General features: G+C 72.0%; 225 protein-coding genes, 5 pseudogenes and 1 riboswitch. Of the genes and pseudogenes, 84 read left to right on the top strand and 146 right to left on the bottom strand.

Features of this window, described 5'->3' with window-relative positions; translation table 11 throughout:
- Window positions 1-448: 448 nt before the first annotated feature.
- The 4 genes from ACIQWA_RS07595 to ACIQWA_RS07580 are packed head-to-tail and all read left to right on the top strand — an operon-like array spanning window position 449 to window position 3,320.
- The gene (locus tag ACIQWA_RS07595) at window positions 449-691 is read left to right on the top strand and encodes a hypothetical protein (RefSeq protein ID WP_402479424.1); all 243 of its coding nucleotides are present in this window, start codon (window positions 449-451) and stop codon (window positions 689-691) included.
- Window positions 688-909, top strand: coding sequence for a hypothetical protein (locus tag ACIQWA_RS07590; protein ID WP_360493421.1), 222 nt, complete (start codon window positions 688-690; stop codon window positions 907-909). Before ACIQWA_RS07595 ends, ACIQWA_RS07590 begins: the two co-directional genes overlap by 4 nt.
- A 34-nt stretch (window positions 910-943) precedes the next feature.
- Complete coding sequence (locus tag ACIQWA_RS07585; protein ID WP_402479421.1) at window positions 944-1,597, top strand: plasmid mobilization protein; 654 nt, start codon at window positions 944-946, stop codon at window positions 1,595-1,597.
- On the top strand, window positions 1,578-3,320 hold the full coding sequence (locus tag ACIQWA_RS07580) for a relaxase/mobilization nuclease domain-containing protein (protein WP_402479419.1): 1,743 nt from the start codon (window positions 1,578-1,580) through the stop codon (window positions 3,318-3,320). The genes ACIQWA_RS07585 and ACIQWA_RS07580 overlap by 20 nt, the downstream gene beginning before the upstream one ends.
- A gap of 75 nt (window positions 3,321-3,395) precedes the next feature.
- Here ACIQWA_RS07580 and ACIQWA_RS07575 read toward each other — a convergent pair whose 3' ends face one another.
- A complete protein-coding gene (locus tag ACIQWA_RS07575; RefSeq protein WP_402479416.1) occupies window positions 3,396-3,713 on the bottom strand; it encodes a hypothetical protein in 318 nt (105 codons plus the stop codon).
- A 172-nt stretch (window positions 3,714-3,885) separates the two neighbouring features.
- Complete coding sequence (locus tag ACIQWA_RS07570; RefSeq protein WP_360493409.1) at window positions 3,886-4,356, bottom strand: hypothetical protein; 471 nt, start codon at window positions 4,354-4,356, stop codon at window positions 3,886-3,888.
- A 657-nt stretch (window positions 4,357-5,013) separates the two neighbouring features.
- On the opposite strand from ACIQWA_RS07570, the gene ACIQWA_RS07565 reads away from it, so the two are divergent.
- From ACIQWA_RS07565 to ACIQWA_RS07545, 5 genes are all read left to right on the top strand, one after another.
- Window positions 5,014-5,445 carry a hypothetical protein gene (locus ACIQWA_RS07565; RefSeq protein ID WP_402479414.1) on the top strand — a complete coding sequence of 144 codons (432 nt, stop codon included), beginning with the start codon at window positions 5,014-5,016 and terminating at the stop codon, window positions 5,443-5,445.
- Between the two features lie 85 nt (window positions 5,446-5,530).
- Window positions 5,531-6,856 carry an MFS transporter gene (locus ACIQWA_RS07560; RefSeq protein WP_402479413.1) on the top strand — a complete coding sequence of 442 codons (1,326 nt, stop codon included), beginning with the start codon at window positions 5,531-5,533 and terminating at the stop codon, window positions 6,854-6,856.
- Window positions 6,857-6,901: 45 nt separating this feature from the next.
- On the top strand, window positions 6,902-8,170 hold the full coding sequence (locus ACIQWA_RS07555; protein WP_402479410.1) for an ATP-grasp domain-containing protein: 1,269 nt from the start codon (window positions 6,902-6,904) through the stop codon (window positions 8,168-8,170).
- A gap of 123 nt (window positions 8,171-8,293) precedes the next feature.
- Window positions 8,294-9,274, top strand: coding sequence for a hypothetical protein (locus tag ACIQWA_RS07550; RefSeq protein ID WP_402479407.1), 981 nt, complete (start codon window positions 8,294-8,296; stop codon window positions 9,272-9,274).
- A 110-nt stretch (window positions 9,275-9,384) separates the two neighbouring features.
- The gene (locus ACIQWA_RS07545) at window positions 9,385-9,783 is read left to right on the top strand and encodes a hypothetical protein (RefSeq protein ID WP_402479404.1); all 399 of its coding nucleotides are present in this window, start codon (window positions 9,385-9,387) and stop codon (window positions 9,781-9,783) included.
- A 464-nt stretch (window positions 9,784-10,247) separates the two neighbouring features.
- Here ACIQWA_RS07545 and ACIQWA_RS07540 read toward each other — a convergent pair whose 3' ends face one another.
- The 55 genes from ACIQWA_RS07540 to ACIQWA_RS07270 form a co-directional block, all read right to left on the bottom strand.
- Window positions 10,248-10,616: a hypothetical protein gene (locus ACIQWA_RS07540; protein ID WP_402479402.1), complete on the bottom strand. Its 369-nt coding sequence runs from the start codon at window positions 10,614-10,616 to the stop codon at window positions 10,248-10,250.
- Window positions 10,613-11,029, bottom strand: a complete 417-nt coding sequence (locus ACIQWA_RS07535) for a hypothetical protein (protein WP_402479399.1) — start codon at window positions 11,027-11,029, stop codon at window positions 10,613-10,615. The genes ACIQWA_RS07540 and ACIQWA_RS07535 overlap by 4 nt, the downstream gene beginning before the upstream one ends.
- A gap of 519 nt (window positions 11,030-11,548) precedes the next feature.
- The gene (locus ACIQWA_RS07530) at window positions 11,549-12,154 is read right to left on the bottom strand and encodes a DUF317 domain-containing protein (RefSeq protein ID WP_402479396.1); all 606 of its coding nucleotides are present in this window, start codon (window positions 12,152-12,154) and stop codon (window positions 11,549-11,551) included.
- 343 nt (window positions 12,155-12,497) lie between these two features.
- Entirely contained in the window at window positions 12,498-14,297 is a 1,800-nt protein-coding gene (locus tag ACIQWA_RS07525; RefSeq protein WP_402479394.1) for a hypothetical protein, read from the bottom strand.
- On the bottom strand, window positions 14,294-15,439 hold the full coding sequence (locus ACIQWA_RS07520) for an AAA family ATPase (protein ID WP_402479725.1): 1,146 nt from the start codon (window positions 15,437-15,439) through the stop codon (window positions 14,294-14,296). Before ACIQWA_RS07520 ends, ACIQWA_RS07525 begins: the two co-directional genes overlap by 4 nt.
- A 188-nt stretch (window positions 15,440-15,627) precedes the next feature.
- Window positions 15,628-15,771 carry a hypothetical protein gene (locus ACIQWA_RS07515; protein WP_402479392.1) on the bottom strand — a complete coding sequence of 48 codons (144 nt, stop codon included), beginning with the start codon at window positions 15,769-15,771 and terminating at the stop codon, window positions 15,628-15,630.
- A 161-nt stretch (window positions 15,772-15,932) separates the two neighbouring features.
- Complete coding sequence (locus ACIQWA_RS07510; protein WP_402479389.1) at window positions 15,933-16,793, bottom strand: hypothetical protein; 861 nt, start codon at window positions 16,791-16,793, stop codon at window positions 15,933-15,935.
- 21 nt (window positions 16,794-16,814) lie between these two features.
- A complete protein-coding gene (locus tag ACIQWA_RS07505; protein WP_402479387.1) occupies window positions 16,815-18,446 on the bottom strand; it encodes a DUF317 domain-containing protein in 1,632 nt (543 codons plus the stop codon).
- A 60-nt stretch (window positions 18,447-18,506) separates the two neighbouring features.
- Window positions 18,507-19,469, bottom strand: coding sequence for a hypothetical protein (locus tag ACIQWA_RS07500; RefSeq protein WP_402479384.1), 963 nt, complete (start codon window positions 19,467-19,469; stop codon window positions 18,507-18,509).
- A 2-nt stretch (window positions 19,470-19,471) separates the two neighbouring features.
- Window positions 19,472-20,257 carry a hypothetical protein gene (locus ACIQWA_RS07495; protein ID WP_402479382.1) on the bottom strand — a complete coding sequence of 262 codons (786 nt, stop codon included), beginning with the start codon at window positions 20,255-20,257 and terminating at the stop codon, window positions 19,472-19,474.
- Window positions 20,258-20,270: 13 nt separating this feature from the next.
- Window positions 20,271-20,849 (bottom strand): hypothetical protein, encoded by a 579-nt coding sequence (locus tag ACIQWA_RS07490; protein WP_402479379.1) that lies wholly within the window; start codon window positions 20,847-20,849, stop codon window positions 20,271-20,273.
- A gap of 140 nt (window positions 20,850-20,989) precedes the next feature.
- On the bottom strand, window positions 20,990-21,757 hold the full coding sequence (locus ACIQWA_RS07485; RefSeq protein WP_402479376.1) for a hypothetical protein: 768 nt from the start codon (window positions 21,755-21,757) through the stop codon (window positions 20,990-20,992).
- Between the two features lie 21 nt (window positions 21,758-21,778).
- Window positions 21,779-22,663 (bottom strand): hypothetical protein, encoded by an 885-nt coding sequence (locus tag ACIQWA_RS07480; protein WP_402479373.1) that lies wholly within the window; start codon window positions 22,661-22,663, stop codon window positions 21,779-21,781.
- Window positions 22,660-23,310, bottom strand: coding sequence for a hypothetical protein (locus tag ACIQWA_RS07475; protein ID WP_402479370.1), 651 nt, complete (start codon window positions 23,308-23,310; stop codon window positions 22,660-22,662). The genes ACIQWA_RS07480 and ACIQWA_RS07475 overlap by 4 nt, the downstream gene beginning before the upstream one ends.
- A 212-nt stretch (window positions 23,311-23,522) precedes the next feature.
- Window positions 23,523-23,834 carry a hypothetical protein gene (locus tag ACIQWA_RS07470; RefSeq protein ID WP_402479367.1) on the bottom strand — a complete coding sequence of 104 codons (312 nt, stop codon included), beginning with the start codon at window positions 23,832-23,834 and terminating at the stop codon, window positions 23,523-23,525.
- A gap of 121 nt (window positions 23,835-23,955) precedes the next feature.
- Window positions 23,956-24,687 (bottom strand): hypothetical protein, encoded by a 732-nt coding sequence (locus ACIQWA_RS07465; protein ID WP_402479365.1) that lies wholly within the window; start codon window positions 24,685-24,687, stop codon window positions 23,956-23,958.
- 97 nt (window positions 24,688-24,784) lie between these two features.
- Complete coding sequence (locus tag ACIQWA_RS07460) at window positions 24,785-25,534, bottom strand: hypothetical protein (RefSeq protein WP_402479362.1); 750 nt, start codon at window positions 25,532-25,534, stop codon at window positions 24,785-24,787.
- A complete protein-coding gene (locus tag ACIQWA_RS07455) occupies window positions 25,512-26,543 on the bottom strand; it encodes a DUF4259 domain-containing protein (protein WP_402479722.1) in 1,032 nt (343 codons plus the stop codon). Before ACIQWA_RS07455 ends, ACIQWA_RS07460 begins: the two co-directional genes overlap by 23 nt.
- Before the next feature lie 65 nt (window positions 26,544-26,608).
- Entirely contained in the window at window positions 26,609-27,379 is a 771-nt protein-coding gene (locus ACIQWA_RS07450; protein WP_402479360.1) for a hypothetical protein, read from the bottom strand.
- 41 nt (window positions 27,380-27,420) lie between these two features.
- Window positions 27,421-28,122 (bottom strand): HAD family hydrolase, encoded by a 702-nt coding sequence (locus tag ACIQWA_RS07445; protein ID WP_402479357.1) that lies wholly within the window; start codon window positions 28,120-28,122, stop codon window positions 27,421-27,423.
- A 24-nt stretch (window positions 28,123-28,146) separates the two neighbouring features.
- Complete coding sequence (locus tag ACIQWA_RS07440; protein WP_402479354.1) at window positions 28,147-29,340, bottom strand: MFS transporter; 1,194 nt, start codon at window positions 29,338-29,340, stop codon at window positions 28,147-28,149.
- Window positions 29,334-29,792 carry a hypothetical protein gene (locus ACIQWA_RS07435; protein WP_402479351.1) on the bottom strand — a complete coding sequence of 153 codons (459 nt, stop codon included), beginning with the start codon at window positions 29,790-29,792 and terminating at the stop codon, window positions 29,334-29,336. The genes ACIQWA_RS07440 and ACIQWA_RS07435 overlap by 7 nt, the downstream gene beginning before the upstream one ends.
- Window positions 29,793-29,849: 57 nt before the next feature.
- Window positions 29,850-30,725: a winged helix-turn-helix transcriptional regulator gene (locus ACIQWA_RS07430; protein ID WP_402479348.1), complete on the bottom strand. Its 876-nt coding sequence runs from the start codon at window positions 30,723-30,725 to the stop codon at window positions 29,850-29,852.
- Between the two features lie 45 nt (window positions 30,726-30,770).
- Window positions 30,771-31,259, bottom strand: a complete 489-nt coding sequence (locus ACIQWA_RS07425) for a hypothetical protein (protein WP_402479345.1) — start codon at window positions 31,257-31,259, stop codon at window positions 30,771-30,773.
- The gene (locus tag ACIQWA_RS07420; RefSeq protein WP_402479342.1) at window positions 31,256-31,999 is read right to left on the bottom strand and encodes a hypothetical protein; all 744 of its coding nucleotides are present in this window, start codon (window positions 31,997-31,999) and stop codon (window positions 31,256-31,258) included. The genes ACIQWA_RS07425 and ACIQWA_RS07420 overlap by 4 nt, the downstream gene beginning before the upstream one ends.
- 12 nt (window positions 32,000-32,011) lie before the next feature.
- Window positions 32,012-32,590: a DUF4913 domain-containing protein gene (locus ACIQWA_RS07415; RefSeq protein ID WP_402479339.1), complete on the bottom strand. Its 579-nt coding sequence runs from the start codon at window positions 32,588-32,590 to the stop codon at window positions 32,012-32,014.
- Window positions 32,591-32,686: 96 nt separating this feature from the next.
- On the bottom strand, window positions 32,687-33,709 hold the full coding sequence (locus ACIQWA_RS07410; RefSeq protein WP_402479719.1) for a DNA cytosine methyltransferase: 1,023 nt from the start codon (window positions 33,707-33,709) through the stop codon (window positions 32,687-32,689).
- A gap of 216 nt (window positions 33,710-33,925) precedes the next feature.
- Window positions 33,926-34,567, bottom strand: a complete 642-nt coding sequence (locus ACIQWA_RS07405) for a hypothetical protein (RefSeq protein WP_402479336.1) — start codon at window positions 34,565-34,567, stop codon at window positions 33,926-33,928.
- Window positions 34,568-34,630: 63 nt separating this feature from the next.
- Entirely contained in the window at window positions 34,631-35,074 is a 444-nt protein-coding gene (locus ACIQWA_RS07400; RefSeq protein WP_402479333.1) for a hypothetical protein, read from the bottom strand.
- Between the two features lie 200 nt (window positions 35,075-35,274).
- A complete protein-coding gene (locus ACIQWA_RS07395) occupies window positions 35,275-35,919 on the bottom strand; it encodes a hypothetical protein (RefSeq protein WP_402479330.1) in 645 nt (214 codons plus the stop codon).
- Entirely contained in the window at window positions 35,916-36,503 is a 588-nt protein-coding gene (locus tag ACIQWA_RS07390) for a hypothetical protein (RefSeq protein ID WP_402479327.1), read from the bottom strand. Before ACIQWA_RS07390 ends, ACIQWA_RS07395 begins: the two co-directional genes overlap by 4 nt.
- Window positions 36,500-37,075, bottom strand: a complete 576-nt coding sequence (locus ACIQWA_RS07385; protein ID WP_402479323.1) for a hypothetical protein — start codon at window positions 37,073-37,075, stop codon at window positions 36,500-36,502. Before ACIQWA_RS07385 ends, ACIQWA_RS07390 begins: the two co-directional genes overlap by 4 nt.
- A gap of 47 nt (window positions 37,076-37,122) precedes the next feature.
- Window positions 37,123-38,283: a DnaB-like helicase N-terminal domain-containing protein gene (locus ACIQWA_RS07380; protein WP_402479321.1), complete on the bottom strand. Its 1,161-nt coding sequence runs from the start codon at window positions 38,281-38,283 to the stop codon at window positions 37,123-37,125.
- On the bottom strand, window positions 38,280-38,453 hold the full coding sequence (locus ACIQWA_RS07375; protein WP_402479318.1) for a hypothetical protein: 174 nt from the start codon (window positions 38,451-38,453) through the stop codon (window positions 38,280-38,282). The genes ACIQWA_RS07380 and ACIQWA_RS07375 overlap by 4 nt, the downstream gene beginning before the upstream one ends.
- Window positions 38,454-38,489: 36 nt before the next feature.
- Complete coding sequence (locus ACIQWA_RS07370) at window positions 38,490-39,194, bottom strand: hypothetical protein (RefSeq protein WP_402479315.1); 705 nt, start codon at window positions 39,192-39,194, stop codon at window positions 38,490-38,492.
- An 80-nt stretch (window positions 39,195-39,274) separates the two neighbouring features.
- On the bottom strand, window positions 39,275-40,108 hold the full coding sequence (locus ACIQWA_RS07365) for a hypothetical protein (protein WP_402479717.1): 834 nt from the start codon (window positions 40,106-40,108) through the stop codon (window positions 39,275-39,277).
- A 62-nt stretch (window positions 40,109-40,170) separates the two neighbouring features.
- Entirely contained in the window at window positions 40,171-41,934 is a 1,764-nt protein-coding gene (locus tag ACIQWA_RS07360) for a type IV secretory system conjugative DNA transfer family protein (protein WP_402479714.1), read from the bottom strand.
- Between the two features lie 277 nt (window positions 41,935-42,211).
- Complete coding sequence (locus ACIQWA_RS07355; protein ID WP_402479312.1) at window positions 42,212-42,625, bottom strand: hypothetical protein; 414 nt, start codon at window positions 42,623-42,625, stop codon at window positions 42,212-42,214.
- Window positions 42,626-42,953: 328 nt separating this feature from the next.
- Window positions 42,954-43,811: a DUF317 domain-containing protein gene (locus tag ACIQWA_RS07350; protein WP_402479311.1), complete on the bottom strand. Its 858-nt coding sequence runs from the start codon at window positions 43,809-43,811 to the stop codon at window positions 42,954-42,956.
- A 12-nt stretch (window positions 43,812-43,823) separates the two neighbouring features.
- Window positions 43,824-44,279, bottom strand: a complete 456-nt coding sequence (locus ACIQWA_RS07345; protein ID WP_402479308.1) for a hypothetical protein — start codon at window positions 44,277-44,279, stop codon at window positions 43,824-43,826.
- Between the two features lie 17 nt (window positions 44,280-44,296).
- Window positions 44,297-44,893, bottom strand: coding sequence for a hypothetical protein (locus tag ACIQWA_RS07340; protein WP_402479306.1), 597 nt, complete (start codon window positions 44,891-44,893; stop codon window positions 44,297-44,299).
- Window positions 44,894-44,953: 60 nt separating this feature from the next.
- A complete protein-coding gene (locus ACIQWA_RS07335) occupies window positions 44,954-45,244 on the bottom strand; it encodes a hypothetical protein (protein ID WP_402479304.1) in 291 nt (96 codons plus the stop codon).
- Between the two features lie 133 nt (window positions 45,245-45,377).
- On the bottom strand, window positions 45,378-45,635 hold the full coding sequence (locus ACIQWA_RS07330; protein ID WP_402479301.1) for a hypothetical protein: 258 nt from the start codon (window positions 45,633-45,635) through the stop codon (window positions 45,378-45,380).
- A 253-nt stretch (window positions 45,636-45,888) separates the two neighbouring features.
- Window positions 45,889-46,722 carry a hypothetical protein gene (locus ACIQWA_RS07325; protein ID WP_402479299.1) on the bottom strand — a complete coding sequence of 278 codons (834 nt, stop codon included), beginning with the start codon at window positions 46,720-46,722 and terminating at the stop codon, window positions 45,889-45,891.
- 367 nt (window positions 46,723-47,089) lie between these two features.
- Entirely contained in the window at window positions 47,090-47,512 is a 423-nt protein-coding gene (locus tag ACIQWA_RS07320) for a hypothetical protein (RefSeq protein ID WP_402479297.1), read from the bottom strand.
- 16 nt (window positions 47,513-47,528) lie between these two features.
- Window positions 47,529-48,275, bottom strand: coding sequence for a hypothetical protein (locus tag ACIQWA_RS07315; RefSeq protein ID WP_402479294.1), 747 nt, complete (start codon window positions 48,273-48,275; stop codon window positions 47,529-47,531).
- A 26-nt stretch (window positions 48,276-48,301) separates the two neighbouring features.
- Window positions 48,302-48,715, bottom strand: a complete 414-nt coding sequence (locus ACIQWA_RS07310) for a hypothetical protein (protein ID WP_402479292.1) — start codon at window positions 48,713-48,715, stop codon at window positions 48,302-48,304.
- Window positions 48,716-48,764: 49 nt separating this feature from the next.
- Window positions 48,765-49,448 carry a hypothetical protein gene (locus ACIQWA_RS07305; RefSeq protein ID WP_402479290.1) on the bottom strand — a complete coding sequence of 228 codons (684 nt, stop codon included), beginning with the start codon at window positions 49,446-49,448 and terminating at the stop codon, window positions 48,765-48,767.
- A 216-nt stretch (window positions 49,449-49,664) separates the two neighbouring features.
- Window positions 49,665-51,173 (bottom strand): VirB4 family type IV secretion system protein, encoded by a 1,509-nt coding sequence (locus tag ACIQWA_RS07300; RefSeq protein ID WP_402479712.1) that lies wholly within the window; start codon window positions 51,171-51,173, stop codon window positions 49,665-49,667.
- Window positions 51,174-51,188: 15 nt separating this feature from the next.
- Entirely contained in the window at window positions 51,189-51,635 is a 447-nt protein-coding gene (locus tag ACIQWA_RS07295; RefSeq protein ID WP_402479288.1) for a DUF6238 family protein, read from the bottom strand.
- 14 nt (window positions 51,636-51,649) lie between these two features.
- Window positions 51,650-53,050, bottom strand: a complete 1,401-nt coding sequence (locus tag ACIQWA_RS07290; protein WP_402479285.1) for an SCO6880 family protein — start codon at window positions 53,048-53,050, stop codon at window positions 51,650-51,652.
- 124 nt (window positions 53,051-53,174) lie between these two features.
- The gene (locus ACIQWA_RS07285; protein ID WP_402479710.1) at window positions 53,175-54,599 is read right to left on the bottom strand and encodes a conjugal transfer protein TrbL family protein; all 1,425 of its coding nucleotides are present in this window, start codon (window positions 54,597-54,599) and stop codon (window positions 53,175-53,177) included.
- 83 nt (window positions 54,600-54,682) lie between these two features.
- Window positions 54,683-55,384 carry a hypothetical protein gene (locus ACIQWA_RS07280; RefSeq protein ID WP_402479282.1) on the bottom strand — a complete coding sequence of 234 codons (702 nt, stop codon included), beginning with the start codon at window positions 55,382-55,384 and terminating at the stop codon, window positions 54,683-54,685.
- A complete protein-coding gene (locus ACIQWA_RS07275; protein WP_360493254.1) occupies window positions 55,384-55,704 on the bottom strand; it encodes a DUF6112 family protein in 321 nt (106 codons plus the stop codon). Before ACIQWA_RS07275 ends, ACIQWA_RS07280 begins: the two co-directional genes overlap by 1 nt.
- Window positions 55,705-55,801: 97 nt before the next feature.
- Window positions 55,802-56,965 carry a C40 family peptidase gene (locus ACIQWA_RS07270; RefSeq protein WP_402479279.1) on the bottom strand — a complete coding sequence of 388 codons (1,164 nt, stop codon included), beginning with the start codon at window positions 56,963-56,965 and terminating at the stop codon, window positions 55,802-55,804.
- A gap of 716 nt (window positions 56,966-57,681) precedes the next feature.
- Here ACIQWA_RS07270 and ACIQWA_RS07265 point away from each other — a divergent pair.
- The 7 genes from ACIQWA_RS07265 to ACIQWA_RS07235 all read left to right on the top strand — a co-directional run bounded on the left by ACIQWA_RS07265 (window position 57,682) and on the right by ACIQWA_RS07235 (window position 64,694).
- Entirely contained in the window at window positions 57,682-58,455 is a 774-nt protein-coding gene (locus ACIQWA_RS07265) for a DNA-methyltransferase (protein WP_402479276.1), read from the top strand.
- A 276-nt stretch (window positions 58,456-58,731) separates the two neighbouring features.
- Window positions 58,732-59,622 carry a hypothetical protein gene (locus tag ACIQWA_RS07260; RefSeq protein ID WP_402479273.1) on the top strand — a complete coding sequence of 297 codons (891 nt, stop codon included), beginning with the start codon at window positions 58,732-58,734 and terminating at the stop codon, window positions 59,620-59,622.
- Between the two features lie 69 nt (window positions 59,623-59,691).
- Entirely contained in the window at window positions 59,692-60,513 is an 822-nt protein-coding gene (locus ACIQWA_RS07255) for a DUF317 domain-containing protein (RefSeq protein ID WP_402479270.1), read from the top strand.
- A 265-nt stretch (window positions 60,514-60,778) separates the two neighbouring features.
- Complete coding sequence (locus tag ACIQWA_RS07250) at window positions 60,779-61,108, top strand: hypothetical protein (protein ID WP_402479268.1); 330 nt, start codon at window positions 60,779-60,781, stop codon at window positions 61,106-61,108.
- A gap of 113 nt (window positions 61,109-61,221) precedes the next feature.
- Entirely contained in the window at window positions 61,222-62,100 is an 879-nt protein-coding gene (locus ACIQWA_RS07245) for a DUF317 domain-containing protein (protein ID WP_402479266.1), read from the top strand.
- Between the two features lie 121 nt (window positions 62,101-62,221).
- Window positions 62,222-63,667, top strand: a complete 1,446-nt coding sequence (locus tag ACIQWA_RS07240) for a DUF317 domain-containing protein (protein WP_402479262.1) — start codon at window positions 62,222-62,224, stop codon at window positions 63,665-63,667.
- Window positions 63,668-63,881: 214 nt separating this feature from the next.
- On the top strand, window positions 63,882-64,694 hold the full coding sequence (locus tag ACIQWA_RS07235) for a hypothetical protein (RefSeq protein WP_402479259.1): 813 nt from the start codon (window positions 63,882-63,884) through the stop codon (window positions 64,692-64,694).
- Between the two features lie 404 nt (window positions 64,695-65,098).
- On the opposite strand, the gene ACIQWA_RS07230 is transcribed toward ACIQWA_RS07235, so the two are convergent.
- The 9 genes from ACIQWA_RS07230 to ACIQWA_RS07190 form a co-directional block, all read right to left on the bottom strand.
- The gene (locus ACIQWA_RS07230; protein WP_402479256.1) at window positions 65,099-65,671 is read right to left on the bottom strand and encodes a DUF5655 domain-containing protein; all 573 of its coding nucleotides are present in this window, start codon (window positions 65,669-65,671) and stop codon (window positions 65,099-65,101) included.
- 421 nt (window positions 65,672-66,092) lie between these two features.
- A complete protein-coding gene (locus ACIQWA_RS07225; protein ID WP_402479253.1) occupies window positions 66,093-66,734 on the bottom strand; it encodes a carbonic anhydrase in 642 nt (213 codons plus the stop codon).
- 646 nt (window positions 66,735-67,380) lie between these two features.
- Entirely contained in the window at window positions 67,381-67,584 is a 204-nt protein-coding gene (locus tag ACIQWA_RS07220; protein WP_402479250.1) for an acyl-CoA carboxylase epsilon subunit, read from the bottom strand.
- Window positions 67,585-67,743: 159 nt separating this feature from the next.
- Entirely contained in the window at window positions 67,744-67,917 is a 174-nt protein-coding gene (locus tag ACIQWA_RS07215) for a hypothetical protein (RefSeq protein WP_402479248.1), read from the bottom strand.
- A gap of 336 nt (window positions 67,918-68,253) precedes the next feature.
- A complete protein-coding gene (locus ACIQWA_RS07210; RefSeq protein WP_402479245.1) occupies window positions 68,254-68,535 on the bottom strand; it encodes a hypothetical protein in 282 nt (93 codons plus the stop codon).
- Between the two features lie 123 nt (window positions 68,536-68,658).
- Window positions 68,659-70,002, bottom strand: a complete 1,344-nt coding sequence (locus tag ACIQWA_RS07205; RefSeq protein WP_402479242.1) for a tetratricopeptide repeat protein — start codon at window positions 70,000-70,002, stop codon at window positions 68,659-68,661.
- Between the two features lie 3 nt (window positions 70,003-70,005).
- Window positions 70,006-70,767, bottom strand: a complete 762-nt coding sequence (locus tag ACIQWA_RS07200; RefSeq protein ID WP_402479239.1) for a class F sortase — start codon at window positions 70,765-70,767, stop codon at window positions 70,006-70,008.
- Window positions 70,764-72,437, bottom strand: a complete 1,674-nt coding sequence (locus ACIQWA_RS07195) for a DUF4331 domain-containing protein (RefSeq protein ID WP_402479237.1) — start codon at window positions 72,435-72,437, stop codon at window positions 70,764-70,766. Before ACIQWA_RS07195 ends, ACIQWA_RS07200 begins: the two co-directional genes overlap by 4 nt.
- A 334-nt stretch (window positions 72,438-72,771) precedes the next feature.
- Complete coding sequence (locus ACIQWA_RS07190) at window positions 72,772-73,845, bottom strand: HoxN/HupN/NixA family nickel/cobalt transporter (RefSeq protein ID WP_402479234.1); 1,074 nt, start codon at window positions 73,843-73,845, stop codon at window positions 72,772-72,774.
- A gap of 470 nt (window positions 73,846-74,315) precedes the next feature.
- Between ACIQWA_RS07190 and ACIQWA_RS07185 the strand changes: the two genes are divergently transcribed.
- The 3 genes from ACIQWA_RS07185 (at window position 74,316) to ACIQWA_RS07175 (ending at window position 77,233) form a co-directional block, all read left to right on the top strand.
- Complete coding sequence (locus ACIQWA_RS07185) at window positions 74,316-76,031, top strand: nickel/cobalt transporter (protein ID WP_402479232.1); 1,716 nt, start codon at window positions 74,316-74,318, stop codon at window positions 76,029-76,031.
- A 14-nt stretch (window positions 76,032-76,045) separates the two neighbouring features.
- A complete protein-coding gene (locus ACIQWA_RS07180) occupies window positions 76,046-76,381 on the top strand; it encodes a hypothetical protein (protein WP_402479230.1) in 336 nt (111 codons plus the stop codon).
- Between the two features lie 705 nt (window positions 76,382-77,086).
- On the top strand, window positions 77,087-77,233 hold the full coding sequence (locus ACIQWA_RS07175; protein WP_402479228.1) for a hypothetical protein: 147 nt from the start codon (window positions 77,087-77,089) through the stop codon (window positions 77,231-77,233).
- 233 nt (window positions 77,234-77,466) lie between these two features.
- Here the strand turns inward: ACIQWA_RS07175 and ACIQWA_RS07170 are convergent, their stop codons facing one another.
- From ACIQWA_RS07170 to ACIQWA_RS07160, 3 genes are all read right to left on the bottom strand, one after another.
- Complete coding sequence (locus ACIQWA_RS07170; RefSeq protein ID WP_402479225.1) at window positions 77,467-77,805, bottom strand: hypothetical protein; 339 nt, start codon at window positions 77,803-77,805, stop codon at window positions 77,467-77,469.
- Between the two features lie 94 nt (window positions 77,806-77,899).
- Entirely contained in the window at window positions 77,900-79,276 is a 1,377-nt protein-coding gene (locus ACIQWA_RS07165; protein ID WP_402479222.1) for a DUF4331 domain-containing protein, read from the bottom strand.
- A gap of 92 nt (window positions 79,277-79,368) precedes the next feature.
- Window positions 79,369-79,686 carry a hypothetical protein gene (locus tag ACIQWA_RS07160; protein ID WP_402479219.1) on the bottom strand — a complete coding sequence of 106 codons (318 nt, stop codon included), beginning with the start codon at window positions 79,684-79,686 and terminating at the stop codon, window positions 79,369-79,371.
- Window positions 79,687-80,110: 424 nt separating this feature from the next.
- Between ACIQWA_RS07160 and tatA the strand changes: the two genes are divergently transcribed.
- The 3 genes from tatA to ACIQWA_RS07145 all read left to right on the top strand — a co-directional run bounded on the left by tatA (window position 80,111) and on the right by ACIQWA_RS07145 (window position 81,758).
- Window positions 80,111-80,377 carry a Sec-independent protein translocase subunit TatA gene (gene tatA, locus ACIQWA_RS07155; RefSeq protein ID WP_402479216.1) on the top strand — a complete coding sequence of 89 codons (267 nt, stop codon included), beginning with the start codon at window positions 80,111-80,113 and terminating at the stop codon, window positions 80,375-80,377.
- 84 nt (window positions 80,378-80,461) lie between these two features.
- A complete protein-coding gene (gene tatC / locus ACIQWA_RS07150; RefSeq protein WP_402479213.1) occupies window positions 80,462-81,295 on the top strand; it encodes a twin-arginine translocase subunit TatC in 834 nt (277 codons plus the stop codon).
- 85 nt (window positions 81,296-81,380) lie between these two features.
- A complete protein-coding gene (locus tag ACIQWA_RS07145) occupies window positions 81,381-81,758 on the top strand; it encodes a hypothetical protein (protein WP_402479211.1) in 378 nt (125 codons plus the stop codon).
- 800 nt (window positions 81,759-82,558) lie between these two features.
- On the opposite strand, the gene ACIQWA_RS07140 is transcribed toward ACIQWA_RS07145, so the two are convergent.
- The 21 genes from ACIQWA_RS07140 to ACIQWA_RS07040 form a co-directional block, all read right to left on the bottom strand.
- On the bottom strand, window positions 82,559-83,161 hold the full coding sequence (locus ACIQWA_RS07140) for a sigma-70 family RNA polymerase sigma factor (protein WP_402479208.1): 603 nt from the start codon (window positions 83,159-83,161) through the stop codon (window positions 82,559-82,561).
- A gap of 180 nt (window positions 83,162-83,341) precedes the next feature.
- Window positions 83,342-83,782, bottom strand: a complete 441-nt coding sequence (locus ACIQWA_RS07135) for a hypothetical protein (RefSeq protein WP_402479206.1) — start codon at window positions 83,780-83,782, stop codon at window positions 83,342-83,344.
- A gap of 35 nt (window positions 83,783-83,817) precedes the next feature.
- Window positions 83,818-84,195 (bottom strand): cupredoxin domain-containing protein, encoded by a 378-nt coding sequence (locus ACIQWA_RS07130; RefSeq protein ID WP_402479203.1) that lies wholly within the window; start codon window positions 84,193-84,195, stop codon window positions 83,818-83,820.
- A gap of 88 nt (window positions 84,196-84,283) precedes the next feature.
- The gene (locus ACIQWA_RS07125) at window positions 84,284-85,099 is read right to left on the bottom strand and encodes a ferritin-like domain-containing protein (protein WP_402479200.1); all 816 of its coding nucleotides are present in this window, start codon (window positions 85,097-85,099) and stop codon (window positions 84,284-84,286) included.
- Entirely contained in the window at window positions 85,096-85,908 is an 813-nt protein-coding gene (locus tag ACIQWA_RS07120; RefSeq protein ID WP_402479198.1) for a ferritin-like domain-containing protein, read from the bottom strand. The genes ACIQWA_RS07125 and ACIQWA_RS07120 overlap by 4 nt, the downstream gene beginning before the upstream one ends.
- 536 nt (window positions 85,909-86,444) lie before the next feature.
- A complete protein-coding gene (locus tag ACIQWA_RS07115) occupies window positions 86,445-87,014 on the bottom strand; it encodes an alpha/beta fold hydrolase (RefSeq protein WP_402479195.1) in 570 nt (189 codons plus the stop codon).
- Window positions 87,015-87,214: 200 nt separating this feature from the next.
- Window positions 87,215-88,009 carry a DUF1295 domain-containing protein gene (locus ACIQWA_RS07110; RefSeq protein WP_402479192.1) on the bottom strand — a complete coding sequence of 265 codons (795 nt, stop codon included), beginning with the start codon at window positions 88,007-88,009 and terminating at the stop codon, window positions 87,215-87,217.
- Window positions 88,006-89,289 carry a class I SAM-dependent methyltransferase gene (locus tag ACIQWA_RS07105; RefSeq protein ID WP_402479189.1) on the bottom strand — a complete coding sequence of 428 codons (1,284 nt, stop codon included), beginning with the start codon at window positions 89,287-89,289 and terminating at the stop codon, window positions 88,006-88,008. Before ACIQWA_RS07105 ends, ACIQWA_RS07110 begins: the two co-directional genes overlap by 4 nt.
- On the bottom strand, window positions 89,286-90,575 hold the full coding sequence (locus ACIQWA_RS07100) for a class I SAM-dependent methyltransferase (RefSeq protein ID WP_402479186.1): 1,290 nt from the start codon (window positions 90,573-90,575) through the stop codon (window positions 89,286-89,288). Before ACIQWA_RS07100 ends, ACIQWA_RS07105 begins: the two co-directional genes overlap by 4 nt.
- Entirely contained in the window at window positions 90,572-91,303 is a 732-nt protein-coding gene (locus ACIQWA_RS07095) for a DUF1365 domain-containing protein (RefSeq protein ID WP_402479707.1), read from the bottom strand. Before ACIQWA_RS07095 ends, ACIQWA_RS07100 begins: the two co-directional genes overlap by 4 nt.
- Before the next feature lie 44 nt (window positions 91,304-91,347).
- Entirely contained in the window at window positions 91,348-92,673 is a 1,326-nt protein-coding gene (locus tag ACIQWA_RS07090) for an NAD(P)/FAD-dependent oxidoreductase (protein WP_402479183.1), read from the bottom strand.
- A 206-nt stretch (window positions 92,674-92,879) separates the two neighbouring features.
- Window positions 92,880-93,623, bottom strand: coding sequence for an anti-sigma factor domain-containing protein (locus ACIQWA_RS07085; RefSeq protein ID WP_402479182.1), 744 nt, complete (start codon window positions 93,621-93,623; stop codon window positions 92,880-92,882).
- On the bottom strand, window positions 93,620-94,204 hold the full coding sequence (locus ACIQWA_RS07080) for a sigma-70 family RNA polymerase sigma factor (RefSeq protein ID WP_402479704.1): 585 nt from the start codon (window positions 94,202-94,204) through the stop codon (window positions 93,620-93,622). Before ACIQWA_RS07080 ends, ACIQWA_RS07085 begins: the two co-directional genes overlap by 4 nt.
- Before the next feature lie 1,024 nt (window positions 94,205-95,228).
- Window positions 95,229-96,152 carry a transporter gene (locus tag ACIQWA_RS07075; protein ID WP_402479179.1) on the bottom strand — a complete coding sequence of 308 codons (924 nt, stop codon included), beginning with the start codon at window positions 96,150-96,152 and terminating at the stop codon, window positions 95,229-95,231.
- A gap of 50 nt (window positions 96,153-96,202) precedes the next feature.
- Window positions 96,203-96,481, bottom strand: coding sequence for a hypothetical protein (locus ACIQWA_RS07070; RefSeq protein WP_402479177.1), 279 nt, complete (start codon window positions 96,479-96,481; stop codon window positions 96,203-96,205).
- A 999-nt stretch (window positions 96,482-97,480) separates the two neighbouring features.
- Window positions 97,481-98,725 carry a tyrosine-type recombinase/integrase gene (locus tag ACIQWA_RS07065; RefSeq protein ID WP_402479174.1) on the bottom strand — a complete coding sequence of 415 codons (1,245 nt, stop codon included), beginning with the start codon at window positions 98,723-98,725 and terminating at the stop codon, window positions 97,481-97,483.
- A 400-nt stretch (window positions 98,726-99,125) separates the two neighbouring features.
- The gene (locus ACIQWA_RS07060; RefSeq protein WP_402479172.1) at window positions 99,126-100,274 is read right to left on the bottom strand and encodes a hypothetical protein; all 1,149 of its coding nucleotides are present in this window, start codon (window positions 100,272-100,274) and stop codon (window positions 99,126-99,128) included.
- Window positions 100,275-100,660: 386 nt separating this feature from the next.
- A complete protein-coding gene (locus ACIQWA_RS07055) occupies window positions 100,661-101,314 on the bottom strand; it encodes a fasciclin domain-containing protein (RefSeq protein ID WP_402479169.1) in 654 nt (217 codons plus the stop codon).
- A 121-nt stretch (window positions 101,315-101,435) separates the two neighbouring features.
- Window positions 101,436-103,025 carry a molybdopterin-dependent oxidoreductase gene (locus ACIQWA_RS07050; RefSeq protein ID WP_402479166.1) on the bottom strand — a complete coding sequence of 530 codons (1,590 nt, stop codon included), beginning with the start codon at window positions 103,023-103,025 and terminating at the stop codon, window positions 101,436-101,438.
- A gap of 341 nt (window positions 103,026-103,366) precedes the next feature.
- The gene (locus ACIQWA_RS07045; RefSeq protein ID WP_402479163.1) at window positions 103,367-103,606 is read right to left on the bottom strand and encodes a hypothetical protein; all 240 of its coding nucleotides are present in this window, start codon (window positions 103,604-103,606) and stop codon (window positions 103,367-103,369) included.
- A 143-nt stretch (window positions 103,607-103,749) separates the two neighbouring features.
- Window positions 103,750-104,430, bottom strand: a complete 681-nt coding sequence (locus ACIQWA_RS07040) for a hypothetical protein (protein WP_402479160.1) — start codon at window positions 104,428-104,430, stop codon at window positions 103,750-103,752.
- A gap of 495 nt (window positions 104,431-104,925) precedes the next feature.
- Here ACIQWA_RS07040 and sigK point away from each other — a divergent pair, with 495 nt between their 5' ends.
- Window positions 104,926-105,510, top strand: a complete 585-nt coding sequence (gene sigK / locus ACIQWA_RS07035) for an ECF RNA polymerase sigma factor SigK (protein ID WP_402479157.1) — start codon at window positions 104,926-104,928, stop codon at window positions 105,508-105,510.
- The gene (locus ACIQWA_RS07030; RefSeq protein ID WP_402479155.1) at window positions 105,507-106,250 is read left to right on the top strand and encodes an anti-sigma factor domain-containing protein; all 744 of its coding nucleotides are present in this window, start codon (window positions 105,507-105,509) and stop codon (window positions 106,248-106,250) included. Before sigK ends, ACIQWA_RS07030 begins: the two co-directional genes overlap by 4 nt.
- 359 nt (window positions 106,251-106,609) lie before the next feature.
- On the opposite strand, the gene ACIQWA_RS07025 is transcribed toward ACIQWA_RS07030, so the two are convergent.
- The 6 genes from ACIQWA_RS07025 to ACIQWA_RS07000 all read right to left on the bottom strand — a co-directional run bounded on the left by ACIQWA_RS07025 (window position 106,610) and on the right by ACIQWA_RS07000 (window position 110,923).
- Window positions 106,610-106,834: a hypothetical protein gene (locus tag ACIQWA_RS07025; RefSeq protein ID WP_402479153.1), complete on the bottom strand. Its 225-nt coding sequence runs from the start codon at window positions 106,832-106,834 to the stop codon at window positions 106,610-106,612.
- Between the two features lie 349 nt (window positions 106,835-107,183).
- A complete protein-coding gene (locus ACIQWA_RS07020) occupies window positions 107,184-108,002 on the bottom strand; it encodes a hypothetical protein (RefSeq protein WP_402479150.1) in 819 nt (272 codons plus the stop codon).
- A gap of 275 nt (window positions 108,003-108,277) precedes the next feature.
- Window positions 108,278-108,715, bottom strand: coding sequence for a hypothetical protein (locus ACIQWA_RS07015; RefSeq protein ID WP_402479147.1), 438 nt, complete (start codon window positions 108,713-108,715; stop codon window positions 108,278-108,280).
- Window positions 108,716-108,745: 30 nt separating this feature from the next.
- Window positions 108,746-108,991 (bottom strand): plastocyanin, encoded by a 246-nt coding sequence (locus ACIQWA_RS07010; RefSeq protein WP_402479145.1) that lies wholly within the window; start codon window positions 108,989-108,991, stop codon window positions 108,746-108,748.
- Between the two features lie 285 nt (window positions 108,992-109,276).
- The gene (locus ACIQWA_RS07005) at window positions 109,277-110,017 is read right to left on the bottom strand and encodes a ferritin-like domain-containing protein (RefSeq protein ID WP_402479142.1); all 741 of its coding nucleotides are present in this window, start codon (window positions 110,015-110,017) and stop codon (window positions 109,277-109,279) included.
- Between the two features lie 543 nt (window positions 110,018-110,560).
- Window positions 110,561-110,923: a hypothetical protein gene (locus tag ACIQWA_RS07000; protein ID WP_402479140.1), complete on the bottom strand. Its 363-nt coding sequence runs from the start codon at window positions 110,921-110,923 to the stop codon at window positions 110,561-110,563.
- 970 nt (window positions 110,924-111,893) lie between these two features.
- On the opposite strand from ACIQWA_RS07000, the gene ACIQWA_RS06995 reads away from it, so the two are divergent.
- From ACIQWA_RS06995 to ACIQWA_RS06965, 7 genes are all read left to right on the top strand, one after another.
- Window positions 111,894-113,147, top strand: coding sequence for a permease (locus tag ACIQWA_RS06995; protein ID WP_402479138.1), 1,254 nt, complete (start codon window positions 111,894-111,896; stop codon window positions 113,145-113,147).
- A 160-nt stretch (window positions 113,148-113,307) separates the two neighbouring features.
- Window positions 113,308-113,838 (top strand): serine O-acetyltransferase, encoded by a 531-nt coding sequence (locus ACIQWA_RS06990; RefSeq protein ID WP_402479135.1) that lies wholly within the window; start codon window positions 113,308-113,310, stop codon window positions 113,836-113,838.
- Window positions 113,839-114,569: 731 nt separating this feature from the next.
- On the top strand, window positions 114,570-116,168 hold the full coding sequence (locus ACIQWA_RS06985) for a multicopper oxidase family protein (protein ID WP_402479133.1): 1,599 nt from the start codon (window positions 114,570-114,572) through the stop codon (window positions 116,166-116,168).
- Window positions 116,169-116,226: 58 nt separating this feature from the next.
- Window positions 116,227-116,664, top strand: coding sequence for a hypothetical protein (locus ACIQWA_RS06980; protein WP_402479130.1), 438 nt, complete (start codon window positions 116,227-116,229; stop codon window positions 116,662-116,664).
- A gap of 94 nt (window positions 116,665-116,758) precedes the next feature.
- Entirely contained in the window at window positions 116,759-117,037 is a 279-nt protein-coding gene (locus ACIQWA_RS06975) for a hypothetical protein (RefSeq protein WP_402479127.1), read from the top strand.
- Window positions 117,038-117,748: 711 nt separating this feature from the next.
- A complete protein-coding gene (locus ACIQWA_RS06970) occupies window positions 117,749-118,909 on the top strand; it encodes a PLP-dependent cysteine synthase family protein (RefSeq protein WP_402479124.1) in 1,161 nt (386 codons plus the stop codon).
- Complete coding sequence (locus ACIQWA_RS06965) at window positions 118,906-120,186, top strand: MFS transporter (protein WP_402479121.1); 1,281 nt, start codon at window positions 118,906-118,908, stop codon at window positions 120,184-120,186. The genes ACIQWA_RS06970 and ACIQWA_RS06965 overlap by 4 nt, the downstream gene beginning before the upstream one ends.
- A gap of 68 nt (window positions 120,187-120,254) precedes the next feature.
- Here the strand turns inward: ACIQWA_RS06965 and ACIQWA_RS06960 are convergent, their stop codons facing one another.
- Window positions 120,255-121,163 (bottom strand): hypothetical protein, encoded by a 909-nt coding sequence (locus ACIQWA_RS06960; protein ID WP_402479119.1) that lies wholly within the window; start codon window positions 121,161-121,163, stop codon window positions 120,255-120,257.
- Between the two features lie 295 nt (window positions 121,164-121,458).
- On the opposite strand from ACIQWA_RS06960, the gene ACIQWA_RS06955 reads away from it, so the two are divergent.
- The gene (locus ACIQWA_RS06955) at window positions 121,459-122,121 is read left to right on the top strand and encodes a class I SAM-dependent methyltransferase (RefSeq protein ID WP_402479116.1); all 663 of its coding nucleotides are present in this window, start codon (window positions 121,459-121,461) and stop codon (window positions 122,119-122,121) included.
- Window positions 122,122-122,185: 64 nt separating this feature from the next.
- On the opposite strand, the gene crcB is transcribed toward ACIQWA_RS06955, so the two are convergent.
- The 4 genes from crcB to ACIQWA_RS06935 all read right to left on the bottom strand — a co-directional run bounded on the left by crcB (window position 122,186) and on the right by ACIQWA_RS06935 (window position 124,470).
- Window positions 122,186-122,554: a fluoride efflux transporter CrcB gene (gene crcB, locus ACIQWA_RS06950; RefSeq protein WP_402479113.1), complete on the bottom strand. Its 369-nt coding sequence runs from the start codon at window positions 122,552-122,554 to the stop codon at window positions 122,186-122,188.
- A complete protein-coding gene (locus ACIQWA_RS06945; RefSeq protein WP_402479701.1) occupies window positions 122,554-122,895 on the bottom strand; it encodes a DUF190 domain-containing protein in 342 nt (113 codons plus the stop codon). The genes crcB and ACIQWA_RS06945 overlap by 1 nt, the downstream gene beginning before the upstream one ends.
- A gap of 71 nt (window positions 122,896-122,966) precedes the next feature.
- A complete protein-coding gene (locus tag ACIQWA_RS06940; protein WP_402479110.1) occupies window positions 122,967-123,563 on the bottom strand; it encodes a fluoride efflux transporter FluC in 597 nt (198 codons plus the stop codon).
- A gap of 283 nt (window positions 123,564-123,846) precedes the next feature.
- The gene (locus ACIQWA_RS06935) at window positions 123,847-124,470 is read right to left on the bottom strand and encodes a phosphatase PAP2 family protein (protein WP_402479107.1); all 624 of its coding nucleotides are present in this window, start codon (window positions 124,468-124,470) and stop codon (window positions 123,847-123,849) included.
- Between the two features lie 116 nt (window positions 124,471-124,586).
- Here ACIQWA_RS06935 and ACIQWA_RS06930 point away from each other — a divergent pair, with 116 nt between their 5' ends.
- The 5 genes and pseudogenes from ACIQWA_RS06930 (at window position 124,587) to eno (ending at window position 128,489) form a co-directional block, all read left to right on the top strand.
- Window positions 124,587-124,988, top strand: coding sequence for a BlaI/MecI/CopY family transcriptional regulator (locus ACIQWA_RS06930; RefSeq protein ID WP_402479104.1), 402 nt, complete (start codon window positions 124,587-124,589; stop codon window positions 124,986-124,988).
- Between the two features lie 8 nt (window positions 124,989-124,996).
- The gene (locus ACIQWA_RS06925) at window positions 124,997-125,941 is read left to right on the top strand and encodes a M56 family metallopeptidase (RefSeq protein ID WP_402479101.1); all 945 of its coding nucleotides are present in this window, start codon (window positions 124,997-124,999) and stop codon (window positions 125,939-125,941) included.
- A 71-nt stretch (window positions 125,942-126,012) separates the two neighbouring features.
- Window positions 126,013-126,087, top strand: a riboswitch (Fluoride riboswitch).
- A gap of 18 nt (window positions 126,088-126,105) precedes the next feature.
- Window positions 126,106-126,597: an inorganic diphosphatase gene (locus tag ACIQWA_RS06920; protein ID WP_402479099.1), complete on the top strand. Its 492-nt coding sequence runs from the start codon at window positions 126,106-126,108 to the stop codon at window positions 126,595-126,597.
- Window positions 126,598-126,615: 18 nt separating this feature from the next.
- Window positions 126,616-127,143 (top strand): hypothetical protein, encoded by a 528-nt coding sequence (locus ACIQWA_RS06915; protein ID WP_402479096.1) that lies wholly within the window; start codon window positions 126,616-126,618, stop codon window positions 127,141-127,143.
- A 79-nt stretch (window positions 127,144-127,222) separates the two neighbouring features.
- A pseudogene (eno, locus tag ACIQWA_RS06910) lies at window positions 127,223-128,489 on the top strand (phosphopyruvate hydratase).
- Window positions 128,490-128,519: 30 nt separating this feature from the next.
- On the opposite strand, the gene ACIQWA_RS06905 reads toward eno, so the two are convergent.
- The 5 genes from ACIQWA_RS06905 to ACIQWA_RS06885 all read right to left on the bottom strand — a co-directional run bounded on the left by ACIQWA_RS06905 (window position 128,520) and on the right by ACIQWA_RS06885 (window position 133,227).
- Window positions 128,520-128,933: a hypothetical protein gene (locus ACIQWA_RS06905; protein WP_402479094.1), complete on the bottom strand. Its 414-nt coding sequence runs from the start codon at window positions 128,931-128,933 to the stop codon at window positions 128,520-128,522.
- Entirely contained in the window at window positions 128,930-129,304 is a 375-nt protein-coding gene (locus tag ACIQWA_RS06900) for a hypothetical protein (protein ID WP_402479091.1), read from the bottom strand. The genes ACIQWA_RS06905 and ACIQWA_RS06900 overlap by 4 nt, the downstream gene beginning before the upstream one ends.
- Before the next feature lie 28 nt (window positions 129,305-129,332).
- A complete protein-coding gene (locus ACIQWA_RS06895) occupies window positions 129,333-129,833 on the bottom strand; it encodes a hypothetical protein (protein WP_402479090.1) in 501 nt (166 codons plus the stop codon).
- Between the two features lie 120 nt (window positions 129,834-129,953).
- Entirely contained in the window at window positions 129,954-131,201 is a 1,248-nt protein-coding gene (locus ACIQWA_RS06890; protein WP_402479087.1) for an MFS transporter, read from the bottom strand.
- 481 nt (window positions 131,202-131,682) lie between these two features.
- Window positions 131,683-133,227 carry a Na+/H+ antiporter gene (locus tag ACIQWA_RS06885; RefSeq protein WP_402479084.1) on the bottom strand — a complete coding sequence of 515 codons (1,545 nt, stop codon included), beginning with the start codon at window positions 133,225-133,227 and terminating at the stop codon, window positions 131,683-131,685.
- A gap of 181 nt (window positions 133,228-133,408) precedes the next feature.
- Between ACIQWA_RS06885 and ACIQWA_RS06880 the strand changes: the two genes are divergently transcribed.
- The gene (locus ACIQWA_RS06880) at window positions 133,409-133,765 is read left to right on the top strand and encodes a hypothetical protein (RefSeq protein ID WP_402479081.1); all 357 of its coding nucleotides are present in this window, start codon (window positions 133,409-133,411) and stop codon (window positions 133,763-133,765) included.
- Entirely contained in the window at window positions 133,762-134,007 is a 246-nt protein-coding gene (locus ACIQWA_RS06875) for a hypothetical protein (protein WP_402479078.1), read from the top strand. The genes ACIQWA_RS06880 and ACIQWA_RS06875 overlap by 4 nt, the downstream gene beginning before the upstream one ends.
- 166 nt (window positions 134,008-134,173) lie before the next feature.
- On the opposite strand, the gene ACIQWA_RS06870 is transcribed toward ACIQWA_RS06875, so the two are convergent.
- The 7 genes from ACIQWA_RS06870 to ACIQWA_RS06840 all read right to left on the bottom strand — a co-directional run bounded on the left by ACIQWA_RS06870 (window position 134,174) and on the right by ACIQWA_RS06840 (window position 139,655).
- Complete coding sequence (locus ACIQWA_RS06870) at window positions 134,174-134,329, bottom strand: hypothetical protein (RefSeq protein WP_402479075.1); 156 nt, start codon at window positions 134,327-134,329, stop codon at window positions 134,174-134,176.
- 124 nt (window positions 134,330-134,453) lie between these two features.
- Window positions 134,454-135,650, bottom strand: coding sequence for a chromate efflux transporter (gene chrA, locus ACIQWA_RS06865; protein ID WP_402479073.1), 1,197 nt, complete (start codon window positions 135,648-135,650; stop codon window positions 134,454-134,456).
- 112 nt (window positions 135,651-135,762) lie between these two features.
- Window positions 135,763-136,278: a universal stress protein gene (locus ACIQWA_RS06860; protein ID WP_402479070.1), complete on the bottom strand. Its 516-nt coding sequence runs from the start codon at window positions 136,276-136,278 to the stop codon at window positions 135,763-135,765.
- 1 nt (window position 136,279) lies between these two features.
- Window positions 136,280-137,515: an SLC13 family permease gene (locus ACIQWA_RS06855; protein ID WP_402479068.1), complete on the bottom strand. Its 1,236-nt coding sequence runs from the start codon at window positions 137,513-137,515 to the stop codon at window positions 136,280-136,282.
- Window positions 137,516-137,853: 338 nt separating this feature from the next.
- A complete protein-coding gene (locus tag ACIQWA_RS06850) occupies window positions 137,854-138,156 on the bottom strand; it encodes an XRE family transcriptional regulator (RefSeq protein WP_402479067.1) in 303 nt (100 codons plus the stop codon).
- The gene (locus tag ACIQWA_RS06845; protein ID WP_402479065.1) at window positions 138,153-138,524 is read right to left on the bottom strand and encodes a type II toxin-antitoxin system RelE/ParE family toxin; all 372 of its coding nucleotides are present in this window, start codon (window positions 138,522-138,524) and stop codon (window positions 138,153-138,155) included. Before ACIQWA_RS06845 ends, ACIQWA_RS06850 begins: the two co-directional genes overlap by 4 nt.
- A gap of 465 nt (window positions 138,525-138,989) precedes the next feature.
- On the bottom strand, window positions 138,990-139,655 hold the full coding sequence (locus tag ACIQWA_RS06840) for a hypothetical protein (RefSeq protein WP_402479063.1): 666 nt from the start codon (window positions 139,653-139,655) through the stop codon (window positions 138,990-138,992).
- 896 nt (window positions 139,656-140,551) lie between these two features.
- Between ACIQWA_RS06840 and ACIQWA_RS06835 the strand changes: the two are divergent.
- A pseudogene (locus ACIQWA_RS06835) lies at window positions 140,552-140,833 on the top strand (ISL3 family transposase); the annotation flags it as partial.
- Window positions 140,834-141,163: 330 nt separating this feature from the next.
- Here the strand turns inward: ACIQWA_RS06835 and ACIQWA_RS06830 are convergent.
- A pseudogene (locus tag ACIQWA_RS06830) lies at window positions 141,164-141,679 on the bottom strand (recombinase family protein); the annotation flags it as partial.
- A 105-nt stretch (window positions 141,680-141,784) separates the two neighbouring features.
- On the opposite strand from ACIQWA_RS06830, the gene ACIQWA_RS06825 reads away from it, so the two are divergent.
- Window positions 141,785-142,081 carry a hypothetical protein gene (locus tag ACIQWA_RS06825; protein ID WP_402479061.1) on the top strand — a complete coding sequence of 99 codons (297 nt, stop codon included), beginning with the start codon at window positions 141,785-141,787 and terminating at the stop codon, window positions 142,079-142,081.
- An 88-nt stretch (window positions 142,082-142,169) separates the two neighbouring features.
- Here ACIQWA_RS06825 and ACIQWA_RS06820 read toward each other — a convergent pair whose 3' ends face one another.
- The 3 genes from ACIQWA_RS06820 to ACIQWA_RS06810 all read right to left on the bottom strand — a co-directional run bounded on the left by ACIQWA_RS06820 (window position 142,170) and on the right by ACIQWA_RS06810 (window position 145,075).
- Window positions 142,170-143,444, bottom strand: a complete 1,275-nt coding sequence (locus tag ACIQWA_RS06820; protein WP_402479058.1) for an MFS transporter — start codon at window positions 143,442-143,444, stop codon at window positions 142,170-142,172.
- A complete protein-coding gene (locus ACIQWA_RS06815; protein ID WP_402479056.1) occupies window positions 143,441-144,568 on the bottom strand; it encodes a PLP-dependent cysteine synthase family protein in 1,128 nt (375 codons plus the stop codon). The genes ACIQWA_RS06820 and ACIQWA_RS06815 overlap by 4 nt, the downstream gene beginning before the upstream one ends.
- A 105-nt stretch (window positions 144,569-144,673) precedes the next feature.
- Entirely contained in the window at window positions 144,674-145,075 is a 402-nt protein-coding gene (locus ACIQWA_RS06810) for a hypothetical protein (RefSeq protein WP_402479054.1), read from the bottom strand.
- Window positions 145,076-145,328: 253 nt separating this feature from the next.
- On the opposite strand from ACIQWA_RS06810, the gene ACIQWA_RS06805 reads away from it, so the two are divergent.
- The 4 genes from ACIQWA_RS06805 to ACIQWA_RS06790 all read left to right on the top strand — a co-directional run bounded on the left by ACIQWA_RS06805 (window position 145,329) and on the right by ACIQWA_RS06790 (window position 148,695).
- Window positions 145,329-146,021 (top strand): hypothetical protein, encoded by a 693-nt coding sequence (locus tag ACIQWA_RS06805; RefSeq protein WP_402479051.1) that lies wholly within the window; start codon window positions 145,329-145,331, stop codon window positions 146,019-146,021.
- A 97-nt stretch (window positions 146,022-146,118) separates the two neighbouring features.
- The gene (locus ACIQWA_RS06800; RefSeq protein ID WP_402479048.1) at window positions 146,119-146,604 is read left to right on the top strand and encodes a hypothetical protein; all 486 of its coding nucleotides are present in this window, start codon (window positions 146,119-146,121) and stop codon (window positions 146,602-146,604) included.
- 52 nt (window positions 146,605-146,656) lie between these two features.
- Window positions 146,657-147,967 carry a type II restriction endonuclease gene (locus ACIQWA_RS06795; protein WP_402479045.1) on the top strand — a complete coding sequence of 437 codons (1,311 nt, stop codon included), beginning with the start codon at window positions 146,657-146,659 and terminating at the stop codon, window positions 147,965-147,967.
- A 251-nt stretch (window positions 147,968-148,218) separates the two neighbouring features.
- Window positions 148,219-148,695 (top strand): TlpA family protein disulfide reductase, encoded by a 477-nt coding sequence (locus ACIQWA_RS06790; RefSeq protein ID WP_402479043.1) that lies wholly within the window; start codon window positions 148,219-148,221, stop codon window positions 148,693-148,695.
- A gap of 168 nt (window positions 148,696-148,863) precedes the next feature.
- Here ACIQWA_RS06790 and ACIQWA_RS06785 read toward each other — a convergent pair whose 3' ends face one another.
- Complete coding sequence (locus ACIQWA_RS06785) at window positions 148,864-149,322, bottom strand: hypothetical protein (RefSeq protein ID WP_402479040.1); 459 nt, start codon at window positions 149,320-149,322, stop codon at window positions 148,864-148,866.
- A 139-nt stretch (window positions 149,323-149,461) separates the two neighbouring features.
- Window positions 149,462-149,707: a hypothetical protein gene (locus ACIQWA_RS06780; protein WP_402479037.1), complete on the bottom strand. Its 246-nt coding sequence runs from the start codon at window positions 149,705-149,707 to the stop codon at window positions 149,462-149,464.
- A gap of 214 nt (window positions 149,708-149,921) precedes the next feature.
- Here ACIQWA_RS06780 and lgt (ACIQWA_RS06775) point away from each other — a divergent pair, with 214 nt between their 5' ends.
- The gene (gene lgt, locus ACIQWA_RS06775; RefSeq protein ID WP_402479034.1) at window positions 149,922-150,785 is read left to right on the top strand and encodes a prolipoprotein diacylglyceryl transferase; all 864 of its coding nucleotides are present in this window, start codon (window positions 149,922-149,924) and stop codon (window positions 150,783-150,785) included.
- A gap of 12 nt (window positions 150,786-150,797) precedes the next feature.
- On the opposite strand, the gene lnt is transcribed toward lgt (ACIQWA_RS06775), so the two are convergent.
- The 3 genes from lnt to ACIQWA_RS06760 all read right to left on the bottom strand — a co-directional run bounded on the left by lnt (window position 150,798) and on the right by ACIQWA_RS06760 (window position 155,320).
- Window positions 150,798-152,453 carry an apolipoprotein N-acyltransferase gene (gene lnt, locus ACIQWA_RS06770; protein ID WP_402479031.1) on the bottom strand — a complete coding sequence of 552 codons (1,656 nt, stop codon included), beginning with the start codon at window positions 152,451-152,453 and terminating at the stop codon, window positions 150,798-150,800.
- Window positions 152,454-152,654: 201 nt separating this feature from the next.
- A complete protein-coding gene (locus ACIQWA_RS06765) occupies window positions 152,655-153,629 on the bottom strand; it encodes a hypothetical protein (RefSeq protein WP_402479030.1) in 975 nt (324 codons plus the stop codon).
- A 95-nt stretch (window positions 153,630-153,724) separates the two neighbouring features.
- Window positions 153,725-155,320 carry a multicopper oxidase family protein gene (locus tag ACIQWA_RS06760; protein WP_402479029.1) on the bottom strand — a complete coding sequence of 532 codons (1,596 nt, stop codon included), beginning with the start codon at window positions 155,318-155,320 and terminating at the stop codon, window positions 153,725-153,727.
- Between the two features lie 733 nt (window positions 155,321-156,053).
- On the opposite strand from ACIQWA_RS06760, the gene ACIQWA_RS06755 reads away from it, so the two are divergent.
- Both ACIQWA_RS06755 and ACIQWA_RS06750 read left to right on the top strand, forming a co-directional pair.
- Window positions 156,054-156,422, top strand: coding sequence for a BlaI/MecI/CopY family transcriptional regulator (locus ACIQWA_RS06755; protein ID WP_402479026.1), 369 nt, complete (start codon window positions 156,054-156,056; stop codon window positions 156,420-156,422).
- Window positions 156,419-157,330 carry a M56 family metallopeptidase gene (locus ACIQWA_RS06750; protein ID WP_402479023.1) on the top strand — a complete coding sequence of 304 codons (912 nt, stop codon included), beginning with the start codon at window positions 156,419-156,421 and terminating at the stop codon, window positions 157,328-157,330. Before ACIQWA_RS06755 ends, ACIQWA_RS06750 begins: the two co-directional genes overlap by 4 nt.
- Window positions 157,331-157,471: 141 nt before the next feature.
- Here ACIQWA_RS06750 and ACIQWA_RS06745 read toward each other — a convergent pair whose 3' ends face one another.
- Window positions 157,472-158,044, bottom strand: a complete 573-nt coding sequence (locus tag ACIQWA_RS06745) for a DUF305 domain-containing protein (RefSeq protein ID WP_402479020.1) — start codon at window positions 158,042-158,044, stop codon at window positions 157,472-157,474.
- On the opposite strand from ACIQWA_RS06745, the gene ACIQWA_RS06740 reads away from it, so the two are divergent.
- Window positions 158,019-158,267: a DUF6153 family protein gene (locus ACIQWA_RS06740; protein WP_402479017.1), complete on the top strand. Its 249-nt coding sequence runs from the start codon at window positions 158,019-158,021 to the stop codon at window positions 158,265-158,267. The genes ACIQWA_RS06745 and ACIQWA_RS06740 overlap by 26 nt on opposite strands.
- A gap of 43 nt (window positions 158,268-158,310) precedes the next feature.
- Here ACIQWA_RS06740 and ACIQWA_RS06735 read toward each other — a convergent pair whose 3' ends face one another.
- A complete protein-coding gene (locus ACIQWA_RS06735) occupies window positions 158,311-158,625 on the bottom strand; it encodes a hypothetical protein (protein ID WP_402479014.1) in 315 nt (104 codons plus the stop codon).
- Between the two features lie 202 nt (window positions 158,626-158,827).
- Here ACIQWA_RS06735 and ACIQWA_RS06730 point away from each other — a divergent pair, with 202 nt between their 5' ends.
- The 5 genes from ACIQWA_RS06730 to ACIQWA_RS06710 all read left to right on the top strand — a co-directional run bounded on the left by ACIQWA_RS06730 (window position 158,828) and on the right by ACIQWA_RS06710 (window position 165,621).
- Entirely contained in the window at window positions 158,828-159,874 is a 1,047-nt protein-coding gene (locus ACIQWA_RS06730; RefSeq protein WP_402479011.1) for an NlpC/P60 family protein, read from the top strand.
- A gap of 621 nt (window positions 159,875-160,495) precedes the next feature.
- Window positions 160,496-160,771, top strand: coding sequence for a heavy-metal-associated domain-containing protein (locus ACIQWA_RS06725; protein WP_402479008.1), 276 nt, complete (start codon window positions 160,496-160,498; stop codon window positions 160,769-160,771).
- A gap of 102 nt (window positions 160,772-160,873) precedes the next feature.
- Window positions 160,874-163,123 carry a heavy metal translocating P-type ATPase gene (locus ACIQWA_RS06720; RefSeq protein WP_402479005.1) on the top strand — a complete coding sequence of 750 codons (2,250 nt, stop codon included), beginning with the start codon at window positions 160,874-160,876 and terminating at the stop codon, window positions 163,121-163,123.
- 450 nt (window positions 163,124-163,573) lie between these two features.
- Complete coding sequence (locus ACIQWA_RS06715; protein WP_402479002.1) at window positions 163,574-164,122, top strand: DUF4396 domain-containing protein; 549 nt, start codon at window positions 163,574-163,576, stop codon at window positions 164,120-164,122.
- Between the two features lie 122 nt (window positions 164,123-164,244).
- Window positions 164,245-165,621, top strand: a complete 1,377-nt coding sequence (locus ACIQWA_RS06710) for an IS1380 family transposase (RefSeq protein ID WP_402479000.1) — start codon at window positions 164,245-164,247, stop codon at window positions 165,619-165,621.
- Between the two features lie 327 nt (window positions 165,622-165,948).
- Here the strand turns inward: ACIQWA_RS06710 and ACIQWA_RS06705 are convergent, their stop codons facing one another.
- A complete protein-coding gene (locus tag ACIQWA_RS06705; protein ID WP_402478997.1) occupies window positions 165,949-166,830 on the bottom strand; it encodes a tyrosinase family protein in 882 nt (293 codons plus the stop codon).
- Between the two features lie 509 nt (window positions 166,831-167,339).
- Here ACIQWA_RS06705 and ACIQWA_RS06700 point away from each other — a divergent pair.
- Window positions 167,340-168,539, top strand: coding sequence for an IS110 family transposase (locus ACIQWA_RS06700; RefSeq protein ID WP_402478995.1), 1,200 nt, complete (start codon window positions 167,340-167,342; stop codon window positions 168,537-168,539).
- A gap of 77 nt (window positions 168,540-168,616) precedes the next feature.
- On the opposite strand, the gene ACIQWA_RS06695 is transcribed toward ACIQWA_RS06700, so the two are convergent.
- The 4 genes from ACIQWA_RS06695 to ACIQWA_RS06680 form a co-directional block, all read right to left on the bottom strand.
- Complete coding sequence (locus tag ACIQWA_RS06695; protein WP_402478992.1) at window positions 168,617-170,053, bottom strand: MFS transporter; 1,437 nt, start codon at window positions 170,051-170,053, stop codon at window positions 168,617-168,619.
- A gap of 687 nt (window positions 170,054-170,740) precedes the next feature.
- Entirely contained in the window at window positions 170,741-172,819 is a 2,079-nt protein-coding gene (locus ACIQWA_RS06690) for a SpoIIE family protein phosphatase (RefSeq protein WP_402478989.1), read from the bottom strand.
- A gap of 319 nt (window positions 172,820-173,138) precedes the next feature.
- Window positions 173,139-174,515 (bottom strand): ATP-binding protein, encoded by a 1,377-nt coding sequence (locus tag ACIQWA_RS06685; RefSeq protein WP_402478987.1) that lies wholly within the window; start codon window positions 174,513-174,515, stop codon window positions 173,139-173,141.
- 2 nt (window positions 174,516-174,517) lie between these two features.
- Entirely contained in the window at window positions 174,518-175,195 is a 678-nt protein-coding gene (locus tag ACIQWA_RS06680) for a response regulator transcription factor (RefSeq protein WP_402478984.1), read from the bottom strand.
- A gap of 149 nt (window positions 175,196-175,344) precedes the next feature.
- Here ACIQWA_RS06680 and ACIQWA_RS06675 point away from each other — a divergent pair, with 149 nt between their 5' ends.
- Window positions 175,345-175,716 (top strand): hypothetical protein, encoded by a 372-nt coding sequence (locus ACIQWA_RS06675; protein WP_402478981.1) that lies wholly within the window; start codon window positions 175,345-175,347, stop codon window positions 175,714-175,716.
- A gap of 208 nt (window positions 175,717-175,924) precedes the next feature.
- A complete protein-coding gene (locus tag ACIQWA_RS06670; RefSeq protein ID WP_402478979.1) occupies window positions 175,925-177,697 on the top strand; it encodes a phosphatidylglycerol lysyltransferase domain-containing protein in 1,773 nt (590 codons plus the stop codon).
- Between the two features lie 16 nt (window positions 177,698-177,713).
- On the opposite strand, the gene ACIQWA_RS06665 is transcribed toward ACIQWA_RS06670, so the two are convergent.
- A complete protein-coding gene (locus ACIQWA_RS06665; RefSeq protein WP_402478976.1) occupies window positions 177,714-178,997 on the bottom strand; it encodes a sensor histidine kinase in 1,284 nt (427 codons plus the stop codon).
- A 142-nt stretch (window positions 178,998-179,139) separates the two neighbouring features.
- Between ACIQWA_RS06665 and ACIQWA_RS06660 the strand changes: the two genes are divergently transcribed.
- From ACIQWA_RS06660 to ACIQWA_RS06630, 7 genes are all read left to right on the top strand, one after another.
- Window positions 179,140-179,760 carry a hypothetical protein gene (locus ACIQWA_RS06660; protein WP_402478975.1) on the top strand — a complete coding sequence of 207 codons (621 nt, stop codon included), beginning with the start codon at window positions 179,140-179,142 and terminating at the stop codon, window positions 179,758-179,760.
- Window positions 179,760-180,437 (top strand): ABC transporter ATP-binding protein, encoded by a 678-nt coding sequence (locus ACIQWA_RS06655; RefSeq protein WP_402478972.1) that lies wholly within the window; start codon window positions 179,760-179,762, stop codon window positions 180,435-180,437. The genes ACIQWA_RS06660 and ACIQWA_RS06655 overlap by 1 nt, the downstream gene beginning before the upstream one ends.
- A 71-nt stretch (window positions 180,438-180,508) precedes the next feature.
- Complete coding sequence (locus tag ACIQWA_RS06650) at window positions 180,509-181,150, top strand: ABC transporter ATP-binding protein (protein WP_402478970.1); 642 nt, start codon at window positions 180,509-180,511, stop codon at window positions 181,148-181,150.
- On the top strand, window positions 181,147-183,807 hold the full coding sequence (locus ACIQWA_RS06645; protein ID WP_402478967.1) for an ABC transporter permease: 2,661 nt from the start codon (window positions 181,147-181,149) through the stop codon (window positions 183,805-183,807). The genes ACIQWA_RS06650 and ACIQWA_RS06645 overlap by 4 nt, the downstream gene beginning before the upstream one ends.
- A gap of 76 nt (window positions 183,808-183,883) precedes the next feature.
- Window positions 183,884-184,636: a response regulator transcription factor gene (locus ACIQWA_RS06640; RefSeq protein WP_402478965.1), complete on the top strand. Its 753-nt coding sequence runs from the start codon at window positions 183,884-183,886 to the stop codon at window positions 184,634-184,636.
- Window positions 184,637-184,888: 252 nt separating this feature from the next.
- Window positions 184,889-186,061 carry an MFS transporter gene (locus ACIQWA_RS06635; RefSeq protein WP_402478962.1) on the top strand — a complete coding sequence of 391 codons (1,173 nt, stop codon included), beginning with the start codon at window positions 184,889-184,891 and terminating at the stop codon, window positions 186,059-186,061.
- Window positions 186,062-186,215: 154 nt separating this feature from the next.
- Window positions 186,216-187,310 carry a bile acid:sodium symporter family protein gene (locus ACIQWA_RS06630; RefSeq protein WP_402478959.1) on the top strand — a complete coding sequence of 365 codons (1,095 nt, stop codon included), beginning with the start codon at window positions 186,216-186,218 and terminating at the stop codon, window positions 187,308-187,310.
- A gap of 439 nt (window positions 187,311-187,749) precedes the next feature.
- Here the strand turns inward: ACIQWA_RS06630 and ACIQWA_RS06625 are convergent, their stop codons facing one another.
- Both ACIQWA_RS06625 and ACIQWA_RS06620 read right to left on the bottom strand, forming a co-directional pair.
- Window positions 187,750-188,667 carry a M56 family metallopeptidase gene (locus ACIQWA_RS06625; RefSeq protein WP_402478957.1) on the bottom strand — a complete coding sequence of 306 codons (918 nt, stop codon included), beginning with the start codon at window positions 188,665-188,667 and terminating at the stop codon, window positions 187,750-187,752.
- A complete protein-coding gene (locus ACIQWA_RS06620; protein WP_402478954.1) occupies window positions 188,664-189,062 on the bottom strand; it encodes a BlaI/MecI/CopY family transcriptional regulator in 399 nt (132 codons plus the stop codon). Before ACIQWA_RS06620 ends, ACIQWA_RS06625 begins: the two co-directional genes overlap by 4 nt.
- An 832-nt stretch (window positions 189,063-189,894) precedes the next feature.
- On the opposite strand from ACIQWA_RS06620, the gene ACIQWA_RS06615 reads away from it, so the two are divergent.
- Window positions 189,895-190,545: a phosphatase PAP2 family protein gene (locus ACIQWA_RS06615; protein WP_402478952.1), complete on the top strand. Its 651-nt coding sequence runs from the start codon at window positions 189,895-189,897 to the stop codon at window positions 190,543-190,545.
- 109 nt (window positions 190,546-190,654) lie between these two features.
- Here ACIQWA_RS06615 and ACIQWA_RS06610 read toward each other — a convergent pair whose 3' ends face one another.
- Both ACIQWA_RS06610 and ACIQWA_RS06605 read right to left on the bottom strand, forming a co-directional pair.
- Entirely contained in the window at window positions 190,655-191,014 is a 360-nt protein-coding gene (locus tag ACIQWA_RS06610) for a MarR family winged helix-turn-helix transcriptional regulator (protein ID WP_402479699.1), read from the bottom strand.
- The gene (locus tag ACIQWA_RS06605) at window positions 190,978-191,232 is read right to left on the bottom strand and encodes a hypothetical protein (protein WP_402478950.1); all 255 of its coding nucleotides are present in this window, start codon (window positions 191,230-191,232) and stop codon (window positions 190,978-190,980) included. The genes ACIQWA_RS06610 and ACIQWA_RS06605 overlap by 37 nt, the downstream gene beginning before the upstream one ends.
- Window positions 191,233-191,477: 245 nt before the next feature.
- Between ACIQWA_RS06605 and ACIQWA_RS06600 the strand changes: the two genes are divergently transcribed.
- The 4 genes from ACIQWA_RS06600 to ACIQWA_RS06585 all read left to right on the top strand — a co-directional run bounded on the left by ACIQWA_RS06600 (window position 191,478) and on the right by ACIQWA_RS06585 (window position 196,141).
- Window positions 191,478-192,806, top strand: a complete 1,329-nt coding sequence (locus ACIQWA_RS06600; protein ID WP_402478947.1) for a SulP family inorganic anion transporter — start codon at window positions 191,478-191,480, stop codon at window positions 192,804-192,806.
- Between the two features lie 103 nt (window positions 192,807-192,909).
- Window positions 192,910-193,764 carry a prolipoprotein diacylglyceryl transferase gene (gene lgt / locus ACIQWA_RS06595; RefSeq protein WP_402478945.1) on the top strand — a complete coding sequence of 285 codons (855 nt, stop codon included), beginning with the start codon at window positions 192,910-192,912 and terminating at the stop codon, window positions 193,762-193,764.
- On the top strand, window positions 193,764-194,558 hold the full coding sequence (locus tag ACIQWA_RS06590; RefSeq protein WP_402478942.1) for a phosphatase PAP2 family protein: 795 nt from the start codon (window positions 193,764-193,766) through the stop codon (window positions 194,556-194,558). The genes lgt (ACIQWA_RS06595) and ACIQWA_RS06590 overlap by 1 nt, the downstream gene beginning before the upstream one ends.
- Window positions 194,559-194,713: 155 nt before the next feature.
- Window positions 194,714-196,141, top strand: a complete 1,428-nt coding sequence (locus ACIQWA_RS06585; RefSeq protein WP_402478940.1) for an MFS transporter — start codon at window positions 194,714-194,716, stop codon at window positions 196,139-196,141.
- Between the two features lie 699 nt (window positions 196,142-196,840).
- Here ACIQWA_RS06585 and ACIQWA_RS06580 read toward each other — a convergent pair.
- The 4 genes and pseudogenes from ACIQWA_RS06580 to ACIQWA_RS06565 all read right to left on the bottom strand — a co-directional run.
- Window positions 196,841-198,214: pseudogene (locus tag ACIQWA_RS06580) on the bottom strand (aminotransferase class V-fold PLP-dependent enzyme); the annotation flags it as partial.
- Between the two features lie 68 nt (window positions 198,215-198,282).
- On the bottom strand, window positions 198,283-198,846 hold the full coding sequence (locus tag ACIQWA_RS06575) for a rhodanese-like domain-containing protein (RefSeq protein ID WP_402478937.1): 564 nt from the start codon (window positions 198,844-198,846) through the stop codon (window positions 198,283-198,285).
- A gap of 72 nt (window positions 198,847-198,918) precedes the next feature.
- Window positions 198,919-199,704 carry a sulfite exporter TauE/SafE family protein gene (locus ACIQWA_RS06570; protein ID WP_402478934.1) on the bottom strand — a complete coding sequence of 262 codons (786 nt, stop codon included), beginning with the start codon at window positions 199,702-199,704 and terminating at the stop codon, window positions 198,919-198,921.
- Window positions 199,701-200,066 (bottom strand): rhodanese-like domain-containing protein, encoded by a 366-nt coding sequence (locus ACIQWA_RS06565; RefSeq protein ID WP_402478932.1) that lies wholly within the window; start codon window positions 200,064-200,066, stop codon window positions 199,701-199,703. The genes ACIQWA_RS06570 and ACIQWA_RS06565 overlap by 4 nt, the downstream gene beginning before the upstream one ends.
- 230 nt (window positions 200,067-200,296) lie before the next feature.
- Here ACIQWA_RS06565 and ACIQWA_RS06560 point away from each other — a divergent pair, with 230 nt between their 5' ends.
- From ACIQWA_RS06560 to ACIQWA_RS06550, 3 genes are all read left to right on the top strand, one after another.
- Entirely contained in the window at window positions 200,297-201,679 is a 1,383-nt protein-coding gene (locus tag ACIQWA_RS06560; RefSeq protein ID WP_402478929.1) for a rhodanese-like domain-containing protein, read from the top strand.
- 91 nt (window positions 201,680-201,770) lie between these two features.
- A complete protein-coding gene (locus ACIQWA_RS06555; protein WP_402479697.1) occupies window positions 201,771-202,400 on the top strand; it encodes an OsmC family protein in 630 nt (209 codons plus the stop codon).
- Between the two features lie 122 nt (window positions 202,401-202,522).
- Window positions 202,523-202,714: a hypothetical protein gene (locus ACIQWA_RS06550; protein ID WP_402478926.1), complete on the top strand. Its 192-nt coding sequence runs from the start codon at window positions 202,523-202,525 to the stop codon at window positions 202,712-202,714.
- Window positions 202,715-202,874: 160 nt separating this feature from the next.
- On the opposite strand, the gene trxA is transcribed toward ACIQWA_RS06550, so the two are convergent.
- Both trxA and ACIQWA_RS06540 read right to left on the bottom strand, forming a co-directional pair.
- Window positions 202,875-203,237 carry a thioredoxin gene (gene trxA / locus ACIQWA_RS06545; RefSeq protein WP_402478924.1) on the bottom strand — a complete coding sequence of 121 codons (363 nt, stop codon included), beginning with the start codon at window positions 203,235-203,237 and terminating at the stop codon, window positions 202,875-202,877.
- Window positions 203,238-203,294: 57 nt separating this feature from the next.
- Complete coding sequence (locus tag ACIQWA_RS06540; protein WP_402478921.1) at window positions 203,295-203,813, bottom strand: OsmC family protein; 519 nt, start codon at window positions 203,811-203,813, stop codon at window positions 203,295-203,297.
- 135 nt (window positions 203,814-203,948) lie between these two features.
- On the opposite strand from ACIQWA_RS06540, the gene ACIQWA_RS06535 reads away from it, so the two are divergent.
- The 4 genes from ACIQWA_RS06535 to ACIQWA_RS06520 all read left to right on the top strand — a co-directional run bounded on the left by ACIQWA_RS06535 (window position 203,949) and on the right by ACIQWA_RS06520 (window position 207,423).
- Entirely contained in the window at window positions 203,949-204,215 is a 267-nt protein-coding gene (locus ACIQWA_RS06535; protein ID WP_371478917.1) for a metal-sensitive transcriptional regulator, read from the top strand.
- Between the two features lie 203 nt (window positions 204,216-204,418).
- Entirely contained in the window at window positions 204,419-204,724 is a 306-nt protein-coding gene (locus tag ACIQWA_RS06530) for a rhodanese-like domain-containing protein (RefSeq protein WP_402478919.1), read from the top strand.
- A gap of 34 nt (window positions 204,725-204,758) precedes the next feature.
- The gene (locus ACIQWA_RS06525; RefSeq protein ID WP_402478917.1) at window positions 204,759-205,148 is read left to right on the top strand and encodes a DUF302 domain-containing protein; all 390 of its coding nucleotides are present in this window, start codon (window positions 204,759-204,761) and stop codon (window positions 205,146-205,148) included.
- 106 nt (window positions 205,149-205,254) lie between these two features.
- Complete coding sequence (locus ACIQWA_RS06520) at window positions 205,255-207,423, top strand: MMPL family transporter (RefSeq protein ID WP_402478914.1); 2,169 nt, start codon at window positions 205,255-205,257, stop codon at window positions 207,421-207,423.
- Window positions 207,424-207,710: 287 nt separating this feature from the next.
- Here ACIQWA_RS06520 and ACIQWA_RS06515 read toward each other — a convergent pair whose 3' ends face one another.
- Entirely contained in the window at window positions 207,711-209,360 is a 1,650-nt protein-coding gene (locus tag ACIQWA_RS06515) for a zinc-ribbon domain-containing protein (protein WP_402478913.1), read from the bottom strand.
- A gap of 277 nt (window positions 209,361-209,637) precedes the next feature.
- Between ACIQWA_RS06515 and ACIQWA_RS06510 the strand changes: the two genes are divergently transcribed.
- The 3 genes from ACIQWA_RS06510 to ACIQWA_RS06500 all read left to right on the top strand — a co-directional run bounded on the left by ACIQWA_RS06510 (window position 209,638) and on the right by ACIQWA_RS06500 (window position 213,861).
- Complete coding sequence (locus ACIQWA_RS06510; protein WP_402478910.1) at window positions 209,638-210,192, top strand: hypothetical protein; 555 nt, start codon at window positions 209,638-209,640, stop codon at window positions 210,190-210,192.
- Window positions 210,193-210,496: 304 nt separating this feature from the next.
- Entirely contained in the window at window positions 210,497-212,581 is a 2,085-nt protein-coding gene (locus tag ACIQWA_RS06505; RefSeq protein ID WP_402478907.1) for a hypothetical protein, read from the top strand.
- A 209-nt stretch (window positions 212,582-212,790) separates the two neighbouring features.
- Entirely contained in the window at window positions 212,791-213,861 is a 1,071-nt protein-coding gene (locus tag ACIQWA_RS06500) for a Fic family protein (protein ID WP_402478904.1), read from the top strand.
- A gap of 118 nt (window positions 213,862-213,979) precedes the next feature.
- Here ACIQWA_RS06500 and ACIQWA_RS06495 read toward each other — a convergent pair whose 3' ends face one another.
- Window positions 213,980-215,923 (bottom strand): hypothetical protein, encoded by a 1,944-nt coding sequence (locus tag ACIQWA_RS06495; RefSeq protein WP_402478901.1) that lies wholly within the window; start codon window positions 215,921-215,923, stop codon window positions 213,980-213,982.
- Window positions 215,924-216,229: 306 nt separating this feature from the next.
- On the opposite strand from ACIQWA_RS06495, the gene ACIQWA_RS06490 reads away from it, so the two are divergent.
- From ACIQWA_RS06490 to ACIQWA_RS06475, 4 genes are all read left to right on the top strand, one after another.
- Window positions 216,230-217,678 carry a hypothetical protein gene (locus tag ACIQWA_RS06490; protein ID WP_402478899.1) on the top strand — a complete coding sequence of 483 codons (1,449 nt, stop codon included), beginning with the start codon at window positions 216,230-216,232 and terminating at the stop codon, window positions 217,676-217,678.
- Between the two features lie 821 nt (window positions 217,679-218,499).
- A complete protein-coding gene (locus tag ACIQWA_RS06485) occupies window positions 218,500-218,811 on the top strand; it encodes a hypothetical protein (RefSeq protein ID WP_402478896.1) in 312 nt (103 codons plus the stop codon).
- 140 nt (window positions 218,812-218,951) lie between these two features.
- Entirely contained in the window at window positions 218,952-219,929 is a 978-nt protein-coding gene (locus tag ACIQWA_RS06480; RefSeq protein ID WP_402478893.1) for an AAA family ATPase, read from the top strand.
- Window positions 219,922-222,570, top strand: coding sequence for a S8 family peptidase (locus tag ACIQWA_RS06475; protein WP_402478889.1), 2,649 nt, complete (start codon window positions 219,922-219,924; stop codon window positions 222,568-222,570). The genes ACIQWA_RS06480 and ACIQWA_RS06475 overlap by 8 nt, the downstream gene beginning before the upstream one ends.
- A 124-nt stretch (window positions 222,571-222,694) precedes the next feature.
- Here the strand turns inward: ACIQWA_RS06475 and ACIQWA_RS06470 are convergent, their stop codons facing one another.
- Window positions 222,695-223,855, bottom strand: coding sequence for a tyrosine-type recombinase/integrase (locus tag ACIQWA_RS06470; protein ID WP_402478886.1), 1,161 nt, complete (start codon window positions 223,853-223,855; stop codon window positions 222,695-222,697).
- A 1,175-nt stretch (window positions 223,856-225,030) separates the two neighbouring features.
- Between ACIQWA_RS06470 and ACIQWA_RS06465 the strand changes: the two genes are divergently transcribed.
- Complete coding sequence (locus ACIQWA_RS06465; RefSeq protein WP_402478884.1) at window positions 225,031-225,426, top strand: transposase; 396 nt, start codon at window positions 225,031-225,033, stop codon at window positions 225,424-225,426.
- Here the strand turns inward: ACIQWA_RS06465 and ACIQWA_RS06460 are convergent.
- From ACIQWA_RS06460 to ACIQWA_RS06450, 3 genes and pseudogenes are all read right to left on the bottom strand, one after another.
- Entirely contained in the window at window positions 225,416-225,541 is a 126-nt protein-coding gene (locus tag ACIQWA_RS06460; RefSeq protein WP_402478882.1) for a hypothetical protein, read from the bottom strand. The genes ACIQWA_RS06465 and ACIQWA_RS06460 overlap by 11 nt on opposite strands.
- A 121-nt stretch (window positions 225,542-225,662) precedes the next feature.
- On the bottom strand, window positions 225,663-225,833 hold the full coding sequence (locus ACIQWA_RS06455) for an ATP-binding protein (protein WP_402478879.1): 171 nt from the start codon (window positions 225,831-225,833) through the stop codon (window positions 225,663-225,665).
- A gap of 144 nt (window positions 225,834-225,977) precedes the next feature.
- Window positions 225,978-226,953, bottom strand: a pseudogene (locus ACIQWA_RS06450) (hypothetical protein); the annotation flags it as partial.

Genomic DNA, 226,953 nt, shown 5'->3' with positions numbered 1-226,953 from the left:
GGTGCCCTCGGTGGGTCCGTCCGGTTCGGTGCCCTCGGTGGGTCCGTCCGGTTCGGTGCCCTCGGTGGGTCCGTCCGGTTCGGTGCCCTCGGTGGGTCCGTCCGGTTCGGTGCCCTCGGTGGGTCCGTCCGGTTCGGTGCCCTCGGTGGGTCCGTCCGGTTCGGTGCCCTCGGTGGGCTCGTCCGGTTCGGTGCCCTCGGCGGGTCCGTCCGGTCCGGTCTCCTCGGTGGGCTCGTCCGGTCCGGTGCCCTCGGCGGGTCCGTCCGGTCCGGTCTCCTCGGCGGGTCCGTCCGGTTCGGTGCCCTCGGCGGGTCCGTCCGGTCCGGTCTCCTCGGCGGGTCCGTCCGGTTCGGTGCCCTCGGCGGGTCCGTCCGGTCCGGTCTCCTCGGTGGGCTCGTCCGGTCCGGTGCCCTCGACCGGACGAAAGCGAGTTCAGCTGGAGGAGCTGGTGCCGGTCGCCAGGGAGGCCGCCGCGAAGGCCGGCCGGGTTAACCGGGACGTCGTCGCGGACGGCCTCCGGGAGCAGGGCTACTCCATCAGCAACGAGCGCATGGGGAAGCTGCTGCAGATGATCGACGACACCAACACCAAACCTCCGCCGAAACCCGTGACCGGCACCCCGCACTCTCCGCACTTCGCCGCCCAGCGGCCCACTCCCACGCCCAACTCCATTCCAAGGAAGCGCTCATGAGCACCAAGTCGAAGACCACCACCCCGGACGCCCTGATGCAGCTCCTCCTGGAGCAGCGGCTCGTCCGATCCGCCAAGGCCGCCAACGACGGCAGCTGGCTGGTCCGCCGGACCGTCGGCGGTCCGAAGGTTGTCCTGGAGAGCCCGGTCGAGGCCATGGACTACGGGCTCGGCGTGCTCCTGGACGCGAAGCTCGAGCTGGAGGCCACCGCCGCCTGAGTGCGCCAAGTTCCTTGTCCGTGACCGCAGTTATGTGGCTGACGGCTCGGCCCCTACGGCGCAGCAAGCTATCGCCAAAGCCGGGCTTACGCCCGACTTTGGCACTTGCCCTCGCCCCGGTGGGGGCGAGGGAGGGCCGAGGACGAGTCGAGCGGGGGCGCTCGACTCGTCCTCGGCCACCGGCACCAGGGGGTGCCGGCAGGAGAAGGAGGAGGAGAAGATCGAGACGCCGAGCGCCGCCGCCGAGCCGTCCGCCGCCGAACCGACCAGCGACGCACCCCTCGTACGTCGACCGCGCCGCCGCCACCGCGATCCCCAGAGCCGCACTCGCAAGCTGACTGTGCGTCTCAACGAAGACGAAGAAGCCGAGATCGCCGCCGCTGCCGCCAGCCGCGCTGTGACCGTTGGTCGCTTCATCGCGACCAGTGCCATCAGCGCCGCCCGCGGTCACAGCGCCGCCGCCGATCCGCAAGACCGCCTCGATCGCGCGGTCGACGAACTCGTCGCCAGCCGAGCGCAGCTCGCCCGCGTCGGCAACAACTTGAACCAGTTGACGTTTGGGTTCCATGCCGCCGGTTACGTTCAGCCGGCAGAGCTGGCGCTCACCCTCGGTGCCGTCCGCAGGGCCGTGATGGTCGTCGACGACACCGCCGCGAAACTGGTCAACGGTGGACCGCTTGGTCCCTGATGTCAGCCGCGGCAACAAGACCTACGGGTTGTTGGCCTACCTCTACGGCCCCGGTCGGCGCGACGAGCACCTCGACCCCCACCTGGTGGCGAGTTGGGATGGCTTCGCGCCGGACCCGGGCCGCGACCCGAACGCCACCCTCAAGCAGCTGGAGCAGGCCCTCGACTTGCGGGTCAACCAGCGCGGCCGGCGGCGCCTGAAGAACCACGTCTGGCACTGCCCGGTGAGCCTGGACCCGGACGAGCGGCTCCTGACCGACGAGGAGTGGGGCGAAGTGGCCCGCCGCGTCGTAGCCGCCGCCGGCATCGCCGAACCCGGCGACCCGGACGGCTGCCGTTGGATCGCGGTACGCCACGACCCCCGCCACATCCACATCATGGCCACCATCGTGCGTGGCGACCTGCGCGGCGCCCGCCTCCACAATGACGCCCAGCGCGCGCAAGACGAATGCCGAGAGATCGAGAAGGAGCTCGGCCTGCGCCAGCTCAACCCAGGAGACAAGACGGCAGCCAAGCGGCCCACCAGTGCGGAAGGGCACAAGGCGGAGCGCCTCGGCCGCCCGGAGCCCATGCGTCTGCAGCTCAGGGACCGGGTACGCCAAGCCGTCGCCGGCGCCGCCGACGTCGCCGAGTTCCTCGGCCGCCTCGAAGCGTCCGGCCTGTTGGTGCGGCGCAAGGTCGGCCCGTCCGGCGACGTTCTCGGCTACTCCGTTGCCCACCCGGACGACCGCAACGCCCAAGACGAGCCGATCCTTTTCAGCGGCTCGAAACTTGCGCCGGACCTCTCCCTTCCGCGCATCCGAAAGCGCCTCAGCGGCGCCGTCGGGGCCGGCCTGCCGGGCGAGGCCCAGGTGGGCGACCCGGGCGCCGGTAAGGCGCGGGTGCCCGGCTCCAAGGCCGCCCGTGCCCGCCGAGAGGCCGCCGACGCGGTTGACGACGCCACCCGCACGATCGAGGACGGGCCCGACGAAGCCGCGGCGGCACAGCTGGTCGGCGCCATCGAGATCATCGACGTCCTGGCCGTGCGCGCTCCGGCTGACACCAGGGCTCAACTCCTAGCGGCAGCACGGGCATTCGAACGGGCATCTCGCTCCCACGTCCGCGCCGAGCGGGCCGACAACCGGGCCGTCCGCACGGCGGCCCGCCAGCTGCTCAGCGACGGCTACGCAGGGAACCGCGGCGAGGACGGGGGTACGGTCGCCATGCTGCTGTCGGCACTGATCCTGCTGGCCATCGCCTCCGCCCGGTGGCACTCCGCTCGCTCGCATGCCCAGCAGGCTGCAGCGGCGAGCGCCGCAGCCGAACAGCTCCGTGCGGCGTACGCCACGGTGGCCGCCCGCCCGATGGCAGCCATGGCCGCACAAGGCCGCTCCCTGCCGTCGCCCGTCCGCGAACGCCAGGACGCGGTCATCCGTGCCAAGCTGCCCGAGGCCCAGGCCGCTGAGCACGGCGGGAACGACTGGGATGCGCTCGCAGCCACCCTCGCCGAAGCGGAGGCCGCCGGCCACGACCCGGCCGCGCTCCTCGAGCAAGCCCGGGACCGCCGCGAACTGGGTACCGCGGAGTCCGTCACCGCCGTCATGGTCTGGCGCGTTCGCCGGATCGCGAAGCTGTCTGCCGCGCCCTCGGCCGCGCCCGGAAAGGCCGGCGCCCATCCCAAGTCCGCAGGGCCTGCTGCCCCCGCGCCCGCACCGCAGCGCCGGGGCCGGCCCGGCCGGAGCTGACCGTCCGGGTCCTCTCGTGCACCCGCACGAGAGGACCCGGACGCGGCCGGTCGAGACCGGAGTCGCGGCGGCTCGTTACCAGTTCTCCTCCAAGCCGATCCAACCGTCGTGGCTGTCCTGGCTGTCCCCGTCCGGGAAGTCGATGATGTCCGGGCCGTCTCCGTCGGGGAACATGAAGTCGGAGAGCATTGGCTCGGCGCAGTAGCACTCGCCGTCGATGCAGTCCCGCGTCCCAGCGCAGCGGCCCAAGTTGGGGAGTGGGGGCAGGGGCGGGAGCGGGGCAGGCCGTTGGATCCGGATCACGGCCGGGACCACCTTGCCGTCCACCCAGACTCCGCCCGCCAGCAGTTCGTAGCCGCCAGCCTCGCCCGCGCTGTCGTTGTCGATCGTCATGATCTGCCTCCTGAGATCCGCCGACCGGCAGGTCGGCACCAATGCTTGCCGAAGGTGAAAGGGGCCAAGGAAGGGGCCAGCACCCTCCCTTCGCCGTTCCAGGCGACCGGATGCACGGTCGGCGAGCGCCGTTCCAGGTCGGCGGCGCCCAGACGGAACCGTGGTCGAGTGCTCAGAGCCGTACAAGCAGCACGGCCGAGATGATCAGCGCCGTCCGGTGGAGGGCCTGATCGGCCAAGTACAGGCCATTGAGGCCGGCCGAGCGAAGGTCCGCGAACTGCGGTGAACCGAGCCGGCGGAGGATCCAGCGTACGGGCCACCGGCGATCCAAGATCGCGTGAGTGGCGAATGACCAGGCCAGCGCCGTTGTCGAACCGAGCGCGGTCGCAGGAAGCGGCACGGCGATCCTGATCGCACCGTACAGGCCGACGAGGACCAGGTGGTAGCTCAGGCAGTGCGAGAGGCAGGCTCCCCAGCCACGGCGAGGACTCACGCCGGCGGCGACCTCCTCGTCGCTCGGGGCTGCCTTTCGTGCCGCCTGCCGGTCGGTTTGGCCCAGCACATGGTCGGCCAGCACATGGCCGACGCCGAGCACCACCATGACCGCGCCGAACGCTGCCAGGAGATTCTGACTGGTGTCCAACGAGTTCTCCTTCCGGGATGGTGCCGAGCGCGATTCGCCCGGCACCGGAAATGCGTGAAGGGGGCCAGCACTTCGGTGCTGGCCCCCTTCACGCGGGGGTGGGAATCACGGCTTGCCGCGCGGCGGCAAGCGGCCACAGCGGATGTGGCGGCGTGGCATAGCACAAGTTCGGCTCGCTACAGCGAGCCCGTCGGCCGGGACTCTGGTGATCCGCCCGCCGGCGGATGCGATCGACGCTTCGACGGCGGGCGTGCCAGCGCCCGACCGCAGCAGGAGGACCCGCCGTGCGCACCGACCAGGTCACCGTCCTGATCACCGAGACCGGTGACGACGTGAACGCCCACGTCAAGGGACCGCTCACACCCCGGACGTACGAGACCGGCGACCCCTCGCAGCGCTACCGCGGCATCATCGACCCGCTGGAGAGCCACGGCCTGGAGTGCGTCGTCGACTACGGCGCGAGCGACTACATCGTCAACGTCCTGCTGGCGGACGGCAGCCACCTGGCGATCTCCCCGCCGGAAGACTGCGGCGACTACCGGCCCGGATCGCCCCCCCAGCTGGCTCGTCACCCGCGACCACCCGGACACCCTGGACCTGTTCGAAGTCGCCTACGACAGCGAGCCGCACGGCCCGCACGCCGCCAACGGCGGCAGCGTGGTGGGACTGCTGGCCGGGGTGTACGGGTACCTGGACCGCATCGACCCGAGTTGGCGCAGGGCAGAGGCCACGCTGTTGCGAGCGGAGGCGCTGCTCCGGCAGGCCGGCTTCGTCAAGAACCTTTCAGCGGAGCACACTTCGTACCGGCTGCCCGCCACCCTCGCCGAGTCGGCGCAGCGCCGGGCCGCCGTGGCCCGTGCCGTGGACGCACTGCGTGCCGCGGGGTACGGCGTCACCTGCCCGACTCGGGCTCCCGGCCTTCTGCCCGCTGCCGGACAACAGGTCGTCCTCGGCGCCCCAACTGCCGCTGTGCGGCGCGAGGCCGCCCTCGCGAACACGCCGTCCGCCGGGCCCGCCGGCGATCAGCGCGTAGCCCCGGGCGTACCGGCACCCGCCGTCGTAGCCCCGCCCGGTGTCCACCGCCGCTGACCGCCTCCACCGCGACCGCCAGATCCGCACGGGCAGGCAGCAGCAGCTGCACCGTCCCGTACAACGCCCAAGCCGGAGAGCCCTCTTGCCCCTCTCGATCATGCAGCCCGCGGACCTGGAGCCGTCCCACCGCGTCCGGCGCCGCCCCCGGCAGAGCGACCGGGACTGGCTGCTGCGCTGCTACGTGCTGCGCGGCGCCGACGCCCTGGCGGGATCGGTGATCACCTACGCCGTGCCGCTGCTGGTCCTCACCCTCACCCACTCGGTGATGTGGACCGGGCTGGCCTTCCTGCTGGAGTGGATGCCCAGGTTGTCGGCCGTCGTGCTCGGCGGGGCGATGGTCGAACGCCACAGCCCGCAGACCGCCGTCCTCGCGACCAGCCTGGCGCGGGCCGCCGCCGCCCTGCTCACCCTGGCGGGGATGAGCCTCGGGCTGGGCGTGGCGGCCGTGCTCGCCTTCGGCATCGTCGCCGGCATGCTGGCCGAAGGCAGCTTCCTGGCGGTCGAATCCCTCGGCACCGAGGCGAGCCGACGTGCTGGCACCCAGGTCCACCGGGTGCAGTCCAGGTGCACCGCCATCGACCGCAGCGCCGCGCTGCTCGGTCCGCTGCTCGGCGGCGCGCTCCTGCTCGCCGGGCCGGCCCTCCTGCTGACCACCGTCGCGGTCCTGTCCACCGTCACCATCACCATGGCCCTGGTCATGCACACCCAGCGTGCCCGCATGCGCCTGGCCGCCGAGGCCCGCCGCGAACGCGCCCGCGACGCACTCGCGAGCGGAGTCGACACCCTTGTGCGCACCCCCGCGCTCGCCTGGCTGATCGGCACGCTCGCCGCAGCGAACTTCGTCCTCGGTGTCCTGCAGGTGTCCACCCCGATCACCGTCGCCCAGGACCTGCACCGCAGCACCGCCGCCACCGGCCTGGTGTGGAGCGTCGCGGCCGGCGCCTCCCTGCTGGCCGCCCTGGCCGCGAAGCCCGCCGTCGACCGCTTCGGCCTGTTCCCGGTGATCGTGACCTCCACCGTCGTCGCCTGCACCGCCGCCGGCGCCGCCGCGATCGCCCCGACCCTGACCACCTACACCGCCGCGGTGGCCACCGTGATGGCCGCCGAAGGCGCGGCCACCGTCGCCCTGCGCACCGCCCGCGCCCGGCTGATCCCCGCCCGACGCTTCTCCGCGACACTGGCCACCTGCGTCTTGCTCGTCCTGGTCCCGCTGCCGCTGGCCGGCCTGCTGGTCTTCGCCGTTCCGGCGGCCAACGTGAGGGCGCTGCTGTTCGCCACCGCCGTGGCGACCACCGTCGCCACGGCCCTCTGCCTGGTCGGCCTCCACGGCCACCGGCACTCCTACGAGCACCCGGGTGCCGAATCCTCCGCGAAGGCGGACGAGGAACTCCTGGCCCAGGCCGCCTGACCCACCAACCCCAACTCCCTTCCACCACTTGGAGAACAGCACCACATGACGACGACCGCCGCCCTTCCGGACGACGCCCGCGACGACGGGGTGCTCCTGGTCCTCGGCACGGGCGACCAGACGTTCAGCTCGTACTGCCTGGCCTCCGCCTCCAAGCGAAGCCCGCTGGTCCTGGTGAGCGCCGCCGAGCCGACCTGGCAGCAGCCCTACCTTCGCGACCATGAGGTCGCCGACCTCAGCGACCTCGAGGATCTGCGGTGGGCGGTCGCCCGCCTCGCCGAGCGTCACGAGATCAAGGGAGTGGTGACCTGGGACGAGCACGCCCTCGTTGCGGCCTCGCACATCGCCACCGACCTCGCGGTGCCCGGCCAGTCCTCCGCGACCGCGACAGCCTGTCGTAACAAGGCCGCGAGCAGGGCGGTCTGGTCGTCCGAACGCGTGCCGTGCGCCCAGTCGATCCGAGTCACCTCCCTGGTGACCGCCACCACCGCGGCACGCCGCATCTGCCTGCCCGTGGTCCTCAAGCCGGCCTCCCACACCGGCGGCATCGGCGTCGTCAAGGTCGACCACCTCGACGAGCTGCCGGCCGCGTTCACCTACGCCAGCGCCCGCGCGAAGGGCCAGGGCCAGGAGGGCAGCGGCATCCTCGTCGAGGAGTACCTGGACGGCCCCGAGATCGCGGTGGAGTGCGTGACCTCCCACGGCATCACCACCGCCGTCGCCGTCACCCGCACCGAACTCGGCGCAGGGCCGCACTTCGGGGCGATCGGCCACGTCGTCACCGCCGGCGACCCGCTCCTCGCCGAAGTCGCGCCGATCGCCGAGGCGGCGCTCGACGCCCTCGGCGTCAACTGCGGTATCTCCCACGTCGAGATGCGCCTGACCACCACCGGCCCCAAGCTGATCGAGGTCAACGCCCGCCTGGGCGGAGATCTGGTGGGCCACCTGGTCCGCCTCGCCACCGGCATCGACCTCGCCGCCGCCGCGGTCGACATCGCCCTGGGCCGCGAACCCGACCTCACCCCCACCCGGGCAGCCGCCGCTGGCATCCGCCTGCTCTACCCGGCCACCTCCGGAACCGTCCGCACCGCGCAGCCACGCCCCGAACTCGGCACCCCCGACTGGCTGGAACGCCTCGTGTGGGAAATGCGGCCCGGCCAGCAGACCCTGCTGCCCCCGCAGGGCGATCCCGGCACCGCCCGCTTGGGGCACCTGGTGGTCACCGGCGCCGACGTCGCCCAGGTGCAGGAGCACCTCGCCCACGCCGAGGGCCTGCTCGACATCGCCGTCGACCCTCAGCCGGCCACCGGCTGACCCCACCCGCCAGTGGACCCGGTGCGCTGCTGACACCGGGCCCGTCGAGACCATCGCCGCCCACCCCGGCCCGACAACACCCTTCGCACCGGGCCACGCAGAGAGAACCCTGGACCAGGACCCGTGAACCTCAACTCGTACTCCACTGCCCTCGCCGCGAAGCTGCCGGGGACCTGGCGGGTCGAGCACCACCAGAACCCCGACCCGGACAGGGCCGACCTCATCTCGCTGCTCGTCCTCCGGCCCACCCCCCAGTTCGCCGACTTCCAGAACGCCGCCGTCCTCCACAACCTCGCCCGGCCGATCGGCCTGCTCGTCACCGAAGAGCAACACCCCACCAGGCCCGGCTACACGATCCGCTCGATCGCGCTGACCGAGGGCAACTCCTACATGGAGCACGTCAACGAAGGCGAGGCGCTCGAACTCCACGTCCCCGGTGACCGTGAGCCGGCCAGCGCAGCAGCCGACATCGCCCGCGACCTGCTGCCCCGCCACGACCAGATCCGCGCCCGCCAGCGCCTGACCGTCCTGGAGCGAGCGCTCGGACAGGCTCAAGCGGCCGTCGACCACTGGGACTCGATCTCCGACAGCCTGAGCGACGAGCAGGGCTGGCCGCTGGACGAGAAGCTCTACGGAGACGGCGTCGTCCGCCGCGACGCCGCCGCTCTCCGCCACCTCCAGGACGTCCTGCCCTACGCCGAGGCCCTCCTGCGAGACGGCCGGACCGCCCAGGCCAACCTGTCACCCGGGCCGACCGCCGATCGGGCCGGCTGGATGCTGGGCGAGCTGGAGAACGCCTTCACGAGCGCCCGCGGGATCCTCCACCAATGGAACGACACCTTGACGAGGACCACCACGGTCGACGGCTACAACGAGGCGATCGAGGAACGCAACGCCGAAACGTGGCACGACGCGTACACCTGGCTCAGCCACGGACCGGCCCTCACCGCGCTACTCCGAAGCGCTGCCGAACCTGGCGGCGCGATCCGAAGCGCTGCTGCGCAGGCTCGTTCTCCTCGGCGGGTCGCCGGTGGCCCGCCGGGCCAAGCCGAGCCCAGTCCCGGCCCGACGTCCGTCAAACAGGCGCCGGAACAGCGACGATGATGAATCGTCCGACATCCCTGATGGTCACATCTGGATAACGGAATGCGGCTTCGGGAATAAAATCGGGCATTTGATTGTTATACCGGCCACTTCTGATGAAAGGGCTGTACTTGTCGGATCTGCCGAGACGTCGTGACGACCACGAGCCGACGTTCCTCCCGCCGCTCGCCGATGCTGACCTCCACATCCCCGACTTCCCGATGGTTGTTCCGGAGCCCGAGCCCGGCAGGCCCGTCATCCGGGCGGTGCCGCACGCCGACGAGCTGAACCCGCGCGGAATCGTGATCACCTGCGAGCACTGCAAGGCCCGTCGCGACTGGATGCTCCTGAACGTTCGCGAGCAGGTGTTCGTCCGCTGCCGCTGCTCGCACGAATGGCTGGAGCGGGACCTGACGGTCGACTACTTCGACCAGCACTTCTCCCACCCGGAGAAGGTGTGGGACAACTTCGAGGTCGCCATGACCTCGACCGGCTACGACGGCGCCTTCGCGGGGATCTATCTCAACTGAGCCGTCGCCCGAGCCGCGGCAATTGCGCCGGCCTCGGCCGGGCGAATCCCGGACCGGGCGGGGTACCTGGTGCGGCCGAGCCTCGCAGAGCCGTGTCGGCAGTGCACAACTGCATTGCTGTGCTTGCTGGATGTGAAATGACGGGAGGTCCCCGATGCCGTCGATGCTGGGGCGCGAAGTGCCCGGGTACCGGCGTACGTGCCGGTATGCCGGGCGCGGGTGCACCTGCTACTACACCGGACAGTTCGGTCGGCAGGCCGCACGACTGCGCCGGCGCCGGGCGCGCCGGGTGGAAGCCCGCACGTGGCCGGACACCGACGGCGCGTAGTCGACTCCAACACCGATTCGGCCCTGACCTGGTGTTCCGCACCCGGTGTTGAGTTTCGACATCTGCACCACGAACGAGGCGGTGCCGCGAGGATTCGCGGCACCGCCTCGTTCGCATTCCCGGAGGACACTGCGGTTCAGCGACCGGGTAGACCGTAAGTGCCCGGGGTGCTCTCGCACGCCTGGCCGGAGCCGAGCAGCCGGGTGAGGCTCAGCCGTACGACGGCCAGCCGCAGGCTGAGGCGTGCGGCCAGCTCCTCGCAGGTCGCCGCTCCCTCCTCCAACTGGCCCAGCACCGCACGGTCGGCGTTGTCGTCGAGCAGCCGGGACACCAGATACAGCGCGAATACGGACACCGCGCACCCGGTGAGCGCGATCGCGATCAACGCCGGGCTGTGCCACACGGCGCTTACCACGGCCTCGGCGCCCGTGAGGACGATGAGCGAGATCTCGCAGATCGCCGCACGGCGCAGTCCTCGGCGGGAGATCGTCGAGGTGATGGTCACAAAGCCTCCTGGGCGAGCGGAGCGTAGCGTGAGCGGTCGAAGAAGCGGCAGTCGGTGCGCGGTGGGCGGATCAGGCATATACGGCACGGGAGTTCGGGTGCTGCCGGGGTGACGTGGTGGTGGCAGAAGGCGCGGCCTGCGCGCGGGTCGCGCACCGGGTGGGCGACGACGAGTTCGGTGAGCAGCTCTGGTCCGGTCCAGCCGCAGCGTCCTTCGCGCGGGTGGAGGCGTGCGGAGCGCTGGCCGGTGTCGATGCCGCCGACGGCCACCAGGTAGAGGTCGCTGGGGGCGAGGTAGGCCAGGACGTGGTAGCGGGTGCGCTCGCCAGCGCTGTTCCTTGGGCCGTAGGCGGTGCCGAAGGCGCGGGCGATGCCGACCTGGCTGCCGTGCAGATCGAGGGTTTCAGGGTCCAACGGGCCTCCGTGGTCGCGGTCTCCGACGCGGGAACGGCGTCGGTGGCTGGCCGCCGGGCCGTGGACCGGCGGCGTGCGAACACGGGCAGATCAGTCCTGCGGGCTGCGGGGACGAGGCACGCGGTCGAGACGGCAGGGCTCGGCCGGGACCGGGACGCGAGACAACAGCGTCCACGCCACCGCCAATTGGCCAACCACCAGCACCGTGCCCCCGAGCGGGGTGTGGTCTCTCCAGGCGGCGTCGTAGACGAGATCGAAGGCGGAGGCCGCGACCAGGACCCTGGCGAAGGCGAGGGCGTCGAGACGGAAGGTGATGACGAGTCCTTTCGAAGGAACAACGGGGGCGCTGGCCGGACCAGGCGGCGTCAACCGGCGGCCGGAGTACGGCGTTGGGCCGCGATGGCAGGTCGGCGGTGGTAGGTGTCGGCGGTTCCCGGCCGACGTGCCGGGTGAGGAGAGGGCCTGCTCGGTAGTTGGTCAACTGCGCAGCAGGGCGACTCGCCTCATCGACGTGCGCTCTCAGGCAGCAAGGGAAGTGGCGGTAACCGGACGGGGCGTGGAGCGGCTGACCAGGGCGGTCAGCAGGTCGAGGACGAGTTCGGCGGGGGTGTGCCGGTCGAAGCGGGCTCTCCAGCCGGACTGGCGGGCGGTACCGTCCACGGCGATGGTCCAGGTGTCCGCGTTCGGGTTGTCGGGCTGGTAGCCCACGTAGACCCGGGTACACGGCGACGCGGCGTGCAGGCCGCCGTCGGCATCAACCACCCAGGCCCAGCCATGCTCGTAGAGGAAAGCGCTCACGATGTTGGCGTTGCCCTCGCCGGTGGGCCAGTTGCGGCGGGGAACGGTGTCGCCGGTCCGCCGACCGCAGACATCCGGGCGGGGCGTGGAGCGGCTGACCAGGGCGGTCAGCAGGTCGAGGACGAGTTCGGCGGGGGTGTGCCGATTGAAGCGGGCTCTCCAGCCGGACTGGCGGGCGGTACCGTCCACGGCGATGGTCCAGGTGTCCGCGTTCGGGTTGTCGGGCCGGTGGCCCATCTGGACCCGGGTGCACGGCGACGCGGCGTGCAGGCCGCCGTCGGCTTCGATGCCCCAGGTCCAGCCATGCTCGCGGAGGAACGCGGTCACGATGTCGGTGTTGCCCTCGCCGATAGGCCAGTCTCGGTGCGGAATGTCCTCGCCAGGACGCGGACCGCGAACAACCGGGGCGGAGATCACGATGGGCAGGGGAATGTCCTCCTCGCGAGGGGCTGCGGTGGTCGTCCATGTTGACTTGGACTGCCCGGATTCGCATAGTCCGTACAGGGGTTGGCTGTCTGCTGCAGGCGAACACGGCGGGGGCCGGCTGCAGAAGGGTTGGCCCTGCCGACAACCGGGGTCCTGCCTCGATGAAGCCGGCGCAGTCGGCGAGCCTGGTCGGTGGTGGACCACTCGTCTCGGTGAGGTTGGCGAAGTCGGCGGACAGGGTGGCTCAGCGTGCTTTTCGGATGGCGGTGGTGGCGGCCTGGGCGATGGCGGCGGGGGCACTGTCGGGCCGGGGCAGGTGGAGCAGGGTAGTTCCCGGCAGGTGCAGGGAGTTCGTGCTGAGGGTGAGCTGGAGTACGGCGCAGCCGGCGTTGGTGAGGCGGTTGATGCGGGTGACCGCCTCGGCGGTTTCGTCCGGGTCGTAGTGGGCGTCAGTTACGACGACGAGGAGGCGGCCGGTGCCGGGGCGGCTGAGGTCGAGGCCGTGGTCGAGCGCGTCGATGGCATCGCCGAGGTTGTGGCTGGCGCCGCGGGCGGCGAAGGTCGTCACCTTGTCCGGAGCCCGGTGGGTGGGGCGGGTCAGCGCCGTCAGGTCGTAGTCGTACGCGACAGTGGCGGTGCGGGAGTCGGGGCCGGTCAAGGCGGCGGCACGGGCCACGATCCAGGCAGCGGACGCGACGGGCCCGCAGGCGGCCGACATGGAGCCGGAGACGTCCACCGCGATGCCCACCCGCAGCGGCGGAGTGGTGCTGCTGCGGCGGCGGGTGGCGGTGAACGGCTCTGCTGTGGGCACCGACCCGCTCGCGCGCTGGGCGTCGCGGGCGAGGGCCTGGCGGACGTTGAGTCGGCCGGGCGGAGTGGGACTGGTGGTCCTCTCCTCGGTCCGCTCACGAAAGGCCGCGGCGCGAAGCGCGCGGCTCAGGGACGCGGCGGCGGTTTGCTCGGCGGCGGTCGGCTTGCGGGTACCGGTCACCGGGCTCCGGGAGGGCCTCGATTTGCCGCCGGGGCTGACGGTGGTTCCGTTCGAGTTGAAAACAGACCTCGCGGTCGCGGCGGCCTTGCGCCGCTGGCCGGCCTGCTGGGCGCGGCCCTGGGCCTTTGCCTCCGCCCGCGCGGCCAGGGCGTTGTCCGCGGCGGCCCGGGCTGCGGAGTCGGCGGCGTCGTTGGCGTCCATGCCGTCCATGACGACCCCCACGGCGTCGGACAGCAGATCGCTGAGGCCCTGCGGCAGGGGCAGGGAAGGGGAGGCGGTGTCCAGGGCGTCGCACCACGCTTTGCCGTGCGCGAGCATGGTGGCGCCGTCGTGGTCGGCGGTCCGTTGGGCCGCGGTCCAGATGCCGGTGAGGGTGGCCAGCAGTTCGTCGCCCAGGACCTGCTCGCACAGGTCGGTGACGGCCCGGGTCTCGCCGGCGTCGAGGATGCCGGCGTCCCGGCGGCCGAGGATCAGGGCCGCCACGCTGGCCGCGTGCCTGATGCCCTGGACACGGGGGTTGGCGATGTCGGGCATGACCAGGGTCCGGGCGCTGGTGCGCAGGTACGTGCGGTCCGTCGGCCGCCGGATCAGGTGGGCGCCCTCGACCCGGCTCTCCTCCAGCAGGAGCGCCGCCTCGACGACGCGCGGGTCCGCGTCGCCCGGCTCCACCCATACGGAGTGGGCGGCGTGGGCGGCCTCGTGAACGAACACGCCCCAGGCGGCGGGATAGCGCTCCTCGTCGCCCACGATCCGCGGACGGATCTCGTGCGGCTGGAGGGCGCCGAACAGTCCGGAGTCGAACTCGATCTCGCCGCCACGCGGGTAGAAGGCGGCCGGCGCGCCGCTGCGGGTACCGGGCCGGCAGGTGACCAGCAGGTCCTGGCGGCCGGACAGCGCGACCAGCCGGTCACCCAGCTCGGCGCCCACGCGCAGCCACGCGGCCGGGGAGGAGGAGGGCTGCGCGGGCGGGGCACCGTCGTCGTCCCAGCGCGCGAGGTCGGCGTCGTCGTCGGGCGTGGTGACGGGGGGCAGGACGTGGTGGTGGGCGCTCATCGCTGGCCCCGGCGAGCGGAGTTGGTGCCGCCCGGGGGCTGCTGGGCGGCCGTGGCGGTGGTGGCGGGGAGCTGCCGGCCGAGGGTGAGGGGTTTGACGTTCTTGATGCCGGCGACCTTGCTGACGGCGGCGGCGACGACGTCGCGGTCCTCCAACGGGGCAATCCCGATCAGGTTCGCCCACGCGGCCGTGGCGCCGAGGACGGCCTCGGTCCGCTTGAAGGCGAGCAGCTCCCGCAGCTGCGGGGCCCAGCCCAGCTCACCCAGCTCGACCTGTCCGGCGAGGTGCCGGGCGACGCGCACAACTCGGGCATCGACCCGCAGCGCCTGGGCGAGGTCATAATCCGTCCCGACCTGGATCTGCACCGAGAACCGGCTTGCGAGCGCCTCCGTCAGGACCGCCCCGTGGACGCCGGGATTGTGGCCTGCGACCACGAAAAAGCCGGGCTGGGCCGTGATGGTCTCGCCCTGGTGCGCCTTGACCTGGATCTGGCGGCGCCCGTCCATCGCCGGATACATCGCCGACAGAACTTTTGGCGAGATCAGGGTCGCGTCGTCGATCAACAGTGCGCGACCCTCGGTCATCGCGGTGACCAGCGGACCGTACTTCCAGACGTAGCCCCCACCGTCGGCCAGCGTGTAGTCGCCGATCAGGTCGCCGACCGTGGTGTCGCCGTCGCCCGCGACGGTGATCAGGTCGGGGAACGCGGCCTCCACCAACGAGGTTTTGCCGGTGCCCGGGGGGCCGTAGAGCAGTACCGGCACGTCGGCGGCACGCAGCCGCGCCAGTGCCTCGACGTCGGGCAGGGAGGCCAGCTCGCGGGGGTGGTAGAGCTGGCCTCCCGCGCGGCGGATCGGGCCGACCTGCCTGGGTGCCTTCGGCGCGGGCGGGGTCGTGCGGGCCGTGGCCGCCTGGGCCCGGGGAGAGTGGGTGCCCGGTGGACTGATCACCACGACTGCCGCGGCGAGGGCGGTCTTCCCGTTCGCGCGGAACTGCCTTCCGGTGCTGAGCTGGTCGGCCTCCCCGCGCTGGACCAGGGTCTTGACTGCCTGCTGGACAGCACCGTGGGAGTGACGCAGCGCCTTGGAAATCTCCCCGATGGTGAGCGGGTCCGTCGGTCGGTCGGCCAGCAATTGGGCCACCTTGGCCCGCAGCTCGCCGGGCTTGGCGTGTGCTGGCTTGACGGGCGGTGCGGGTGTGGTCAAAGCGAGGAACCTCCAAGGGGGTTCGCGGGCGGGCGGGGTTGGCAGTGTGCCGGGATGGCGGGGCCGCTCCCGGAGCGGATCAGGGCGGGATGGTCACCGGGACCGTGGGGGCGCGGCCGGCCCGCTCACGGGCTCTGTCCGGACCAGTTCGCCCGGGTCTCGGCCGGGTCAGGAGCCTCCTCGAAGCCGGCCCGGAGCAGGATTCGCAACGCGGCGGCGTTGTAACTCGTGGTGGTGGTCTCACCGGTGGCGGTGCGCCGGATCGGCACGAACTGCTGGGCTGTGCGCTCTTCGGGCGCCCCTGCCTCGTGGACGGGCGAGGGCTGCCGGGCGGAGTCGAGAGGATGCGAAGTCAGGGTTTCTCCGTGGTGTTCGGGTCGGGGCTTGGGCGGCGGGTGCCCGCCGTGTTCCGGGGTGCGGGACTCGACGGTCAGTGGGCGCGGCGCTGCTGCGGCAGCGTCTGCGGTGCAGCCGAGGCCGACTGCGGGGCTGTCCGTGGGCGCCTGGCCGTGGTGCGCGTACGGGCGGCGTCCGCACGGCGGCTCTCCGCCGGGGTGGTGAACAGCTCGTCGCTCGCGTAGCGGAACGCGCCGGCGGCGTCCTCCAGGAGCTCGGCCTGGATCCGCTGGGGTGCCCGGGCGGCGTCGGCCAGGATCTCGGGGATGCGTGCGTCCAGCAGCCCGGCCTTGCGGGGCAGCCCGTACGCGGAGGCGACGGCATGGCGGGCGGTCGCCTCGATCGTGGCGGACCACGCCGTAGGCAGGTGCGGGCCTTCGGGCACGATGCCGCAGACCGTCGGTCCCAGGTTGGCGAGGGCCCGTGGCAGGGGTGCCTCGTCGTCGATGGCGGCTATGAGGGCCACCTCGAGGGCCGTGTACGACGCGGCCCCCAAGCGCGAGAACAGGTGTCCGTTGTGCAGCCAGGCGACTGCCTGCTGCTGCGGGCCGGGGGTAGGGGCGGGCAACTCCGTTAGCTCGATGACCAATTCGCCGGGGCCTGCGGTCGTGGCGAGGGCCCGCCAGAAGCATGCCAGCCGCGCCGTGCCCTTGAGGGTGTCGGCGTTGGCCAAGGCGGTCAGCACGGCCGGGTCGAGCGGGTTCTGCGGACGCGGGTACACCTGCTGGGCGAGGCGGAAGCCGGCGTCGGCGAGGGCCAAGCAGCCCCTGGACGGCTCCAGCGTCCGGCTCGCGGCGACCAGCAAGTCGGCGACCGGGGCGCTGCCCAGACCCTCGTAGGCGGCGTTCAGCAGGCGGCGGCTGTCCAGGAGCGCGGGGTGTGGGGAGTCGGTCATGGTCGTCTCTACGTGATGGGTTCAGCGCCGCTGGCCGGGGGCGGGGGCGCTGACCGGGGTGCTCGTGGTGGCGGTGCCGGGTTCCGCACTCGGCTGGGGCAGCTGGGTGCCGTGGGCCAGGGCAGCAGCGCGCCGCTGGGCCACAGCGGTGAGGGCCCCGGCACTCACCGGGGTGACGACGGCGATCTTCCGGTCGGTCGCGTCGAGGTGGAGGCCGGTGGTGCTGCGCAGCAGGGGCTCCGGGGAGGCGAGGTCGCGGCAGAGTACGGCGGCGAGGCGGGAGGGGGTGTTCGCGCTGATCTCCGCCATCCAGTACCCGCAGGCCCGGTAGCAGCTGATCCGGGCGGCGGGCTTTCCGCGCAGGTCGTGGAGAGCCGTCGGGACGTCGCAGTGGGCGTTGACGTAGCCATCGGGCGAGCGGAAGGAGACGGAGCCGCGGGGCTCGACGGTGCTTTGCCACCCCGCCTCGGCAAGGGGCAGGAAACCGAGGGCCAGGACTCCAGCCTGGAAGGGCTGGCGGGAGTCCGGTCCGGCTTCGTCCAGCATGGCGAGCGCCTCGTCGACGACGCCGGCGATCAGTTCGGGCGGGACGAGATCACCGCTGGTGATGCGCCAGGCGACGCTCCCTCCCTGGTGCTGGGCACCCCAGACCCGCCAGGCGGCGCTCTGCCGGGTCGGGGTGTCGGTGCCGTCGGGCCAGGCGAGGCCGAGCCTGCCGCACGGGCTGGTCATCGAGTCGGTGCCCAATGTCCAGCCCTGGGGGACGAGATGGCCCTTGACCTGTTCGGCGCCACCACGGCCGGGTCCGGCGTAGTGGCGGGGGGTCACGGTGACCAGGCCCGCTTGCGGGTCGGCAGGGCGGAGCTGCTCGGCAGCGGTCGGTACGGTGGTGGCCGGCAGAGGGCTCTCCAGATCGGTCGGTCGGGTCGGGGTCTTGAGCAGGGGGCGCCACCGGGGCAGGGCGGCGCAGGCGGCGGGGCCGATCGTGACCCTGGCCAGGTGGTGGGAGGGGATCTCGCTGCGGCGGCGCAGTACCGCGTCCGAGGCCAGCGTCACCGCCGCCGTGCGGAGGAACGCCTCGGGCGCCCACGGCGAGGCGATGACGCTCCACGCCAGCTCGGAATCGGTGTCGCCCAGGCCGAAGGAGAGTGTGCGCTCCGGGTGAGAGGGCACCAAGAGGGTGGCGGCGCCGGGCGCGTGGATGAACGTCCGCCAGGGTCCTTGCCTGATCGTCCACCCGGCGTCGGAGAGGATCCGCGCGATGTCGTCACCGGCCCTGCGGTCGGCCAGGACGGAGGACGGGTCGCTGTCGAGCCGGCCAGCGGCGTCCAGGACGAGGCCGTGGGTGAGTTCGTAGGGCGTCCTGGGGCTGAACCAGGCACACCAGAGTCCCTTGGCGTCCGGCTCTCCGCTGGCGTAGGCGGAGAGCCGCCAGTGGTTCCGGAGGTTGCTGCGGCCGAGGGGGAAGTCGCCGCGCTCCAGGGCCATGCGGCGGCAGGGGCTGACGAGCAGGGGTTCCTCGGCGGTGCTGTCCGGATCGTGCTCCCACCCGTACGCGGAGACGAGATGGTCGCCCAGGTCGCCGGGCGCAGTGCCGGTGCCGGCCAGCTCCAAGGGGCGGACGGCGACCAGTTCGTCGGTGTCGGTGGGCAACTCGGGCTCCAAGCAGAGGGGGCGGAACAGCGCCTCGCCGGTCCGGGGCCCCGTCGGCGGTCACCGCCGTGAGGCGCTCGCGGTCGCAGGGTGAGCGGTGGCCGGGTTACCGTCGGGTACGGTGGTGCTCGAGGCGGACAGGCTGGGCAGAGAGCGGGTGATGGCGGCGGCCCGGCGGCTGGTCACGGTGGTGAGGGACTGTGCGGTGACCGGGGTGACGACGGCGACCTCCCGGTCGGTGGCGTCCAGGCGCAGGTGATCGGGATTGCGGATCAGGGGCCCGGGGTCGGCGACGTCGCGGCACAGGGCGGCGGCCAGCCGGGAGGGGGTGTTCGCGCTGATCTCGACTTCCCAGAATCCGAGCGTCCGCCGGCAGGAGATGCGAGCGGCCGGTCGGCCGCGGAGTTCGTACAGGGCGTCGGGGGGCCCGCAGCGGGCGCTGAGGAGTCCGTCGGGCGACTCGAACGTGGCGGCGCCCTTGGGGGTGACCTCGCTGGTCCAGCCCGCGGCTGCTAACGGCAGGAACCCCAGCGCCAGGACACCCGACTCGAACGGTGTCCGGCCGGCCTCGTCGGCCTCGTCCAGCATCGCGGTCGCCTCGCCGATCAGACCTTCGACGATCTCCTCGGGGACCAGGCGCCAGCCGGTGACCCGCCAGGCGACGCCCGCGCCGGCGCGCTGGGTGCCCCAGACCCGCCATGGCGCGTACGTCCGCTCGCGTCCCCAACCGCGCGGCCTGTCCGACTCGGTGGGCCAGGCGATGCCCAGCCGACCGCACGCACTGGTGAGGACGCTCTCCGCATCAACCCATCCCTCGGCCTGGAGACGTTGGCGAAGCCGGTCGACGGCGTCGACGCTAGGCCCCGCGTAGTGGCGAGGGGTGACCGCGACCAACGCCGGTGGCGGGATGGGCTGTTCAGCACCGGCCTCGATTGAGCCAGCGAGTTCCAGCGGGCGGACGGCGACCAGGTCGTCGGTGTCGGGATCGGCGGGCAGCGAGGTCTCCAGGAGCGAGAGGGGCAATGTCAGGACGGGCGGTGCCGCGGCGCCGGCACGGACGCGCTGCTGCCGGTGCGCGGCCGGTCGGAGAGCGGAAGTGCGGTGGACACCGGCAGGGCCGCGGTGCTCCGGACGCGAGCCGCGCCGAACCGTCCGGTGCGCGGCGGGCGTTCGGCGAGCGTCTGGGTGGTCAGCAGGTTCCGGTGCCGCGCCGGGAGCTGCCCGGCCCGGCGGACCGCCGGGGCCAGAAGGGCGGCGGTTGCGGCGGTCAGCAGCGGCTCGGGGGCGGTCACGCCGAACCGCACCGTCCAGGTGCCCTTCTCGGCGGCGCCGGTCAGCATCACCTCGCTGCCGGGGGCTTCCAGCGGGAAGGAGAGGGCAGCACGGCGGTCGGGGGCGGAGACCAGCTCGTAGCCGTCGCGGTGGTGGCCGTCCCAGCCGGCCGCGAGCAGGGCCGCGCGGGCATGGTGGCCGGCTAGGAGGCCGGTGCCGGCGAAGAGGTCTGGGCGGTGGAGGAGGCCGGTGGCAGCCTCGTTGAGGAGAGACTGGGTGATCTCGGCCGGTACCTGGTGGCAGAAGCCGACCGACCAGCCGATCCCGGTCAGGGACAGCGGGGCCGTACCCGATCCAGTGGAGAGCGCGATGCCGGTGGTGCCGCTTACGAGGACTACGTGGGTGGGTGAGTTGTAGGGGCGGAACCAGCCGTGCCGCTCGACGAGGAGCGACGGCAGGTCGGCGTCGCCGGGCCCGGCGAGGTGGGTGGGGCGGACGGAGAGGAGCGGCTCGGTGGAGATGGGGGAAGCAGCGGGCACAAATCTCGTTCGGTCAGGGGGCCAGGACTCGGCCTCGGCCCGCAAGCGGGGTGGCTGGACGCAGGGGGCCAGCGGAGTAGACGACGGCCGGTGGGGTGCCTGCCGGCACGCTCGTGCGGGCGGTGGCCGCGTGGACCCGGCGGCGTCCGTCGTCGTCGGATGGCGGTCCGGGACAGACCCCACGTTCCTCGGCCATCAGCAGGGCGTAGTCGAGCCGGGGCAGGAGTCGACGGCGGACCGTCTCGGCCGCCCGCGCCGGTGACGTGCTGACGGACAGGCCGAACGGCGTCAGGTCCTTCACCGCGCCGGGCTCCGTTCCGGCCGGGGCCAGCGGTGCGATCAGGTAGCAGCCCGCACGGAACGGGCGTGGGAGAACGACCAGCTCCCGGTCTTGGGCGTCACGCAGCATCCCGAGACGGTCGTTGGCGAACTCCAGCAGGGCCCACTGGGTGATCCCGAGGTCCCAGAGCCGCTCGTACACCTCGGTCAGCGCCGCCGACGTGCTTACGTCCTCCAGCGCCGACTCCCAGGTGCCACGAAGCCGGCAGGCCACAGCGCCGGTGAACGCCTCAAGGGCGCGGTTGTTCCTCACCGCCGCCTTCCCCGGTCGACGGACGCCCGGTTGCCGGGGCCGGCGAGGTAGCGGGGGCGGACCAGGGTCTCGACGTCGGGGTCGCGGTGCGGCAGGTAGGTGTCGGGCAAGGGCTAGAGCTCCAGTGGGTGCGGGTTCCGTCAACGGCCGTGATAGCGACGGGTGTTGGGGGAGGTCGGCGACGGTGGCGGGGTTTGCGCGGGTGAGGGCTGGATCGGTGCTGCGCGAAGCCGGGCCGCCTGGGCGCGGGCGGCGGCCGGAAGGGGCGCGGAGGTGTCCCGGGTCCACTCGTACGCGGCGTCGAGGCTGTCGAACTGCCCGCTGCGGACCGTGTAGGCGGGACTCTTATCGTCGGGCAGCTGCCAGAAGAAGACCTGCGCCGGGCCGGGCGACTGCTGGGTGTGGGTGGCGATCACCCAGGTCTCGTACGGTGGTTCGTGGCGGGTGAATGTGTCGTGGACCTCGAATCGCTCACCGCTGCCGCGCAGGAACTCCTCCAGCCGTTCGGTCTCGGCGTCCAGCGGATCGCTCCAGCCTTCCGGCTCCAAGACCCTGCCGGGCTCCGCCCCGCGGCCCACGAGCCAGTTCTGCGCCAGCGGGATCAGCGCGTGCGATGTCATGGTGGCCCGGACCGTGAGGGTGTTCGGGTCGCGGTCGAAGTGGGCGGCGATGATCTGCGGCGCTCCCGGGCGCTCGTTGTAGGAGGCGTACGAGTCCAGTAGGAGGAAGTAGTCGTGCAACCGCGCCCCTGGGCGGCGAGGTGGGGCCGCCGCGCACTGGGCGATGATCCACAGCGAACTCTCGGGGTCGAAAAGCCGGTTGATGGTCCGGGCGGACTCGGGGTCGACCGCGTCGAGCTCGTCGAGATCGAGGTCGTCGCGGGCGTCGTGGAAGGAGGCGATGTACAACGGGCGGTCCTTCTGGTCAGGTCAGCCGACGTCGGTTCGCCGGGTGTAGGCCGCGGCGGCGGCCCGTACCAGGGCCTGCTGCTGCTCGAGTGGGAGGGCGTCGATTGTGGCGATCTTCTCCTTGATCGCGGGATCGAAGATGCCGCTGCTGGTGTCGGCCAAACCGGCGGCGGTGAGGATCCGGCCGATCACCTCGGCCTCGATCAGCGCCTCGCAGCTGTCGTGCAGTTCGCTGTAGATCCGGACGTGGGTGGCGACGCCGACCAGGGCTTCGGACAGCGGTCCGCGGTGGCCCAGCAGCAGGCTCAGAGCGGCGAGTACGTCTTCGGCGGCACAACGCAGCAGGTCGGTGTCCTCCGAGTGGGACAGCCAGCGCACCCCCCTCATCTCGTACAAGGACTGGGCGAGTTCGGGGTCGGCGGAGTGTTCCGCTTCGGTGGCCAGGCACGCGGCGATGGTCGCCTCGGTGGCGTCCAGGACGCCGACGACGTGGTCGAGCATTTCCCGCAGCTCGCTCTCGTAGAGGGGCAGCAGCGAGCCGGCGAGTTCGTCGGCGGCCGTGGCCGGGTCGGCGGGAACGGCGACGGAGCCGAGCGGGGAGGTGCTGGCGTACACGGGTACGTCGAAGGCGATGAGGGGGCAGACCAGGAAGGGTCGGCTCGCTTCGGCGGTGGGCAGTACCAGGAGCCGGCGGCCGTCCGGGCCGTCGAGCACGGCGATCTCCGCCATGGTGTCGCGGTCCAGCCCCAGGTCCTGGGCACGGCGCCGGTCCCACACACGGTAGTAGAAGTGGTGGCGAAGGTCGGCGTCGTCGCGCAGGTCCAGCTCGGTGGCCTCCCACCGGTCCGGGAGCTGGTCGGCCAGGGCGTGGGCGAAGTTTGCCAGGGGGTTCTGAGGGCTGGTCATAATCGGATTCCTTCGGTGGACTTCTTGGTGGACAGGTGGTTCAGGACGCGGGGCAGGGTCAACGCGGAGTCCAGCCGTCCGGCGGCGAAGTAGAGCGGGGCGCCGCCGGTGCCGGTGTCCCCGGGGCGGGCGAGGCTGTAGCCCACGGCACCGCCGTCGGCATCGGTGCGCCAACGCACCAACACCCCGCGCTCGGTCAGCGCTTTGGCGTAGCCGTCCACGCTGGTGGCCTCCTGCAGGGCCTGGCGCATCTGCCGTTGGAGCCAGACACGGGAGGGCTCGGCCCAACCGTGCTGCTCGGCCTTGATGATCTCGGCGGTAGTCGGGTAACTGGTGCTGAGACCCGTGTCCTGGCCGACCGGCCGAAGTCCCCACTCCGCTTCGATCGCCCGGCACTCGGCCTGGGCGCGCACCGCAGCGCGGTGCATCCCGGGCCGGGAGCCGTCCGGCAGCACGGTGACGCCGGCGAGGTGGATGTGGTGCTCGGCATGGCGCACCGCGACCCACCGGCACCCGGGTCGGTCGAACGGGGCCAGGCCGGTGGCGTGGGCGATGCGCCGGGCCACCGTCGCCCATTGCTGGTCGGACAGCCAGGGGTCCTCCGGGGCGGCGCGCACCGAGCAGTGCCACACCCTGCTGGGCGGCATCGCGCCGAGTTCGGCGGCGCGCAGGCGAGCATGCTGGTCGAGCCGGGCCGCGAGGTGGCTCAGGTCGGCAGCGGGGTCGCGGCCGGGGTCGGGGGCGCCGTGAAGGTCCCACGCGGCGACGAGGTGCGGGTCGCGGTGCTCCTCGCGCCGACCGGGGCCGTAGAGGTAGGCGAGCAGCGGGCGGACGCTGTTGCCCGTCGAGACGTCGGGGATCAGGACGCCTCCAGGACGGCGTCGAGGGCGAGGTACGTGCGCGCGGCGACGGCAGGCAGCACCGCGAGAGCGGCCTGCCGGGCCGGGCTGTCGTTGGCCGCCCGAGTTGCGGCGACCGCCGTGCTCAGCTCGTCGGCCACGCGGTCGAGAGCTTCGACGAGGGGGCGTCGCGGATCGCTGTCGGGCTGGCCCAGCGGATCGCTGGACTGTGCGGCGGCCAGGGCGGCGTTGCCGACGAACCCGGCCACGGTGAGGCGCTCGGCGACGGCGCGGTCGCGGATCACGGCGATGGCGGCGGGCGTGAACCGCACCGTGGTCTGGACGCTGCGGCGGTCCGCGGTCCGCGGACGGCGCCGCTGGTCCGGGCCGGGTTGATGCGAAGCGCTGTCGTTCGGGGGGATGGGGATCCGGATCCTTTCAGGGAGGTTGGCGTCAACGGCTCTTCGGTCGTGGGGTACGGCCGTCGGCGGCGTTCGGCACGGGCACGGAGGTGGATCGCGGGGGCGAGAGCGAGATCGCGGGCGTTCCTGCGGCCAGCGCCCCGGCGGCGCGGGCGCTGGGAGGAGCGACCAGCAGCGGCGGAAGGGGGTTGTCCGGCGCGCCGGCGCACCGGGTCCACTCGTAGGCGGCATCGAGGTCCGGGAAGCCGCCCTCCCGCAGGGTGTAGGAGCGGCCGAGATAGTCGACGTCCTCGTAGAACACCCGGACGGGGTGCTCGCCGAACTCGGGCCACTGGTCCTCGGCGATGATCCAGGTGCTGAAGTCGTAGACCAGCTGATCGTCGGCGCTGGGCGACCCGCCCGAGGAGTGGGCGGGGTCCAGGACGAGGTCGGAGGTGTACGAGGCCGCGATCTGGTACCTGTCGCCGGCCTGGGCGAGCCGCTGCTCCAGCTCGCGGCTGGGCTGGTCGCAGGTCGGAAGCCCATCGTCGTGCGGTGTCACCTGGCCGAGGTCGGCACCGCGGGAGACGAGCCAGTTCTGCGCGAGCGCCACGATCGGCGCCCGCTGGTACTCAAGTCGGAACGTTCCGGCCCCGAGGTCGCGCTGGACGTGGATTCCGGCGAGCTGGTTCGAGCCGGGGATGTCCCAGGTCATCGTGCCGTCGTGGACGACGAGGTAGGACTCGGTCAGTAGCGGCGTGTCCGGGTTGGTGGTGTTCTGCACGGCCAGGACGCTGATATTCCGCTCGTACGCGAACTCCCACCACCTCTGCTTGTCCTCCTCGGTTCGGGCTTCGAGGCTCTCGAGCTGGAGGGCCTCGTCAATGGCGAGGAGCGGCTCGGTGACGTCGGTGATGCGTTTCTCCGGTGTTCTCGGGGGGCGTGGAGGGGCTGCTGGAACCGTGCGGAGCGCGGCGGGCGGTAGCTGCGGCAGCGCGTTCGGTTGCGGGCGCCGTGGCGGTGTCCAGGTACTGGCCGTACCAGGAGGCGAGGTCGTCGTGGACGCCCGCGAGCGCCCTGCCGGCCGGGGTGGTCCGCAGGGCTCCGTTTGGCAGTTGGTCGACGAGCTGCTGCTGTACGAGGACATCCAGCTGGTCGGGCAGCTGGGCACGGGCCGCTGCGGTCATCGGGCGGGCGAGGTCTTCCAGTGTGGCCGCCCCGTCGCGCAGCCGGTCGAGGACGGTGGTCGTGAGCGGGTGCGCGCCTAGGCGCAGGACCTCCTCGACCGCGACAACGGTGTGCTGCTCGGTGGCAAGGGCTCGGCGGTGCCTCACCGCCCAGCTGTACGCGGCGAGGAAGACGGACCACAGCTCCTTCGCGGCCGGCGTGGCCTCCGGGCCGGCCGCAGTCGTGTGCAGCAGGCCGCCCTGTTCCAAGCGGTCGCGGTGCCAGGCGACTTCGCCGGGGTCCATGCCGTCGGCCGGATCGCTGAGCGTGTTCCGCAGGTACTGCTGGTCCTCGGCGTCGCGCTCGGTCAGCCGGACGGACAGCAGGGTGCGGACGGCCCCGGGCGGTGCGAGCAGGTCGAGGGCGTGGGTAACGCGTGCGTCACGGCTGGCGGTTGGGGGCACGAGGGTCCTTACAGGTGGAGCGGACGGTGGGGGCCGGTAGGACGCCCGTGGCCGGTAGGGCAGTTGGCGCGCCGGTGAGCCGGGCCGTGCTGCGTGCGCGGGCCGCCGTCTCGCGAGAGGGCGCGGCGGGAGCCTCGGCGGCGGCGCGTTCGTAGTGGGCGGCCAGGTTCTGGAGCGCCTGGCGGGCGAGGTCGAAGCGGGCGCCCAGGGTCTCCAACTCGACGCCGGTGAACCGCAGGACGCCGTTGCCTTGGACGCTGTTGTGGTTGCCCTGGACGATCGGCGCGAGGGCCTCGGCGGCGCGGGAGGCCACCGCACGCAGTTCGCGGTCGAGGGTGTCCACCTCGCCGGCTTGGCGCTCGACCAGCTCGGCGAGCGCGTGCGCCGCGGTCGCCTCGGAGTGCCGGTCGCGCAGTTCCCAGACCTCGTCGACACCGAGCCGCCCCTGGGCGAACTGCTGGCCGGCGAACACTCGGCGCCGGCGGCGGGAGGCTTCGGTCGTGGCGGCCTTGGGTTGCGTCTGGGCCTGCTGAGGAATCGGAGCCACCACGTTTGGGGTGGTCGCCATCGGGCCTGCGGACGTGTAGTTGATGACGGGTGGCGGGTCGTCCTGGATGGCGAGGCGGATCTGCACCACGTTGGCCAGCCACCGCTCGCCCTTCGCGCGGTCGAACCAGTGGCCGACCTCCGCATCGGCGTGTACGAGGATGCGGTCGAGCGCGACCACCGCCTTGGGCCTGAGCTCGGACGGCAGGGTCGAGACCGACTCCCGCGGGCCGCTGGTCAGGTCGATCGTGGCGCCGCCAGGGAGCTGGGAGGCGATCACGGCCGCGGCGGCGATGACCTCCCGCGAAAGGGCTGTGTCGAGCTCACCCTGTGGCGCGCAGGCGGCGGTGTCGAAGAGGCGGTGGAGGAACGGGGGCAGCTCTTCGGGGAAGAGGCTGTCGAACCGCTCGGCGATTCCGATCGCGTCGTCGTTGTGGAACGGGCCGGTGTCCCAGCTGCCGATGAGAAGACCTTCCTGTTAGCGGATCGGGGATCACGGCCGCTGCCCGGGCAGCGGCTCGGAGCAGGTCAGCCGCGAGAGCGGCTGCGGGGCGGGGACACTGCGACACCGGCGCCGGCGAGCGAGGGCGTTGCCTCGCCCACGGTGCCTGCCGGCCGGGTCCGGGCGGCGGCAGCGCGCCCGCCCGCCGCCAGCAGCGCCTCGTACCGGGCCTGTCCCTCGCGGGTGAGGGTCAGGCCATGGCCCCGGTGCAGGTCCTCGCGGGCGTAGTGGTCCACCAGGCCCTTGCCGATCAGGGCATCGACGGTGGCGACCTTGATGTCGGCCCCGCCGGGCAGAACCCTGAGCGACCCGTGCCGCACGCTCTTGTAGATGGTGATGGTGGTCGAGCCGATCTGCCGCAGCGCCGCCTCCTGCCGCGGCGGAAGCCGGGGGACCGCTGCCGCCGTCTTCGCCGTTGGCGCCGGAGCTGGGGGCGGAGGCGGGACGATGGCGGGCAGCTCCTTGTAGATGCCGATCAGCGCGGCGAGCGAGCGGTGCAGTTCGGTGCGGCGGGTGACCAGGAGGTCGATGTCGAGGCCGCTGGTGCGCAGGATGCCGTTGGTGACCGGGAGGGCGGTGTCGTGGCCGGCGGCGACGCGCTGGAGGTCGCGACTCAGGGCGGTGGCGAGTTCGACGATGCGGTTCTGCACGTGGTCGAGCGTGCTCGCGGTGGTGGCGATCTGGTCGGCGACGGCCCCGTGAGGGGTGTCGGAGCCATGGCCGGGCACGTCGCGGACGCGCTCGACCTGCAGCTCGGTCCACACCAGGCGGGTGCCCAGGTCGGTGTTCCCGGGCACCCGCGGCTTCCAGTTCGCGATGGGACGTCCGCTGAGCGTGCTCACGCGGCAGTCAGCTGCTGCTCGGTGATGAGCGCGATGCCCAGGGCGACGGCTTCCTGGAGCGTGTCCACCAGGGGGACGCCGGCGGTGGCGAGGCGGGCGGCGCCGTGCAGTCCACCGGTATGCAGGACGGGGACGGCTCCGACCGCCCGGGCGGCGACCGCGTCGTCGACGCTGTCGCCGATCACCAGGGTGCGGGCCGGATCGACCCACGGGCCCAGAGCCTTCAGGTGCGCGGCCATCGCCGGGGCCTTGCTCGGCACGGACGGTCCGGGGCGGCCGTCGACCCGCTCCAGCAGTCCGGTGATGCCGGCCTGGCTGACCTCGGTGACGAGCCGCTCGTGCGGCGCGAGCGACAGCAGGCTCTGGCGAACTCCGCGGGCTCGCAGGCCCATCATCAGCTGCCGGGCGCCGGGCTGGAGCCGCACCGGCCGGCGGTTGAGTTCGGCGAGGAACGCGGTGTCCGCGGCGTGCCACTCCTCGTCGTCGAGCGCGCGGCCGAGGACGTCGGTGTAGAAGTCGCGGATCGGCATCCGGTGAAGAGCCTGGTAGGTCTCCACGGTGATCGGCTCGGCGCCGAGGGCGGGCAGGGTCGCGTTGAGGGCCGCGACGTGATCGTCGAGGTCGGCTCGCAGGGTGCCGTTCCAGTCCCAGACGATGGTGATCAGCGCTGGCGTGGAGGAAGCGGTGCGGTGGTGCAAGAAGTCCAGCTCCAGATAAAGAGGTCAGGTGAGGGAGAGACGCCGTCGGCCGGCGCCGAGCGTGGCGGCGGCCAGGGCGGCGCCGAGCAGCGGAACGGCCGCTGTGGTGGTGTGGCCGAAGGCCGAGAGCTGTCCGGCCGTGGCGGCGCCCGCAGCCTGGCCGAGGCCGATCACCGAGATCAGCCACGCGGCGGCCTCGGTGGCTGTTCCGCTCGGCACAAGGGCGTCACAGGTGAGGAAAGCGCAGGCCAGCCACGGGGCGAGGAACAGTCCGGGCAGGATGCTCGCCATGACCGCGAGCCACGGCGGCTCGGGCACAAGGAGGGCGACGAACGCGCAGGCGTACCCGACGCCAACCGCGAGCAGCGCCTTGCCGGTTGGCCACGGTTGCCGGATCCTGGCCCAGGCGGTGCCGCCGATCAGGCTGCCGAGCGACAGCGCGGTCGGCAGCAGGCCGGCGAGCCACCCCTCGTGGTGCCGGTCGGCGACGCCGAGGGCCAGCACGGGGAACGAGCCGAGCGTGACCCCGAAGAACAGCGCCGCGGTCAGCAGGACGAGCAGACCCCGCGAGCGCAGCGGCCCGAGCCAGTGCACCGGCCTCGCCGCAGACCGTGTCCGGGCCGGGCGTCGTACGGCGACTGCGGCGGTTCCCGCGACGGTGGTCACCGCGCAGGCGGCCAACGCCCCGTGGGCGGAGGCGAGCTGGCACATCGCGGTGGCGAGCAAGGGGCCTGCGACGAACACCAGCTCCTGGGAGGCGGAGTCGAGCGCGAACACCCGGTGGTGGTCGCGCGGGTCGACCAGGCGCGTCCACATCGCCCGAAGTCCGGCCTCCAGCGGTGGGGTTGCCAGACCCGCGACAGCCGCCAGCACGGCGGCGGCGAGCGGCTGGGAGACGAAGTCCACGACGGTCAGCGCGGTGAACGCGGCTCCGGAGACCGCAGCGGCGGCGGGCGCGACGACGGCCAGAGAGGAGCGGTCGACGGCACGCCCGAGGAGCGGCTGGCCCACCGCGCCGGCCAGCGCGTACAGGGCGGCCAGGATGGCGCCGAGCGCGGTGGAGGCGTGGTCGGCACGGGCAGCGAGGAGAAGGCCGAGGGGGGCCATCGAGGACGGCAGCCGCCCGACGAGGGTGCCCGCGAGCAGCGGGGCGACGTGCGGGGTCCGCAGGATCGACCGGCCGGTGGCCGGTTGCCTGGTGGACGCCGAGGTCAGCAAGGGCAGGGCCCGCCGGCCAGGAGCGAGCGCAGCTCGACCGTGCGCTGCACCGCGACGCTGACCAGGGCGGCGGCGCGCATGCGGGCGGCCCGCGCCAGGTTGAAGCGGGTGTCCGCGTCGCAGTCCGGCTTCGCCATCTCCTCCCGCGCGGTGGCCAGCGCCCCCAGCGCGGACGTGAGGTGCTGGGCGGAGGCGCCGACGGTCTCGATCGAGTGGCGCACCGCGCAGAGCGGCAGATCGTCGGCCGCGGTCACCTGCGGCAAGAACATCGCCAGCGTGACGTGGGAGCACTCGATCGCCAGCTCATGGGCGAAGAGCACGGTGTCGAGATTGCCGGCCCGGAGCGGCAGTTCGAGCGTGGTGGCGGTGTCCGCCAGCAGGGCGACGTCCTCGTCGAGGAGGTCGACCAGCTGCTCGCGCAGCTTCGGGGCGGCACCGGACGGCATGGGCACGGAGGGCAAGATGATGAACCTCGGGGTAGGCGGGGGCTGGTCGGCGTAGGAGCCGTGTCAGCGCGAGTGGGCCGCGGCGGTGACGAGGAGTGGCGCGGGCTGGGGGCCGGGGGCGTGGGAGAAGGTGAGCTGCAGGGTGACGCCGCGCAGCACGGCGGCCGTCGCGCGTGCGGCCAGCGTCCGTTCCGGGGCCTGGGGCGCGGAGAAGGTGGCGGTGCGGGCCGGGCTCGCCACCACGACGGCCTTGGTGCCGGCGGCGGCCAGCGCGGTGCTGGTCCGCGCCGGGGCTGCCGCGGACACCTGGTGCTCGGCGGTCCAGTTCGACAGTGCGCCGTACACCTGGCCGAGAGCGTTGCCGGCTTCGCCGAGGTCCCACCGGTAGGAGCGGCGCGTGCCGCTTCGGACGACCAGGCCGCGCTCCTCCAGGGTGAGCAGCCGCTGGTAGGCGGCGGCCTTGTCCCGGGCGCTGAGGGAGGAGACCACCTGCTGGTAGGCCAGTCCGTCGTTCTGGCCCAGCGTGGTGAGCAGCGCGAGCGCGTGCGAGCCGGCCAGCAGCCCTAGCGTCTCCTCGATCATCTCCGGGGCCTGCGAGCTCGGTGCGCCGGGCTTGGGGTAGCGCTGGGCCCAGGCGAGGGCGGTGCTGTAGAGCGGCGTCAGGGCCTGGCCGGCCGAGGAGAGGGCGAGGTCGTAGCGGCCGGACCCGGCGGGGGTGCGGGTGATCACCCCGGCGCCGGCCAGGGAGCGGGTGGCCGAGTAGAGGCTGCTCACTGGCACGATCGGGTCGGCCGCCAGGAGATCTCCGGCGGTCATCGGTCCCCGCCGCAGCGCGTGAACGACGCGGGTGGCCCACCGGGTGGAGAGGACCTCGGCGGTGTGGTGCACGTCGTTGTCGAGGTTCTGCGGCGTGGCGGTCGTGGTGACGGTCGAGGACATGCGGAGATCTCCGATCGGGCTTTCGGCTGGGTGGGTCGGGCGGGTTCAGCGCTGGCGGGCGGCGGGAGAGAGGGCGACGGCGGGCGTGGCGGTGCTCGTGGTTGCGGCGGCCTGGGCCGGGGAAGGGCGGGCTGAGGAGGCGAGCGCGGCCTGGAAGCGGGCCGGCATTCCGCGCCCCGTCTCCTGGACGGCGGCCTGCCGCAGGCGGCGGGCCGCGGTCTCGTAGACCGCGACCCCCCGGCGCTCGCCTACGGCGACCAGGTGGATGCCCAGCAGATGGCGGGGGTTGTGCGGTGCCCGGCGCTCGGTGTAGACGAGCCGGTAGGCCATCGCGTCGTCCAGGTAGATCTTCCTGGCGCCCCGCAGGTCGCGCTCGCCCTGCTCTTCCAGGAGGGGGCCGCGTACCTCGGCCTTCACCAGCCGGTCGAGGTAGCTGAGCGCGAGTGTCCGCACCTGGCCCGGTACCGTCAGCAGATCGGCCAGCGCCTCCGGGTGGGCGCTGAAGCCGGGCAGTGGCCGGGCGGGTGCGATCACCGCACGGCCCTACGCGAGACCGCTGACGTCCCGGCGAGGACCGCCGCAGGTTCCTGGGCGGTGGTGCGCTGGCCGGCGCCGGTGGTGCGGGCGCGGGCGGCGCTGGCCTGGGGGCTGACGACGACGCTCACCTCGTCACCGACCACGGGTGGAAGCGGGGTGCGCCGGCTCTCCAGCCACTGCTGGACCTCCTGCGGACTGCTGAAGCTGCCCTCGCGCAGGGTGTATCCGCGCTGGTGGTGGGCGGACTCCAGCTGAAGGAGGAAGGGGCGTTCGGCGCTGACGGCGGCGCTGTCGCGCAGCAGCGCCCAGGTCTCGCCGTATTCGATGCCGTGTTCGACGAGTTGGTAGCGGGAGCCGGACTCCATGATCCGGGCGGCGGCTGCCGCGCTGCGGGCATCGGCCGGTGCACCGGCACCGCGGGCATGCTGGAGGAACTGCTGCGGGTCGGCGCCGCGCTGGACGAGCCAGGCCGCCCCGGCGGCGAAGGTGGGCGCGGGCTCGGCGGCGAGGGCGAAGGTCTGGCCGTCCTCGTTGTGGTGAAGGTGCGCCGCGACAGCGGGCATCCCCCACTCGTTGTAGCCCTCGAACAGGAAGAAGTTGTCGCTGCCGCCGAGACCGTCGGGCACGGTGCTCTCGCTGAGCAGCTCGTACGAGCCGTCGGCGGCCAGGAGGTGGACCTGGGCCTCGGCGGAGGCGGCGTCCTCGGGGCGGCGGCCGGGAAGGTTGAAGTCGGGCAAGGTCGGGTCCGATCAGGCAGCAAGAGGGAGAGCGGGCGGGGTGGGGTCGGTCAGGGCGGGGTGCGGCAGTAGACGGTGGCTGATGTGGCCGCCGCTGGAGGTGCACGCCGCGAACGGACCGTCTGCCGATCGCAGCTTCATCAGCGCGGGCTCGAGGTGGTCGCGCTGCCACGAACTGGGGCCGGCGGCCCCCGACTCGGGGTCGATCGCGGCCTGCCAGGCCAACCACAGGGCGTGAAGCCTCGCCACCGCCTCGGGGTGCTCCTTCCAGCGGGGGCACCAGGGCTTGCCGGCCGTGGTCTCGGGCCCGTAGATCTTGGTGAAGATCTCGTCTACCCATGGGGTCATCAACTCCAGTTCCTTGAGGTACTGCGGGTCGTCGAAGGCGAGGATGAACAGCGGCTCGCCGCCGGCGGGGGTGTCCGGATCGTCGACGTCCTCCGGGGGGAGGGCGGTGGTCATGCTGGCCAGTTGCTCGGCCTGGAGGTCGAAGCCCGCCGCGAGCTCGGCGAGCCGCGCCGTCAGGACGTCGATCTGGGCGTTGGTGTAGCCGGCCGGTGCGGAGTCCGGGTCGGGCTCGGGGGTGGTCAAAAGGGCGGGTGCCTCTCGTCGGCGGGTGATGACACGAGGATCTGCGCTCGACGGCTCGCTCCAGCGAGCCGGACTTGGTGTATAAGCACGCCTTGCTCACCGCCGCCCGCAGCAGCGGGCAGCGGCAAGCAGGGCCGGGGCATCGAGCAATTCCAAGGCTGTGCATGCCTGTTGGGGGACGACCCCGTTGCCCAGGGCGGTCAACTGGGCGGAGCGGGACAGGCCCGGAACGCCGGTGACGTGGCCGGAGTCGAGGCCCATGATCCACTCGACGAACCGCGGGTCGAGCCGACCGCGCTCGTTGGTCGGCTCCGGTGCGGGGCGGGTGGCGCGCTCCCAGCGGGCGATGGCAGGCCCGTACGGGCCCCAGCGGTTCAGCCCGTGGCGCTCGGCTCCCAGATCGGCAGGATCACTTGGGACAGCGGCGAGAGGGAGGTCGGCTCGGTGCGGCGGCCCGGCTTCTGCGGGGCCGGGTGCAGCTTCGCGGTCGCGGAGGGGAGAGTGAGATCCCCCTTCGAGCCACGGCTGTTGGGCCCGCCGTGGGTGCCGTCGCTCGCCTTCGGAGTCGGGAGAAGGTGTTCCACCTCGTCGCTCAGATTCGGGCCGTGCCCGCCCTCGCGCCTGCGGTCCGGGTGCTGGCTGCCCCCGATCGCGCCGAGATTGCTGGTCGGGGTCTTGAGCAGCGTGACCGCGTGCCCCAGGTCCTCCCGCTTCGGGTCCGGGCCCCTCGCATCGCGTGCCTTGGGCGTGGGAAGGCCACGCGGCGAGGAAAAGTCGCTCCCGCTTGTGGGGCGCACCGACGTCGGCGGCGCGAAGCACCGTCCATCGCGCATCCATCCCGAGGTCGGCCAGGGTTCCGAGAACCGCGCCGAGTGCCCGCAGAGCAGGCTCACCTCCGCTGTCTCCCAGATCGCACCAGCCGCATTCCAGGTCGCCATCGGCTGGCGTCCCAGCGGGTGCTGAGAGGATTCCGCGGACGTTTTCAATGATCACCAACTTCGGCTTGAGGACGTCGACCGCGCGGGCGATGGTGTGCCACAGTCCGGAGCGGGTGCCCTCGACGAGCCCGGCCCTCTTGCCGGCCACGCTCAGGTCCTGACAGGGGAAGCCCGCCGTCAGGACGTCGATCGGCTCAACGCTGCTCCAGTCAACTGCGGTTATGTCGCCATGATTTGGCGTCTCTAGGCCAGTGGTGGGCGAGGATGGACGCGGCGTTGGGGTTCATCTCGGCGTGCCACACGACGTGGCCGCCGAGGGCGGCCTGGACGCCCATGTCCAGCCCCCCGTAGCCGGAGCACATGCTGCCGATCCGCGGGGGCCGGTGGACGTGCTGGGTCATCGGCGTGCCCCGGAGGTGGCGCGGGCGGCGGTGGCCGGAGAGGAGACGGCCGCCGCTGAGACGGCGACCTGGGCCTTCGGTCCGGCGGCCTCGGCGGCGGTCTTCGCCGTGGCGGGCGCAGCCTCGGGCGGGTAGGGGGTGGCGGCCGAGCGGACGGCCTTGTGGGCGTACTCGCCCATCGGCGCGGAGGTGATCGCCCGCAGCGCCTCGGGCTCGGGGCCGGTGAGACCGTGCGCGATCTGGGCTAGCTTCCAGGCGCCCTCCTGGAGGACGTCGCGGGTCGCGCCCAGCGAACGGAAGTACTGGATGCGCCCGGCGCTGCTGGCTGGGCGCTCGGGGGCCAGCTCGATCTGGATCGCGGCGATCAGCGCAGGGTGGGCGCGCAGCACGGCCTTGCTGAGGAGCAGGCTGCCGTAGCCGTAGGCGATCGTGCTGCGGTGCCAGGCGACGTCCTCGGGCGGGGCCTCGGGGCCCGTCGGCGGCATCTCGTCGGCGGAGTTCGTGAGGAGGGTCTGCTGCAGCTCGGAGAGCTGTTCTAGCACCTCGGCGAGCCGTTCGCGCTGCGGATCTCGGTAGCAGTAGATGTCGAAGAGCTGCTCGCTGGCGGTGTGGAAGCCGGTGGCGATTTGCAGCAGCATGCCGGACTGGTGCTCGATGGACAGGGACAGGGCGGGGCTCCTAATGAGGCGGAGGCGGGAGGGTCAGCGCCGTGGCTTGGCGGCGGTGCGGGGAAGGGCGGCGACCGGCGGTGGTTCCGCAGCGGTGCGGCGCTGGAACGCCGAGCGGAGCCGGCCGGTGAAGGAACGGGCAGCGTTCGCGCGGGAAGCTGTCTGCGAGTGCTGGGACTGGCCGGAGGCGGGGAGCTGTTCGGCCGTTGCGCGCAGTTCCCTTGCTGAGCTAGCCAGTTGGGCGAAAATCTCGTGATAGTGGTCGGCCGGCCGGGCATCTTCGGAGGAGGGGATGGCCCAGACGTTCGCGCTCATGGCGACGGTGAAGACGGCCAGAAGGTGGCGTTCGGCCGTTGCGATCCGGTTGGTCGCACCCGCCAGGGCGATGGCGGTGCGGCGGGCTGCGGTTGTCGCCGTCGGGTCCGTCGAGATGCTCGGCGCGTACTCGGTGGCGGCGTTGATTGTGCTGGTCTGCACCTCTTGGAGCGCGAGGAGTTGGCGGCGGACGTCGAGGACGTTCGGTACCTCGTTGAGGTACGGGTCGTACGGACCCGGCAGCGAAACTGCGACGGCTTCGATCCGTTTGGCGGCCAGTTGGAGACGCTGTTGGTGGTCGTGGATGGTGGCGGTGGGCGTAGTGGCCTCCCTTCGTCGGGCCGGACGGGCCGGCGTGGTGGTCAGGTGCGGCGCAGCGGAACGACCGTCGCGGGCGGGGAGCTTGGGGCCGTGGGAGCGGAGGGCTCGGCAGGCGGGGAGACCAGAATGAGGGCGGGCGAGCGGCGAAGGGCGGCGTCCACGCGGCGCTCGCTCTCCCCAGCGGCGGGTGGCCGGCCTGCAGGCGGTGCTGCCGTGGGCCGACGGGCAGCGAGGCTGGTGACCTGGGAGGGGACCGCGGTGACCGTCGCGGCTTCGGCCAGCGCCTGCGACGTCTCGCGCACCGTGCGCCGGACCGTGGCGAGCGCGTGCCGGGCGCTGGTCTGCGCCTCGGGGCTCGGCACCGGGTCGGCGAGCAGGGAGGCTGCCCTCGCCAGGCCGGCCTGTGCGAGGGCGAGGGCTGAGGCGGTGGCGGTGAAGACGCCGAGGCCGGCGTCGGGGCGCGCGCTCGTCGAGCGGAAGAACACCTCGTCGAGCGGGGCCGCGACCAGCTCGTGCAGGCGCACCATCGGCCAGGACAGGTCCCGCACTTCGGGCAGCGGCTCGTGCGGCGCCGGTACGGGGATCGCCTGCTCGAAGGCGCTCAGCTGCTCGGAAAGTGAGAGCAGGGCGTCCAGGTCGGCTTGGCCGAGCCCGGCCACGGCGGGAGGCAGGGGGGTGCCGGTCAACCGCGCCTCCTGGAAGGAGAGGAGACGACGGGTGAACCGATCACCGGCGCCGCCGCAGCGGGGCTCGGCCGGCTCTGGCCAGGCGGGAGCCGCGTGGCGAAGGCGAGCACCGCCTCGGCTCCCTGCGCCGAGCACCGGTCGGCGCTGTCCAGCGCGGCGGTGGTGTGTTCGGCACGGCGAAGGCGCAGCGCCTCGGCGGGGCTGCCCGGCTGCTCCGGCGGAGACTGCGCGTACTTGATCGAGAGGTCGAGGGCCGCGCCCAGGTGACGGTGGACGGTGGCCGCGTGGCTCATCGCGACCTCGTACGCCCCGGCCAGTTGGGCCGCGGACGGGTTGTCGGCCGGCTGCCGCCCGTAGTGCTCGGCGTTGTCGCCGCAGTGCCGGATGAACGCCTGCGCCTGGCGAGCCTGGTCCAGCAGGGCGCTGCGGTCGGGGACGCCGGGAGCCGGACCGGACGGGGTGACGGCAGCGTTGTGCCCCAGGGCGCGCAGCATTCCCGCGACCACCTCCAGGTCGTTGCGGTAGGCCGAGTTGGACAGGGCGCCGCCGAAGGTGGCAGGGCCGGCGGTGGCTACTGGCCTCATCGACGCCGTCCCGGGAGGGTGGCGAGCTGCTGCCCGACCGGCAGCGGGGGCGAGGTGACTGTGCGGGCACTTCGGCCGGCGGTGGTTCGGGCGGTGGCGGCCAGGGCCCGCGGAGCTGGACCGTGCGTGAGAGCGGCGGCGGGACCGCTGAGCACCCGGGCGTCGCGGCGCAGGTTCTCGGCCGCGCTGTTCAGCGCCAGCCGAGTCCGGGACAGCGCCACGTTCAGCTGCTGGGCGCCGCGTTCGCGGACCTCGTCGGCGCGCGGGCCGCCGAGGCCGTCGACCTCGTAGAGCCGACCGGCCATCGCGGTGGCCCGGCCGATCGCGCCGAGCGCCTCGCCCAGCTGCGCGCCGGCCGTCGCCAGGGAGCGCACCGCGATCCGGTCGGCGGTCGGGGCATGCGGGTGGTGCAGTGCGGTGGCGACGTGCAGCAGGTCGTCCTGGCAGTCGCGCAGGGCGCCGGTGTGCTCGGCCAGTTCCTGAAGTCCTGGCAGCCCCTCCTCGCGGTAGGCGCGCGGGAGTTTGGCCTCGAGCTGGTTGATGGAATCGGCCGCCGAGTGGAGTCGGTCCACGGACTGGGCACGGGGGGTGGTGGGGGGGCAGTGTGGGTCTCCGGTGGTCAGCGTCGGGATCGTACGGTGGTCTCGGCAGGGCGGGCGGCTGGGGAGGGCGGCGGAGCGGGGCTTCGGCTCAGAGCTGCTCCCTTGCGCCGAGCGGCGCCGAGGACCACCGGTCCGGTGCGCTCGGTGGGGGGCGCCGTCGTGGAGCGGAGCCGTTCCTGCACGCGGTCGGCGGGGGCGAGGGCCCGTACGGCCGAGCCGAGCAGCGGACCGGCGGCGATGGAGGCGTCCAGAGCCATCACCCGCACGATGCCGGCCGAGGTGGCCGCCGCTCGCAGCAGCGCGGCGCGAAGGACGCGCTCTGCCCAGTAGTCGGGATCGCCCGGAAAGCCTTCCGCGCACAGGTCGCGGACCTCGGCCACCGTGATCACCCTGGCGGCCAGGGCGCCGCGCCGCTGCACCTCCCACAGCACTGTCAGCTCGTCTACCGGTTCGCGCCGGTGCGCAAGCGCGGCCATGGCGCTGAAGACCGCGCGATGGCCGGCGTCGACGAAGTCCTCGACCGTGAGCCAGGAGGCGGTCCGCGGGATCTGCTCGGTGGAGCTGATCAGGCTGGACAGCAGCATCTGCTCGTCGTGCCGGGCGGCCTCGGCTGCCTTGGCGGCGGCAGGCCGCGTGGGTGGGGTGGGCAGCGGCCGGGGAGAGCGCTGATCGATCGCCCCCCAGGCATCGGCCAGCCGCGCGATCACAGTGTGCAGCGCGTCGGTCAGTTCGACGGCGGCCTCGACCGCCTCGGTCTCCGCGGCATGCAGCAGGCGGTGAGCGTGTTCCTCCAGCGCCCGCCGCACCGCCGTCTCCAGGACCATCCGCCCGTAGGAGGCGGCGTGCGCGGGCCTCGGGCAGGCGGCAACCAGCGTGTGGCCGTAGCTCGCGCTGAACCCGGGGACCTCCCGGGTGGCCGTGGTGATCGCCGTGATGGCCCAATCCGCCTTCGCCTCGGCGTCGGCGTCGGCGTCCGGGGCGGGGGCGAGGGCCGGGTGGCCGGCGGTGTGCTGGGTGAGCAGGATCGCGAAGAAGCTCTCGTGCGCGGGGCGGTAGAAGTGCCGGGGCTCCAGCCACTCCTTCAGCAGGGCGAGTTGGGCCGGGTCGAGCAGGCATGCTCCGAGTACCGCCTGCTCGGCCTCCAGCTGCGGGCTCATGTCCCGGTTGACCGGCGTCACTCGGGTACCGCCTCCTCGCGCGGTCGGTCCGGGGCCAGCAGGGCGCGCAGCTGGTCCAGGTCCTCGACGAGCGCCTCGTCGCGGATCCGGACGCGGCCGGCGCCCACCGACAGGTGCCAGCCCCCGTCGGCCCGGGTGACCGGCAGAAAGCCGAGGGTGTTGTCGCTCATGTCAACTCCGTTGCGCGGAAGGAAGGATGATGGGATTCACAGGGTTCGGCCCGCAGTGCGCGGCGGCGGGTAGTAGCCAGGAGCAACCTCGTGGAGCCGACCAGCGGTACTGCTCCTGGCGCTGGCCGCAGCCGAGCGGCGTGCTCCTGCGGTGCCCGGCGGTACGAACTGCTGGAGGTCCGCGGTGATCTTCTGGCCGATGTCCCGCAGCACCTCGACGTGGCTGTGGAGCCGGGCCCCGGCGTCTGGATGGCCGAGCTCGGAGACGCGGTCCGAGAGGTTGTCGAGGGCCTCCTGGAGCTGCTCAAGAGCACCGAGCCGGTCGGCGACGGCGTCCCGCGCGGCCACCGACGGCTCCGGCAACGGCGCGAGGACCGTGGTGTACGAGGCCACCGCCGCCCGCAGCGCCTGCGCGCGGATGCGGTCGGGTTTCAGCAGATCGGCCTGGTTGGACCGAAGGAGGTTGCCGCCCGCGCCCATGCCGTGCAGGAAGCAAGGGTCGAGCACGTCGTACTCGTCGAAGCCGAACCACGAGGAGTCCAGTTGCCCGCTCTGCGGCGAGACGATCCGGACCCGCACCCCGTTCCACGTGTCGTGGCGGATGGTCTGGGTGAGCTCGGCGGTGACGATCAGGTCGCCGCGGCGGGCCACCTGCTTGGTGCCGGCGACCGTGCCGTCCGACAACGGCGAGATCAGCGTGAGCGCCTGCGCCCGGTCGACCGGGATCTGCCAGGGGTCCAACGGGTAGAAGCTCCTTGCCTGTTGAGGACGGTCCTATCGGTGCAATCGATCGACGGGAGGCCGCCTGGACGGGTGGGGCGTCAGGCGGCGTCGCCTCGGCAGGAGAAGGGGGAGCAGCCGGCATCCGAGCCGTTCTCCAGCTCCTCCTCGTCCAGGTCCAGTCGTAGCTGCTGGGCACGGGCCTCCGCCCGGGTGAGCTTGTCGATCGGCGCCAGGCCGAGCGGCAGTCGGGAGCGGTGCAGATACGCTTGCCCCAGCAGCGGCCGTCCGTCGGCATTCGCCCTGGCATTGCCGGCCCGGATCGCGGCATCGAACTCCACGACGTCTGCCCACTCCTTGGGCGAGTTGTCGCGGATTTCCCGCCACTGGGCATTTCCGTGGAATGGGCAGCCGAGACAGCTGCTCTTGGGAGTGGACCCCCAGCCGTGCTCGGCGAGCAGCTTGAGGCAGTCATCGCGCGACATTCCGAGATCCAGCAGCGGGAAAGTGTGGCGAGTGTACTTGACATCGGAATCCTTGGCCCGATGGAACTCGTCCGTGCTGATGCCTATCCACTGCTCGGCGTACAAGCCGCGGGGAACCCTCACCGGATGCGGGTAGCCGAGTATCTGGCGAACCTGGCGCTTTATTGGCTTGATCTTATATTCGCCCGTACATTGGCGCCGCGTCATTCCTGGACTGCCGTCCTGGTTGAGAATGTACAGCGGCATGGACGCAAATCGGTGCGCTGGGTCTAGCGCGTCCTCGCGGATATTTCCGGAGGAAACCCGAAGGATCGGTATGTTCGCTGGCCGGGCAATCCTGCGCTCGACCTCATCCAGGTGCAGATAGACCTTGGAAGGTTCCCATCCGATGTCGGAGAAAATGGCATAATCGAGCTTCGGGAGTTCGCCCAGCGCTGACAGCAAAAGCAATGTCGTGGATTGCACGCCGGCGCCTAGAGAAAGGATTCGAGTGGCCGCTTCGGTGGTGTAGTTCATGCGGCGCCACCGGCCTTGGCCATTGCGCGCTCGGTGATCAGGGCGGTCTGGCGGGAGGAGGCCGCCCCCACTTCGGCGGCGCCGGACTCCTTATACCAGGGGCGCAAGTTCACCAGCGCTGGCCTCAGGCCGGTAGCAAAGAGGAGAGCGGTTCCCTTTTTCAGGGCGCGGATCTGGTCGGGCGGGAGAATGCGTTCCTGGCGCATGCTGACCGAGGTGGACCGGCCGGATTCCGACGTGGAATGCGATACCGTTTCGACGTCGTGGTCGCCGACCAGGCGCGACAACTTGTCGGCGAAATCGGCGTCGTCGATGCCCGAGCCCACCAGTTTGATGGTGGCGGCGCTCCACATCGCGTCCATGCCCGCCTCGCCCCAGACTTTCTGGCCCTGGCGGTAACTCTGGAGAATGGTGATCGGGATGACGCCGCGCGATCCCAGGTGGGAATAGAGGTCGGGCAAATCTCCGATTTTGCAAACATTTGCGGCCTCGTCCAGAATGGCCAGCAGCGGCGGGTCGAGTCGGCCTCCCGCGCGTTCGGCCTCGATGACGGCCGTGCGCATCACGGAGTCGGCCGCAGCCGCGATCAGCGCGCTCGCGGAGCCACCGCCATCCTTCGAGAGAAGGAAAAGCGAGTCCTTGCGGGTGACGAATTCCCTCGGCTTGAACTCCGGCAGGTCGGGATTCGGCGTGACCCACTTCGAGATCTGAGGGTCCAGAAGGCAAGCGGCATACTGGCGCGCGGTTTCGTAAATGCCGTCACGGGTTTCCACGGCACCGCTCACCGTGCCCTGGAGCTGGTCGGCGATGGCGATCATCCGGTGGTCGCGGAGAATGTCGACCGGGGTGCGGTCGCTCGGCACCGCAAGCCACTTGAGGACGTCGGTGATCGGCCGGCGGTCGCAGCCCGCCGCCAGGAACAAGGCGCAGAGCGTGTTCTGCGCGGCGGTGCTCCAGAAATCGCCCTGCGAGGACTCGTCGACGGCGGCGGCGACGAAATGACCGGCCAACCGCCGTGCGCCCGGCAGGTCCCCCGCGTCGGCGAGGATGTCCCACCACATCAGCTGCGGGGTGTGGGCGATCTGCTGCGGGTCCATGGTCCAGACCCGCCCGACCTCGGAGCGCGCTTCCAGGCACGCCGTGTAGGCATCCCGGGCCGCCTTGTTCGAGGTGAGCAGGACGGGGCCGGGCGCGCGCAGGATCGCGGGGACGGCGATGCTGGTGGTCTTGCCGGAGCGCGGCGCCATGATCGCGACCGCGACGTCCTCCCAATTCGACCGGACTTCAGGGCCGTTGGGAGCGAGGTCGCCGAGCAGGATGCCGGTGTCGTCCGGACTGATCTCGCGCGGCTTGGCCTTGGAGAGGCTGGGGCGCAAGTCGCGAGCCTTGGCGGTGATCTCCGCAGGCAGCAGCGGGGCGAGGTCGCTGCGGCCGGCAAGGCCGGTGGGCTGGCTGCGGTGCTTGGACCACAACAGCAGGCCGGCCGCAGTGAGGGCGAGGGAGATCAGCGCCGGGGCGATTCGGGTGCTGATCAGCAGGAGGAGCGAGCTGAGCTGGGGGAAGAGCCGGTCGGGGTGCAGAGCGGCGTCGACCGGCCGGTACGGGGCCCACGGGGCGGCGGTGGTCGCGGCGGTGGCGGCGCTGCCGCCGACCCAGGCGAGGGAGCCGAAGACGGCAACGGCGATGCCCGCGCCGATGAGCGCGTAGAGAAGTGCATCCGAACCGGGGCTTGCAGAGGGGGATTTGGGGGAGGCGGGCAGGAGTGCGGTCCTTGCAGGGGGTGGTGGTCTGCCGGGCAGGAGGCGCGCAGCGGCAGGGGCCCGGAGCGGGCGGGGGCGGGCGGCGATCACTGCGGGACGGAAGCCCGAGACGTGGGCGATCAGCCCGGTGGCCGGCGGGTGGTCAGCCGGCGGGTACGGCGTGCTCAGCGACGGGCAGCGGGTGCCTTGGCCGGGCAGGTCGTTGGAGCGGTGCCGGTTTCGATGCGGAACCGGCGGACGAGCTGGACCAGCTCGGCCGCATCCGGGCCGGGGCGGGTCACCGTGCCGCTGCGCGGGCGGAGGCGGCGACCGGCGTCGGCGCGGTGCTGGCCGTGGAGGCGCTCGGGCCGCCGGGCGGCGAAGTGCGGGCGCGCGCGGCGAGGGCGCGGGGCACGGCCGGCTGGTCGTTGGGCTCGTCGGGCTGGGCCAGCTCCGCCTGGGCGAGAAGGTAGCCCACCGTGGTGAGCTGGGCGCTGGCGTCGTGCAGCGCAGTGGCCATGGGCGGTCGGGCGGGCAGGAAGTCCGCCTCGGCGAGGGAGTCGAGGCGCTGCGAGGCGGTGTCCAGAAACGCGGTGAGCCGCTCGACCAGTCCGGTCTCGGGGTCCATCACCGCGACGACGGCGGAGCAGAGGTCCTCGACGGTGTCCGCCGTGTGCACCTGTGCGGTGGCCGCCACCAGTCGGGACTGCATCCAGGCCAAGTCCCTTCCACTGAAAGCGATTTCCGTTGGTCGGCGTGAGAGTGGAGGGACGACTCGGGTGGTGTAGCCGGCGTCAGTGAGGAGCTGTTCGGCGAGGCGGATGCGCTGGTTGACGTCGCCGTAGCCGGCATCCTCCGCGGTGAAGATTGCCCCGGGGCCCTCGTTGTAGAAGCCTGCGCGGCTGAGGAGCACCCGGCTGGCGGTGTCGGGGGCCTCGGCCCAGGCGTTGCCGGAGGCCGTGGCGGAGCCATTGCGGTGGGGGAAGCGGACGAAGACGATCTGGCGGGGCGGTTCAGGCAGGGGACTTCCTTCTTGCTGGTCAGCGGCTTGGGTGGCCTTGGTTCGGGTGGCGGGGGTCGCGCATGGCCAACCCGGTCTCAAACGCACGGAACTGGGTCGAGCCCCTCGACGGCGGCAGGGTGCGGATGGTGGCCGCGGTGCGGGTAGCGGTGCTGATCTCAGCGTGAGCGCGGACGACGGGCACGGGGCCGGCGACGGCGGAGGTGAGCATGTTCAGGTACCGCACAGGGGTGGCCGCGGACAGGACCGCCGTCCACTGGTCCAGCCAGTCGGGACCGAAGGCGACGTCGATCTGCCAGGGGCCGACGCCTTCCCCGAAGAGGTGGTCCGGCTTGGGGGTGTGGACGAGCGCCGCCTTGCCGTCGGGGGAGGTGAGGCGGATGCCGTCGAGGACCGCAGCGCCGGAAGCGTCCGGCGCGGTGACCTGGACGATGCCGCCGTCCCCGTCGTCGAACTGCACGGCTGTCAGGTCGGAGGGCGTCCAGCCGGCGTTGATGAGGGGGCGCCAGGCGGCCGTCGAGTGGCCGGGCCACTCGGCGACGATCTCCTCGGGCGCCACGTACCGGTCCGCGGCCAGGGCCTGGACGAGCGCCCCGACGATCTCGGCGGGGGTCTCCCTGGTGAAGGTGGCCTGCCACCTCGGCCGCTTGTCGCCGGGCCTGTCTCGGACACTGATCTTCCACAGGTGGAAGACAGCCTCCTCGCAGAGGATCTCGATCCGGCCGCACGGGCTGGTGGCCGCGACCCTGTTCCTGTGAGGGGCGTTCTCGAACGGCCAGCCGTGTGCGTTTACGACCGGCCGGAGGACGCGGCCGATGTCCCCGGCGCCCGCCAGGTAGCGCGGGTGGACGAGGAACTCGCCCGAGGTGTTGAGCATGGATCTCCGGGTTCAGCGGTGGGGAGGTTCGACGATGCGGGGGTGCGGCGGAGCGGCCGAAGCCGGGGCGAGGTGCACCGAGGCGCCGGTGCCGGCCGCCCGCAGTGCCGGGGACTGCGCGGTGGCGGCCCGGCTGCGGGTGGTCTCGTCCGCGGCTTCGGCGATGGCGTCGGAGGTGGCGGCGGTGCGGAAGGCGGCGGTGGTGATGGCGGTGGCCTGGGTGAGCAGCGGTTCCCACAGCGGCGGGCGGTCGCCGTACTCCTGGGCGACCTGCCGGCCGATCTCGCTGATCGTGCCCGCGAGTTGGTGGGCGGTCCCGGGCGTCAGCGTCAGTCCCTGGAGGACCTCGGCCGCCTCATGGGCCGTCAGGAAGGGGGCGAGATCAATGATCTCGGCGAGGGCACGGCCGGCGCGGGCGATGGCGTCGTTGGCGACGTCGATGGTCCTGGTGGTGCGGGTCTCGGGCAACGAGCGGGAGCCTCTTTCTACGGGCGCCGGCCGGCGCGGGCCGTGGCGGTGGTGACGGGAGGGAGGGCGGGGAGGAAGCCAGAACGCTGGCTGGTGGTGCCGGCCAGCGCCGCGCGCGAGCGTCCGTGGAGGCCAGCGCTGCGGGTCTCCGCGAGGTGGCACACCGCCAGGGCCAGGGACCGGTCGCGGCCGGTGTCCGCCACCGTGCCGTCGGGCCGGGCCAGTGGGGCGACGAGCCGGACCTCGTGCTCGCCGACCCGCAGCAGCGCCCACCGGCAGGAGGCCGGATCGTCCTCAGCGGCAATCCCGGTGGCGGCCAGGATGCGCCGCGCCGTCTGGCGGAAGTGCTGGTCGGCAGGGGCGGCGGCATCGGGATCGGTGCGAAGGGTGCATTGCCACACCAGCCGGGTGCGCAGGGCCGAGGCCGGGTTACCGGCAGCCGACAGGTGCGCGGCTAGCTCCGCCCCGAACGCCTCCAAGTCCGGGGTGGGCAGGTCCTCGACCGGGCGCCAGGCGTCGATCAGGCGGGGGCGGGCGCGGTGGAGGGCGGCGGCTGCGGCGATGGCGGCGAGCAGGTCGGCGGTGGTGGCGTACCGCGAGATCGTCGGTTGCACCTCAGCGTCCGCGACTGGGAGCGGCGGGCGTGCCGGCCACCGTGCCGCTGCGGCCGTTGGTCACAGGCCGTCCGGATCCTCGAAGGCGAGCGTGGTCTCCTCGAGCGTGCGGGACAGTTCCCACAGCTGGTCGAGCGCCTTCTGGCCCAGCATGTATGCCGGGCTGCAGCGGCAGGGGGTAACAGCGATGGCTCCCAGCAGGTTCTTGAGTGCTCCGAAGACGCTGGTGTCGTCCACGGAGTTCAGCTCGCGCAGAATGCGCAGGGCTTGCTTCTCGGAGTAGGTCGTCCGGAGCTGCTCCGTCAGATCCTGCAGGTGGCCGGCGGCAAGGGTGACGTCGGAGTTGGTCAAATGGTGCTCCAGTTCAAGGTGTTCGGGATGCGCCGGGCCTGATGTGCGGGTCGGGTCGGGGCGGGCCTTGTGCCGGTGGCGACGGGGTCGACTGCGGTGGGCTCGCAGGTCGGGTCGCTCACGGCTCTCGCGTTCAGTTCGGGTTCTCGTTGACGCGGTCGGCGCTGGTGGCGGCGGCGGCCAGTTCGGGCAGGTCGGCCGGCGCGCTCTCGCGCTGATCGATCCACCAGGACGCCTTGTCCAGCGTGCGCAGCTGCTGCTCGACGGCCAGCCAATCGCCCTCGGCGAGCACTCCCTCGACCACCAGGGCCTCGTAGGCGGCGGTCACCAGCTGGTGTCGGCAGCGCTCACCCCACGCGATGGCACGCTCGGGGCCTTCCAGCGGGGGCATCTCGAAACGGCCGGCCCACTCGGCGGCGGCCTGCGCCTCCTCGGCGCGGCGGGCGGCGATCCACGCTTCGCGCTCGGCGGTGTCCTCCTTGCGCTCCGCCAGCCAGCAGTCGCGGCAGGAGCGGGTGGCCAGCCAGCGGGCGTAGCCAGCGCGCTTGTCGGCGGGACGAGCGGACAGGTCGTGGTCGACCTTGTGCCCGCAGTCGTGCTCGACGGACCAGTTCTTCTTGACGGACAGGGTAATGCTCCTTCAGTCAGCGGGAGTTGGTGTGCCCGGCGGCCCACGCAATCCGCGGGTCGACGACCTGCGCGGACGCGGCAGTGGAGGCTGCACCGGTGGCGTGCAGAGCAGCGGTGGAGCGAACCCGGCCGCTGGTGGCGAGGGCGGCGCGGGCGCGGGCGCTGCCCGGTCCACTCGTGCGGGCAGCCGGCGCGGCGGGAGCGGCGGCGACGGCGGCGAGGTCCTTGCCGGCCCCGGCGAGAATGGTGGTGGCCTCGCCGATCACCGCCTCGACGCGGGCCAGGTCGACGCCGCCGGGGTTGGCGCGCACCTGCTCCTCGATGACGCGCAGGCGGGAGGCGATCTCGGCGGTCAGCAGCGCGCGGTCATGCAGCAGGGCGTCGGCGCCCTGCTCGTCGCGGCTCGGCCCGGCCGGCGGGTGGACGACGGTGCCGAACGGGTCCGTCTGCGGGACCGGTGGGATGGGGCCGAGGTCGGGGGCCTTGAACAGGCGGGTGGCGAACGGGTCCTCGGCGTTCGCGAGGTGGCCCGGCGCGGGGACGGGCGAGGGCGGGGTGCGGTCCATCACCTCGATCAGCCGGGTGGCGAACGGGTCAGTGCTCTCGTACGGCCCGCCCAGCGGTTCGAACGCGAGGTCGGAGGCGACCCGCAGGCCCTGGCCGCGCAGCGTGGAGATGGCGGTGGCGGTCCGCTTGGTGCCTTCGAACTCGGGCTCGTCCAGGACGTAGAGGCTGGGGTGCTCGCGGGTGCGCGTGAAGCCGGCCTCGGCGAGGGCGAACGCGACCTGCTGGTTGCCGTGCGGGTTGGTGGCGACGATGCCCAGGCGCGGGTGGCGGCCGATGTGCACGTCGTGCGTGCGCGGGGCGCTGGCCTGGACGACGGCACCGGGGCCGGCGGCGCGGGCGGCCGGGCTGTCGGGGCCGGGCCGGGTCGCCTCGTTATAGTCGAACGCCGGGTCCGCGCTGACCTTGACTCCGCCGCGACGCAGCGCGGCGACGGTCTGCCGTGCGTGCAGGAAGACGTTCTGCTCGGTCGCCGGGTCGAGGGCGTGGCGCCCGTCGTCCAGCTGGCGGAACCCGGCGCGGGCGAGCAGCGTGTGGGCGGTCGGCGAGGCATCGGGGCCGACATCGGCGACGACGCCGTACTGCGGGTCACGGGTGATGGAGACGTGCTCGGGGGTGATGCGCTGCTCCTCGGGGCAGAGGTGGACGCGGTCAGCGGCGGGCGGCCGGTGCCGGCGAAGTGGGGACCGGCACCGCGGGGCGGGCCTGATCGGAAGTGGTGGGGGCGCCGTGCGCGGTAGTGGTGCGGGCGGCGGCGACGCGCGTCGCCGAGGGCGAGAGGGCGACGCTGGCCGTCTCGACGCCGGGGATCGACGGCCTGATGCTGACCGGGACGCCCAGCTCTCCCAGCACGGCCACCAGTTGGGTGGCGGTCTGGGTCTGCCGTACGGGGTCCGGATCTGCTAGCGAGTAGCGCTCCGGGGCGTCCTCCAGACCGAGCCGGAATCCGGCCTCGGCCAGCGCCGCCAGCACAGCCGGATCGCGGCTGGCGGTGGCTGCGGTGATCCCGGCGCCGGCAAGGCGCCGGAAGACGACCCCGGGCTGCGGCGCCGTGGTCGGGTTCTGGCGGGGCACGCAGTTCTCCAGGGGGTCAGCGGGAGGCCACTCGGCCGAGCGCGGGCCCGGGTGGCAGGGGCGGTGCGGAGCCGGCGGTGGTCATCCTCAGGCGGCGCGACGGCCGGGCGGCCTCGGCCCGTGCGGCAGCAGGCCGGGTGGTGTCCCGCAGCATCGTCACCCGGAACTCGCGGCGGGCCTCGGTCGCTGCGAAGGAGGCGATGTAGTCGGTGACGTAGAGCTCGCCGCGGCCGGGTTCGTAGTTCAGCCACACGTACGAGTGCTCGTCGTCCTTCGGGGTGGCGGTCAGCCACCAGTGCCGGTCCTCGAAGGCGTACATCGCCTCCACGACCAGGGCGCCGGAGACCACCTCCTCGGCGACGGCTCGCTCGCGCGGGCCGAGGCGGTCAGCGGTCAGCGCATCGGACATGAGCGTGCGGGCCTTGGCAGCAGCAGCGTCGGCGTCCGGGAACGGACCGCCGTACTGGAGCCACCGGTAGTGCTCGACCAGGTCGGCGTTGCGCTGGGAGGGCTGATGCCAGTTCGCGACCGGGACGCGCGCCTTGACCAGTTGGTCGATCGCGCCGGCGGCGTTGCGGATCTGGTCGTCCCGGCCGACGCTCGGGCGCTGACACCAGCCGTCCAACTCATCGGCCCGGTACCAGAATCCGGACTGGTAGAGGATTTCTCCGGCGGCCCGGGGCAGCGGACCGGTGCGCACGGCGAACTCGCCGCGGTCGAAGTCCCAGCCGAAACGCACCGAGCCGGCAGCGCCAGCTGCCATCGGCATTGACATCGCAGGACTCCCGATCAGCGGCGGCGGGCCGCGCCCTGCACGACCACGACGGGCACCGGAGCGGCAGCGGGTGCCGAGGCGGCCTGGTCCGCCTGCTGCTTCGCCTCTCCCTCGCGTTCCTGGAGCAGCCGCACGAGGTCGGCCTCCAGCACGTCGCGCTCCTCGGCCGCCACCTCCAGGCGCTCCAGCTGCGCGTCCAGCGCGTCGAGGACGCCGTCGTCGACGATGCGCTGGGCGGCGGCGATGTTGATCAGCCGAACCCGCTGGAAGGACACCGCGGTCTCGGCCGCGACCAGTGCGCGGTGCGTCTCGATCACGCGGCAGGTCGACGCGTCGGCCCGCGCCTCGTTGGCGACCAGAGAGGTGATGGTCTGGCCGAGGGCGGCCTCCAGGCGGGCGTCCTGGCGGGTGAGGGTCATGGTCGGCATGAGTCTCCAAGAAGTAGTCAGAGCAGTTGAGTTGGAAGTGCCGGTGCGGTCAGAACGGGGGCGGGCCGATACCCGGAGCAGCGGAAGGAGAGGAGACGGCAAGGTGCGGCGGCGCCGGCGGGAGTGGGCCGGGGCGGCCGAGCAACACCGGGGACGTCCGGCGGGCAGCGGCACGCCGGACGCCGGGCTCGGGCGGGTCGACCGCGTACCCCAAGGAGGACCACGCCTCGCGGGCGGATGCCAGGCTGGGGTGACGAGCGGCTCCGTAGTGCCGGCTGCCCGGCTCGGTGTAGAACAGCGCCGCCTCCCCAGCGCCCGGGTACTCGACGAGCAGCTCAAGCTCACCCTCGATGCCCCGATGCTGGGCGTGGAGCACCAGGTGGCCGTTGTCGATGTCGTCGCTGACCAGGTGCACCCAGACGGTGCGGCCCAGAGTCCGCGGCTCCGCGGTGACCGCCGCTCGCAAGCGCGGTGGCACTTCCTCGACCCGTCGGCGCTGCTCGTCCGGGCTGTACACCCGGGTGAAGCCGTAGCCGGCGACCGTGACCAGCCTCTCGGCCTCCAGGATCTGCCGCCGCGCGTTGCTGCGGTCGGTGTCGCGGCGGATGCGGTGCAGTAGCAGGGCGTCGTCGCGCACGAGTCCGGCCTGCTCGAGCCAGTACGCGCTGCGCCGGTCGGGCGGGTCGGCGACGACGGTATCCGGCTCGGGCAGGTGGGCGATGGTGATGTGCATGATGACGGCTCCTGAACGGTCAACTGCGCTGGGGGAAGGGCGAGAAGAGGCGGATCGAGTGGCCCTCTCTCGCCGGTCGGTGGCGGCGGACCTCGGCCTGTTTTCCGGAGTTCCGGCCCCGGCGCTGCCGGCTCGTGCGACGATGGCCTCGGGGTCGCCCCCGTTCGGGCCTGAGTCGTCACCCGAGCGCGGTGTTCGCGGTCACCCCGGTGGCGATCAGGCCGCCGTCCGGCTCTCGTGCATCCGGGCGTCGGTGTCGAAGAGGCTCAACTCGGCCCGGTGGAGCAGGTGCTGAACAACGAAGCTCCGCCCGGCCACCCGCCACAGCCCGCGGCCCTTGCCCAGCTGGGCGATGGCGGCGGTCTCCACGCCGCTGAGGCCGAGCAGGCCGGCGGTAGCGGCCAGCTGGTCGGCTTCCTGCCGGTAGATCACGCGGGTCGCGCAGTCGGTCAGCAGGCCCTCGGCCAGAGCTCGTGTCCGCGAGCCGGCGTCGCCGGCGCTGAGCAGGTCGCTCAAGCGGTGGATGATCAGCATGTTGGCGATGCCCAACCCGCGGCTCAGCTTCCACTGCGCCTGCATGCGCTGGAGCAGGGCTTCGTGCCGCATGACGCGCCACGCCTCGTCGTAAACGACCCACCTGCGACCGCCATTGGGATCGCTGAGTGCGGCCTCCATCCATGCCGACGCACACGTCATCGCCAGCACCAGCGCCGTGTCGTCGCCGGTGGATCCGAGACGGGACAGGTCGATCGTCAGCATCGGGCTGCGCGGATCGAAGATTGCGGTCGACGGAGCGTCGAACATCCCGGCGAGGTCACCGTTGATCAGGCGGCGCAGCGCGTGGGCGAGGTCCTGGGCGGCGGCGCCGACCCGGCGGGTGGGGTCGCCGAGCGCCGCGTCCAGGACGGCGGGCTGCCCGAGGACAGCGGCGACGTCGCCCAGCAGCGGAACCTGGCCGGTCAGGTCGGTGCGGGTGACGACCGCGTCCAGGGCGACGTCGAGCGCGGTGTACTCCATCGGCGCGAGATCGCGCTTGAGCACGGTGCGCGCCAGCGAGCCGAGCAGCAGCAGCCTTCGCTTGCGGACCTCGCCCGCCCAGTCGGCCGGATCCACTCCCGCCGGAGGGGGCGGGGCGTCCAAGGGGTTGAGCTTCCCCGGCAACCCTGGACCCAACGCGATGGTGGTGCCGCCGACCGCCTCCGAGACCGGCGTCCACTCACCCTTCGGGTCGCACGGCACATACACGCGGTAGCCAAATGCCGTGCTGCGCAGGGCAATTGACTTGGCCAGTGCCGACTTCCCCTGCCCAATGACGCCGGCGATCAGCGTGTTCGGGTTGGTAAAATTTTCAACTTTTCCGTATAGGGCGAACGGATCGAAGACGAACGAGGCTTCGGCGTGGACATCCCTGCCGATCAGGACGCCCGAGGAGCCGAGGCCGCCCTCGGCCAGGAACGGGTACGCGGCGCTGGCGGTGGCGGTGGTCATGCGGTGCGCGGGCAGCTTGAGCTTGCTACCGCGTAGGGAGGCCGGGCCGGGGCGGCCGGCGGCGGGGTAGGTGGGGAGGAGTTCGGCGTTCTCCTCGCGGCGGTTCTTCGGACGCTGGGGTTGGCCGGCCTTGCGGGCGGTGCGGCGGGCGGTGGCGAGGTCGCGCTTGGCCTGGCGGCGGGTGGCGCGGTCTGAGCGGGTCGGGGTGAACAGGGGGGTGGCACTGGCGGAGCGCAGGAACGTTTCTCCTGATCAGGTGCGAGAGGAGGCGGTGGGGGTGCCGCGCAGCTCGGAGGGGGTGGCGATGCGGCGCACGCGCCCGGCGGTGGAGGTGTGGCGCTGGCAGATCGCCATGTCCGGTGCCCCTTCCGGCAGCCGAAGCGCGCACGCCTCGCGGGTGGGGCGGCGTCCGTCGGCACGTGGGGCGCGGTGGTAGGCGCCGTGGAGTGCTTCGCAGGTCTGCCAGACGCGGATGCGGGCGGCGTGGAGGTGGTCGGCCTCGGCCGGGGCGCTGGGCCGGGTGGTGCCGGTGTGCGTGTCGAGCAGCGCGAACAGCGCGACGCAGTGGGCGTGCAGGGCGTCCAACTCGGCGCGGGAGACGGGCTCCTGCTCGGGCAGGGCGGTGTGGTGGTGGACGTCGAGGCCGGCGGTGGCGAACCGCAGCAGGCGGTGCTCACCGGTGGTGGGCGGGTGGTGCACGGCGGGGCCTCCCGTCAGGTGCGCGCGAGCGGCAGAGCGGCCTGGGTGAATCCCTCGGCCTGCTGCCAGCGCAGGAGCCGCGGGTCCAGGCCGGTGCCGGCGGCGGCGGTCTCGATGGAGGCGCAGGCCCGGCGCAGCTCGTCGGGGGTGTCGGCGGAGACGACAACCAGGCCGGTCAGGTCGACATCGGCGTGGCCGGCGATCAGCTCGCGTTCGTGCTGCTTGGCGTCCGCGTACTCCATCGAGTCGGCCTCGGAGTCGACCTGGCCCTTGCGCACGCGCTCGGCGGCGTCCGCGATGATGCTGGCCTTCGTGCGCTGTACCGCCTTGAGCGCGGCCTCCAGGGCCTGGGGGCCGTAGGTCAGGGAGAGCGTGCGGCGCGCACCACCTGCGAAAATGAGCGGGTGGAGGAAGCCGTGGGCGACCTCGGAGCGGGGCCACTGCTCGATCCAGTAGACCGCGTGGCAGGCCGTGTCGGTGGTCAGCCGAGCGGGTTCCTCGACGACCACGACCGGACCGGCGGCGGCCGGGGCGGCAGTGGGCTGGCCGGTCTCGGACCACTGCTCGAGGTGGGCGAGAGCCTTGGGGTCGTACGCGCTGCGGATCACGGCGGCGAACTCCCCGGTGGTCAGCCAACCGCCGGGGTTCAGACCGGCGTTGCGCAGCGACTGCTCGAAGCCGGGGACCAGCTGGGCGAGCACGGCGAAGGCGCCGACCAGGCCGCCGCCAGCCTCCCCGATCAGGCGGCGGGCCGCCTTGAGGTCCAGGCTCACCGCGATGTAACACTCGTGAGGTGCTGCGGTCGGGCCGGAGGCGGCGAGCAGTTCCTCGTAGACGGGGCCGGCGACCTTCGCGTCGGGCCGGCCGTGTTCGGCCCAGTAGCGCTGCAGGGCATCACCGCTGTCGGGGACGGTGCGCTCGATGACCTGCACGGTGGTGATGTAGCCGGTGCGGGCGAGCGAGGCCAGGCACCGGCCCCACGCGGAGACGTTGGCCGCCTGGGTCGGAGGGTCGAGCAGAGCGAACGCCCGGCTGGAGACGCGGATGGCGGCGGTGAGGGTGTTCTTCTGCGGGTCGTGGACTGCACCGAGCGTGCCGCCCGGGGCGGTGACGGCGCGAAGGCTCGCCGCGGTGCCGGGCAGGTGGAGGAGGCCGTCGCGGCGGGGCCGGGTGGCGGGACGGGCGAGCCAGACGAGCTGGCCCTTGGCGCGACGCAGGTAGTAGCGGATGACGATAGGTGACCAATCGGCGATGGAGCGGCTGTGGACGCGGACGATGACGAGGGCGGCGGCCAGAGCCCAGAGGGGGGTGGCCAGGGCGGCGCCGGCCAGTCCGGTGGCGACCATCGTCGCCAGGAGCAGGGCGCCGGCCGTGCCAACGACGGTGAGCTGGGCGACACTGAGCCCGAGCAGCACGCCGCGGCGGGACCGGCTGGGGAACCGGACGGTCGGGAGTTCGGAGGCCGACAGGGGCGACTCTTTCGGTGAGGGCGGGAGGCCGGCCGGGGCTCGGGCGAGGGGTGGCCCCGGCCGGCGGCGGTCAGGAGGTGGGCGGGGCGGAGGAGCCGACGGCGGCTCCCGGCGCGGAGGCAGGCCCTGCTGCGGCAGAGGGAAACGTTTCTGCTGCCCCGCCTGAGGAGGGAGAGCCGGTGGAACGGCCGGCGCCCATGACTACCTGCGGCGCACCGGATCCGCCCGCGGCGGTGGCGGCAGTAACTGCACTGCTCGCCTTCGTGGTTGATCCCTCGTCGGGTGCTCCGGGCTGCTGGCCGGAGGTCGAGGCCCGGGAGATCAGGGGCTGTCCCTGGTCGCCGCCGTTGCTGCTGCGGCTGCCGCGCCGAGTGATCAGGGCCTGGTCGATCGCGTCGCCGCCGCCTCCGGAGGAGGTGCCGGGGAACCGGAACGTGCTCGGCGTCGACGGGGCCGAGTCGGAGCCGGAGCCGGAGTCGGAGGTGTTGCCGCCGACCGGGCTGTCCTGGCCGGGAACCTGGGCCGGGCCCTGCGGGGCGCCTCCGCCCATCGCCGCGCCGCCGCCCATCGCCGCGCCACCTGCGCCGCCGGTTGCCGCGGTGGCGGCCATCCGGCCGCCCTTCTTCGCAGCGGCGGCGCCGGCCTGAAGGCCGGCTGCGGTCGAGCGGTGCAGGTCATGGCCCTGTCCGCCGTCGCCGGCCCAGTGCACGAACTTGTAGATCGCCATGGGCGACAGCAGTACCAGCATCATGACGACGAGGCCGGCGATGATGTCCGACAGCGCCTGCACGCCGTCCTTGGTGTTGCTCTCGCCAAGGGCGGAGACGCCGACCAGCATGATCACCGTCATGATCATCTTGCTGAAGACCACCGTCGCGGTGGCCTCGATCCACTTGCGCCGCCAGTCGCGCGTCGGTTCCCAGGAGCCGCCGGCCGCCGCGAACGGCGCGAGCACGACGAGCACGAGAATGGTCACCTTGCGCAGGACCATCGCGCCCCAGTAGAGGATCGCTCCGGCAGCGCAGCCGAGTGCGACCAGCGCGGGGATCGCCCAGCCGAGCGGTGACGTGATGCTGATCATCGACACCCGGACGATCCGCCTGACGGCGTCGTCCATGTTCGTGTTGGCGATCTGGAACAGCCCGCGGGAGAGAGCGTCCACGATGGCAACGGCGACGCCGGTGAAGGTGATCGCGGTCATCGCGAACAGTGTCGCCGAGACGGTGCCGGTGACGGCCTGGCCGAGCGCCTGGCCGTCGCGGCGCCAGGCCGCCCTGATCAGCTGGAAGATGAAGGTCATCACCAGCATGGTCAAAGCAATCGGCAAGATCGTGGCGTAGTTGGTGCGGAACCACTCGGCCGACAGGTCGATGCTGGTGGTCTTGTCGACGGCGCGCGAGGCGAGGTCGACCGCGGACTTGGCGAGGTCGCCGGCGCTCTTCGCGATCCACTTGCCGATGGAGTCGGTGACCGAGTCGCTGACGCCGCCGACGATGACATCGCAGAGCAGGCCGGAGCCGGGAAGATCACAAAAGCCGATGGGCGATCAGCTCCTCTGGTTGGGACCGATGGGTGAGGTCAGGGATAGACGGTGGGGGCGATGGAGGCCAGCGCACAGTCGCGGCTCGGCCGGCACTGCACGGCCAGGGTGAGGGAGCGGTCCTCGGCGCCGGCACCGCCGTCGCGCCAGCTGACGGTCTGCTTGCCGGTGACGGTGACCGCGTAGATGTAGGCGATGGTCAGCTGCGTCGGATCCTTGCCGATGGCCTGCTGCCACGCGGCGGGAAGGTGCGCCTCGGCCGCCTCGCCGACGGCGAACTGGCCGTTGTCGCGCATCCGGTCCCACAGGGTCGGGTCCGGGACCTGAGCGGCGAGAGCGTCCGGGTCGGCGTACTGGCTCTCACTGGTCAGCCACCCGCGCAGGCCGGCGAGCTGCTGGGGCTGCGTGGCGGTGCGGGTGTCGTAGCTCCACAGGGCCGCGGCGAACGCCTTCGCGAACGCGATCGGGTCGCTGGTGTGCGGCGGTGCGGCGACGACGGGGGCCGTGCCAATCGTCGGCCCGGAGGTCGGGGTGGTGCTGACGCGCGGCGACGGCGGAGAATACGGTGCCGAAACAGCTGGAGCAGAAGGAGACTTGGCGGCGCTCGGGGTGCGGTGGCCGCCGCCCGCCAGCCGAGCGATGAGCCCGACCAGCAGAGCGACGACCACGAGCACGCCCAGGCCGATCAACAGCCGGCGCAGCAGCGCGGACTGCCCGGTGAACGGCGAGGACTTGAGCATCAGTGGACGTTCGTCCCGACTGCGCTGAAGAAGCTGACGATGCCGTTGGCGGCGCCCAGCAGGAGGGCCGCGCCGGCCGCGACGAGCGCGCCCTGCTTGCCCTTCTGCTCGCTGCCGTGCGAACCCGTGTGGTGGCCCCAGGCCCACACGATGCCGGACACGCACAGGGCGCCGACCACCGCGATGATCGCGAAGAGGTTGATCGAGCCGACCGTGGACTTGAGGACGTCCAGGCCGGGAAGGCCACCCTGGCTGGGAGTGATTCCGGGGTCAAAGGCCAGCTGGACCTTGGTGGCGGAATCGGCGAGGTAGGTGAGCAAACACACTCCACGGCTAGAGGGGTGAGGGAGGGGCGCGGCACAGCCGCGCGAGGGGGGTAGAGTGCGCGAAGTGCGCTGAGATTGAAGGAAGTTGCCGTCAGGTGGCGACGCGGCGGGCGGCGACGATGCCCGCTTTCCAGGAGTCGAGCGTGGAGATCTTGACCACGTCGCCCGTCTTCGGCGCGTGCACCACGAGGCCCTGGCCGATGAACATGCCCACGTGTTCAGGGCCTTGCGGCCCGGGCTCGATGAACAGCAGGTCGCCGGGGCGCAAGGCGTCCACCGACACGGCGGTGCCCTCGCTGACCTGGGTGTAGGTCGTGCGCGTCAGCGTCACGCCGCCGGCCTTGTACGACTGCTGCATCAGCGAGCTGCAGTCGCACCTGGCCATGGGGTCGGGGCCGTGCGCCGCCGTGCAGCTGCCGCCCCACTGGTACGGAGTCCCCAGCTGGCCGAGCGCGAACTTGATCGCGTTCTGCACGGCGGGCGGGGCGTCGGTGGGGATCTGGTAGCCGGCGGGCAGGACGCCGGGCGGGATCGTCCCCCAGTCCGTCCCCGTACCCGCACCCGTTCCGCAACCACCCGAAGTGGGCGACGGTGCGGGGGTCGCGGTCGGAGACGGGGAGCCGCCTGGACTCGAACCCCCTGGCAGCGCCTGGGAGATGGCCTGCTGAAGAGCGGTCGCCAGGTTCTCCCATTTCGCGTACGCGTCCGGATAGCCAGACTTCTGGACCGCCTGCGCGGCCATGGTCAGCGGCAGCTGCTGCCAGCCGGCCACGCCCAGAAGGGCCTTGTAGAAGCTGGTGGAGGCGTACACGGGGTCCTGGATCTGCGCGGGCGTGCCCCAGCCCTGCGACGGGCGCTGCTGGAAGAGGCCGAGCGAATCGCGGTCCCCGGAGCTCAGGTTGCTGAGTCCGGACTCCTGCAGCGCCGTTGCCAGCGCGATGGTCTGGCCGCGAGCGGGGACCTGCATGGCGATGCCGGTGGCCACGATCGTCCTGGCGTTGGGGATCTGGACACTCGGGGAGTCCAGGCCGCTAACCGAAGCGAGCGGTCCTGCAAGCCCGTTCAGAATCTGCTTGACCTGAGCGGCCACGGCGGCCGTGTCCACAGGCTGTGGACCGGGCCCGGATGTGCACGTGGTGTTGTTGGCCTTGGTGGCTTCGTCGTTGGCCGCCACGGCTAGCGCGGGGAACGCCACGGCGAACGGCGTGAGCAGGAGCCCGGCCGCGCCGAGGCCGACCACCTTCTTCAGGCTCATCGCGTCTCCAGGGCGCCACCTCCCGCCGGAGTGGCGGCGGAGGCGTCCGGAGGCCGGGAGCTGGGAATCGGCGTCCGTACGGTGAGGGAGCGGATGATGAGGTCTCCTGTCGGGTCATGCGACCGAGCGCGGGGTGAGGGGCCCGCCCTTTCGGCGGACGGGCGGGCCGGCGAGAGCGGCAGCAAGCCGCGCTCGTAATCTCGAAAAGGGCATGGCTGTCCCCTGGGGCGGATAGATGGAATTCGCTTGAGATCGCCGAAGCTACCGAATCGAAGGCTCGCGACCTAAAAAGCGACGAACGCTCGGAACGGGGATTTCCCGGCGACCGACCCGCAGGACGTTAGCCCCTCTTCGGCTCGCGACCTAAAAAGAACGATGGCCGCTGGGTCGAACGAGGGAAGTGTCCCGATCGGGTGCCCCACGGTAGGCGAGGTTCGGCTCGCAACCTAAAACGAAGATCAGCGGGCCGACGGGCTTTCCTCGGGGCATAGGAGACGATAGGCAAGGTGCGGCTCGCAACCTAAAACGATCTTCGCCGGCGGCCGGGTCGGGCCTTTTTAGGTCGCGAGCCGCACGTGAGCTAGGTTCCTCCTCGCAGCCGGATCCCACGGTCCAAGCGTCGGCTTCACCCGCCCGACTGCGGCCGAAGAGCCCAGGTCGGATGCCATGCTCTGGCTGCCTTCCCCCCTTCCCCGACCAGGAGGACAGCCCGCCCCTTGCCCTACGAAATCCACCGGGGCGACGCCCTCACCCGGCTCCCCGCGATCCCCTCGAACTCCGTCGACTGCGTCATCACCGACCCGCCCTACAATTCGGGTGGGCGTACCACGCAGGAAAGGACCGGGCGGACGGCCCGCGCGAAGTACACCTCCGCGGACGCCGCCCACACCCTCGCTGATTTCCCCGGCGAGAACAAGGACCAGAGGAGTTACACGTACTGGCTGAGCCAGCTCCTCGCCGAGTCTTATCGGGCCACCAAGAACGGCGGCGTCGCGCTCGTTTTCACGGATTGGCGCCAGTTGGGCGCCACGAGCGACGCGCTGCAGGCCGGCGGCTGGATCTGGCGCGGCGCACTCGCCTGGTACAAGCCAGCCGCTCGACCGCAAAAGGGCCGTTTCACACAGAATTGTGAATTCGTTCTATGGGGCAGCAAGGGCCCGATCGACGGCGACGCCCATCCCGTCTACCTGCCCGGCCTGTACACCGCCTCGCAGCCCCGCAGTGGCCGCGTCCACATCACCCAGAAGCCGGTCTCGGTGATGAGGGAGCTCGTCAAGATCTGCCGCCCGGACGGCACCGTCCTCGACTTCTGCGCGGGCTCCGGCTCGACGGGCGTCGCGGCCCTGCTGGAGGGCCGCAACTTCATTGGCGTCGAGGTGACTTCCCACTACGCCGAGATCGCCGAACGCCGCCTCGCCGAAGCCGAGCAGCAGTTCGTCTCGGGCGCGCTCGACCCCGAGGCAGCGGACTCGGATCCGGACGAAGCCTGACGGCCCGGGCCGGACCGCCGCCCCGCGGCCGGTCCGGCCCACGCGCAGGAGGAGCAACCCCGAGTGCCCCTTCTGCCGAGACCGAACCTGAAGGCCGCACGGCAAGCCAGAACCGCCGAGGCTCCGGGAAAGGCTGCCGTGCGGCCCCCGGAGCAGGCGCCCGGCCGGTCGCGACGGCACAACAGCTTGCCGCCAAGGACGCCTTCGCCAGCCCACTGCCCCGGACGGCCGCACTGAGTCGTCCCCCGAAGCGAGAACGCCATCGACACCTACCCCTTGGACGACTTCGACCCGTTCGCCCTGGACGGCCTCGACCCGGCCACTCCGGAGGCGGCACACGCCGTCTACATGCTCGACTTCCTGCTCGACACCCCGGCCCTGCGGCTGCAGCACACCCCGGCGAGCGGCTCCCCGAGGCACAGCTACTACCTGTTCCAGGACGAGGTCTGCATCGGCCCCGACCTGCCCGCCCCGCAGTTCGTCGCCGCCCACGTCCAGCGCGACCCGATCACCGCCACCTACACCACCGACTACGAGAGTCTGCCGATGATCGCGCTCGCGGAGCGCTGGCTCATCGAACGCGGCGCAGACCCGGATGCCGTCACCTACACGGGGGGCCTGTACGCCCGCCCCGCCGGCCCGGCCACCCGACAGGTCGAGGAACGACTGCGCACGCCAGGACGCTACGAGGTCCTCGCCCACTTCACCTACGGCTGGGAACCCTCTCCTTCGTGGGCGCTCGCACTGGACCGGCACGCCCCCGATCCGGACCTGCCCTACCGCGTCTTCCACCAGCACGTCGATGAGGCCATCACCCTCGACATCCAAGCGTTCTGGGCCCGCGGCTTCGACGCCACCGACATCGCGCCCGGCCCCGCCTGGTACTCCCTGACCGAGCATGCCTTCGCCACCCTGCAGGAAGTCCAGGAATGGACCCGCACCATCGACGCGGCCTGGGTCGGCGGCGATCCCGGCTTCGGCTACGAGGAATCGTTCACCTTCCGCCCTATCCCCACCCACGCCGTCTTCGCGCCCAGCGCCGGCTCGCGCGCGCAGGCGGCAGCGACCCGTACACGGTCAGGCACCACCGCGGACCGCGCTGCCCTCGAGCAGACGTCAGCACCGGCACCGCCGGGGCCTCACCGGGACACCGCTCCCCGACGCTGAACCAGATCCCGCGGACCACCGGGCCACTGCACTCGGCTCCCGCCCCGCCCTACCCACCGCACGAGGCCCATGCACGACGACACCCAGATCGACGTTGCCCCCCGCTACCTGGCCGGCGCCGGAGGCGAACCCGGCGATGCCCTCAACCTGCTCATCAAGAAGCGGAACTGGCCTCACCACACCGACCCCGAGAACGCCAGCCTGTTCATCTCCAGCCCCTGCCACCGCCTGCGCGTCGCCTTCATCGGCGACTACCTGGACCCGTGGCAACTCGTCGCCAGCAGCAAACCGATGGGTGCCCCGGACTGGATGGCGCGGTTCGACGGCCGCACACCGGTCGAGATCGTCGGCGCCTTCCTGGAAACCATCGCCGGAGACCTTGAGGAATACCCGGAGCAGGTGTTCAACCGCCGCAGCTACCTCGTCAAGGACGCCACACGGCTGGTCGAACAGGCTGGATGGAAACGCGAGTTCACGGCCAACGTGATCCCTCTCACCGCTCCGGACGGCCTCGCCGGACTTGAGGTCCAGCGCGTACCGACGGGCCTGGCCAAGGACTTCGACCCCTACGACGAGACCGTCATGCTCTGGGCCGGCCCCAAGGGCACCCCCGCGTACTGGGAAGCCCACTTCACCAACGGCACCCCGCTCCACGTGATCGCCGCGGCAACCCGGCCCATGATCACACCCGCGCCGGTCCAGCGACACCACAAGGACCTCGCACCGGAAGTCCTGCGCCACCTCACCGGGGCCCGAGACGAGCACCGGGCCAGTTCGCGCGCCCACGCTGCGCGTACGGCCTCCCCGGCCGCCCAAGCGGCCGGCACCGTCGCCGTCGCACCGGCCGCGGCGACGACCCACGAGCCAGCCGTCTCCCGGCCCGTCCGGTGACCCGCTCCGAACCCGCCAGCCGTACGAGCCTCCCCGCACGACGGCCGGATGGACGACAACCGCTCGGCCAGACCCAACGACGCACCGCCACCCAGGAGACGACATCGTCGATCACGCCGCCATACTGACGACCCTGGCGCCGCTGCCGGACGGCATCACCACCGGCCGTCAACAGCTCGCGCCCCGCGCGGACGTCCTCATCACCGCTGCGCTGGAGCCAGGCGGCATCCGCAGCGACACCTACCGCGGCATTCGCGTCCAGGTGGTGCTGCGCGCCAGCGGAGCGCAACTCGGCTCCAACCTCTTCGACTTCGACGAACACGCGACAGTGCCCCGGCCGGGATTCGTGCACACCGTGCACGCTCTGGCCGACCTCGACCACGATGGCGAGCTGAACCCCGAACCGCTCAGGCACGCCATCGCCCGGTACATCGACGTGTTCACCGACTCCCCACCGGCACCAGCCACCGCCGAGAGCCGAACGGAATCGCGCGTACGCGGTGTTCAGCGCGGCGCTGCCCAGCCTCCGGCGGCGCCCACCGGCCCGTCGACCACCCCCGCCCACCTGCGGGCAGCCGCAGCGCGCGGCCGGTAGAGGCTGCCGACGGCCGCAGAGCACCCCGTCACGTACCCACCTGGAGCACCGATCACCACCAACACGGAACCACCCGAGGGCGCGCTGTCCTGGCCGACGGACCGGAGCCGCCGTTGACCACCAACCCCTACTGGGTCAAGAAGGCCAACGACCAGCCGCGGTTGCAGCTGAGCATCACCCCGGCCCTGTACGCCGGCCCCGTCGTGGACAGCGAGCGGGCGATCCGCCCGCTCGTCGACGCCGGCGCCGTACGCCTCGACGACGGCCGCGGCAACCAGTTCATCGTTTCCCACGACGGTCGGATCCGGCTCGGCTTCGAGCCCAGGGGCGGGACCGAAGCGATGTGGAAGATCGCTGTGCACGAGGCTCCGTTCGAGTCGCCCCAGTGGACCGTATGCCTCACCGACCACACGCCCATCGAGATCGTCGAGGCCATCACCACCGACCTCGCCTCCAAGCTGCGCTCCGGCGCCCGGTTGCACGGGTCGGCCGCCGACAGCGAGTGGCGGAGCCTCTTCCAGCCCCCGGAGTGGATCACCACCTGGGACGCCTGGGCACAGCAGGAGACGGTGGTCTCGGTGCACGCTCCGCAGGACCGGATCGTCGTCGACCCCGGCGGCGGGGCGGGCGACTGGGAGGAAGCCGGCCAGGACGCGTTCTGGACCGTCACCATCGGCGACGAGCACGAGGGCTGGTGCGCGGCAGCCAGCACCTCCACCCCGGACCGGATCCTGCACGCCATCGCCGGTGCGATGCTCGGTCCAGCCACCCGTGACGTCCGTGAACTGAGCGACCTGACGATCGGTGCCGCGGTCATCGGTGCCGCAGAGCTGACCGAACTGCCCTCCAGTCCAACCCCGCTGGACGTCCAGCGAGCCCGGGCAGCCCGCACCCGCAGCCCGCAGCCCATCTCACCCGGCGGTGGGAGCGCACCACCGGCTGCTCCACGGGCAACACCACCTAGCCCGAACCGCGACGGTCACCGCCGCTGACAGCCTGAGGAGCACCATCGACCCCGACAACACGACCGTCCGAGTCCTTCCCCGACGTCTTGCAGGCCCTGGCGCGTCGAAGACCGTCTGGACGAACCTGACCAAGCGGGGCTGGCGCCCGGTGGACTGGCACCCGTCCGGCGCCGGACTGGCCAGCCCGTCGTACGACATCCTCCTGGTCGCGGCCGAGCACGACGGCGACACCGCTTGGCAGATCAGCCATCATCCGCTCGTGACCGCACCACCAACGTGGACGGCCACGTTCACCAGCGGCACACCGGCAGAAATCGTCACGGACACCCTCGTCCACCTCACCACCCGGCTCCAGCGCGACCGGCTCGCCGCCGTCGCCGGCCCCACCGACCTGCGCAGCATCTTCGACGCGGTCGAACGCGCCGGATGGGACACCGTCCTCCTCGGCGACCAGGTCCACGCCGAGAGCCCCGATCCGGCCGTCGAGAGCATCGACCTGTGGCACCGCGTCGATGGCTCCTGGTACTCCACCCCGGACACCGAGCCCGGCGCGACGACCATCGTCGCCGGCCGAGTAGCCGGCCCGCTGGAGGCCTGCGGTTGGCAGGCGGACTTCTCCCGGCACACCCCCGCACACCTGATCACCGCAACACTCATGGCCGCCACCGCGCCGAAGCCGGCAACGCGGAGGGTCCACCAAATCCCGCGGCCGTACCGCGACGTCGTGTTCACCGTCCCCTCCGCCGGGGACGACAAGAGCACCCCGGCGCGCGCCGACATCGACACCGCCGACCCCACCCTCGCCGTCGAGCCGCTGCGGGACTGGCGCCTCACCGAGGACGAACTCGGCAACATGAGCCTGCACAGCCCCTGCGGCCGTGTCAGCGTTGCCCACACACCCGAGCACCGACCCGACCAGCGCTGGACCAGCCCCTGGACCATCACCGCGACCGGCGACGGTCCCCCATGGAGCAGCAGTAAAGAGGACCGCATCTCCTGGACCGCCCGCTTCACCACGCACACCCCGACGCCGGTCGTCGCCGCCGTCACCGCCGCGCTCGCCGACGCCCTCCAGCGGCTCGACGTCGAAGAAGTCTGGGTCGACTTCGAAACCTCGCCCGAGCCGAGCTTCACCCCGCACCGCCGCTACCGGCCCGATCCGGTCCCCGGAAGCCGAGACCCCGCCCTCGCCCACGCCCAACTCCGCCTGTCGGGCTGGCACAAGAGCGACCTCCCCCACCGGGACCGGTCGAGCACCAGCCCCGCCGGCGTGAAGCTGTGGTCGGTCCTGCGGGGCGAGCCCAGCTCCCTGGACATCGTGCCGCTGGCTGAAGCCTGGACGCTCGACGGAGGTGACCCGCCCGCCCTGTGGAGCGCGACCTTCAGCCCCGACACCCCGACCTTCCTGATCACCGCAGCAGCCCGGGAAGCCGACCGTCTTGCCCAGCCGACACGGACCGGCACCGCACCCCAGCACCACCTGGCCGCCCGCCGCGCAGCCGCCCGATCCGCACCGGCCACCCCGCTGCCCTCCACGCAGCCAGCCACCGCACCAGCGGCACCGCCCCCACCCGGACCACGGCGGACCCGCTGACCAGCTGGGTCACCAGATCCACCGCTTCCCGGAGCCGACCATCCCCAGCACCAACAGCCACCCTCGCACCCAGAACCAGCCCGCCCCGGCCGACACGAAGCCGGCGAACGGAACCCCCCGTCCAAACGGAGCCGACCTGCACGACACCAGCGCCGACCTGCACACCATCGAGCGGATCGCCCGGGCCGCCGCCTACCCGCAGACCCAACAGATCATGATCCGCGGCCTCCTCGACCGCCCCAGCGGGTACAGCGCCCTCAACATCGCCGTCGCCCGAGACGACCTCCGCGAAGCTGCCCTCGCCGCCGTCCGCACGCTGATCGAGCGCGAGATCGACGCCGGCCGACCCTGGACCGGCGAAGCAGCCCGGTGGCTCAGCCGCGCCCACGCCAACTGGCAGACCAGCGCCACCCTGGCCAACCACCTCATGTGGTACGGCCGAAGCCGGCGCAACAGCGCGCTGCTGCACATCACCGGCATCGACCATCTCACCCAACCCGGCACCGACCGCACCCACGCCCAGGCCCTCCGCCACCTCCACCTCGCCGGCCTGCGCTTCGACTTCCGGTGCCGCAGCATCCAGCAGCTGGTCAACCAGGCATCGGGAAGCGAGCGAGCGCACTGGGATCCGTACACCCGCGCCCTTGCCGCCTTCGCCCTCCTCGGAAGCTCCGCGCGCGGTGCTCTCGACGCCATGGACCGCAGCCTCGCCGAAGCCGGTGACAACCCCCAGGTCTGCCACGCCCTGCTCCACGGCCTCTGGCTCGGTGACGGGCTACCCGACCAGGCCGAGCGGATCCTGGAGCTGGCCGCGTGGCCCACCTTCAACGACGGCGACCCGATCATGCTCTTCCGTACCGCCACTGCCTGGCGGATGCTCGGGCGCCGAGCCGAAGCTCTCACGGCGATCGACAGCGCCCTCGAAGCCCTCGGCCCGAACCAGCCCGAGGTGCACGCCGACTTCGTCCGTGAACGCGCCCTGATCACCGCGCTGGCCCGAGAGTCGCAGCACGACCAAGAACACTGACCCCGCTCGACTCGGGCCTGCGCCCGGAGTCCCTACCTCTTGATGCAAAGGACCACCATCGAACAGCCGAACCCCCAGGACCGCCAGCCCACCGCACCAGACCCGCGCGTTGTCGGAGGCGAGGAAGTCCGGACCTACCAGCGCGACCTGAGTCGCTGGGCTGCCCGCCGGGCCCACATCCAGCAGGCCCTCAATCCGCCCCCCGCCGGGCAGGCGAGCGAGCCGCCCGTCACCGCACCACCCTCATCATCCCGCCTGCGCCGGCGCTGACCATCGCCCTGGTACGCCCGGCACGCCACTGAACACCAGGGCCAGCCCCGCGGCCCCAGCCCTCCGGGGAGCGGGCCGAACAACGGCGATGGGCCGTACCCGGCAAAGGGGTACGGCCCATCGCCATTGACGGACTACGCCGCAGCGGCGTAGCTCGTCCGAAGCAGTGCCATTGACCGGTCGAGATCCTCCATCGAGCCGATCCGGACCTCCAGTTCGCCCGTGCCGAGGTGCCCGATTCTCCGGACGTCCCTGGTCCAGCCCGGGACCAGCTGGACCGTCGTCGGGTCGACGCGCAGGAAGACGACCAGAGCCTGGGCCTGCGCCAGCACCCGGACGCAGGCGAAGTTCCGCCGGCGGCGGTAGGCGACGTAGTGCTGCAGCTCCACCGAGTGCCCCTCGCCCAGGTCGAGCAGACGGGCGTCCAACTCGTCGTACAGCTCCCGTACCTCACCGCCCACCTGCGACAGCACGTCGCTGACCGTCCGGCGCACGGACGAAGCCAGCCGTGTCCGCTCCGACCGGCCAACCGCCAGGGAACCGCAGCCGCCGGCGATCGACACCGCCAGCTCCAGCGTCACCAGGTCGTCCCCATAGCGCCGGTAGACCACCATGTCGATCCGATGGTGGGACATGCCCGCAGCCACCAGGTCGTAGCGGGTGTACTCCGCCGCGATGCAGACCACCCGCGGGCGGCTCCAGTCCACCCGCTCGGCGGCTTCCGCTCCCAGCCGCCGCTCGACTGTGACCGCTTCCGATAGACGGCACTCCATCGGCTTTCTGAGCTGCTGTTTTGCCAGTTCTGCACGGTACGCAACGCGGAGTTAGCCGAGTCTACTTGGCACTCTCGTGCAAGATGCGGGGGGGATAGGGGCCAGATCCCGCGCATTTTGTTGGGAACCTGCCACTACTTCGGGATCTTTGCCCAGGTTTCTCCTTGATCGGGAGGCCGGGCGAAGGGCGGAGCAGCCGGAATTAGCCGCTGCGTCCGCCCGGCCAGATCGGCCGCTCGAAGCGGAACGCCACACTCTGCACGCACCATGACGGAAACCCCTGCTGCTGCGCGGGGGCGCGTTCAGTGGCCGGGACCTGCGCCAGATCCCGCCCGGCCTGAGCTGACGCCCGCGGTCACACTGCGGCGGCAGCCGCGATGTCCAGGCCGCGCGCGGTGACCAGGTGGGCGGTGCCGTCGGCGAGCCGGTAGGACAGGCCGACCACAGCCGCGGCGCCCGTCCCGACCGCGCGGGCGAGGGTGTGCGAGCGCTCCAGTAGCAGGTCGACGGTGTGCCGGACGTTCTCGGCGATGAAGTCGGCGTCCTCGGTTCGCCCGGCCGCGCGGGCGGCCAGCACACTGGGGGTGACTCGTTCGACGATGTCGCGCACGTACCCGCGCACCGCGGTGCCGTCGGAGACCGCCGCCCTGGCGGCGGCGACCGCGCCGCACGAGTCGTGCCCGAGGACGACCACCAGCGGGCAGCCCAGCACGGCCACTCCGTACTCGATGCTGCCCAGTACCTCCGGCCCGGCGACATGTCCGGCGGTGCGGACCACGAAGAGGTCGCCCAGGCCGCGGTCGAAGATTATCTCCGCGGCCAGGCGGGAGTCGGAGCAGCCGAACATCACTGCGAACGGGGTCTGCGCGGGTGCGGTCTCGGCGCGGCGCGCGGCGTCCTGGTTCGGGTGCTCGGGTCGGCCCTCGACGAACCGCTGGTTGCCGGCCAGTAGCATCTCGAAGGCGTCCTGGGGCGTGAAGACCGTGGAATCGCTCATGCCCGCAGCCTACGGCCCGCCCGCGCGGTCGGTCCGGTCGGCCTGGCCGACCGGATGAGTACCCCGGAGCACACCCGCCCAGGCCCCGGCCACGGGCAGCCGTGGCCGGATTCCCGTCCTGGCGGGTCCAGCAGGCGGTGATATACCGTCAGTGATCGCCGCGCGTGGGGGCGTGGTGACGTGGAAGGCCCGGGCCCCGGCTTCGTGGGGACGCTTCGGTGCCCGGGCCTGAACGCCGCTCGAGCCCACCGCACGGGGGTACTAAATAGCGACCGGCCCGCCGAGCCGTGCGCCGGGCCGGTGCCGTTGAGGGCCCAGGCTGGCGGCGGTGTGGGGCTCAGGCGTCCGTGCATCCGGTCGTGGTGCCGGGTGTCCCGGCGGTGGCCGTAGGCGGGCCTGGCGCGAAGACCGCGAGCAGGTCGGCGACGGTTGCTCCCGCGTCTGCGGGGTGCCGCAGAGGGTGCGCGGTCTCGACCTGGTAGCGGTTGCCGCGGCGGTGGCCGGTGACGTATCCGGCCTCTTCCAGGTCGGCGATGATCCGCTGGACCGCCGGTTCGGTGAGCAGCTCACGGGCGGCGGTCCAGGACGTGGGAGGCCGCCCGGTTGGCAGGTGCTTGCGCCTGGAGGCGACCGGGGCGTGCCGGGCTCAGGTACGCCAGCTGCCCGGGGAGCGGTACCTGTGCTTCCAGTCGGCCCGGCGGCGCGAGCGCTCGTCGCGGACAACAGCAGGTGGCGCGGGAGTGGTCCTGACCAGTGACAGGGCAATCACTGCGGCGAGCTGCTCGCCACTGGGACCGCCTGCTACCACGCACAGCAGCGGCACGCCGGTGGAAGACCTGTCGGCGGTCATGCGAACTCCTTCGGCACTGCCGGATCCTGCTGCGGGGCCCGCGTCGCCGGGTGCGGGGGCGACACTGAACCCGTGGTGTCGACGCTACTGGCGCCGCGACGGCCCGGCGACCGGACGGCTCCGCGCGCGGCCGGGCCGGGGTGGAGGGTGGCAGCGGCGTTACATGTCGGGCCGGCCCCAGGTCGGGCAGGTCACCTGGTGGCGGTGCAGCAGCATCACCGTGCCCCCGGCGGCGACGCGGCGCTCGGTGACCATCTGGCAGCAGTCCTTGCGGGGCGTGAGGTGCTGCGCGTGCTCCTCGCGCCGCGGGGCCGGCACTGGCTCGGCGGGCATAGGCGGGAGGGGTCGTGGAGGGCCGTCGAGCTGGGCCAGGGAGATGCCCAGCATCCGGGCGCGGGTTCGGCGACGGCTGCGGGAGGACGGAGGGGCCATCGGCCAAGGATGGCGCCTTGGAGTCGAAGCGTGTGCGCCGACACGGCGAAGACGGAAACCCGGGTGGCCGTTGAGGGCGCGCGTGCGGCTACCCGCTGGCCGGGCCGCTGGCTCCGGTGGGGAGGCGGTGGCGGTTGGCGGCGGCCACGCGTTCGAGGCGGCGGTGCGCCGCGGCCCATTCGGCTTCGTCGAGGTCGTCCGGGGGCGTGGAACGGGAGGCGGAGCAGCGGGGCGAGTTCACCCATCACGTGCCGGAACTCGCTGTCGTGACGACCAGGACCCGGCGGCGTCCGTCGCCGGGGTGGGGACGCGGGTCAGGTGGCCTTCGGTGACAAGCCGGTTGACCGCCTCGGTTCCGATGGCGCTGGTGCATGCGAGGCGGCGTGACAGCTCGACGGGGCCGATCGGGGAGTCGGCGCCCTTCGCCATGATCACGTGTTCGACGGCCTCGACGTGGGAGCGCGGCGTCTTCAGGCGCTCGGCCAGTGCCGCGCGCGACAGCTGGGTGAGGGTCAGCACTTGGCGCAGCGTCCGACAGCTCGTCGCCCTCCGGCACGTCCAGCGGGGAATCATCTCCGCTAAAAGAAAGCCGAGTTGAGGCAGTCAAATGATCCTCAAGGCGGCCCGTGTGCGGTCAGGGGCTCACCGCTGGCCGGAGAGGTTGGTCAGGGTGGTCTTGGCTTCGGGTGCGTGCAGGGGGTGGAAGTGTTCGTTGATCGCCAACGCGCCGCTGAGGTCGGCCTGTTCGGCGGTGGTGTTGCCGAGGGCGGCCAGGATCATGGCGCGGTGGTAGTGGAAGAGGGCGTTTCGGGCGCCGGTGGCCAGGGCCTGGTCTGCTTCGGCGAGGGCGTCGTGATCGCGCCCGTCCTTGTGGAGGGCCCAGGCGAGGGCGTCGTGGGTGTCGAGGAAGGGGCGGCTCTTCATGCCGGCCTCGGCGATGGTCACGGCCTGGTCGGGACTGCCGTGGTCGGCTTCGAAGAGGGCGGCGTCGGAGTCGAGGGTGACGCCGTTGTCGGTGAAGAGCCTCTGCTCAGCCCGGAACAGCTGGTACTGCTGCTCTGCGTCGTGGGTGCGTCCCAGTGACTGGTAGAGGTCTCCGAGTTGGAGGACGTATTCGGGTTGCGGGACGCGCTGGGTGGCGGTGGTGAGGTCGGCCAGCGCGCTGGTGGTGTCGCCGAGGGCTGCCTCGGCTCGTGCTTTGGCCTGGAGGAGGGCGGTGTAGCCGGGGTCCGCGGCCAGACCGGTTCTGGTCTCCGCGAGCGCGGTGGCCGCATCGCCGTTGTTAAAGGCGAGTTCGGCCAGGTAGTAGTGGGTGAATGCCTGGTCGGCGGGGCCGGTGGCGTCCTGGAGGGCGCGGCTCATGTCCTGGCGGGCGGTGTCGGTGTCGCCGCGCAGTTCGGCGACGTAGGAGGCGCGGGAGAGTGAGGGGGTGCCGGGGTGCAGGTCGACCATGCGCTGGACGGCTTGGGCGGCTTCGTCGTAGCGGCCGAGTTGGGTGAGTGCGTCGGCCAGTGTTCCGTAGAGGGCGGAGTTGTAGGGGTTGGCGGCCACCGCGCGTTGGGCCCAGCCGAGGGCTCGGGCGAAGTTGTGGCGGGCGTTGTCCAGGGCGGCCATCGCGCCCATGGCGGTGAAGTCGTCGGGCTGCTTCTGGTCGAGGGCGCGTCGGATCACTTCCTCGGCCTTGGGGTAGTAGGTCGGGTCGGCGGTGTTCTTGGCCTGCTGGACGTAGTCGAGGCCGAGGGTGGCCAGGGCTTGCGGGTCCTGGGGCTGGCGGCGCAGCTGGTCCTGGAGGTGGGTGATGTCGGCGGTCAGCGGGTCGCCGGCGGGTGCCGCGTCGCCCGCCGGCTGGGAAGTTCGGTCGCCGGGGGTTGCCGTCCAGGGGGAGAGTCCGAGGCCGCCGGCGAGGAACAGGGCGATGCCGAGGGCTGTGGTCACGGCCGCCGAGCGGGCGGTTGGTCGGGCGAGGTGGCGGCGGCGCGTGGGCATGGGTCAGTTCCCGCTTCGGTCGGTCGAGGGTGATGCTGTGGCTGTGGGGTGTGCGCTGGGCGCGGGGGTGAGGGTGGCGTAGACGACGAGGTTGTCGCGGTATTCGTGCTGCTGACGGTCGTAGGTTCCGCCGCAGGTGATCAGGCGCAGTTGTGGTGGGCCGCCGGTGGCGTAGACCTCGTTGTCGGGGATGGCGTCCTTGTCGTACTGGCGCAGTGCCTGGACGGTGAAGTCGACGTGGGTGTGGTCGGCGCGGTCGATGCCGATGGTGTCGCCGGGGTGCAGCGTGGACAGGCCGTAGAAGGCGGCGGGTCCGGTCTGGGAGTCGAGGTGGCCGACGATGACGGCGGCTCCCGCATCGCCGGGGCGGGGCCCGTCCTTCCACCAGCCGATCTGGCCGGGGTCCTGTGGCGCGGCGAGGTGGCCGTCCGGCTGGACCTGCAGGTCGGTCAGGTCGCTGTCCAGGCCGATGCCGGGTATCCGTATGCGCAGCGGCGCCGCGGCAGCGGCCGGGGTTGCGGGCGAGGGGTCGTCGGTGGGGCGCGAAGTGGGCAGGGCGCCGACGTCGGCGCGCGCGGCAGGCCGTGCGGACGTCACCGGCGCGGAAGGCCCGACGCCGAGCAGAGCGCTCGCTCCGGCTCCCACCAGGGCCATCCCCGCGGACACTGCCACCAGCGCCGCACCCCGCCCGCGCCGAACGGCGCGCCGCGGCCGTCCGCCCTCCTGGAAGGAGAGCGGACGGCCGCGCTCGTGGGAGCTGGTCATGCCTGGTTGGCGCGCCGGCGGCGCAGGGCCAGGAATCCGGCACCGGCCAGGGCGGCGCCGCCACCCAGCGCGGCCACGGCCACCACTGGGGCTCGGTGGCCGCCCAAGGCCATACCGCCGAAGCCGGCGCCGATGCCGCCGCCGGGGTGGAGGTCGTCGGCCTGGTTGACGGCGGCGGTGTTGGGCAGCGCGACGTAGGGGAAGGTGGCGCCGGGCTGGCGGTAGGGGGTGTGGACACCGTCCCCGTTGGCCAGGGCGGGCACGATCTTGCCGGTCTGTGCGGCGCCTTCCAGTGCCTGCAGCTCGATGTTGACGACGTCGTCGGTCAGCCGGCGGCCGTTGGGGAAGCCTTGGAGGTCACCGCCGAGCACGCCGGAGGTGTTCGGCTTCGCGGTCGGCGGCACGGCCATGTTCAGGCGCAGCTCCTCGGCCGGGGTGAACTTGTCCTTGCTCACGTCGGCGTTGAGGAGTTGGGAGTTGAGGTCGGCCTGGATCGGGCCGCCGGAGTTCTTGGAGATCCCGGTGAGGAAGATCTCCACCAGGTCGTTGCGTGGGGTCGCCGGGGCGGGGATGCCGTAGATGCTCTGGATGAGCTTGGGGACGATCGGGTCCTTGACCTTGTCGACGACCGGGGTGACGGTGTGGTCGTCCGCCGGCGCGAGTGCGTTGAACGCGTCCTTGTACTTCAGCGGGACGACGACCTCGTTGACCAGCGGGTTGCCCAGTCGCGAGACCTGGTGCCAACCGCCTTCGCCGCCCTTGTCCTTCGCCCCGGTGCCCTCGCCGCCCTTGCCTTCGCCGCCCTTGTCGGCGCTGTTGGTGCGGGAGTCGGCGACGACGGCGCCCTTGCGGTCGGTGGTGGACCAGATGCCGATCACCGGGTTGCGGGTCGCGTCGCCCTTGAGGGCGAGGTCCTTCTTCGGGACTTGCAGGGCGATGGTGTTGACGTTGTAGCCGGCCAGGGTGTTGTGTCCGGTCTCGGAGAGGTTGCCGCCGTACAGCAGGTCGAAGACCCGCAGGTCCAGGAAGAATGGGTCGGATGCCTGGCCGGCGAAGGTGGTGCCCCCACCGGGCAGTGCGACCACGGCCTGCTGGCGCAGCGAGGCGTAGTCGGGCATGGATGCCTTGCCGACGTTGGACGGTGCGGCCGGGGCGTCCTTGACCAGGGTCTTGGTGTTCCCGCTCGCGTCGGTGACGGTGAGCGTGTAGGTCTGGCGGAAGTTCAGGTTCGGGTCGTCCAGGGACTTGACGACGCCGGTGTTGTAGAGGAACTGGTTGGCGTCGTCGCGGATGTGGTCGCTGAACGTCCAGGTGTAGGTGGTGTCGGGTTTGCCGGTGCCCTGGCTGTCGATCTTGATGTTGTAGTGGGCGTCGTTCGCGAACGGGTAGAAGTTCGGGCCGCCGTTGGGCTCCTCGAAGGGGATCCAGTTCGCCACCAGCGTGACGGTGTCCGGCTTGTCGGGGCTGGTGAAGGCGTAGACATCGGTGTTGTCGGCCTTCGGGTCGCCAGCGATCAGGGGCGCCTCGCGGTGGCTGGAGGCGGAGCTGACGCCGGGGGTCAGACCTGTCAGGGTCCCTGCGGTGACCAGGGCCACCGTCCCTATGGCGGCCAGGAGGCGCTCGGCCGGGCGGGTGGAGTTCGTACGGCGGGTAGGGCGAGGGTGGGACATGGGCCATCCGTTTCCGGTGCAGCCGCCCGCGCCCGGGACAGGGGCACGGCGGTCAGGGGCGGTCGACGCTCGAAGCCCACACGGAACTGGGCTCCGCCCGACGGACTGCCGAGCGGCCTGACAGTTCGTCCGCTGTGCGACTCAAGCTCTCTACAAACCACCATGAAACCGGGCGCCTGCGCCACGCGGGTCGGCCGACCGGGACGGCGGCGGGCGCCGAACGGGTGGCAGACCGGCGCTTGCGGCAGCCGGCTACTGCCGCGCCCGGTTTCGATCGCCGTGATGCCCGCACCCTGCTGTGCCCGCTCGGCGAGCGCGGGCGGGCACGCCATCGCTAGTCCTCCTTGGCCGCACCGGGTCCCAGGTCGCTGTTCCACCGCTGCTCGATGCGGGCGAACTTCCACACGAGCAGGGCCAGCACCCACGTCACGACGAACAGGGCCACGACGGCGAAGCCCACCGTGTTCAGGTCGAGCGCGGAGATCCAGTCCCAGAAGCCGCCCCGCAGGGCGAGCTTGTCGGCGAGCAGCGCGAGCAGTTCCACGGTGCCGATGATCAGCGCGATGGCCACCGACAGGCCGGTGATGGTGAGGTTGTAGTAGATCTTGCGCACGGGCTTGGAGAACGCCCAGCCGTAGGCGAAGTTCATGAACGAGCCGTCGATGGTGTCCAGCAGCGACATGCCGGCGGCGAAGAGCACCGGCAGGCACAGGATCGCGTACCAGGGCAGCCCGGTCGCCGCCCCCGAGCCGGCCAGCACCAGCAGGGCGACCTCGGTCGCGGTGTCGAAGCCGAGGCCGAACAGCAGCCCGATGGGATACATCTGCCACGGCTTGTCGATCGACTTCATCACCCGGCCCAGCAGACGGTTCATCAGGCCGCGCTTGTCGAGTTGCTCCTCCAGCGCGGCTTCGTCCAGGTGACCGGCGCGCATCTGGCGCAGGACCTTCCATATGCCGGCCAGCACCACCAGGTTGATGGCGGCGATCACGTACAGGAACGTCCCCGAGACGGCGGTGCCGATCAGACTGGTGACCTTGTGCAGCTGGGAGGTGTCGTCCCGCAGCGGGCCGGCGAGGGACTTCACGCCCAGGCAGAGCAGGAAGGTGAGCCCGAACACGACGCTGGAGTGCCCGAGCGAGAACCAGAAGCCCACCGAGAGCGGACGCTTGCCCTGCCCCATGAGCTTGCGGGTGGTGTTGTCGATCGCGGCGATGTGGTCCGCGTCGAAGGCGTGCCGCATCCCCAACACGTAGGCCGTCACGCCGATGCCCAGCCCGAAGGACTGACCGCCCAGGCTGTAGTGGCTCGGTGCGACCACCGCGACCAGGGTGAACCAGCCGACGACGTGCAGGGCCGCGATGAAGACGAACATGGCGGCGAAGCGCCGCCACTCGGCGCGGGTCATCAGCGCGCGCAGGCGACCAAGACGTCCCCGCGCGCGGACAGTGGCAGAGGTGGGAGGTGCGGTGACAGCCATGCGTACCCGTCCTTCGTCCCCGGGGGCGGCACAGCCGCAGCCGCTCGACTCCCCTACTTGCACACTATGCGCAACAGAGAGGCTGCGGCAGGTGTGCTTGGCGCATCTGAGGGGCGCTCAGGAAGCAGTACGCCGCATCCCGTACGCCCCCCGGGGGCTGCTGCCTGACTCCCTGTCGTGGGCCGACCGGACGGCGATCGTGGTCCTTGCGGGTGACCTCTGCCCTCCACCTCGCGCGCCCGGGCCGGCACGCACGGAATGTGATCAGGGGCGTCCCCCGCAGCCCGCGCGAGTGTCGGCGGCAAGCGAACCCGCCTTCCCGGGCACCGACGACAGGTCGCACATCGCACATCCCAGCCGGTCGGCCCCGACCGCTCACGCCGACCCTGGAGATCCGCATGACAGAGCGTCATACCCTGCGCAGAGCGGCGGCTGTGGCCGCAGGCGCGCTGTGGCTGCTCACCGCCGTCGCGCCAGCAGCCCAGGCGCACCCGCTGGGGAACTTCTCCATCAACCACTACACCGGCCTCACCGTGCACCCCGACCGGATCGACGCCCTGGCCATCACCGACGCCGCAGAGATCCCCACCCTGCAGGACGCCCCTCGCGTCGACCTCGATGGCAACGGCACCGCCGACGACAACGAGCGCGCTGGCTGGGCGCGTGCCCGCTGCGCCGACACGGCCTCGAAACTCACCGTCACCACCCCCCGGCGCCTGGCCTTCACCGTCAGCTCCGCCACCTTCGACTACCAGAGCGGCCAGGCGGGCCTTCGCACCAGCCGCCTCGAGTGCCACCTCTCCGCGCCCCTCGACCTTGCCGACGGTCGGGTGACACTTCACGTCGAGACCGGCGCGGACACCACCCGCGTCGGCTGGAACGAGATCACCGCGCGGGGCGAGGGCACGCACCTGCAACGCTCCACCGTCCCCGCGACCTCCTCCTCTGACGAACTGCGCGCCTACCCCCGCGACCTGCTGTCCACCCCGCGCGGCGACACCCGCGCAGACCTCACCGCAGCCCCGGGCGCCGACACGGACGCCGCCGCAGCCGCCGGCCCCGCTGCACGGCCGGGAGACGGGCTGACCGCGCGCATGGAAGCCCTCTCCCGGCAGCTGACGTCGCTGGCCGGGACGAAACGCCTGACCGTGCCGGTCGGCGTCCTCGCCATCGTGCTGTCCATCGTCCTGGGCGCCGGCCACGCGCTGCTGCCTGGCCACGGCAAGACCGTGATGGCCGCCTACCTTGCCGGACGCCGCGGCCGCACGCGCGACGCGATCACCGTCGGAGCCACCGTCACCCTCACCCACACCGCGGGCGTCCTGATCATCGGACTGTGCCTCACCACCTTCTCCTGGCTGGCCGGCGACACCGTCATCGCCTGGCTCGGCGTCACCAGCGGCGCCCTGGTGGCCCTCGTCGGCGCGGGCCTGCTCACCGATGCCGTGCGCCGTACCCGCCGGGGACACCGATACATTGCCGCCGGCATCCCGGCGCCCCCGGCCCGAGAACCCGCCCTGATCGGCGCGGCCGGAATCGAACCCGCCGCGGACGGTGCACACAGCCACACTCCACACCACCACCACCACGAACACGGGCCCGGACACTCCCACGGCCACGACCTCGGTCGCGGGGGCGACACCGGGCACTCCGACACCCACGACGGGCTCCCGCACAGCCACCACGACCACGGCGCCGATGCGGACCACCACGGCCATGGCCACCGGCACGGGCTCCTCGGCCACCACCACACCCACGGTCCCATCTGCGCCGACGCCCAGCCATTTTCCACCCGCGGCCTGATCGGGCTCGGCATCGCCGGCGGCCTGGTCCCCAGCCCCTCGGCCCTCGTCGTCCTCCTGGGAGCCATCTCTCTGGGCCGGACCGTCTTCGGCGCCGGACTCGTGGTCGCCTACGGCCTGGGCATGGCCGCCACCCTCACCGCCGTGGGCCTGCTCCTGGTGCGCCTGGGCGATCGCCTCGGCCACATCGCCGACCGGCCCGCGCTGCGGATGCTCCGGCGCCTCGCCCCGCACACCGCAGTCCTCACCGCTCTCCTCGTCCTGGCCGTCGGACTCGGTCTGATGGCCCGCAGCCTTCCGCCCGTCCTGTGACTCAGGAGCCCCACATGCCACCGCGCCGCACCCTCACCTTCGCCGCCCTGATCGCCACCGCCCTCCTCACCGGCTGCGCCACCACCCGCGGGGCGCTGAACGCCCAGGCGGACACGCCCTCCCCGAGCTGCCTGGTCCACCAGACCAAGGAACCAGCCGACCGCTACACCGCGGGCACCGGCGCCGACACCCTGTCCATCCTGGAGATGATGCGCTACTACACCGCCAACGGTGCCAAGACCTACTGCGACGGCAAACCGCCTACCAGCACCGACCGCCACTGGACGGACCTCTACACCGCACTCGGCGGCGACTCCGGACGAGTCCCCGCGCCACCCCGAAAGTTGTGAGAGGACCGACCTCTCACCCCGCTCGCGCCTGCGGCAAGACCCAGCCCCCCAGGCAGCCCGCTCCGAACACCCCCGAAGAGCCAACTATCTGACCATGTCGCACCGCTGGTGGACTGGTGGGCGCTCCTGCCACGCGGGCTCGGTGTCACAGGCACCCAGTCTGCCAACAGGCTCGCCACCGACAGGCTGCTCATCCGTCTCCACGACCCGAGCCCTGGGCCCGGGGAACAGCCAGGAGAGGGCACCGGGGTGGTACCGCCAACCGCTCGCCCGGTGCACCGGCTGGCAGGTCCCAGGCTGCGTCCGGTTCACCCGGAGCGGTCCGCCCGGCCAGTCGCCACTGACGGACGAGCTCGGTGTAGATCGGCATGTCGGCGAAATGGGCAACCCCCGTCTCCCATCGTCGGAAGAATCGGCTGCGCCGCAGTCATGGCCATGGTCTGTTCAGCCGCCGGGCCCACATCCAGGACACGCAGCTCGGTCCGATGTGGGCCGGGGCCGGAGCTGGTATTCACCCGTTCAGCCGCATGTGCTGATCGCACCGACCCCGCCGCCCGACCGCTTCGAAGCCGTGCGGTCAGCCGATGTATCGCACGCACATTCGGCGGATCGCGGTGGATGGGGAGGCGGTGGATCCGCTCGAGCCTTAGATTGCGGACAGACCGGCAAGGCGAACGGGTCACGGCCACCCCCTGGGAGGCTTACATGATCGTCCTCACGCTGCTCACACCCCCCGTCCTGCTCGGGGCGGTGCTCTTCCTCGGCCGGTTCGAGGAACGGCTCGTCGAACGCATCTCCGCGCGACCGCAGGCGTTGCCCGAGCCCGCCGACCACGGCCAGTGCGACACCTGAAAGTCCCCGGACACGAACCGCTGCGCCGCACTTCGTCGCGCGGCTCCGTGCCGGGCCGTTCGCTTCCCTCACGCGCCACGGCGGCGGCCGGGGCCCGACGCGACATCACCCGGAACGTACGGCCCGGGGGCCTCGGTCGGGCTCCCGCGTGCCGCCCTGCGAGCGGCGGGCGGGTGTGTCAGCCGCCGCGGTCCTGCCGTCGGGGGGTTGCATCGCGTCAGGGTCTGCTGCGGCTACGACCAGTGGTGCTCGGTGACTTCGCCGCCGCGGACGGCGACCGTGGTGTCCGGGTTGTCCGCGGTGCGCCAGATCGTGTAGTCGCCCTCGGGGAGGGGGGAGATGACGGCGCAGTGGGTGGTGTGTGCGGTGAGGTGGCGGGGGCGGACGGCGGCGTGGGTGCGGGTGGTGTCGTCGCCGGTGGGGCTGACTTCGATCTCCAGGCCGTCGTCGGCCGGGCCGGTGTAGATGATCAGTGCCCCGAGGGTGCCGCCGATCTCCAGGACGACGCTGCCTTCGCGGGAGGGGGCGGGCAGCGGCGCGTGCGGGTGCGGGTGGGTGTGCTGCTGGGTCATGGGCTGGCTCTCGCTCGTCTGTCCGGGCTGTCGGTTGTCACGAGGGAGCCGCGGTGCGGGTGGCCGTACACCCGCACCGCGGCACCTGGGCAGGTCAGTTGGACGGGTTGTGGTAGCCGTCGTAGGGGACGCCGAGGTAGGGGAAGGTGTCCAGGTAGGGGTTCTTGACGTCGGCGGGGGTGAGGCCGTCGGTGATCGCGCTGGTGGCGGCGTCGGGGGTGAAGGTGGGGTCGACCAGTGGGAGGGTCAGACCCGCGACGGCGCGCAGCTCGACGGTGACGACGTCGTCGAAGACGCGGCGTCCGTTGGGGAAGCCGGCCGCGTCGCCGGCCACCAGGCCCAGGATGTTGGGCTTGGCGGCCGGGGGGACGGCGACGTTGAGGCGCAGCATGTCGGCCTGGGTGTCGCCGGTGTAGTTCTGGAAGCCGGGCACGACGCCGGTGGGGATGCCGGTGAGGAGGATGGCGAGGAGGTCGGCGCGCGGCTTGGTGTAGGCGGCGAGGTTGGGGAAGACGCCCGGGTACAGGGCCGGGAGGAGCTTGGCGAGTTCGGGCATGGCGACGTACTGGGCGAAGTTCTTGTCGTCGGCCGGGGGCTGCGTGTTCCAGAGGTCCTTCTTCCCCATCGGGATGACGACCTCGTTGACCAGCGGGTTGCCCAGGCGGGAGACCTGGACGAAGGGACCGGACTCGGTGTCGTGTCCGGTGGTGTTGATGATGCGGGCCTGGCGGCGGGAGGCGGTGGTGTACACGCCGATGGTGGCGTGCGGGTCCGCGACGTCGCCGGGCTTGCGCCCGCCGAAGGTCAGGTCGGTGATCGGGACCTGCAGGGCGATGCTGTGGACGTTCAGCGCCTTGGTGGTGTTCACGCCCGGTGCGGGCTGGGTGAAGGCGGGCATGACGTGCAGCTGCTGGAACGGGCGCAGGGTGCCGAGGTCGAAGATCGAGCCGAGGTCGACGTAGAAGCCCTCGGCGCGCTGCCCGGCGAACACCTTGCGGCCGCCGTCGAGCTGGTGCACGGCGGAGTTGGCGAGGGAGGTGTAGTCGGGGGTGGAGAGCGGGCCGATGTTGCACGGCGGGCAGGCCAGGTGCTCGCCCAGCACGGTGCGGCGGCCGCCGGCCTCGACGCGGGCGACGGTGTAGGTCTGGCGGCGGTTCCAGTTCGGGTCGTCGAGCGAGGTGATCGGCCCGGTGTTGTACAGGAACGAGTCGGGGTTGCGGACCTCGACCTGGAAGCGGAGCTCGTAGGTGACGTCGGGTCGGCCGTCGTTGTCGTTGTCGATGTGGATCGCGTAGAGGACGTCGTCGCCGAACTCGTAGAAGTTGGGTCCGCCGGCCGGGCCCTGCAACGGGATGTAGTTGGCGATGAGGGTGACGGTGTCGCAGTCGTCGGGGCTGACGAAGGCGTAGACGTCGGTGCTGTCGGCGACCGGGTCCTTGGAGATCTCGGGGGCTTCGCGGTGGGAGGACATTGCAACCTCACAGGGGGTGTGCGGGCAGGGAGGGGTGGCCGGCCGGCTCCCGGTGGAGCTGCCGGAAGCCAGCCGGTGTTCGGGGGGAGGGGTCAGACCAGCGCGCGGGCGAGGGCGGCGGCCAGGGCCGGGTCCTGGACGCGCTGGTGGCGTTCGCCGCTGAACAGGTCGAGGTGGCCGGTGCGCAGGTCGCGCACGTGCACGATCATCGGCTCGTCATGGTCGGGCACCGGCGCCTGGTGCGCATCGGCCGCGGGGGCGGTCTCGGCCGCGGCGGCCGTGCCGGTGCCAGCACCGGTGACGATGGTCGCGGCGAGGCCGGCGGCGCCGACGGCGGCGGCCTGGCGCATCAGACGGCGGCGGGACAGGCCGTCGGGCGGGGTGTCGGCTGCGGGGGTGTCCGGGGACATGGGTATCTCCTTCACATCGGTGTGGGGTGACTGGGCGTGCCGCCGGCTCGGCCTGATTGCCGTCCGCAACGGTGGACGATCCCGCCGCCTCGAGTGCGTGGGCGGGAAAGGCGATTGAAGGTGACGGCCGTGGCCCCAGGCGCCGGGCGGTCACCGGCAGTGAAGTGCCGGCGCAATGCCCAGGTCAAGGCGGCGCGCAACCGCTCGCGAGCGTTCTTCACCTGGCTGGACCAGCTGCGCCGCAGCTCAGCGCCCCGGTGCTCACCCGAGCGGGTGAAAGGGGAAGTTGAGCCCCACAGGGACCCATCTGAGGGCTGGCGGGACACGAAGAGGATGCGACAGGACGCTCCCGCCGCCCTCCCAGGAACCGGCGGGCAACGTCGATGCGGCCATGGGCCATGCACAGAAGACGTGAGGTGTCGGAATGTTCCAGACGCGTGGCTTGGAGATCGTCATCATCGGCCTGGTGGTCCTGGTGCTGTTCGGGGCCAAGCGGCTTCCGGACTCGGCGCGGGCGCTGGGCAAGTCGCTGCGCATCCTGAAGGCCGAGACGGCGGCGCTGAAGAACGACGGCGCCACGCCCGGCGAGGAAGCTGCCTCCGGCCCGCGGGTGGAGGCGGCGGCGCTGGAGGGCGGCATCGTCACGCCGGTGCCCGCCCCTGTCGGCGAGCCGTCGCGCTCGGCGCGCTGAGCCCGCCCTCCTGGACGTGGAAGGGTCAGTGTGAAAGCCCGAGGAACCCCCGGCCGGCAGGCGGACAATCCGCACAGTGCTGTCATGCCGTTGCGCGGCCATCTGCGGGAGCTGCGCTCTCGGTTGACGAAGGTGGCGCTGTCCCTGTTGGCGGGTTCGGCGGTGGGATGGGCGGTCCACGAGCGGGTCGTGGACGCCTTGACCGGGCCGGCCTGCCGGATCACTCACGTACACGGCATCGGCGCCGCCACCGCGGCCTGCCCGAACGGGCTGCTCGTCCTGCAAGGCGCGCTGAGCCCGCTCAGCTTCTCCTTCAAGGTCGCACTCGTCGTCGGCGTGCTGCTGGCCAGCCCCGTCTGGTCCTATCAGGTGTGGGCGTTCATTGCGCCGGGCCTGTACCGCCGCGAGCGCCGCTACGGTATCGGGTTCGCCGCCGCGGCCGTCCCGCTGTTCGCCGCCGGCGCGGCCCTGGCCTACAGCGTCTTCCCGAAGACGATCGAGCTGCTGGCCTCCTTCACGCCGGCATCCTTCGGCCTGGTGCTGCCCGGGGACGAGTTCCTGGACTTCTTCCTGCGGATGGTCGTCGTCTTCGGCCTGTCGTTCCAGTTCCCGCTGCTGCTGGTCGTCCTCAACATGGTCGGCGTCGTCAGCGCGGCCCGGCTGCGCGGCTGGTGGCGGATCATCATCTTCCTGATCTTCGTGTTCGCCGCCGTCGTCGTGCCCACCGGCGACCCGCTGACGATGCTGGTGCTGGCCGTGCCGATCTGCCTGCTCTTCCTCGCGGCCCTCGGCATCTGCTCCCTGCACGACCACCGCAAGGCCCGCCGGCCCGACGCCGACCTGCCCGACGATCAGGCATCGCCCGCGCCGTCCGCCCACCCGGTCGAGGCGAGCGAACTCACCGACGCCCTCAGGTAACCCGGCACTACCGGCCACCGCGCCGGTCAACCCGCGGACCCGGACCACCGGACCGGTCCGCCCTTCAACGTCAAGGGACTTTCACGTGCTCGACCTGAGCCTGGTCAAGATCGCTGTCCTCATGGCGCTGGCCGTCATGATCTTCGGGCCGGAGAAGGTCCCCGCCCTGATCGCCGACGCCATGCGGCTGCTGCGCAACCTCCAGGCATTCGCCCGCACCGGCACCGACGAGCTGAAGCAGAGCCTGGGCCCGGAGTTCGCCGACCTGCGCCCCCAGGACCTGCACCCCAGGGCCCTGGTGGCCCGCGCCCTCACCACCGCCGCCCCGGAACTGTCCAGCCTCACCCACGAGATCCGCGAGAGCGTGCAGCCCCTCGAAGAGCACCTGCGCCACGGCCTGGACATCGAGCCGGGCACGACCGCCGCCCCTAGTCTGATGCCACCGACGGGACCCGAGAACTGACGCGGACACCGCCACGGCAGAGCGGAGCATCTCTCGGCAAGTCCCAGACACCGTGGGAAACCGCCGGGTCGGCTCCTGACGCGCCTGCGGACGGGCATGCAGGTGCCACGTGCCCGCAACGGCGCGCTGCTGGGCGGGTCTCGCTGCGTTGCGGGTGGTTCAGGCGGTGCAGGACCACAGCGGCGGTCAGCCCGTAGGCCGCGTGCGGGACAGCGTCCGCGACCCGGTCCTTCGCACTCCAGGTCCGCGGGTCGGTGACCTCACGCTTCGCCGTTGAAGCGTCGGAGGTGGCCATCGCCGCCAGCGCGGGCGCGACGACCGTCAGGGCGGTGCCGCAGCGGGTACGGGTGCCGCTGGCCGCCCCCAGGAGCGTGTCGACCGCCACATCGGTGGCGATTCGCAGCAGTGGCCCGAGGCCGGACGCCCGGTCCTCGCTTCTCCTCGTCGCCCGGGATCGGCGGCGTCGCCTTGTCCGCCAGGCGCTCCACCGACTGCGCGGGACGTGCTGCTCGCCGGCCGGGCTCGCACCGCCATGTCCAGGTAGGTCACCGTGTTCAACGCTGTCGTGCCCGCCGGGCCCGCTGCCGTGCCGGCCGGCATCCGCGGGCCCGGGCGGCTGTGGACCACCGCATCCGTGGTGGGCATGAGAGCCACTGCCGTTCCGGGCCGGCGCCGACAGGCGCAACCGCGCTCAGCCTCAGGGCCTGTATGGCGCCGGCCCCGCGTGCGCCGTGCACGCGCGAAACGTACCGCCGGGCCGGGACGGCACACCGGCTGCTCCATCCGGCGGACGCGGCCCTTCAGGGGCCTTCCCCGTCGCTGTCGGCACCTGAGCTGTCGTTGTGCAGGAGCATACGCAGGCGAAGCAGGGCGTCGCGGACCCGGGACTTGGCGGTTCCCAAAGGGAGGCGGAGGAGATCGGCGATCTCCTGGTGGGAGCAGTCGTGGTAGTAGGCCAGGACGACGGCCTGGCGTTGGAGGTCGGTGAGGGCGTCCAGGCCGTCACGGACCCGCTGCAGCGCAAGGAGGTGCTCGATTTGCTCGCTGATGTCCTCGACGGGTACAGGACGTTCGAGCAGAGCCGCGCGCAGGTCGCGCTCGTGAGCGGCGCGTTCGGTGCGCACCCGGTCGACGGCGCGGCGGTGGGCGATCGTGGCGATCCAGGCCATGGCAGTGCCGCGTGCCGGCTGGAAGTGGTGGGCCTTGCGCCAGATCTCCAGCAGGACTTCCTGAACGACGTCCTGGGTATGGCCGCGGTCGCGGACCACGCGCAGCACGATCAGGAACAGGGCGGCACCGATCGCGTCGTGGAGCTGATCGAAGGCCCGCGGGTCGCCGCCCGCGACCCGCATGAGCAGCTGCTCGACGGCGACGTCAGCAGGCCCGGATGCGCGAGGCGTCATACGGCGCCGACCTGTCGGGTGGCTGTGCTCGATCGGGCGACGGATCGCCGCAGAACGCGAAGCCGTTGCAGGCCACGGCAGCACCGGGGCAGCCGGGAACGGGCGCAGTCCCGCGGGAGTCTCGACACGCTGTGTAGCGGCCTGGTGCGCGAGGAGCGACGCGCGGGTGGAGACGGGCGTTCAACTCGCAGGGGTGCGCCCGTCTGCCGGGCGGATCACCAGGACAGACAGGGCCAGTACGGCGATGCCCTGGGCGAAGGCCGCGGTGGCCTTGTCGGTGGACCAGATCGGCTCGTACATGTTCGGCAGGGGGCCGAGGGCGCCGACGTTCGCGTAGCGGTAGAGCAGGATCGCCGCCAGGCCGGCCGCGGCGACGGCGAGTGCGAACAGGTCGCCCGCCCGTCTGCGCCACAGCAGCACGAGCAGGACCGCCAGGGCCGCGGCGGCTGCCTCGGCGCGGAACAGGTCGCCCTCGCTGACCGTCTTGGCGACGGCGTCGTAATGCCCGGCGAGCCGGGCGTGCACGGCCGCGTCCAGAGCGAGCCCGGCTGCGGCGATCAGGCGCAGGAGCGCGCGGGTGATCGCCCCGGTAGAGGGTCGGTTGGAGTGCTGGCCGGTCATGCGGACCTCCTGGCCCAAGCCCTCGTCACGCCGGATCAGCTGACGGTGAGGGTGGCGTGCATGTACTGGTGGATGCTGCAGATGTAGGGGTGGCTGCCGGGCGTGGATGGGGCGGTGAAGGTGGCCGATGCTCCGCCGTTGATTGTCTTCGTGTCGAAGGACTTGTCGTCGGCGGTGACGGTGTGGGCGGTGGAGTCCTCGTTCACCACGGTGACGCTCTGGCCGGGGGGAACGGTCAGGTCGGCCGGCTGGAACTGGAAGTTCTTGATGGTGATCCGGGTACCGGACGAGGCGGCAGAGCCACCGGCCCCTCCGGGGGAAGCGGAGTGGCTCGACGAGCAGGCGCCGAGAGTCAGGGTCAGCAGCGCGCCGGCCACGGCGCAGCGCAGGCGTACAGAGGTCACGGGCGACATCCGTTCCGATAACTAGAGGTGGAGGTGGGTGCCCGGGAGCGGGGGAGTCGACGTCTCGCACCCGGGCACCCACCGGTCGGGGCTCTGCTCAGACGGTGAGCAGAGTGGGGCTGGCGGCCTTGTCGGTGGGCAGGAAGTCGTCCGGGACGGGGTACTGACCGAGCACGTAGTTGAGGATCGCGGCGTGCATGGCCTCGACGGGGGCGATGGTGGCGGCGGTGGCGATGCCGCCGGGGCTGGTGACGTTGTAGGTGGCGAACAGGTAGGTCTGCGCGGCCTGGTCCTCCAGCGACAGGGCGAGCTTGGCGACCGTGCCCACGTCGGTGGCCGCGCCCAGCGCCTGGAGGGTGGCCGGCTGGTTGGACAGCGGCACGTTCGTGATCGCGGGCTTGCCCGCGCCCGTCAGGACCGCGTTCCACGCCTTGGCGTGGTCGGCGTGCTGGGCCTGCGCGGTGGTGATGAAGTCCGCGACCGCGGGCGGCACGGTGCCGAGCTTGCCGGCCTTCGCCGCATCCAGAGCGGCCTGGTAGGCGCCCACGGCCTGGTTCTCCAAGGCGGTCGCCAGGGCGACGACCTTCAGGTCCCCGGTGTACTGCCCGGACGCCGAGCCGGAGGCCGGCATCGACGCACCGGTGGAGGAACCGGAGGAGGCCGACTTGCTGCTGGAGCAGGCCGCCAGCACCAGGGCAGCACCCACCCCACCCGCCCCGAGCAGGAACCGCCGACGACCGGCATCGCGCGGACCACCGGCCTGGCGGGCGCGGATCTCCTCGGTCAGGTCCAGCGCGCTCGCCCGCATGACGGGCAGCGTCTCCTGGTGCGCCTGCTGCATCTCGCGGGTGAGGCCGGCGAGTTCGCCCTCGCTGATCGGCAGCTCCCAGCCGCCCTTGGTACCGGTCGTCACTTGACGGCCCCTTCGCTGATCGGAGAAGCGTTGGTGGTCGGGTAGAAGGCGTCGGGGAAGCCGACGCTGCCCGCCGCTGCGGGCAGCTTTGACGGGTCGACCGGGATGGTGATCAGGTCGGCCGCGTTGCCGGCTAGCAGCGCCTGCACCGCCAGCAACGTCGCGCGGTGCTGCGCCTCGACGGGGGCGACGGAGGCGAACAGCTTGCGCAGGTCGGCGCTGGAGACCTGGGAGACGTTCTTGGTGTACGTCTGCGCGGCCACGTCCTCCAGGGTGATGGCCAGCTTCACCACGTCCGCCGGGCCCTGGATGCTGGGCAGCATCTGGTCGACGACGGCCTTGTACTTCGGGTCCGGGCTGTTCTGCGCCTGGCCGCCGGCCTGGGTGGCGGCGGCGTTGAACGCCTGCGCGTGTGCCTGGTGCTGCTGGGTGGTCTTGGCGATGAACGCGGCCACCGTCTTGTTGCCGTCCTTGATGAACGGCAGCCCGGCGGCGGTCTGGTAGACCGACACTGCCAGGTTCTCGATCGACGCCGCGGTCTGCAACGCCATGATGTCGTCCGCCATGGAACCGGAGACGGAGGGCGAGGGCGAGTCGGCGAACGCGCGCGTGCCGCCGAGGAGGGCGGCCATGCCGGCCGCTCCGGCGATCAGGCCGCCGCGCTGCCACCACCGGCGCTGCACGGGCTCGTTCGCCTGCCCGAAGTCGATCAGCGCGCTGCGTGTGATCTTCACGGCGTCGCTGTTCAGGTCCTGCGACTGCTCGGTGAGTTCTTCGAGCAGCCGGGTGTCGATGTGCTCAGTGGCCATCATGCTCCCGTCTCAGGCCGGAGCCCACTGGTTCGCGGGCTCGTACGTGATGCCTTCGGGGCGGCCGGGCCACCGGCTTGCCCGGCCGCCCCACAAAAACCTGGATTCACCCGCCCGAGTGACGCAGCATCACCATCGATGTGGAATAAGGCTCCAGTGGCAGGCACGGCCAGCGGCTGAAGGCAGGCGCCACGCGAAACCCATGCCTGCGCTGTGTCGGATCCGGGGGTGTGGAGCCGTCCAGCGGGCGCGACCGCACGGTGCCCGGCCGCCAGGGCGGCTTTGGGGGTTGTGGGCGGCGGGGCCCCGGCCTGAGTTCCGGGCCCCGCCGGCGTCTTTCGTTCCGGCTGGGTTCGGGACCGGTACGACAAGCGCGCACCAGTGCTTCGAGCTCGCTTTCGTGCCGGATGGCTGCCCGGGCTCAATACGACCCGGACGGAGCAACACCGGCCGGTCCGCAGACTCATGCGAAGCACGGTCCGGCACGTTCTCGACGACCGGATGTGGCGGCCGGACGGGCCGGCGCTGAGTGGCGGTCAGCGTGCCCGGTGGCCGTGGTGTCCGGTCTCGGCCGGTCGGCATCCCCAGGTCAGGATCGCGGCCGTGTAGTCGGCGGCGAGTCGGTGCCACCGGTGGGCGCCGCGGAGCATGGCGTGGCCGCCCGCGGGCATCGCGACGGTCTGGACTTCCGCCCCGGCGGTTCGGGCCCGGCGTGCGAAGGCCCAGGTCTGCTGCGCCGAGGTGACGGTGTCATCCTCGTCGTGCAGGAACACGGCTGCCTTGCCGCGCAGGTGGGCGACGGGTTCGCCGGGCGGGCACCAGGGTGCCAGCGCCACGACGCCGCGCACCGTGTCGCCTCCGGCGGCGGCCAGAGCCGCGCGGGCGCCCATCGAGTGGCCGATCAGGACCACCGGTGCGCGCGGCGCCAGGCGGGCCAAGGCGTCGAGGGCGCGAGTGGTGTCGTGGACGGGGTCGGCGTAGTGCCCGTTCCATCCGCGGCAGCGGTAGCGGACCTGGGCGAGGAGGACGTCCTGGCCCCAGGGGCGGCCGGCGATCTCGGCCGCGAAGAAGCGCATCCGCAGTGCGGGAAGGCTGAGCCGGGGCACCGGCTGGAGACTGTCCGCCTTACCGCCGTGCAGGAGAAGCACGGAGCCGGCGGGCCGTTCGGGCAGGTGGCGCACCAGCAGCCGGTCCGCCCCGTGGTTGTCCGTCGCGGCCGTCGCGGTGTCCGCCTCTCGGCCGGCACGGTGGTGGGCCGGCGGGGACGGCTGGGGTGTCGGGGCACGGCGTGCCCACCATGCCGGGCTCATCGGCGCGGGGGGCGGGGCAGGAAGCCGCTGGTGCGCGCGACGTAGGCGTCCCAGCCCGGCTTGCTGGAGCCGAGCCCGCGCTCCAGCAGGGGCTTGCCGCTGCCGAACGCCAGCAGGTAGGTCATCAGGATCGGGCTGAGGATGAACGCCCAACCGATCGGCTCGGCGGCGGCGAGCAGGAACAGGCCCCACCAGACGCAAGCGTCGCCGAAGTAGTTCGGGTGCCGTGTCCAGGCCCACAGGCCGCCGTCCATGACCTTCCCGCGGTTCGCGGGGTCGGTCTTGAACCGGGCCAGCTGCCAGTCCCCGACCGTCTCGAAGAACAGGCCCACCGCCCACAGGGCGAGTGCGGCGATGACGAGTGGGCCCAGCGGGTGGTTGAGGTACTGGGCGGCCTGGACTGGCAGGGACACGAACCAGACGATCACCGCCTGCAGGAGGTAGACCGTGCGCAGGGCGTACAGGTTGCGGCGCCCGCCGGGGGCCTTGGTGAGCATCCGGTCGTAGCGCGGGTCCTCGCCGTGGCCGCGCGACCGCAACCAGATGTGCCCGGACAGTCGCAGCCCCCACACCGTCACCATGACGGCGGCCAGCAGGCGGCGTGCGCCGTCGCCGTGGCCGGCGGAGAGGGCGTAGCCGGTCCAGGCGACGGCGGTGAAGGCCAGGCCCCAGGCGACGTCGACGCCGCAGTGGCGGCCGGTGCGCACGCCGACGGCGAAGGCGAGGAGCAGCACGGCGAGGGCGGCGCCGGCGGTGGCAGCGAGGTTGGTCGCGAAGGCGGCGGCGTTCACGAGGACCGCTCCTGGGCCTGGTACCAGTCGGCCGGGGTGGCGGGGGCTCCGCTGGTGCCGGTGGCGCCCGGGCGGACGGCGAGGATCTGGTCCACGCCCATCCTGCGTTCGGCGAACGCGAGGGAGCTGCCGGCCATGTAGAGCTGCCACAGGCGGACCGTCGGCTCGCCGACCAGGGCGGTGAACTCGGCGCGGTGCTCGTCGAGGCGTTCGTGCCAGACGTCGATGGTGCGGGCGTAGTGCTCGCGCAGCGCTTCGACGTTGCGCACCTCCAGCCTGGCCGCCTCCAACAGGGCGACGGTGTCTCCGACCGGGCGCATGTGCATGTCGGGGGCGATGTACGTCTCGATGAACGCCCCGCCGCCAGGCGCCGCCGTGGAGCGGGACATCTGCTGGACCAGCAGGCGGCCCTCGGGCCGCAGCAGGCTGTGCAGGCGGCGGGCGAAGGCGGGGTACTGCTGGTCGCCGACGTGCTCGCCCATCTCGATGCAGCTGATGGCGTCGAAGGAGCCGTCGGCGATCTCGCGGTAGTCGCACAGCAGCACGCTCACCCGCTCGGTGAGGCCGGCGGCTTCGACGGCGGCGGTGGCGAAGGCGTGCTGGCGCTGGGAGAGGGTGACGGCGGTGACCTGGGCGCCGAAGTGGCGGGCGGCGTGCACGGCCAGTGCGCCCCATCCGCAGCCGATGTCCAGCAGGCGGCTGCCGGGGGTGAGGTCGAGTTTGCGGCAGATCAGGTCGAACTTGGCTTCCTGCGCGCTCTGCAGGGTGTCGCTCTTGGGGGTCCAGTAGGCGCAGGAGTAGGCCATCGCCTCGCCCAGGAGCAGCGCGTAGAACTCGTTGGAGAGGTCGTAGTGGTGGCTGATCACGGCCTTGTCGCGGGCACGGCTGTGCAGGGTGCCGCGCACGCGGGCGCGGCCGCCGGGCGGTTGGGGGCGCGGGCCGAGGACGCCGAGCCGGGCGGCGGCCGCGAGCAGCGCCGGCCACTCGCGCGGGCCTGGGCAGACCGGACGGGTGCCGGTGAGCGCCGCGCGTACCTGGGACAGGGCCGGGGCGAGGTCGCCTTCGATGTCGAGGTCGCCGCTGATCCAGGCGTCGGCCAGGCCGAGTTCGCCGGGTTGCCAGAGCAGGCGGCGCAGCGCGCGCCGGTTGCGCAGCACCACGGTCGGCACGTCGGCGGCGGCGGGTCCGGCGGTTGAGCCGTCCCAGGCCCTGATGCGCAGGGGGAGGGGCCTGCCGATGAGGTTGGTGAGCTGGTCGGTGAGCAGCTGGGCGGTGGTCATCGGGTGGGCTCCGGGCGGGTGAGGAGGATCTGCTGGACGTCGAGGTAGCCGGTGGCGAACCCGGCCTCGGAGTAGGCCAGGTACAGCTCCCACATGCGGCGGAAGACCTGGTCGAAGCCGAGGGCGTCGACCTGCTCGGCGCGTGCGGTAAAGCGCTCTCGCCACAGCCTCAGTGTTTCGGCGTAGTGCGGGCCGAAGGAGTCGCAGGCCGCGACGCGCAGGCCGGTGTGCCGTGCGGTGGCTTGGCGGACCGCCTCGGTGGAGGGGATCTGGCCGCCGGGGAAGATGTACTTGAGGATCCAGGTGTAGGTGCCGCTGCTGGCGAGCATCCGCTCGTGCGGCATGGTGATCGCCTGCAGTGCCACCCGCCCGCCGGGGGCCAGGACGCGGTCGATGGTGGAGAAGTAGACGGGCCAGAACGGCCGGCCGACCGCCTCGATCATCTCCACGCTCACCACCGCGTCGAACTCGCCCTGGACGGCGCGGTAGTCGCACAGCCGCACCTCGACCCGGTCCGCGAGACCGGCATCCGCGATCCGGCGCCGGGCGAGGGCCTGCTGTTCCTCGGAGAGAGTGAGGCTGACGACCATGGCGCCGCGGGCGGCGGCGCGGATCGCGAGTTCGCCCCAGCCGGTGCCGATCTCCAGCACACGGCTACCCGCGCCGACGCCGGCCAGGTCGAGGAGACGGTCGATCTTGTGGTGCTGCGCGGCTGCGAAGGTGTCCCAGGAGGCAAGGGGTGCGCCGTTCGCCGCGGTGGGGAAGATCGCCGAGGAGTAGGACAGGGTGGGGTCGAGGAAGAGCGCGAACAGGTCGTTGGACAGGTCGTAGTGCCGGTGGATGTTGGTGCGGGCGTTGTCCGGGGTGCTCAGTTCGGTGGTGGGCGGGCGTTTGACGTACAGGCGGCGCAGCCACTGCGCGCCGGTGGGCACCAGCGTTTCGGGGGCGGTGGCCAGTTCGGTGAGCAGCGCGACCAGGTCGGGTGAGTCCCAGTCGCCGGCCTGGTAGGACTCGCCGAAGCCGATCAGGCCGCTCTCGCCGATGCGGTGGAAGAACGCGTCGGGCCGGTGCAGGCGCAAGGTGGGCGCCGTGGCGGGTGCGGGGACCAGCAGGAGTCCGCCGGGGAGTTCGACGCGCAGGCCGCGGCGGCGGGCGATGCGGGCGAGCAGCCGCCGCGCCACCGCGGCGCGGGCCGGGACGTGCGGGGTGCGGGCCACGTCCGGCCAGTGGTGCGCATCGACCTCGGCCGGTGCTGCGGGTGCGAGGGGTTCGGCGGACAGGGTCATGAGGCGGAGACCTTCTGCTGGGAGGCGTGGGCGGGGCGGGGGTGGACGGGCAGGCCGCGCAGCCACAGCCGGATGCCCTGGAGGCGGATGTGGGCGCTGACCGCCCAGGTGGAGAAGGGGTGCCGGGCCGCGGCGAGCAGCAGACGCCCTGCTGTCGCCGGGCGGCGGGTGCCGTGCACGGTGGCGGTGAACGGGCGTGTCCCGTCGCGCTCGAGGTGGACGGTCAGGGCCAGGCGCTCGCCGGGTTCGGGAAGTGCCATGCGGTAGCGGCCGTCGACGGGGAAGAACGGCGAGACGTAGAACTCCTTCGCCACTTCGGCCCGGCCGCGCTCGTCGGGGCGCAGCAGGTAGCGGTGGCGGCCGCCGTAGGTGTTGTGGACCTCGGCCACGGTGCACAGCGGGCGGCCAGCCGGGTCGTGGCACCAGTAGACCGTCAGCGGATTGAAGACGTACCCGAGGGAGCGGGCGTGGGCGAGCATCAGCACGCGCCCGCCCGCGAGGTCGATGCCCTCGCCGGCCAGGTAGCGCTCCAGGTCGCGGCGCAGCGACACGCCGGACGTCATGGAGGGGAAACGGGCCAGCATGCGCAGCGGCCGCGGCAGGGCCGGCAGGTGGTGGAGGTCGATCAGCCACAGGTAGGTGCGGTGTGTGAAGGCGTGGCGCACCGGGCTGGTGCGTACGTGGGCGATGCGGCACTCGTACAGGGCCGCGCCCCACGCGCCCGGCAGCGCGGGCGCCGGGTGTCCGGCCGCCGGGACGGGCGAGTGGGTGGTCACGGCGCGTTCACCCCCAGCAGGGCGTGGGCGGCCGCGAGTCCGGAGCGGCAGCCGTCCTCGTGGAAGCCCCAGCCGTGGTAGGCGCCGGCGAACGCGGTCCGGCCGGTGGTCAGTTCGGGCAGCCGGGCCTGGGCAGCGACACTCTGGCGTGTGTAGACGGGGTGCTCGTACACGGTGCGGGAGACGACGTGCCGCTCCGGGACGGGGCGGTCCGGGTCCTCGTTGAGGGTCACCAGGTAGTCCTCGGCCGTGTCGAGGCCGAGGAGGCGGTTGAGGTGGTAGCTGACCCGCACGCCCTGCGCACTGTCCTCGCAGTGCGCCATCCGGTAGTTCCAAGAGGCCCGTGCTCTGGGGGCGCTCGGCAGGTGGGAGGCGTCGCGGTGCAGCACGGTGGGGTTGCGCGAGTAACGGAACGCCCCCAGCACCTCCCGCTCCACCGCGGTGGCGTCGGCCAGCAGGGCGAGCGCCTGGTCGGCGTGGGTGGCGATCACCACCGCGTCGGCCTCGGCGGTGCGGCCGTCCTCCGTGGTCACCGTGACGCCGTCGGCGTGCCGGCGCACCGCACGCACCGCGGCGCCTCGGCGCACGGTGCCCAGTTGCTCGGCGATCCTCGCGACGTACGTCTGCGAGCCGCCCACCACGGTGCGCCACCTGGGTGATCCGGTGACCGAGAGCAGCCCGTGGTTGGCCAGGAACGTGAACAGGTAAAGCGCAGGGTAGTCGCCGACCACGTCCGGCGCGCACGACCAGACCGCGGCGACCAGCGGAGTCATGAAGTGACTCGCGAAGTAGCGGGAGAAGCCCCCGTCCGTGAGGAACTCGCGCAGCGTCGGCTCGCCCGCCCCTGGGTCGGCCAGCAGCGCGCGGGCCCGGCGGTGGAAGCGCGGCACCTCGCCCAGCATCCGCAGGTACCGTCCGCGTCCGAGGGAGCCCGGCCGGGCGATCAGCCCTGCCGCACCACGCGCCCCGGCGTATTCCAGCCCGCAGCCGTCGCAACGCACCGACATGCTCATGTCGCTCTCACGGGTAGCCACCCCCAGCTCGCGGAACAGGGAGACCAGGTGCGGGTACGTCCGCTCGTTGTGCACCAGGAACCCGGTGTCCAGGGCCAGCGTCCGGCCGTCCGTGCCGACGGCCGGCTGGGTGTGCGCGTGCCCACCGAGGCGCTCGTCGGCCTCGAACAACTCCACGGCCAGTCCCGCACCTTGCAGCCGGTAAGCGGCCGTCAGGCCGGCAACTCCGCCCCCGATGACGGCCACCGTGCCGCGCCCCGCTCGGCCTGCCCGCCACGACCCTGTCGTCTGCCCGATGATTGCCGGCATGGTGCCCTCCCTCTGTGCGGAAGGACGCCATCACATGCCCTTCCTCTACTGCGCGTTCGGCGCGCTCGGGGCGGCGGATTGCTCTGGACGTGGGCACGCGCTCCAAGTGCGTTGCCGACGCCGTGAGAGCAGGCGTCGTCCAGCGGCAGGGCGGAGAAGCGAGCGGCCAGCGGTATCGCCGGTGGTCAGCCTCGACCCGAACCGCGTCACGTCAGGGGTAGCAGCATGAGGGGCTGCCCCGTGGGGTGGGCGGAGCCGCCGGACGGTTCCTGCGTCACCCCTACACCGACGGCACCATCGATGCGGCCGGTGAGGAGGAGCTGCCCGTGGTCGGCCGGCAACAGGCCGGCCGGGCGCATCGTGCCGGAGTCGTTGAACCACAGCTCGTAGGTGCGGCCCTGAGGCAGGGCGGGCATACCGGTGGCGAGGAAGGCGGCCTGCCCGCGGCTCACCGACCAGACCACCGTCCCGACGGCCGGTCCGGAGACCGTGGTGGCGGTGCGCGCGTCCGGCGCGGTCAGCAGGCTGGTGACGGCAGCCTGCTGACCACGCAGGCCGCTGGCCTGGGCCTGGGCACGCTGGGTCTGGCCGTGCTGCTGGACGGCCACCGCTCCCAGCGCGGAGGCCAGCGCCAGGCACGCCGCGAGCGCCAGCTTCGGCCACTGCCGGGCCAGTCGCGAAGGCCGCCGGCGGCCTTCGGCGGGGCCGGTCGGGGGCGGGAGCTGGCGCACGTCACCGATACCCGCCATCACCCGTGCCTTGAGCCCGGCCGGCACCGGACCCGACGCCGCGGACCCGAGCCGGGCCAGCGTCGCCTCGAACTCCGCGACCTCCTGCGCGCACGCCGGGCACTGGGCGAGATGGCGCTCGAAGGCGAGCCGTTCCTCCTGCGGCAGTGCGTGGGTGGCGTAGGCGCCGGTGAGGGTGTGCAGTTCGGGTGCCGCGTTCATGATCCAACTCCGAGGCAGTCGCGCAGGCGGATCAGCCCGTCCCGCATCCGGGTCTTGACGGTGCCGAGCGGAGTGCCCAGCAGCTCGGCGACCTCAGGGTAGGTGTACCCCCGGTAGTACGCCAGGGTGACCGATTCGCGCTGAAGCTCCGTCAGGGCCTCCAGGCACCGGCGGACCTGCTCGCGTTCCAACCGGTTCTCGACCTGCTCGGCGACCTCGTCGAAGGCAGGAGTGTGGGAGCGGGCGGCCACCTTCTGGTCCCGGTCAGCGCTGGCCTGCGCCGCGCGCACCCGGTCCACCGCGCGGCGGTGCGCCATGGTCAGCACCCACGCCATCACCTCGCCGCGCTGCGGCTCGTACCGCGCGGCGGTGCGCCACAACTCAAACATCACCTCCTGGGCGACCTCCTCCGACTGCGCCGGATCGCGCAGGACCCGCCGCACCAGCCCCAGCACCGGGCCCGCCACCACGTCGTAGAGCCGAGAGAACGCCTCCTGGTCTCCGAACGCCGTCTTGGCGACCAGCTCCTTCAGATCCAGGCCCCGGAACCTCGGGCCCGACAGGTGCACGACGGAGCTCACCGGCGCATCCTTCCCGAGCCGGTGGCACACCCAGCCGGGCGCGGTGTCCGCGACCTGGCCCAGGGCCAGCAGCACATGAGAACCTCCTGGATCGAACAGCGGGCATAACCAGTCGCCCTCCATTCGTCACCCCCGACCGGGCAGATTGGCGCGAGATCAGCACCGCGCTCGAACGACGACAGAGTCCGCGGTGCGGGCGCCCCCTGCGTTCATTTCGTCCAAACGCGGCCCATCCGCCGTGCTCCCGGTCCCGAATCCTTGGTAGATCGACCGACACGGCACGGCCCGAGCGCCGACGGTGTCCCCGGCGCCCCGCCCGAGCCACGGCCCAACCGGCGAGCACCTCTGCGCTTCACGCGGCCACGGCGCCGCGAGACCCAACAGGCTCCGGCCGGTACGACCGACACCGGCTGGGCCACTCAACCGAGCGGATGATCACCAAGCGCAAAGCAATCTACTGCCTCGCCGACTCCGCGAGGAACCTCGACATGCCTCGCGGATACGCCGGCACCGCCCGGGACCTGCCGCGGAACCGCTGCCCGGACGACGTGGCCTGGCAGCTGTTCCAGTCGGCCGTGGAAGCCATCGCCGCCGAACTCGACGCCAACCCCCACCGAGTGGACCACGCCCGCCGCCGTCGCACGCTCTGCGCGTGGAGGATCCCCAGGAGCACTGGTCGGAACTCGTCCACGGCCTGGCCGGCAGCCTCGCCCGCTGCCAGGTCCGAACGGCAGCCTCCGCCCTTGTCTGGGTACGGGTCACTGAAGGCGAGGCCCAGCTGAGCCCGCTGATGCGAGACGGCGGCACCGGCATGCGGGTGCCCGACTACGTCGAGATCGGCCGTGAGATCAACCAGCTCCTCTACCTCACCGTCAGGAGCCAGAGGGTCTTGGGTGAGCGGCTCGCGGGGTACGCATTCGAGCTCGCGGCCCGATGCGACCGGAGTCCACCCCGCGCCCCCGCCCGACGGTCGGAGGCCGTGAAGGGCAGTGGGCGAACGTGCCGCCCCGAGATAGCCCGATCGTTACGCGGCGCAGTAGCTGGCCCGCAGGAGCGGGACCGCTCGGTCGAGGTCTTCCACCGAGCCGATCCGCAGTTCGAGCGAGCCGCTTCCGTGATGCCCGATATCGGTCACGTCGCGGCTGAACCCCGCTTCCAAGGGCACGGACTTGGGGTCCACGCGCAAGAACACCAGGAGCGCGTCCGCGGCTGGCAGGACCTTCACGCACGCGAAGTTGGACCGGTGCCGGTAGGCGATGTATTGCCGGAGCTCCACACTGTGGCCATCGCCCAGGGCGAGCAGCCGGGCATCGAGATCGGCGTACAGCTGCTGCAGGGCCGGCGAAGCTCGCTCGACCGCCTCACGGACTGTCTTGCGCCCCGGCCCGTTGGAGGCACGGTTGATCCCGTCAACCTCGCTTCTGGCTGGCGTACTTGGACCACTGGACACCGAGGCGTGCAGCTCCAGGGCCAGCATGTCCCCGTCGAAGCGCCGGTAGCGGACAAGGTCGATCCGGCGGTTCATCTCGCCGATCGCGTGGACGTCATACCGGCTGTAACCCGAAGCCACGCAGATGATCCGCGGACTGCTCCAGTCAACACCGTCGGCAGCCTCGGCCCCGAGCCGCCGAGCCACCAGGGCCTCGAACTCGGCCTTGTGGTCCCGCAACCAGGCAGAATAGAACAGCGCCTGGTTGATCACATTCTCGCCGCGCGAGCGCTTGTACTCGACCACGACCGGGCTGCCGTCCTCGTCCAGGCCCAGTGAGTCGATTCGGCCACCGTGGACGGGTCCGGTGGAGTACTCAGAGGCGAGGAGCCGCACGCCGAGCATGGTGTCCATGTTCTGCTCGATCAGGGTCTGGAGATGCCGCTCCAGTTCCACCTCCGAGCCGACAACTTCCTCGGCCGACCTGCCGTCAACCCGGAAAAGGCGCAGACCCGTCATTTCTCCCCCTGTAGACAAGCGATCGCGGTGACAGTCATCGTCGGTATGTGTCATCTATCGGCGGTAGTCGCATCGACGAGCGCCTCAAACTCTGACCGGTTCTCCACCAGCCACGAGAGGTAGAACAGCCCCTGGGCGAGGACCGACTCACTGCTCGTGCGCTTGTACTCGATCAGGACTGGGCTTCCGTCTTCGTCCAGACCGAGGCTGTCGATCCGGCCCCGGTGCACGGGACCGGTGGAGTACTCGGTCGCCAGGAAACGGACACCACCCAGCATCTCCTCCATGTTCGCCTCCACGAGCCGCTGGAGATCACGCTCGAACTCCACGGCCGCACCCTCGACACGGCGAACATCCCCGCCAGCGACTCGAAACACCTGCAGTCCCGCCACGAACCCCCCAGCACACCACCCGCCGGCCCGCCCGGCGGTGGACGGGACACCATACATGCCAGAAGTCGGGCAATCTAGACATCATTGCGTTTGTCACACTTTGCCCAGGTGGGAATAGACTGGACCTGACGTTCCGGCCAGTGGTGCGATCTGATGGGTCCCCGGGATATCGTCACGTTGCGTTACTGGCGCCCTGTGGGGGGATGGTTTTTCTGCAAGGAGGTGCTTCCCGCTGGGGGGATCGAAGCGGGTCCTCGAAGGGCTGGTTGCTGCGTGTGACCAGGGCTCTGGGACCACTTTGGGACCACGCGCTCTGAGCGCCAGTAGGCGGCGGTGTTCGGATTTGGACATTCCTGCACATAGTAACCATTGAGCCACTGTCAGCTGGTCCACTCGCGCATGGAGGCGGGTGCGGTTCAATTCGGCAAGTGGTATGGTGATTTGAGAGCTTGAAGCTGGCGTGCTGGCTTCGCTCGAATCAGGCAGAGGAACGGCCCACTTGACTGGGGGTCAAGGGGTCGCAGGTTCAAATCCTGTCGTCCCGACTGTGAAGTCGGTTGTGAGAGCGGGTACTTGGGAAACCAAGTGCCCGCTCTTTTGCTGTGGTGGTCGCAGTGTGGTCGCGGACGCTCGTTCGCGTCATTTCAGGGGGCGCATCCGAGGTCGTGGGGGCGCTTAGATGTAATCGATATGCGGCTTTTGCCTGTTCAGTCGAGGTGACTGAGCGTAGTTCTTCGTTGAGTGGGCTTCTGCCCCGTGTCGAAGCGGCCTGGGTTCCCGGAAGTGGGCATGCCTGTGGAGCCCGAGGCGTCAGATGTGGTGGCTGCGGGCTGAGCGAGCGTCAATGATGGACCGGCGGCTCCGGCCGTTTAGCTGGTCCTTGCCGCGTTCTGGGCGGGCCCGGTGGACCGGGGTGGCTGTAGCCGTGCGGTTGTGTCAGGCCGCGTGGCTGAACAGCGGGTTCGGCAAGGGGCCGGCGAGGGCGTCGGAGCCGCAGTGGGTACGGGACTCGGCGAGGTGGAGCCTGGTTTCGATGGTGTGGACTGCGGCCATGGCGACATCCCAGGTCAGGTGGCTGTAGATGTTCGCGGTGGTCGACAGGGTGGAGTGCCGCAGGGTCTTGGAGATGACGGCCATGGGCACGTTGCCCTCGAGAGCGAGGGTGGCGGCGAGGTGGCGCAGGTCGTGGATGGTGACGTGGGGCAGTCCGGCCTGTTCGCGCAGTTCGTGGAAGCGCCGGCGGACTGCGGCCGGGTGGAGGGGCTTGCCGTCGGTGTCCTGGAAGACGTGGTCGTTGCCCGGGGAGGTGTTCCTGGTCATTGCGCGTTCGAGGGCGGCGGCGACGCGGTCGGACAGGGGTACCCAGTTGCGGCTCTTCTTGGTCTTCGGTGCGGTCAGGACGAGTTCGTGGTTGTCGATGGCGGACAAGGTGTGGCGGATGTACATGACGCGGTCGTCGAGCCGCACGCACGCGCGCTGGAGGCCGAGTGCCTCGCCCTTGCGCAGGCCGGTGCCGATGATGACCTCGAAGAGGTCGGCGAAGGCTGGGTCGACGTTGCGGCAATGGGAGAGGAAGGCGACGACCTGCTCCGCGGTCCAGGGGACGCGCTCGTCGGGGCAGGGCCTGCGCATGGGCAGGGGCTGGGCGGCGTTGTAGGGCAGGCGGTGGGTGCGTGCGGCTGTGCCCAGGGCGCTGGAGAGGGTGGCGAGGCAGTGGTAGACGGCCTGGCGTCCGCGGCCGGCTTCGAGCTGCTGGTGGGCGTAGGCGGCGATGTGGTCGTGGGCGAGCTCCTCCAGGCGTATCTTGCCGAAGACGGGGATGAGTTCGCAGAGCACGTAGGTGCGGTAGCGGGCGTAGGTGGTGGGCTTGAGCAGGAACTCCATGCTCTTGAGCCACTTGGTGAGGTAGACGGCCACAGTCTCGTGCGGGTCGGCGTCGAAGCCCAACAGACGTCCCTCCAGGAAGCGCCGAAGCGCCGTCTCGGCGTACCACTCGTCCTCGAACCCGCCACGGCGTATGGTGCGCCTGCGGCCGTTGAGGGACGGGATGTCGACGGCGAAGGTCCACGTGCCGTGCTTCTCCTCGGCGAGGCGTGGGCACTTCGCGCCGAGCTGACGCCGGGTGGCCTCGCGGCACCCGCATCGGCGGTAGACCCGGCCCGGTCGTCCTGACCTGCGCACTCCGTGTACCTCCTGTGGCTGTGATTCATTGATCAGCTCACGGAGGCTACATGCCGCGATCGGATGATCGTCTGCGACCACCATGCGATCACCAACGCGAAAGTAGGGCTCTGACCTGCGGTTCACGGTGAGGACCCGCACCTGGGCGCGCCAATGCACGGGGGGCGTGGTACCCGCCATGGTCGATGCGGGCACGCGGAAACTGTCACCCTACGTGACTACCCGGGGCCCTGTTCTGGAGGCCCGTCCGGGCGGCAGGGGAGTGTTTCCTGCCCCCGACGCGGCTACGCAGTGTGAACAACCCGTCGGGTTGGCCGGCCCTGCGCAGCCTTGGGTTGAAGCGGGCGGGCCGCCGAGGTCAGGGTGCCCTGATCCGCGATGGGTGGTTGCGGCAGGCGATTCAGATGAGCCGGTTGCGGTGGGCGGCTGCGACTTCGCGAACGAGGTGGGCGAAGTCGCTGCGGCTGCGGTCCTGCTGCTGCCCGGCCTGTTCGTCGTCGTCGCGGTCTTCGTCATCGCCGAAGTCGTCTTCGTCGTCGAGTCTGTCGTATTCCTCGTGGAGGAGCCAGCAGCCGTGGATGCCGGCGAGGAGGTCTTCGAGGAGGTCGGGGGCGGGGCGTTTGGGGTCGAGCGGGGTCAGTCGCAGTCCGGTGTCCTCGGGGTCGGTGTCCGGGCCGGTGTGCTGGGCGAGGGCGTCGTCGATGTCTTCGAGTTGTTCGCGCAGGCCGGCGGGGTCGGGGAGGAGGCCGTCGGCGATGTGGAGGGCGTGGCGTACGAGGCCGGTGACGGCGTCGTACGGGGAGGCGCCGGCTTTGAGGAGTTGGAGGACGAGGGTGGGGGTTTCGTGGGGGAGGGCTTCGATGTTGTCGGCTTCGAAGAGCACGGCGGTGGGGGAGTGTCCGGAGGCTTCGGCGGCGACCTCGGCTGCGGCGGCGAGCCAGTGGGCTGCGGCGACGGCGGCGGCGGTGGGATCGATCTCGGTGGACAGTGCTGCGGGGCCGAAGGGGTTCTGTTCGAGGAGGCGGTTGGCGGCGGCGACCTGGACGGGGGAGGCGCCTTCGCGGCTGAGGAGGACGGCCTGGCGGGCGCGGCCGGTGAGGTCGCCGAGTTCGGCGCTCTCCACGGCGGCGAGCTCGGTGGCGGTCTCGGCGAGGACGGAGTCGGTGAGGTCCGCGTTGTCGAGGGCGTGCAGGGCGCGGCCGGCGCGGTGGGCGGATTCGGCCAGGGGGCTGTATTCGACGTCGAGCATGCCGTCCCGGGGGAGGTTGGGACGGGTGATGGCGCCGGGGACCTCGTCGAACGCCTTGCGTTCCTCCGCTCGGCGCCAGCCCTCGGAGTTGGGCTCCTGCGAGACTGCGGCACTGGCCGGGTGGGTGTAGGTGCGCCACGCGGCCTCGGACAGATGGGTGAGGGCGCGGGCCAGGCGCATCAGCGCGGCCGTGTCCGTGCCGGCCGGGACGGCTGCGATGCAGGTGGCGAGATCGCCCTCGCCTGTTCCCCAGGTCGCGATCAGCTCGTGCCGTTCGGGGTCGATGCTGTAGCGGGTCATGAAGCCGTACCTCCGGTGATCTGCTCGGCAACGCCGCCGACCGTCGAGCCATTCTGGCGCATCGCCAGAAAGCGTTGGGTCGTGCAGCCGACAGGCGCCGACTGCCGCGAGAGAACGAGACCCCGTAGGGGTAGAGGCGTGCTCCTCGACGGGTTCGGACGAGACCAGCGGTGGGGGGGCCTCACGGAGACCGTCGTGCTCGAGAGATCACCGGATGGGAGGTCCCTGGCAGGCGTAATGCAGGCTGTGAAAAGGACTGAGCTGCTCAGGGGGTTGGTCTGGGCCATGAGGCGTGGATCGCGCCGACTATCGGTGTGCCGGGAGGAGCGGGGGTGCGGTCCCCAGCCCCCGGGGGCCGGGGACCGCGGTCAACGAGCTGGTGCCGGTCAGGAGGCGGGCATCAGGACGGTGTCGACGATGTAGACGGTGGCGTTGGCGGTCTGGACGTTGCCGCACAGGACCTTGGCGCTGTCGTTGACGGTGAAGTCGGGGGTGGCGCCGGTGACGGTGACGTTGCCGGTCTCCAGGGTCTTGTGGCCGCCGGTGAGCGCGGTGGGGGCGAGGCGCTGGGGGACGACGTGGTAAGTGAGGATCTTGGTGAGCTTGTCCTTGTCGGCGAGGACGGCGTCCAGGGTGGCCTTGGGGAGCTTCGCGAAGGCGTCGTTGGTCGGTGCGAAGACCGTGATGTTCTGCGCGGAGTTCAGGGTGTCCACGAGCCCGGCCTGCTTGACGGCGGTCACCAGGGTGGACAGCAGCGGGTTGTTGGAGGCGGCGGTGGCGAGCGGGTCCTTGGCCATCCCGGTGAAGGAGCCGGCGCCGTCCTTGGGCACGGCCGCGCAGGCGGTCCCGAAGGGCTGGTCGCTCATGGCCGCGCCGGACGCCGTGGCGGGCGCGGCGGCCGAGGACGGTGCCGCGGTGGGGGCCTTGGAGGCGGCCGACGATCCGGAACCGCTGCTGCTGCAGGCTCCCAGGCTCAGGGCGAGAGCCGTGGCGGCCACGAGGGCGGCGGCGGAGTGGCGGCGGCGGGTGATGACGGTCATGACGTGATCTCCTTGGTGCGGGTGTAAGGGCCGGCCCGTCGGGCGGGCCGCACCGGCCGGTGCTCGTGAGCGGGCCGACCGGGTGGGTTGGGCGGAGAAGTCAGAGGGTGCGCGCGGCTGTTCAGGTGACCGTGACGACGGTGCTGTGCCAGCCGGTGGCGCCTGCCGGGTAGGGCGCGGCGCGGGTCTCGGTCTGGACGGCGCCGGTGGCGTCGGTGGCGCGGACCTCGATCCGGTGGGCACCGGGCGTCGCCCCGGTCCAGGTGTGGGTCCACTGCCGCCACACCTCGGGTCCGGCGTCGGCGGCGAGCAGGGCCTGCTGCCAGGGGCCGCCGTCATAGCGGACTTCGACGGTGGCGATGCCGCGGTGGGTCGCCCAGGCGGTGCCGGCGACGGTGACGTCACCGGCGGGTACGCGGGCGAAGGGTGCGGGGACCTCGATCCGGGAGGCGGTGCGGACGGTGCCGGTGCGGTCCCAGCCTCGTTGCACCCAGTAGGGGTCGTAGGCGGTGAAGGTGGTGACGTCCAGGTCGACGAGCCACTTGGTGGCGGAGGTGTAGCCGTAGAAGCCGGGGATGACGCTGCGGCAGGGGAAGCCGTGGGCGACGGGCAGGGCTTCGCCGTTCATCGCGACGGCCAGCAGGGCGCTGCGGCCGTCGAGGACGGACTCCAGCGGGGTGCCGGTGGTCATGCCGTCCTGGGAGCGCCCGACGAGCTGGTCCGCGCCGGGGCGCACGCCCGCGCGGCGTAGCAGGGCGGGCAGGGAGGCGCCGAGCCAGCGGGTGGTGCCGACGTAGGGGCCGCCGACTTCGTTGGAGACGCAGGACAGGGTGTGGTCCAGCTCTTCCAGGGGTTCGTGCAGCAGGTCGTCGAAGGAGAGCAGCAGCGGGTGGTCGACCATGCCGCGGATGCGCAGGGCCCAGCGCCGCGGGTCGATGCGAGGAAGCGTGAGGGCGGTATCCACCCGGTAGAAGTCCGCGTTGGGGGTGGTGAACGGGGACAGGCCCGGGATGTTCGGGTGGAGGGCGGCGGGCAGCGGCGGCAGCGGTTGGGCGGCCGGGGGGATGCGCACGGCGTCGCGGGCCGCGCCGATGTCGTAGCGGCGGTCCGACAGCGTGCGGCCGCCGATGCCGGTGAGCGCGCCGAAGGCGATTGCCCCGCCGGTGGCGGTGAGCACGGCGCGGCGGGTGGTGCCGGTCGGCTCAGCGGCCTCTTCCCCGCTCTGCGGGGTCCCGGCCGGGGCTTGGGGACGTGCCGCCGTGGTGGCGGCGCGCAGCATGCGCGCCAGGACGAGGATGGTTGCCGTGCCGGTCACCCCGGCGGTCAGAGCGGGTAGTGCGTCCCCGGTGGCGGCTTCGGGCCGGGAGAGGGCGGCCCAGGCGCCGAGGAGCCCGAAGGCCGCGAAGGCGCCCGCCCCGAGTGTGGGGCGGCGGGCGGCCAGCAGTCCGGCGAGGGCGGCGAGTAGCGCCATCGTCAGGTAGATCCCGCCGAGGAGCACCGGCTTGTCGTCGGTGCCGAAGGTGCGGATCGCGTACTCCTTGAGCGGAGTGGGAGTCAGGTCGATGGCGGCCGACCCGACGGCGATGACCGGCGCGGTGTCAGGTCCGGTGAGGGCGGCGACCAGTTCGCCGGCGCCGAGCGCGGCAGCCGCCGCGGCCCACCCGGTCGCAGCTTCTGCGCCGGCCCGCAGAAGCCGTTCCCGAGGAGGCATGGAACGCGCTGGGGACTGGGTCGAGTCGTTGCTCACACCCCCCATTCGCCGCAGCATGTCGGCCGGATGGGTGCGTCTTTCCGGTGGGCCGGATCGAGAGGGCCGGCGTCGGAGGAGCTTTCCCAAGGTGTCGGCAGCGCGATCGGAGAGCCGATCCCGCTCCCCCGGGGACGGAGCACGTGGAGCGCTCAGGGCCGCGTCGTGGTGTGCGTCGTCACGAGATCCGGAGGACCGGCAACGGATCGGCCCCTGTGGTGCACAGAGGCGGGGCGTACCCGACCCGATGACGCCGTGGAGTTCACCTGGCCCGCGATCGAGTGGGACCGGACATTGTCCTGGTGTCAGGTGCCGGACGGATCTCGGGAGGCTGTGTTCTGTCGCCAGGCCGGTGCCACCGGCGTCGGCATGTGCCGCATCTCGGCGGACAACCGGCGCAGCAGGGGCTCGTCCGCGACGGCCTCCAGCACCGCGAGGAGTACGTCAAGGGTGGGACCATCGCCTTCGGTGACGGCCCGTACGATGCGCTCCACCAGGTCGTCGCCGGAGCCAAGGGTGCGTTGTGCGAGACGTGGGGCGGGCATGGTCGTGCGTCCTCTGCTCGTGCGGGAAGAGGAGATCGTGTGGTCCGCGCGGCGAAGGGGGCGGTCCCGCCGTGCAGCGCGGGGGCGGGACCGCTGACCGGTGTCCGTCGCCGCCGGTGCGGCGGGTACCGGCCTCGGGGTGGTCAGTCGAGCGGGCCGCACAGGGCGGGGGCGGTGGCTTCCTGAGGCAGGGCGGGGTTGAGTTCGCTGGGCCCGAGGACGCTGTCGTATCTCCCGTTGTGGTTGTAGTCGATGCCGTGGACCACCACGACGGCGTTGTCGGCCCTGACCTGCTGGGCGACGTCGTTGGTGAGCTGGATGGTGCGGGAGTAGTGGAACGTGCCGGTGGCGGGGAAGCGGTCGACGGCCAGGGCGCTGGCCGGGCTGGTGTCGCCGCTGGTGGTGAGGGAGGTGCCGATCGGCCCGTAGGCGGACAGTCCGTCGGTGGTGCTGATCGCCAGGTGGCCGTTGTGCAGGGTCGCGGCGTTGGCGTCGGGGCACTCGCCGTTGCCCTTGATGTGGATGTGCATGGCGTGCGGGGCTCCGTCGAGCAGCCCGCGCGCGTCGACGGTGATCCGGGCGGTGTCGTCGCTGTTGAGGACGACGGTGGCACGTCCCGAGCCGTCGACGTGGTTGCCCGGTACGGGCAGCAGCACGGCGAGGCTGAACTGCGAGCGGTGGGGCGACAGGAACGGGGAGGCGGCGAACGAACGGCCGTCGCGGCCCTCGTTGTCACCGCCCGCGCCGCCGTGTGCGAAGGCGGGGACGGTACCGGCGCCGAGCAGAACGGCGGTCAGGACGGGTGCGAGGAATCTGGCTTTCATGATCATCGGTCCTTGCGGAGAGATTCGCGGCCCGCCAGTGCGACACACGGGCGAACCGACCTTCCTATGAAGGATTCGTCCGCCCGGCTCCGGTGGATTGGTTCGCCCACGTGTGCGTGCGGCCTTGCCTGTCGTCCACGCCCCTTCGCCCCGCGCCCCCAGGGCTCCCGGTGCCGACAGGCGGCTTGCGGCTTGCAGGTCCGCCGAGGGCCGGACGCTCGCGGGCTAGCGGCGGCCGGTCCGCTCCTGGAAGCGGGGCCTGCTGGGTGAATGGCCCGGCGGGGTAGGACTGCGATGGCCTGCGAACACGGCGGGTGGGGAAACTGGCGCCGGCCGGGGCCAATCCGCAGGCCCACCGGTCCCGAAGACCACATGCCAAGCAGTTGTGTTCACCTGGCCGGTACTCGTTGTCCGGCCGCGTCGTGGGAGGTCCGTGATGCCCGCCGTCCGCCCGTGGGGCCCGCCGCTTGCCCGCTGCCCCCGGGGAGCGGCCGGATGAGCGCCGTCGTCCACCTGCCCGGCCCCGGACGGCCCGGCCCGGACCTCAAAGAGCTCCTCGCCAAGGTCGCCCGCGGCGACCAGGACGCCTTCGCCCGGCTGTACGACACGGTGGCCGCCCCGGTGCTGGGCCTGGTGCGCCGGGTGCTGCGGGATCCCGCACAGTCCGAGGAGGTCGCCCAGGAGGTGATGCTGGAGGTCTGGCGCACCGCCGCCCGCTACCGCGCCGAACGCGGCGAGGTGATGCCCTGGGTGCTCACGATCGCCCACCGGCGCGCCGTCGACCGGATCCGCTCCGCACAGGCCGCAGCCGACCGTGACCGGCGCGCCGCGGCCGCCTCCCGCGCCCCCGAGTTCGACGAGGTCGCCGAGCAGGTCGAGGGCAGGCTGGAACGCGAGCAAGTACGGCGCTGCATGAGGACGCTCACCGGGCTCCAGCGCGAGGCGTTGACGCTCGCCTACTATCGCGGCTACACCTACCCCCAGGTCGCCGACGTCCTCGGCGCCCCGCTGGGCACCATCAAGACCCGCATGCGCGACGGACTGATCCGCCTGCGCGACTGCCTGGGGGTAGAAGCATGAGCGCCGCCGACCTGCACACCCTCACCGGCGCCTACGCCGCGCACGCCCTCGACCCCGCCGAGAGCACTGACTTCGAACGCCACCTGGCCGACTGCCCGGCCTGCGCCCAGGAAGTGGCCGAGTTCGCCGCCACCCTCGCCCGGCTCGGCGCCGCCCAGGCCGTCCTCCCCCCGCCGGCCCTGAAGACCCGGGTGATGGCCGCGCTGCCCACGCTGCGCCAGGAAGCCCCGCACACCGCTCCGGTCCCGGGCTACCGGCGCCGCCGCTTCGGCAGGGGCTGGGCGAAGCTCGCCCTGGCGGCCTGTTTGGCGCTGGCCACCGGCGTCGGCGGCGTGGCCGTGCAGCAGTACCAGCAGGCCGGGCAGGCCCGGGCCCGCGCCGCCGCGCTCCAGCAGCAGCAGGACCGTTTCGCCGCCCTGCTCACGGCGTCCGACGCCCGCACCGCCACCGGGGCCGCCGCCGGTGGGGCCGGCGTAGGCACGGTGGTGTGGTCGAACAGCCGGGGCCAGGCCGGCTTCCTGGCCTCCGGCATGCCCTCACCCGCCGCGGGCACCACCTACCAGCTGTGGTTCAACGACTCGGGGACGATGCGCCCGGCGGGGCTGCTGACCACGGGTGACGGCGTCCTCCTGCTGACCGGGCCACTGGACGGGGCCCGCGGCATAGGCGTCACCGTCGAACCCGCGGGCGGCTCCGCGCACCCCACCACGGCGCCGGTCATGCTCCTGTCCTTCACCTGACCCGAGACGGCCCGGCCGGCTGCTCGCCGGTCGGGTCACTGTCAGGGGACAGCGCGCGGCAGTTCCGGGCCACCGCCTGGGACGTCGGATACGAGCTCCCGGCCTGGGCAGGGCGACGGCGACGGCGCTTCCCGGGGCCGCAGCGCCCGGCCAACGCGAGGCCAGCTGTTCGCCGCGCGGGCGGGCACGGCTCCTGCTGCACTCCCCGAAGGCGGGTCCGAAGGAGTCGGGCCCGCGTCCCGTAGGGCATCGGCCGGCCGGCCGACGGGAATGGACGGCGTGCGGCCGTGGCGCGGTGTGGATCTCCTGGAGCCGGCTGTGGTCTGCCGGACCGGGGCGTGGCGTCGGCGTGTGGGCCGTTACGCGCTCTGTGCGGTGATGTGGTCGAGTGGGCCGGTCATGGCCTGGCCGAGGAGGTCGGCGAACTGTTCGGCGCGCAGGTGGATCTGCTGGCCGAAGTCGTCGGTGATGCGGATGCGCCGCTCGGCCGGTGCGGCCGGGCCGAGGAAGAGCTTGGGGCAGCCGCAGCTGCAGCCGCAGTTGTCGCAGAACACGGCGGCGCGCACAGGTTTGATGTCGGGCATGGCGATCGCCTCGCAAGTGGGGTGGACTCGGGGCGCGGTGGGCGCCCGGGCGGACGATGCCCGCCGTGCGGCGGGGCTAGCCCGGATTGCCGGGTGCGGGGCCGGGGATGGGACGGGCGTGGGTGGGCCGAACGGGCGGTGTTCCGGTCGGCGGCCCGTCCGGAGTGGGGTGGGTGCCGAAGACCGGGTGCTCGTGCCGCCGGGCCTGGAAGCTGGGGCGGCACGGGCGCTGTTCGAGTGCCCGTCAGGTCATCGTCTCGCCGGTGCCGGTGCCGGTGCCGGTGCCGGTGCCGGTGCCGGTGACCGGCCGGCGTACCGGTTGTGAGTCCTTTCGCGGACTGCTAGGCCGTCAGCTCTTCGCAGCCGTGCCCTGGCGGTCGCCGTTGCCGTACGTGTCGTCGGGCGGGCAGTTGTCGCTGGTTCCGGCGAGGGTCTGGAACCAGAGGAAGAGGTTGGTGGGGATGGGGGCGGTGACGCCGGCGTTGGGGTCCTGGGCGAGGCGGGTGGCGGTGGCGAGGTCCTTGCCGTGCTGGATCTTGGCGAAGGAGTCGGGGTTGGTGACGCCGATGACGTAGACGGGCCACCATTCGGGGCGGTCCATGTTGCGGTCGGCGATGATGTGGTCGTGCCCGGGGACGGGCACGTTCTTGAGCGCGTCGGGGCTGGCGCCCAGGGCTGCGGCGATGCGGGACAGGTCGATGGTCATCGGGTGGTCGACGCAGGGCCCCGCGGGGCACTGGAGGTTGGCCGGGGCGGGGCTGAACAGCGGGACCGGGATGTACAGCGGGTCGGTGAACGCCTCGGAGGTGGTGCCGGGCGGGACGGTGTTGAACTTCTGGCCGACCTCGCAGCCGCTGTCGGCGCCGGAGGTGACGCTGGGGTCGCAGAAGTAGTTCTGGGTGTATAGGAACTTGACGTCCTGGCCGTTGAACCAGCCGTCGGTGACGCCGATGTTGCGGCACAGGTTCTCGGGCTCGCCGGTGGTGCAGGGGTTTTTCAGCGGCTGGATGGTGTGCTCGCCCATCGGCGGCGGGCCGAACCCGTCACCGGCCGCCCGGGTGCCGGTGGCGGTGGCCAGGCCCACCGTTGAGACGACGGCCAGCATGACGCTGGCGGTGCAGGCCCCGGCCCGGGCCAGGTGCCTGCGGGTGGAAACGCGAAGTCGCATCCGGAACTCTCCTTCTCGTGGCTCCCGCAGCCGTCGGCTGACGTGCAGGAGGTGATGGCCGGCCGGCTCCGATGCCGGACCGGGCCTTTCATGAAGGCACACGACACCGGCTGCGAGAGCGCACCACGCGCCGGACACTCGGGGCATGGACGGCCTTTCCGCCCAACGGCGGCACCCCGGGCTGTACGCTTGCCGCGCCGCGGCGCGGCGGACGGGGAAGCTGCCGCCGGGGCTTGCGGGCAGACCCGGCAGGCGCCCCGTTCGGCCGTCCGGTGCTACGGGTGGTGCCGGCGGTGTCCGGCCGCCAGCGCGAGGAGGGCGGCTGCGGCGATGCCCTGGCCGCAGGCGGTGAGAGTCTTTGCGGCCGGCCAGGAGGGCTCGTACATGCCGGGCAGCGGGCCTAGGGTTCCGATGTCGGCGCAGCTGTCGAGCAGGAGCGCGGCGAGGCCGCCGGCGGCGACGGCGAGGGCGTAGAGGTCCGCGGCGGCACGTCGCCGGACGAGGACGAGGGCCATGGCGAGGGTCGCGGCGGCGGCCTCGACGCGGAAGAGGGCGCCTTGGCTGACGGTGACCGCGACGAGCGGGTCGTAGCGGTGTGCGAGGTGCAGGTGGACGGCGGCGTCGATGAGCAGGCCGGTGGCGGCGACGAGGCGCAGGGCCGTCTCGGTGTTCTGCAGTCGGCGGACGCGGTCGTGCGTGTCGGTGGCGGTCACGGCGGGCTGAGGGTTCCTTCCGGGTCGGGGTCAGGTGACGGTGAGGGGTGCCGTGCATGAACGGGTGGATGGTGCAGGGGTAGGGGTGGGCGCCGGGCTGTGGCGGTGCGGTGAACGTCGCGTGGCGCCGGGGGCGATGGTGCCGGTGTCGAAGAAGCGGTCGGCGGCGGTGAGGGTGTGGGCGGTGGAGTCGTGGTCGGTGACGGTCATGGTGCCGCCGGGGCGCAGGGTGAACTCGGCCGGTTCGAAGCGGAAGTTCCTGATGGCGACGTGCACGGCGTCGCTGGTGTCGTTGTACTCTGCCGGCGCGCTGCTCCGGCTGGTCGGTGCCGGTGGGGTGCTCTGGTGGCCAGGGCTCGTCGCGGCGCTGACGCAAGCGGTGACCAGACAGGCGAGCAGTACGGCGGCCGGGAGGAATCACCGGGGGATCACTGCGGTGCTCGCTTGGGCAGGGGCGCGCCCGGTTCAGGGGACCGCCTGTTCAGACGGTGAGGAGGGCGGGGCTGGCGGCCTTGTCGACGGGCGCGAAGTCGTCGGGGATGGGGTACTGGCCGAGCACGTTTAGTTGAGGATGGCGGGGTGCATGGCCTCGACGGGGGCGATGCGCGCGGCGGTGGCGATGCCGGCCGAGCTGGTCACGTTGTAGGTGGCGAAGAGGTAGGTCTGAGCGGCCCGGTCCTCCAGGTCGAGGGCGAGTTTAACGACGTCGCCGACGGAGGCGGCCTTGCCGAGCGCGGCCATGGTGTCTGCCTGGTTGGACAGCGGCACATTGGTGATCGCGGGCAGGCCGGCGCCGGTCAGCACGGCGTTCCAATCTTTGGCGTGGTCGGCGTGCTGGGCCATGGCGGTGGTGACGAAGGTGGCGATCGCCGGGGGGACGGTTCCGAGCTTGCCGTCCTTGGCGGCGTCGAGGGCGGCCTGGTTCTCCAGCGTGGCGGCCAGCGCCACGACCCTGAGGCCGCCGGTGTACTGGCCGGAGGCCGCCGGCGATCCCGGCATGCGGGATGCGGGGCTGGTTGGTGCCGGGCTGCTGTTGCTGCTGGAGCAGGCGGCCAGGACGAGGGCGGCGGCGCCGCCGCCGGCGCCGGCGCCGAGGAGGAACCGGCGACGGCTCGCGTCCAGCCCGGCGCCGTCGTCGATGTCGCCGTTCTCGGTGCGGCGGGTGCGGAGCTCCTCGGCCAGGTCGGCGCCCGCGGCGTGCATCAGCGGCAGGGTGGCCCGGTGGGCCTGGTCCATGTCCCGGGTGAGACGGGCGAGTTCGGCCTCGCCGATGGCGGGCTCCCAGGTATGGTCGGCGGTCACTGGAGGGTCCCTTCGGTGATCGGGGAGGCGTTGTCGGTCTTGTAGAAGGCGTCGGGGAAGCCGACGCTGCCGGCCGCGGCGGGCAGCCGGCGGTCTGCAGCGCCTTGATGTCGTCCGCCGTCACGGTGGCGGAGGCGGACGGTGAGTCCGCGATCGGCCGGGCTGCGCCCAGCAGGCCCACCCCGCCGGCAATCGCTGCGAGCGTTCCGCCGCGCTGCCACCAGCGGCGCGCCGGGTCCGCGCTCTGCTCGGAGTCGGTCAGCGCGCCGCGGGTGATCCGCATCGCGTCGCTGTTCAGGTCCTGTGACTGCTCGGTGAGTTCTTCCAGCAGTCGGGTGTCGATGTGTTCGCCGGCCATCATGTCCCGTCTCGGACTCCCGGTCCGGCCGGATGCCGGACTTCCTTCTTCCCGCCTTCGGCACCCGCCGGCGCCGGGCTTGGTCCAGGCTCCTGGACAGCCCCCGTTTTCACCTCCACGGGTGGCGTGAATCCCGGCAAGGTGACATCGGCTTGCGGGTGCCCGCCCTCGCAGGTGAGGGGTGCTCAGGTCAGGGCCAGTGACCGCAGCAGGTCGATCTCGGTGAAGCCGGCCTGCTCCAGGATGTGGCAGCGCGCGGAGGCGCCCGGGGTGAGCAGGTCGACGGTAGCCAGGGCATCCCTCCCGCCGGTGTGGTCGAGGTGTTCCAGCGAAGCGTGCAGGCACTCGCGCCACCGGGCGAGGGCCAGGGCGGGCCGTGTGGGGCGCGGCATGCCGTTGCGGGCCCCATCGGGCACGATCCACCGTGGCGGGACGCCACCGAAGGCGTCCGGGGCGCTCTCGTCCGCGGTGTGCCCCCCGGGCCGGCGGAGTAGAAGCCACTGGTCCATCGCGCGGAACCCGGCGTCCGCGAACGCCTCCGTGGTCACCGGACGGTCGTGCAGTGGCAGCCCCGGAAGACAAGGTGCCCACGGGGCTGGGTCGGTGAAAGCGGTGACCGCGGCCAGGCCCGCGCCTACTTCGACCGCCGCCTGGACAAGGACTGCCGCGACCACTGGATTCTCCCGGCAGTGCAGCCACGTCACACCCCCCGTCAGGCGCCCAGCCGCCGACTGGCGATGCAGCGCCATCGCCCCCAGGACCACGCCGAAACCATCATGAGCGACAACCACCGCCCCGCCGTGGCACCAGGCATCGAGCTCCCGCACCGCAGGCCCGAATGGAGCCGCCAGCCGGTCCGCCAGGATCAGGTCCACGATCTGCCGCCGGTCCCCGCCGGCTGCGGGCCGCACCCACACCGCTCGCCTCCTGAGGACCACCGCCACCACACTCCCGCCGCTGCCGTCAAACACCGTCTCCGGTGGCTTCGGCCCCGGATTCGGGGCGGACGGGCGCAACCGCGCCGATTCACCCGAACGGGTCCACCGCGCCCCGTACAACCGACCGAGCCGGGTCCAGAACCACGTCCACCTCCGCAGGCGGACTGGTCCGACCGGTGACGACCACCCGAACGGTCCCACGACGGCGTGACGCGCAGTACCTAGCGCCGCATACGCCGACGGCTGACAGCTCATCCGTACTGGTGGCCCACCGCTCGTCGGCGTACTCGGCCCGCGGCGGGCGCTGCCACGCCCCGGTCCTGGCGTCCCCCGCCGGGCCGCTGCGCGCGCACCAGAACATGCCGGATCCTGCCCGGTCCCGGGGTTGAGATCGGGATCGGCCTTCTGCGCTGAACCATGTCGCGAACGTAGCAGATTAATACCCCTCGGGGGTATCCTCCTGGTGTAAATCACTCGGGTGCGCCACGCGGGTGGTCCAGGGAGGCGGCAGCCTGCGGTGGTGCCCCACAGTGGGTACGGCGGTGGCCGGCGCCGCACGACGACGGAGGAAGCGGTAGCGATGCAGGCCATTCTTCACGCGCTGTCCATCACCGGGTCGATGACCTGGGAGATCACCTGGGCCCTGATCCTCGGCTTCGCGCTGTCCGCCGTCGTGCAGGCGGTCGTGCGCCGAGCGACGATCGTCCGAATGCTGGGCGACGACCACCCCCGCACCCTGGTGGTGGCCTCCGCGCTGGGCATGGCGTCCTCGTCGTGCTCGTACGCCGCCGTCGCACTGGCCCGCTCGCTCTTCCGCAAGGGCGCGAACTTCACCGCGGCGATGGCCTTCGAGATCGCCTCGACCAATCTGGTCGTCGAACTCGGCGTGATCCTGGCTCTGCTGATGGGTTGGCAGTTCACGGCGGCGGAGTTCGTCGGCGGCCCGGTCATGATCGTGCTGCTGGCGCTGCTGTTCCGCCTGTTCCTGCGCGACAGGCTGCTGCGCGGGGCGCGGGAGCAGGCCGAGCGCGGCCTGGCCGGGTCGATGGAGGGCCACGCCGCGATGGACATGTCCGTGCGGCGCGAGGGTTCCTTCGCCGGGCGGCTGTTCTCGGGTGAGGGCTTCACCTCGGTGGCGCACGTCTTCGTCATGGAGTGGGCGGCGATCCTGCGCGACCTCGTGGTCGGCCTGCTGATCGCCGGGGCGATCGCCGCCTGGGTGCCGGACTCCTTCTGGCACTCCTTCTTCTTCGCCGGGCACCCGCTGGCCAGCAAGCTCTGGGGCCCGCTGGTCGGGCCGCTGGTCGCGGTGCTCTCCTTCGTCTGCTCGATCGGCAACGTGCCGCTGGCGGTGGTCCTCTGGAAGGGCGGGATCAGCTTCGGCGGGGTGGTCGCCTTCATTTTCGCTGACCTGCTGATCCTGCCGATCCTCAACATCTACCGGAAGTACTACGGCGCGCGGATGGCCGCCTTCATCGCCGCGACCTTCTACGCCGCGATGGTGGTCGCCGGCTACGTCGTGGAGTTCGTCTTCGGCGGCCTGGGCCTGGTGCCCGACCAGGCCCAGGCCAAGATCCCGACGGAGGGGGTGAGCTGGAACTACACCACCGTCCTCAACATCGCCTTCCTGCTGCTGACCGCCGCGCTGCTCGTCCGCTTCCGGCGCACCGGCGGCCCGGCGATGCTGAGGATGATGGGCGGCTCACCCGATGCCGGTCACGACGGACACGACCGCGGCGGTCACCCGCACCACGGACCCGGGCACGCCGACCACGATCACACGGCTCGGGGGCCGGTGGACGAATCCGGGGCCGGCGACACCCACCACCACTGATCCGCCGCGCCGAACGTGAGCGTCACCGCAGGGACCCAGAGCCGACTCCTTCAAGAAGCCCGGACCTGGATATCGGACGGCTGCCCGACAGGTCCCCCGTGCGTGGCGGATTCCCTCCGATCCGGGATCCGGCCGCGCCGGCGGTGGCAGGCTGGGCGCCATGTCGCTCGTCTCCGCGCTGATCTACCGGCGCAGAAGTGCCATGCTGGGCAGGCTCGTTCAGGAGGTCCTGGCGCTGTACGGCGTCGAAGTCCCGGCCGCCGTCGAGGTCGGACCCGGTCTGCGGGTCTTCCATCGCGGGTTCGGCACGGTGATCCACCCGCTCACCACCATCGGCGCGAACGTGACGCTCTACAACGGGGTGACGCTGGGCCGGGCCGATCCGTGGGTCCCGCAGGCGGCGAGCGCCATGGACCGCATCGTCGTCGAGGACGGCGTCTGCCTGTGCGCCGGGGCGAAGGTCGTGTGCAAGCAGGGCGTGCTGACGATCGGCCGGGGCACGGTGGTGGGGGCCAACGCCGTCCTGACCACCTCGACCGGGCCGGATGAGATCTGGGCCGGCGTCCCGGCGCGGAGGATCGGGTACCGCAATTCCGCCGCTGGGGCGCAGCACGGAGAAGGGGCTCCGGAGCCCGGCCGGGCGCGCGCCGGACGGCAGCCCTCACGGATGGTGGATCCGCCAGGGTCGTGATCGCGCGCGTGCCGCCCCCGCCACGGTCGTGCGGCGGGGCGGGTTCTACTCGCCGAACGGTGACGTGGGGGGCGGCAGCCCGAGCGCACTATTACTACCCCCTGGGGGTATAGTGAGCCGGGTGAGCATCCGAACCGTGGCCCGAGTGAGCCGCCGGGCCGTGGCCGGGGGTGCCGGGCCGGTGTGGCTTGCTGCCCGGTCGACTCCCGGCCGTGCGGGGCTCGCCCGCAGGGCGGGCGGCTTGCTCGTCCTGGTCATGACGCTTCTTGGACTGATCGCCCACCACTCGCTCGGCGCCGAGGCGGTGATGCTCCCGAAGGCTGCCGGCATCGGGAGCATGGACGCCATGCCGGCGCCGGTTGAACCGTCCGCAGGTGCGGCCTTGACCGCGCCGCGCACCGCGCAGCCCGTGGCCTCGGTCACGCACCCGCACGTGTCCGTGGGCGGCGCGTCCTCGTGCGGCGGGCAGCAGCACTGCGCGGGAATGCCTCAGCAGAACAAGCAGTTGACACCACCCCCGCACGCAGGATCCGCTCCCACCACCGCACACCAACCGGCGCACCCGTCCGCCAGGCACGGATTCCCCTCCCGGTCGGGAGTGCCACCGCCGGACCTGTCGAAACTGTCGATCTCTCGCACGTAGGGATCCGGCGGAGCGGGACCTCGCTCCGCCGCTCGGTCAGCCCTCGCGCGTCCCCGATGCGCCCTTGCGACGACGAGAGACAGTTCCCATGACTATGATCAACCGCCGTTCCCTCCTGCTGGCCGGACTCGGCCTGGCCGGCACCGGAGTGCTGGCCGCCTGCTCCGGCAGCGCACCCTCCTCCGGTTCCCCTTCCCTGCTCAGCCCCTCCGGCGGCGCCGTCGCCGAGGCCGAGAGCCGGCGCCGGAACACGGGCCGGGAGAAGACGGTGACGCTGACCGCCACCACCGGATCCATGGACCTGGGAGGCAGGAGCGTCCAGACCTGGATGTACGCGGACCTGCCGCGAGGCGGCCTCCGGCTGTCCGCCGGTGACACCATGGTCGCCACGTTGAACAACCACCTGCCGAGCGCGACCTCGGTCCACTGGCACGGGCTCGCCCTTCGCAACGACATGGACGGCGTCCCACCGGTCACCATGCGACCGGTGCAATCCGGGACCGCCTTCACCTACCGGTTCATCGCCGAGCAGCCAGGCACCTACTGGTTCCACCCGCACTCCGGCGTGCAGCTCGACCGCGCCCTCCACGGCCCCCTGATCGTCGAGGACCCGAAGGAGCCGCTGGCCTACGACGCCGAATGGGTCGTGGTCCTGGACGACTGGCTGGACGGTGTCACCGGCACCCCCGACCAGGTCCTCGCCGAATTGCGCAAGGGTATGGGCGGCATGGCCATGAGCGGCACCCCGTCGTCGTCCCCGGACGGAATGGACATGAATGGCATGGGCGGGATGGACATGGGAGGCGGCGTGTCGGCCTCGCCGTCCGCCGGCGGCACGGCCGGGATGCCGTCGTTCATGCTCATGGGCGCTACCAGCAAGCTGCTCGGTGGCGACGCGGGGGACGTCAACTATCCCTACCACCTCGTGAACGGCCGGCTCGCCACCGCACCGGACGTCTACCAGGCCAAGCCCGGTACCCGCGTGCGCCTGCGGATCATCAACGCCGGCGGCGACACCGCCTACCGGCTGGCCCTCGGTAGCCACCGGATGACCATCACACACACGGACGGCTACCCCGTGCAGCACGAGGAGGTGGACGCGCTGCTGCTCGGCATGGGCGAGCGCTACGACGTCCTCGTCACCTTGAAGGACGGCGTCTTCCCTCTCACCGCGCTAGCCGAGGGCAAGAACGCCGTCGGCATGGCGCTGGTGCGCACCGGCTCCGGCACCGCCCCCTCACCAACCACCCGCCCCGCGGAGCTGGACGGCCGCATCCTGGCCTCCACCGACCTGCGCGCCGACGACAGTGTCCAACTGCCGGCGAAGAAGATCGACCGGACGCACCGGATCGACCTGACCGGCGGCATGGCCACGTACGACTGGGCGCTGAACGGCAAATCCTTCGACATGAACAACCCCACCGCCAACCCATTCACGGTCGGCAGCGGCGAACGGGTACGCCTGCAGTTCGTCAACAGGACCACCATGTGGCACCCCATGCACCTGCACGGCCACACCTTCCAGACCGGCGCCCGGGGCCCGCGCAAGGACACCGTCATCGTGCTGCCCGGCGCCACGGTCGAGTGTGACTTCGAGGCCGACAACCCGGGCCAGTGGCTGACGCACTGCCACAACCTGTACCACGGCGAGAGCGGGATGATGGGCCTGGTCGCCTACACCGCATGAGCCAAGCGGCACCGCCCTCGCAGTCAGCCCGCCCGAGATGAGGAAGGACGACCCAGCTGTGCGCACTGACGATCCGGCACGCATCCGGCCGCGGGTCCGGGCGGCGGCGATGTTGGCGGTGGTGCTCGGGCTGATCCTGATGCACGGCAATCCGGCCGCGGCCGCCGGCGGATGCCACGGCACCATGCCCGCATCGTCCGGCACGATGCGTCAGGCTACCGACCGGGCAGTCACGGTCGCCTCACCTGTGCGCATGTTCTCAGCGGGCTCGGCGACCTGGGTGTCGTCGTCGGTGATGGATGGGGCCCTGTGTGTGTCCACGTCCGCGCGGGGCGGCCCCTTCGTCCCGCACGGCGGTCCGCTCGCGGGGTTCTTCGTGATCCTTCTGGCGGCTCTGGCTCTGCGGCTGGTACCCGCAGCGGTGGGTGCCCGGCGCCGAGGTCCGCCGATCTGCGGACGGGGCGTCCTGCTCCTGGTGTGCGTGATGCGGAACTGAGGACCGCCGCCGCGCCTTCGATCCTGAGGGGCGGCGCCGTGTCCTGCCGATCCGCGCGCAATCCAGACGCGCTCTCCTCGAAAGAAGATCATTCATGTCTGCTTCCTGTCTGCCTGTCCGCCGCCGTACCGCCGCCGTGGTCGTGGTCACCGCCGCACTCGCCCTGACGCTTGCGGCCTGTGGCTCCTCCGGCTCCTCCATGCCGGGGATGAGCGGCGGCTCGATGTCCCCCAGCTCACCGTCCGTGAGCCCGGCCTCGACGAGTCCCATGCCGTCGACGAGTTCCTCGCCGGCCGGCCCGATGCCGTCGATGAGCGGCATGGACATGAGCGGCATGCCCGGCATGCCGAGCAGCTCCGCCTCCGCCGGATGACATGAGAGTCCGCTGAGAGCCACTCGCGACGCTCCCGCCACGAGGGCGGGACGTCGCGAGCGGCTCGACGGCAGAACGAGGGGCCCAGGTTCCCGAAAAACGGCAGTTCACCCATAAGTAGTCAAATGGCTGCAGAAGGCAATGTTCCACCTACGATCAGAGCCATGGACTCGGGTCAAGCACGGCAGCGGACGGCGCGCACATTCGCCGCCGCCGTGCTGGCCGCCCTGGCTCTGCTGGCCGTAGGGCACGCACTCCTGTGCGGGCACTCGGCAGGCTCAGGGCTCCGACTGACTGCCGCGACAGCCGCGCAGCCCGCTGACGATGTCCCGGCCACGGGACCGCACGCCCCGGTTGACTGCCGTGTCGATGCGGCGGGCCACGACGAAGGCGGAACCGGCTGCTGCGAGCCTGCCGACAGCCAGGCTGATCTACGAGCTGTCGTGGGCGGCCCCGCCGCGCCCACCTTGATCGCGCCGGCCCTGCTCCTCGGCGCACTGCCCGGACCCCGCCGGCGCCATCCCTCTGGTCGGCGCCGCCACGGATCGCCCGGAACGGGCGGCGCACACATCCTCTCCCTCTCCTGCGTCAGTCGCACCTAGGCGAGCCTACTGTCGGCCCGAGTTCTGGTCGGCAGCTCCCGGCTCGCCCCCTGTCAGCGAATTGACGCTCGGTGCCCCCGCACGGTGGGGACCGGAAGGACGCACACTCATGAGCACCGCCCTGCGCGGGTCCACCCGCGCCCACCCCTCGCCCATCGCCCACGACCTGCCCCAACCCGCCGGAGCACCCCGCAACTCTCCCGCCGACCTCGTCGGCCACACCCCCGTCCTGCGGATCGCGGAGCCGCTCTGCCCCGCACCCCGTGGATTCTGGGCGAAACTGGAGGGCGCCAATCCCGGGGGCATCAAGGACCGCCCCGCCCTGCACATGGTCGCCGCCGCCCGCACTCGCGGCCAACTCACGCCCGGGGCAACTATCGTGGAGTCCACCAGTGGCACCATGGGCCTCGGGCTCGCCCTGGCGGGCGCCACCTACGGCCACCCGGTGGTCCTGGTCACCGACCCGGGCATCGAGCCGCTGATGCTGCATCAGCTTCGCGCCCTCGGGGCCCGGGTCGAGACCGTGGCCGAGCCGCACCCGCTCGGCGGCTGGCAGGAGGCGCGCCGTACCCGCGTCCGGGAACTGCTCCGCGACGTCCCCGGCGCCTGGTGCCCCGACCAGTACAACAACCCCGACAATGCCGCCGCCTACACCGGACTCGCCCTGGAACTCGTCTTCCAGCTCGGCCGGATCGACACCCTCGTCGCGGCCGTCGGCACCGGAGGCCACTCGGCCGGCACCGCCCGCGCGCTCCGCAAGTTCTTCCCCGACATGCGCCTGGTCGGAGTCGACTCCATCCGCTCGACCATCTTCGGCCAGAGCGCCGGACCGCGGCTGATGCGCGGACTGGGCAGCAGCATCCACCCCGGCAACGTCGACCACGCGGCCTTCGACGAGGTGCACTGGGTCGCGCCCCACGAGGCGGTGTGGACCTGCCGCCGGCTGGCCCGCCACAACTGCCCCAGCGGCGGCTGGAGTGTCGGCGCGGTCTCCCTGGTGGCCGGCTGGCTGGCCCGAACGCAGCCGCCCGGCGACCGGATCGCCGCGATCTTTCCCGACGGCATGCCCCGCTACTGGGACACCGTCTACAGCGACGACTACTGCCGCTCCCACGACCTGCTCGACCGGTGCCCCGCGCGTCAACCCGACGAGATCGCCACCCAGCAGGAGCGCACCGTCGAGCGGTGGACCCGCTGCACCAGCGTCACACCACCCCCGGGATCCCCGGCGGGCCGCCCCGCGACGAACACCTCGGAAGCTGCCCGGTGAGCGCCGCGACGGCCGGTTTCCGGTCCTTCAGTGCACCGGCGCGCCTGCTGATGGTCCAGCAGTTCACCATCAACACCGCCTTCTACATGCTCATGCCCTACCTGGCCGCCCACCTGGCCGGCGGACTCGGCATGGCGGCCTGGGCGGTCGGGCTGGTGCTCGGCGTGCGCACCCTCAGCCAGCAGGGCATGTTCCTCCTCGGCGGCACCCTCGCCGACCGGCTCGGCTGCCGCCGCATGATCATCGCAGGATGCGTGCTGCGCACGGCCGGCTTCGCCCTGCTGGGCGTCGCCGACACCCTGCCCGCCCTGGTGGCCGCGTCTGCCGCCACGGGATTCGCGGGCGCGCTGTTCAACCCGGCCGTGCGGGCCTACCTGGCCGAGGCGGCCGGCGAGCGGCGGGTCGAGGCGTTCGCGCTCTTCAACGTCTTCTACCAGACCGGCATGTTCGCCGGGCCGCTGATCGGCCTGGCCCTGCTGGCCTGGGACTTCCAGGCCGTCTGCGCCGTGGCGGCACTGCTCTTCCTCGCGCTCACCGTGGTGCAGCTGCGGATGCTGCCTGATCAGCCCGTCGTCCCGGCCGAGAGGTCCGGGGCCCGCGGGGTGCTCGCCGACTGGCGAACCGTCGTCTCCAACCGGCCGTTCCTGCTCTTCTCCGCGGCCATGATCGGCTCCTACGTGCTGTCATTCCAGGTGTACCTGGCCCTGCCCCTGGGGGCCGAGCGCACCGCCCCCGGACACGGGGCCGAGGTCACCACCGTCCTGTTCGCCGTCTCGGCGGCCATCGCGGCGCTCGGCCAGGTGCGCATCACCGCCTGGGCCAAGAAGCGGTGGTCACCGACCCGCTCCCTGGTCCACGGGCTGGCGGTGATGGCCGCCGCATTCCTGCCGCCGCTCACCGGCGACCACGTCCTCGCACGCCCGGACACGCCCTCGCACTGGGTCCAGGCAGTGGGCCCGCTGATCGCCACCGCCGCGCTGATCGCGGTCGCCACCACACTGGTCTACCCGTTCGAGATGGACACCATCGTATCGCTGTCCGGCGGCCGCCTGATCGCCACGCACTACGGGCTGTACAGCACCGTCACCGGCCTGGGGATCACCGTCGGCAACCTGGCGACCGGCGCGCTCTGGGACGCCTGCGCGGCAGCCGGCCACCCGCGACTGCCGTGGCTGGCGCTGACCGCCGTCGGCGTCCTGTGCGCGGGCGCCGTCGTCTGGCTGGCCCGCTCCGGTGCTCTGGACAGCAGCCGCTCCGACGCCCTCGCGGTGGCATGAAGCACCGACACGAGCCGCCCCGCCCCGGCACGGCCTGACGCCCCGCGCTGCCCGGCCCGGTGGCCGACTCAGACCTGTGCCGGAGCAGGGTCCCGGGCCGGCTCAGCGGTCACCAGGCGGGCGTTGGGCCGCTGAGGCAGGCCGGTGCGGCGGTCGTACGGAGCCGGGAGCGGAGCCGGCGGATGCCGGCGGATCTGCCAGGTCTGGTACGCGACCATGGCGGCCAGCGAACCGAGCAACACCACCGATCCCCACGACGTCCCCCAGCCGAGCCCGCCCTCGGCGACCGGCTTGGTCAGCGAGTCGCCGCCCGCGGCTCCCAGCGGCCTGGTCAGGATGAACGCCAGCCAGAACAGCACCGTCCGGTTGGCGGAGGTGAACAGGTACGCCGCGACGATCAGCAGCATGACCGCCGCGATCAGGAAGAACGCGTTGCGGAACCCCAGCCCGGTGTCGTCGGAGAGCCAGTCACCACTGGAGGTGCCCAGGGTGTTGGAGACCAGGATGGCGATCCAGTAGAGGATCTCCCCCCTGCGGCTCGTGAGGTTCTCCACGTCGAGGCTCTGCCCGGTGCGCCACCACACCACGAAGACCCCGCCGAGCACGCAGGTCAGGATGGCCGCGCCCCAGGCGTAACCGATGCCGTCAGGGGCGCTGCCGTGCCCGAAGCCGCGGTTCAGGAAGTCGGAGATCTCGGTGCCGACCATGCTGGTGCCGAGGATCACCGCCCAGTACAGCGCCGGGTGGAAGCGCCCGGCCCGCACCTGAGTCACCGCGACGGCCGCCAGGAAGGCCAGGAACAGCAGGGCCGTCGTCACGTATCCGAGCCCGAACGTGATGCCCAGCAGGTCGCCGGAGGTTTCTCCGAGCGTCACCGCCACCGTCTTCAACACCCAGAACAGCAGGGTTACTTGGGGTAGCTTGCGCAGCACGTAACCGGCCTGGTCACGCTGAGCCGTGATCTCCGTGGTGTCCACCGGCGTCATCGTGCCAGTACCGGCTGCCCCAGCGGTGCGTTCCTGAACGGCCGGAACCGATCACCACCCGAAGGAGTGATTCGGGCGTCGGGACGGGACAGGCGGTGAGGACACCGCCTTCTCCTCCCAGCCCTCGCACGCGGGGGCTCGGCGTCCGGGCTGCCGCCGTGGCCCGCGAGCGGGCGGTTCGGTCGGCCACCACGACGTCGTGCGCGCACCTCGCAGCCGACCAGCCGGGGGAGCGGCCTAGGCTGGGGGCGGCCTCGCGGAGGCCGGGACGGCGTGAGGAGTCGCGATGGGTGAGGGCCGGGACCTGGCCGGGGCTCAGCAGGAGCACTGGCAGCAGACGTACGGGGCCCATCCGGGCATGTACGGCGACCAGCCTTCGGAGCCGGCAGTTCACGCCGCCCAAGCGTTCCGGGCCGCCGGTGCGGGCGACCTGCTGGAGCTGGGGGCCGGCCACGGCCGTGACGCGCTGTTCTTCGCTCGTTCGGGGTTCACCGTGCTGGCCACCGATTTCAGCCCGGTGGGCCTGGAGCAGCTCCGTACCCGGGCTACCGCCGAGGGCCTGGCCGAGAAGGTCACCACCGCGGTGCACGACGTGCGCGACCCGCTGCCGCTCACCGATGCCTCGGTGGACGCCGTCTTCGCACACATGCTGCTGTGCATGGCGCTGTCCACCGACGAGATCCACGCCTTGGTCGGCGAGGTCCGCCGGGTGCTGCGACCGGGGGGCGTCTTCGTCTACACCGTCCGCCACACCGGCGACGCCCACCACGGCTCGGGCACGGGACACGGCGACGACATCTGGGAACACGGTGGATTCGCCGTCCACTTCTTCTCCCGTCAGCTGGTCGACGACCTCGCCGCGGGCTGGACCCTCACCGAGGTCCATCCCTTCGAGGAGGGCAACCTGCCGCGCCGCTTGTGGCGTGTCACCCAGGTCCTTCCCCGGTGATCGGCACCGCCCTTCGTCCCCCGAATGCCGGGGCCGCCGCCCACGTGGGCGGGCGGCGGGCCGGTCACAGCCAGGTCAGCAGCGCGTAGCCGGCGGCTGCGGCGCCCAGCCCGGCCAGCAGGCTGCCGATCGCGTTGAGTCCGGCTTCGGCGAGGGAGCCGTCCTCCAGGAGGCGGACGGTTTCGAAGGTGAAGGTGCTGAACGTGGTCAGTGCCCCGCACACCCCGGTGCCGAGGAGCAGCATGGCGCTGGAGGGCAGGCCGTGGGCGTGGGTTGCGCAGGTGAGGGCGCCGAGGACGAACGCGCCGGAGATGTTGATGACGAACGTGCCCCAGGGGAAGACGCTGTCGTGCCGGGACTGGACGGCTCTGTCGGTCAGGTAGCGCAGCGGGGCGCCGATCATGCCGCCGAGGAACACCATGAGGACCGCCATCAGCCGGCCTTTCCGCTGGTGGGGGCAGGGCCGATGCGATGGGTGACGACCTCGACGGGGTCGAGGGTGATCAGCCCTTCGGTGAGGACCTCCTCGGCCTGGGGGAGGAAGGCGCGGATGCGGTGTTCCTCGTCGATGATCACGACGGCAACGGGCAGGTCTTCGGCGAGGTCGAGCAAGCGGGTGGTGTGGATGAGGGAGGTGGAGCCGAAGCCCTCGATGCCGCGGAAGACGCTCGCCCCGGCGAGGCCGGCGCGGTGGGCGCGGTGGACGATCTCGGTGAAGACCGGGTGGTGCTGGTACTGGTCCGTCTCACCCAGGTAGACGGTCATCCGCAGCATCGGCCCGCGCAGCGGCGGCCGGGGCTCGCGGTCTGGGGCGGGCTCGTCGTGGTGACGGTGGATCAGCGGGCTCATTGCGCGCTCCCTCGGCCGGCGGTGCTGACGGGTTCGGGTTTGAGGCTTGCGGTCTGTCCGGCCTGGGAGCGGCGGCGCGGCCCGCGCCTGACCGGAAGGCCACCGAGGCGGCGGGCGAGCACGATGCCGGTCCACACCGCGGCGAGGCCGGCCACCAGGCTCGTCAGGGCGTAGGCGTCGGCGATCGAGACGTGGCCGGTGGCGAGCAGGCCGCGTAGCTCGACGGTGTAGGTGGAGAAGGTGGTGAAGCCGCCGAGGATGCCGACGCCGAGGAACGGGCGCACGTACCGGCTCGGTGGCCAGATCTCCAGCACGTAGACCATGAGCACGCCGAGCAGCAGGCTGCCGGTGATGTTGGTGGTGAACGTCGCCCACGGGAAGCCGCCCGTGGGGGTGGCCCAGGCGTGGGCGAGGCCGTAGCGGGCGACGGAGCCGAGGCCGCCGCCGAGCGCGATGACCGCGAGGACGTCCCACTGGCGGGGGCGGGCGGGGCGGGCCTGTTCGCTTGGGAGAGGGCTCGGGGTGTCGGGGTCGACGGGCAGGGTCTCGGCGGGCGGCGGCCCGCCGTTCTCGGGCGGGCGCTGGCCGCGCATGCCTACTCCTTGTGCGGGCTGGGGAATCGGTTCACCGGGGCCACCGCTCGGCGGCGTGGCGCGGTCGGCCGCGTCGGGCCGGGCATCGGGGTGCTGGGGCATGGGTTCTCCTACCTGTGGGAAAGCCTGCCGGGTTCGGCAGGCGCCAGGTAGGGACCGTTGGCGACCGGTTCGGTCGCGGTTGCGGCGAGCCCCTCCGCCGTCGTTCCATCCCAGAGTACTGGTCCGAAACGCCTCGGTGCCCGCCGGGGGCCTTCCCCGGGCGGGCACCGGTGGGCGGCTGTCAGCCGGCGGCGAGCAGCGGGCGAAGCGGCCCGGTGCGCAGGCGTTCGACGGCCGGGGTGGCGAGGCGGCGTCCGGCGAGTACGACGGGGATGGTGACGAGGGTGCCGACGAGGGCGGCGGCGATGACGTCGTGGGGGTAGTGGGCGCCGACGTAGACGCGGGAGGCGCCCATGAGGACGGCGGCCACGATCGCCGGTACCCCGAGGCGGCGGTCGATCAGCAGCAGGGCGACGGCGGCTGCGAAGGCGACGGTGGTGTGGTTGGACGGGAAGGCGTAGTCGCTGGGCGCGGGGCAGGCTTCCAGCAGGAAGTCGTGCGGCAGGGCCCGGCACGGGCGCGGCTCGGCGACGAGGTCCTTGATCCCGGAGTTGACCAGGTAGGCGATCGCGGCGGCGGCGAAGCCGCAGACGGCGCCGGCCATCGCGAAGGCGTCCGCCCGCCGGGCCCGCCACCACGCGGCGATGAGCAGCAGCACGAAGAGGACGGCGCCGTAGCTGGTCCACCAGAGCGCGGTCTGGTTCAGCCAGTGGGTGTGGCGGGCGAAGTCGGTGACCGTGGTGTAGAGGCCGCCGTCGATGCGGGAGCCGTCCAGGGCCTGGAGTGTGGTGGCGGTGCTTGTCACGGAACGCCCTTCGATGCGTGAGGGTGCGGGCGCGCATGGCAGACTTGTCGCCGACGACTATGCGCGCGTAGACGTCTACGCGACTGTAGACGACTGGTGAACGGGAGACCAATCCGATGGGGACCAGGGGGCGTCGGCCGAGTGACGAGCCGCCTCAGCGGCGGGCGAACGGCGCCCTGGAGGCAGAGGTCCTGCGCGTACTCCAGGAAGCCGAGGGGCCGCTGACGCCGGGTGAGGTCTCCGCGCGCCTGGGCGAGGACCTCGCGCGCACGACCGTGGTGACGACCCTGTCGAGGATGCACGACAAGGGCGTCCTGGCACGCGAGCCGCACGGGCGCACCTTCGCCTACCGGCCGGTCACGGACTCCTACGGCCTGACCGCCCGCCGCATGCACCAGCTGCTCGCGGGCGAGTCCGACCGCGAGGCGGTCCTGACCCGGTTCGTCGACGGGATGGACACCGGCGACGAGCAGCTCCTGCGCCGGCTGCTCGGCGGCGACCTCGACCCGGGGCGGTAGTCGAACCCGTGCACGTCACGCTCTACCTCCCCCTGCTCCTGCCCGTAGCCGCGGCGTTCACGGCCCGCCCGCTGGCCGAGCGCCTAGAGCCGCGTCTGGCCACCTGGCTGCTGACCGGCTCCGCCCTCGTGCTGGCCGCCGGGAGCTCGCTGGTGCTCGGCCTGCTCGCCGTCGCCGGCCTGGTGCGCATCCCGCTCGTCGCGCGCCTGGCCGACCTGTCGCTGCCGGTCATCCGGCGCAGCCAGCCGCCCGCCTGGTGGGTGGCCGTGGTCGCCGCCCTGATGCTGTCCGCAGCCGTGACCGCCGTGGCGCGCACGCTGTGGCGCCGGACCCGGGCGTTCCTGGCGTCCGCTGACGAGGCGGCCTGCCTGCCCGGGCGCCGGCGCGTGGTGGTCCTGGACGACCCGGCGGCGGACGCGTTCGCCATGCCCGGCCTGCCGGGGCGGATCGTGGTGTCCACCGGCATGCTGGACGCGCTCGACGACGAGGAACGCCAGGTTCTGCTCGCGCACGAACGCGCCCATCTGCGCGGCCACCACTACCTGTTCACCAACGCGGCCCAGATCGCGGCCGCCGCCAACCCGGTCCTTCGGCCGCTGGCAGCCGCCGTCACCTACACGGTGGAGCGGTGGGCGGACGAACGCGCCGCGGTGGCTACCGGCAACCGGCGCCGGGTGGCCGTCGCGGTCGGTAAGGCCGCTCTCGCCGCCCGCCGCACCCGCACCGTCCGTCCGGTGTCGCAGATGGTGCTGGGCGCGCTCGGCCGCCACCGCCGCCCCCGGGCCGCCGGCGGACCGGTACCCCGGCGGGTCGCCGCCCTCCTCGCCCCCACCCCGCGCAACCGCCCCCTGCCTCTGGCGGGCAGTGGCCTGCTGCTGGCCGCGACCGTACTGTGCGCACACGGGGCGTACCACGACCTGCACCACCTGCTCCGCCTGGCGCGCCTCGGCTGAGCGGGCGGTGGCGTGGGCAGAGCACAGCCACGCCCGATCGGGTTGTCTCCCGGGCCGGGGCGGGAAGAATGGAAGGTGACGGCGATGAGGCTCGCCGAAACCGCACCGCGGCGCGGCGCCCCTGTGCTGATGGCCTCTGCGAACCCTGTACTCGGGAGGCAGCCATGAGCGAGATCACCGTCATCGTCGAAGCCATTGCCGGCTCCGACTTCACCCACGAACCCCGCGCACCGCTTCCTGGAGCCTCCTGGGCAGGTCGTCCGCTGCGCGGCTGCCCGGTAGGCACCGGCTACGTGGCCGGCACCCTGGGCGAGGACGCCGACCCGGTCCGGGCCCTGGTCCTGCTGAACGACACCGCCCAGCCGGGCGAGGGCGTGCGGGCCCGCCCGGTCGCCCTGCTGCACGGCGAGCGCGACGACCGAGCGGCGGACGAGGTGGTCTGCGTGGACGCGGACGACCACGACTTCGACCAGCTCACCGGCCCGCCCGACCTGGACGACTGGCATGCCCGACCCGAGCATCTGGCCGCCGTCCTGGACCGCGTCGACCGGGGCCACCACTGGCACTCCACCGGCACGGAGGGCCAAGGCGCCGCCGAGGAACTGCTGGCTCGGGCGCACCGCTCGTACGAGCGGCTGACCGGCTGCCTCGACTGAACCGGCTGGTCGATCCCGATGCGCACGCCGACCGTCCACCAGCCACCGGCGAAGCCCGCCGAGGAGCACCACCACCGCGTCGGCGCGGCCCTCCGGCACCTGCTGCACCGCCGCCGCCCGGTCGCGCTGCCGCCATGGGAGGAGCAGGTGCGGGCGCTGGCGGAGATCCTCCAAGCGGCGGCGGCCGCCCAGCCGGCCGCCGAGCAGGTGATCGCCGCGTGCGGCGCCAGCGGTGAGGTGTCCGGCGAGGTCGGGCAGATCGGCGGCCGGCAGCTGAACATCTACCAGCGTCTCGGAACACGCCTGGCCGAGCTGCGGGTCGGCGACGAGCTCGCGCCGCTGCGGGAGCACGCGATGCGGCTGGTGGCCTACCACCGGTGGATGCTGCACGAGGCGATGAAGCTCGCCTTCACCCCGCACCACGATGTGCGGGCCGAGGCGATGCGGCTGCGCCTGACCGGCCTCGGCGCCCCGGCGAACGATCTTCGCGCGCTGCGCGGCGAGGTGCGATCCCTGGCGGAACGGGGCCGCCCGGATGGCCGATAGGGACCTTCGGTCGCTTGCGGTACGGATACGTTCAGCACCTGGGCAAGCCGAAACGTCGCGCACGGAGGCCGAGTTGAGCATGCGGATCGAGCACGTCCACGCCGCGGAGATCCTGGACTCCCGCGCCCGCCCGACCCTGGCCGTCACCCTGGAGTTGGCCGACGGCACCCGCGCACGGGCGGGGGTGCCCTCCGGCGCGTCCACCGGCTCGCGCGAGGCCGCCGAACTGCGCGACGGCGACCCGCAGCGGTTCGACAGGCAGGGCGTCACTCGGGCCGTGGGCCACGTCAACGGCGAGATTGCCGAGGCCCTGGTGGGCCGCACGTTCGACTCGGCCGCCGACGTGGACCAGGCGCTCATCGCGCTGGACGGCACGGCGGACAAGTCCCGGCTCGGCGCGAACGCGATCGTCGGGGTGTCCATGGCCGTCGCCCGCGCCGGAGTCACCGCGGCGGGAATGGAGCTGGGAGCACCTGGCCGCCGTCTCGGGCGGCAGGGCGCTGCTGCCGGTGCCGCACTTCAACGTCGTCAACGGCGGCGCCCACGCCCCGAACCCGTTGGACTTCCAGGAGTTCATGCTCGCCCCGCTCGCTGCCCCCACCGTCGCCGACGCGGTCCGTGCCGCGGCCGAGGTCTACAACCGGCTCAAGGCCCGCCTCGCGGACGGCGGCCACCACACCGGCCTCGGCGACGAGGGCGGATTCGCGCCCGCCATCGAACAGCCCGAGGACGTCCTGCACCTCATCGTCGCCGCGATCCACGACGCCGGCTACGTCGCCGGACCGGGCGGCATCGCCATCGCCCTCGACCCGGCCGCCAACGGCTTCCGCACAAGCGGGGGCTACCGCATCGCCGGAGCGGAGCTGACCAGTGATCAGCTGATCGACCGGTACGAGGAGATGATCGACCGCTTCCCCGTGTGGAGCATCGAGGACGGCTTGGCGGAGGACGACTGGGACGGCTGGCAGCGCCTCACCTCGCGCCTCGGTGCGCGTGTGCAGCTGGTCGGCGACGACATCTTCGTCACCGACTCCGCCACCATCACCAGGGCCGCCGAAGCCGGTGTCGCCAACGCCGCGCTGATCAAGGTCAACCAGATCGGCACCGTCTCCGAGACCCTGGAGGCGATCCGGGTGTGCCGGACGTTCGGTTACGAGCAGATGGTCTCCCACCGCTCCGGCGAGACCGAGGACACGTTCATCGCCGACCTGGCCATCGGCGCCGGCTGCGGTCAGATCAAGTCCGGCGCCCCGGCCCGCGGCGAGCGCATCGCCAAGTACAACCGGCTCACCGAGATCGACGACGCCCGCCCCGGCGCCCTGCCGTTCGGCCTCACCGCGAACTGACCGCCCACCGCACTGCCCCGGACGGGCAGCCTATGCGGGGTCGCGGCCGATGTCGCGGCCGAGCTCCAGGGCGAGGACCTGGTCCAGGCGCAGGTACGTCTCGAAGCGGGCACCGTCCGGCAGGTCGCGGCGCTGCTCCAGCTCGTGCAGGGTGTGCAGCGCGGTGCTGGCGTTCAGGTCGTCGGCGAGCGCGTCGAACGCCTGCTGGACCGCGTCGGCGGTCAGCGCCCGGGACGGTGAGCGGGCGAGGTTCGCGACGAGCTTGCGCCACCCGATGAGGCTGGCCTGGGCCTGCGCGAGCGCCTCGGCCGTGAGGTGGGCCGGGGCCTGGTGGGCATGGCCGAGGAGCACCAGCCGTATGGCCAGGGGGTCCAGGCCGTCGAGAGGCACGGCCGCCAGCGCCCCGGTCGCCGCAGCGGCCGGGGCGCTCAGGGGCGCGGTCACGGCAGCGACGGCCAGCAGGGGAGCCCCGTCTCCTGCGCTGCGGCGGTGCGGGGGCCGATGACCAGGTCTGCGGCGCGGCCGGGGTCCGTCGCCGTCTCGGCGGGCGGGCGGATGCCCAGGAGGTCGGCGTCCCCCAGCAGCGCCGTCACCCGCGCATCGTCGGCAAGCGGGGGCACCTGGAGGCGGACGGCCACTTGGAGACCGAGGGGTTCGGCGGTGCGCGCCAGCACGTCCCCGATCAGCAGGACCCGCAGGTCGGCGAGGTCGAACCGGTCGTCGGAGCGTCCGACGTCCAGGGTCACGCGCAGCAGGCCCGCGCGGCGCGGGCGGATCTCGGTGGCTCGCCCGCTTCGGGCGTCGGTGATGCGCACGAGTCCTCCAGGCAGGGCGATCGATCTATCAGGTCGGCCGGTCGTCGCCGTCCGCGCTGAGTTCGGCGTGTTCCCACAGCAGGTCCTGGCGGATCTGCCGCAGGTGCTCGGCCGGGGCGCCGAGGCCGCCGGCCAGGTGCGCGCGGTGGGCGACCAGGTCGAGGGTCTGGGCGGGGGCGCAGGCGATGGCGACGGCGTCGTGGATGTACCACTCGTGGTAGAGCAGCAGGCGGCGGATGTCGTCCTTCAACCCAGCCGGACCGGGCAGGGCGGGCAGGTCGCGGCGCAGCCGCCAGTAGCCGATGCGTACGGCGCTGCCGCGCTCGGCGATCTGCTTGGTGTCCAGGTCGCCGTCGCCGGTGCACAGGCGGATGACACGCTCGGCCTCCGGCTGCAGCAGCACCGCCGCATCCAGCAGCGGCAACAGCGCCTCGATCTGTTCCAGGGGTGGCGGGCCGGTGGGCGGTTTCACCCAGAGGTGGCCCGACAGGTGGCGGAGGGATTCACGCAGATGCTCGCGGACGGTCACGGCCGGCCTCCTTCGCGAGGGTGCGGGTAGAGGCCATCAGCGCCGATCGCGCGGTCTTGGCGAGCCTCAACGCCGTCCGGACTCCAGTGTCGCCCCGACCCCGTACCACCCGCCAGCCGCTCAGACGCCGGTCCCGTCGCGCAGGCGGCCGCCGGTGGCAGCCGCCGTCGCCGCGCACATGCACGCGGCGGCGTACCCGAAGCCCACCGCCGGGGAGAAGAGCGACCACAACAGGCCCACCAGCGCGGAGGAGACCAGGTCGCCGCCCGCCTGGACAGCGCCCAGCAGCCCGAACCCGGAGCCGCGCAGCCCATCGGGCAGCATCCGCGCCAGCAGCGCGGACTCCGCGGTCTCCGCGAAGCCGATCCCCGCCCCCGCCAGGACGAACGCGCCCAGCAGCGCCGGCCAGCTGTGCCAGGGCACCGCGAACAGCCCGTACGCCGCGACGTAGGCGAAAGCCCCGGCGATGAACACCGGCCTGGGACCGGACCGGTCGATCCAGTGCCCGCCGGCGTAGGAGACGGCGGCGGCGCACGCGTTGTGCGCGGCATAGATCAGGATCGCCAGCGACGTCGCCGCGGCAAGCGACCGGTTGTCGTGATGCAGCAGCCCGGTCGCCCGCAGGATCAGCAGCGTCGTCGCCGCGTTCCCCAGCTCGAACAACGCGATCGGCAGCAGCGGCCGCACGATTCCCGCCTCCCGCAGCGCGCTCAGGTTGTACCGGGCACGCGCCCGCCCCGCCGGAGCCCCGTACAGACGACGGGCCTCGCTCGCGGCGACCGTGATCGACGCGGCGGCCAGCAGCCCCGGCAGCGCCGCGAAGTACAGGGCGTGCCGGATACCGACCAGCGACACCAGCAGCGAGGCCAGCAGCGGGCCGGCCACCGCGCCGAGGTTGTCCCCGGCTCGCTCCAGGCCGAACGCCCGCCCGAAAGCGGAGCGCGGCGCCAGCGAGGCCAGCAAGGCGTCACGGGCGGGCGAGCGCAGGCCCCGGGCGAACCAGGACATCGCCCGCAGCACCGCGACCTGCCACACCGCCGTCGCCGCCCCGATCAGCCCGGTCGCCACCGCCGTGATCAGATAGCCGCCCCGGGCAAGCGCGCCACGGCGGTGCGGGTCATCCGCGAGCGGCCCGCCCGCGAGCTTCGTGATCCCGGTGAGCGCATCGCTCACTCCCTCGATCAGCCCGAGCGCCCCGGGCCCGGCGTGCAGGGTCGAGGTGAGGAAGCCGGGCAGCACCGACGTGGTGATCTCGTGGCCGGAATCGCTGAAGAAGCTGGTCAGCCCGACACTCACCACACCCCGGGACAGCCAGGACCGCGGCTCCTCGCCGTCAGCCGTCGTCTCCTCGGCGCGGTTCTCGGTCATGGCACTCCCGGGCAGGCTCGTCTGGCCAGGGACCGTCAGCGGTCGGACCGCGGTTTCGCAAGGAGGTGAGCCCCATCACCGGTGCGCTCGACCATTGTGCCGCCCGCCAGTGAGGTCTGCCGTGTGGGACACGGGCGCTGTCCTGAATAGGGGAGAACCTCAGGGCGGACCTACACCCTCGACCTGGACGAGCTGCCCCGGCCCGAGGCCGACGCCCGCTGACCGCACCGGCACGTTCATTGCCCGGCTTCTCGATCCTCATGACTTCAGGCCCGGTACCGTACGGCGGGGCGCCCGAGCAGTACGTCAGCACTCGGCCGAGCCGTCCACCGCGCACGACACCACCGCGTCGGCCGAGCAGAAGATCGGCAGGGCGGGGCTCAGCGAGTCCCACCAGCGGTCGTTGAGGAGGCTGACCTTGTCCCGCAGGCGAGATCAGCGGGCACCCGCGCTCGCCTGGCACGGGTGTTCGCCAACCGGGTCATCGGCCGCCGAGCGCGGCTTCCTCGCGATCGAGGTCGTGCTGGAGTCGGCGGCGGGTGGTGTCGCTGATCAGGTGCTCGTCGTAGAGGCGGTGCAGCTCGATGTTCTGGGCGGCGATCACCTCGTGCCGAAGGTTGCGGTACGAGGCGTCGGGGGTTGCGCCGTCCAGGTCCTCGGTGCGGTCGAGGCGGGCTTCCAGATTGCGTCGGACCCGGTCGATCGCCACCGGCGGCATCGCCTCCAAGTCGGCGAGGTGCTCGATGCGGTCGAGTGCGGCACGGTTGAGCGCGTCCCTTGCCCCGGCCTCCTCCCGGGCGGTGTGCTCGGGCTCCAGCGCCAGCCCGGAGCGGTTGACGACCCCGGCCAGGGTCAGCCCCTGTACCACCAGCGTGAACACCACCACGGCGGTGGTCAGCACCAGCACCAGCGCACGTCCGTCCAGCGCCGCGCCGCCTCTCGCGGCCAGCGGGATGGAGAGCGCGGCGGCCAGTGGCATCACACCCCGGGTGCCCGCCCAGGTCACCACCGCCGCCACCCGCCAGGACAACCGGCTTCGGGTGGGTTTGACCGCGCGGGTCAGCGGCAGCGTCCACACGACGCGCACCGCAATCAGTACGGCGGCCAGGGCCAGGGCCTGGAGCGGCCACCAGCCGCTGCCCTTCGGGAGGTCGCGCACCAAGGTGGGCAGCTCCAGGCCGACAATGCTGAACACGACGCTCTCCAGCGTGAACACCACCACCGCGTACACAGCCTGCACCTGCAACCGGATGTGCGCGTCACTGAGCCGGTGCCCGGAACGGCCCAGCAGCACGCCCGCGACCACGACCGAGGTGATCCCGGAGGTGTGTGCCGACTCGGCCAGCACGTAGGCCGCGTACGGCGTGACCAGGGCGATCACGGTCTCCAGCACGGGGTCGGTGGTGCGGCGGCGGATCAGCCACACCAGTGCGGCGACGGCGGCGCCGATGACGCTGCCACCACCGCCGAGGAGCAGGAACTCGCCGCCGGCCGCGGGCAGGCTCACCGCGGCCCCGGCGGCGACCGCGATGCCGACGGCGACCTTGAACAGCACCAGTGAGGTGGCGTCGTTGAACAGGCTCTCCGCCTGCACCAGGACCTGGACCCGGTCGGGCAGGGCCAGGCGGCGGCCGAGCGCGGTGACGGCCACCGGGTCGGTGCTGGCGAGCACCGCGCCCAGCACGAACGCCATCGCGGGCGGCAGACCGGTGATCGCGACCGCGGTGAAGCCCACCGCCGCCGCCGAGGCGAAGACCAGGCCGAAGGCGAGGATCGTGACGGGGCGCCACACCACCTTCAGGTCGCGCAGCGACAGCTCCTCGGCGGAGGCGTACAGCAGTGGGGGAAGTACCACCAGGGCGATGGTCTGCGGTGGGATGTGCAGAGCGGGAACGCCGGGTATCAGCGCCACCCCGATACCGGCCAGGACCAGCAGGGAGGGGGCGGGCACGCGCCAGCGTCGGGCGAAGGTGGCCACGGCGGTGGCCAGAACCACCAGGAAGAGGACGATTCCCACGGCGTGCATCTGCGAGAGACCCCATCACGACGAGCGGGGTCGCTGCCGCCGATCGCCGCAGCCGTCCCCCGAGCCGACCAGACTTCCCGGCACACCGTAGGTAATTTTATCGGGACTTTAGCGCGGCCCGACAGGTGCCGGTGCGCGGCCCGTGCGCCGGCCCTGGTCCGCGCTTTGCGAGAATCGCCCGGTGACTGAGGTGAGGGAGATTTCGCGAGAGGCTCTGCTCCGTCGGGGTTTCGCCCTGGAGTACGCCACGCTCGGCTGGAACGTCGTCGGCATCGTGGTTCTGGCGGTGGCGGCGGTCTCCGCCCGGTCGGTGGCGCTGGCCGGGTTCGGCCTGGACTCGCTGATCGAGATCGGCGCGTCCACCGTGGTGATCTGGGGCCTGTCCGGCACCGGGCAGGCCCGCCAGAAGGCGGCGCTCCGGCTGATCGGAGTCGGGTTCGGGCTGCTCGCCCTCTACCTGCTGGTGCAGTCGACCCTGGTGCTGGTCACCGGCTTCCACCCGCACCACTCGCCGTCGGCATCGGCTGGACGGCGGTGACCGCGGCCGTGATGTTCGCCCTCGCGGCGGGCAAGGCCCGTACCGGCGCCGCACTGGACAACCCGGTGCTGAAGACCGAGGGCCGCGTGACGTTGATCGACGGACTGCTGGCTGCCGCGGTCCTGCTTGGCCTGGTCCTCAACTCCGTGCTCGGCTGGTGGTGGGCCGACCCCGCCAGCGGATTCGTGCTCACCTACTCCGCGGTCCGGGAGGTCCGCGAGATCTTCTCCGGCGACCACTGACCACCCCGGCCACTGCGGTCGGCACTGCGAACCGCAGGGGCCGCGCGTCGACGAGCAGTAGGCGCGAGTTCTGCACCGTTGCCTTCACCACCACGGTGGTGAAGGCGTCCTTCGGGGCGGGCCACGCCTCGCAGTCGCTTGCGTGGCTGGTGGCAGGCCCGGGTGGTCAGCACCGCAGCTCATCGGCCTGCTGGTCGTCTTCCTCGGGCCGGTCCGGCTCCTGGCCGTCCTCGGGACGGGTACCGAAGGGGCCGGGCAGGCCAGGGTGTTCAGCGCCGAGCAACGGCGCGCCGCCCTTGGTGCGGTGCGGGCCGGGAATCACGGGCGGGCCTCCTCTTCGCGGTCTGCAGCCGCGTGACGCCATGGTCCCAAGAACCGGGCGCGATGCGGGTGAGGCCAGCAGGATCACCGGATCGGGCCCCGCCCGCACGGAAGCCGCCTCGCGGTCAGGTCACCGACCAGCCCGCCATCGCGGCGGCGACCCCGAGCACGCCGGCGCCGATCAGTGCGCTGACGACGCCCTTGCGGGCGGCCAGCAGCCACAGCGCGGCGGCGGCCAGGACGCCGAACTGCCAGCCGTGCCGGAGGGCCAGGGCCAGCGGGATCGCGGACCCGGCGATGGCGCCGATCACGGCCGGTCCGGCGCCGGTGAGGAACGCCTGCACGCGGGTGTTCGCGCGCAGGCGGTCGAAATGCGAGCCGCCGAGGATCACGAACAGGAAGGACGGGGCGAACGCGAACGCGGCGGCCAGCAGGCCGCCGCCGATCCCGGCGGCGGCATAGCCGACCACCGCTACGGTCTGAACCACCGGGCCGGGGGTGATCTGGCCGAGCGCGACGGCGTTGAGGAACTGGCCGTCGGTCATCCAGTGGTAGTGGCCCACGGCGTCGGCCTGCATCAGCGGGATGATCACGAAGCCGCCGCCGTAGGACAGTGCGCCGACCTTGAATGCCACCCAGGCCAGCGCCGCCAAGCCGCCTACCGCCGGGGCCGCGGCGGCCAGCGGCAGCGGCCAGGCCGCTTTCCGCTCGCCGAGGACGACCTGCCCGGCGGCCTCGCGCGAGCGGACCGTGACCTCCAGCAGCCCGGCTGCCAGCAGCACCAGTACGAGCCACGGCCCGGCCAGCGAGGCCGCGACGGCGCCGAGCAGGAAGTATCCGCACCAGCGCGCCCGGGCGGCGCGCTGCCCGCCCGTCCGCTTCCAGCTCGCGGGCACCAGGCCGACGGCGGCCTGCACGGCCACCGCCGCGACCGCCGCCCCCGCGCCGGCCGCGGCACCGCGCACCCACAGCGGCGGATGCCCGGCCAGGAACAGCGCGGCCAGGGCCAGGATCAGCACCAGGCCCGGCACGATGAAGGCGATGCCGCCGACCAGCGCTCCCGGCAGGCCGCGCAGCCGCCAGGCGGTGAAGATCGCCAGCTGGGTCGAGGCCGGACCGGGCAGCAGGTTGGTCGCCGCGATGCCGTCCTCGAACTCCTCCGCCGTGATCCAGCCCCGACGCTGCACGCACAGCTGCCGCAGCAGCGCGATATGCGTCGGCGGGCCACCGAACCCGATGCAGCCGATCCGGCCCCATTCCCGGGCTATCGTCCCCAGCCCCACCCGAACCTCGGCGGCCGGGGCCTCGCGAGCACTGTCCAACGCGGTCTTCCTCCGTCACACCGGCCGGCCCGGCGGCCAGACCCTACCTGCCGCAGGTGAACGGGCCCCCAACCCGGCTCCGGATCGCGAGCGCTGTCCGCCCCGGCGGCGTTCACGGCCGGTGATGCGGCGGGGGCGTGCGCGGATGGTGCGGAGCGGGCGGGAGCGAGGTCAGGTCGGGTGCGGCTTCGGGCCAGACCAGCAGGACGGGGCAGGGGGCGTGGTCGACGACGAAGCGGGTGGCCGGTCCCAGACTGCGAGGGCCCAGGTGGTGGCGGTCACCGTCCCGGGCGACGACGAGCAGGTCGGCGCGTTCCGCTGCGGCGACGACCTCGTGTTCGACGCGCCCGGTACGCACCACAGCGGTGCAGCGCCGCCCGAGGCGTGCGGCCGCGGCGGCCAAAAGCTGCTCTCCGGAGGCGGCGGCCAGGTGTTCCAGGCGGGTGCCGGGGTCACGCTCGCGGCGGCCGCGGCCGAGCAGGCCCGCGTACGCGCCGTGCGCCGCGCCTGGGATGTCCGATCCGCCGACATACAGCAGGGTGATCTCGGCGTCGGCGCCGACGTGGGCGCGGGCGGCGTCGACCGCGGCCTGCCAGGTCCCCTCGGTGATCCACACCAGCACGCTCATGTCAGCCTCCGGTCGCCCGCAGCATCGCCCACAACGCCATGGTGGCGGCGATGAGGGTGGCGGGCACTGTCATCGCGCCGAGGCGGGTGAAGTCACCCAGTGCCGGCTCCTCGTCGTGTTCGTGCAGGATGCGACGCCACAGCAGTGTGGCCAGCGAGCCGACGTAGGTCAGGTTGGGGCCCAGGTTCACCCCGATCAGCGCGGCCAGCACCGGGCCGGGCCCGCCGGGGGCGACGATCGGCAGCAGGGCCAGGATCGCCGGCAGATTGTTGATCACGTTGGCGAGGACGCCGGCCAGGGCAGCGACGGCGAGCAGGGCAGGCAGGCTGGCACCGTTGGGGATCAGGTGCCGTGCGCCGTCGCCGAGCCCGTTGTCCACCACGGCCTTGACCACGATGCCCAGCGCGAGGACGAACAGGCAGAACAGCGGGCTGGCGGCGCCGGCGATCTCTCGCACCCCGGTCCGCTTCTGGGCCAGGGCCCGCCCCGCGAGGACGAGGGCCCCGGCCAGGGCCGCCCAGGCCGGGTTGATCCCCGCGAAGGAGGTGACGGCGAACCCGGCCAGCGTCAGCGCGAGGACGACCAGGGTGAGCACCGGCACCTCGACGCGCTCGGCCGACTGCGGGGACCTTGCTCCGGCAGCGAGGTCGGCGGCGAAGAAGCGCCGCAGGACGAGGTACTCGACCGCGATGACCACGAGCCAGGCCGGGGCCATCAGGGCGGCGAAGCGGGTGAAGGTCAGCCCGCTGGCGGTGAAGGCGAGCAGGTTGGTCAGGTTGGAGACCGGCAGCAGCAGTGAAGCGGAGTTCGCCAGGTGCGCGGTGGCGTACACGTGCGGGCGGGGCCGGGCCCCTACTTGGGCGGCGGTCGCGAACACCACCGGCGTCAGCAGCACCACCGTCGCGTCCAGGCTCAGCACCGCCGTGATCAGCGACGCCACCACGAACACCCCGGCCAGCAGGCGGTGCGGCCGCCCCCGGCAGGCCCCGGCCACCACCTGCCCGGCCGCCGTGAACAGCCCCTCGTCCGCGCACAGCTGGGCAAGCACCAGCACCGCGGCCAGGAAACCCACCACCGGCAGCAGACTCCGCGTCTGGGCCCACGCATCGTGCGGCGAGACCGCACCCACCGCGACGACCAGCCCGGCGGCCGGGACTGCCGCGACCGCCTCCGGCCAACCCCTCGGCCTGGCGACTGCGAACGCCAGCACCGCCAGCAGCAGCGCGACGGACAGCACCTCAGCGACAGCGGTATTCAGGGCATGCTCCCGGCGGATACGAACGAGCGGAACACGCCACCGTAGCCGCTGGGGCGTGCGATCACGAGTGAAGCAATGCGGGCGCCCAGCAGCACCGCTACCTGAGCAAGATCGGGCTGGATGCCCTCGTCGACGAGTTCAACTCCTCGAAGGCTGGCGGTTGAATCAGGCCTGTGGCCCGCGGGCATCGAGAACTCCCGCCCGGGCACGCACCTTTTGGCCTCCCGGATCGCCGGAAGGCCTCACTCTTGGTGACATGAGAGCCTGTGCCGCACCCGCGGTTCGTCCACCCCGCTGCGACCAGGTGGGTCGGGGTGTCAGCCGATGGTGAGGGTACGGTCGCCGAAGTCGGCGACCATGCGGAGTTGTCCGCCGAGGGCTTCGACGTAGGCGCGGATCGTCGCGAGCGCGGCGGTGTCGAGCGCGCCGCTCTCGAGTCGGGAGACGTTGGGCTGGGTGATGCCGATGATCTCGGCGACCTCGGCCTGGGTGAGGTCCTGCTCGCGGCGGATCTCGGCGAGGCGGTAGGCCCGCACCTCGGCGTCGAGCTTCTCCCGGTGTGCGGATACGCGCTGCGGGTCGGTGACGACGCTGGGTCGTACGTCCCTCCAGGACTTCATGGCTTGCCCTCCTCGATGGCCTTCAGGTGCCTGCTGAATCGTTCGTCGGCGATGGGGATGTTGATCTCGTACCACTGCCGCCATGACCCGGCCTTGTCTCCCGCCACCAGGACGATGGCCTGGCGTTCAGGGTCGAAGGCGAACAGGATCCGGATCTCGCCGGGCCCGGTTGTCCGCAGGCGGAACTCCTTCATGTTGTGGTGTTTGGAGCTGTGGATGCGGTCCACCAGGGGCCGACCGAGGGTCGGGCCGTCCTGCTCGAGTTTGTCGATGGCGGCCGCGACCTCGTCGGCGGTTTGCGGGTGGTGCTGTGCCAGGTCCAGGAGCCATTCCTCGACCTCGCTCTCCAGTGAGACTTCCCACGCCACCGGGCCAGTATGCGCTCCATCGAATATGCGCTGCAAGTTATTCGAGAGCAAGGCCTGGGCGTAGCACCTGGCACACCAGGCTCGGCCTGGGGGTGGGACGTGGACCCGATGCGGCTGGCGACACGTCGCCGGCCCCCGCGGGGTTCGCAGCCAACGGCGGCCGGCTCCGACGGCCCCGCGGCGCACAGACATGAGGCGCGGGCACCGGGGGCCGGCGCGCCGCTGGGGGCAAGGGGTCGCAGGTTCAAATCCTGTCGTCCCGACTTGCGAATCCGCAGGTCGGAGGCCGTTTCCATCTGAGGGTGGGGGCGGCCTTTTTGTGCGTGTCGCGGGGTGGTGGTCGCAGGGTGGCCGCGCCTCGTCCGGCCGTGGATCGCAGCCGGGCGCGGGCTGACCTGGTCAACTTGCTGCTGTATGGCTGGGGTTGGCGCACGTGGCCCGATGGGTGGCCGGATCGTTAACCACTCACGATGTCCTGTGGCGGGTGACCTCGCGTCGCGGGGTTGACGCGGTCGGGCGTGAGCATCGTTCAATTTGTGAGCTTTCTTCCGCTCTGTCCGCATTTTCTGGGCCAGATGTCGGCGCGGGGGCGGCCCTGCAAGGCGAAGGTCTGCGACCACCATGCAGGCGGGAGTCGCCCTGGCCAGGCGGTCCTCCCTTGTGAGCCTGCACGAGGTCGACGCTTCCGTCGGGCGTGGAGGCGAGACTGCATTCTGCCGTCGGTTGGGCGACCACCTTGAAAGTGTCCACGAGGTAGTCGGCCCAGAGCGCCGCCGTCTCGTAGATCTCGTAGCGGACCGGTGAACACTCCTTGAGCGTCTTCTCCAGATACCGACCGGACCCGGGGCCGATCTCCAGCACCGTCTTCGGGTTGGCGGCAAAGGCACCGAGCCCACGCAGTTCATCGATCGTGGACTGGGTGGCACCGGGCGTACCGTTCATGACCTCATCGATGTAGTCACTGAGCGACAGGCCGGCTGCCCGTGCAGCACCCATGGTCGCCTCGAACGGGAGGAAGTCGTCCACTCCGCCCCTGTTGTTGGTGCTGCGCACGATGTCGAATCCCGCGCGCCCCAGCAGGTGCTTAATTCCAGACTTGAGCATTTTCGTCCCCTTTTCTGCAGCCTTCATCCGGCATGGCCTCCCAGGCCGGTCCCGCTTCCAGCATCCGAAACGCTTGGAACCGCGGATGCGGGCGCGGCGGGACAGGGCACGCCGAAGTCACTGGCGCGCGACAGGATTTGGTGCGGTGGAGTGCTGCCGGGGGACTATGGGGCGCAGGGTTGCGCACGATGTAGCAGGGGCACAAGCGCATGAGGTCGCCGCAGCGCGACAGTCGGCCGGGGCGCCGTTCCCGGCTCAGGCAGCGACTCGTCCGTGCAGTGCAGCAGGAGACGGACGACGCACGCCAGGCATGTCCACCACGAGCGTGCGGTACCGGCTGCCGCATACGCCAGACGGGCGGGCAGATGGGTCGCGTCCTGGAGGAGGAGTACCAGGGCGTGCCCGGCGACAAAGTTCAACGCGGCCATAGCCAGGGGCTGGTGGTGCCAGGTCGGAGGGAGCCGCAGGTGCCCGTCCAGGCGGGCGGCGGGCACATCCGTCCCCGTCAACGCCAGCCAGCCGGGCAGGAGCGCCTGTACTGCACTGAGGCAGAGCATGCCTGCGCGGGACGCTCCGGAGAGTACGGCGGGGTAAGCGAACGCGGCGAGCAGCACTGCTGCGATTCCCAGCGCGGGCCAGGAGACGGCGGAGTCCGTCGTCGCGTGGTGCAGTCCTGCGGCGAGTGCGGTGCCGGCGAGGGCATGAACGACCGCAGAAACAGCAGCCCCCTCACGGGAGGCCGCTGGACCGAGCGGCGGCGAGCGAGCGTGCGGAAGGTCGGCACGTGACCATCATGGCCGAAGCGCGCTCGGCGCCGAGCGTGAATGCGAGTTTCTAAGGGAAGGGACGGGGAGTCCGTCGGTCCGCCTCCCGGTTCGGATGCCAGACGGACCGCCCGCGATATCAATGAGCTTGTGGGTGTGGTGTTTTCGGGACTGTCAGCCCTCGTCGTCGAGGGCGTGACGGATGATGGCGAGGTCGTCCGGGTGTCGCGTGGACCCGGGGCGATCCGGTGCCGTGCCCGGCATGTGGGCAGCGGACGGGCGGGTGCGCTGCTTCCACGGGTGGTCGCGGACGTGCCGGCGGACGGACGGCGGGTCGCCGTGTCGGCGCGGGTCCGGCGCCCGGTCTGCCCGGTGCTCGGCTGCCCGCGGCAGACGTTCCGCGAGCAGGTTCCCGGCGTCGTTCAGAGCTACCAACGCCGATGCACCGGTGAGGATCCGGTCCGCTGCTCGGATGATCACAGCGGATTGGGCATGATCTCGATGCGGCCGTGGTCGAACACACTGCGCGCGGTCGAGGACGGCCCGATCCGGATGGCGCCGAAGAAGTAGTGCAGTACGCCCGTTCTGCGGTCGGTCGGAAGCCTCTTCCAGGCGGCTCGCGCCCGGGGGCCGAAGACGACGCCGTCGAGTGCGGCGGCGGAGCGCACCACGACGAGCTGGCCGGCCGCCGGGGCCGGTCAGGACCGCGAGCGGGGCCGTGCGGGCCACCGCGGGGTCCAGGACTTCGAGCAGCCGTACCACCCGCTCCTCGACGAACGCCTCCAGCGACGCGGCGCCGATGCGGCGCTGGCAGAAGTGGGCCAGCAGGCGGGCGGCGGCGGTGCATTCGTACATGCGGTACCCCGCGACGGCGGAGCCGACCATGTGCCGTTCACACCTGGTGCACCACACCAGGCCCGTCAGCGGATAGTCGGCGGGAGGCCGCTCGCTCGCGGCACGCCCGTCCGCCAGTCGGCTCCGCCGCAGCCGGGCCTTCTCCCAGACGGCGATGCTGACGATGGCCGGCCAGTCGCCGATGACGTACGAGCCGTCCGCGGCCCGCAGAATCTCGCCCTTGGTGACGCACAGCCCGGCGTAGCGTGGCGCGTCGATGATGCGACCGACGCCGCTGCCGGTCCACCGGCCGCCGCCGACGGTCGGGATGCCGCGGCCGTTCAGACCGACCGCGAGCGCGCGTTGCGAGGCGGCCTGGTCCGTCTCGTCGATCACGAAGCGGGCGAAGATATCCTCCACGACCTCGGCCTCGGCCTCGACAAGGGCCTCCATGCCGGGGGTGTAGCCATAGCGGCGCAGTCCGCCGCCGTGCGGCCGCCCGGCGGCTCGCGCCGCCGCGTGGGCCGAGCGCGCCCGCTCGCCTGTCCGTACCAGTGCGTGACAAGCCCGTTCCGCCTGCTCCCGCAGTGTCCGGCGCACCGCCGCGAGCCGAAGACGCTCAGCCTCGACGGACCCGGCTTCCTCGCCGCCGAGCCGTACACCAGTGGCCGCGCCACCGTCGTCGACCAGGGTGAGACCGGGCCAGAGGGCACCACCGTGCTCCTGGCCTACCCGGCCGAGCAGATCGAGATCCGCCTGCTCACCGCCCCCGACGGCAGTCTCCGCCGGGAGACCCTTGTCGCTCCCAACCACCTGGTCGAGCGGACCTTCCACTACCCGGATCCCGAACGGTGACGAGATCCGGACCGGTGACGACGAGCAGGCCGGGCGACGCCACCGGTCCGGCGGTCCGGCGTCAGCCGCCCGCCGGACCGATCGCGTTTCAGCCCGTTGTCTCCAGCGCCGGGGCCTGCCCGGTCCGCGACGGCCGAAGCCGGCCGGAGCGGGCGAGCAGGGCCATGGCGGCGGCGCAGGCCAGGCCGGTCGCCGCGAGGACCAGCCACGGCAGGCGCGGCATCCCGGCGGCGGATCGGTCCCACAGCTCGCCCACGGCGAGGTTGCCCAGCGTGATGCCCACGCCGGACACGGTGTTGTAGAGCCCGTAGTGGGTGGCGACGAGGCGGCCGTTCGCGAGCGAGACGACGGTGTCCATCTCGAACGGGTAGACCACGGCCGTTCCCGCCGCCAGCAGCCCCGCGGACAGCAGCAGCGGCCCGACGGCGATCAGCCAGTGGCGCGGGGTCGAGTCGGCTGCCGTGATCACGTGCGAGCCTGACAGCAGCGGCACGAAGGCCAGCCCCATCAGCAGGATTCCGGCGGTGATCGCGCGGTTCGGTGACCACCGCGCCCGCATCCAGCCGGTGATCCTCAGCTGCCCGGCGGCGGCGACCAGGGCGCTCACCGCGAACAGCACGGCCGTCACCGTGTCGCCCGAGCCGGGCACCGTGCGGTTCGCCTGGAGGGGAAGTGCCAGGTACACCTGGAACGACAGCACGTACGAGCCGACCATGACGGCGGAGAACAGCAGGAACGGGCGGTTGGCGAGGACGGTCCGCCAGTCGGCGAGCACCCCCTTCTCCCGGTCGGTCTCGATCGGACGGTCCGGCAGCGAGCGGGCCTGGACGACCGTCAGTCCGGCGAACAGCAGGGCCGCCAGCGCGCCGACCATCCTGAAGTCGACCGACAGCAGGGCGAGTCCGAGCAGCGGTCCGGCGAACATGCCGGCCTGGTAGAAGACGTTGAACAGCGCGAACGCCTCGACCCGCCGCTCGCCCGCCTCGGTGGCGAGGTAGGCGCGCACCGCCGGGTTGAACAGGGCGCCGGCGAAGCCGGTGGCGGCCGAGGCGAGCACCAGGGCGGGTAGCGAGTCGGCGAAGGCCAGCAGCGCGAAGCCCGCGGTGCGCAGGGCGCAGCCGGCCACGATCACGCGCTTGCAGCCGAGCCGGTCGGCGAGTGTGCCGCCGACCAGGAACATGCCCTGCTGGCTGAAGTTGCGCATGCCGAGCACCAGTCCGACGGCCCAGGCGGCCAGGCCCAGCCCGCCGGCCAGGTGGGCGGCGAGGTAGGGCATCAGCATGTAGAAGGCGGTGTTGATGGTGAACTGGTTGACCATCAGTAGCCGTGCGGCGGGGTCGAAGGAGCGGAACTGCCGGATCATCGCGCGCCCTTCCCGGCCGGGGCGGTCACCGCGGTGCACCGGGTCCAGTGCTCGACGACGTACTCGGACGGATGCGTCAGCACGTCTGGCTCGACGGCCGGCGGTCGGTCGAGCAGATCGTGCTCGCGGCAGTAGGCGTCGCTGTAGACGGTGTCCCAGTAGCGGTGCGGTCCGTCCGGGAAGACCGCGGCGATCCTGGTGCCGGGCGGCGAGGTGCGGGCCACCCAGTCGGCCACCAGGGCGACCGCGCCGACGCTCCAGCCGCCGCCGGTGCAGTGCGCGCGGGCCAGGTGGCGTGCCGAGTGGACGGCCTCGTGCGGGGCCACCCAGTGGACCTCGTCGAAGGCCGCGTGGTCGACGTTGCGGGGGTGGATGCTGCTGCCGAGACCGCGCATCAGCCGGGGCCCGGCGGGCTGGCCGAAGATGGTGGAGCAGATGGAGTCCACGCCGACGAGTTGCAGGCCGGGGTGGAAGGAGCGGAGCACGCGGGCGATGCCGGCGGAGTGGCCGCCGGTGCCGACAGCGGCCACCAACACGTCCACCCGGCCGAGCTGGAGGGCGAGTTCGAGTGCGAGCGAGGTGTAGGCGGCGGCGTTGTCCGGGTTGTTGTACTGGTCGGGGCACCAGGCATCGTGGTGCTCGGCGAGCAGTTCCCGGACCCGGGCCCGGCGGGCCTCCTGCCAGCCACCGACGGGGTCGGGGTGGGCGACGACGTCCACCCAGGCGCCGTGGGAGCGCAGCCGGTGGAGCATCAGAGGTTCCATCCCGGGGTCGGTCACCAGCGTGACCGGGTGGCCGTAGGTGACGCCCGCCAGGGCCAGGCCGAGGCCGAGCGTGCCGCTGGTGGACTCCACCACCGGTGCGCTGGGCCGGAGTTCACCGCGCTTGCGGGCGGCGGCGACCATGTGCAGGCCGGGGCGGTCCTTGATGCCGCCGGGGTTGAAGGCCTCGAGCTTGGCCCAGTAGCCGCGCTCGCCGCGCGTGGTGGGGATCCAGAGCACCGGGGTGTTGCCGACGAGTCCGGCGGGGGAGCGCCTCGGCGCGCCGGCCGGCTCGGGGAAGTCGTGCGCGGACGCGAAGGCGCGCACGTCGTCCGGGGAGATGCCGCGCAGGGCAGCGGTCATGACCTGGTCCTTCCGCAGCCCGGGCGGGGCTGCCGAACAGTTGCCGTACGTGAAGTGGACCGGTGGGCCCCGCCGGGAACGACGCGGTGGCGGGGCCCGGCCCGATCAGGTACGGCTGACGCAGGCGAGTCTGAGCAGCGAGGTTCCGCCCCGAGACAGGGGCATGAACGGGCCCGCGCCGATCGCGCGGACGGGCGGCCGGAAGTCCGGGAGCAGAAGGGCCGCCACCGCGAGACCCAGCAGCAGGAGTCCGGTACGGCCGGGAACCGTGGCCGAACCATCGGCCGCGTCACAGCACAGGTGGTCCGCCGAGTGCTGTCCGTGGGCGCGGTCGGACCCGGCGCATTCCGCCACGGCGTGCCGTTCGAGGACCGTGGCCGTGGTGGCGTGAGGTGTTCCGTGCTCGTGGGCCGCGCATGCCGTCAGATGGGCCATGGCCAGGAGGACCAGGCCCAGCACGAGGGCGATGAGGGGCGCCCGGCGGCGCCCGACCACGAGCGGGGGCATGTGCCGATCGTAATCATCCAGTGACCAGTGGCCACCCCGGAGAACGCCTTCGGGTGAACCGGCGGCGTGTCGGGAACTTTCTCGACGCGGTCCGGGGCGGCTGCGGCGAAGAAGCGGAGCGGTCGCCGGAAAGGCGGATGGTTCGTCAACAGCCTTCAGCTGCACGACTCTTCTCGCTAGCTACTAAGCTCTGTAGTGTTCATGCCCACGTGGACGAGAACCGTCCATACCCCCACACGTGAGGCAGTCACACATGGCCAAGTCACGCCTTGTCGCACTCGCAACCATCGCCGGAACCCTCGGCCTCGTCGTGCTTGGGAGCGCCCCCGCCCAGGCCGACAACTCCTGGGGCGGCTACCACTGGGCCACCAGCAACGGAACGGCCCAACTGTCCGTCATCAACAGCTCGACCAGCGACTGGAACGCGCGGCTGCAGACCGCGGTGGACGACTGGAACCAGTCCCCGGCCCTGTCCCTGGCGATCACCCAGGGAAGCACCGACAGCTCGACGCGCCGACGCTGCGCCTCCCCGGCGGCCGGCAGCAACTCGGTGCGGGTCTGCAACTACAGCTACGGCCGGACCGGCTGGGTCGGCATCGCGTCGATCGACACCTCCGACGGCACGCACATCAGCACCGGCACCGACAAGCAGAACGAGACGTACCTGACCGGCGGCCAGTACAACGAGTCGGCCCACCAGCACGTCATCTGCCAGGAGATCGGCCACCTGTGGGGCCTGGACCACCAGTTCACCAACGCCGGCTCCTGCATGGACTACGCGGGCATCAACGACCCTGCGTACGTCCACCCCAACCAGCACGACTACGACGAGCTGGGCATCATCTACAACCACAGCGACGGAGCCCTCGCGGTCGCGAAGCCGTCCGCGGCGACCAGCACGATCCGCACCGGCACCACCGTGACCAACATCCTCTGGGTCGACTGACCCAGGATTCGGCCGCAACCACCGGTTCGCCGAACGGTGCCGGCTGCCGCAGGGAACTGCGGCAGCCGGCATCCCCGCCCCCACAGAAGGCGAAGTCGTGAGACACCTGCGCCCCGCAGCCCTGGCCCTCCTGCTCGTCGCGACCGCGACCGCGAGCGCCTGCTCCGCCCGACCGGAACCGTCCTCCCCGGCCTCGCCGGCAGGCAATGCCCTGCCCGTGCCCGGCGCCACCGCCTCGGGCCCGACGGGCCGGCTGGACATCGGTTCGACCGGTGAGAGCGGGGCCGCGGCATCGGTCCGGTACGTGCGGGTCGAGACCACCGAGCCGAGGACCGTGCTCGAAAAGGACTTCCGCGACGGCCCGGTCACCCTTGACCAGTCGCTCCCCCCGGGCACTTACCGCGTCCTGACCTGGCGGCGCGGCTGCACGGGCGGGTGCCCGGAGACCGGCGACCAGGGGCTTGGCACACCGGAGGACATCTGCGGTGCCAAGGTCCAGGTCCTTGCGGGCACGGCGGTCCGGGCCACCATCGTGCTCAGCCCGGACGCCGACTGCACCGTACGGAGCGTCGGCGACGGCTGACTTCTCCGATCGCCGGGTGCGGTGGCGAACAGCAGTGCCAGAATGCGCCCTTGTGACAGCAGCCATCTCCTCCCCGCTCCTTTCCGCGCTCGACCATGACGCGATCGCCAGCCTGATCCGCCGCTGGAGGGACGACCCCGGCGGGACGTACCGGTCCTGGTTCCTCTGGGAGGAACGCACCAAGAACTTCCGCTCGATCCGCCGCGGCATCGAGCAGGTCGTCCGCGAGATCGAGGCGGACACCTTCGGCGTGGCCTACAAGGGCTCGTCGCTGGAGACCGTCGTCGGGTCGATCGCCGAACAGCGGCAGATGTTCAAGGGCGCCGACCACGCCTTCCTGTGGAAGCCGAAGCTGCGGATCCCCGACATCTACGAGAACCGCGACAACCAGCTCGCCTTCGCCCGGATGCTGGAGACCTGCCGCTGCTGCACCACCGAGCAGCAGGTCCTGGCCGCGATACGGACGTTCACGTCGCACGGGGTCAAGGGGCTCGGACCGGCCGCCGCGAACCCGCTCTACTTCCTCCACCCGACCATCGTCGCGCCGTTCAACACCGCCATCGTCAACGGCTACAACGCGCTCACCGGCGCCAAGGTCAAGCTCGGCAAGTGGGACGAGTACCTGGCGATGAGGGAGGGGATCCTCGCCCTCAACCAGACCCACCGCACCCTGCTCTCCAACGACCTCGGCGCCATCGGCGGCCTCCTGTTCGACCTCGGGTCCGGCCGCTACACCGCGCCGCCGCGCGGCACGGACGACACCGAGGCCGACCGCGCCGCCTGGCTGGCCGACCTCGAACGGGTCCGCTCGGACGCCCGCGCGGAGAAGGCGTTCGCGGCGGCCGAGCGCGACGACGTGACGCACACCCAGGTCCAGGGCTGGCTGCGCGACCTCGGACGCTCGCTCGGCTTCGACGTCTGGATCGCCTCCAACGACCGCGGCCGCCCGTACGACGGCGGCCGGCTGGCCGACGGCTGCCTGGAGCGGCTGCCCGCGGCGCTGAGTTCGGGGCCGGCCGCCGAGGCGATCGGCCTGATCGACGTGCTGTGGCTGGAGCCGGCCGGCGAGGTCGGGGCCGCGTTCGAGGTGGAGCACACCACCTCCATCCACTCCGGCATCGTGCGGATGCTCGACCTCGCGCTCAGCGGGGAGTCACCCGCGAACCACCGGATGTTCCTGGTCGCCCCGGACGCCCGGGAGGAGGCGGTACGGGCCCAGATCCGCCGACCGGCCTTCAGCAGGGTCGCCGACCTGCACGTGCGCTACCTCCCGTACGGAGAACTGGAGGCCAATCGCAAGGCGATCATGCGCTTCGGCCGAGGCCTGCACCCGATCGAGGCCCTGGCCCGCGAGCTGAACTGACCGGCCGCCCGCGCCGTGGTGGACCGGAGCCGGTCCGCCACGGCGTCGGAGAGGGGCGAGACGCGCGGACGCTGTGAAGCATGGCAGACTCCTCGCCTGTGTCTCCTAAGAACTTTCGTAGGACGGTGAGCGGACGCAGGCCACCCGCTCGACGCGCAGCTCCCGCGCTCGCCGGTGCTCTGCTGCTCTTGACGGGCTGCTCCGCCACATCCGCATCCAGCAGCACCTCGTCGGGAAGCGGCACGGGCTTCGTGGCCGGCAGCGGTGAGATCGTCCGGATAGCCGAAGACCGGCGTGCCACCGCGCCGGGCGTCTCCGGCGCCACCCTGGAGGGGCGGCCGCTGGCACTTACCGGCTACCGGGGCAAAGTCGTGCTGCTCAACGTGTGGGGCTCCTGGTGCGCCCCCTGCCGCGCGGAGGCGCCCGGACTGGAGCGCACGTACCAGGCGCTCAAGGACCAGGGCGTGGAGTTCGTGGGCATCAACACCCGGGACCTCGACCGGGCACCCGCCCAGGCCTTCGAGCGCCGCTTCGGCATCGGATACCCGAGCCTCTACGACCCCGAGGGCGCCCTGGTCCTGCGGTTCAGGGGCGATCTGCTGCCCCAGGCCATCCCGTCCACGCTGGTCATCGACCGTCAGGGCCGGATCGCCGCCCGAGCCCTGCGCGCCCTGTCGGAGGACGGCCTCCGCGCGCTGCTCGCGCCCGTCGTCGCGGAGCCGTCGTGACCGCCGACTCCGCTTCCCACTCCGCCGACTCCGCCGCACCGGCCGGGGCCGGCCTCGGCCCGCTCGGCTGGACGCGCTGGCTGTGGCGCCGGCTCACCTCCATGCGCACCGCCCTGTCATTAGTAGACATGCCCAGGAATGCGACGGGTTCCCGCGCGGCTGCGAGCCTCAAAGAGTCGGCGCGGGACAGGCGTTGGCGGTCCTGAGCCGGCGGATCAGGGCGTGGCCGAGGAGGCCGAGCGACAGCAGGGCGAGAGCGGGTTGGGCGGGTGCGAAGTACGAGAGCGCTCCGCTGACGCCGAGGGCCATCACGACGAGCTTGTTGCAGATCGGGCATCCGACGGCGAAGGCGGACAGGAGTCCGGCGGCGAGCGCTCGGCCGGACCTCGGTTGTGCGGGTTCCCCGGCCAGGCGGCGTCCGAAGGCGCGCCCCGACATGTACGTGGCCAGCAGAAGGCCCTCCAGCGCCGCGCTCGCGGCCCAGGCCGGATAGTTCCACCAGAGGACCGGCGTCATCCGCGTGTAGAGCGAGGTCTTGATGATCCCGGTCGGTACGCCGATGGCGAGCCCGGCCCCGATCGCCCCGAGGGCGGCTGCCGTCCACTGGCGGATCGTCCACGTGCGCACGGGTTCTCCTCAGCTGTTCTGCGGTCGGTCGATGCTTGCTGAGCGCCGACGCCCCAGCCCCGCATCTACTAGTGCGATTAGTATCACGAGTGGCGCTGTGGGGATTGCCGGGGAGAGTGCGGTTGCCGCCTGCTCGGTGTCAGGTGCCCATCACGATGAGGCCCGCGACGGCGATCACCGCGGCGGCCGGCCAGCCGAAGAGCAGGTCGTCGAGCCCCGAGTTGGTGAGCTTGAAGGCGCCTGCGTGCTCAAGGAAGTGGACGACGGCCATGAGGATCGCGAAGGTCACCAGGGCAATTCCGGCCTTGAATCGGCGGCTGCGCTTCAGGCGAAGTCTCACCGGGGTCCGGCGATCCGGAGCCGAGCTCGGCTGGGTGGTCTTCATCGGGATCTCCAGGTCTTGGGGTGGAGCCGGCGGGCCGGATGTCGGCGCGCGCCCGCGGAGTCCGGGGCGCCTCGACCCTTTTACCCTAATCAGCTTAGTAGATTGATGATGTGGGGTGCCGATGTCGCCCGGCGGAGGGTGAGTGTCGGCCCGGCCGGGGAGGGGCCCCCGATCATCTACGAATGAGATTAGGCGGGATGCCTATACTGCGAGGGTGCAGCTTGCCTTCCTCCCCAGTCCCTCGCGCGGCGTGATCCACCTCGGGCCACTGCCCCTGCGCGCCTACGCGTTCTGCATCATCCTCGGCATCGTCGTGGCCGTCTGGCTCGGTGGGCGCCGCTGGGCCGCCCGGGGTGGTGACCGGGCGGCCGTCGCGGACATCGCGCTGTGGATGGTGCCGTTCGGCCTCCTCGGCGGGCGGCTGTATCACGTGATCACCACGCCGGAGCCGTACTTCAAGGCGAACGGCAACCCCGTGCACGCCCTCTACGTCTGGAACGGCGGCCTCGGCATCCCGGGCGCGCTCGCCCTCGGGGCGGTGGGGGCGTGGATCGGCTGCCGCCGGCGGGGCATCGCGCTGCCGGCCTTCGCCGACGCGATCGCGCCCGGCATCGCCCTGGCCCAGGCGATCGGGCGCTGGGGCAACTGGTTCAACCAGGAACTCTTCGGCCGTCCGACCACCCTGCCGTGGGGCCTGGAGATCAGCCCGGCCAAGAGGCCTGCGGGCCTGGAGAACGTGGCGACCTACCATCCGACGTTCCTCTACGAGTCCCTGTGGAGCGTCGGTGTGGCACTGCTGGTCATCTGGGCCGACCGCCGGTTCCGGCTCGGGCACGGCCGGGCGTTCGCGCTCTACGTCGCCGCGTACGCCGTCGGCCGCTTCTGGGTCGAGTACCTGCGCATCGACGAGGCGCACGCGTTCCTGGGCCTGCGGCTGAACGACTGGACCTCGATCGCCGCCTTCGCCGGCGCCGCCGCCTGCTTCGTGTTCTCCGCCCGGCGCAGGCCCGGCCGCGAGGAGATCACCGTGGACGACAACCGGCGGCATGCGGCGGCGGAGCAGACGAAGGGCGCCTGACGGGTCGGGCCCTCAGCGGCCCGTCGAGACGGCACGGAATTCCGGTTGCGCCCGCCGCCGGCGCAGGAAGCTCCAGCCCACCCCTGCGATCGCGAGCGCCGTCAGGGAGGCTTCCGGCAGCACGCCGAGCCGCGCGGCAGGCGTGCTGCCGCTGATCAGCGGAACGCGGCGCACCAGGTGGGCGCTGCGCCAGGTGCCGGCGGAGGCCGCGACCCGGCCGTCCGGCCCGATGACGGCGCTCACCCCGGTGGTGGAGGCCACCGCGACCGAACGGCCGTACTCGATAGCGCGCACCCGGGCCATGGCCACCTGCTGGGTGGACTGGCCGGCCCGCAGACCGCGTTCGTAGGTGGCGTTGTTGGTCTGGACGACCAGGAGGTTCGCCCCGCCCCGGACGGCGTCGCGCACCAGCGCGTCGTAACCGACCTCGTAGCAGATCACGTCGCCGATCCTCGCCGGGCCGGCGGTCAGCGGTGCCTGCGCGGAGCCGGGGGTGAAGTCGCGCGGGATCAGCTGGAGTTCGCCCAGGCCGCCGAGCAGGCCGCGCAGCGGGATGTACTCGCCGAAGGGGACGAGCTGGCGCTTCGCGTAGCTCTGGGTGGGGCCGATGCCGGGCAGCCAGACCTGGCCGGCGTTGAAGGTGCGGCCCTGGTCGTCCCGCAGGATGGCGCCGATGAGCAGGGGGCGGTCCAGCGCGGCGGCGGCGCCGGAGACCAGACTGCGGAGTTCCGGATCGCGGTTCGGGTCGCTGTCCAGGGAGTTCTCCGGCCAGAGCACGAGATCGGGTCGGGGCAGCTCACCCCGGCGGACGGCGGCGGCCAGCTCGGCGGTCTCCCGGGCGTGGTTCTCGGCCACGTCCACTACCCGGGCCTGCTCCTCCAGCGACCGGGTGCGTGGCACGTTGCCCTGCACGACCGCGACCACGGCGGCTCCTTCGGTGCGCGGCGTGAGCGACAACAGCGGGGGAACGGCGATGATCGCCGCCATCGCCGCGCCAACCGGTGCGACTCGTCGGTATCCGCGACTGCGGCCGACGGCGACGAGCCAGGCGGCCAGCGAGCCCAGCAGGGCGGTGGCGAAGCTCAGCAGGGGCGACCCGCCGACGGCGGCCCACACGGCGTACGGCGCGTCGGCCTGGCTGAACGCCAGTCGGCCCCACGGGAATCCGCCCAATGGCGCGCGCCCTCGGACGGCCTCGGTGGCCACCCACCAGGCCGCGAAGAACACCGGCCAGCCGCGCATGGACAGCAGCCGGGGCAGGGGGAGGGCGAGCAGTCCGAGCAGCACGGACTCGGCAGCGGTCAGGCCCAGCCAGGCGGCCGGCGTGAGGTTGGCCAGCCAGACCAGCAGAGGGCCGAAGAAGGCGAGGCCGAAGAGTGTGCCGCACGCGAAGGCGGCCCGCTTGCGACGTCCGCGCACCGCGAGGGCGAGCAGGGCCGGGCCTGCGGGCGCCAGCCACCAGAGCCCGATCGGCGGGAAGGCGGCGTACAGCAGCACGCCTCCGCCGAGCGCGGCCGGCCAGGAGCGTTTCGCCCGCAACGATCGGGCGGCCGCCGTCAGGCGGGCCGCGAGCCGGCCGAGCGGGTGTCGGCGATCCGTCGGCATTCCCTCGGGTGCGGACGCGACGGACTGCCCGATCGTGGTGTCGGGTCCGGGTGCGGCGTTCAACGGCTCTCTTTCGGTCGATGGTTGCACACCGGGGCCGGCCGGGCCCGACCAGGGGCGCGGGAGCCGTAGGGGCAGGGCATGGGCGACCGCGCGGCACCGGGGGATGGCTGCGGCGCAGCCCGTCCATGCTCGGCTGGTGCCGGACCAGGCAACGGGTTAACTGCTAAGTAGCTTAGTTGATAGTGGAGGATGGGAGAACGTTCAGTGCGGCAGGAACGCCGGCACCAGAGCGAGGCCGGCGGGCGTGATCAGCAGCAGCCCCGCGCCGATGCTTGCCGCAAGCCGCCGCCCGACGCCGACCGGTGAATCCGCCCGCAGCAGCCGCCGCACTCGTTCGGCGGTGGCACCGGGCTGCTTCGGGATCCCGGCCCCGACCATCAGGGTGGCGCACCCGCCCCGTGCGATGAGGCGGGCGGCAGCGGCGCGCCCGACACGGCGGGCGGTGAAGTCGTCGGCGGCGATGTCGGCCAGGCGACGCACTTGCCCGGCGAAGAGATCGAGCACCGCCACGCCGGGAAACGCCCGCACCGGGAGTTCGGCCCACCGGATCATCCAGTGGTGGCCGCCGCGCAGCTGAGCACGGGCGCGGTGGAACAGCGCCTGCTGTTCCGGCGCGGTCAGCCTGCGACTCAGGGCGGTGGTCAGTACCACGTACGCCGGGCGTCCGGGCAGGCAGTAGGCGACCGGGAGCACGCTCTCGACGACGACCAGGCGTGCTGCGCGGGCGCGTTCCCCCGGCAGCCTCGGGGCGACGCCGCGCAGGTGGGCGCGGCTCTTCCGGCCGGCGCGGCCGGCCCGGTGGGCGAGCGAGACCGCGGTGGCGACGAGGTTCATCAGCATCCACGCCAGCACCGCCCAGCCCAGAGCGTCGGCGAGGAGGACGTGAGGGCCGTAGTCCGACCGGACGTGCGCCGTCGGCAGGTCGAGGGCCCAGGCCACGAGGGCGGCCCAGCCGCCCGGGAGCGCGGCGAGAGCCGCCAGGACCAGGGCCTGCCCCGCCGAAACCGCGGCGAGAGCCGCCAGGACCAGGGCCTGCCCCGCCGAAACCGCGGCGGCGACGAGCAGGAGCAGGGCCGGGCGGGGAGTCCGGGAACCCCACGTTCCCCGACTGGTCGCGCGAGGCGCAACGGCCATCGCGGCCACCGCGAAGGCGAGCAGGACGAGCGGGAGGATCATGACCATCCTGGATCGGTCGGCGCCGGGGCTCCGGCACGCAGGGCTGTCGGGCACGGAGTGGGGGCCGGAACCCGCCCGGCCCCCACCACCCGGCGTCATCCGGCGTACGCGACCAGCCCCATCATTCCGGCCTCGCCGTGGTAGACGTTGTGGCAGTGCGTCAGCCACTGGCCAGGGTTGTCGGCGTCGAAGAAACTGGACACCGTCTGGCCGGGCAGCACGATCACGGTGTCCTTGCGCGGGCCGGACTCGCCCACCTGGAAGGTGTGGCCGTGCAGATGCATCGGGTGCCACATCTGCGTCCTGTTGGCGAAGTCGATGCGGACCCGCTGCCCCGCGCCGACCAGGAAGGGCGTGGCGGCCGGATTCCGCATGTCGAACGGCCTGCCGTTGATGGACCAGTCGTACCTGTCCATGCTGCCGCGCAGCTCCAGGGTGTGGGTGCGGTCGACGCCGCGGGCGGGCAGGCGGACGTCGTCGGCGGCGCGCAGCTCCAGAGCGGAGACGATCACGCCGTCCAGTTCCTTCGGGCGGACCGAGGCGTCGGGCGCGGAGCCGGAGCCGGTGCGGACCAGGGCGAGGGCGGTGGCGTTCTTGCCCTCGGCGAGGGCGACGAGGGGGAACACCCCGTCCTGGAGGGTGACCAGGACGTCGTACCGCTCGCCCATCCCGATCAGCAGGGCGTCCACGTCCCGGTGCTGGACGGGGTAGCCGTCCGTGTGCGTGATCGTCATGCGGTGTCCGCCGAGCGCGAGCCGGTACGCGGTGTCGCCGCCGGCGTTGACGATCCGCAGCCGGAGCCGCTTGCCGGCCTTGCCGTCGTAGACGGCGGGGTTCGTCGCGAGGCGCCCGTTGATCAGGTGGTGCGGGTAGTTGACATCCCCGGCGTCGCCGCCGAGGAGCGGGCTGGTGGCCCCCATGAGCATGAACTTCATCGACATGCCGCCGCCCATGTCCATGGGGCTGGGCGAAGCGGAGCCCGTCGACATGCCGCCCATGCCCCCCATGTCACCCATCCCGCCCATGTCCATGGTGTGGCCGGCGGACGGCGACCCCATGCCCATCCCGCGCCGCAGCTCGGCGAGCGCCTCGTCGGGGGTGCCGGTGACGCCGTCCAGCCAGTCGTCCAGGACGACCACCCACTCGTCGTCATAGGACAGCGGCTCGCGCGGGTCCTCGACCACCAGCGCCCCGTACAGGCCGCGGTCCAGCTGCGGGCCGACGTGCGGGTGGAACCAGTAGGTGCCGGGATCGGCGGCGGTGAAGCGGTAGGTGAAGCTGTCGCCCGGCTGGATGGCACGCTGGGTGACCGGCGGGATGCCGTCCATGTCGTTGCGCAGCGCGAGGCCGTGCCAGTGGACGGAGGTGGGCTGCGGCAGGTGGTTGGCGACATCGGCGACGAGCGTGTCGCCGGCGGACAGGCGGATCGGTTCGGCGGGCACGCTGCCGCCGAAGCTCCAGGTCTTGACGGTGCGTCCGCCGAGATCGACATCGGTGGCGGCGGCGGTCAGCTTGACGGCCTTCTCCCGGCCGGTGCCGGCGCGCTTCTTCTCGGCCTCGGCGACGGCGGTTCCGGTGGGGCTGACGAGCATCTTCGCGCCGCTCGGGCTGCCGGAACAGGCGGCGAGCAGCCCGGCGCCGGCGGCTCCGAGGCCGGCGAGCAGGACGGAGCGTCGGTCGAGCGAGTTCATGGAAGGTTGTCCTCACGGTCTGCGGGGCGCAGCGGTGCTGCGCGGGGGTGCGGCGAGCAGGGCGCGGACGCCGTTCGGCGTGGCCGCGACCACGGGACCGCTATATGCGCAGGACCGAGCTGCAGGGAGGACCGGGCGGGGACCGCCCCGCTTCGTGGGGGACGACCGCCGTGCCGGCTGCCGACGCGGCGGGCAGGGTCGTCAGGGAGTGGCGCAGGGCGGGCTGCGGCAGGTCGACCGACCGGATACCGGGAGCCTCGCAGAGCCGGTCGTGGGATCCGCAGGCTTCGTGGACCGAGTGGGCCTGCGGGCAGTCCACCGCGGTGGCCGCTGCGCCGGGCGCGGCGGACGCAGCGGCGACCGCCATGCGGGCCACGGAATGGCCGCCGTCGCCGATCGCGGAGGCGGCTGTCTGCGTGTGGTGCAACAGCACGGCAGCGAGCACCCAGAGCACCAGCGTGACCATGACGGCGCGGCGGTTCGCACGGGAGCGTGTCCGGGCGTGTGCCATCTGTGCCGTCGGTCCTTTCGCCCGGGGTGCCGGGATCGTGCGGGCGGGCCGGGCGCCCTCCGCACGGTGCTCAACGGTACGCGCCCGCACAGGTTTCGCTCCGCTCGGGGTGCCGGTCCGGTTCGTCCGTCGGAAGCCCGGTGCCCGCGGATCCGGTCGGGCCATCCTGGCGCGCACTACGATGGACCTTCGGAATCGATGGTGGCGACGGAGGGCAGGGGCGTGCGCAGACTGGGCGAGCTGGAGGCGGAGATCATGGACCGCCTGTGGACCTGGGGGCACCCGGCCACCGTGCGGGAGATCGTCGACGACCTGAACCGCACCCGCCCGGTCGCCTACACCACCGTCATGACCGTCGCCGACATCCTCCACACGAAGGGCATGCTGCGCAGGGAGAAGTCCGGCCGCGCCTGGCTCTACGACCCGATCTGCTCCCGCGAGTCGTACACGGCCGCGCTGATGCGCGATGCCCTCGGCGAGAACCCCAACCCCTCGGGTGCGCTCGTCAGGCTGGTCGAGCAGATGTCACCGGATGAGGTGGCGGCGCTGCGACGTGCGCTGCGGGCCGCGGGATCGCGGAGCGAGCGGTGACCGGGGCCGTCGCACTGCTCGCCTACGCGGCCGTCGTCGGCACCCTGGTTCCGGCCGTCCTGCGCCGCGCCACGTGGACGCATCGCGCCCCGGTACTCGGCGTCGCGCTCTGGCAGGGTCTGGCCCTGTCCTTCGTCGTCGCCGTCGCGCTGGCGGCCCACCACCTGGCCGCTCCGACCGAGCACCTCCACTCCGGGCTGATGGGCCTGCTGCACGCGTGCGGCCTCGACGCGGCCTCGTCCACGGCGCTCCCCGCCGAGGGCGGCGACGCCTGGCGGCTGCTGGTCCCGCTGGCCGTCGGGCTGTGGCCGGTCGGCTGGTTCGCCGTGCTGCTGACCCGGTCGCTGCGCCGCCGCCGCCGCCACATCGGCCTGCTCGATCTGGTCGCCCGCCGCGCGCCGGAGCTCGACGCCTTGGTCCTCGACCATGACGTCCCCGCCGCGTACTGCCTGCCCGGCCGCAAGCATCGGGTGGTCCTCACCCGCGGCGCACTCGACATCCTGACCCCGGAGCAGCTGCGGGCCGTCCTGGAGCACGAGCGGGCCCACGTGAGCGGCCGCCACCACCTGGCCCAGGCGGCCGCCGAGGCCTACACCCGTGCCTTCCCTCTCCTGCCGCTCGCCCGCAGGGTCGAGGAGGAGACCAGGCTGCTGCTGGAGATGGCGGCCGACGACCGTGCGGTGCGCCACCACTCGCGCGAGGCCCTCGCCACCGCCATGTACGAGGTCGCTGCCGGGCAGGTCCCGGCCGCCGCCTTCGGCGCCGGCGGCCCCGCCGCACTGATCCGGCTGCGCCGCCTGCTTGCCCCGGCCCGGACCACGCATCCGGCGACCTGGCTGACGATCGCCTCCTTCGCCGTGGCCGTTCCGGTGCTGCCGCTGCTGGTGGCCTGCGGCCCCGTCGGCTGAGGCCCCCCGGGCGCCGACCCGGCGATGTCCGGCGCGGCGGACCGGCACAAGCACAGGCCACACGACGGCCCGGCCACCCCGCCTTCTTCGGCGGGGTGGCCGGGCCGTTCTGTGGCGTCAGCCTTCCGGGACGGCGGCGGCTCAGCCGTTGCCGAGCAGCTGCTTCATCTCGGCGATCTCCGCCGCCTGGGAGGTGCTGATGGACTCGGCCATCTTCTTCGCCGGCTCGTAGGTGCCCTTGGCGGTCTCGTCCTTGGCCATGGTGACGGCGCCCTCGTGGTGGGCGATCATGCCGGCGAGGAAGGCCTTGTCGAACTCGGCACCGCTGAGCGACTGCAGCTTGGCCATGTCACCGTCGCCCATCATGCCCGGCATCGACGGCATGGACATACCCGGCATGGACGAGCCGGGGGCCATCGAGTGGGTCATCCCAGGCATGCCGGACATCCCGCCGTCGGTGGGTACCTGCTGGCCCCACGCCGACAGCCAGGCGCTCATCTGGATGATCTCCGGGTTCTGCGCCGCCTTGATCTTCATCGCGAGTGCCTTGACCTGCGGCGAGGCCGCACGGGTGTCGGCCAGCTCGGCCATGGCCAGGGCCTGCCGGTGGTGCGGGATCATCTGCTGGGCGAAGGACACGTCGACGGCGTTGTGGTCGCCGGCCGGAACGGGCACCGGCTCCTCGGGGATGCACGCATCCTCGACGTCCGCCATGGGCGCGGGCCACACGCGGTGCGGCTGCGACGGCCAGCACGAGATGCACGCCGGATCCGTGTGCCAGGCCGCTGGGATCTGCTCGACGCCTCTCGTACCTCCGGCGCACCCGGCCCCCGACCGGTCCCTCGTGGTCGCCGCAGAACCCGGTTCCGTACTCTCCCACGCCGAAGCCGGCCGCGGACCGCCATCACTCGCCGCTCTCCAACTCCTGCGCATATAGGGCGGGCCCGTGCGCTCGTCGCACGTTCGCCCTCACCCACTTCTCACAGGAGTTCCTTCAGCGTGTCTGTTTCCGTCCGCAAGCTCTCCCGCCGTGCCGCGATGATGGGCCTGGGCGCCGTCGCAGCCGTGGCCCTGACCGCCTGTTCCAGCGGCATGTCCGGAATGGACCACGGCTCCATGTCCGGTGCCGCCAGCGCGTCCAGCCCGGCCGCCCCCGCCTCGGTGCTTGCCACCCGCCCGGTTGGAGCCGCCAGCGAGTGCATGGTGAGCAGGCCGAGGAGCACCGCCAGCACGGCGAGCACCCGCAGGCCGAAGTGCCTGTGGGCGCGTGCGGGTCGAGTCCTCGGCGTGTCCATCGGGCATCACTTTAGAGCAGGTCTGGCCGCGGCCGCCGCTGGGCCCGCGACCTCGGGAGGGATCGATGTCCCGAGGGCGCTTGCGCGGGCCCATCACCTATCTACTAAGTTGGCTAGTGAATTTGCGGCGAGTGCCGCCGTGCACCGCTGATCGTCCCCGGTCCGCGGGCTGATCTGTCATGCCGAAGGAGCGCGCTGAGCGATGGGAAACCACCGGAAGCCGAACCCGCCGAGCCGGGCCCGCCTGGCCGTCGTGACCACCGCCATGGCCGGCACGGCGGTCCTCGCCTCCGCGACCTCCTCCCACGCCGAGCCCAAGCCCTCGGTGGACGCCGTCAAGACCCAGGTCGAGGCCCTGAACGAGCAGGCCGAGGCCTCGATCGAGAAGTACAACGGCTTCAAGGAGAAGCAGCAGAAGCTGCAGACCGAGGCCAACCAGATACAGGAGCGGGTCGCCTCCGGGCAGGAGAAGATCAACGGGCTGCGCACCGAGCTCGGAGGCGTGGCTGCCGAGCAGTACCGCAACGGCGGGATCGACCCCACCGTGCAGCTGATGCTCAGCTCAAGCCCCGAGTCCTACCTCACCCAGGCCTCGATGCAGGGGCAGGTCGCCAGCTCCCAGGCGGACCTGCTCAAGCAGCTCCAGAGCGAGCAGCGCGGCCTGGACCAGGACCGCGCCGAGGCCACCGCGACACTGGCCGAACTCGACCGCAGCAACGCGGCCCTGGCCGCCGAGAAGAAGGGCATCCAGGACAAGCTCTCCCAGGCGCAGGCGCTGCTCAACAAGCTCAGCGCCGAGGAGCGGGCACGGGTGAACGCGCAGGACGCGGCGGCCACCCGCGCCTCGCGCGCCGGCAGCCGCAACGAGCCGGCACCCACCTACCAGGGCCCGGCCACCGGCCGCGCCGCCGACGCGGTCAAGTTCGCCTACGCCCAGCTCGGGAAGCCCTACGTCTGGGGTGCCACCGGTCCGGGCTCATTCGACTGTTCGGGACTCACCGGCGCGGCCTGGAAGGCCGCCGGGGTGTCCCTGCCGCGCATTTCCCAGGACCAGTGGAATGCGGGGAAGCGCGTGAGCAGGGCCGACCTACAGCCCGGTGACCTGGTGTTCTTCTACTCCGACCTGCACCACGTCGGCCTCTACATCGGCGACGGAAAGATGATCCACGCGCCGCGGACCGGCAAGAACGTGGAGATCCTGCCCATCGACAGCATGGACGGCCCCTTCATGGGGGGCGTGCGCCCCTGACGATGTGTTGTGTAGGTTCCGGTTGATCTTGTCGTTGACCGGTCGACTTGTCATCGACCAGACGCCGCCTACGGGAAGCCGCAGGTCAAGTGTCCGAGCGATCTGCTGCCCGACCGCTACGGGCTCAAGCTCCGAGGAATCTGACAGATCGGTCGGACGAATCCGCCGACAAGTCGTCCGCCTTCCTGCTCACTCGCGCCGGCTGGAGACTCCAGGGCAGCGTTCAGGCGGCCTTGGTGGAGAATCCTTGGTCGCGGTGCCCTTCGCGTCTGTTCGGTCATACTCGGTCGTGAATCGTCGGTGAGGTGCGGGTCTGGGCGGGGGCGCGTTCTCGTCCCTGTCGGCCAGGGGCACCGGCCGTCTTCGATATACCCCCTTGTGGTATCGGTGCGATGGAGTGCGGGGCATGTGCCCTGCGAAGCCGCCTGCGGGGCGAGGCTTGGGTGCGCGGAACGCCCGGAGCCTGGGCGCGCGTAACGGTGGCGCTGGCCTGCGAGCAGGCGTTCTGGACATCGTGCTGTCTTCAGGCTTGCCGTTTATACCCCCTAGGGGTATAAACGAAGGAGTCCGGGTATACCCCGGGCGGGTACGCAAGAAGTCGCGAAGACCATGGAGGCTCCAATGTCCTGCTGCTCCGAGAACGGCACCTGCTCCACCACCGCCGTCGAGACGGCGGAATCGGCCGCCGTCACCACCGTCTACGCGGTCGCCGGGATGACCTGCGGCCACTGCGAGCAGGCTGTCGGCAAGGCGGTGTCCGGCCTGGCCGGTGTCACCGCCGTGAGCGTCGACGTCAAGGCCGGCCTGGTCACCGTCTCCGCCGAGGCCGAGCCGGACGAGGCCGCCCTGCGCGCCGCGATCGACGACGCGGGCTACGAGCTCACCGGCCGCGCCTGATCCGCGCCGACGCTGCCCCCCGGCTCCCGGGGCCGGACCCCCTGGAGGTATCCGGGCCATGGGCCCGAAGGACTTGATCGACGACTGTCACGAGGAGCGACGATGACTACGCAGGCACCCGCCTCCGCGGAGATGGAACTCTCGATCGGCGGAATGACGTGCGCCTCGTGCGCGGCCCGCATCGAGAAGAAGCTCAACCGGATGGACGGGGTCACCGCCAGCGTCAACTACGCCACCGAGAAGGCGAAGGTCTCCTTCGAGGACGGCGTCGAGGTCGCCGACCTGATCGCCACCGTCGAAGCCACCGGCTACACCGCGGCGCTTCCCAAGCCCCCGGCCACCGACGGCCGGGCCGACTCCGGCGAGCCGGCCGAGCCGACCGACGAACTCGCCTCGCTGCGGGCCCGGTTGTTCACCGCGCTGGCGCTCGCCGTGCCCGTGATCGCGATGGCGATGGTGCCCGCGCTGCAGTTCGACAACTGGCAGTGGCTCTCCCTGACCCTGACCGCCCCGGTCGTCACCTACGCCGCTTGGCCGTTCCACCGGGCGGCTTGGACCAACGCCCGGCACGGCGCCGCGACGATGGACACCCTGGTCTCGCTCGGCACCGGCGCCGCGTTCCTGTGGTCGCTGTGGGCGCTGTTCTTCGGCGACGCCGGGATGGCCGGCATGCGGCACGGCTTCGAGTTCACCATCGCCCGCAGCGACGGTGCGTCCAACATCTACCTGGAGGCTGCGGCCGGCGTCACCGCCTTCATCCTGGCCGGCCGCTACTTCGAGGCCCGCTCCAAGCGCACCGCCGGCGCCGCGCTCAAGGCGCTGCTGGAACTGGGCGCCAAGGACGTGACGGTGCTGCGCGGCTCCACCGAGGTGCGCATCCCGATCGCCGACCTCGCCGTGGGCGACCGCTTCCTGGTGCGGCCCGGCGAGAAGATCGCGACCGACGGCACGGTGGTCGAGGGTGCTTCGGCGGTGGACGCCTCGATGCTGACCGGCGAGTCCGTGCCGGTCGAGGTCGGGGTCGGCGGCAGCGTCACCGGCGCGACCGTCAACGCGGGCGGCCGGCTGGTCGTCGAGGCCACCCGGGTCGGTGGGGACACCCAGCTGTCCCGGATGGCCAGGCTGGTCGAGGACGCGCAGAACGGCAAGGCCGCCGCGCAGCGCCTCGCCGACCGGATCTCCGCGGTCTTCGTGCCGATCGTCATCACCCTGGCGGTGGCCACCCTCGGCTACTGGCTGGGCACCGGGGAGGGCTGGACCGCTGCCTTCACCGCCGCGGTGGCCGTGCTGATCATCGCCTGCCCGTGCGCCCTCGGCCTGGCCACCCCGACCGCGCTGCTCGTCGGCACCGGCCGCGGCGCCCAGCTCGGCATCCTGATCAAGGGCCCGGAGGTCCTGGAGTCCACCCGCAAGGTCGACACCATCGTCCTGGACAAGACCGGCACCGTCACCACCGGGCAGATGACCCTGCTCGCCGTCCACACCGCCGCCACCACCACCCGGGCCGAGGTGCTGCGGCTGGCCGGCGCCCTGGAGCACGCCTCCGAGCACCCGATCGCCCGGGCGATCGCCAACGCCGCCGCCAAGGCCGGCGAACTGCCCGCCGTCGAGGGCTTCGAGAACGTCCCGGGCCTGGGCGTCCAGGGTGTGGTGGACGGCCACGCGGTGGTGGCCGGCCGCGAGGCCCTGCTCGACGAGTGGTCGCAGTACCTGCCGGAGGAGCTGGCCGAGGCCAAGCGCACCGCCGAGGCCGCCGGCCGCACCGCGATCGCGGTCGGCTGGGACGGCGAGGCGCGGGCCGTGCTGGAGGTCGCCGACGCGGTCAAGCCGACCAGTGCCGAGGCCATCGGCAAGCTGCGTGGGCTGGGCCTGACCCCGGTGCTGCTGACCGGTGACAACCGGTTGGTCGCCGAGGCGGTGGCGGCCGAGGTCGGCATCGCGCCGGAGCACGTGATCGCCGAGGTCATGCCGCAGGACAAGGTCGAGACGGTCAGGCGGCTGCAGGCCGAGGGCCGGGTCGTCGCGATGGTCGGCGACGGCGTCAACGACGCCGCGGCGCTCGCCCAGGCCGACCTGGGCCTGGCCATGGGCACCGGCACCGACGCCGCGATCGAGGCCGGCGACCTCACCCTGGTCCGCGGCGACCTGCTGGCCGCGGCCGACGCCATCCGGCTCTCCCGCAAGACCCTCGCCACCATCAAGAGCAACCTGTTCTGGGCCTTCGGCTACAACGTCGCCGCCCTGCCGCTGGCCGCCGCCGGACTGCTCAACCCGATGATCGCCGGGGCCGCGATGGCCTTCTCCTCGGTCTTCGTGGTCGGCAACAGCCTCCGGCTGCGCCGCTTCCGCTGACACCTGAACCCGAACCGAACGCCGGTGCCCGGTACCGCCTCTGCGGTACCGGGCACGAGCTGTCCGCCGCGTTGGGCTGGGGAGTACGGCGAAGAGGGACGCCATCCGGCGGACACCGCGTCAGCTACCGCGCTGACGAGGCACGCGGGAGTGCACAGGGTGGACGTCAGCCGGGAGTTCGCGGGAAGGCCAGGGTCTCAGTACCACGCGGCAGAACGCACGGCCCGGTCGTTCTCACGGCAGTCTGCCACACACCGCCCAGCTCACGGCCGGGCGGTAGGCAATCCGACGCTGGGGGTCTTGGTGCCCGCAGAGCTGCGCATCGACGTTCTTCTGGTCCGAAGTCTCTGGTGCAGATCCATTACTGAGTGACTGTCAGGGGATTGGCTGATACCCCGCCGGGGTTTAAGTTGATCACCACACATGCGTCGATCACAGGGGGACACGGTCATGGACGGGCACAGTGGTCATGAGCACCACGCCGGACACGAGCACCACGCACAGCACTCGCACCATGAGCATCAAGAGCACCATGCGCACGAACATCACCGCGGAGCAGCCGAGGCCGGCGCGACCAGCTGGGCCACTGCGGCCAAGGCCACGCTGCACTGCCTCACCGGCTGCGCCATCGGCGAGGTACTCGGCATGATCGTCGGCACCGCGCTGGGCCTTCACGGCATCGCGACGGTCGTTTTCTCCGTGGCGCTGGCATTCGTGTTCGGGTACGCGCTGACCATGCGGGGTGTACTGCGCGCCGGGCTGGACTTCGCCAGTGCGGCCAAGGTGGCGCTGGCCGCGGACACCGTGTCGATCATCGTGATGGAGATCATCGACAACGGCGTCATGGTCGGTGTTCCGGGAGCCATGAACGCCGGGCTGGACAGCGTCCTGTTCTGGGTATCCCTCGCCTTCTCGCTCGCCCTGGCCTTCACCCTGACCGTTCCGGTCAACCGCTGGCTCATCGGACGCGGTCAGGGCCACGCTGTCGTGCACGCCTAACCTCGCGCTTTCACGAAGCTGACTGTCCGGCAGGTGGTCAACAAAGCAGAAAGTGCCTCTGACCAGCGAGAATAAGGATTGTCTAGGCCCTTGTTCCCGCGCCCGTCGGAGGCACTTTCCAGGTGAGTAAGCGTATCGGGTCGTACCCGCGTGTCCGCGTCGAGGGCGGTGGCCGCGGGGTCGTCTCGCAGTCCGGCGCCGTGCTGCTGGTGGAGACCGCCCGCAAGACAGGGCTGGACGCGGCGATATCGACGGCTCTGGCACCGTGGCGCAAGGCGCGCGCGGTCCATGATCCGGGCAAGATCCTGCTGGACGTCGCGCTCGCGGTGGCTCTGGGCGGGGACTGCCTGGCCGATGTCGCGGTGCTGCGGGCCGAGCCCGCCGTGTTCGGGCCGGTGGCCTCCGACCCGACCATCTCCCGCCTCATCGACACCCTCGCCGCCGCCGGACCCCGCGCACTGGCCGCGATCCGTCGGGCACGGGCCGACGTCCGCGAGCGGGTCTGGCGGCTGGCCTGCGAGGCGGCCCCGGACGCGGACGGCGAGGTGATCGTGGACATCGACGGAGTGCTGGTCCTCGCGCACTCCGAGAAGCAGGACGCCGCCAAGACCTGGAAGAAGACGTTCGGCCACCACCCGCTGTTCGCGTTCGTCGACCATGGCCCGGGCGGGTCCGGGGAACCGGTCGCGGGCCTGCTGCGGCCGGGGAACGCGGGCAGCAACACGGCCGCCGACCACATCGCAGTCGCCCGGACGGCGCTGGCCCAGCTGCCGAAGAAGTACCGGCGCGGACGCCGAACCCTGATCCGCACCGACTCCGCCGGCGGCACCCACGACTTCCTCAACTGGCTCACCGCACGCGGACGATGGCTGTCCTACTCGGTCGGGATGACCATCACCGACCAGGTCCACCAGGCTGTGTTGAAGATCCCGGCCGCGGCCTGGACTCCGGCCGTCGAACCCGGCGGCGAGATCCGCGACGGCGCCTGGGTCGCCGAACTCGCCGGCGACGTCCTCAAAGGCTGGCCGAAGGGGATACGGCTGATCATCCGCAAGGAACGGCCCCACCCCGGAGCCCAGTTGCGGTTCACCGACGCTGACGGCATGCGACTGACCTGCTTCGCCACCAACACCACCGGCACCCCGATCGCGCGCCTGGAGTTGCGCCACCGCATGCGGGCCCGCGCCGAGGACCGCGTCCGCGCCGCCCGCGACACCGGCCTGCGCAACCTGCCTCTCCACCAAGCCGCCCAGAACCAGATCTGGCTGGAGATCGTCCAGCTCGCGCTCGACCTACTGGCCTGGATGCCCATGCTCGCGCTGACCGGGACGGCCCGTCGGTGGGAGCCCAAGCGCATGCGGCTGCGGCTGTTCTCCGCTGCCGCCCAACTCGTCACCACCGGCCGCTGCCGCTACCTCCGCCTGGCCCGGCACTGGCCCTGGACCGACGTGATCACCAGCGCGTTCGCACGCCTGAACGCCCTGCCGGACCCCGGCTGACCAGCGACAACGCCTCATCCCGACGAGCAACGGACCACTTCCGGAGCCGTGGAACCCGGCGCCCACCCGACGCGACAGCCGGGCCATCACCATGCCCACAGGGCAGAAACACCAGCCAGGCCAAGCAAAAACGGCCCGCCAGCCGAGCTGACGAACCGTCATGCAAGATCGAGGTTAACTCCACTGATTCATCTACTGAACTTCCGGCCTGCGGCGTCACCACGAGCCGCAGGCCGAAGTCGTCTCATGGCCTGTCAGCAGGCCAACAGGTCATGAAACTCGGCCGGACGGCGATGCGCGCCGGCCGGGGCCCGTGATCACGCCGTTTCACCGGTCGTTCTGCGGAGGGTTCGCGATGGTCGGGTCCTTCGATGTCTTCGCTATGGCGGGATCCTCCGGGTCCTCGTCGACCGACCAGGGCCGGACGGTGCCGTCGACACCTCCGCCCCAGGGCTGCAGCACCGCGTTCACGGACGAGGCGGGGTTGGTGCCGGGACGGCCATACACCTGAGCCGGCTCGAGCCGCCAGGCGTGGCCCGGCGCGTTCTGCCAACGCGCCCACAGACGGTCGACGTTGGAGTGCAGGAGGAACACAAACGGGTCGTGGAAGGAGAAGTGCGGATTGGCGATCGTGCCGCGGATGTAGCCGCTGTGGATGTAGTTGTGGGAGCCCTGGAGAACCTGGTCCATCGCGGTGTACTGGAGTTCCTCCGGGAGGTTGTCACCGCTGGTGATGATGGTCTCGTCGAGGGCGATGGCGAATCCGAAGAGTACGGTGATCAGGTCCGCCACCACCGGTGCGCCGGCGGCGACGTCGCGCCACACCTTGGTGTGGTCTGGCTCGGTCGTCTCGAAGTCCGGGAACGGCAGTCCGATGTCCCCGGCGGCGTTTCCCATGAAGTCGGGCGTGAAGAGCGCGGCGCGCCCGCCGATGGCAAGGCGAGGATCGGTCGTCCAGTCCCAATAGTGCAGTGATAGATCGGCGTCGATCTCGCGCAGCAGGTGTTCGAGCCGGTAGCACAGCTCCCGATGCCACGGTAGGAACGCCCGGCCGCCGTGGACGTCCTGGCCTGCGACGTGGGCGCCCTTGTGGACCTCCTCCTGCTTGTCCCAGTACGTAACCCCATCGGGGTAAACGTACTTGCCGCCGTCGAGCTGGAGGAAGGCGTCCCGCAGCCGCTCACGTTCCTCCTTGGTGACCGTTGCCACGTCTCGTCGGATCCCGTCTCCTAAGGTCATCACCCTCACCTCTTCGGGGCGTTGATATTTACCCCTCCTCGACTCTCCTCTCACGGGCGGCCGCCTGCACCTCGGTCGGTCCGGCGGCATCTGTCGGCGCCGGTGACTTCAGCCTGGCCGCGGTGACCGCTCGGCCGGAGCTACCGTCGGTCGGCAGGAGCCGGCGTGCACCGATCGGCGGCGACGGCACGGAGCAGGCAGACGAGAACGCATCGGGTTACCGGGTGTTCTACAGCGCGCCGGATTCGGGCGGTGATGATCATCATGGGGACCTCCATAAGGTGTTGGGTGGCCCGGGAGGGCCGGATGTGGCTAATGGGGTCTTGCCTTCAGTGGCTCCTCCGGAGTGGCCGTCCGGCTCTCCGGGGCGCCCTGGCTGCTGATTGAGATATGCGCGCTACGTGCGGTCGCTGTTTATGGAGATGACGGCGGGGTGTTCCTCGGGCCAACGGGATGCGGGTGGGATCGAGGAGGGTTGAGTGAGCGAGCGAAGTGCCCACGTCTGGGCGGGTGTTGACGCCGGGAAGGGCCATCACTGGGCGGCTGTGGTCGACGAGACCGGCGCAACGCTGTGGTCGAAGAAGATCGACAATGACGAGACGGCGATCCTGACCGCCCTCGGTGAGATCCTTGGCCTCGCCGACGAGGTCCACTGGGCGGTGGACATCCCCGGAACGTCTTCCGCCCTGCTGCTGGCCCTGCTTGCGGCCCATGGCCAGCGGGCCGTCTACGTGCCCGGGCGGACCGTCAACCGCATGTCCGGCGCCTACCGGGGCGAGGCGAAGACCGACGCCCGCGACGCCTATGTCATCGCCGAGACCGCCCGGCACCGGCGGGACTTCACAGCGATCGCCGTGCCCGCCCAGCTTGCGGCCGACCTCGCGCTGCTGACCGCGCACCGCTCTGACCTGGTCGCCGACCGGGTTCGGATGATCAACCGGCTCCGCGACGTGCTGACCGGGATTTTCCCCGCCCTGGAGCGGGCCTTCGACTATTCCTGCCACAAGGGCGCCCTGGTCCTGCTGACCGGCTACCAGACCCCGGCCGCGATCCGCCGCCGCGGCCGGGCCCGGCTGACGGCCTGGCTCGCCAATCGCAGCGTCCGCGGCGCCGACGCGGTGGCAGCCACCGCGCTGGAGGCCGCCGAGGCCCAGCGCACCGTGCTGCCCGGCGAGGACGTCGCCGCCGCGATCGTCGCCGACCTGGCCGCACAGATCCTGGCCCTGGACGACCGGATCAAGCGGATCGACAAGCAGATCCGCGACACCTTCCACGCCCACCCGCAGGCCGAGATCATCGAGTCCCTGCCCGGCATCGGACCGATACTCGGCGCCGAGCTCGTCGTGGCCGCCGGCGACCTGTCGGCCTACGCCGACGCCGGCCACCTCGCCTCGGCTGCCGGGCTCGTGCCCGTCCCCCGCGACTCCGGACGCCGCACCGGCAACCTGCACCGGCCCAAGCGGTACAGCCGCCGCCTCCGACGGGTGTTCTACATGTCCGCCCAGACCAGCATCATCAAGGACGGCCCCAACCGGGACTTCTACCTCAAGAAGCGCGCCGAGGGCTGCAAACATGTCCAGGCGATCATCGCTCTCGCCCGACGTCGGGTGAGCGTCCTGTGGGCGCTCCTGCGCGACAACAGGGTCTTCACCCCCGCTCCGGTCGCGCAGGCGGGTTGACTTCGTCATTGAGACTCCGGCGGGGCGGGGAATGCCGCCGGCCCGGAGGGGGTCCGGGCCGGCGGTGGGGGATCGGTTCAGCGGGCGTTGGCGGCTTCGGCGGCCGGTTCGGCGGCCGGGGCCGGGGTGCGGATGGTGAGCGCCGAGGCCAGGGCGCCGACGGCGGCGATGGCGGCGGCGCCGAGGAAGGCGGCCGAGAAGCCGTTGGTGAGGGCCTCGGGGTTGCCGAGTTCGCGAGAGCCGTTGGCGGCCGCCACGGCGGTCATCGCGGCGAGCCCGAGGGCCGAACCCACCTGGTAGCTGGTGTTGACGATGCCCGAGGCCAGACCGCCCTCCGCCGGATTGGGGATGGCCAGCGCGGTGCCCAGCGAGGGGATGAAGGCGAGCGCCATACCGGCCGCGGCGAGCAGTGAGGCGGGCAGGACGTCGACGACGAAGTTGCCGTCCGGGCGGGCGAAGGAGAGCCAGAGCATGCCGGCGGCGAGCGTGAGCAGGCCGGTGACGATCAGCGGCTTGGGGCCGAAGCGGGCGATCAGCTTGGGCGCCAGGACGATCATCATCAGCATGATGGCGCCGGTCATCGGCAGCAGCGCGGCGCCGGAGGCGAAGGCTTCGAGGCCGAGCACCTGCTGGAGGTAGAGGTTGAGGAAGAACCACATCGGAATCCACGCGGCGGCCATCAGCAGCTGGGCGAGGTTGGCGCCGGCCAGGTTGGGGCTTCGCCAGATGCCGAGCCGCATCAGCGGTTCCCGCCGCTTGGCCTGGATGCCGACGAACGCGCCGATCAGCACCACGCCGGCCGCCAGGACGAGCCAGGTGCTCGCCGAGCCCCAACCGGTCTCCGGGGCGCGGACGATCGCGTAGACGGCGGTGGCGAGGCCGAGGGTGACGGTGATCGCGCCGAGCCAGTCGACGGAACCGCGCCGCGCCTGCGCCGCCGGCATGACGCCGGGTGAGGCCAGCAGGACGGCGAGGGCGACCGGGATGTTGATGTAGAAGACCCACTGCCAGCTGGCATACTGGGTGATCACCCCGCCGAGGAAGACCCCGGCCGTGCCGCCGGCCGGCGCGGCCGCGCCGTACAGGGCGAACGCCTTGGTGAGCTCCTGCGGTCGCCCGCCGAACAGGGTCATCAGCAGGGTGAGGGCGGACGGCGCGATCAGCGCGGACCCGGCGCCTTGGACGGCGCGGCCGACCAGTTCGACCCAGCTCTGCGAAGCCAGTCCCGCCACCAGTGAGCCCGCGGCGAGCACGACCCAGCCGGCGGCGAACAGTCGCTTGGCGCCCAGTAGGTCGGAGAGCCTGCCACCGAGCAGCAGCAGGCCGCCGAACGCGATGACGTAGGCGTTGAAGACCCAGGAGAGGTTCTCCGGTGAGAAGCCGAGTGCCGTCTGCATCTCGGGCAGGGCCACGCCGATGATCGAGGTGTCCATGATCACCATGAACTGAGCGAGCGCGATGAGTGCGAGCGCCGTCCAGCGGCGTGGTGACGGAGGTGTGCCGAGGTCCGACATGGCCGTGGCTCCTATAGGGGGTGGGGGTATCTTTGAGCGTGATGAACATACCCCCCTGGGGTACACCAGGCAAGGGTGGTGGAGCGAACGAACTCGTGCACCTCGGACGGTGGTGCGGCGGCAGCTCGAACGCCCTGCCGAAAGGGTGAAGCTGACGCCGAGTTGCCTCGACGCGAACGGGGCGGTGTTGTCGGGGCCGATGCATGTCAGGCAGGGATCAGGGGCCCGAAGAAAGGTGTCGGCTGGCGCGCCTGCGTCGGGGCGCGTGAACGGCGTCAGCCATCTTGAGGGCGCCGATGGCGACGACTGCGCATCTTGGAGGGTGGAGGCTGGAAGGGGCAGGCAGCGTGGCGACACGGCGCGACGCTTCAGTGCAGGCAGGGCGGAAGCGGGTGTGGCCGCAGTCGGCGATCTGCGGCAAGCTGATCAGGGTCCTGGTCAGGTCGCGCCCCGCTGGCGACCTGGCTGACCCGGCCCGTGCGGCCAGGACCGCCCCACGGCTTCGCGCGAGTTGAGGTGGCCGCACGGCGCGGCCCGGCCATCCCGGCCGTCCCCGATCAAGGGTGGGACGGTTTCCGGCACGTCGTGGGGGACAGGGTGAAGCGGGCGCGTCTGACGAGGGCGACCGAGCCCGGTGGCCCGGGGTCGGGGTATTCCGTGGGCGGGCGACAGATATCTGATTGCGCGTCAGGTCTCGGGTGTGACCTGAGCGATGAGCAGGGCGACGTCGTCCTCCGCATGCGGGTGGCGCAGGGCGGACAGGAGTCGGTCGCAGGTGGCCTCCAGTGGTAGCTGCGGGTGGTCGAGGAGGGCGAGGAGGTTCCGCAGCCGGGTGTCGATCGGCTGGGCGCGCGTTTCGACCAGGCCATCGGTGTAGAGCACGAACCGGTCGCCGACGTGCAGCTGAAGGGTGCTGGTCTCGAACGCGATGCCGCCCACCCCCAGCGGCGCGCCGGTGGGCAGGTCCAGCAGTTCCGGCGTGCGACCTGACCTGGCCAGCACTGGCGGCAGGTGCCCGGCCAGTGCGATCCGGCACTGGGTGCGGCGGGGGTCGTAGACGGCGTAGACGCAGGTGGCGATGGTGTCGTCGAGGTCCTGGGTGATGTGGTCGAGGTGGGTGAGGACCCGGGCGGGGTCGAGGCTGAGGGCGGCCAGGGTGCGGGTGGCGGTGCGCAGTTGGCCCATGGTGGCGGCGGCGTTGATGCCGTGGCCCATGACGTCGCCGACGACCAGGGCGGTGTGCTCGGCAGGTTGTCGGATGGTGTCGAACCAGTCGCCGCCGGCTTCGGCGCCGGCGGTCGCGGGCTGGTAGCGGAAGGCGATGTCCAGGCCGGTGGCCTTGGGCGGGCGGCGCGGAAGCAGGTGACGCTGGAGGGTCAGGGCAGCGTCGCGCTGGAGCTGGTACCACCGGGCGTTGTCGATACACACGGCGGCGCGGGCGGCGAGCTCGCCGGCAGTGGTGACGTCGTCGTCGTCGAACGGGGCCGGATTGTCGGTGCGTTTGAGGTCGAGTGCGCCAAGCACCTGGCCGCGGGCGATCAGCGGCACGGCCAGGTAGGAGCGGAGGCGGGCCCGGGCCAGCAGGGCGGCGGCCTCCTCGTCGCGGGCGATCCGCGAGAGGTCGCGGTCCGTCACATGGGCGACGAGGACGGGGCGGCCGGTGGTGACGCACCGGGTGACCAGGCGGTCGATGCCGTAGCGGGCGAGCTGCCCGACCGGATCGGCGGCCTCGACCGCGCCGCTTCGATCGGCGCCGGCCACGGCGAGCGCCCGAAGGATCGCCGAGCCGGGTGTCGCCGCCTTGGTGGCCTTCCCGCCGAGGACCGAGTCGAGGACGTCGACCGCGGCCACGTCGGCGAGCTCGGGAACGGCTACTTCGGCGAGTTCCCCGGCGGTGCGTTCCAGGTCGAGCGTGGTGCCGATGCGCACGGTGGCCCGGGCGATCAGCCCGAGGCGGCGACGGGCCGCGGCTGCCTCCAGCGCGGCACGGTGCCGGTCGGTGACGTCCACCACCGAGACCGCGAGCCCGAGCGTGCGCCCGGCCGGATCCTCCAGCCGGTAGAACGACACCGTCCAGGCGTGGTCGCTGTCCGGGTCGGCCGGCGTGCGGCCGATGGTGAACTCGTCCAGCAGCGGCGCGCCGCTGGCCATCACCCGGCGCATCGCGCCCTCGATGGCCGGCACGTCCAGGAACGGCAGCACCTCGGCCACGGTGCGGCCGAGGTGCCCGGCCGCCGGCAGACCGTTGATCCGCTCCAGCGCCGGATTGACGAGAACGTACCGGAGGTCGGTGTCGAACACGGCCAGGCCGATCGGGGACTGCGCCACCAGGCGCACCGACAGCGCCAGATCCCGCTCCACCCCGCGCAGCACCGCCTCGTCGGTCGCGATGCCGAGTGCGTACACGGCCCCGTGCTCGTCCTGAAGCCGCATGTTGCGGAACTCCACCAGCCGGGTGCCACCGTCCTTGTGTCGGACCGGGAACACCCCGGCCCAGCTTCCGCCGCCGTCCATCACCTTCGCGAACAGCTCCAGGACGAGGCCGAGGTGCTCCTCGGCGACCAGCAGCCGGGCCGCGTACCGGCCGAGCGCCTCGTGGGCGCGATAGCCGAACAGTTCTTCCGCCTGCGGGCTCCACAAGACGATCCGGCCCCGTGCGTCCAGCACCACCGCGGCCACCCCCAGTACGTCCAGCAGTCCGCCGGGCGCCGCCGGGGCTATATGACCGGCGGCGGGGCTGGACCTGAACGCGTCCCCTGCGCTCATGGCCGCCTCCTCACCCGGTGCTTTCCCGTGCCACCTCTACGCGAGTGCCTTCGTGTCCTGCCGCCGACCCTCCGGGAGACTGGTCGCCTCGGGGGTTCCATCGTCCCCCCGCGGCGCCCGCCCGGCAGCCCCAGTCCCTCGTCGCAGCCGGCCGCCCGACCATGGCCAGGTAGCGATGAGTAGAGATGGCATGTACGCTGCGTGTCGCTGGTTGAGCAGCATGCGGGCCCGGCCGCTGCTCCGTGGGGGGAGTCGCACCCGGGCCCCGCCGGCTGGGGCCCGGTCGCACTCGTGGGGGAGTGGCGGCCGGGCCGGTCGGTCAGGTTCGGTCGGCCGGGAGGCGGATGATGAACTTGGCGCCCGGCGTGTTGTCGCGGACCTCGGCGCTTCCGCCGTGGGCGGTGGCGATGTCGCGCACGATGGCGAGGCCGAGGCCGACGCCTCCCCGGTCGCGGCCGCGGGCGTCGTCGAGGCGGGTGAAGCGGTCGAAGACGCGTTCGCGGTCGCCGGGAGGGATGCCGCGCCCGTCGTCGGCGACTGTCAGTTCGGCGGTGCCTGCCCGCACGTGCAGGGTGACGTCGATGCGGTTGGTGGCGTGGCGGGCGGCGTTGTCGAGGAGGTTGCGGACCAGGCGGCCGAGGGCGTGGCGGTCGCCGATCATCCGGGCGGGTGTCACCTGGTGCTGGTCGATGGTGAGCGGTGACCGGGTGCGCAGCCGGCGTACTTCGGCGTAGACGATGTCGTCGAGGTCCATAGGGGTTCGGCGCAGTGCGGGGTGGGCGTCGAGGCGGGCGAGTTGGACGAGGTCGTCGACGAGGGCGGACAGGCGCGTCGTCTCGGCCAGGAGGTCGGGCAGTGTCGTGGCCCAGTGGGTGCTGCCGGGGCGGCGGGTGGCGGTTTCGAGTTCCGTCTTCAGGGTGCTCAGGGGGTTGCGCAGTTCGTGGGCGGCGTCGGCGATGAACTGGCGCTGGCGGCTGATCGAGGTGTCGAGGCGGGTGAGGAGGTCGTTGAGGGTTTCGGCGAGGCGGGCGACCTCGTCGCGAGAGGGTGGGACGGCGAGTCGCTGGTCGAGGTGGGCGGTGGTGATCTGCTCGGCCTGGCGGCGCAGGGTTTCCACGGGGCGCAGGGCGTGTCCGGTCAGCGCCCAGCAGGTGCCGGTGAGGACGGCGAGCAGAAGCGGCGCGCCGATGGCGAGGCCGGCATCGAGGACGGCGAGGCTGCGGTCGACGCCCGCGGTGGACAAGGCCACGTAGACGGCGACCCGGTCGGGGGGTGTGCCGGCAGCCAGGGCGAGCGCGCGGTAGGCGCTTTCGTCACCTATGGGCACGCCGTGGACGGTGCGCGCGGGTGCGTGGCCGTGGTCGGGGGCGGGGAAGGTGAACAGGCGGGGTTCGTCCTGGATGTTGCCGGAGCTGGCGCGGACCGCTCCGCTGCTGTCGATGATCTGGATGGCGGTGCCCTCGGCTTCGGCGGAGGCGGGGATCGCCTGGTCGAGGGGCTGACGGTCGACGGCGGCGGCGATGAGCTGAGCGCGCTGCAGGGCGGTCTCGTCCAGGCCGCCGATCAGGCTGTTGTGCAGCCAGCCGGTCAGGACGAGGGCGGCCGCGGCCAGGCCGGCTGCGATGACCACGGCGGCGGCCGTGGTCAGCCGGGCCCGCAGAGAGCGGCGGGCCCACCATGCGGGGACGGCGCGCACGTTCAGCCTCCGCTGCTGCTGAGGCGGTACCCGGTGCCGCGGAGGGTCTCGATCGCGGCGCGGTCGAAGGGCGCGTCGATCTTGCGGCGGAGGTAGCCGATGTAGACCTCGACGACGTTGACGTCGCCGTCGAAGTTCTCGTCCCAGACGTGGTCGAGGATGTCGGTCTTGGAGACAGCTTCGCCCCTGCGACGCATCAGGTACTCCAGGAGCGCGAACTCGCGGGGAGTGAGGGCGACCGGCTGCCCGCAGCGTCGGCACTCGCGCCGGCCCGGGTCCAGTTCCAGGTCCCCGGCGGTGAGTACGGCGGGGCGGGCGGGGGCGCCGCGGCGGAGCAGGGCGCGCAGGTGGGCGACGAGGACGACGGTGGAGAACGGCTTGACGACGTAGTCGTCGGCGCCGAGGTCAAGGGCGTCGGCCTCGTCCCACTCGCCGTCCTTGGCGGTGAGCATCAGGACGGGAGTCCACACGTCGGCCGCGCGCAGGCGGCGCACGACGTCGTAGCCGGACAGCGCGGGCAGCATGATGTCCAGGACGACGACGTCGTAAAGGCCCTGCTCGGCGCGCCACAGACCCTGCTCGCCGTCGTGGGCGACATCGACCGTGAAGCCCTCCGCCGTCAGGGCGCGGGCGGTGGCCGCGGCGAGGAGCCGTTCATCCTCCACGAGCAGGACGCGCATCGATCAGTCCTTTCTGCCGCTGATACATCCAGGCTAGGAGCACCGCGCTGAGAGGCGGCTGAGAAGGCTCTCAGCCGCTCAGCCTCCTCTCAGCCGGGCGCGTCCATGCTGGGAGTGCGTCGCAGGGGATGGGCCCCGAAGACGCGGAAGTGAGGACCACGGTGAAGGACATCATGACCAAGGCGCGGCGGCGGATGGCCGTCGTGGCCGGCGCGCTTCTGGCCGCGGGCTCCCTCGGCGGCGTCGCCGCCACCGCCGCCACGGCCGCCGCCCCGGCGGCCCCAGTCGCCGCTGCCCCGGTTCCGGGTGACCCGGACACCCTCCAGCAGGGCGACCGGAGCTCCCCGGACACCGCAACCGGCACCGCCGCCAGCGGGACCACGAACGGCTCCGAGAACGGCACGGAGAACGGGGCGGAGCACGAGATGGCGGGCGAGGCGGAGAACGGCCCGTCCGACGGCCCCGGCGGGCACGCGGACCCGTCCGCGGCCGTCGCGCACGAGTTCAACGGGGTGGAGTGATCAAGGAAAGGGAGATGCGGCCTCGCCGGACCGGCTGCCGGGACCGGCGAGGCGTCGACGTCTCGGCAGCCGAGCGCGACACCACCCACTGTCGACTACAGGCGTGTAGACGATAGGGTGCGGGTGACAGCGCGCCTCCGCCGGTTCCCCCGGACCGGCGGCGGCGCGTTCGCGTACCGTCCGGCAGTCTCGCGAAGGTGGCCGCTCCGTGTCTGTCCAGTCCCCGCCCGTTGTCGCCCGCGCCGGGCAACGTCCCGCCGTACCCGGTCGGGCACGGCACACGGCGGCCGCGGCCACCGTCTGGTATCTGCGCCTGCTGGCCGCGCTGAACGTAGCGGCCGTGGTCGCGGCCCCGTTCCGGCGGGAGGTCCGCGAGCACAACACGGGCGAGCTGTTCACTCCCTACCTGGCCACGGCCGGCCTGGTGACGGCCGTGCTGGCATCGTTTCTCGCGGTGGTCATGCGCCGCCGCAAGCGGGCCGCGTGGATCCTCAATCTGGCTCTGGCCACACCTCTGCTCGCCCTGTACACGGCGGCGATGACCCAGGAGGCATACCGGCGGCACGCCTTCAACTGGTTCTCCACCGTCCTGACCGCCCTGTTCGTCGCGGCGCTGCTGCTCGGGCGGGGTGAGTTCCGGGCCAGGGGCCCCCGCTCCAACACCCAGCGGGGACTGGCGGCCCTCGCAGTTGCCGCCGTCGCCTGCGGGGCGGCCGGTACGGCCCTGGTGACCGCGACCAACCGGCTGGGCGGCGCCTCCCTGGACGACCGGGTCGCCTACAGCCTGCTGCGCGTGGTCACCCTGGGGCCCGGCGCCGACGGCCTCGACGCGATCGCGGTGCCGCGCTGGGTGGACGTGCTGATCAACATCCTGGCGGCGCTCTCGCTGCTGGCGGTGCTGTACGTGTGCTTCCGAGCCCCGCGCGGCAAGGAGCTGCTGACGGCCGCGGACGAGGAGCGGCTTCGCGCGCTGCTGGAGCGCCACGGCGCAAGGGACTCGCTCGGGTACTTCGCGCTGCGACGGGACAAGGCGGTGGTCTTCTCCCCGAGCGGGAAGGCTGCCATCGCCTACCGGGTGGTGGGCGGTGTCACGCTGGCCTCCGGCGACCCGATCGGCGACACGGAGGCGTGGCCCGGAGCGATAGCGGCGTGGCTCGGCCAGGCCCGGGAGCACGCGTGGGTGCCGGCCGTGATCGGGGCGAGCGAGGCGGCCGGCGTGGTGTACGCCCGGCACGGCCTGGACGCCCTGGAGCTCGGCGACGAAGCGATCGTCGATCGCCGCGACTTCACCCTCGAGGGCCGCACCATGCGGCCCGTGCGCCAAGCCTGCCGCCGGGTCCAGCGCGCCGGCTACACCGTGCGCATCCGCCACCACGAGGACATCCCCGAGGCCGAGATGGCCGATCTCGTCGAGCGGGCCGACCGGTGGCGCGCCACCGACACCGAGCGCGGCTTCTCGATGGCGCTGGGCCGCCTCGGCGACCCCGGCGACGGGCGATGCGTCATGGTCGAGTGCCACGACGCCCACGGAGAGCTGCGCGCGCTGCTGAGCTTCGTCCCCTGGGGCGGCGAGGGCCTGTCGCTGGACCTGATGCGCCGTGACCGCGCCTGCGACAACGGACTGGTGGAGTTCATGGTCGCCGAGCTGCTGCAGCGCTCACACCTTCTCGGGGTGGAGCGGCTGTCGTTGAACTTCGCGATGTTCCGCTCCGTGTTCGAACGCGGCGCGCGGCTGGGCGCCGGGCCGTTCCTCCGGCTGTGGCGCTCGGCGCTCACGTTCTTCTCCCGCTGGTGGCAGATCGAGTCCCTGTATCGGGCGAACGCCAAGTACCGGCCCGGATGGGAGCCGCGCTTCCTGCTGTTCGAGAACAGCGGCGAGCTGCCCCGCATCGGCCTGGTCTGCGCCCGCGCAGAGGGCTTCGTCGCCGCCCCGAGGCTCGGCTCCCTCTTCCGCCGCCGCCACTGGCCACCGGGGTCCTGAACTGTCCCGCGAGCTCTCAGCCCGCGGGTAGGAGCAGCGTGAAGGTGGTCGGCGCGCTGCCGGTGACGTGGAGCCTTCCACCGGCGGTCTCGGCCAGCTCCCTGGCCAGGGCCAGCCCGATGCCGTGCCCGGCGCCGGTGGTGGCACCCCGCCGGAACACCTCGCCCGGGTCCAGAGCGAGGGCGCCCTCGTCGGCGACGTCCACGGCGGTAGCGCCACCGATCTCGCGCAGGATGACCGTGACGGTGCCGCGGCCGTGCGTGCGTGCGTTGTCGAGCAGCACGTCGAGGATCTGAGCGGCAGTGGCGCCGGGCAGCCGCAGCCCCTCGCCTCCCTCCTGCACGGCCACCCGCAGCCGTCGCCCGCCGCGGGCCAGCACGCCGTGCCAGCGCCCTTCCAGAGCGCCAAGGACGTCGGCGGCGGGCACGAGCGCGGCCGCGTGCGGCGCGGACGGGCCGGGCCGGGTCATGCGCAGCACCTCATCGACGGTGGCCTGCAAGTGCCGGGACCGTTCCAGGGCCTGCTCCAGGTCCGACCGCAGCACGGAGCTCCGGTGCGCCAAGGCGGCCTCCAGGCCGAGCTGGAGCCCGGCGAGGGGGGTACGCAGCTGGTGGGACGCGTTCTGGCTGAACTCCCGTTCGCGCTGCAGCGTGCGGGACAGGCGGGTGACCATGGTGTTCTGCGCGCCGGCGAGCTGGTCGATCTCTGCGATGCCGCAGGAGGCGGCACGGGCGCTCAGGTCACCGGCGGTGACACTCTGTGCGGCCTCGGACAGGGCTTCCAGGGGTGCGCTGAGGATCCGGGCCTGGCGGCGCGCCACCAGGACGGCAGCGGTCAGCGCGACAAGGGCCGTGACGGCCAGGGCCAGCCACGCCAGGGCAACACGGCGCCAGACCTGACCCGCCGGGGCGGAGGCCCGCACCGCGCCGGTGCGCGCGCCGACGGGCAGGGCGACTGCGGCTACCAGCCGGCCGCCGCTCTGCCCGACGACCACGGAGTTGCCGGTGACGGATCGGCGGACCACCTCGTCCGCCTGGGAGGGCCCGGTGCCGGCGGTCAGACGCAGTGCCTGGTCATACACCCCCAGGCGTGTGCCGCTCTCCGGCATCGGAACGTCGATGCTCTCGTCGGCGGCCAGGCGCGGGCCCGCCTGTACGGCCAGGGAGAGCACCTGGCGTTCCAACTCGCCGCGTTCGTCTGCGAAGAACATCAGCTTGACCGCGATGGCCAGCGGCAGTGCGAACAGGGCCAGGGCCGCTGCCACGGCGAGCACGGCCACACGGACCACACGGTGTTTCATGCCGTTCATGATGCCGCCGACACGGCGCGCAGGCTGTGGGCGGCAGGGCGTTTTGCCGTCCTTTAACCGGCCTCTCGGCAGGCGTTAACCCGGGCACTCCTAGCGTCGGTGGTGTCGGAGAGACGATCCCTGGGAGGATGCGATGTCCAGCAAACGCGCGGTTCTGGCGGTGGCGGCGGCAGCTGCCGCGGCAGCCCTGGCAGCGGGCTGTTCCGGCTCCGGCGGCGCGCCGCCCCCGGCGAGCACCGGCGGGGGATCGGCCGCGGTGGCACCGACGCCCGGACCCGCCGAATCCAATCCCGCCGGGGACATCCCCGACAACCAGGCCTACGTGGCGTACACGCCGGACGGGGGCGGGTTCACGGTCAAGACCCCCGAGGGTTGGTCGCGCAGCACCACAGGCCAGGCGGTGGTCTTCTACGACAAGCTGAACCGGATCGAGATCACGGCGGGGACGGCGCCGAGCGCGCCCACCGCCGAGTCGGTCGCCGCCCAGGTGGTGCCAGCGCTGGAGAAGCAGGTGCCGAAGTTCACGATGGGGAAGGTCTCCACCGTGTCCCGGGCCGCCGGCACGGCGGTCCTGGTCACCTACCAGGGTGACTCCGCCCCGGACGCGGTGACGGGCAAGGTCGTGCGCGACGCCTTCGAGCAGTACACGTTCTACCAGGGCGGCCGGCAGGTCGTCCTGACCCTGTCCGGGCCCGTCGGCGCGGACAACGCCGACCCGTGGCGCACCGTCACCGACTCCTTCCGGTGGACCTGATGGCGGCCGGCCAGGATCCACACGCGCTGGAGGCCCGTGACCTGTACCGGTTCTACCGGGCCGGCGAGGAGGAGACGCTGGCGCTGCGCGGGGTGAGCCTGACGGTTGGCCGCGGGGAGGTCGTTGCCGTGGCAGGGCCCTCGGGAGCGGGCAAGTCGACGCTGGTGGCGTGCCTGGCCGGGCTGGAGGAGCCGGACGGCGGTGTGGTTCTGATCGGCGGCGAGCGCATCAGCCACCGGCCCGAGGCCGACCGCGCCCGTGCCCGCGCCCGGCGCATCGGGGTCCTGCTGCAGTCGGCCAACCTTATCGGCCACCTGGACGTGCGTGCCAACATCCGCCTCGCCCAGCACGCCGCCCGTGGCGGCGCCGGGCCGCAGGCGGGCGAGCTGCTGGAGGATGTCGGCCTGTCCCACCGCTCACGTGCCCTGCCCTCGCAGCTCGCCGGCGGCGAACTCGCCCGGGCCGCCCTGGCCGTCGCGCTCGCCAATGACCCCGACATCCTCCTCGCCGACGAGCCGACCGGCGAACTCGACGGTCAGAGCGAACAGCAGGTCCTGGACCGGCTTCGGGCCCGCGCCGAGGCGGGCGGCGGCGTCCTGCTGGTCACCCACAGCCGCCAGGTCATGAACATCGCCGACCGGGTCCTGGCGCTGCGCGACGGAAGGATCCAGCCGTGAGAGAACAGCCGAGAGTCGAATGCCACGACGTCGCCCGCACCTTTGGCCGCGGAGCGGCTGCCGTTGTCGCCGTGCACGGCACCAGCTGCCGTGTCCACGCAGGCGACCGCATCGCGATCACCGGCCCGTCCGGGTCGGGGAAGTCCACGCTGCTGCACCTGATGGCCGGACTCGAACAGCCCACCCGCGGCCGCGTCACCTGGCCTCATCTCCCCGGCGGCGCATCCGATCTGGCCCGCGAGATCGGCGTCGTCTTCCAGGGCCCCAGCCTCATCCCGGCCCTGGACGTCGCCGAGAACACCCAGCTGCCCCTGGACCTCGCGGGCCTACCCCAAGCGCAGGCCCGCGCCCGCGCCGAGGCCGCGCTCGCCCGCGTCGGCGTCACCGACCTTGCCCGCAAACTCCCCGAAGAGCTCTCCGGAGGCCAGGCCCAGCGCGTGGCCATCGCCCGCGTCCTGGCCCTTCGCCCCTCACTGATCCTGGCGGACGAACCCACCGGCCAACTCGACCAGGCCACCGGCCAGCACGTCATCGACGTCCTGCTGGCGGCCGCCCACGACACCGGCGCCGCCCTCGTCGTCACCACCCACGACGAGGCCGTCGCCGCGCGCCTGCCCATCCGGTGGCGCATGCACGACGGACGCCTCCTCGACACCGACCCGCCTCCCACACCACCGACGGCCCACGCCGCGCCCCCGCAGGAGGAATCGTGATCACCGCCTGGATCACCGGCCTGCTGCGGCACCGGGCCGGCCGCCTGCTGGCCACGGCGGCCGGGATCTCCCTGGCCGTCGCCCTCATCGCCTCCCTCGGAGCGTTTCTGACCGCCTCCAAGGCGACCATGACCGCCCGCGCCATCCGCTCCGTCGCCGTCGACTGGCAGGTCGAAGTCAAACCCGGCGCCGACCCCGCCCGCGCCCTCGATGCCATCCGTGCCGACGGTGGCACACGCACCGCACTGCCCGTGCAGTTCGCGAACACGACCGGACTCCAGGCCAACACCGCCGCCGCCACGCAGAACACCGGTCCCGGCGTCGTCCTCGGCCTGCCCGACGGCTACCAACACGCCTTCCCCGGCGAGATCCGCCCCCTGGCGGGCAGCACCTCCGGTGTACTGATCGCCCAGCAGACCGCGGCAAACCTGCACGTCATGCCCGGCGACACCGTCCGCATCGGCCGCACCGGCACCGACGCGGCCACCGTCACCATCGACGGCGTCGTCGACCTGCCCCAGGCCGACTCGCTGTTCCAGAAAGTCGGCGCTCCGCCCCAGTCCCAGCCACCCGCCCCGCCCGACAACGTCATCCTGCTGCCAGCCCCGGTCTTCGCAGCCGTGACCGCTCCCGCCCGCGCAGCCGACCCCACCGCCGTCACCACCCAGATCCACCTCTCCCGCAGCGCCCCGCTGCCGAGCGACCCCGCCGCCGCGTACACCGCGGTCACCGCCGCCGCCCACCATCTGGAAGCACAGCTCGCCGGCTCCGCCCAGGTCGGCGACAACCTCGCCGCCACCCTCGACGGCGCCCGCAAGGACGCCCTCTACGCCCAGATCCTCTTCCTCTTCCTCGGCACCCCGGGAGCCGTCGTCGCCGCCCTGCTGACCGCCGCCGTCGCCGGAGCAGGAGCCCAGCGGCGCCGCCGCGAACAGGCCCTGCTACGCACCCGCGGACTGCGACCGCGCCAGGTCCTCGCCCTGGCCGGCGCCGAAGCCGCGCTCGTCGGCATCACCGGAGGCCTCGCCGGTATCGCCATCGCCGCCGTCGCCGGACAACTCGCCTTCCACGCCGCCTCCTTCGGCACCACCGTGGCATCAGCCATCGGCTGGTTCGGTCTCGCCCTGGGCACGGGGCTGGTGATCGCCGCGGCCGCCGTTCTCCTGCCCGCCCTGCGCGACCTGCGCACCAGCACCGTCGCCCAGACCCGCCGCACCATCGGCCGCACCCGCAACCCCTGGTGGATGCGCTACGGCCTCGACGCGGCCCTCCTGGCCGGCGCCCTCCTGGTCTTGCGTGCTTCCAGCGGCAACAACTACGCCCTGGTCCTCGCGCCCGAAGGCGTCTCCAGCATCTCGGTGTCCTACTGGGCGTTCCTGGGCCCCGCCCTGCTGTGGGCCGGCGCAGCCCTGCTGCTGTGGCGCCTGAGCACACTCGCGCTCGCCCACGGACGCCGCCCGCTGGCCGCCCTGACCCGCCCGCTCACCGGGGCCCTCGCCACCACCACCGCGGCCGGCATGTCCCGCCGGCGCAGCCACCTGGCCCGCTCGATCGTGCTGCTCGCCCTGGCCGTGTCCTTCGCCGCGTCCACCGCGACCTTCAACGCCACCTACCGCCAGCAGGCAGAGGCCGACGCCCAGCTCACCAACGGCGCCGACGTCACCGTCACCCAGTCACCCGGCACCGCCGCCGGCCCCGACACCGCCGACCGCCTGGCCCACGTGCCCGGAGTGCGCCACGTCGAACCCCTCCAGCACCGCTTCGCCTACATCGGCGCCGACCTGCAGGACCTGTACGGCGTGCGGCCCGCCACCATCACGTCCGCCACCGCCCTCAAGGACGCCTACTTCACCGGCGGCACCGCCACACAGCTCATGGCCCAACTCGCCGCCCGGCCCGACTCGCTCCTCGTCAGCGCCGAAACCGCCAAGGACTTCCAGCTCAGTCCCGGAGACCAGGTCAACCTGCGCCTGCCGGACAGCCGCACCGCGGCCCTGCGCACCGTGACGTTCCACTACACCGGCATCGTCAAGGAGTTCCCCACCGCGCCGAAGGACAGCTTCTTCGTCGCCAACGCCGACTACATCGCCCGCGCCACCGGCAGCGACGCCGTCGGCGCCTTCCTCGTCGACACAGGCGGCACCCGCCAAAGCACCGTCGCCCAGCAACTGCGCACCCAGCTGGGCACCACCGCGACCGTCACCGACATCACCCAGACCCGCGCCAAGGTCGGCTCCAGCCTCACCTCCGTCGACCTCACCGGGCTCACCCGCATCGAGCTCACCTTCGCAGTCCTGCTCGCCGCCGGCGCCGGCGGTATCGTCCTGGCCCTCGGCCTGGCGGAGCGCCGCCGCACCTTCGCCATCACCACCGTCCTCGGCGCCACCCGCCGCCAACTGCGCGGACTGGTCCTGAGCGAGGCGGGCGTACTGACCCTGGCCGGACTCGCCGGCGGCGCCCTCATCGCCTGGCCCTTGGCCCACATGCTCGTCACGGTCCTCACCGGCGTCTTCGACCCGCCGCCGTCCACCGTGGCCGTCCCGTGGCCCTACCTCGCCCTCACCGCCGCGAGCGCCACCGCCGCCATCACCGCAGCCGCGCTCACCGCCGCCCGCACCTCCACCCGCCCTCCCGTCGAAGAACTCCGCGAACTCTGATCCACCCGCCAGGCAGCCCGGACCGGCGCGGGGAACATCCACCATGACCAGCCACCCACCCCCTACTCTTCAGGACATGCGCACGACCGCACCCAGCGACCGGCCCACCGCCCTGGTCATCGAGGACGACGAGACCATCGGCAGCCACCTCCAGAGCGGACTGCGCGGCAACGGTTACAGGTGCGCCTGGAGCCGCACCGGCGCCGCCGGCCTCACCCAGGCCCGTACCACCCCCACCGACGTCGTCCTCCTCGACCTCGGCCTGCCCGACATCGACGGCGTCGACATCGCCCGAAGCCTTCGCGCCGAGCACCCCGACCTGCTGCTCGTCATCCTCACCGCCCGCAGCGACGACATCGACGTCATCGCCGGCCTCGACGCCGGCGCCGACGACTACCTCGTCAAACCTTTCAGCCTCACCGTCCTCCTCGCCCGCCTGCGCGCCCACCTGCGCCGCCGGCCCCCCACACCCACCGACACCCCGGCCCTGCACCTGGGCGACCTCACCCTCGACGCCGCCGCCCGCCGCTGCCTGATCGGCGACCAGGAAGTCCCGCTGCGGCCCAAAGAGTTCGAACTGCTCGCCGTCCTCGCCCGCCACCACGGCACCGCCGTCTCCCGCGAAGACCTCATGGCCCAGGTCTGGGACGAGAACTGGTTCGGCCCCACCAAGACACTCGACGTCACCATCGCCTCCCTGCGCCGCCGTCTCCACACCGCCGCCGCCACCCTCCCCGCGCCGCACCTGCCCGCCATCACCACCCTGCGCGGCCACGGCTACCGCCTCCAGCTCACCGCGTCGCCCCGCCACCAGAACGACGACTCCTGAACGGATCCCGCCGGGCCGCGAGAACGGTTCCCTTCCAGTGGCCCAACCTCTCGCCGCCGCCCGCCCTCACCTGTGCACCGGCCACGACGACCTCGGGACCCGCCTCGACGCCCTCGCCCGCCACACACTGACCGGGGCGGAGGCTACCCGAGTCGAACCACCTTGGGCGGGGTGCGATCGGTGGCGAGGGGCGGGTCTGTCGACCTTCGGCCACCAAAATCGGTGGCCGTCTGGATACGAGGAGGATGAGGGATGCGACCGTGGCGGTTCGTGGTGTGGTTCGGGATCGTCAGTCTGCTGGCGGACTTCGTCTACGAGGGCGCCCGGTCGGTCACCGGGCCGTTGCTCGCCTCGCTCGGGGCGTCCGCGGCCGTCGTGGGTGCGGTGACCGGTGCCGGCGAGGCGGCCGCGCTGGTCCTGCGCCTGGTGTCGGGGCCGCTCGCGGACCGTACCGGACGGTTCTGGGGGCTGGCGATCGGCGGCTACGCGCTGACGGTGGTGTCCGTCCCGTTGCTCGGCGCCGTGGGCACGCTTGCGGCCGCCTGCGTCCTCGTGGTCGCCGAGCGGGTCGGCAAGGCAGTGCGCTCCCCGGCCAAGGACACCCTGCTTTCGCACGCCACCGCCTCCACCGGCAGGGGGCGAGGGTTCGCCGTGCACGAGGCGCTCGACCAAGTCGGTGCGGTCATTGGGCCGCTGACCGTTGCCGCCGTCCTCGCGGCCACGAACTCCTACGGGCCCGCGCTGGGTGTTCTCGCCGTCCCGGGCGCCGCCTCGCTCGCCCTGCTGTGGTGGCTGCACCGTCGGGTGCCCGACCCGAGCGCCTACGAGACCGTCCTGCACGCCGAGCCGCTCCATCCCGGGACACGATGGAGCGCGAGAGAACCGCTCCCGCGCGCCTTCTGGGCGTACGCGGTGTTCACCGCAGCGACGATGACCGGCTTCACGACCTTCGGCGTGCTCTCCTTTCACATCGTCCACCGCCACCTGCTCCCGGTATCCACGGTGCCCGTGCTGTACGCGGGGGCGATGCTCGCAGCTGCGGCGGCGGCTCTGGTGTCCGGCTGGCTGTACGACCGTGTCGGCCCGCGCACCCTGGCCGTCTTGCCGGTGCTGGCCGCAGTCGTTCCCGCGCTGGCGTTCACCGGCAGACTTCCCGCTGTGGTCGTCGGCACGCTGGTGTGGGGCGCGGCGATGGGCGTGCAGGAGTCAACCCTGCGCGCCACCGTCGCCGACCTCGTGCCCACGCCCCGCAGGGCGACCGCCTACGGCATGTTCGCCGCGGTGGTGGGCGCCGCTACGTTCGCCGGCGGGTTTCTCACCGGAGCCCTGTACGCCGTTTCCGTTCCGGCCCTCGTCGCGACCGTGATCGCCGTCCAGGCTGCCGCCCTGTTCGTGCTCGCCGCCGTGCGCCCCCACCGCACGTGAGCCGGCACCGGTCGCGCGGCGGCAAGGTCGGGAGTCCGGGCCTGGCCGGTCGCCCCTGCGGTGGGATCGGTGTCGTTCCCGTCCTTTCGATCACAGTCGTGCTGTCCCGGCACTCAACCGGTGGAGACAATGAGTGTCGGATACGCTGCTTTGCGTGACGAAAGTGATCGCGGTGGCACAGCGGTGGCTGCTGGGTCTGATGCTGGTCTGCTATGCGGTGGCCGGTGCCTTCCCGGCTCCCGGTGAGACTCTTCGCGCGCTGGCACTGCGGATCCCGGTGTCGGCGGCCGTTCTGACAGTGCCGATGGCGTTGCTGGCAGTGATGCTGTTCAACGCCGGCCTGGGGGTGCGGATCGCCGATCTGCGCGTCGTGGCCTCCCGGCCCCTGCGGCTGGCGCTCGGCATCGCGGCGAACGCCCTGCTGCCCTTGTTCCTGCTCCCCGTTGTCGCCCTGTGCCTGCGGTCCTGGCCCGATCCGGCGGAAGCGGAGGGGCTGGTGGTGGGACTTCTCCTGGTGCTGGCCATGCCGATCGCAGGTGGTGCCGCGTCCTGGGGGCAGAACGCGGGCGGCAACGTCCCCCTGGTCGTCGCGATGGTGATCGGCTCCACGCTGCTCAGCCCGTTCACCGTTCCGCTCGGCTTGGACGTCGCGGGTCGGCTGGTCGGCCCACATGGAGCGGGAATCCTGGACGACACGACCACCGTCGACACCGTCGCCCGCACCGGGGCCGGGATGTTCGCGCTGGTGTCGGTGGTTCTGCCGTGCCTGGCGGGCATCGTCGTGCGCGCCCTGCTCGGCGAGGAACGCGTGCGTCGCGCCCTGCCTGCCGTCAAGTCCGTCAACCTGGTGAACATCCTGCTGCTCTGCTACACCAATGCCGCCGGCGCGCTGGGGCAGGCGGTCGCCCGTCCGGACCCCGATCTGGTGGTGATGGCGCTCGGCATCTCCGGCGCGGTGTGCGGCCTGACGTTCTGCTGCGGCCGGTGGCTCTCCCGGTGGACGCGGTGCGACCGTCCTGATGGGATCTCCCTGACCTTCGCCACCGGGATGAACAACAGCAGCGCGGCAGCGGTGCTCGCGGCCGGATGGTTCTCGCACCGTCCCGAGGTGTTGTTGCCGATCCTCTCGTACAGCCTGCTGCAGAAGATCGTGGCCGGTGCGGCGGGGCGGCCACCCCGGCCGACGCCGGTGCCGGCGGCGCTCGCGGGCGAACTCGCGTCGACAAGCAGCATGACGCACCAGCGGTGACTGAGGCGGGTCCTTCCGGAAGCAGCAGTGGTGCACGTCGCGCCAAGACGGCGGGCCTCAACCTTTCGGGGTGTGCTGACGCCTGGCGGGAGGGCAGAGAAGTCGGCGTCGGCGGGGCGTCCGGCAACGGCCTGGCCCGTCGCAGCACTGGCGCAGGATGTGCACGCGGTGCGCCGGCCCCTGGCGTTGCGTCGGCCTTCCCAGGGCTGAACCGATGAGGGGGACCGCCGCCATGAGGACGATCAGACCCACTACCAGCGCCATCGCCACCGCCACCCGCCCGCGACCTGAGCGCAGGGTTCGGGCATCCGCCTCCATGGGTGGCCGGCCCTGGCTCGTCCCGTCGCGCATCCGTATGCCCCCTCCTGCCCGCTCCGGCGACCGGGCCATGGCGAGGCTACCGAGTGCGTGTGCGGTCGCCGAGTGGCGGGGCGCCCGACTACGGGTGGGCGGCGGATGCCGGGCGTGTGGCTTTGTCGAACATCCGGTCCGTGTCATGGCAGGCCGCGGCGAGACTGCCTGTGGAGACCGCCACCAGCAGGGCGCCGACCGCCAGCGGCATCAGCCCCGCCTTGGGAGCCGGGGCGAAGAGCGCCCGTACCCGTCGCGGGACCGGGCCTTCTGTCGCGGCCAGTGCCCCCGCGGGGGTGCGCCCGCCGGCCAGAGCGGCCCGGGCCACCGCCCGGGCCACCACCGAGCGGTCGCCGACGGCCCGTCCGGCCTCCTCGTCCGCCCACCGCTCCAGCACGAACGCGCCCTCGCGGGCCAAAGGGCGGAGGAGCGGGTTCACCGCGACCGCCAGGTGCAGCGTGAGGAGGAACAGGTGGTGGCGCGCCCTCAGGTGGGCTCGCTCGTGGGCGAGCAGTGCCTGTTGCTCCCCGCCGTCCAGCAGCCTGAGCATTCCGGTGGACACCACGATCCGCCCCGGCGTTCCGGGCAGTGCGTACGCCACCGGCTGCGGGTCTTCCAGGACGGCGAGTTCCCGGTGCCCGCGGAGCCTGCGGCAGGCCCGTCGGGTGGCGTGCAGGACCGCTGTCCGCCGGCAAGTCGCCACCAGCAGCATCGAGACCGCGGTCGCCAGGATCAGGGCGCAGCCCCAGGAGACGGTCGGGCTCACCGGTGCCTGTGCGCGCAGTGCCCGGCGGGACCACTGGCCGATCGCGGCGACCAGCCGGATCTGCCCGATCCCGGTGGAGGCCAGCAGGGCGAGCGATCCGGCCCAGCACACGGCCGAGACCACGGCCCCGGACAGCAGTGCCCACGCCGCGATCTTCGGCGACAGTCGGTGCGACAGCGCCGGTCCCAGTCCGGCGAGCAGCGCGCTGGCCAGCAACGGTGCGTAGACGTCGACGTTCACACGTCTCGGGACGTCTCGGGCCGGCGCAGCAGTTCCTGAAGCGCCTGCTCGTCCTCGGTGGAGAGGGTGTCGACGAACCGGGCCAGTACGGCCAGGCGGTTGCTGCCGCGCTCCAGCAGCGCGTGCATGCCGGCCGCCGTGTGCTCCGCCTCGTCCCGGACCGGCTCGAAGGCGTACCCGCGCCCGGCGCGCTCCCGCCGCACCAGCCCCTTCGCCGCAAGCCGGGAGAGGATGGTGAGCACCGTGGTGTAGGCGAGGCTCTGCGGCAGCCGTTCGAGCACCCGTGCGGCGGTCATCGGCCCGTCGGCCGCCCACAGCGCGGCGAGTACCTGCGACTCCAGCTCCCCGGCCGCCCGCCTCCCGCCCTCGGTGGGCCTGCTCCCGTCCCCGTGCATCGTCAGGCGCCTCTTCCGTTCGTCGTCACCGCACCGGTCGGCGTTGCAGCGTGCCGCTGGGGCGGGCTTGGAGGGCCCGTCGCGGCGGCGTCGGCCTCCAGTATCCCTTGCGTGGCCGGGGCCCGGCCACGCTCCGATCGGAGCGCCTTGCGCTGCGGTGTCGCCGGGGGTCCCGTCGATCGATGGTCCGTCAGCTCATGAAGAGCCACACGACGAGCCCGGTGGCGACCCCGGCGGCCAGGAGGCAGGGCAGGAGGAGGATCGGGACGAGGAGGAGGAGCTCCCCGGCACGGGTGATGGCGGCGATGGCCGGCGAACGCCCGCCGGTCGGTCGCGGACTGTTGCGCCGGGCCCTTCGGCCGGCGGCCCGCGGCGAGGGCGGGGCTATGCCGGGGGGCGGTGGATCAGGATAGGTCACAGCGCTCACTCCAACGCTTCTGGGCTGGCCTGCGATGGCGGCCACCGGGGCGGGGAGGACGGGCCGGCGCCTGGACGCCCCGGTGATCGCCCTGCGCGACCCGAAGCTACTACACACTGTAGAAGATCCTGCCGGCGGCCGGTCACGACCGGCCGCGTGGCCGCCCGTCGAGCCTGGCTGCGCCGGCTCATCCAGTCAATCTCTACAGCATGTAGTAGCTTTGCGCTTCGGTTGCTGTGCCTTCGCCGGAAGTCTGCCGTTGGTTCGGCCTGCCTCGGCCTGCCTCGGCCGGAAGGCGACGTCGGCCGACCGGCTTCCCCGTCGCGCCGCAGTCTCCCCGGGCGCCGCTTCATCCTGCCGGGCCCGGGTGTTCGTACCGCCTCCTCCGTAATGATCCCGAAAGAGCGCGTCCCGATGACATTCCCCTCTGCCGTCCCGCTCGCGTTCGACGGATCCGGCGTCGACGGCTCACTGTTCAGCTCCGTCACCGGCATCGCCAAGGACACCCCCTGGCTGAACCAACCCGTCGAGACCTGGACCAACCTCGGCCTCGGCGTGTTCGCGGTGCTGATGCTCATCGCCTGGTGGAACGCCCGCCGCCGGGACGCCGCGGCCATGGCGCTCGCCCTGGCCGTCCCGGTGTCCGTGGTCGCCGCGTTCGCGGTCGCCGAAGTGATCAAGAAGGTCGTCGCCGAAGCCCGTCCCTGCCACTCCATGCCCCACGCCTACGTCGTCGACTCCTGCCCCGCGCCCAACGACTACGCCTTCCCCAGCGGCCACACCACCGTTGCCGCAGCCACCGTCGCCGCGCTGTTCCTGCTCGACAGGCGGCTGAGCGCCGTTGCCGCCGTCTTCGCCGTCGTGGAGGCGTTCACCCGGGTCTACGTGGGTGCCCACTACCCCCACGACGTGATCGGCGCCGCCGTCATCGCGCTGCCCGTCGCGTACTGGACGAGCCTGGCTCTGCGACGTTTCGCCACCCCGGCCGTCAACGGCATGGCCAAGGGGCGGTTGCGCCCGCTGCTGACGGCTTCCTCGAGCAGCACCGCGCGCTCAGCCCACTGACGGCGCATGGCGTGGCCGGCGCGCGGCGGTCCTCGCTCCACTCGGACGGGAAGCGCCGGACCCGGGGCGTCGGTGTGCCCGTCGGGGGGAGGGGCGCGGACGTCCGCGGTCACGGGGGCACGGGTGGTCGAGGTCGAGCCTTGGGTCGATGCCGAGCCAGTCGTGGCTGGGCGTCAGGTGGTCCGGTCGGCCGGATGTGTGGCGAGCCGCGGTGGAGCCTGTGCACGAGGGAGTTCATCGCGGGCAGTGCGGAGGTCAGGGCGGTGCGTTCGCCGGGATCGAGGGCGTCCACGGCCGCCCCGATCCGCCGTTCTTTCACGTGCTGCCAGGTCGTCAGGTGGTCGTGGCCCTCGTCGGTGAGCTGGACGACGGTGCGGCGCCGGTCGCGGGGATCGGTGCCCCGGTCGACCAGCCCGGCCGCCATGAGCCGGGTCAGCAGGCCCGAGACGGTGTTCGGAGCAGGGCGCAGCCGCTCGGCGAGATGCCGGACCGAGGCGGCCCGTGCCCCGGCCGGGGACGGAGGATCTCGACCTGTGCGACGGGCAGGGTCTCCGACGGGAGTTCCGCGCGGCCGGAGGAGCGCAGCGCTCGCCGCAGGCCGGTGATCGCCTCGGTGGGCAGGCGCGCGTCGGGACCGGGCTGTTCGAGGTCGGGGCCGGCGGTCGTGTCGCCGGTGGGGCTGGCCATGGCACCCACCTGGCCACCTCCTCGGTCGGTCGTGGGTGTCCGTGTCCGCTGGCGGCGGTGCGTTCGGGCGCTACGGCACGCGGGCCCGGCCGGTGGCGCGTGCGGTGAAGAAGCACCCGAACGGTGGACACCGCGGTGTCGTGTCGGCCGTTGGGGCGGTGGGGGCGAGCACGCTGGGCGTTTCAGGTGACTGTACGTATGCGGCGTGTCGGGGTGCGCCGTGCCCGCCCTTCCGGGAGGACCGCGTGGACCAGGTGGAGGAGACCGGCACGGGCCGGGCCGAACTGAGGGCGCGTCCGCTGCCCCGCCAGGCCGGTGCCTGGCGCGGGCCGGGCCGGTGGTGCGTCGGGGCCTGGGTGGGGGAGGTGCGCGCGGGTGTGATCGTGGCGTTGTTCAGCGTGCCCGAGGGCATGGCGTACGCGGCACTCGGCGGGTTCGATCCGGCGGCGGGCCTGTACGCGGGCGCGCTCCCCGCGGTCGTTGGTGCGCTGTTGTGCCGCTCGGTGCTGATGGTGACCACCTTGACCAGCGCGATCGCGCTGACCTCGCAGGAAGTGCTCGCCGAGGCGCACCTGAATCCCGCGGACGGGGCGAACGTGGCCGCGCTGGCGTTGCTGGTCGGTGTCGCGATGGCCGTCTTCGCCCTGCTGCGGCTGGGGTCGGCTCTGCGGCTGGTGTGCGGCGGGGCGACGGCGGCGTTCGCGGTCGGCATCGCCGTGCAGATCGTCGCGGGTGCGCTGACGGACGCCACGGGTTACCGGGCGGGGCACCACAATCAGCTGCTGCGGATCGCCGCGTGGGCCGCGCACCCCCACGCGTGGTCGTCGGCGGCGAGCTGGACGGCCGCGGCGACGGTCACGGTGTGGCTGTCAGCCCATCGCCGGCACCACACGCGGCCGCACGCGGTGCTGATCGCGCTGGTGGTGGGCAGCGCCGGGGTACGGGCCTGGTCGGCGCCGGTTCCGCTGGCCGCTTCGCTCGGTGCTCTCCCGTCCGGGCTCCCGCAGCTGTCGTTGCCCGCGTGGGGCGTTCTGGCCCAACTGGTGCCGGGGGCCTGCGCGGTGGCGCTGGTGGCCCTCGCCCAGGCCGCCGGGATCTCCGGCGAACCGGGTGGCGGCGAACACCGGGCGGGCAGCACGCGGGACGTTCTCGCACAGGCCGCGGCGAATATGGCGGGGGCGTTCTTCCAGGCGATGCCGGTCGGCGGCTCGCTCTCGCGCACGGGGGTGGCCGTGGCCGCCGGAGCCCGGACCCGCTGGGCCGCCGTCGCCTCCGGCGTCGCCCTGGCCGCTCTGGTCGCCTCCTGCGGGCGTACCGTCGCGCTGATCCCGCTGCCGGTGATCGGGGCGCTGCTGGTAGTCGTCGGCGTGAAGCTGGCCCTCGCCCGCCTGCCCGAGCTGCGGGCCGCCTGGCGGCGCGGGGCGTACGAGCGGGTGGCGACGGTGCTGACCTTCCTCGCCGCCACCGAGTTCCCACTCCAGTACGTCCTCCTGCTGGGCGCGGCCGTATCGGCCATTCCCTGGCTGGTGGTGCAGCTGCGCCGCTGCCGCAGTCCGCAGGCCGCCCGCCCGTGACCGAAAGGTATGGCGGTTGCCGAGCTAATCTGTGGCCGAGGTACTGTAGTGCCCCTCGCGCGGCAGGACCTGCGCCGCGCCCGGCCGCGAGGGGATCGGCCTCATGCATCTGGCGTACCTGCCCAGCCCTTCCCAGGGCGTGTGGCACCTGGGACCGATACCGATCCGCGCCTACGCGCTGTGCATCATCACCGGCATCGGGGCAGCGGTCTGGCTGACCCGCCGCCGCTGGGCCGCCCTCGGCGGCAACCCGGACCACGTCGCCGACATCGCCCTGTGGGCGGTGCCGTTCGGCATCGTCGGCGGCCGGCTCTACCACGTGATCACCGACCCCGAGCTGTACTTCGAACCGGGCCGGCAGCCCATCCGTGCGCTCTACATCTGGGACGGCGGCCTCGGCATCTGGGGAGCGGTCGCCCTCGGCGCCGTCGGCGCCTGGATCGGCTGCCGCCGCCACGGCATCCGCCTGGCCGCCTACGCCGACGCCCTCGCCCCCGGCCTGGTGCTCGCCCAGGCGATCGGCCGCTGGGGCAACTACTTCAACCAGGAACTCTTCGGCGACCCGACCGGCCTGCCCTGGGGCCTGCTCATCGACCCCGCCCACCGCCCCGCCGCCACCCCGGACATCGCCCTCTACCAGCCGACCTTCCTCTACGAGTCGCTGTGGGACCTGGGGTGCGTGGCCCTGCTGCTGTGGGCCGACCGCCGCTTCGACCTGCACTCGGGACGCCTCTTCGCCCTCTACGCCGCCGCCTACACCGCGGGCCGCGCCTGGGTCGAGGCCCTGCGCGACGACCACGCCAACCACATCCTCGGCCTGCGCCTGAACATCTGGACCGCGCTGATCGGCTTCGCCCTCGCCGTCGCCTGCCTCGTCGCCACCCGCCACCGGCAAGCACCGGCCGACCGCATCCACCGCACCCCCCGACCCGCCGAACCGATCAAGGCCACCAGCTGATGCCCCACCCCGCAGCCCCCACGCACGACACCGCCGCCCCGGCCACAGCCGCACACCCCGCACCCACCACCAGGCGCCCACGCCCGGCCTGGTGGGCCGAACTCCTGCTCGCCGCCGCGGGATACGCCCTCTACACCGTCAGCCGCAACGCCGTACCCGACCACCGCGCGGCGGCCCTGCACCGCGCACAGGAGATCCTCGACGCCGAACGCAGCCTGCACCTCAGCTTCGAACTCGCGCTCAACCACGCCGCCGACCACGTGACCTGGCTGATCACCGGCATGAACTACTACTACGCGACCCTGCACTTCATCGTCACCATCGGCACCCTGCTCTGGCTCTACGTCCGCCGCCCCGAGCACTTCCGCGAGGCCCGGACCGCCCTCTACGCCGCGACCGCGGCAGCCCTCGCCGGCTTCTACATCTACGCCCTCGCCCCGCCGCGCTTCCTCACCGGGGACGGCTTCATCGACACCGTCGTCGTCCACCACACCTGGGGCTCCTGGGCCTCCAGCTCCGTCGACACCGTCTCCAACCAGTACGCCGCCATGCCCTCGGTCCACATCGTCTGGTCCACCTGGTGCGCCGTCGTGCTGTACCGCCACGCCCGCAACCGGGCCGTACGCGCCGCCGCCCTCTGCTACCCGGCCGCGACCCTCGCCGTGATCATCTCCACCGCCAACCACTTCGAGGCCGACGCCCTCGCCGGACTGCTCACCATCGGCGCCGGCTTCGCCGCCGCCCGCTGGACGGCCCGCTTCTCCTTCCGGCCCTTCCGGGCGCCACTCGCCTGAGGGTTCCGGGGGAATCAATCGATCGGGCATCGAGTGCATCCCCTACCGATCATATCGGTGACAGATATATATTGGACCCGGGGCCGCCGCTGGAAGCACAACCCCACGGGCGGCGGCCCCGCCCGTTCGCCGACCAGCCGATCGAGGTATCCGCCATGACGGTCCGCGACCGCAGCACCCCGGCATCCTCCACCCCGCGCCTACGGGCGCTGCTCACCACCGAGCGGCCCAGGCCCGGCGTGATACGCGACCGCCCCGGCGCCTGGCGCCTCGCGGTCGCCACCGTCTGCTTCGGTGCCTTCATGGGCCAGCTCGACGCGAGCATCGTCACCCTCACCTACCGGCCCATCGGCGCCGAGTTCCACGCCGGCCTGGCCGGTGTCCAATGGGTGTCCCTCTCCTACCTGCTGACTCTCGTGGCCCTGCTGGTGCCCGCCGGGCGCATGTCCGACGTCCACGGCCGCAAGCTCATGTACCTGTACGGTTTCGTCGTCTTCACCGCCGCGTCCGCCGCCTGCGGCCTCGCACCCACCCTCACCGCGCTCGTAGCCTTCCGCGTGCTCCAGGCGGTCGGCGCAGCCCTCATGCAGGCCAACAGCGTCGCCCTGGTCGCCACCGGCGCACCACCCGGCAGGATGCGCACCGCCCTCGGCATCCAGGCCGCCGGACAGGCTGTCGGACTCGCCCTCGGCCCCACCATCGGCGGAGCCCTCGTCGCCACCGCCGGCTGGCGCTGGGTCTTCGGCGTCAACGTCCCGGTCGGCGTCGTCGCCCTCGCCGCCGGGTACTACCTCCTGCCCCGCACCCGCGACCGGGCCACCACCTCCCGCCTCGATCTGCCCGGCGTCCACCTGCTCGCCGCCGCCACCACCCTGGCCCTGCTCGCCCTGTCCGTCCTTTCCGGACTCGGCCTGCCGCCGTGGACCGCCGCCGTCCTCGGCGTCGGCGCGGCACTCGCCGCGTGGGCGTTTCTGCGCCGCCAACGCCGCCTCGACCACCCGCTCCTGGATCTGACCCTGCTGCGCCGCGGTCCGGTCGGCCCCGGACTGCTGGCCGGGCTGTGCGGCTACCTCGTCCTCTTCGGTCCCCTGGTGCTGGTGCCCGTCGAACTCGACCGCCACGGCGATTCACCCCTGACGGCCGGCCTGGTGCTGACCGCGCTGCCGGTCGGCTTCGCCCTCGCCGCGACCGCCGCCGACCGCCTCCTGCCCCATACCTGGGACGACCAGAGGCGCAGCCGCTACGGTGCGGCCGGCTGCATCGTCGCCCTGGCACTGCTCGCCGCCGTACCCCAGCACGCGGCCGTCCTGCCGTACCCGCTCGCCCTGCTCGGTCTCGCCCTCGGAGTCTTCCTGCCCGCGAACAACACCCTCGTTATGAAGGCCATCCCCAGCCGCTCGGCCGGCACGGGCGGCGGCATGGTCAACATGACCCGCGGCCTCGGCACCGCCACCGGCGTCGCCGCGGTCACCCTCACCCTCCACCTCGGCGGCACCGGCACCGGAGCCCGTACCGCCACCCTCGTCCTGCTCGTCTTCGCCGCCCTCGCTTGGGTACTCGGATACGTCTCCCGCCACCCTTGACCTGCCCGGGATTCCGGGAGAGGGCCCGAACCGGGTAGCAGTCAGCCGTAGACTGCCGGGTGGCCCTAAGGGGGCGGGGCGGAGCGGGTTCCCGAAGGGCAGAGCATGGCGGACTCGTCGAGCGTCGTCGGCCGTGAGCGGAGCCGGCAGGGCGGGCCGAAGCCGGGGGCGTTGTGGGCGCCGGTACGGTCGGTGGTGCAGGTGGTGGCCGGCCCGTTCTCCGTCACGGTGCCAGGCCTGCGGTGGCAGGGGGAACCAGCGAAGGGCTTCGAAGTCCGCCGGGAGGGCGCAGGGGGCGGAGTCGACGGGGCCGGGCAGGCAGTCGAGCAGCGTGCGGGCTTCGGCGAGATGTCCGGCGAGTGCCTCCTCGCCCATCCGCGCGCGTCCGTGCGGCCAGTGCAGGTGGCCGTGCTCGTCGTAGCGGGCGTCGGTGAGCCGCAGTGGCGGTCCGGCCGCGGCGTCGCGGTGGCGCCACAGGCCGGTGTGCGGGTCGAAGCGGTAGTCGGGGAGCAGCCGGTGTCCGCTGTCGGCGAGCAGGTCGACGGCGTCGATGAGGTAGTCCCGGACGGTGTCGGAGAGGAAGTAGTGGAAGTTGATCCTGGTCCAGCCGGGTTTGATTCCCTCGCAGCGGTGCCCGACGATCTCGTCGCGGAAGGCATGTGAGTGCGGTGTGTCGATCGCGAGCAGGCGGTGGCCGTAGGGGCCTGCGCAGGAGCAGCCGCCGCGTGACTGGATGCCGAAGAGGTCGTTGAGGACGGCGACCACGAAGTTGTGGTGCAGGAACCGGCGGCCGTGCCGGATCCGGAAGGAGACGATGGACAGCCTGCGGGCGCGGTGGCTGCCGAGGACGTCGATGCGCGGGTTGCGCTCCCACCGGTCGAGGGCGGCGTGCCACATCCGTTCCTCGCGGGCCTGGATCAGGTCGGCGCCGACGGCCTGTTTGAGGCCGAAGACCAGCCCGGCGCGGATGGATTCGACGATGGCGGGTGTGCCGCCCTCCTCGCGGGCGACCGGGTCGTCGAGGTACCGGTGGCTCGTGGGGTCCACGAACAGCACTGTGCCGCCGCCGGGCGCGGTGGGCACCGGGTTGCGGACCAGCTCCCGTCGGACGACCAGCACACCGGGGGTCTGGGGGCCGCCCGGGAACTTGTGCGGGGACATGAACAGTGCGTCCTTGCCGTCGCCCCGGCCCGGGGAACTTTCGGCCGCGCGAATGGGTACGTACGGTGCTGCCGCGGCGTAGTCCCAGAAGGACAGCGCTCCGTGGTCGTGCAGGAGGCGGGCCGTGCGGTCGGTGTCGGTGAGGATGCCGGTAACGTTGGAGGCGGCGGAGAAGCTGCCGATCCGCAGCGGCCGGTCGGCGAAGCGGACGAGCTGGGCCGCGAGGTCGGCGAGGTCGAGGTGCCCGTCGGCGTCCTCGCCGATGGGCACTACGTCGGCGACGGTCTCACGCCAGGGCAGTTCGTTGGAGTGATGCTCGTACGGCCCGACGAAGACCACCGGCCGCTCGGCGAGCGGGAGAGGCCCGCCCGGCCGGTGGCGTTCGGCGGGGCCGGTCGGCCGGCGGAGTTCCAGGATGCCGACGAGCTTGTTGACGGCGGCCGTGGCTCCGGACCCGCAGAAGATCACCAGGTGGTCGTCGGTGCCGCCGACGCAGTCTCGGATCATCCGGCGGGCGTCCTCGCGCAGCCGGGTCGTCTGCAGGCCGGTGCCGGAGCTCTCGGTGTGGGTGTTGGCGTAGCGGGGGAGGACGGCGTCGCGGATGAAGTCCTCGATGAAGTCGAGGGAGCGGCCGGAGGCGGTGTAGTCGGCGTAGGTGACCCGGCGCGGTCCGTAGGGGCCGTCCAGGACCTCGCCCTCGCCGATGATGCCCGCGCGGATGCGCTCCAGCAGAGGTGACGGCGAGGCGGCGGACGTGGACCGCTCGCCCGACGCGGTGGTGGTGCTCACGTCGGCCTCCTGTCCGGGGTGGCCGGGACCGGTCGGCGTGGTCCCGGAGAACTCCGTCGACTGCCAGCATCCCGCAGCGGATCCCGGCACGCCAGAGCCGGACGGCCCTCCCGCGCAGCCCATCGTGGCCATCCCACGTGGTTCCGCCGGTGTTCCGGGCGCGCCGGTGTGGTGTGCCTGGCGGCGGGCGGTCAGCGGAGGGTGGCGAGGGTGGTGTCGAGGTCGGGGGTGCCGGTGCGGGGGCGGTTGTAGGGGAGTTTACCGAGCATGGCGCCCATGGCGCAGGTGTTGGTGATCGCGGCGAAGGCGAGGCCTGCTCCGACGGCGGCGGAGAACCAGCGGGCGCCGGGGAGCGCCAGGTCGGCGAGGACGCCGAGGACGACGAGGGAACCTGCGGCGAAGCGGACCTGGCGGTCCATGGCCCAGACGGCGCGTGCGCCTTCGGGGCGGTTGAGGGGGTGGCCGCTCTGGGCCCATGCGGAGGTGCCGCCGACGAGGGTGTGGGCGGTGATGCCGGTGGCGGCGAGCTTTTCGCATGCGGACTGGGAGCGGGCACCGGAGGCGCAGACGACGGCGATCGCGCTGTGTTCGGCGGCTGCGCGCAGGGCGGGCATGGCCCGGTCGAGCTGGTCGAGGGGGATGTTGTGGGCGCCGGGGATGTGGCCGCCGGCGTACTCGCCGGGGGAGCGAACGTCGATGACGGTGAGCTGCCCGAGACGGGGGCGGAGCTGCTCGACGGTCAGGGGCGTTGCCATGGGGTGGGGTCCTTCCGGTGGGGGAGCGGGGGCGTCGGCGGGTGCGGGGCGTCCGGGAGTGGTGTGTGGGGGTCAGCGGAGCGCGTCGATGATCATCAGCGCGGCGACGGCGAGCAGCGCGACGGCGAACGACCTCTGGAGGGTGCGGCCGCTGAAGCGGTCGGCCAGGCGTTTGCCGTCCCAGGCGCCGAGGATGGCGGCGGCGGTGAACGGGGCGATCACGGCCCAGTCGAGCGAGCCGGTCGTGCCGATGCGTGGGACCAGGGCGGCCAGGGAGTTGGCGCTGATGACCAGCAGGCTGGTGCCGACGGCCTCGGCCATGGTGAAGGCGAGGACGGAGACGAGGGCGGGGACGGCGAGGAAGCCGCCGCCCACGCCCAGCAGGCCGGTGACCGCCCCGAGGCCGGCGCCGGCGGCCGCGGAGCGTGCGGGGCGGCTCTCGGCGGGTCGGTCGGGCCCCGCGGCGTCGGGGCGGTGCCGGGCGGCGTCCTTGGGCTTGCGGGCGGAGGCGAGCATGCGCCAGGCGGCGAACGATGCCAGCACCGCGAACGCGACGGTGAGCAGAGTGGCGGGCAGGTGGGCGGACAGCGCCCCCGTGGCGGCGGCCAGGGGAAGGCCGGCCGCGGCGAACAGCAGGCCGGTACGCCAGCGCACGCGGCCTGCCCTGGCGTGGGCGAGGAGTCCGGTGAGCGAGGTGGCGGCGACGATGAGGAGGCTGGCGGTGCCGGCGTGGGCGGGGGAGAAGCCGAGCAGGTAGATCAGGGCGGGGACGGCGAGCATGCTGCCGCCTCCGCCGAGGCCGCCGAGGGCCAGGCCCACGACGGCACCGGCGATCAGGGCGAGAACGAGCGCGGTCATATGACCTGACCGCCGGTGCCGTGTGCGGTGACGACGGGGAGCCCGGCGTCGGCCCACGCCCTCATCCCGCCTGCCACGTTGACGGCGGTGACGCCGCGCGCCGTGAGCAGGGCGACGGCGTACTGCGAACGGTTGCCCGAGCGGCAGATCGCCAGCACCGTCCGTCCCGCCGCGTCGGGCGGCAGATCGCCACCGGCGTCGAGGACGCCGAGCGGCACCCAGAGTGCGGAGGGCGATCGGCCGGCGGCGTACTCCTCCTGCTCGCGGACGTCGACGAGGACCGCCCGGCCGGTCGAGACCATCCGCTCGGCCTCGGCCGGGGTGGCCTGCGGCGGGGCGGGTGACTGGTGGGTCGAGAGCATGGCTGGCCTCCGATGGTTGCGAGTCGGTGGAAGCGGCGCACCGGCGCCGGTGACGCCCTGGTGGTGGCGAATGGCGGCCCGTGAACGGCGCCCCTTGCTTTCGATAATACCCATGGGGGTATCTTTGAGAGTAAGGGATACCCCACCCCGTATTTTTCCGGCTCACACGGGCGGCTCGATTCGGCCGCCTCGGGCCGAGCTGCCATGCGTCAGGAACAGGAGCGATCCACGTGTTCTTCGCCCAGTACTACCTCGACTGCCTCTCCCAGGCCTCGTACCTCGTCGCCGACGAGACCACCGGCCGCGCGGTGGTGGCTGACCCGCGGCGCGACATCGACGAGTACGTCGCGGACGCCGAGGGGCACGGCTTCACGATCGAGGCCGTGATCAACACCCACTTCCACGCCGACTTCCTGGCCGGCCACCTGGAACTGGCGGCCCGCACCGGCGCCTGGATCGGCTACGGGCAGCGCGCGCAGACCGAGTACCCGATCCGCCACCTCGCCGACGGCGAGCGGATCAGCCTGGGCGAGGTCACCCTGCAGATCATGGAGACCCCCGGCCACACCCCCGAGTCGATCAGCGTCCTCGTGTACGAGTGCACCGAGGACGCCGTGCCCTACGGCGTCCTGACCGGCGACGCCCTGTTCATCGGCGACGTCGGCCGCCCCGACCTGCTGGCCTCCGTCGGCGTGACGGCCGAGGAGCTCGGCCGGATGCTCCACCACAGTGTCCAGCACAAGCTGATGTCGCTGCCGGACGAGGTCCGCGTCTTCCCCGCGCACGGTGCCGGCTCCTCCTGCGGCAAGAACCTCTCCACCGAACGCCAGTCCACCATCGGTGCACAGCGCGCCACCAACTACGCCTGCGCACCGATGAGCGAGGACGACTTCGTCGCCATCGTCACCGCCGGCCAGTCCACCGCACCCGGCTACTTCGGCTACGACGCCACCCTCAACCGCCAGGACCGCGCCCTCTACGACACCACGCAGGCCCACCGCCCGCTCACCGAAGAGGAGTTCCGCGCCCACCGCGCAGCCGGAGCGGTCGTCGTCGACGCCCGCAGTCCACAGGAGTTCGCCGCCGGACACCTGCGCGGCTCCGTCAACGTCCCCGCCGACGGCCGCTTCGCCGAACAGGCCGGCGCCGTCCTGGCGCCGGACGCCGAGATCCTCATCGTGACACCGGACGGACAGGGGCAGGAAGTGGTGACCCGCCTCGCCCGCATCGGCTTCGACCGCACCGCCGGCCACCTCGCCGACGCGGAGAGCGCCCTCGCCGCGTTCGCCGACGACCTCACCCCCGCAAGCCGCCTCACCGTCGAACAGCTGCGCGCCGCCCTCGCCGCCGACCTGCCGCCGCTCGTCATCGACGTCCGCACCTGCGGCGAGCGCGCCGAAGGAGCCGTCGAGGGTTCCGTGCACATCGCCCTCAACGAACTGCCCGGCCGCCTGGACGAGATCCCAGCAGACCGCCCGCTCGTCCTGCACTGCGCCGGCGGCCACCGCTCCTCCATCGCCGCCAGCCTGCTGCGCCACCGCGGCTACGGCGACGTGTCCGACCTCCTCGGCGGCTACGCGGCGTGGGCAGCCGCCCGCCGGCCCGTCGGCTGAACCCGGCCCCTGGTCCGGAAGGAATACCCACCGGCGCTCGACCGCTTCCATAGATACCCGCAGGGGTATTTATGGAAGGGTTGTGGGAGTGATGGCGAACGTAAACGTTCAGGCGGCGGAGCCGCTCTTCACCGCCGGCGGGCGGCGGATCGACGTAGGCCAGCTGAAAGTTGACGGCCCTTCCGTCCGGATCGGCCGGGTCACTCTGGATGTGGGGCCCGAGACCGGCGGAACCTCCCGCATCTGGGCCGGACTCAGTCCGGCCGAGGCGCGTGAACTCGCCCAGCGCCTGCTCGACCAAGCGGCCCGTGCCGAGGGTGAGTCGTCACCCATGGCCGCCCAGGGGGTGGTCGAGGTTTTCCGTGCCGGCCCCCACGGCTGGGTCGCGACCGCAAATGGCCGGCACCTGCTCACCGCCGGAGGTCGCGCCTTGGCACCCACGCCTGTGGAGCAATTGGTGGCATCCGCGGCAACCTGCGCAGCCGAACGCGCCGCCCGGTTCCTGGAAGGCCGGGGCCTCCCGCGCGACACCCTGCGCGTCACCGCCCACTACGACGAACTCGACGACCAGCCCGCCAGGATCACCTCCCTGCGCCTGGTCCTGGCTCTACCGCCCGGCCTCGACCCGCAGCGGCACGCAGCGCTGCGCGACGCCCTCACCCGGTGCGCGGTCACCAACACCCTCCGGCACCCGCCGAAGGTCATGGTCGACCTGCGCTGACGGAGGGGGTGGACCGGTGCACCGTGGCGGGACATGCCGGAGGGGTGGGGTCTTGGGGCCGAGCCCACGACCTGAGTCGGCGCTTGCAGTGCGACGGGGCCTGGAAGCGGACCCTCCAGCTGTTGCAGGCAGCGGCCGATGCGACAGGCCTCATCACGTGGGACGTCGCCGCGGACTCCACCATCGCCCAGGCGCACCGGTACGCCGCCGGGGCGCGCAAAGGCGGGGCGTTGCAGAAGGAGCCACCCGGCGGCATCGACACCGAGCCGGACGAAGCGGCTGTGCTCGTCGCGGCCATCAACGAGCAGCCGTGACCAGCACGCCGCAGCAGGCCTCACGACGCAGGCCGCCGGGCCGCATCACCCGCCCCACGCATGATGCGGCCCGGCGGCCTGCGCCCATCGGTCCGTTGCGAAGCCGGTCGGTGCAACGTGCTTTTCCGGCAGCGCTCGGTTCGTCCGGCGGGCTCGTGGGCTACGCGGGGGATGCCTCGATCCGCTGACGAACGTCGTCCATGTCCACGGCGCGGACCTGGCGGATCACGTCCTCCAGAGCGGCCTCTGGCAGCGCACCGGGCTGGGCGTAGAGGACGATGCCGTCGCGCACCGCCATCAGGGTCGGGATCGAGGAGATTCGGAAGGAGGCGGCGAGCTGCTGCTGCGTCTGGGTGTCGATCTTGCCGAACACGATGTCCGGGTGCTTGTGCGACACGCGCTCGAAGACGGGTGCGAACATCCGGCACGGACCGCACCACGCGGCCCAGAAGTCCACGAGCACGATGCCCTCGCCGCCGGCGATCTCGTTGAAGTTCTTCTCGGTCAGCTCGACAGTGGCCATGGCCGATCTCCTCTCGTAGATACCCCCATGGGTATTTGAGCAGTGGAGTGCGGTCGGCTATTCCGCCCCGTCGGTTCGATCCACCTCGATGCGGACGGCGGGAGCCTGGTGGAGCGTGTTGTGGACGGTGCAGTGCGAGGCGACGGCGAGCAGTGCGTCGTACCGGGCAGGGTCCAGGCCCTTCGGCGGCTCCACGGTGAGGGCCACCTCGGCGACCCGGGCGGGGCGGTCGGTGGCCATCGTGAAATGGGAGTCCACTCGCAGCCCTTTCGGATTGACACCGTGCCGGGTCAGGTAACGGCCGGCGTAGAACGCCACGCACGAGGCGAGCGAAGCGGCGAACAGTTCGGTCGGGGTGGGGCCGGCGTCCTGGCCGCCGTCCTCGACCGGCTGGTCCACGACGAGGCGGTGGCCGCGAAGCGCGATTTCGTAGCGGTCTCCGGTCAGGTGCTCGATCCGGATCCGGCCAGGAGGGAGTGTTGCGCCGGAGTTGGTGGGTGAGGTGTGCTGCGCGGGCGGGGTCACGGTCTGCTCCTGTCGGCGGGCCGCGAAGCGGCCGATGGCGGTCGGGTCCATTTCCAGTGGAGATCGGTGCCGGGCGACGGGCCAGAGTCGACCGGCCCTGCCGGGAGGGCCCTTGATCCCTGCTCTGCGCCGATATATACCCCACGGGGTAAACTCGTGGGAGAACGACACTCTGGAGGTGCGCACATGCAGGTCGACGACGACGCGGTCGGCGCGGTCCTCAACCGCCTTCGCCGCGCGCAGGGTCAGCTCGCCGGCGTCATCGCGATGATCGAGGCCGGGCGCGAGTGCAAGGACATCGTGACCCAGTTGGCCGCGGTCTCCCGCGCTCTCGACCGGGCCGGATTCAAGATCGTGGCCAGTGGCATGCGCCAGTGCATGGCCGCTGCCGACGGCGACACGCCTCCGATGAGTGAGGCCGAACTCGAAAAGCTCTTCCTCGCCCTGGCCTGACATCGCGCCCGCCCATCGGCGGCGCCCCGTGCGGCGCGGTCCCGTGCCCTGCTGGGCTCCCTCCCCTGCGGGCGGGTCGGGGCCTGCGGCCGGACCGCGAGGGCGTGCGACACGCCCGGTGGCCTGCAGTGGAATGCAGATCTCCGTTTGGGCGTTGACGTACTCTGTTACATACCCCTAGGGGTATTCATGGGAGGTGGACCGTGGTTCGGGAAGTCGAAATCGAGGCGTTCGCCGCCGCACGGACTCGCGGTGCGCTGGTGCTCGACGTGCGCGAGGCCTTCGAGTTCGCCGCGGGACATGTGCCCGGCGCCCGCTGGGTCCCGCTGGGGATGCTCGCGGGAAGCCCCGCCGAACTGCCTCGCGACCGCGCCGTCATGGTGATCTGCGCTTCCGGCAGCCGGAGCCGGATCGGAGCCGAACTGCTCGGCCGCGCCGGATTCGACGCCGCCTCCGTACGGGGCGGGACCTCGGAGTGGTCGCTCTCCGGCCGCGATCTCGCCACCTGATCCCCCTGACCTCACGCCACGATCGGAGCACCCCATGGACTACGGCATTCCCCTCACCCTCGACCTGCCCTTCGACGAAGCGGTCGAGCGGGTGCGGGCCGCGCTCGCCGAGCAGGGCTTCGGCATCCTCACCGAGATCGACGTCCAGGCCACCCTGCGGGCCAAACTCGGCGAGGAGATCGAGGAGTACGTCATCCTCGGGGCCTGCAATCCGACGCTGGCCCACCGCGCCCTCCAGGTCGACCGGCGCATCGGACTGCTGCTGCCGTGCAATGTGGTGGTGCGTGCGGCCGACGGACGCACCGTCGTCGAGGTGATGGACCCGCAACTGATGGTGCGGGTCACCGAGCGGCCGGCGCTCGAAGCCGTGGCCGACGAGGCCGCCGGTCGGCTGCGCGCCGCGCTGGACGTCCTCGCCGGCTGACCGCCCATCCCGGGCCCGCTCCCGCGGGCCCTTTTCCCGGATTCCCATATACCCCTACCCGTATAGCGAGCCCGCCGGGCCGCCCTCGGAACGGAGCACCCCCCCCGTGAACCACCCGGACACCTCCCTCGCCCAGCCCCCCACCGCGCCGCCGCCCGGAACTCCGGGCCGAGCCGGCCTCCTAGGCCGCCTGGGCGCCTGGTCGGCCGAGCACTTCAAGGCCGTACTCGTGGGATGGCTGCTGGTCGTGATCGGACTCGGCGCCTTCGCACCCCAGGTCACCACCGCGCTGTCCGGCGCCGGCTGGCAGGCCAACGGCTCCGAGTCCGTGAAGGTCAGGCAGGTCGCCGAACAGCACTTCGCGGGCAACGCCTCCAGCGCCCTGCAGATCGTCGTCGCCGCCGACCGCCCGGTCACCGAACCCGCCGTCCAGCAGGTCATCGGCAAGGCCGAAGCCGTCGCCACCGCCGACCCCCGGATCTCCACCGTCGTCCCGCCCCAGCCTGGCACCACCATCAGCCAGGACGGCCGCACCGCCATCCTGCTCGCCGGCGCCAAGGCCAACCCCGACGACATGGTCCGCGCCGCCGACGACCTCAAAGGCCCGCTGAACGCCCTCTCGGGCGACGGAATCAACGTCCACGCCACCGGCGCCTCCGTGCTGTGGAGCGACTTCAACAAGGCCAACCACGACGCCATGATGAAGTCCGAGATCATGTCCTGGCCGGTCACGCTGGCCATCCTGGTCCTCGCCTTCGGCTCCCTGGTCGCCGCCGGACTGCCGCTGCTGCTCACCATGGCCGGGCTCGCCGCGTCCGCCGGTTCGCTCGTGCTGATCAGCCACCTGTTCCCGGTCTCCATCTGGGCGATGAACTTCGCCATGATGTTCGCCCTCGCCCTCGGCATCGACTACGCCCTCTTCATGGTGGTCCGCTTCCGCAGCGCCCGCATGGGCCGCTCGCTGTCCAGCGCCGAGGCGGTGGCGGAGACCATGGACACTGCAGGAAAGGCGGTGCTGCTGTCCGGTGCGACGGTGTTGGTCAGCCTGTCCGCCGTGATGCTGGTCCCGTCCCCGGCGTTCCGCTCGATGGCCGGCGGCATCATGCTCGCCGTGCTGTTCGTCCTCGCCGCCACCCTCACCCTGCTGCCCGCCGTCCTCGGCAAGCTCGGCCACCGCGTCGACGCCCTCGCCCTGCCCTGGGTGAAGACCGGCGAACACCGCTCCCCGCGCTTCGCCGCCTGGGGCGAACGCCTCTGGAAGCACCCGCTGCGCTACGGCGCTCTCGCCCTTGCCGCTCTCATCGCGCTCGCCGCACCGGTCGTCGGACTGCGCACCGCGATGCCGTCCATCACCGTCATCCCCGCCCACGACAGCGCCCGCGCCGGCTACACCGCCGTCCAGCAGGCCTTCGGCCCCGGCGCCCCCGGCACCCTGCAGATCATCACCCCCAGCGGGCAGGCCGCCGCCGTCGGCGCGCAGATCGCCCACACGCCCGGTATCGCGGGCGTGATGCCCGCCCAGAGCGCCGCCGACGGCTCCGGCTGGTCGATGATCCAGGCCGTGCCCTCCGTCGACCCGTCCAGCCCGCAGCTCGGCTCCACCGTGAACACGCTGCGGGCCGAACTCCCGCACGGCACCCTGGTGGGCGGCGCGGCGGTGGAGAACCTCGACCTGCAGCACCTGCTGACCCAGAAGACCCCGCTGGTCATCGGTGTGGTGATGGCCCTGGGCTTCCTGCTGCTGCTGATCGCGTTGCGCGCGCCGCTGATCTCCGCGCTCGGCACCGCCGCGAGTCTGCTCTCCACCGGGGCGGCGTTCGGCGTCGCCCGGCTGGTCTTCCAGGACGGCCACGGCGCGGGCCTGCTCGGCTTCACGTCGCAGGGCTTCCTGGACGGCTGGGCGCCGGTGTTCTTCTTCGCGATGATCTTCGCCATCGCGATGGACTACACCGTCTTCCTGCTCGCCTCCGCCAAGGAGCACTACGAGCGCAGCGGCGACCCGAAGGAGGCGATGGTCGGCGCGCTCGCGCACTCCGGCCGGGTGATCTTCGCGGCCGCCGGCGTCATGGTCGCGGTCTTCTTCACCTTCGCGATCTCCGGGCCGCTGCCGCCCAAGGAGATGGGCATCGTCCTCGGGGTCGCCGTCCTGCTCGACGCCGCACTGGTCCGCCTCGTCCTGCTCCCGGTCATCCTCCGGCTGACCGGCCGGGCGGCCTGGCACACCCCGGCCTGGCTCGACCGGGTCCTGCCGAAGGTCACCTTCTCCCACGGCTGACCTGGACACCGACTGTCGGTGGCGGGAGCGCAGTCCGGCGCCTCCGCCACCGGCGGTCCTGTTGTCTCGTCAGGTGGGCTCGTTCGGGCCATCGACGTTCGGGCTGCAAGCCAATGGGCGAATGGGCGGAGCAACTGGGCGGAACTGCACGTCCACATGGTGCCCAGCCGCACCTGCGGCCGAGCATCGGCCGGTGGAGACGGGTCGGGCCGTGCCGGAGCTCCCGGGAATGGGACATGGGCCTGGACCGGGGTTGCACCTTCTGCCGTCACAGGAGAGTCCATGATTCAGTGTTCGGACACCCACCGCTTCACGCGCTCGATCACACCCTCCGGATCGGGGACGGTCGAGTGGACGGTGAACTCGGCGTACCCGGGGTCGTCGATCGGCAGCGCGGGCAACGGATGCTCGCGCAGTCGCGCAACGAGGTACCCCGCGGCCAGCAGGTCACGGGACTTCTCCTCGTCGACATCGGTCTTGTCCGCGTGCCAGTAGGAGCCGTCGTACTCCACGGCGAGCCTCCGGCCGCCGATGAGCTCGACCGTGATGTCGACGTGCCAGACGCTGCGCCGGACGAACGCGTCAGAACGTGCGGCCTGACCGGACGACGCCCTGCCGAAGGCGCGCTCCGCGGCCTCGTGGTGGGCGAGTTCGATCTGGGACTTGCCGTGTTCCCTGCACTCGGGGCATCCGCTACCGACGGCGCGGGAGGCCAGGGGCGCCTGCCACACATGCTCGGGGTCCGTGGTGCAGACCCACGTCGGGACGAAGGCCGTCTGCCCGCTGGGACGCACGTGCCAGGCGGAGAGCGGGTTCACCGACGACCACTCGGCGGCGAGTTCCGGGAAGTGGAAGGCGAGCGAGTCGAGGATCGTACGGCACTCGGGGCAGCGCAGGCGCTGCCCCTTGTCCCGCTGGTCCGGCGTGTCCTGCCACTCGTGGCCGCAATCGGGGTCCTGCCACCACACCGTTCTGCGGGACTTGGGGGAGAGCTTGGCCAGGCTGATGCGGCCGTTGCGGCTCGGGTGCCACTGGGAGGCGATCTCCGGGCTGATCCTGAACGGGGCCGGATCGGCTTCGACGGCGTCCAGACCGGCGGTGCGCGTCTCCTGGCTCCGGCGGGAGGGGCAGCCCGACCGGAGGTAGGTGTACGGCGACACCCGCGGGTGGTGCCCGCTCGGACAACGGAACCGGTGCAACCGGCCGTACCCGGCGACCGGGACGGTCCGGGGGTCCTCGTCGTCGGCCCACGCCGCGAGCAGTTCGGGTACCTCGGAGACCGGCGTCACCTGGTAGCGCTCGTACTCCGCCTGCCATTCGGCGCGGCGTTTTGGTTCGCACGTCGGGCACGTCGCCCGGTGGATCATGTCGTGGACCCGGGCGGTGAACTGCAGGCCGCAGTCGGGGCAGCGCCAGGCCGCCTCCCGGCGGGCTGTGACGGTGACGGTCTCCCACTGTGCGAGGTCGCTCGTCCCGTGGTCCCACCAGTCGAGGACGGGGAGCCCGGAGTCCTTGAGCAGGGCCCGCTGCTTCTGCCCGGGCGGGTTGGGCGTCTGTCGTGCGCGGCTCGGGTTGGTCTGGCACCGGCAGCCGAACGCGATGTCCCCCATCCGTTCGGCGGCGAGGTGGTTGCAGTACCGGCACCGGACGTGATGAGGGTCGTCGTGGTACGACGGGTCGGTCAGTGCTGCCAGGTAGTCGTAGCCGTGCTTCTCCGCGTGCTCCCTGGCCTCAGCCGCGGGGACCGGCGTCAGATCCGCGTACGAGCCGTGGCGCCGTCGTTCGTCCTGCGCCCACTGGCGCCAGTAGCACGCTCGGCAGGTCGCCTCGTTCTCCGCGTTCTTGGAGAGGGTGTACTCGAAGCGGTAGTGGGCCTCGCAGCCGCACGTCAGGCACCGGGTCAGGCGCCACGCCGTCGGCTTGGCGAACGGCTCCAACGGCTCCAGTCCGCCGACGCGGAGGATGCCGGTGATGTGATCGTCGCACCAGGCATCGCGCGAACGCGTCCGGTACGCGGTCGGCTGCGAACAACCAGGATCCGAACACAGCTGAACCGGCTTCCCGGGCGATATAGGGCTCACCTGCGGGATTCTTTCATGGTCACGTGCTGTTCCCCGGGACGGGGCCTGTGCGGTACGTCTACGATCCTTGGTTTCTCCCCACCATGGCGGGTACCGCGATCGGCCAAGATCACCGACTGCCTACACTGACCCGATGCCCCGCTTCATGATCAAAAAGTGCTCCGTGCCGAGGGGCACAGTGCTGTCCGTCGCGGGTGCGCTCCTCGGCATGGCCACGGCCTGCGGCACCGGCCTGTCACCCGACGCTGCGCCGAACCCGCCCTCCGTGGCGGCCTCGTCATCCGCACTGCCGTTGTCAGTCCCGTCGCTGTCGCCCGTGCCGATGGCGGCTTCCACTCCGCCGGCCCCGGCCCGGACGTCCTCGCCGACCGCGCCTCTGGCCGGCGCCGCTCCAGCACCCACCAGGGGCAGCGCGACAGGGAAGCCGACAGAGACGGAAGGCCCGGACGGAGACTCCCCTGGGCGGCACGACGGGAGTAACTACGACAACCTCTCCCCTGAGGGCAAGGAAGCGCACGACACCGAGAACTGCGCCCAGATACCCGGCAAGAAGAAGGGAAGCTGCAACGAACCCCACCGCAAGTGCCGCGAGGCCGGCGCCACCGCAACCTCCTCGAACGGCCTGGCCCTCACCTGCCGGAGCTCTCCCAAGGACGGGCGCCTGCGCTGGCTCGCCGCGGGGGAATGACCCAGACGCCGTCCAGGCGGACAGGAGAACGCCGGTCAGACCGAGCCGCTTGCCGTCGTTCGCAGGACGCATGTGGGAACAGCGTTCTCGGCTGACCTTGTCGGTGCCCTCATTTAGGCTCGCAGGTCGAGACCGATAGGGGAGTCACGTGCTCGACTGTGCTCTGACCGCAGATGTTCCGCTCGGCCCGTTCGAGGGCACGCCCGTCACCGTCCATTCGGCCAAGGGCAAGAACGCCAAGCTCCATGCCGCGACGACGTGCACCCAGCTGCGTGCCCGTGACATCACGACGGCCGAGGTCCCGTTGAACGCGGAGACGATCGGCCGGATGTGCTCGCGCTGCGCGCAGTCGGGCACGTGGGTGCGCCCGGAAACCGGGCTGGGCGTTTTCCTCAAGGAACTCGGTGGGATCGGCCTGTTGTGCCAGCTGCGATCCCACACCGGGCCGGACGAGGACACCTGGTGGGACGAGAGCGAGGTCCAGGCTGCCGCAGACCTGCTGCGCACCGAGCCCGCAGTCGACCCTGACAGCGAGGAAGCGGACGGCGACGACGAAGAGGCGCGCGACGACGCCGAGCACGTGCGGGACAGCGTGTTCTCCGCCTGGCGGGATGCGGCGAGGAGTCTGAACCGGGCCCAGGCCGCTGCCGAGATTTTCCCCTGGCTCGCTGACTGGGCGGAGCCGAAACTGGCCGTGAAGAAGGAGTACCTGGAGACGCTGCGTGTGCAGGCTGCACGGTTCGTCGACCCGGACGGACTCCTGACCTGCGCGGCCGCGGCACTCCTGGACGAGCCGGACCTGCCCACCGACGATCCGGCGCTGACGGCGATCGGTACGCGGGAGGAGATCAACAGGGGACTGAAGGCACTGTGGCGGGACTGGCAGCGCAAGGCCGAAGCTGGCTGGGGCCGGCCGAGTGAGCGCTCGTACATCTCCTACACGCTCACCCACGGTATGCGCTCCAACCGCAAGGGCTACGCACAGGCATGTTCCGCCGCTGACGAGCTGGTCGCGTCCTGGGAGGACCTGGCGCGTGCCGCAGCTGCCAACGCCGAGCCCGCGCCGATCTTGCTGGTGACCGCGCACTTGTCGGAGGTCGCCGACGACTCCTCGCACCGGGACGAGCGGGGATTCCTCAGCGAACTCGACAACTGGACCACCGGCGTTCTCGTCACCTACCTCGCCGCCGCCGACTGGGCCCGGCGCACCCTCACCCTGCGGGTCCCGCCCCTCATCGCCGACCGACTTCTCGACTCCCGCGCCTCCCTCCTCGACTGCGAACCCCACACCACCGCCACGACCGAAACGACGACCGGTACCGGGGCCGAAACGGCCGTGGCCCACATCAGGCCGGGGATCTTCGACGACACCCCCGTCCGTGACCGCCAGTCGCTCGCCGCTGACCACGTGCGCGCGCTGCGCGCCGTCTCGGCGGGTGACGACCAGCTGTACCTGGTCTTCTCTCCGGACGGAGGACCGGAGGTCCTGCCACTGGCGGTCGTCGAGAGGCGGCTGGCCGCCGGGTGGCGCGGAACCATCATCGCCGGAGCCTCGGACCTGCCGGCGAGCGTCATCGAACCGTGGATCCAGGAAATCGGGCCTCGTCCCGACGAAGACGAAGAGGAGAGCGTCTGGCCCGCCCCCGTCCGCGATCCGCACGATCCGCGGTTCGGAGAGGACCTCGGTCTCGCAGACGGCGCCCGCACCACCGCTCGCCTGAGGTACTGGAGGGAGAACCCTGAACAGGAGCTGCGCTGCCTGGCCATGGCACGCGGCGCGGCGGACCTGCGCACTCTCGACGGCGGCCCCGACCGCGACGGCCGCCGCCGCACCGTGTCCAGCGCGGTGTGGCACGGCCTGCTGGTCAGCGCCCGCCGCCTTCGCCTCCAACCGTTCGAGCAGCCCGGCACCGACCGATGGCACCGCGGCAGCGGAATCCCGCTGGGCGTCCTCGCCGATGTACAGGTCTACACCACCGATGCCGATCCTGGCTGGCAACGCAAGGGCCACTCACCGTTCTGCTCACACTCCGGAGAACGCGGCGTCACCGAGCACGACGACCTGCTGCGCATCGCGGACCTCCTCGCCCGCGACGACTTCGACTGGTGCAGCAAGTGCGACGGCTTCGCGGTACGGCGACTGACCGACACCCAGCTGTCCTACTACCGGGCGGCCCACCGCCTCCACGACGTCGCCCGGAAGCTCGATTGGGACCCAGGCACCACACTCGGGATCGACTGGGAGGCGCTGGCCGCTCAGCTGAGCGAGCTGTCCGACTGGCACCCGATCGGCGAGAAGTACTGGGACGCCCCGGAGTCGTGGCGCTGGAGCGAGATCATCCGCGACCTCCGACGGCGCCTTGAGGTAGCTCGCCACCAGATCTCCTGACGAAGAGCCCTACTGCACGGGGGTGTCCTGCGGGCGACTACGGCGCTCGCAGGACACCCCCGTGATCGGGCCGACAGAGCGCCGACTGCCGACTGGCGGTCTCCCCGTTTCTTGACGCGGTGATTCCATGATGGTGTCATTGAATCGTGCTGTATTCCGTGCCTGAGCTCGAAGATGCCGACCTGACTGTCCTTGGGGAGATCGAGGACATGCGGGATCGGCTGCGCCTGCACCTGCGCACGCCCCGCCGATGGGAGGGGCAGCTGCGGCGCAACCTGACCGCGCGGGCGATCGCCGGGTCGAACACGATCGAGGGCTACGCGGCGAGCGTGTCGGACGTCGAGGACATCATGGTCGGAGAAGCCCCGATCGAGGCGAGCGACACCGTCGCGGTCGAGATCGAGGGCTCTCGGCAGGCGATGACCTACATCCAGCGCCTTGCTGAGGTCGGTGAGGATTTCGCGTACAGCAAGGGGCTGCTCAACGCGCTGCACTTCATGATGCAGGGCCACCACCTGGTCAAGCGCCCCGGCTGGTGGCGCACCGGACCGGTGTACGTCACGTCGGCCGAGGACCCCACCATCGCGGCCTACACCGCGCCGGACGCTGGCCTGGTCCCGGTGCTCACCGGTGAGCTGGTGGAGTGGCTGAACGACGGTGACCTCGACGCACCCGGACTGGTACGGGCGTCGATGGCGCACCTCAACCTGGTGGCGATCCACCCGTGGTCGGACGGCAACGGGCGGATGTCCCGCGCCCTGCACACCCTGGTCCTCGCCCGCGAGGGGATCATGGCGCCGGAGTTCTCCAGCATCGAGGAGTGGCTCGGCCGGGCCCGCAACACCTACCGCTACTACGACGTCCTCGGTGAGATCGGCGGCCCCGTCTGGACCCCCGGGCGGAACACCCTCCGGTGGGTTCGGTTCTGCCTGCGGGCCCACCACCAGCAGGCCCAGAGCGTCGAGCGGCAAGTGAACAGCACCCGTGAGGTCTGGACATCCCTCGACGAAGCCGTCGAGCAGCGTGGCTGGCCCAACCGGGTGCTCTACGCCCTTTACCCCGCGGCCATGGGCAACCGCGTGCGGAGGGCCACGTACCAGGCCGACGCCGAACTGAGTGAGCAGCAGGCACAGCGCGACATCCGCGAACTCGTCCGCGCCGGCTGGCTCGCCGCGAAGGGTGAGGCACAGGGCCGCTACTACCTCGCAGGCCCCAACCTCCCCGAGGACATCACCCGCGGAGTCCGTGAGCCCCGGCCGCTGCGCGACCCCTACGCGTGACCCGGCAGGGCGGAGGAGAAGCTGCCGCACCAGCCGGGCCTTTCTCACACCCCGCTGCCCGCCATCACCGGCGCTCGGTTGCCATGTGGCCAGTGTGTCTCGGCGCAGCTCGGGACTGTCACCGGGAACCGGGTGGCTTGGGCCACGCCGTTCCGTCTGCGGCAGCCGTGAGGATGTCTCCGAGGCGGAGCCAGGCGGTGGGGCCGGAGTTGCTGATCGGGCTGTCGGCGAATCGCTGCCAGGCATGGAGGTCGTCGCCGAGCGCTGCTTCGACCAAGGCGATCACGGTGGGATGCGTGCTGTTGTAGCGGTGACCGCGGGCCTTCAACGCAGTCCAGGCGGGCAGGGCCAGAACGGTCTCGTCGGGGCAGTCGGGCAGGGCGAGGACCTCCCGGGCCCACGCCTCCCGGTTGGCGGGGTTGCCGCCGAGCCTGAGGCGAAGCTCATGGGTGAGGGTGTGGACGGCGTGCTGCGGGTCGGAGTGGCGGGCGAGGACCGAGGCGAACGCCGGTTGACTGCGGTGGCCGTGCCAGGCGACGGACAGCAGTGCCTTCTCCACGAGCGCGTCGTCACCGGCGTGCCGGTCCAGGTACGCGTCGAGTACCTCCGTGGTGACGGCGGACAGGCTTCGGACCGTGACTTCTTCGGGGTTGCCGAGGGCCGTGCGACGGGTCGCGGGCGGCTGCGGGGCGGGGTCGGCTCCGATCCGCGTGATCGCGTCCAGGAGTTCGTCGAACTGCCTCCGGTCCTCCTGGGACTTGTAGTCGTACGACTGTGCACCGGACCGGCTGCGGCGGGCGTCGCGGATCACCAGTCGAACGGTCGCTTCGACGGTCGGTGTGAGCTCGGGCAGGTGGACCAGCATGTCGCGTACCCAGCGCAGGTCGGACGCTGTGCTGATTCCGTAGAGGTCTTTCGGCTTCCAGGTTCGGAGGGCCTGCACGGCCGTTTCGGCGAAGTGCCGCCCCAGGTCGGCGAGTTCGTCCGGATGGCTTCGCCAGGTGTGGGGGTCGCCGTAGGCGGGCTTGGCCTCGGCGGGGTTCAGGATGAGGCGCCACCGTCCGTCGGCCGCGTGGCTCACCCAGGACACGGCGGAATCGGTGCCCCAGTCGGTGTCGAAGACGTCGTCCCGTAGGTACAGGAACTCGATGTCTTTTCGATCGGTCTCGTCCAGGGCTGAGAGCTCGGCGGCGAAGCGCTGCCGGGCCTCCTCCTTCGAGGAACCGTCCTGGAGGAAGCCGCAGATCCGGGTCGTGAGCATGGCGGCGCCGAACCCGGAGAGGTCATCCAGCGCGATCTGCCTGAGGAGTTTCGGCTCGACCGTCCACGGCACGCTGCCGAGCAGTTGGTCGCGGATGACCCGGTTGGCCGTGGTGCCGGCAGTCCTGTCGATGAGCTGGGAGTGCCGGTTAGGGTGCTGTTCGAGCACGGCCGACCACATGTGGCCCCACGAGTCGAACGCTGCCCTGATCCGGTCGGACCAGGCGCCGGAATCCTCGTCCTCCAGACGCGCGCGGTCGAGGCCGTCGGGCAGGAGAGCGACGGCGGCCTCGAACACGGCGTCGTGGAGGCGTCCCGTACGCAGAACCACCTGTGCGGGCGTCGGCTCCTTGAGTAGCTCGGGCGTCATGTGCACTGGTTGCGGCACCCGCCTTCGCAGTTCGTCGGCGACGGCCGCGCAGAGGCCGACCGGCCGGTCGGCGGTGCCGAGGGAGCCGAGCCGGCGGTCGGAGCAGCGGCGCAACGCGTCAGCCCGCAGAACCGGATCGCAGTCGGGGTGGATGAGCGCGAGGACCACCAGCGACGTCGACCCGGCGAGGTACTCGTACTCGCTCTCGCTCTGCCGCAGCCCGTTCGCCACCGCGGCCTCCAGCAGCCAGGCGGGTGCCGAATCCCGGTACGGCTTGGCGAGTAGCGCCGCGAGGAGCGGCCCGCCTTGCTGGCTGTCGGCCACGCCACGGGCCTGTTCGGCTACCATCCGGGCCGCCGCGGACCCGGGCTCGGCACCGGCCGCCACAGTGGCCAGGAACTCCACAGGCAGCCTGGTCTTTTCGGTGGCCATTCCTGCTTCCCTCTCCCCGGTGACTCGTCAGAGCCCATCCTGCTCCATCGGTCGGACAATCCGGGAACGAGCGACCAGACGGGGGCGGGACTGTCACGGCTTCACCGGGGACAACCCCTCGGTGACTCGGGTACGGTGTCGGACAGGATCAGGTCCGGACCGCTGACGGCATCGGCGGAACCAGCCTCGGCCGATGCACTTTTCCACCGTCCGCAGGCACGTCAGCAGCGTGCCCACCAGCGGAACTCCACTCTCTTTCGCGCGCCCGTACCGGGACGCGCCTTCCACCGCACCGGAGTTCCCCGCATGCCCGAACACCATCTCAACGCCGCACCCCGCGACTTCCACTGCGAACACACCCCCAGCAAGAGCCGCGTCCTCGCACTCCTCTCCCACGACAACGGCCCCGACTCGCTCCAGGCCGTCCTCACCTGCCGCGACCCCCAACTCGCCCACCGCGCAGCCGAACTGCTGCGCCGGACCCTGCGCCGGGCGCCCGGCGCTCTGCCTGCGGAGTCCGTCGACGGCCTGTGCGGGCAGTTGCCGGACGCCCCGGCGTCCTCGCTCCGACAGGCGGTGGCCCACATCGCCGCCGGCACCTGGCCGACCACCGCCGGAACACACATCACCTGGCCCGAAGAGGCCGAGGTCGAGGAGCCGGGCCAGGACGACGACACCGACAGCCAGGACGGCGGCGACAACGACGAAGCCCCGGAACCCGACGGCCCCGCACCAGGCGAGCTGCGGCTTCGTAACCTGCCGGGCCACGTCGTTCGAATCACCACACTCCGCGAGTTCCACGTCCACGACCGGCAGGCCCTGCTGGACGCGGCCGGCGAGCAGGGCTGGGAGCCGATGCCCGCCGACCAACTCGACGACGGCGACCCGCACGACGTGGTCGGCGCGGTCATGTGGCTCGCCGAGCCGCCCGTCGACGTCGACGGGGCGGACAGCCTCACCGACCAAAGCCAGGGCTCGCTGCTCCAGCGGAGCAACGGCGACGAGGTAGCCGCCTGGAGCACGGAACCCGTCGTGGCGGACTTCGGCCCCGGCCGACGAGACGCCAAGGCCGAGCAGCCCGCAGAGAGCGGCCCCGGCGAGGAACTCCCCGACTTCGCCACGCTCTTCACCGTGGAGACCCCACACTGCGACGACCCGGAGTGCGAGGACGAGCGCTGCCTGTGGCAGCTGACCCCCCGCACGGCCGACCTCCTCCACACCGCCCTGTCACTCCTGGCCGACGAGGCGTACGAGGACGCGGAGGAACTCGGCGACGGACGCCTCGTACCGGATGAGCACGAAGGCAACTGGGGCGTGTTCCCACGCCTGCCGAAACTGACCTTCGCCACCGACCTCCATTGGCGGCGCCGCTTCGCCCGCGCCGCCGACGACCTCGCCGACGACCTCGCACACGGCCGCCGGCCGCGGCCGACCTGCACCGCCGAGGAACTCGCCCTGCACCTCGCCATCGCCGACGCCGGCGACAGCGCCGACGAGATCGAGGACGACCCCGACGACACCGAGCACAGCACCCTGCCGGTCCACCGCGACGACTACGACTTCGACGCCTGCACGGACACGTTCTTCCAGGACACCGACGTCCTCATGCTCTACAGCTCCCGCTTCGACGGCATCGAGGACCCCGACGGCGACGCCAACCGCCAGCTCGGCGTGGGCGACCTGCGCGCACAGGCATGGTTCGAACCCTTCGGGAACGTCACGGCCCGCGACCCCCACCGCGGCTTCCGCCGCTGATCCTCCGGGCTCGCAGCGGACGGTGGGCGGAGGTGCGAAGGCACCGTTACCCACCGTCCGCAGCGACCAGGAGCCTCTCAGGTCTGGCACGGTGCCCAGCCGCTTCTCGACGCGATCGGCGAACGGACGGTCGAACGGAACCGGGCAGCCTCCCGCAGCGGTAGCCCTTGTGTGGGCTGCCCCATTGTCGGGGAACGCCTGACCAAGGAGGTCAGAGGGTTATCCGGGGTGACTTGATCAGGCCGGCAAGACCCAGGCCCTCTTCCCCGCATGCCTCCGATTAGCCACTCTCTGCGGATGGTCAACAGGTGCCGTGCGATGAAGAAGGACATGAAGCTCTGCCGGAACCGGGTTGCCAGCCCTGGGCTCCGCTGCCACCTGCACCAGGGCCTGCCCGCCGGCCGACGTCCCGTTGAGCCGTCGTCACGCAGGCGGGCAGCGGGTGGTGCACCCGCAGCGGCGGCCGGCCGAAGGCCGCGACGGCCCAGTTCCACGGTGAATCGCCCCTCATCGAGCACACCGGCCACGCCGCCGTCGAGGACACCCCGCATTCCGGCCCAGCGCACCAGGCCCAGGCCCGCTCCGAGCCCACTGCGGGTGGTGACCCGCGCCGAGACGGACAACGCCGCCCGCGTATGTGCCGACCTCGTGGCGGCGGGCGGCGGTGACACCATCGCCGCCCGCCGCTGCGGCACGTCAGCGACACCACCTGGAACGCCCTCGTCGAACGCCACCGGGGAAGCGGCTGCGAGGCGCTCGCCACGCTCGCCCGCGCACTCCTGGACGGGAAGAAGTCGCTGCACGGCATCGTCGGCAATGCCGTGGGCAGGCTGCTGGCCGCCCTGGGGCGGCCCCGGATCGAGCAGGTCTTCGCCCGGGAACTCGCCGCCCGCGTACCGCTGCCGTTCGGACAGGAGGTCGCTGTCGCGGCGCGCGGCCTCCAGGTGGCCGGAATCTTCGTCTGCTTCACCAGCGGTGCCGTGATGCAGGACTGCGCATGCCTGCGAGACCTACTCGAGCACGAAGGCAGGGCGCAGTTCGAGAACCTCCTCCAAGGGGCCCTGAACGACTGGAGCGAACTGCCCACCCGAATGCACGACGGCGCGGTCCTGCCCGGAAACCAGCGGCCGTGACCGACAGACCCGCGCGAGGCCGCCCGTAGCGGTCCGCCGTACGATGGGCAGGACGCTGGACCGCGCGCGCCAGGGGTATCCATCGTCCGAGGCGCTCGTTAGAGTGGCGGGCCGGTCTGCTGAAGAGGAGTGTGAGGTGCGTGGCTGCCACAGCTGACCACCTCAAGGCACTCCTCAACGCCCACGCATCAGGCGACGAGGACCGCTTCTACAGCGTCGCCCTCCAGGTGGCCGCGAAGTCCGCGCGCCAGGGCCACGGCAAGCTCGCCGTCGAACTCCGGGAGATCATCGACGCCGCCCGCGCCGAGAAGATCCCCAGGCTCGCCCCCACTCCGGTCGTCCAGCCCAGGGGCGAACTCGCCAGCCTTCTCACCGCCGGCTATCCCGATGTCCGCCTCGACGACATGACCCTCGCCGACGACGTCCGCGCGCCGCTTGACAAGGTCCTGCACGAGCAACGCCAGCGAGCCCGCCTGGAGCGCTTCGGCTTCACCCCCGTACACCGCATCCTCCTGTCCGGGCCACCCGGCACGGGCAAGAGCATGACCGCCGCCGCACTGGCCAAGGAACTTTCCCTGCCGCTGTTCACCATCCGCCTCGACGGACTGATCAGCCGCTTCATGGGAGAAACCGCCGCCAAACTCCGCACCGTCTTCGAAGCCGCCGCCGAGACCCGCGCGGTCTACCTCTTCGACGAGTTCGACGCCCTCGGAGCGGAACGCACCGCCGGCAACGACGTCGGCGAAGCCCGCCGCATCCTCAACTCCTTCCTCCTCTTCCTCGACGAAGCCCCCTCCGAGAGCCTCGTCGTCGCAGCCACCAACCACCGCCACCTCCTCGACCGCGCACTCTTCCGCCGCTTCGACCTCGTCGTCCACTACGCACCACCCTCCCCCCAGCAGGCGATCGAGATTCTGCAACGACGCCTAGCCGGGATGGACACCACCGGCGTACCTTGGTCCGACCTGATCACCAAGGTCGACCAGCTCAGCCACGCCGAGCTGGTCAAGGCCGCCGAATCCGCGGCCAAACGCGCCATTCTCGGAGGCAACGACGTGGTCGACCAACACCTCTTGACCGAAGGACTGGACGAGCGGCACGCGCTGCGCCATGCCTGACCCGGCCCCGTCGCGGTTCACCCCGCACCTCCTGGTCCCCTGGGAGCCGAAGACACTCACCCCGAGGCCCTCCGGCTCCACCTGGGGTGGGCAGTTCGCCGACCGCTCCGCCGACCGGCAAGGCCATGTGGACCGTCTGCTCGACGGCCTCGAAGAAGCCCGGCAGGCCTCCACCGTCGACCGTGGGGAAGTAGACGCTGCCGAACGGGCGAGCGGTTTTGCGATCCGGGTGGAAGCCGCCGACTCGTATGACCTTCAGGTCGACAGCCTCGCCAACTCCGGGCTGACGCTCATGAGTGTTCACGAGGCGACCGGCAGCAGCCCGCAGGAAGCCGTCATCTGGATCCCCGACGGGCGGGTCCAGGCGTTCGCCGAGAAGATCAGCCAGTTCACCCAGGACACCCCGAGCGGCAAGCCGAAGCAGCAGGGTGCCGTCGCCAACACCGAACGCATCCAGCACGCCCTGCTCGACCACCTCTGGCAGGACGACGCACCACTGCCGGACATGAGCGAACACCGCTGGTGGGAGCTGTGGTTCGACCCGGGCATCACCGAGACCGACCAGATCGCCGCCCTCCAGCGGATCGCCGCCGCCAACGGCTGGCCGGTCGCCGACCGGTCGATCACCATCGGCGACTACCGGATCGCCCACGTCGCCACGACCGGTACCCAGCTCAAGACGCTCCTGGCCACCAACGCCTGCCCCTCCGAAGTGCGGCAGCCCAGCTTCGCCGAGCAGATCCACACCACCGCCCGCACCCTCCAACGCGACCTCACCCTCGACCTCGCGACCCGGCTGAAGCACGCCGCCGCCGACGCACCCGTCGTGTGCATCCTCGACACCGGCATCCACCAGGAGCACCCGCTCCTCAAGCAGGCCCTCGCCGGACGCGCGCAGAGCGTCTTCCCCCACGAAGGACCCGACGACAACAACGGCCACGGAACCAAGATGGCCGGCCTCGCCCTCCTCGGCGACCTCGCCGACGCCCTCGAATCCACCGGCACCATCACGCTCGCCCACGGCCTGGAATCCGTCAAAATCCTTCCGCGGCAAATCCGCCACGACGACACCCCGCGAAGCCACGCGGAAGTCACCGTCAACGCGATCGCCGACGCCGAGACCGGCACCGTCGACCAGCCCCACGCCCGAGTCTTCTCCATGGCCGTCACCCAGCGCTCCACACCCGAACGCAACGGCACCGACGGCCGGGCGAGCCTGTGGTCCGCCTCCCTCGACGCGCTCGCCGCCGGCACCGACATCGCCGTCCACGACGACCGCATCGAACTCCTCGGCGCCCCCGACCTCGAGGCCTCCCGGCTCATCGTCGTCTCGGCCGGCAACGTCCGCGAACACCCCCTCACCCACCTCCGCCAGGACGACGGAACCCTCCAGCACCTCGCACTCTGCGACACCTCCCCGATAGAGAACCCGTCCCAGGCCTGGAACGTCCTGACCGTCGGCGCTTACACCGACCTCGCCCAGCCGCCCCAGGACGCCATGTTCCACGGCTACCGGGCCCTCGCCGCCGCCGGCGAACTCTCACCCTTCAGCCGCACCTCCGTCGCCCTCCCCGTCAGCACCCCCATCAAGCCGGACATCGTCCTCGAAGGCGGAAACCTCCTCGTCGACGCCGACGGAACCCTCACCGACGAACACGACATCGTCAGCCTCACCACCACCCACCACGGCCTCGACCGACCGCTCACCACCGCCAACGCCACCAGCGCCGCCACCGCCCAGGCCGCACGCCTCGCCGCCATCGCCCACGCCGCCTACCCCGCCCTCACCCCCGAAACCATCCGGGCACTCCTGGTCCACGAAGCACGCTGGACCACCGCCATGACCGACGGGATCCTCAACGCGAACGGCCGCCGCCGCACCGGCAAGGGCAACGGCAGCAAGCACTTCGCCCGCACGGTGCTGCGCCGCTACGGCTGGGGAGTGCCGACCGAGGAACGGGTCCTGTCCAGCGCGACGAACGCCGTCACGCTGATGATCCAGGGCTCCCTCATCCCGTTCCGCCGAGACAACGGCCGCGTTCAGCTGGGAGAGCTCAAGCTCCACCAACTGCCCTGGCCACGCGAGCAACTCCTCGACCTCGGCGCCACCCCGGTCCAACTGCGCGTCACCCTCTCCTACTTCGTCGAACCGAATCCCGGCCGGCGCGGTGTCATGGGCCAGCACACCTACGCCTCCCACAGGCTGCGGTTCGCGATCAAGGGGTCCCTGGAAAACCTGTCGGACTTCGAAGGGCGTGTCGCGAAGGATGCGCAGGCCGCGAACGACGGCATGACCACGGTCGGCAAGTTCGAGGGCGACAAGGCCTGGCTCGTCGGCTCCGACAACCGCAACCGCGGCTCCCTGCACGCCGACATCTGGAGCGGCACCGCCGCCGAGCTCGCCGACTGCGGAGCCCTGGCGGTCTACCCGGCCGGCGGCTGGTGGAAGTACAACAACAGATCCGACCGCGTCGGCCGCCCGGTCTCCTACGCCCTCCTCGTGTCCCTCACGACACCCGAAGTCGAGACCGACCTCTACACCGCGACCGCGGTACGACTCGACGTGCCCATCCCGACCGATCTGGCCGCGCGAGTAGAGACTGCCTCCGGAGTCCCCGTACAGCTGCCTCTGGGCTGGTAGACCGCGGCACTGTTCCGGCGGAGCGGGAGGCCAGCCGATCCCGCGACCTGAAGGCCACCCACCCCGGGACACCGGTCCGATGCTGTTGCACCGGACCGGCGAGGGGCCCCGTCCGCCGCTACCGCTACGCGGCGAGAGGCAGGTCGTCGTCGCCGCGGGGGACGGCTCGGAGCCGGCTTTCCTGGGCTTGGTCGAGGGCTCGGGCGAGGGCGTTGACGGCCTGGTCGGCGGAGTCCTTGAGGAGGTGACCGTAGAGGTTGATGGTGATGGCGAGGGTGGAGTGGCGCAGGGTCTTGGAGACCACGGCGACAGGGACATCCTCGGCGATCATGATGCTGGCGGCGGTGTGGCGCAGGTCGTGCAGCCCGATGCGGGGCAGGCCGAGTTCGGCGGTGCGCTTGCGGAGCTGGTCGAGGACCCACTGCGGGCGCAGCGGCGTACCGCCGGGGCGGGCGAAGACCAGGCCTTCCAGCCGGCCGTCGGGGTGGGTGCTCATCTGGATGGCGGCCTGGCGGTGGAGGGCGGTCATGACTCTGGGGGAGAGGCTGATCCAGGCGCGGCTGGCTTCGGTCTTGGGCTCGCGGAGGTGGATCTTGCCGTTGTCGATGGCGGCGAGGGTCCAGCGGACGTAGAGCTTGCGGTCCATGAGGTGGACGTCGGACCAGTGGAGGGCGAGCACTTCGCCGCGGCGCATGCCGGTGCCGAGCATGACCTCGAACAGGTCGGTCAGCTGGTCCGCGTACTGCTCGGCGCCGTGGCGCAGGAAGGCCGCGGCCTCGTCGGGGGTCCAGCAGGTGCGCTCCTCGGCGCGGGGCTTGGGCGGCACGGAGTGCTTGGCCGGGTTGTAGCGCAGCCCCCAGGCACGGACGGCGGCGTTGAGGGCGTTGCGCAGGGTGGAGACGATCCGGTAGACGGTGACCTTGCCGCGCTTGGCCTTGCGCTGGGCGGCGATCCAGCGCTCGATGTGCTTGGGGCGCAGGTCCGGGAGTCGGTAGTGGCCGAAGGCGGGGATCAGGTCCCGCTCCACGCACGCCTCGTAGCCGGCGTACGTGTTCGGCGCGAGCACCTCCTTCTTCACGGTCAGCCACTGCCGCAGGAAACTCGTCACCGTGACGCGCCGGTCCTCATACACCCCGCGCAGCTCGCCGTTCAGCACCGCCTTCATCTCCCGGGCCGCCTCCGCACGGGTGGCGAACCCACCGCGCCGGCGGGTCTTGCGCTTTCCGTCCTCGGGGGCAAGGTCGACGCAGTACGTCCACGACCCGTGACCCGCCTCCTCCAGCAACCGCACACACCACGGACCCAGCTGCCTCCCGTGACCGTCCGAACAACCACACCGCCGATACACCCGACCCCGCTGCGCACGCTGTCCCATGAGCTTCCCCTTCTCTGGACTTGCTGGTGACTCTGGGGCAAGAGTGGCTGCTGTGTCTGGTGTGGCGGCAGAGCGTGCGGGGCGGTGCGCGAAGCACTCAGAACCACACGGCGAAGACACGCTCAAGACGACACACCGCCCGGAAGATCACCATCCGTAGCCAGTGGGTAAGCGACCATGATCCGCCCGCAGGAGCTGGACCAGCAAGCCGACCAGCGCCGTCGACACAGCGGCTGCAGGGCGCGCACGGCGGTGCCTGCTGAAAGGCCGACAGATCTCGGTCACCGGCAGTAGCTACGGTCGGGTCGCCGGCCCTGGGACCACTTTGGGACCACACCCGATGAACGCCCATGAACGCTGATGGGCGAAAACGGACACTTGTGCACGAAGTAAACAGTGAGCCACTGTCAGCTCCGCGCCGCACTGTTCTCGCCGAAATCCTCCAACTCACATTCACCTCACGGTAGTTGAGCAACAAAAAAGCCGAGGCCTCAAGGCCTCGGCTGCCGACAATAGTTGAACCCCTTGACTGGGGGTCAAGGGGTCGCAGGTTCAAATCCTGTCGTCCCGACCAGCGTTTTCGCAGGTCGGAGGCCGCTTTCACCGTGAGGTGGGAGCGGCCTTGACGTGTTTTCTGGGTCTTGTGAGTGCATTGTGAGGGCGGGATTTCGCCCGAGCTGAACGTCGACGGCTGGTCCAACACCCGCCGCATCCAAAGCGCCTCGGCTGGCTCAGCCCCGATGAGTACGAGGCGAAGTACTGCACCGACCAGGCGACGGCCGAACCAGTGGCCGTCGAACCGCCTGAACCCGTCCTGACCAGGTAATCAGCACCTCCCGCACAGCGGGGGAAGCTCAGGTGCGAAGGACCCGGACGAGCTGCTGGTCGGCCGCTGGACCGGACGCACCAGCATCCTCGACCCCTACAAGCCCTACCTTCACCAGCGGTTCGCCGAGGGCCACACCATTGCCCGGCTCCTGTTCGAGGAGATCCGGCAGCGCGGATTCCCGGGCCAGGAGCAGATCGTGCGCGTCTACGTGCGTCGGCTGAGGGAGGCGTTCCCCAGTCAGGACCCGCCCCGACGCATGCCCTCCGTCAGGGACGTGACGAGCGGGATCACCCGCCGCCCCGACCGCCTTCGCGGCGAAGACGCCCAGCAGCTCAAGGAAGTCCTCGCCCGAGTCCCGGTGTTGGCGACCACCGCCGAGCACGTCAGGGCCTTCGCCGAGCTGATGAACGACCGCCGCGGACGAGAGCTCAAGGACTGGATCACACGGGTCCAGCAGGACGAGGTCCCGGCCCTTCGCGGCTTCGCCACCGGCCTCCTCCAGGACCTCGATGCCGTCGTCGCCGGCCTGACCCTGAGCTACAGCTCCGGCGCGGTCGAGGGCCACAACAACAAGATCAAGATGATCAAGCGTCAGATGTTCGGCCGCGCGGGCTTCGACCTCCTGCGCAAACGCGTCCTCCTCACGGCATGAGGTCGCGGGTCGTGGTGGCGTGGACGGTCACGCGGTCGGCGTGGATGGTCAGGGTGTTGACCGCGACGTCGCAGGTCTGGTGGAGCCAGAGGTCTTGGAGGAGATCGTCAGCCACGACCGTTCATGATCGCGGGTCCGGTGACGCTCCGTGGCTCCAGCACGGAAAGTGATCCAGAACCCCAATGTGAGGCCGGTCTCAACGGTTCGATCGTCGGCCATCGTGCGCTCTCGCTGGTTCAGTCGTTGTCGGTGGCGGTGGGGACGCGGCGGAGTTCGCGGCCCCGCATGCGGTAGGACTCGCCCTTGAGGGAGTGGACCTCGGCGTGGTGGACGAGTCGGTCGATCATGGCGGCGGCGACGGTCTCGTCGCCGAAGGTCCCTCCCCAGCGGCCGGAGGGCGGCACCACCGATGCGATCGGTGGTGCCGCCCTCTGCCAACTCGGCTTCACGGAACCCTGAGTTGTCCGGTCTCCGCGGATCTCGAAGTTCGGTGCATCTGCTGACCTGGGGTGTTGCAACGACTCCTGGAACCCGAGGTGAACCCCGCGGCCCTACGGTGTCCCGAACCCGTCGAGGGTGGCGTACTGGCCGGAGAGCTTGGTGACGGTGATGGTGTGGTTGCCGGTGCCGAGTCCGCCGGCGGAGTAGATGGGGACGTTGGCGTGGCGTTTGCCGTCGGCAGGGACGGTGTTGACGATCTGTTGGGTGCCGCCGTCGATGGTGATGCCGAGGTTGCCCTGGTCGGTGCTCTGCTCGCCGAAGACCTGGATGAAGTCGCCGGAGAACGAGTAGGTGGCCGTGGAGCCGTCCGCCGTCGCGTAGTGGACGTCGTTGCCGAGGTCGCCGAAGCCACGGTTGCTGAGAAGGGAGAACCCGCTGTAGGAGATCGAGGAAGCGGTGTCGTCGACGCGCTTTGCGGGGGGCTGGATGACGGCGAATCCGTCGAGGGTGGCGTACTGGCCGGAGAGCTTGGTGACGGTGATGGTGTGGTTGCCGGTGCCGAGTCCGCCGGCGGTGTAGACGGGGACGTTGGCGTGGCGTTTGCCGTCGGCAGGGACGGTGTTGACGATCTGTTGGGTGCCGCCGTCGATGGTGATGCCGAGGTTGCCCTGGTCGGTGTACTGCTCGCCGAAGACCTGGATGAAGTCGCCGGAGAACGAGTAGGTGGCGGTGGAGCCGTCCGCCGTCGCGTAGTGGATGTCGTCGCCGAGATCACCGAAACCGCGCTTCCCGTGGTAGCTGAAGCCGCTGTAGGAGATCGAGGTGGCGGTGTCGTTGGCGCGGAGCATGGTGGGCGTGGCCGGAGCCGTGGTGAATCCGTCGAGGGTGGCGTACTGGCCGGAGAGCTTGGTGACGGTGATGGTGTGGTTGCCGGTGCCGAGTCCGCCGGCGGAGTAGACGGGGACGTTGGCGTGGCGTTTGCCGTCGGAGGGGACGGTGTTGACGATCTGTTGGGTGCCGCCGTCGATGGTGATGCCGAGGTTGCCCTGGTCGGTGTACTGCTCGCCGAAGACCTGGATGAAGTCG

It is taken from the genome of Kitasatospora sp. NPDC098652 (assembly GCF_044760155.1).
Classification (GTDB): Bacteria; Actinomycetota; Actinomycetes; order Streptomycetales; family Streptomycetaceae; genus Kitasatospora.
Note: the sequence above shows the minus strand (reverse complement) of the source record. Positions and strands in the feature narration are given on the sequence as shown.

Bases quoted from the DNA above. Each gene is read 5' to 3' on its own strand.
- ACIQWA_RS07590 (WP_360493421.1), top strand. From the start codon at position 688: ATGAGCACCAAGTCGAAGACCACCACCCCGGACGCCCTGATGCAGCTC.
- ACIQWA_RS07575 (WP_402479416.1), bottom strand. From the start codon at position 3,713: ATGACGATCGACAACGACAGCGCGGGCGAGGCTGGCGGCTACGAACTG.
- ACIQWA_RS07555 (WP_402479410.1), top strand. From the start codon at position 6,902: ATGACGACGACCGCCGCCCTTCCGGACGACGCCCGCGACGACGGGGTG.
- ACIQWA_RS07525 (WP_402479394.1), bottom strand. From the start codon at position 14,297: ATGAGCGCCCACCACCACGTCCTGCCCCCCGTCACCACGCCCGACGAC.
- ACIQWA_RS07510 (WP_402479389.1), bottom strand. From the start codon at position 16,793: ATGACCGACTCCCCACACCCCGCGCTCCTGGACAGCCGCCGCCTGCTG.
- ACIQWA_RS07480 (WP_402479373.1), bottom strand. From the start codon at position 22,663: ATGACCAGCCCTCAGAACCCCCTGGCAAACTTCGCCCACGCCCTGGCC.
- ACIQWA_RS07475 (WP_402479370.1), bottom strand. From the start codon at position 23,310: ATGCCGCCCAGCAGGGTGTGGCACTGCTCGGTGCGCGCCGCCCCGGAG.
- ACIQWA_RS07430 (WP_402479348.1), bottom strand. From the start codon at position 30,725: ATGTCCTCGACCGTCACCACGACCGCCACGCCGCAGAACCTCGACAAC.
- ACIQWA_RS07405 (WP_402479336.1), bottom strand. From the start codon at position 34,567: ATGCTGCTGCAAATCGCCACCGGCTTCCACACCGCCAGCGAGCAGCTC.
- ACIQWA_RS07390 (WP_402479327.1), bottom strand. From the start codon at position 36,503: ATGAGGCCAGTAGCCACCGCCGGCCCTGCCACCTTCGGCGGCGCCCTG.
- ACIQWA_RS07375 (WP_402479318.1), bottom strand. From the start codon at position 38,453: ATGAGCGACAACACCCTCGGCTTTCTGCCGGTCACCCGGGCCGACGGG.
- ACIQWA_RS07355 (WP_402479312.1), bottom strand. From the start codon at position 42,625: ATGCAGTCCCGACTGGTGGCGGCCACCGCACAGGTGCACACGGCGGAC.
- ACIQWA_RS07350 (WP_402479311.1), bottom strand. From the start codon at position 43,811: ATGCTCAACACCTCGGGCGAGTTCCTCGTCCACCCGCGCTACCTGGCG.
- ACIQWA_RS07330 (WP_402479301.1), bottom strand. From the start codon at position 45,635: ATGCCCCCGCTGGAAGGCCCCGAGCGTGCCATCGCGTGGGGTGAGCGC.
- ACIQWA_RS07315 (WP_402479294.1), bottom strand. From the start codon at position 48,275: ATGGCAGCTGGCGCTGCCGGCTCGGTGCGTTTCGGCTGGGACTTCGAC.
- ACIQWA_RS07310 (WP_402479292.1), bottom strand. From the start codon at position 48,715: ATGCCGACCATGACCCTCACCCGCCAGGACGCCCGCCTGGAGGCCGCC.
- ACIQWA_RS07305 (WP_402479290.1), bottom strand. From the start codon at position 49,448: ATGCACATCACCATCGCCCACCTGCCCGAGCCGGATACCGTCGTCGCC.
- ACIQWA_RS07280 (WP_402479282.1), bottom strand. From the start codon at position 55,384: ATGCTCAAGTCCTCGCCGTTCACCGGGCAGTCCGCGCTGCTGCGCCGG.
- ACIQWA_RS07270 (WP_402479279.1), bottom strand. From the start codon at position 56,965: ATGAGCCTGAAGAAGGTGGTCGGCCTCGGCGCGGCCGGGCTCCTGCTC.
- ACIQWA_RS07255 (WP_402479270.1), top strand. From the start codon at position 59,692: ATGCACGACGACACCCAGATCGACGTTGCCCCCCGCTACCTGGCCGGC.
- ACIQWA_RS07235 (WP_402479259.1), top strand. From the start codon at position 63,882: ATGATCCGCGGCCTCCTCGACCGCCCCAGCGGGTACAGCGCCCTCAAC.
- ACIQWA_RS07225 (WP_402479253.1), bottom strand. From the start codon at position 66,734: ATGAGCGATTCCACGGTCTTCACGCCCCAGGACGCCTTCGAGATGCTA.
- ACIQWA_RS07220 (WP_402479250.1), bottom strand. From the start codon at position 67,584: ATGACCGCCGACAGGTCTTCCACCGGCGTGCCGCTGCTGTGCGTGGTA.
- ACIQWA_RS07215 (WP_402479248.1), bottom strand. From the start codon at position 67,917: ATGCCCGCCGAGCCAGTGCCGGCCCCGCGGCGCGAGGAGCACGCGCAG.
- ACIQWA_RS07205 (WP_402479242.1), bottom strand. From the start codon at position 70,002: ATGCCCACGCGCCGCCGCCACCTCGCCCGACCAACCGCCCGCTCGGCG.
- ACIQWA_RS07200 (WP_402479239.1), bottom strand. From the start codon at position 70,767: ATGACCAGCTCCCACGAGCGCGGCCGTCCGCTCTCCTTCCAGGAGGGC.
- ACIQWA_RS07195 (WP_402479237.1), bottom strand. From the start codon at position 72,437: ATGTCCCACCCTCGCCCTACCCGCCGTACGAACTCCACCCGCCCGGCC.
- ACIQWA_RS07190 (WP_402479234.1), bottom strand. From the start codon at position 73,845: ATGACCCGCGCCGAGTGGCGGCGCTTCGCCGCCATGTTCGTCTTCATC.
- ACIQWA_RS07185 (WP_402479232.1), top strand. From the start codon at position 74,316: ATGACAGAGCGTCATACCCTGCGCAGAGCGGCGGCTGTGGCCGCAGGC.
- ACIQWA_RS07180 (WP_402479230.1), top strand. From the start codon at position 76,046: ATGCCACCGCGCCGCACCCTCACCTTCGCCGCCCTGATCGCCACCGCC.
- ACIQWA_RS07175 (WP_402479228.1), top strand. From the start codon at position 77,087: ATGATCGTCCTCACGCTGCTCACACCCCCCGTCCTGCTCGGGGCGGTG.
- ACIQWA_RS07170 (WP_402479225.1), bottom strand. From the start codon at position 77,805: ATGACCCAGCAGCACACCCACCCGCACCCGCACGCGCCGCTGCCCGCC.
- ACIQWA_RS07165 (WP_402479222.1), bottom strand. From the start codon at position 79,276: ATGTCCTCCCACCGCGAAGCCCCCGAGATCTCCAAGGACCCGGTCGCC.
- ACIQWA_RS07160 (WP_402479219.1), bottom strand. From the start codon at position 79,686: ATGTCCCCGGACACCCCCGCAGCCGACACCCCGCCCGACGGCCTGTCC.
- tatA (WP_402479216.1), top strand. From the start codon at position 80,111: ATGTTCCAGACGCGTGGCTTGGAGATCGTCATCATCGGCCTGGTGGTC.
- tatC (WP_402479213.1), top strand. From the start codon at position 80,462: ATGCCGTTGCGCGGCCATCTGCGGGAGCTGCGCTCTCGGTTGACGAAG.
- ACIQWA_RS07140 (WP_402479208.1), bottom strand. From the start codon at position 83,161: ATGACGCCTCGCGCATCCGGGCCTGCTGACGTCGCCGTCGAGCAGCTG.
- ACIQWA_RS07135 (WP_402479206.1), bottom strand. From the start codon at position 83,782: ATGACCGGCCAGCACTCCAACCGACCCTCTACCGGGGCGATCACCCGC.
- ACIQWA_RS07130 (WP_402479203.1), bottom strand. From the start codon at position 84,195: ATGTCGCCCGTGACCTCTGTACGCCTGCGCTGCGCCGTGGCCGGCGCG.
- ACIQWA_RS07120 (WP_402479198.1), bottom strand. From the start codon at position 85,908: ATGGCCACTGAGCACATCGACACCCGGCTGCTCGAAGAACTCACCGAG.
- ACIQWA_RS07105 (WP_402479189.1), bottom strand. From the start codon at position 89,289: ATGACCACCGCCCAGCTGCTCACCGACCAGCTCACCAACCTCATCGGC.
- ACIQWA_RS07100 (WP_402479186.1), bottom strand. From the start codon at position 90,575: ATGACCCTGTCCGCCGAACCCCTCGCACCCGCAGCACCGGCCGAGGTC.
- ACIQWA_RS07090 (WP_402479183.1), bottom strand. From the start codon at position 92,673: ATGCCGGCAATCATCGGGCAGACGACAGGGTCGTGGCGGGCAGGCCGA.
- ACIQWA_RS07085 (WP_402479182.1), bottom strand. From the start codon at position 93,623: ATGAACGCGGCACCCGAACTGCACACCCTCACCGGCGCCTACGCCACC.
- ACIQWA_RS07075 (WP_402479179.1), bottom strand. From the start codon at position 96,152: ATGACGGGTCTGCGCCTTTTCCGGGTTGACGGCAGGTCGGCCGAGGAA.
- ACIQWA_RS07060 (WP_402479172.1), bottom strand. From the start codon at position 100,274: ATGACCCGCTACAGCATCGACCCCGAACGGCACGAGCTGATCGCGACC.
- ACIQWA_RS07055 (WP_402479169.1), bottom strand. From the start codon at position 101,314: ATGACCGTCATCACCCGCCGCCGCCACTCCGCCGCCGCCCTCGTGGCC.
- ACIQWA_RS07050 (WP_402479166.1), bottom strand. From the start codon at position 103,025: ATGCCTCCTCGGGAACGGCTTCTGCGGGCCGGCGCAGAAGCTGCGACC.
- ACIQWA_RS07045 (WP_402479163.1), bottom strand. From the start codon at position 103,606: ATGCCCGCCCCACGTCTCGCACAACGCACCCTTGGCTCCGGCGACGAC.
- ACIQWA_RS07040 (WP_402479160.1), bottom strand. From the start codon at position 104,430: ATGAAAGCCAGATTCCTCGCACCCGTCCTGACCGCCGTTCTGCTCGGC.
- sigK (WP_402479157.1), top strand. From the start codon at position 104,926: ATGAGCGCCGTCGTCCACCTGCCCGGCCCCGGACGGCCCGGCCCGGAC.
- ACIQWA_RS07030 (WP_402479155.1), top strand. From the start codon at position 105,507: ATGAGCGCCGCCGACCTGCACACCCTCACCGGCGCCTACGCCGCGCAC.
- ACIQWA_RS07025 (WP_402479153.1), bottom strand. From the start codon at position 106,834: ATGCCCGACATCAAACCTGTGCGCGCCGCCGTGTTCTGCGACAACTGC.
- ACIQWA_RS07020 (WP_402479150.1), bottom strand. From the start codon at position 108,002: ATGCGACTTCGCGTTTCCACCCGCAGGCACCTGGCCCGGGCCGGGGCC.
- ACIQWA_RS06995 (WP_402479138.1), top strand. From the start codon at position 111,894: ATGCAGGCCATTCTTCACGCGCTGTCCATCACCGGGTCGATGACCTGG.
- ACIQWA_RS06990 (WP_402479135.1), top strand. From the start codon at position 113,308: ATGTCGCTCGTCTCCGCGCTGATCTACCGGCGCAGAAGTGCCATGCTG.
- ACIQWA_RS06985 (WP_402479133.1), top strand. From the start codon at position 114,570: ATGACTATGATCAACCGCCGTTCCCTCCTGCTGGCCGGACTCGGCCTG.
- ACIQWA_RS06975 (WP_402479127.1), top strand. From the start codon at position 116,759: ATGTCTGCTTCCTGTCTGCCTGTCCGCCGCCGTACCGCCGCCGTGGTC.
- ACIQWA_RS06970 (WP_402479124.1), top strand. From the start codon at position 117,749: ATGAGCACCGCCCTGCGCGGGTCCACCCGCGCCCACCCCTCGCCCATC.
- ACIQWA_RS06955 (WP_402479116.1), top strand. From the start codon at position 121,459: ATGGGTGAGGGCCGGGACCTGGCCGGGGCTCAGCAGGAGCACTGGCAG.
- crcB (WP_402479113.1), bottom strand. From the start codon at position 122,554: ATGGCGGTCCTCATGGTGTTCCTCGGCGGCATGATCGGCGCCCCGCTG.
- ACIQWA_RS06945 (WP_402479701.1), bottom strand. From the start codon at position 122,895: ATGCTGCGGATGACCGTCTACCTGGGTGAGACGGACCAGTACCAGCAC.
- ACIQWA_RS06940 (WP_402479110.1), bottom strand. From the start codon at position 123,563: ATGCGCGGCCAGCGCCCGCCCGAGAACGGCGGGCCGCCGCCCGCCGAG.
- ACIQWA_RS06930 (WP_402479104.1), top strand. From the start codon at position 124,587: ATGGGGACCAGGGGGCGTCGGCCGAGTGACGAGCCGCCTCAGCGGCGG.
- ACIQWA_RS06920 (WP_402479099.1), top strand. From the start codon at position 126,106: ATGAGCGAGATCACCGTCATCGTCGAAGCCATTGCCGGCTCCGACTTC.
- ACIQWA_RS06915 (WP_402479096.1), top strand. From the start codon at position 126,616: ATGCGCACGCCGACCGTCCACCAGCCACCGGCGAAGCCCGCCGAGGAG.
- ACIQWA_RS06890 (WP_402479087.1), bottom strand. From the start codon at position 131,201: ATGACCGAGAACCGCGCCGAGGAGACGACGGCTGACGGCGAGGAGCCG.
- ACIQWA_RS06885 (WP_402479084.1), bottom strand. From the start codon at position 133,227: ATGCACGCCGTGGGAATCGTCCTCTTCCTGGTGGTTCTGGCCACCGCC.
- ACIQWA_RS06860 (WP_402479070.1), bottom strand. From the start codon at position 136,278: ATGAGCGTGCTGGTGTGGATCACCGAGGGGACCTGGCAGGCCGCGGTC.
- ACIQWA_RS06850 (WP_402479067.1), bottom strand. From the start codon at position 138,156: ATGAAGTCCTGGAGGGACGTACGACCCAGCGTCGTCACCGACCCGCAG.
- ACIQWA_RS06840 (WP_402479063.1), bottom strand. From the start codon at position 139,655: ATGAAGGCTGCAGAAAAGGGGACGAAAATGCTCAAGTCTGGAATTAAG.
- ACIQWA_RS06820 (WP_402479058.1), bottom strand. From the start codon at position 143,444: ATGATCCGGCAGTTCCGCTCCTTCGACCCCGCCGCACGGCTACTGATG.
- ACIQWA_RS06815 (WP_402479056.1), bottom strand. From the start codon at position 144,568: ATGACCGCTGCCCTGCGCGGCATCTCCCCGGACGACGTGCGCGCCTTC.
- ACIQWA_RS06810 (WP_402479054.1), bottom strand. From the start codon at position 145,075: ATGCCCCCGCTCGTGGTCGGGCGCCGCCGGGCGCCCCTCATCGCCCTC.
- ACIQWA_RS06805 (WP_402479051.1), top strand. From the start codon at position 145,329: ATGGCCAAGTCACGCCTTGTCGCACTCGCAACCATCGCCGGAACCCTC.
- ACIQWA_RS06780 (WP_402479037.1), bottom strand. From the start codon at position 149,707: ATGAAGACCACCCAGCCGAGCTCGGCTCCGGATCGCCGGACCCCGGTG.
- ACIQWA_RS06765 (WP_402479030.1), bottom strand. From the start codon at position 153,629: ATGATCCTCCCGCTCGTCCTGCTCGCCTTCGCGGTGGCCGCGATGGCC.
- ACIQWA_RS06760 (WP_402479029.1), bottom strand. From the start codon at position 155,320: ATGAACTCGCTCGACCGACGCTCCGTCCTGCTCGCCGGCCTCGGAGCC.
- ACIQWA_RS06740 (WP_402479017.1), top strand. From the start codon at position 158,019: ATGCACGCATCCTCGACGTCCGCCATGGGCGCGGGCCACACGCGGTGC.
- ACIQWA_RS06745 (WP_402479020.1), bottom strand. From the start codon at position 158,044: ATGGCGGACGTCGAGGATGCGTGCATCCCCGAGGAGCCGGTGCCCGTT.
- ACIQWA_RS06735 (WP_402479014.1), bottom strand. From the start codon at position 158,625: ATGGACACGCCGAGGACTCGACCCGCACGCGCCCACAGGCACTTCGGC.
- ACIQWA_RS06730 (WP_402479011.1), top strand. From the start codon at position 158,828: ATGGGAAACCACCGGAAGCCGAACCCGCCGAGCCGGGCCCGCCTGGCC.
- ACIQWA_RS06725 (WP_402479008.1), top strand. From the start codon at position 160,496: ATGTCCTGCTGCTCCGAGAACGGCACCTGCTCCACCACCGCCGTCGAG.
- ACIQWA_RS06720 (WP_402479005.1), top strand. From the start codon at position 160,874: ATGACTACGCAGGCACCCGCCTCCGCGGAGATGGAACTCTCGATCGGC.
- ACIQWA_RS06715 (WP_402479002.1), top strand. From the start codon at position 163,574: ATGGACGGGCACAGTGGTCATGAGCACCACGCCGGACACGAGCACCAC.
- ACIQWA_RS06695 (WP_402478992.1), bottom strand. From the start codon at position 170,053: ATGTCGGACCTCGGCACACCTCCGTCACCACGCCGCTGGACGGCGCTC.
- ACIQWA_RS06690 (WP_402478989.1), bottom strand. From the start codon at position 172,819: ATGAGCGCAGGGGACGCGTTCAGGTCCAGCCCCGCCGCCGGTCATATA.
- ACIQWA_RS06680 (WP_402478984.1), bottom strand. From the start codon at position 175,195: ATGCGCGTCCTGCTCGTGGAGGATGAACGGCTCCTCGCCGCGGCCACC.
- ACIQWA_RS06665 (WP_402478976.1), bottom strand. From the start codon at position 178,997: ATGAAACACCGTGTGGTCCGTGTGGCCGTGCTCGCCGTGGCAGCGGCC.
- ACIQWA_RS06660 (WP_402478975.1), top strand. From the start codon at position 179,140: ATGTCCAGCAAACGCGCGGTTCTGGCGGTGGCGGCGGCAGCTGCCGCG.
- ACIQWA_RS06655 (WP_402478972.1), top strand. From the start codon at position 179,760: ATGGCGGCCGGCCAGGATCCACACGCGCTGGAGGCCCGTGACCTGTAC.
- ACIQWA_RS06640 (WP_402478965.1), top strand. From the start codon at position 183,884: ATGCGCACGACCGCACCCAGCGACCGGCCCACCGCCCTGGTCATCGAG.
- ACIQWA_RS06635 (WP_402478962.1), top strand. From the start codon at position 184,889: ATGCGACCGTGGCGGTTCGTGGTGTGGTTCGGGATCGTCAGTCTGCTG.
- ACIQWA_RS06620 (WP_402478954.1), bottom strand. From the start codon at position 189,062: ATGCACGGGGACGGGAGCAGGCCCACCGAGGGCGGGAGGCGGGCGGCC.
- ACIQWA_RS06615 (WP_402478952.1), top strand. From the start codon at position 189,895: ATGACATTCCCCTCTGCCGTCCCGCTCGCGTTCGACGGATCCGGCGTC.
- ACIQWA_RS06605 (WP_402478950.1), bottom strand. From the start codon at position 191,232: ATGGCCAGCCCCACCGGCGACACGACCGCCGGCCCCGACCTCGAACAG.
- lgt (WP_402478945.1), top strand. From the start codon at position 192,910: ATGCATCTGGCGTACCTGCCCAGCCCTTCCCAGGGCGTGTGGCACCTG.
- ACIQWA_RS06590 (WP_402478942.1), top strand. From the start codon at position 193,764: ATGCCCCACCCCGCAGCCCCCACGCACGACACCGCCGCCCCGGCCACA.
- ACIQWA_RS06585 (WP_402478940.1), top strand. From the start codon at position 194,714: ATGACGGTCCGCGACCGCAGCACCCCGGCATCCTCCACCCCGCGCCTA.
- ACIQWA_RS06575 (WP_402478937.1), bottom strand. From the start codon at position 198,846: ATGGCAACGCCCCTGACCGTCGAGCAGCTCCGCCCCCGTCTCGGGCAG.
- ACIQWA_RS06570 (WP_402478934.1), bottom strand. From the start codon at position 199,704: ATGACCGCGCTCGTTCTCGCCCTGATCGCCGGTGCCGTCGTGGGCCTG.
- ACIQWA_RS06565 (WP_402478932.1), bottom strand. From the start codon at position 200,066: ATGCTCTCGACCCACCAGTCACCCGCCCCGCCGCAGGCCACCCCGGCC.
- ACIQWA_RS06555 (WP_402479697.1), top strand. From the start codon at position 201,771: ATGGCGAACGTAAACGTTCAGGCGGCGGAGCCGCTCTTCACCGCCGGC.
- trxA (WP_402478924.1), bottom strand. From the start codon at position 203,237: ATGGCCACTGTCGAGCTGACCGAGAAGAACTTCAACGAGATCGCCGGC.
- ACIQWA_RS06540 (WP_402478921.1), bottom strand. From the start codon at position 203,813: ATGGACCCGACCGCCATCGGCCGCTTCGCGGCCCGCCGACAGGAGCAG.
- ACIQWA_RS06535 (WP_371478917.1), top strand. From the start codon at position 203,949: ATGCAGGTCGACGACGACGCGGTCGGCGCGGTCCTCAACCGCCTTCGC.
- ACIQWA_RS06525 (WP_402478917.1), top strand. From the start codon at position 204,759: ATGGACTACGGCATTCCCCTCACCCTCGACCTGCCCTTCGACGAAGCG.
- ACIQWA_RS06510 (WP_402478910.1), top strand. From the start codon at position 209,638: ATGCCCCGCTTCATGATCAAAAAGTGCTCCGTGCCGAGGGGCACAGTG.
- ACIQWA_RS06500 (WP_402478904.1), top strand. From the start codon at position 212,791: ATGCGGGATCGGCTGCGCCTGCACCTGCGCACGCCCCGCCGATGGGAG.
- ACIQWA_RS06495 (WP_402478901.1), bottom strand. From the start codon at position 215,923: ATGGCCACCGAAAAGACCAGGCTGCCTGTGGAGTTCCTGGCCACTGTG.
- ACIQWA_RS06490 (WP_402478899.1), top strand. From the start codon at position 216,230: ATGCCCGAACACCATCTCAACGCCGCACCCCGCGACTTCCACTGCGAA.
- ACIQWA_RS06475 (WP_402478889.1), top strand. From the start codon at position 219,922: ATGCCTGACCCGGCCCCGTCGCGGTTCACCCCGCACCTCCTGGTCCCC.
- ACIQWA_RS06465 (WP_402478884.1), top strand. From the start codon at position 225,031: ATGCCCTCCGTCAGGGACGTGACGAGCGGGATCACCCGCCGCCCCGAC.